Consider the following 230,686-nt stretch of genomic DNA (forward strand, 5'->3'; position numbering starts at 1 on the left):
TGTTTACGAAGCAATAAAACCAGGAGCTTTTTTAATAATGGCAACTATTAATCAGCTGGTACGCAAATCTCGTAGCTCGAAAGTTGTTAAAAGCAACGTTCCAGCACTGGAAGCTTGCCCGCAAAAACGTGGCGTATGTACTCGTGTATATACTACCACTCCTAAGAAACCAAACTCAGCATTACGTAAAGTATGCCGTGTTCGTTTAACTAACGGTTTCGAAGTTTCTTCCTACATCGGTGGTGAAGGCCACAACTTGCAGGAGCACTCCGTTATCCTTATCCGTGGTGGTCGTGTTAAAGACTTACCAGGTGTGCGTTATCACACCGTTCGCGGCGCACTGGACTGTTCTGGTGTTAAAGACCGTAAGCAAGCTCGTTCTAAATACGGCGCGAAAAAACCTAAGGCTTAATGGATTTCCGTTAAGTAAGGCCAAACATTTTAATCTTAATGTCAAAATACTCTCGTAGAGTTTTGGACAAACCTGAATTAACAACGGAGTCATATCCATGCCACGTCGTCGCGTAATAGGTCAACGTAAAATTCTTCCAGATCCTAAGTTCGGATCAGAATTACTGGCCAAATTTGTAAATATCCTGATGGTAGACGGGAAAAAATCTACTGCTGAAGCAATCGTATATAACGCACTTGAAACCCTTGCTCAGCGTTCTGGTAAAACTGAACTTGATGCATTCGAATTAGCACTAGATAACGTGCGTCCGACTGTGGAAGTTAAATCCCGCCGTGTTGGTGGTTCAACTTACCAAGTTCCAGTTGAAGTTCGCCCGGTTCGTCGTAATGCCCTGGCAATGCGTTGGATCGTTGATGCTGCTCGTAAACGCGGTGATAAATCTATGGCGCTTCGCCTGGCAAATGAATTATCAGACGCTGCTGAGAACAAAGGTTCCGCTGTTAAGAAACGTGAAGACGTTCACCGTATGGCAGAAGCTAACAAGGCGTTCGCACACTACCGTTGGTAAGTTCTTACCCACATTAGTGATGTATCTCAGGGTAGCCATTTGCTACCCTTTATATGAAGCATTGAACGCCCACGAGAGAGGAAAAAATGGCCCGTCAAACGCCCATAGCACGTTATCGTAATATCGGTATCAGTGCACACATCGACGCCGGTAAAACCACAACTTCTGAACGTATTCTGTTCTATACTGGTGTAAACCATAAAATTGGTGAAACTCACGAAGGTTCTGCAACAATGGACTGGATGGAGCAGGAGCAAGAGCGTGGTATTACTATCACATCTGCAGCGACTACTGCATTCTGGTCTGGTATGGCAAAACAGTATGAGCCACACCGTATCAACATCATCGACACCCCGGGACACGTTGACTTCACTATCGAAGTAGAACGTTCTATGCGTGTTCTTGATGGCGCAGTAATGGTTTACTGTGCAGTTGGTGGTGTTCAGCCACAGTCTGAAACTGTATGGCGTCAGGCTAACAAATATAAAGTTCCACGTATCGCGTTCGTTAACAAAATGGACCGTATGGGTGCGAACTTCTTACGTGTTGTTGAGCAATTAAAATCACGTTTAGCTGCTAACGCAGTTCCACTGCAATTACCAGTCGGCGCAGAAGAGTCGTTCACTGGTGTTGTTGACTTGCTGAAAATGAAAGCAATCAAGTGGAGTGATGAAGACCAGGGCGTTACCTTCGAATACGAAGATATCCCTGCGAACATGCAAGAAGCTGCTGAAGAGTGGCACAACAACCTGATCGAAACCGCAGCAGAAGCATCAGAAGAACTGATGGAAAAATATCTGGGCGGTGAAGAACTGACTGAAGCAGAAATTAAAGCTGCATTACGTCAACGTGTTCTTGCAAGCGAAATTATCCTGGTTACCTGTGGTTCTGCATTTAAGAACAAAGGTGTTCAGGCGATGCTGGATGCAGTTGTTGATTACTTACCTGCGCCAACAGATGTACCTGCAATTAATGGTATTCTGGACGATGGTAAAGACACTCCTGCAGAGCGTCACGCAAGTGATGATGAGCCATTCTCATCATTAGCATTTAAAATTGCAACCGACCCATTCGTTGGTAACTTGACGTTCTTCCGTGTTTACTCTGGTGTTGTTAACTCAGGTGACACAGTACTGAACGCAGTTAAAGCGAAGAAAGAGCGTTTTGGCCGTATCGTACAGATGCACGCTAACAAACGTGAAGAGATTAAAGAAGTTCGCGCTGGTGACATCGCGGCTGCTATCGGTCTGAAAGACGTAACTACAGGTGATACTTTATGTGCAGTTGATGCACCAATCATCCTGGAGCGTATGGAATTCCCAGAGCCAGTAATCTCTGTTGCAATCGAACCGAAAACTAAAGCTGACCAAGAAAAAATGGGTATCGCATTAGGCCGTTTGGCTCAAGAAGACCCATCTTTCCGCGTATCAAGTGATGAAGAGACTAATCAGACTATCATCGCTGGTATGGGTGAGCTGCACTTAGACGTTCTGGTTGACCGTATGCGTCGTGAATTTAAAGTTGAAGCGAACGTTGGTAAACCTCAAGTTGCTTACCGTGAAGCAATCACTATGAAAGTGACTGATATCGAAGGTAAACACGCGAAACAGTCTGGTGGTCGTGGTCAGTACGGTCATGTCGTTATCGATATGTTCCCTCTGGACAAAAACGATAAAGACGGTGTTCCAATGGATTACGAATTTGCCAACGACATCAAAGGTGGTGTAATTCCTACTGAATACATTCCTGCAGTTGACAAAGGTATCCAAGAACAGCTGAAATCTGGCCCATTAGCTGGTTACCCGGTTGTTAACATGGGTGTTCGTTTACATTTCGGTTCTTACCATGATGTTGACTCCTCTGAATTGGCGTTTAAACTTGCGGCTTCAATCGCGTTTAAAGATGGCTTCAAAAAAGCTAAACCAGTTCTGCTTGAGCCAATCATGAAAGTTGAAGTGGAAACACCAGAAGACTACATGGGAGATGTTATTGGTGACCTGAACCGTCGTCGTGGTATGATTGAAGGTATGGATGACCTGCCTACTGGTAAAGTCGTTCGTGCACAAGTACCATTGTCAGAAATGTTCGGTTATGCTACTGACCTGCGTTCTCAGACACAAGGTCGTGCTTCATACTCTATGGAGTTCCTGAAGTACAATGAAGCACCAAACAACGTTGCACAAGCTGTAATCGAAGCTCGTAACGCTAAATAATCGATTTTTATCGGTTAACTACTTTAATTTAAGTTCCTTCTTTATCGTGAAGAGGGAACTCCATAAGGAATAGAGTCGTGTCTAAAGAAAAATTTGAACGTTCAAAACCGCACGTTAACGTTGGTACTATCGGCCACGTTGACCACGGTAAAACTACTCTGACAGCAGCTATCACTACTGTTCTGGCTAAAACTTACGGCGGTTCTGCTCGCGCATTCGACCAAATCGATAACGCACCAGAAGAAAAAGCGCGTGGTATCACCATCTCTACTTCACACGTAGAATACGATACTCCAACTCGCCACTACGCACACGTAGACTGCCCAGGACACGCCGACTATGTTAAAAACATGATCACTGGTGCTGCTCAGATGGACGGTGCAATTCTGGTTGTTGCTGCGACAGATGGCCCAATGCCACAAACTCGTGAGCACATCCTGTTAGGTCGTCAGGTTGGTGTTCCTTACATCATCGTTTTCCTGAACAAATGTGACATGGTAGACGACGAAGAGCTGTTAGAATTAGTCGAAATGGAAGTTCGTGAACTTCTGTCTCAATACGATTTCCCAGGCGACGACACTCCAGTTGTTCGTGGTTCAGCACTGAAAGCGCTGGAAGGCAACCCAGAGTGGGAAGCGAAAATTGTTGAATTAGCAGGCCACCTGGATACTTACATTCCAGAGCCAGAGCGTGCAATTGACAAGCCATTCCTGCTGCCAATCGAAGACGTATTCTCAATCTCAGGTCGTGGTACAGTAGTAACAGGCCGTGTTGAGCGTGGTATCATCAAAGTTGGTGAAGAAGTTGAAATCGTTGGTATTCAAGACACGGTTAAAACAACTTGTACTGGCGTTGAAATGTTCCGTAAACTGTTAGACGAAGGTCGTGCAGGTGAGAACGTTGGTGTTCTGCTGCGTGGTACTAAGCGTGAAGAAATTCAACGTGGTCAAGTACTGGCGAAACCAGGTTCAATCAAGCCACACACTAAATTTGAATCAGAAGTTTATATTCTGAGCAAAGATGAAGGTGGTCGTCATACTCCATTCTTCAAAGGTTACCGTCCACAGTTCTACTTCCGTACAACTGACGTAACAGGTACTATCGAACTGCCAGAAGGCGTAGAGATGGTAATGCCAGGTGATAACATCAACATGATCGTTACCCTGATCCACCCAATCGCGATGGACGACGGTTTACGTTTCGCAATCCGTGAAGGTGGCCGTACTGTAGGTGCGGGTGTTGTTGCAAAAATTATTGCATAATACCGCTCTTTCTGAATAAGAAAGAACCACTTAGTAAAAAAGGGCGTCTAATAGACGTCCTTTTTATACGTTGCAAAATTCAGACGTTGCAAAATTAAGAACCTATCTCATCAATCATTTGTATAATTATTGGTGAGATAGGCTCTGAAACAACGAATTGATAACTGTGCGGGCTACTTTGCGCAGTTATATGAGATTTATTAAGGTTTTGCTCGGAAGATATGGTATATTTTACTGCTGCCACAAAAAGAAAGTCACTTTCTTGATTGGTGTAGTTAAAAAATTTACTGGGCATGCTGAAATTCCTGCAAAATGGAATAGCACTTGTGAAATGGGTAGCACTTGTAAAGTGATAGTACTGACGTACACGTAGTACTTGCGAAATAAAATGTTACTGCAACTTGTTATTTTTGCAGAACGAATAACGCTAATTACCTCCATTAACAAGGCTAATTACTTTTTAGATCGCAGGTGATGCTATTGATATCCCTATCAAATTTTTGCAGGCTTAGTTTGTAGTAATTGAGGGATATGTTGGCATATTCTATTGGTTTGGCTTGGTTGTCTTACCTTTGTAAACAAGCAAGCTTTGTACATACTTCATGGTAACAGGTTGAATTATGAGTGCGAATAGCGAAGCTCAAGGAAGTGGACGCAGTGCAGACATCTTCAAGTGGATCATTGTCTGTGCCTTATTAATAATTGCTATTGTTGGTAATTATTACTTCCGTCAATATAATCTCGCGCTGCGTGCTTTTGCAGTTGTGGCTGTTGTCGCTATTGCAGGTGCTGTCGCTTTATGGACCACAAAAGGTAAAGCAACACTGGCGTTTGCACGCGAAGCTCGCGTCGAGATGAGAAAAGTCATTTGGCCTACTCGCCAGGAAACATTACAAACTACTTTAATTGTTGCTGCAGTAACGGCTGTAATGTCATTAATACTGTGGGGACTAGATGGTATCCTGGTGCGTTTAGTTTCATTTATTACAAGCCTGAGGTTATTCTAAATGTCCGATTCACCTAAAAAGCGCTGGTATGTCATTCAGGCATTCTCTGGTTTTGAAGGTCGCGTAGCACAATCTTTACGTGAACATATCAAATTACATGCTATGGAAGATTCTTTTGGCGAAGTTATGGTTCCAACAGAAGAAGTTGTTGAAATCCGTAGCGGTCAGCGCCGTAAGAGTGAACGTAAATTCTTCCCAGGCTATGTCTTAGTCCAAATGGTCATGAATGATGACTCTTGGCACTTAGTGCGTAGTGTACCGCGTGTAATGGGGTTCATTGGCGGGACGTCAGATCGTCCAGCGCCAATTAGCGATAAAGAAGTTGATGCTATCATGAACCGCTTACAACAAGTTGGTGATAAACCACGTCCGAAAACACTGTTTGAACCGGGTGAAATGGTTCGTGTTAGCGAAGGTCCGTTTGCTGACTTTAACGGTGTGGTTGAAGAAATTGATTATGAAAAGAGCCGCTTGAAAGTCTCTGTTTCTATCTTCGGTCGTGCAACTCCAGTCGAATTGGATTTTGGTCAGGTAGAAAAAGCCTAATCTAAACGACAAAACTGACTTGCAAAAGGCGTGAAATTTGACTACAATTTCGCGCCTTTTGTTTTTATGTTCGGCGCAAATTAATGTGCGGGGCATGTTTAATGTAACGGGGAGCCTTGCAAACTGTAAGGCGCTATCACCCATCTAGAGGAAATATCATGGCTAAGAAAGTTCAAGCCTACGTTAAGCTGCAAGTTGCAGCTGGTATGGCGAACCCAAGTCCACCGGTTGGTCCAGCACTGGGTCAACAAGGTGTTAACATCATGGAATTCTGTAAAGCGTTCAACGCAAAAACAGACAGCCTGGAAAAAGGTTTACCAATTCCTGTTGTTATTACTGTTTACGCAGACCGTTCTTTCACTTTCGTTACCAAAACTCCACCTGCAGCAGTTCTGCTGAAAAAAGCAGCTGGCGTTAAGTCTGGTTCAGGTAAGCCGAACAAAGACAAAGTTGGTAAAGTGACCTCTGCTCAGATTCGCGAAATCGCTGAAACTAAAGCTGCGGACATGACTGGTGCTGATGTTGACGCAATGATGCGTTCAATTGAAGGTACTGCTCGTTCCATGGGCCTGGTAGTGGAGGACTAAGACAATGGCTAAACTGACTAAGCGCATGCGCAATATCCGTGAAAAAGTTGATGCAACTAAACAGTATGACATCAATGAAGCCGTTGCACTGCTGAAAGAATTAGCAACTGCTAAATTCGTAGAAAGCGTTGACGTAGCTATCAACCTGGGCATCGATGCTCGTAAATCTGACCAAAACGTTCGCGGTGCAACTGTACTGCCACACGGTACTGGCCGTTCAGTTCGCGTTGCTGTGTTCGCACAAGGCGCAAACGCTGAAGCTGCTAAAGCTGCAGGTGCTGAACTGGTAGGTATGGAAGATCTGGCTGATAAAATCAAAGCTGGTGAAATGGACTTTGACGTTGTTATTGCTTCTCCAGATGCAATGCGCGTTGTTGGCCAATTAGGTCAAGTTTTAGGCCCACGTGGTCTGATGCCAAACCCGAAAGTTGGTACTGTAACTCCAAACGTTGCTGAAGCAGTTAACAATGCTAAAGCAGGTCAGGTTCGTTACCGTAATGACAAAAACGGAATCATCCACACCACTATCGGTAAAGTTGATTTCGACGCTAACAAACTGAAAGAAAACTTAGAAGCACTGCTGATCGCGCTGAAAAAAGCAAAACCAGCTTCTGCTAAAGGTGTTTTCATCAAGAAAGTTAGCCTGTCCACCACTATGGGTGCAGGTGTTGCTGTTGACCAAGCTGGTCTGTCAGCGACAGTTTAATTGCTATAGCTTCGGCTAATTGGTAATTAGGCTTTACCTTTGCGTCAAATTTGTATAAAATTTGACGCCTTGAGTTTGTTGGGTACACAAAATGTATCCAACAAACCACGAATTTCGGTATGGAGTCTGGCCTTTCCAGACCCCGTCCAAGACCGCAGGTGTGGTTTATTAGTTATAATAGCTACTTAATTTACCTGCGTAGACGGTGACAGAGATACCTAGAATTTAATTCTGGATTCTATTCTGCTCACCGTGTTTTAGCGCTCTTACATAATGTTGTGTTTGAGTGATGTGAGTCCCGGGTTTTCCCGGTTAATCCAGGAGCAAGAAGCTAATGGCACTAAATCTTCAAGACAAACAAGCGATTGTTGCTGAAGTCAGCGAAGTAGCCAAAGGCGCGCTTTCTGCAGTTGTTGCTGATTCACGCGGCGTAACTGTAGCAAAAATGACTGAACTGCGTAAAGCAGGTCGCGAAGCAGGCGTTTATATCCGTGTTGTTCGTAACACACTGATCCGTCGTGCTGTTGAAGGTACTTCTTACGATGTACTGAAAGACGTGTTTGTCGGTCCAACCTTAATTGCTTTCTCTAACGAACACCCGGGCGCTGGCGCTCGTCTGTTCAAAGAGTTCGCGAAAGCGAATCCAGCATTTGAGATTAAAGCTGCGGCCTTTGAAGGTGAGTTAATCCAAGCGAAAGATATCGATCGTCTGGCAACTCTCCCAACTTACGATGAAGCAATCGCACGCCTGATGTCAACCATGAAAGAAGCCGCTGCCGGCAAATTGGTTCGTACTCTGGCTGCTCTGCGCGATCAGAAAGAAGCTGCATAAGCCCTTTCCTTCGTTGCTTTTTAACGTATAAACTATTTCTGAATTTTAGGAACACTTGTTATGTCTATCACTAAAGACCAAATCCTTGATGCAGTTGCAGAAATGTCTGTAATGGACGTTGTTGAACTGATTACTATGATGGAAGAAAAATTCGGCGTTTCTGCTGCTGCAGCTGTTGCTGTTGCTGCGGGCCCAGCTGAAGCTGCTGAAGAAAAAACTGAATTCGACGTTGTACTGTCAGCTGTTGGCGGTAACAAAGTTGCAGTTATCAAAGCAGTTCGTGGCGCAACCGGTCTTGGCCTGAAAGAAGCTAAAGATATGGTAGAGTCTGCTCCAGCGACCATCAAAGAAGGCGCGAGCAAAGACGAAGCTGAAGCTCTGAAAAAATCTCTTGAAGAAGCAGGCGCTTCTGTTGAACTTAAATAAGTTCAATTGCAAGAACGCAGCCTAATCTAATTAGGCTGACGGCTGGTGATTTTTTAATCACCAGCCTTTTTGCGCTGTAAAGCGTGATGGGTGTTAACAGCTTTTCACGCAGTTTTAATGTTAACAACAACCCTCCAATACTTCTTTCTATTGACGACTTAATATACTGTGTTCTTCGCTACGACCCGCTCGGGTAGCTCGGTAGCAATGGCAACGCAATGAAATGATTTAAGAGTAATAGCAATGAGTATTAAGGAAAGTATTCATTTTCCGTTTCTTATAAAAAAACGCGTTGCGGTTCAGTCTCTTATACTAAGAGCTAACCACTTGGGTCACTGATCAACGAGCTGAGGAAACCTATGGTTTACTCCTATACCGAGAAAAAACGTATCCGTAAGGACTTTGGTAAGCGTCCACAAGTTTTGGACATACCTTATCTCCTTTCTATCCAACTTGACTCGTTCCAGAAGTTTATCGAGCAAGATCCAGATGGCCAGAATGGGCTGGAAGCAGCTTTCCGTTCTGTGTTTCCAATTCAGAGCTACAGCGGTAATGCTGAATTACAATATGTCAGCTATCGTTTAGGCGAGCCTGTTTTTGATGTTAAAGAATGTCAAATTCGCGGTGTAACTTACTCTGCGCCTTTACGTGTGAAATTGCGTCTCATCGTTTATGAGCGTGAAGCACCGGAAGGAACTGTTAAAGACATCAAAGAACAAGAAGTCTACATGGGTGAAATTCCACTCATGACTGAAAACGGAACTTTCGTTATCAACGGTACTGAGCGTGTTATCGTTTCTCAGTTACACCGTAGTCCTGGTGTATTCTTCGACAGCGATAAAGGTAAAACACACTCTTCAGGTAAAGTGCTATATAACGCACGTATTATCCCTTACCGTGGTTCATGGCTTGATTTCGAATTTGACCCGAAAGATAACCTGTTTGTACGTATTGACCGTCGCCGTAAATTACCTGCGACCATTATTCTGCGTGCAATGGATTACAATACCGAAGAAATCTTAAATCTGTTCTTCGAAAAAACTGTATTCCAAATCCGTGATAATAAACTGATGATGACGCTGGTTCCTGAGCGTTTACGTGGTGAGACAGCTTCATTTGATATCGAAGCGAACGGTAAAGTCTATGTAGAAAAAGGCCGCCGTATCACTGCACGTCACATTCGTCAGTTAGAAAAAGAAGAAGTGAATAGCATCGAAGTTCCTGTTGAATATATCGCAGGTAAAGTCGTTGCTAGAGACTATATTGATGAAAGTACTGGTGAGCTGATTTGTGCAGCGAACATGGAACTTTCTTTAGATATGTTGGCACGTCTGAGCCAGTCTGGTCATAAAACAATCGAAACATTGTTTACCAATGACTTAGACCACGGTGCTTACATTTCTGAAACCGTTCGTGTCGACCCAACTAACGATCGTCTGAGTGCATTGGTAGAAATCTACCGCATGATGCGTCCTGGTGAGCCGCCAACCCGTGAAGCCGCTGAAAACCTGTTCGATAACTTATTCTTCTCTGAAGATCGTTACGACTTGTCTGCAGTAGGTCGCATGAAGTTCAACCGTTCACTGAACCGCGAAGAAATCGAAGGTTCAGGTATCCTGAGTGAAGAAGACATCATTGATGTTATGCGTAAACTCATCGATATCCGTAATGGTAAAGGCGAAGTGGATGATATCGACCACTTAGGTAACCGTCGTATTCGTTCCGTTGGTGAAATGGCAGAGAACCAATTCCGTGTCGGTCTGGTTCGTGTTGAGCGTGCAGTGAAAGAGCGTCTTTCTCTGGGCGACCTCGATGCATTAATGCCACAAGATATGATCAACGCGAAACCAATTTCAGCCGCAGTTAAAGAGTTCTTTGGTTCCAGCCAGCTGTCCCAATTTATGGACCAGAACAACCCGCTGTCTGAAATTACGCACAAGCGCCGTATCTCTGCGTTAGGTCCAGGTGGTCTGACTCGTGAGCGTGCGGGCTTCGAAGTACGTGACGTTCACCCAACTCACTACGGTCGCGTTTGTCCAATCGAAACGCCTGAAGGTCCAAACATCGGTCTGATCAACTCATTATCTGTTTATGCACAGACCAATGAGTACGGTTTCTTAGAAACCCCATACCGTTTAGTCCGCGATGGCTTAGTAACAGACGAAATCCATTATTTGTCTGCAATTGAAGAAGGTAACTTCATCATTGCTCAGGCGAATACCGTTTTAGGTGATGATGGTAGCTTTGTTGAAGAACTGATTACTTGCCGTAACAAAGGTGAATCAAGCTTATTCAGCCGTGAACAGGTTGAATATATGGACGTTTCGACTCAACAGGTTGTTTCTGTTGGTGCGTCACTGATCCCATTCCTTGAACACGATGACGCCAACCGTGCATTGATGGGTGCGAACATGCAACGTCAAGCGGTTCCTACTTTACGTGCCGACAAACCATTAGTTGGTACAGGTATGGAACGTGCAGTAGCGGTTGACTCTGGTGTTACTGCTGTTGCAAGACGTGGTGGTTCGGTTCAGTACGTTGATGCTTCTCGTATCGTTATCAAAGTTAACGAAGATGAGATGTACCCAGGCGAAGCTGGAATCGATATTTATAACCTGACTAAATATACTCGTTCTAACCAGAACACCTGTATTAGCCAGATGCCTTGTGTATCTTTAGGTGAACCTGTTGAACGTGGTGACGTGTTAGCGGATGGTCCTTCAACAGACCTCGGCGAATTAGCACTTGGTCAAAACATGCGCGTGGCATTCATGCCATGGAATGGTTATAACTTCGAAGACTCCATCTTAGTTTCTGAGCGTGTTGTTCAAGAAGACCGTTTTACAACTATTCATATTCAAGAGCTCTCTTGTGTGTCTCGTGACACTAAATTAGGGCCTGAAGAAATCACTGCAGATATTCCAAACGTCGGTGAAGCTGCTCTGTCTAAACTTGACGAATCCGGTATCGTGTATATTGGTGCGGAAGTGAAAGGCGGCGACATTCTGGTTGGTAAAGTAACACCTAAAGGTGAAACTCAACTGACTCCAGAAGAGAAACTGTTACGTGCTATCTTCGGTGAAAAAGCATCAGACGTTAAAGACTCTTCTTTACGTGTTCCTAACGGTGTATCTGGTACGGTTATTGACGTACAAGTATTTACCCGTGACGGTGTAGAGAAAGACAAACGTGCATTAGAGATCGAAGAAACTCAGTTACGTGATGCGAAGAAAGACTTAACAGAAGAGCTGCGTATTTTCGAAGCTGGCCTGTTTGCACGTATCCGTTCTGTACTGGTTAACGGCGGAATTGAAGCTGAAAAACTGGACAAACTGCCTCGCGACCGTTGGTTAGAGTTATCTTTAGCAGACGAAGAGAAGCAAAACCAGTTAGAGCAATTAGCTGAACAGTATGACGAACTGAAATCTGAGTTCGAGAAAAAACTCGATGCAAAACGTCGTAAAATTACTCAAGGTGATGACTTAGCACCGGGTGTACTGAAAATTGTTAAGGTTTATCTGGCTGTTAAACGTCAGATCCAACCGGGTGATAAAATGGCGGGTCGCCATGGTAACAAAGGTGTTATCTCAAAAATCAACCCAGTTGAAGACATGCCTTACGATGAAAACGGTAACCCAGTTGATATCGTTCTGAACCCGCTGGGCGTACCATCACGTATGAACATCGGTCAGATTTTGGAAACCCACTTAGGGATGGCAGCGAAAGGTATTGGTGAGAAAATCAATGCTATGCTTAAACAGCAAGAAGAAGTTGCCAAACTGCGTGAGTTTATCCAAAAAGCATACGATTTAGGTGATGATCCACGCCAGAAAGTTGATTTGAACACTTTCACTGACGAAGAAGTTATGCGTTTGGCTGAGAACCTGAAAAAAGGTATGCCAATTGCAACACCAGTATTTGATGGTGCGAAAGAGAAAGAAATCAAAGAACTGCTGAAACTGGGCGGTCTGCCGACTTCAGGTCAGATTACATTATTCGATGGTCGTACTGGCGAGCGTTTTGAGCGTCAAGTTACTGTCGGCTACATGTACATGCTGAAACTGAATCACTTGGTTGACGATAAGATGCACGCCCGTTCAACAGGTTCTTACAGCTTGGTTACTCAGCAACCGCTGGGTGGTAAAGCGCAGTTCGGTGGTCAGCGTTTCGGGGAGATGGAAGTGTGGGCACTGGAAGCATACGGTGCAGCCTATACTCTTCAAGAAATGCTTACAGTTAAATCGGATGACGTTAACGGCCGTACGAAGATGTATAAAAACATCGTCGATGGTAGCCATCAGATGGAACCTGGTATGCCGGAATCTTTCAACGTATTGCTGAAAGAAATCCGTTCACTGGGTATCAACATCGAGCTGGAAGACGAGTAATTCGTTTTATGCCGGAAAGCTTGCTTTCCGGCACATGTAAGCACTGGGATTTGGGGAGAGTGTCTTTGAATACTCACCTGACAGGTCTAACTCCGACAGGAGCATTTTGTGAAAGACTTAATAAAGTTTCTGAAAGCGCAAACCAAGACCGAAGAGTTTGATGCTATCAAGATTGCTCTGGCATCACCTGATATGATCCGTTCATGGTCATTCGGTGAAGTTAAAAAGCCAGAAACCATTAACTACCGTACGTTCAAACCTGAGCGTGACGGTCTTTTCTGTGCGCGTATTTTCGGGCCAGTAAAAGACTATGAATGTCTGTGCGGTAAGTACAAACGTTTAAAACACCGCGGTGTGATTTGTGAGAAGTGTGGCGTAGAAGTTACACAGACCAAAGTCCGTCGTGAGCGCATGGGTCACATTGAACTTGCATCTCCGACTGCACACATTTGGTTCTTAAAATCACTGCCATCCCGTATCGGTTTGCTGCTCGATATGCCACTGCGTGATATTGAACGCGTTCTGTACTTTGAATCATATGTAGTTGTTGAAGGCGGTATGACTAGCCTTGAGCGTGCACAGATTCTGACAGAAGAGCAATATTTAGATGCGCTGGAAGAGTTCGGTGACGAATTTGATGCGAAAATGGGTGCGGAAGCTATCCAAGGCCTGCTGAAAAACCTCGATCTTGAGAACGAGTGTGAAACGCTGCGCGAAGAGTTAAATGAAACTAACTCTGAAACTAAGCGTAAGAAGCTGACCAAGCGTATCAAACTGCTGGAAGCATTCATTCAATCTGGTAACAAACCAGAGTGGATGATCTTAAACGTGCTGCCAGTATTACCACCGGATCTGCGTCCATTAGTTCCACTGGATGGTGGTCGTTTCGCAACATCAGATCTGAACGATCTATATCGTCGCGTAATCAACCGTAATAACCGTCTGAAACGTCTTCTGGATCTGGCTGCGCCAGACATCATCGTACGTAACGAAAAACGTATGCTGCAAGAAGCGGTTGACGCCCTGTTAGATAACGGTCGTCGTGGTCGCGCAATCACTGGTTCTAACAAACGTCCTCTGAAATCTTTGGCAGATATGATCAAAGGTAAACAAGGTCGTTTCCGTCAGAACTTACTTGGTAAGCGTGTTGACTACTCAGGTCGTTCTGTTATCACCGTAGGTCCATACCTGCGCCTGCATCAGTGCGGTCTGCCGAAGAAAATGGCTCTTGAGTTATTCAAACCATTTATCTATGGCAAATTAGAATTACGTGGTCTGGCTACAACCATTAAAGCTGCGAAGAAAATGGTTGAGCGCGAAGAAGCGGTTGTTTGGGATATCTTGGATGAAGTCATCCGTGAACACCCAGTCATGTTGAACCGTGCACCAACACTTCACCGTCTGGGTATCCAAGCTTTCGAACCTATTCTTATCGAAGGTAAAGCTATCCAATTGCACCCACTCGTTTGTGCGGCATATAACGCCGACTTCGATGGAGACCAAATGGCGGTACACGTTCCTCTGACTCTGGAAGCTCAGTTAGAAGCACGTGCGTTGATGATGTCAACCAACAACATCCTGTCACCTGCAAGTGGTGAGCCGATCATCGTTCCTTCTCAGGACGTTGTATTGGGTCTTTACTACATGACACGTGACTGCGTAAACGCGAAAGGCGAGGGCATGGTATTAGCCGGTCCTAAAGAAGCTGAGCGTGTTTACCGTTCAGGTCATGCATCACTGCATGCCCGCGTTAAAGTCCGTATCACTGAAGAAGTAAAAGATTCGGAAGGTAACATTACAATCAACACTGGTTTAGTTGACACCACTGTTGGTCGTGCAATTTTATGGATGATCGTACCGAAAGGTCTGCCTTATGCTCTGGTAAACCAAGCGTTAGGTAAGAAAGCTATCTCCAAAATGCTGAACACCTGTTACCGTGTTCTGGGCCTGAAGCCTACTGTTATTTTTGCTGACCAAATCATGTATACCGGTTTTGCCTATGCGGCACGTTCTGGTGCATCAGTTGGTATCGACGATATGGTTATTCCAGAGAAAAAAGCTGGGATCATCGCCGAAGCAGAAGCTGAAGTTGCAGAAATTCAGGAACAGTTCCAGTCTGGTCTGGTAACAGCAGGCGAACGTTACAACAAAGTTATCGATATCTGGGCAGCAGCAAACGAACGTGTTGCTAAAGCGATGATGGAAAACTTGTCGACTGAAGCGGTTATTAACCGTGATGGCGTCGAAGAACAACAAGTTTCTTTCAACAGTATCTTTATGATGGCCGACTCCGGTGCTCGTGGTTCTGCAGCTCAGATTCGTCAGCTAGCAGGTATGCGTGGTCTGATGGCTAAGCCAGATGGCTCCATCATCGAAACACCAATCACGGCAAACTTCCGTGAAGGTCTGAACGTTCTTCAGTACTTTATCTCTACGCACGGTGCGCGTAAAGGTCTTGCCGATACCGCATTGAAAACAGCGAACTCCGGTTATCTGACTCGTCGTTTAGTTGACGTTGCACAGGACTTGGTTGTGACTGAAGACGACTGTGGAACTCATGAAGGTATCCTGATGACTCCGGTTATCGAGGGTGGCGACGTTAAAGAACCACTGCGTGAGCGTGTATTGGGTCGTGTGACTGCAGAAGATATCCTGATCCCAGGAACGGCAGATATTCTGGTTCCACGTAATACATTACTGCACGAAAAACTGTGTGACCTGTTAGAAGCTAACTCAGTCGACAGCGTTAAAGTTCGTTCAGTTGTAAGTTGTGAAACTGACTTCGGTGTGTGTGCTCACTGTTATGGTCGTGACCTTGCTCGTGGTCATATCATCAACAAAGGTGAAGCTATCGGTGTTATCGCGGCACAGTCAATCGGTGAGCCGGGTACACAGTTAACGATGCGTACGTTCCACATCGGGGGTGCGGCATCTCGTGCGGCGGCAGAATCTAGCATTCAAGTCCGTAACACAGGTACTCTGAAGCTGGTTAACGCGAAATTCGTTACTAACACAGAAGGCAAACTGGTTATTACTTCACGTAATACAGAGCTGCGTCTGATTGACGAATTCGGTCGTACGAAAGAAAGCTATAAAGTCCCTTACGGTGCACACTTGACCAAAGGTGATGGCGAGGCTGTAACGGGCGGCGAAACTGTTGCGAACTGGGATCCACATACCATGCCAGTCGTCAGTGAAGTTTCTGGTTTCATCAGCTTCTCTGACATGCTTGATGGTCAAACAATGACGCGTCAGACTGATGAATTAACCGGTCTGTCTTCAATCGTTGTTCTGGATACTGCGGAACGTACCAGTGGTGGTAAAGACTTGCGTCCTGCTCTGCGTGTTATTGACGCAAATGGTAACGATGTTCTTATCCCTAACACGGACATGCCAACTCAGTACTTCTTACCGGGTAAAGCAATTGTTCAGTTAGACGATGGCGTTGCTATTAATGCGGGTGATACTTTAGCGCGTATTCCACAAGAATCTGTGGGTACTAAAGATATCACGGGTGGTCTACCACGCGTAGCTGACTTGTTCGAAGCTCGTCGTCCGAAAGAGCCTGCAATCTTGGCTGAAATCAGCGGTATTATCTCGTTTGGTAAAGAAACCAAAGGGAAACGTCGTCTGGTTATCACACCATTAGATGGTAGCGATCCGTACGAAGAGATGATCCCTAAATGGCGTCAACTCAACGTGTTCGAAGGTGAGATCGTTGAACGCGGTGACGTGGTTTCCGATGGTCCAGAATCTCCACACGATATTCTGCGTCTGCGTGGTGTCCATGCTGTTACGCGTTATATCACTAACGAGGTTCAGGAAGTTTACCGCTTACAAGGCGTTAAGATTAACGATAAACACATTGAAGTTATCGTTCGTCAGATGCTGCGTAAAGTGACTATCGCGGATGCAGGAAGTTCTGAATTCCTCGAAGGTGAACAAGTCGAGTACTCACGTGTTAAAGTTTCTAACCGTAAACTGGAACAAGAAGGCAAAATTCCAGCGAATTTTGCTCGTGACCTGTTGGGTATTACTAAGGCATCTCTGGCAACAGAATCCTTTATCTCAGCAGCATCGTTCCAAGAAACGACACGCGTACTGACTGAAGCCGCAGTTGCGGGTAAACGTGACGAATTACGTGGTCTGAAAGAAAACGTAATTGTTGGACGCCTGATCCCAGCAGGTACTGGTTTTGCGTATCACCAAGACCGTATCCGCCGCCGTCATCTGAACGACGTTGTGGATGCACCACAAGTCAGTGCAGACGAAGCAACAGCAAACTTAGCTGAGCTGTTAAATGCAGGTTTTAGCAGTGACAACCAGAACTAATTTCTGATTTCACTGTAAAACGCCTGACAAAAGCCAGTGCCGAAAGGTACTGGCTTTTTTTATGTCTTAGGTTTATCTGAATATGTAACGCGTATTTCTATTTTTAAAATATATCCAGCAGTAAAAAAAATGAATAATAAATTGCTTGGCTAAAAATAAACGGTAATAAAAATTATTTTTAAATTATTTAATAGGAATATGCGATGGATAAAAAAAAGACAAATGAACAGGTTGATGTGAATCAAGCTAATCTCTCGGCTTATCATGGAATATTATCAGACTCATTAGGGGCCATAAATACATCTCAGATAGTGACGGGAAATGGGCAAATTGCATTAGATTTAGTTGTTGTTATTGATACTAGTGGCTCAATGTCTGATGAGGCAGGGGATTTAAGTAAACAGATTGATGCGACGATTGAGGCGGCATCAGCAAAGTGTCCATCCCACCTTCGGGCGACATTTTTAGGTATCGAAGGGACTTGGGCAAATACGAAGTTTGATCAATCTGCCAGTGAATATTTAATTAAGATCGGTGCGAACGAAAGGGATCTGCAAGCAAGATTACCGTTTAAAGAATCCGATGGGCGAGATCATGCTGGAAATAAAGAAGATTTATGTCGTGCGGTTATTGATATTAGTAAACACTTTGATTGGCGAGATGATGCGCGTAGGGCTATTTTTGTGCTGGGTGATGAAGGGATGGAAGGTGGCGGTGGAATTCTTACTCGTGCTGCGATTGCAAAAAATAATGAAGCCATATCTGTCGCTCAAGAAAGAGGAATTAAGGTGTATACCTACCAAGGTACACCGGATGATAGCCCAACAAATCTAGATCGTTTTCCGACTCTTGCTGATAGAGATAACGTGACGAGGGAGTATGAACGACTAGCCAAAGAAACCGACGGACGTGCGTACATTTACACCACAGGGATTGCAAATTTCTCGTTGGTTTTACAGGAAATATTATGTGATAGCTTAATACCACCAGCCAAACCAGATCGAAGGCTTTCAGAGTGTGATTCTGTCTGTGAAAACTTGCCACTCATTATAAATACTGTGAATACATTGTCTGATATTATAAAAAAGACCATAGATTCTTGCTGCCCTGATCCCAAGCATGATGACCACTCAGATTGTCAGTGTAAACATTAGAATTGGTTAGCTAGAAAAAGTAAAAGCGGGAATATTTCCCGCTTTAATTATGTGAATGGTAAATATAGTAATTAGTAAAAAATACCAATGATCGCACAGTGAGCCACAAAACCTACCATCAGCGGCACGGCGGTTCGTTTTACCACATCAAATGGCTGCAGTTTTGCACCACTGGATACGGCAATGATTACCCCCGCGACTGGGGACATACCTCGGCCCATGTGTGAGGCTTGTTGCATTGGTAAAATCATTGCAATAGGGTTAACGCCCATACTATGTGCAATTTGTGGAATTAACTCAACGAACGCGAGGAATGGCGCATTACCTGAACCCATAATAATAGCAGCGGCAAGTGTGACGAGTGCGAACACAATCGCCATGGCAAATGGTGGCAAGCCGACGGATTCAGCACCTAAAATCAGTTGGTCAATTGCTCCACTGACTTTAATACCATGAGCGAACACTCCAGCGGCAACCAATAAGCCGACCACATTACTGAATGCATGACCCATACCATTTAGAAATGTTTGGAAGCCATTACAAACCGCTTTAAAATTACGTACGCGAAGTGTTTCAATCACCATGCAAATGGCCATCGCAATCAGCACGATAGTCACAACATCTAAGTGAATACCGGAAAAGAACAAATTGGACGTTCCTACTGCCATAATAATGGGGAGCATAGGAAGAAGTGCATAATATCCAGGAACTGACTTAGTAATTTCTTCTTTTTCATGTGACTGAACGGCTTTACCAATTTCAGGTACGAAACCTTGTTTTCGGTCACAGTGACGTTGCCAGAAAATATGGGTAATACCGACGACCAATACAGTGGCTAATGCCGCTGGCCCTTGATAGTAAAGCACATACTCAACGACAGACATATCGACCGCTTTCGCACCACGAATGGCATCAATCGCGGTTGGTGTGTAAGCCACCCCAAGAGAAGTTGCGATAACCCCAGCCGCAGAAGCAGGTGATAATCCCAAACCAATCATAATTGGGAACATGGTTCCCATTAATAATACGGCTAAGCCTGTTGCTGATGGGATAGCTAACTGCAAGATACTCGCCAGCAAGAAAGAGAAAAATAGCAGTACATAAGGGGAACGCATATTTTTCAGTGGCTTAGTTGCAACACGTACTACCGCTTCATTGGCACCGATATGGTCCATATAGTGCGCAAAGCCCATCAATGCCATGATCATTAAACCGAGATCCGCTGCGCGGCTACTGAATAAATCTCGCATGACTTCAAATGGGTCGAGCCAAGTGATACCAGTGGTGGCGACATTTTTAGGGAGGATTGGACCCCAGCCAAGGGCTAGGGTGAATATCATCAATACTAAGCCAGCGATTAATAGTACTGGCTCAGCTTTGTACCCCTTTAAAATAAATCGCGCAACCAAAACAACGATAATCAGAACCGTTAGAATTGGGATCATGCTTTAGCTCCTGGTTTGAAGCGTTCTGCGGTGATTTGTACCACTTGTTTTAATACATCGCTGGCGGCATGTAGGGATTTAACGGGTAAATATTCATAGATTGAATGGAAGTTATGTGCGCCTGTGAAGATATTAGGGCAAGGCAATCCATTTTGCGATAATGCAGCTCCATCATAACCCCCACGCATAGGAATGACTTTTGGTGTGATACCACAAGCTTGGTAGGCATCAACGGCAATATCAATAGGGTAACGGTTATCACCTTGTAGGCTATTGTAAACGTTAGAGTAGCGGTCTGATAGCTTACAAACAACACTTTCGCTTCCCCAAAGGCTTTCGCAGCTCTCTGCTAATTGTTTTAAGAAAGCCATACGTTTGCGATAGCCGTCTTCGGTAAAATCACGCACATCCATTTTTAAAACAGTACGGGCGCTGTTACCTGACATTTGTTTCACCCAATAATAGCCTTCGCGTCCATCGGTATACTCAGGAGCTTCACCACCCGGTAACATGGCAATAAATTTTTGTGCCATTAATAATGAGTTAACCAGTTTGCCTTTTGCGGACATTGGATGAGCCGATTTACCCGTAAAGATGATTTCGGCATCACCTGCGTTCCAGTTTTCATACACCAGTTCACCGATACCGCAGCAGTCCAAGGTATAGGCAAAATCAGCACCAAACTCTTTAACATCAAAGACTTTTGCGCCACGGAGGCCTTGCTCTTCATCTGGAACGAAACCAATTTTAATGGTGCCGTGCTTAATTTCTGGATTTTGCTTAAAGTATTGCAGCATATCCATGATAGAGGCAATTGCCGCTTTATCGTCAGCACCTAATAGGCTAGTTCCATCAGTGACAATTATGTCATCACCAATGTAATTCACTAATTCAGGGAACTCACTCTTACGTAGATAAATATTAAGCTCTTTATTCATGCATAAATCTTCACCGGTGTATGGCAAAATTTGTGCTTTAGTATCATTGGTTTGTTCTGCGCTAGTGTCTAAATGGCCGAAGAAAGCGACGGTTGGGACATCATAATCAAGATTGGAAGGCAAAGTTGCGGTGACAATAGCTGTGTCACGCAGCTTAATATCTTCAACGCCCAGAGCTTCTAATTCTTGGACCAGCTGTTTCGCAAGGACGCGTTGTCCTTCTGAGGAAGGCATAATTCCTGCCGCACCCTTTTCCCTATCAGTGGTGGTGTTAATTTTGGTATAAGAAATAAACCGCTCAACAATATTCATTCTTTTTATTCCCCAGCATCTTATAGAATGCGTTTTACATTAGTTATATCTGTGGCTGTAATTTCATTTCACAGTATTATTCTTGTATCACAATTAAAGATATTCTGAATATCAGACCTGTTGAATTTTTCTAAGAAATGCTAGTGAGAATATAAAATTGATAATTAATAGTGGCATTATTCGAATAATGAATTAAAATGGGCGACTTTACTCCTGCCTTATTTTTCGTCTTAAATAATATTGTTAAATTATTGATATTAAATCGTAAGAATATTCTTTCGTAATGTGTTTTTTATTTAACACCTTATTTTAAACTTATCCTATCTTAAATTTAATTAATATATATTGCTGTTAGATGTTCAAAAGATAATTTTTCCTAGAAATAAAAATTTTTAATTAGCAAAATTAATAGAAAATTAGATGGAATGAATGCTTAAAATCATATTTTGATATTTTATTTCTTTGCCTTTCATTTAGATAATTGAATCAATTTTATACTGACTGTTTTTTGCAGGATGGTGATAAAAATTTTCTTTTGTCTTGTTTCGTATTACCTCTACTTTTTTGCATTGAAAGCAAATGAAGATTTACTGGCAGGTATTTCTTCGTCATTTGATATGTAATTTTCAAGCAAAATTTTACTTCTGTGCTCAGCATCTCTGAATTATTTATTTTTATTAAAAATCAGCATGTTAATTTTGATTGTCATAAGTTTGCATCATATCTTTATTGTGGGGAAATTGACTTATTTTCTACGAATTGATTACTTTTTGTGATCTCCACTTGAATTTTGATATTTTCGATCACTTACTTTTTGATATTATGCAAAAGTATAAATAATATGTATTAATCAAAAACGAAAGAAAACGTAAACAAAAGAGGATGAAGCAATGACTGTTTCGCGCAGAACCTTTATAAAAGGATTAGCAGCCAGCGGTGCAGCAATGTCGGTTTCTAGTCCCATTTTAGCCAATGATGGAAAACCTTCAAATATTAAGCCTTACCGACCCGATAACGCCCCTAACTTATTGATAGTATTCCCTGATGAGATGCGTGCCCATGCATTACAATTTATGGGAGAAGACCCGTCAATTACCCCTAATTTAAATAAGTTTGCCAAACAAGCGAAAGTCATGACGCAGATGGCATCCAATTACCCATTATGTTCCCCATTCCGTGGCATGTTTATGACTGGGCAATATCCTGTTCGTAACGGTATTACAGGCAACGCACATGATTATGGTGGAAAGGTAGGGATTGATTTATCACCTTATGCCAATTGTTGGTCTGATGTTTTGAAATCATTGGATTACAGCACGGGATATATTGGTAAATGGCATTTAGATGCGCCATATGCACCTTTTATTGAAAGCTATAATAACCCAATGGAAGGTCGTTATTGGAATGAATGGGCTGCTCCAAACCGCCGCCATGGCTTTGATTTTTGGTACTCCTACGGCACATATGATCTGCATATGAAACCGATGTATTGGGCCAATAATACACCACGGGAAAAACCGATTTATGTAGACCAATGGGGACCAGAGCACGAAGCGGATATAGCCATAAAATTCTTACAAAATAAAAATGGGCAGTACCGTGATAATACCAAGCCATTTGCGCTGGTTGTTTCTATGAACCCTCCGCATTCACCGTATGACCAAGTTCCACAAAAGTATCTCGATGCCTATAAAGGAAAAACCTCGCAAGAGTTAAATACTCGGCCAAATGTTAAATGGGATGTGGAATACCAAGAAGGCTATGGACCTCAATATTTCAAAGAATATCTGGCGATGGTAAACGGCGTTGATGAACAATTTGGTCGCATCGTTGATGAGCTTGAAAAACAAGGGCTTGCGGATAATACATTGGTTGTTTTCTTCTCTGATCATGGTAGTTGTCTTGGCGCAAATGGCCAGCCGACAAAAAATAACCCTTATGATGAGTCGATGCGTGTTCCGATGATGTTTCGGTTACCGGGTAAAATTCAACCAGGGCAAGATGATGCATTAATGTCAGCGCCGGATATCTACCCAACGATTCTAGGTTTATTGGGGTTAGAGCAATGGATCCCTGGCTCAGTTGAAGGAAGTAATTTAGCTGAACGTGTAGTCACTGGTGAGGGGGAAGTCGCTAACTCTCAACTTTATTTATTTATTCCGTATGGTGAACCTTCGTTTGGTAAACGTGGCGTGAGAACGAAAACACATACATTGGTTATTGACCGTCAGGATGGGCAACCACTGAAATATACGCTTTATGATAATGTGAATGATCCTTATCAAATGAAAAATGTGGCAGATGAGAACAAACCCATTATTGATAAATTAATTAAAGAAGAGCTTATACCGTGGTTAGAAAAAACCGGTGATTCTTGGAGACCAACAGAGTTTATTACAGCAACAACAAATAAATTAAATAAAAAAGTTTCAGCTTGTGAAGTTAAATAAATCATTTTTTGCCACCTAATAAACTAGGTGGCATTAATTAAAAAAATGAAAATATTATTCTCTAATAAAACAGGGAATCACTATCCTCGTGCTTAAATAGTACACAGCTTTGGAATAAAGATAATGAAAAAATTAATTATTGCTAGTGCAGTATTATTTTCAATTTCATCACAATATGCTCTCGCAAATAACTATAAAACAACAATTGAATATCGTCATCAATATTTAGACGCATCAGGGAAAAGCGGAGATAGAATTAAAGCTTTTTTGGATACAGGGAAAAATATTGGATTTGAGTTAGATGCACGCTATGGAAATAAAGATGGTGCTTATGACGCAATGAAAATTGATGGTTCGGAATTTTCAGCTTTTTATTATACAAAATTGAATCCAAATTTAGTGGGGCTTGTCGGTGCTTCTCTTGATTTCGATAAATTAGGTTTAGTTTATGTTCCTTATGTCCGTTTAAATTATACATTCGATAATGGTATTCGTTTACAAGGCCGTTATAAATGGAAAGTGTGGGATTATGGTCAAGTAGGAGAGAATGGCAGTAATTATCACTCTAAAATCCAAGAGTTTGATAGCTGGATAGGTTACAAATGGGGTAACTTAGATTTACAGTATCAATTGGATTTAATGTGGGAAATGGCTGACAATGCTCAACCTCTTTATAATGATAAGAAATTCGATTATCAACACAACGTTCGCCTTCGTTATGATATTAAAGCAGATGATGGTGCGTTATGGCGCCCATTTGTTGAAGTGGGCAATGTGAAAGAAAATAGGTTTTCAAGTGACCGTCAAACACGATTCCGTGTGGGTATTCAATATACTTGGTAATATCATTTTCATATAAATATATATTTGCCCACGAGTGATCGTGGGTTTTTTATTGCCGGTTTGCAAAGAAGAGAAAAGAATAAATACTGAAAAACAAGAAAAATGGCCAATAAATTGGCCAAAAGAAAGTAATGAAATGACAACTTGAGCAATGGTAAATCGGGTTGTAATGAATCAAATTTTGAGTTTAATAACTTCACTTGCTGCTAATAAATAGGCTCCAGCTCCATAATCCATATTATGGTCATATTTGACATCTCGTGGGTTGAACGCCGGAAGCTGTACCCAACCTAGCATTCCATTGGGGTGAATACAGTTTTGTAGTGCACACCATGATTTTTCGAGCAGAGGCAGGTAGCGTGCTTCTTCCAGTAAACCTTGGTTTAAGCCCCACGCTAATCCATAGCAAAATAATGCAGTGGCACTACTTTCAGGGGCAGGGAAGCTTTGGGGATCAAGTAAACTAGTGCGCCAGAAACCATCTTCTTGTTGGTATTGAATGACAGTTTCCATTAGGTCGGTAAATAAATTTACATATTGCTGGCGGGCAGGAAACTCTTTAGGTAACGATTGTAAAATACGTGGGATAGATGCAATGACCCAACCAATACCTCGGCTCCAAAATACTTTTTCACCATTTTTTTCACGTAATTCACCACCCTTGCCATCAGGAATGTAGCGATAATCGCGATAAATTAAGCCAGTTTCAGGATCACGCAAATGTTCTATCGCATCCCAATAAGCGGTATGCATGTAGTCTAAGTAGCGATTGTCATTTGTTTTAGCTGATAACGCGGCAAAAGCAGGGGGAGCCATGAAGAGTGCATCACACCACCACCAGTCTTCTCGACCTGGTTTTGGCTCTGCTAACATAAGGTTGAATGCATTAATAGTGGGTTCAAGGATTTCTGGATGATCAAATTGCGAACTTACAGCTAAATAGGCTTGAGTACAGACATGGTCATCGGCAAAACGCGGGTTAGGTCCTGTACGAAATCCAGTATGTAATGTGTAATCCAATACACCAGCGAGATATTCGTTATCCTGTGTTGCTTGCCATGCAGCAGCAACACAAGACCACAGAACACCACGTTCCCAGTCCGTATCTTTAATAAAACGGGTTTTGCCACTACGACGAAGTACACTGCGTACTTGGTTTTTTGATTGATAACGGTAAACCCGTTTCATATCATCTAAAACCGTATTACGTTGTAATAGTTTTGGTAATGATGATTGTTCCATTATTTTCTCCAGATGGGTTAGCGAGCTAACCAGCCACCATCAACAGCAATGGTATAACCATTAATATAGTCACTTGCTTTGGAGGCTAAAAAGATGGCTGGCCCTGCTAAATCCTCAGGAGTTCCCCAACGGCCCGCAGGAATGCGCTCTAAGATAGCTGCGTTGCGATCCGCATCAGCGCGCAGTGCTGCCGTGTTGTCTGTTGCCATGTAACCTGGGGCAATCGCATTCACATTAATGTTGTATTGGGAAAGCTCAGTAGCGAGAGCACGAGTGAGCCCCATGACGGCTGACTTACTTGCAGTGTAAGATGGAACCCGAATACCACCTTGGAATGAGAGCATTGAGGCAATATTAATAATTTTCCCACCATTACCTTGCTTCACGAATTGGCGTGCAACACGTTGAGATAAAAAGAATAAGGTTTTTTGATTAATATTAATCACATCGTCCCAATCTTTTTCACTAAACTCTAATAAGTCTTCACGGCGAATAATACCCGCATTATTGACAAGGATATCAATATGGCCCATGGCGGATACCGCATCATCAACCAAAGTTTGTAACCCGTCTTGTTCCATTAAATTCATAATAATGTAGTGAAACTTACGGCCTAAAGCTTCGACTTGAGCGCGTGTATCAGGAGCATCTTGGATGCCAACTCCAACAATATCTGCGCCTGCTTGTGCTAAACCAATTGCCATTCCTTGACCTAAACCGGTATTACATCCAGTGACAATCGCAACTTTTCCTGTTAAATCAAATAAGTTCATCTGTACCTCACTTACGATGTGACAGTACTGCCACATCGTTTTTTATTATGTTAAAAAAGATAAAAGGGTTATTTCAGATCTTTCATGGCGACATGATCCATATCGTGGAACACCTGATTTTCGCCAACCATTCCCCAAATAAATGTATAAGCAGCAGTTCCCACGCCTGAGTGAATAGACCAACTTGGGCTAATGACGGCTTGTTCATTACGAACAACAATGTGGCGTGTTTCCGAAGGCTCACCCATATAATGGAAAACAACGTTGTCTTCTTTCATATTGAAATACAGATACACTTCCATGCGACGTTCATGGGTATGGCATGGCATGGTATTCCATAAGCTACCGGGCTCGAGTACTGTCATGCCCATTGATAATTGGCAGGTTGGTAAAATAGATGGGTGTAAGAATTTATAGATGGTACGAACGTTACAATTCTCTACATTACCTAATTTTTCTGGTGAAGCTTGTTCGATAGTAATTTTGCGTGTTGGGTAGGTATGGTGTGCAGGTGCACAGTTCATATAAAAACGTGCAGGGGTAGTCGTATCAGTACTGATAAACTCGACAGATTTGGCTCCCATACCAATATAAATAGCTTCTTTTGGTGCGATATCATAGGATTGGCCATCAACGATAACTTGACCTGCGCCCCCAATATTAATTGCACCCAGCTCACGACGCTCAAGAAAGAACTCAACGCCTAATGCTTTTCCTGCCATTAGAGCGAGTGGCTTTTGTGTTGGAACAATGCCACCCACAATAATGCGGTCGATATGGCTATAAGTGAGATTCATTTCCCCTTCACGGAACAAGTTCTCGATCAGGAACTGTTTGCGTAAGCCTTCAGTATCAAGTGTTTTTGCATGCTCACTGTGAATTGGTTGACGAATTTCCATTATAAATACCTCATGATTTACTGATAGGTAACCGACTTTAATGGTCGGTATCCCCGAATACAGAGTGAACGTGTTCACCTCTGATGAATGTGTCTGTTAGATAAAAATTGTTATCAACAACGGCAAAATTAGCTTGAGCCCCAACTCGGATGTAACCAAATTGGTCATCGATTCCAAGGTATTGAGCGGGAACCGAAGTAGCCATTTGTACGGCTTCCCATTCAGGAACATGCGCGAGTTGCACCATGTTGCGCAATGCGTTATCAAGGCTACATGTACTACCCGCAAGAGAGCCATCAGCTGTGCGAGCTTGCCCTTGAGTGACCTTCACCGCCTGTGCCCCAAGGGCATAATCACCATCCGGTAGCCCACCAGCTCGCATACAATCCGTAATTAAAGCGAGCTGCTGATAACCTTTCATTCGATAAGCTAGCTGCATCATGACGGAGTGAACATGAATGCCATCGGCAATCAGCTCCGCAAGGACATCGTGGTACAACACTGCGCCACAGCAACCGGGCTCTCTATGATGTAAACCCGTCATGCCGTTATAAAGATGCACGCCACAATCTGCACCATGTGAAAATGCGAGACTGGTTTGTATGAAATTAGCGGCAGTATGTGCAACACTGGTCTTAATATTGTGTTGTACTAACCAATCAATAGCCTCAATGGCACCTTCTGCTTCAGGTGCAACAGCAACTCGCAAGAGTGTGTGATTAGCACATTGCACAAGGTCTTCCAATTCATGAATGGTCGGCGATTTTAAGTACTTAACAGGATGTGAGCCTCGATGACGTTCAGTGAAGTAAGGGCCTTCTAAAAAACTGCCGACTAACTGGGCTCCTGATGTTTGCGGCTTGGCGATAAAGTCACTCACTTGGGTGAGTGCGCGTTTGATATCATCCATTGGTGCGGTGACGGTGGTTCCCACCCAAGCCACAACACCAGTTTTGACTAATGCATCAGCGATGGTTTGCAACCCTTGTTGGCTTGCATCCATGACGTCTGCGCCAGCACGACCATGAATATGGATATCAACAAACCCCGGTAGTAAGGCGCGTCCTTCAAGACGGATGACTGGGCAGTGTTCGGGGGCGGTATCCGTAATTTCCTGTATAACACCGTTGCACACTCGAACATACTGCTGATAGCGAATTCCCTCAGGTGTAAAGGTACGATCCGCTAAAATGGCATATTGCTGTTTCATAGGCCATCTTCTTCACATTCAGGCTCTGACATCATAGCCAGTTGTTGACGTAGATCTTGAATACTACTTGTGCCAATATCGTGTAAGATAGAAAGAAGTTCTTTTGCATCAACCCCTTCACGTTCCAATGCCGCATTGACAATCATCGGTAGATTAACGCCAGCTAAAACTTCAACGGATTTATCTTCCATCATAATTGCCATAGCGCGGTTACAAGGGGTTCCACCAGGAAGGTCGGTGAGAAAAAGTATTTGTTCACAATTCATGGCACTCATTGCTGCTCGCATTTGTTGTTCCAATTCGTCGGGAGAAAGGGTTTCAACAAAATCAATAAACACCATATTTTCCTGTTCACCTGCGATGGCTTTGACAGCGGAAGCCATACCGCTCGCAAAATTAATGTGCCCAGAAACAATCAAACCAATCATTTACAACTCCTTGCTGGTGGGTAACTTAGCTACCCACCTAAAAACAATTTAATACGATTCTGTTACATCACACCGAGTACATGGCCAATAACACCGAAGGCCAAGACAGAGAAGATAAGCACCGGCGGTTTTGCCCAGAAACCTGTCCCTTTCACCATTTTGAACATCAAAAAGACAAGGCACAGAGGGAGTAAGTTAGGCATGATTTTGTCGAACAAGGCGGTTTGTAGTTCGACCACCTTGCCACCTACCTCAACAGCAGCGGTGGTTTGTACTTTTATGAAAGTGGCGGAAAGTGCCCCAATCACAAAAATCCCCATGATGTTGGCGGCTTTCGCTAATTTTTCTGTTGCGTCGCTCATGTTAACCATCGCCGCAGTACCTGCGCGATATCCCATGAACATCAAGCCAAAATAGACAAAAAAGTGAACAATTTGGTATAAAAAGAAGAAAACAAATGGGCCGGCAATTGAGCCTTCCATTGCGATAGATGCACCTAATGCTAAAGTCAGTGGCATCAATGTCATATGGTCGATAGCATCGCCAATTCCACCTGTTGGCCCCATACCTGCCACTTTCATTACGTTGACAGTAGAAGGCTTCTCTTTGTTCTCTTCCATGGCAACGGCAGTACCAAGTAAGAAAGTAAATAATTTTGGACTCGCATTGAAAAACTGTAAGTGATTTTTCAGTGCAGTTGCATAATCGCGTTTGTTATTACCATGAATTTTGCGTAGGGCTGGGATGATGGAGAATGCAAAGCCTCCCCCCTGCATACGTTCAAAGTTAAAGTTACCTTCCATAAATAGCCCGCGAAATGCACAACGCCATAGATCGCCTTTCGTGATGACTTTGCGGACAGTGGTATCTTGGTACTCATCAATGCCATCAACGTAGGATTCCACTGGTAAGTTTTTGGTTTCTACTGCTGTTTTGTTATCAGATACCATCTTCAAAATCCTCATTTTGTTGTGAGTTATTCTTGTTGTTGTTACCGCTGAAGAAGTAATACAGGGCTGCCGCAGATGCGCCGAGTATTGCTACTGCCATAATTGGCAGTTTGAGATAAGTGGTCATAACGAAACCAACAAAGAACACACCAGCCACTTCTTTTGACCACATGATTTTCAACAACATCGCGAAGCCAATTGCTGGAACCATTTTGGCGCCAATACCTAAGCCTTCGAGGAGTACTTTTGGTGTATTTTCATCAATCCACTGTGCCGCGTGTTCACCAAAGTAAACCGTTACAAAGGCGACGATCGCGTAGAGTAAAGAACGAACGGTAATTGTGGCGACTAATAACCGAGAGATCCCCGCCGCATCGGCTTTTTCAGCGTAGCGATCAGCTTTACCCATGGTGAACGCGGTAATAGCAAAAAAGCCGATAATGATCATTTGCATGAGAACGGCAATTGGCATACCAATCCCCATCGCTACCGCTGGTGATTGATTAGTCATAATGGCGAATGCAACGGCGGCGATAGTGCCTAAAGTAACATCAGGTGGCTGAGCCCCTGCATTTGGAACAAGCCCAAGCCAAGCTAATTCTAATGTTGCACCCGCAATTAAACCGACTTGCATATCACCCATAATCAGGCCAACAACAGGCCCTGTGATCAGTGGGCGGTGGATATTGAGTGCAACGTCATACTTATCTATACCGCAAAAGAAGGCCCATAAAGCCACGAGAGAAGCTTCATAAATCATAATAGTTTTCCTTAAACGCCTTAGTGTTAAGTTGTTATCTCAATCTGCTTATGCTGTTGCGAGAGTAAGAACATTAACGGGGGTTTGGTCTGGAGTATTTTGAATTGTGCAAGCTACTCCTTTGTCGACAAGCCGACGAAATGCTTCTAAGTCGCGCTCATCCACAGACACTGTTTTGGCAATTTGGCGCTTTCCTTCATGGAAATGCATATTGCCGACATTGCAGTGAGTGATAGGAACTCCACCTTCGACAAGGCGAGCAACATCTGTTGGGTTATTGCAAAGAATAAAGATTTTTTGACGAGGAGACGCTTTGTGAATGACATCGATGGTTTTTTCGATAGAGAAAAATCGGACGGCATATTCTCCACCTGCGGACGCTTTCATCCCTGCTTGCATAAAAGCAGAATTAGGACCTTCCGCAGCATCATCATTAGCGACAAGAATTAAATTTGCTTCAGTGTGTTTACCCCAAGTGATTCGAATTTGCCCATGTAATAAACGCTCATCGATTCGGGTCCAGACAATATTTGGTGCGTGCATATAATTGCTCTCTTATTATTAGCTATATTTATCATTAAGAAGGCATGAAGCCATCTTCTTGATATGAGAACGGGTAAATAGTGACACCTTGAACAACCCGATTAATTTCTCCAGTTGGAGATGGGTTATCTGGTGTATTCCCCAGTGCAATGGAACTATGGAATGCAAAGGCCTGCGCTAACATTAAATAAGGAAAAAATAGGGCTGAGTCTGAGCACTGCTCCATTTTTTTAATATAAACGAAACTTTCCTCTATTTGTGTGTCATCAGAAGAGGAGGTGACCGCGATCACTTTTGCTGAAGCATTATCGTGAATTACCTCTCTTAATAAGTCAGTCTCATACTGTCTGGTGTATTTATCGTTTGACAGAAACAGCACGACTAACGTTTCTTTATTGACGATAGATTTCGGTCCATGGCGAAACCCTAAAGGCGTGTCAAAGTTAGCAACGACCTTACCAGCCGTTAATTCCAACATTTTTAGGGCAGCTTCTTGTGCAAGACCCTGTAGGCCACCACTACCTAAATAAATGACTCGTTTAAATTTACCTGCATAATCTTCCCGGATACGGCGGTTAAATTGAGTGTAACTGTCGTGATAATCTTGGAAATAGGGTTTAATTTCATTCAAGTAGAAGGATTCGGTTAAGAAAATACACAGCGCAGCCATCATCATGGATGAAAAGCTTGACGTCATTGCTAATGAACGGTCATTTGATTCTTCTGGCATTAAAATGGCTAATGCATTGGTATTATTTTGGCAATAACGATATAGCTGCCCTTGCTCGTTGCAGGTTAAAACTAAGTGGTAACACTGGGTTAGGCATTTTTCTGCCACATTAAGAGCAGCAACACTCTCGGGACTATTGCCAGAGCGAGCAAAAGAAATTAGTAACGTTGGTACGTTTTCCGCTAAATATTCTTTTGGGTCGGCGACTAGATCCGTGGTGGCAATGGCATCAATACGGCGTTTTAAATGGCCTGTTAGAACGGGGGCAAGGGCGCGGCCTGCGAAAGCCGATGTTCCAGCTCCCGTCATGATAATGCGTGCGTCTGGTGCCTGAAGCACTTTAGCTAAAAATGTATCAATTTCAGCACGTTGTTCTTGTATTAGCTGGTTTGTTTTTTCCCAGCATTCAGGTTGTTGCTCAATTTCTTTTGCTGTCCAGAATGCGTTTAGCTTTTCGAGTTCAGGTGTTTGATAGCTTAAATATTCCATGTCAAACCTCAGTGACTAAATTTACATGCATCGGCATATACCGAAAGTACGTCGCGAATTTTTGCAAAAATAAAGGATTTCGCTGAGCCATCGATCATGCCTTCTCTTAATTGTTGGAATTGATGTGGCATGTATTGGCTTAAAAGTGGTAACGGGATCGGTTTTGAAGATAAGTTAGCCATCAGCGTTTCTATGGCTTGGTTAATTTCTTTATCAGGCCAGTAATAACGAATACGGTCACTAAAACTATAAACGCGTGCAAAAGCTTGCTGCTGGGCATCACCATGGTAGTATTTTTGCCAAAATTCGGGCTCACGGCACATCAACTGTTCCATTTTCTCTTTTAAGTGAGAACACTGTTCTGCTGGGAACATTTCATTCTCAATTTCACATAGAGAATAGAGGGCTTCTCGCATAGCAAATGTTAAAGCCGGGCCCACTTTTAAAATAGCAAAGTGGTCTTGAACGAGTTGCTTATAAGCATCTGGTGTTTGGTAATCGGTTGAGTGTGCTTCAAAAACAAGATGAGGGTAGTCATCAACAACTTTACTTAATGCTTGTGCTTTTTCGGGTTGATAATCAATAACACCGGTATGGTCAAATTCCACGCCAGGTTGAACGACGAGGCCAATAACACGTGTCCAGCAGTCACCAATACCTGCTTTTTCGAACGCTTTCGCATGGCAGTCTAAGGTTTTTCTCGCAGCTTGTGGGTCTGTGACTTCAACACCTTCAAGCGCTTCAGTTGCTCCACCTGGTACGGGGACTTCCGTACCAATAACATAAACGATATCGCTGTAGCCAAATTTTTCTTTGGCGGTTTTTTCTGCAATAACTGCGAGTCGGGCGGCACGTTGTGCAACGATTTCATCCGTGAGTGGAACAGGGTCATCTGCACAGGACATACTGCAATCAAGGTGGATTTTTTTGAACCCTGCGGCAACGTAATGTTCAATTAGGACATCGGCATTATCCATGGCATCAGCGGCATTAAGCCCTTGCCAACGGTTAGGACCTAAATGGTCACCACCAAGAATTAGCTTATTTAGAGGAAAATTGATTTTTTCTGCTTTCTCAACCACATAATTGAAAAAGTCAGCCGGAGTCATACCCGTATAGCCACCAAATTGGTCAACTTGATTGGATGTGGCTTCAATTAAAAGAAAGGAATCATTATCCAGCGCTTGGTGCAATGAAGCTTCAATAACAAATGGGTGGGCTGAGCAAACAGAATAAATGCCATTCTGTTTACCAAGTTTATTTTGCTGAACAATCTTTTCTAAAGGATGCATTAATACTAACTCCACAATCAACACGGTTGTATTGTTAATGGAGTTAGCGAGTTATTGCTCTTTATCGACGATGATCACTTCAATTTTATGGTTTTTCAACTCTTGGACATATTCATCAGGGATCCCAGAGTCTGTCACCAAAACATCAATATCAGCGAATTCACGGATCATATGACAGCTGCGCTTACCAAATTTCGTAGAATCAGCAACCGCAATAACAGTTTCCGAGATTTCACACATTAACCGGTTAAGGCTAGCTTCCTGTTCATTGTGTGTCGTGATACCAACGCGTAAATCGAACCCATCAACCCCAAGAAAAACCTTGTCAAAACGATAATTTCTGAGGCTATTTTCTGCTTGTGAGCCAGAAAACGATAAAGCATTTTTGCGCAATGCGCCGCCAGTCATTAGTACATCAACGCCAGCGGCTGTTGCTAACTCCATTGCGACATCTAAACCGTTAGTCATGACAACGACGCTATCCCGCGACTTTAAGTGTGTCGCAATTTCTCGTGTCGTTGTCCCCGAGTCTAAAATGATCGTATCGCCATCATTAATGAGCGCGGCGGCTGCTTTCCCTATTAATGTTTTTGTGCCCGCATTCTGCCCACGTTTTTCATGGATGCTAAGTTCAGCAATAAACCCAGTATTTGGAATTGCTGCCCCATGGGAGCGGACCACATAACCATTCTTTTCAAGAAAGCTTAAATCGCTACGGATGGTGACACTTGAAACTTTAAATATTTCGGCTAAATCTTCGACTCGTGCTTTACCTTGTTGGTTAATCATGTCGAGGATTTCCATGCGCCGTTCAACTGCCGCTTTCACTTTCATCTCCTTACGAAACCAAATGATCTTCTTTCATTTGATTTCGAATTAAGTTTACTACGCTAAAAAATACCGACAACGAAAAAAAACAAAACTTTTGATCTCTTTCACAAAGTTTCGATTCGTGTGTTGTTTGCTTACGGATATTTTCAAATTTTAAATATCATATCTTCGAATAAGAAAGTATCCAATCAATAAAGTAGCAATAATTGTACTTTTACTAAGCAACCCCTGTGTTTTGCATAAATATTAGCAATATTTGCAAAAAATTCGCTAAATATAAGCTCAAAAATTGGCATAAAGTGCGATGGTGGTAATTGAAGTTCGAAAGGAATAGAAGTTTCTTTAAAGCAAAAACAAAAGTTACTGGGCTACTGTGTGTTATTTATATGCTTTTCAACGTTTCTGACTCAAATTAAACGCTTTCAAATTCTTTCATTTTTTGATTTTGTGATTTCAATCTCTTTTGATTTTTCGTGTTTTGCGTAATGCTATAAAAATAACCTGACTGTTTCGGATTAATTTAAATGCCTGCAAACCAACCTACTTATTTTCATATGATGGCGAAACCCACCAGTTATCGCTGCAATATTAAATGCGAATACTGTTTTTATCTTGAAAAAGAAAATGTGTTTCACGAGCAACCAAAGGAAGACCTGCATGACGTTATGCCTGATAACGTACTACGTCGTTATATCAAAGACTATATCCAGTCCCATGCTGGTGAACAGGTAGACTTTTCATGGCAAGGTGGGGAGCCAACCCTTGCAGGGCTCGAATTTTTTGAGCGTGTTGTTAAGTACCAAAAGCAATATGCCCAAGGAAAAATCATCACGAATAGTGTGCAAACTAACGCTATTGCGATTAACCGACAATGGGCGCAGTTTTTTGCAGACCACGGTTTTTTAATCGGTGTATCTATTGATGGCTTAGAAGCTGTTCATGATAAATATCGAATTTCCGTTAATGGTAACCCAACTTTTGAGCGTGTGAAGAAAGCGATTCAGCTCCTGATTGAATATGGTGTTGAATTTAATACCTTAACCGTTGTTAATGACCAAAATTGGCGAAAAGGAAAAGAAACGTATCGAGCTTTGAAAGCATTGGGTTCCACTTTTTTTCAGTTCATCCCCATTGTTGAAGTGGATAGGCGCTTTCCACATACTCAAGGTGGCCATTATGCCCCTGGGCCAAATGCCGCGATGGCACCATTTTCAGTACCCGCTGAGGGATATGGGCAGTTTATGGCTGATGTTTTTGATGAATGGATCCACCAAGGAGACATTGGCAAAATTTATATTCGTCTATTTGATAGCTTATTAGGCACTTGGATGGGCTATCCGGCATCAACCTGTGTGCAATCTAAAACGTGTGGGCAAGCGCTGATTATTGAATCTAATGGGGATGTCTACTCCTGTGATCACTATGTGTACCCTGCCAATCGGTTAGGTAACGTACAACAACACTCCCTTTCTCGTATTGTCTCCTCTAAACAGCAAGTCCGTTTTGGGCAAAATAAATATGACAAGCTAACGAGTCTTTGCCAGCGCTGTGAGGTTCAAAGCCTTTGTTATGGCGGCTGCCCTAAGCACCGGATCACGGCGATAGAAGGTGAAAAATATCGCCATAACTATTTATGTCGTTCATATAAAAAGATTTTTCATCATACCGCTTTAGGTATGCAGTTAATGCGTCAAGCGATATCTGGTGGTGCTTTAGCTAGTGATGCACTTGGCGCAATACAGCGTGCTTATAAGCAATAATAATATTATCTGGAGATATTTTTGTGAGATTACCTTCTATGAAGAAAAGCCTATTAGCAGGGCTGATAGCAGCAAGTAGCTTAGTACCTCCCATTGCAGCGAATGCAGGTGGTACACCGGAAAAGCCGAATGTTTTACTGATTATTATGGATGACTTAGGAACAGGGCAGCTCGATTTTGTGCTTGATAGCCTTGATGTCAAAGAGCTTGCGCAGCGCCCATCACCACAGCGTTATCAAGGTGATATTAATAAGATGGTGGAAGCGGCCAGAACGGCGATGCCAAATGTTGCGGACATGGCTGCAGGCGGAATTAAGATGACCAATGCATTTGTGGCTCATCCTGTTTGTGGCCCATCACGAGCGGGTATTTTTACTGGGCGCTCTCCTGCAAGTTTTGGCACTTACAGTAACGATGATGCGATGTTAGGTATTCCTCAAGATATCAAACTATTACCCGCATTATTCCAAGAAAATGGCTATGCCACAGCCAGTATTGGAAAATGGCATAATGCGAAGGTATTGAAAAAACCTAAAATTGCACCAGAAAAGCAAACTCGCGATTATCACGATAATATGATTTCGACACCGGAGCCAGGTTTCGCACCTCATGAAAGAGGTTTCGATTATGCATATAGTTTCTATGCATCAGGGGCGGCACTTTGGAATTCCCCCGCAATGTGGCGAAATGGTGAAAATGTGCCAGCTCCTGGCTATACCACGCATTTGTTAACGGATGAAGCCATTAATTTCATTGATGGGCACAAAGACAAACCTTTCTTTATCAATCTTTCATACAGCGTACCACACATCCCATTAGAAGAAGCTTCACCAGCGAAATACATGGATAAATTCAATACTGGTAATGTTGAAGCCGATAAATATTTTGCTGCGCTAAATGCGGCCGATGAGGGAATTGGTAAAATTATCAATACACTAAAGGAAAATGGTGAATTAGATAATACGCTAATTTTCTTTATTTCTGACAATGGTGCGGTGCATGAGTCGCCAATGCCAATGAATGCGATGGATAAAGGCTTTAAAGGGCAAATGTTTAATGGTGGCGTACGCGTTCCATTTGTTGCTTATTGGCCGGGGCATATTCCCGCAGGTAAACACAGTGATGCGATGGTTTCTGCGATTGATATCTTACCAACTGCATTACAAAGTGCAGGGATCACCATACCCGATAGCATGAAAGTAGAAGGCAAAAATATTATGCCACTATTAACGGGTAAAACAGAAAAGTCACCACATGACTATCTGTATTGGACAGGTCCAGGGACGAAACATTACAGCGAAGAAAACCAAGATTTTTGGCATGGCTACCATGAATGGATCACTTATCAACGCAAAGAAATTCCAAACAACCCTAATTTAGAAAAACTATCGAAAGGCTCATGGGCTATCCGTGATGGGGAATGGGCGCTTTATTTTTATGATGATGGTTCTAACCAGCTCCAATTATTCAATGATAAACAAAATCCAGCCGAATCGAATAATTTAGCAGCTCAATACCCAGAAAAAGTAAAAGAGTTGAAATCTGCTTATTATCAATGGATTAAGGATAAACCAAAACCTGTCGTATGGGGACAAGACCGTTACCAAGTCCTGATTGAATCAGCAAAATAAATACAAACTTTTGTTCTAATCTGCGCGCAAGGATGCGCCAGTTTGCATCATAGAGAAACACGTATGACAATACCGACTGAACGCCCAAAGCTGCCTTATGAGCACCCAGATATAAAAATTTATCAGAAGTTATTCAAAGAGAATATCATTCGAAGATTAATTAGAAAGTCAGCCTATCAATGTAACGATAACCACATCATCAAAGCCTTTCAAGATGAAAATCAACCACTTTCAGTTCTTTGCGAATTATTAGTGCGCTATACCACGGAAGCTTTTGTTCATTATCAAACATGGGGTTACTCTCACGCATACTATCCTGGCAGCCCAGGCCAGCAAACGGTGCGGACAGATGCCCTTGAAGGGGTTAGTAGGGTACTGCCTTTACTTGCTTCATGGCTAGTTCATAGCCAAAAAGCAATATTGAATGGGTTAAATTTAGCATCAATTGACCTTTCTGAAATCATCAAAAATGCATTTTTACATGGTACAGACCCTGCTCATAAAGGCTATTGGGGAAGGCTTGAAAATTATGACCAAAAAATTTGTGAATCTGCAGATTTAGCGCTGACTCTCTGGTTGAGTCGTGAGTGGGTATGGGATAAATTGGATAACTCTGCGCAACAACGCATTATTGAGTGGTTCGAACAGGTTAATCATTGCGATATCGTTGATAACAACTGGCACCTTTTCCCTCTTACCGTGCAATTTGTGATCCGAGCTCTCACAGGTCGAGATACCATTGCAATGTGGCGGTATGAAAGAGTGAAACAATTTTACGTGGGTGATGGCTGGTTTCGGGATGGCGCGAAAGGTAACTTTGATTACTATAATGCATGGGGCTTTTACTATTCATTATATTGGCTGAACCAAATTTGCCCCCACTTCGATGATGAATTCATTCGTAGTTCATTAAATCAGTTTAACCATCATTATCGTTATTTTATGACACCGCAAGGGATTCCATTTTTTGGCCGCAGTGCATGTTATCGCCTCGCGGTGTCCGCGCCTTTATTAGCCGGTGTTGATTTAGGTGGGGATGCTGTGAGTGTGGGGGAGGCTAAAAACGCACTAGAAAGTACTTTGCGTTATTTTATTGGTCATGGTGCCTTAAAAGCGGGAGCGCCAACTCAAGGTTTATTTAGCTATGATGCCCGCCTAGTCGATAATTACAGTGGTCCTGCGAGTAGTTTTTGGTCATTACGTGCTGTAATTATTGCTTTGTATTGTGGCAATCGAATTCAACTTTGGGATAGCCCTTGTAGCCCACTGCCAGTTGAAAGCTCAGACTTTCATTTCGAAATACCATCAATTGCGGTAACGGTTATTGGTGTGAAAGAAACACAAGAGGTCACCGTGATATTTCGTGAAGATTACCTCAAACAGCAATCCCCATTGACGCGTCGCTTAGAGAAACAATTATGCTCTCAGAAAGTAATTGAAACGCTACTAGGCCAATCAAAACGACCTAAAAACAACTTGTTACGTAAAGGAGTGACAAGTTATAGCTCTAAAATGACTCACTACTTCTAATCTTCCTTTCATTTGCTTTCAGTGCGAAAGAAATAGAAATGTGATTTAGATCTTTTACCTTTCTGTTTCTTTCGTTTAATATTATTCGAAATTAATCGAAAGCTGAGAGGCGATTATGTACTTGGTATCTACCCGTAATATGTTGAACAGAGCCCAACTGGGAGGCTATGCAGTTCCTGCATTTAATATTCATAATTTAGAAACCATTCAAGTTGTTATGGAAACTGCTGCAGAAATGGCATCTCCCGTTATTTTAGCAGGAACCCCGAGTACGTTTTCTTATGCAGGAAGTGACTACTTGATAGCTATTTGCCAGCAAGCGGCTGAGCGCTATAAAGTCCCAGTGGCTTTGCATCTAGATCATCATGAAGATATTCCAGATATTTTCCAGAAAGTCTCCGCGGGTGTGCGTTCTGCGATGATTGACGCTTCTCATTTTCCGTTTGAAGAAAATATTCAAATAGTTAAACGGGTTGTTGATTTTTGCCATCAATGGGACTGCACAGTTGAGGCTGAGCTGGGGCGTCTAGGGGGGCAAGAAGATGACTTAGTTGTTGATGCCGCAGATGCACTTTTCACTGACCCTGACGCTGCGATTACTTTTATTCAAAGAACTGGTATTGATTCCTTAGCTGTTGCAATTGGAACCGCTCATGGCATGTATAAAAGTGAGCCACATTTGGATTTTGCTAGGCTGGACGCAATCCGTAAGAAAACGAATTTGCCTTTAGTTCTTCATGGTGCTTCGGGGATCCCTGATGCAGATGTCAGGCATTGTATTGAGCTTGGAATTTGTAAAGTCAATGTCGCGACAGAGCTAAAAATCGCGTTTTCTGATGCAATCAAGCAGTATTTCATTGAGAACCCAGAAGCTACTGACCCTCGCCATTATCTGGTTCCAGGAAAGGCAGCGATGAAAGCGGTGGTGATGGATAAAATTCGTGTTTGCAAAAGTGATGGAACACTTTAACAAGTAAAAATCATCTAGATTTGCTGGGGTATAACCCAAATTTATTGTTGATAGTCCGCAATAAATCGTTTTGAAAATAAAAGGAATATTATGAAACAAGTTGCTGTTTTGCTCGCAGATGGCTTCGAGGAAGGGGAAGCGGTCGTTTTCATTGATATCATGCGTCGGTTAGATATTCATGTCGATGTCTTATCTTGCATGGATTCGCTTATTTTAAATACGTATTTTGGTACTAAAATTAGTGCAGATTATCTGTTAGTCGAAAAGTTATCCCATACTTATGATGCAGTTATGATGCCTGGTGGGCCAAAAGGAACTGACCGTTTGTATGCGAATGAAAAAGTAGTTGATTTCCTTCGGCGGCATATACATGAGGATAAGTATATTTGTGCGCTATGTTCTTCTGGTGCGAAAGTATTAGCAGCTCATGGGTTACTGGAAGGTAGGCATTATAGTACAGGGGACAAGTTGGCTGAGAAATTTGATGATGGCATCTATGTTGACCAAGATGTTGTTATTGACGGAAAATTTATCAGTGCAAAAGGGCTTGGTGTAAGCTTTGAATTTGCATTTACCGTCGCAAAACATTTGCTGGCTGACAATGTTGATAAAGTGGATTGGCAAGCTAAGCATATATATTTTAAACATTGGCCACTTCCCTATCTATAACTTTTATCGGTGATCAAGATAAAAAATAAAGCGGGAATGATATTTTTTCCCGCTTTATTAATATTAAATAGCAGAATAATGATCAAAAATCAGAGTTAATAGTGTATGAAGCTAGTTCTCATCATGATAAGAATTAATTGTAATTTATCAGTATTATAACAGCTGGATTTAAATTAGAAATTTTCCGTTATAAACATTAAGCTGGTCAGATATATAATCGCCGGTAAGGAATGAATATGCGGAATATTGCTATTACAAAAAATAATATTATTTCTGGTTTTCAATGGTTCTTTTTTATCTTTTGTAATACGGTTGTTATTCCTCCGACTTTACAATCTGCGTTTCATTTATCACCACAAACCACGTTTGTAATAACCCAATATGCTTTTTTATTAACGGCTCTGGCTTGCTTGTTGCAAGCGTTTATAGGCCATAAACGCTCTGTGATGGAAGGGCCAACTGGGCTGTGGTGGGCAACAATTTTAACCGTAACCTTGTCAGAATCTATGCAAGGAACTTCTCTTGAGACGATAGGATGGAGCTTGGCTATAGGGATTTTTCTGTCTGGGATTATTACCATTTTTATTGGTTTAAGCGGTCTTGGTGGTTGGTTAGCTGGTTTGTTCAAGCCGGGAGTGCTTGTGGTGTTTATGTTTTTACTTGGTGCTCAACTGGTCACTATTTTTTTAAAAGGGATGTTAGGACTACCATTTGGTGTTGGCAGTGAAAATATTACAGTTAATTATCCTGTCTTCTTTTTAGCCCTCGCAGTACTGATATTTGTCATCGCGATGATCATTTATTTACCTATGAGTATCAGTAAATATGCATTATTGATTGGAACAATTACCGGATGGCTTGCTTATAGTGGGTTATTTGGCAGCACGATATCACCTGTTTCATCAGGGCAATGGGTGTTATTTCCATTAGGTAGATCCGATGAAATCAATATAAGTATTGCGCTGACAGCGATTTTGGCTGGAATATTAAACACATCCAATACGTTTGGAGCGATGCGAGGAACTGATGTTTTTTATCCCAATTCATTACCCGTTAAATCCTTATATCGGCGTAGTTTTATGATGTCAGGGGTTGTAACAATATTAGCAGCGCCGATAGGCGTAGTGCCTTTTTCACCGTTTGTCTCATCTATTGGTCTAATTACTCAGACAAAAGACAGTTCACGTATCTCTTTTACTATTGGCAGCCTTATTTTCTTATGTGTGGGGGGCATTGCGGTATTGACTCAATTTTTCCGCTCTTTGCCGTTAGCCATTGGTAGCGCGGTTATGTTAGCGACGTATTTGCCGCTGCTATTTTCTTCATTTTCATTTCTTGCGGATATGAAACTGAATGCACGTAATATTTATCGCCTCGCATTACCTATTTTTATTGGCATCTTTTTGATGTCAGCACCTGCTGCGGTATTAAATTCTTTGCCAACAATGTTTAGTTCTTTACTAGGTAATGGGTTACTCATGGGCATTATATTGGCACTTATTTTAGAAAATACGATCAAGTGGGATAACATAGCTTAATGTTTTGATAAAAAAAGCAAAGATGAAGGAAAATCTTTGCTAGAAAAGAAATAAAAAGGGATGTGATTTCATTTGGGCGTTTATTTTTTAGTATAAACCCAATTTTTTATATCAATAGGCTTAGTGATAATTTTGTTATCAATCAAAAATTGTTGAGTTTGCTTTAACTTACGGATGTCATTATCAGTAATATTAACGGAATAGCGTTTAGAAAAACTATCTATACTATGAAAATCATGTATTTTTTTTATGATTTCAATATTAGTATCGCTTTCTTTAGCAAGTAAAATTTCTGCCTGATCGGGGTTATTTTGCGCATATTTACTTGCTTTTAATAAAGCAATATTCATTGCTTTAATCACCTTCTCATTTTGATTTATGAATGCTTCTCTCCCTACGATAACAGAAATACCTGAGAGTTCAGGTTCAGTACGGGTTGAATAAAGTGTTGTAATCGTCGGAGATTTATTTTCTAAACGGGCGGTACTTTGCTCAGTCCATACCATCGCATCAATTGCTCCGTTTAATAATGCGGATTCAGCATCATTTGTCATTTGAATAATATTGAAGTCAGATAATTTATATCCTTGTTGTTCAATAAATAGCGTGAAATACCGTTGCATATACGTTCCTCGTGGTAATGCAACTTTCTTGCCTTTAAGGTCAGCTAACGAGTGAATATTGCTATCTTTTCTTACTGCGATATTAGCATTGATGGAAGAATCCTCTGACATGATTAATTTTAAGGGAACACCTCTCGATGTGGCTATAATTCCCGGAAAATCTGCATAAACAGCAATATCAATAGCATTTGTCGCGAGGCCTTCATTGACGGCTGGACCTGCTCCTGCAAAACCAGAAATGGAATATTGGTAATCAACTTTTTGTAGCTCTTCTTCAAGATATCCTAGCTGTTTTGCTAAACCGAGCAAACCACTTAAACGACCATTATTATCTGCTGTACCAATACGAACAATTTTTTCATTATTTTTACTGTCAGGTAGCCTTTCATCCCCACAACCAACTAAAATGAAGGAAATTAATACTATGATAGGAAATTTGATATAATTTAATAATGTCATGATATGTTCCTTCTAGATTTCATATTCACTTGAAAAAAGTTCTGCAGAATTATCAAAAAATTCTTGAAGAATAATTCTCTTATAATATGCAAAATCAGAACTACCTCGATTTCGTGGATAAGGAAGATTAATATCAATTATTTTTTTTATGTTTCCAGGGCGGGATGACATTATAATTACTCGATTTCCCAAATATATTGCCTCTTCAATATCATGGGTAACTAAAATCATCGTCAGTTGCTTTTCTTGTTTGATAGATAAAATCTCTCGTTGCATTTCAATTTTGGTTAAAGCATCAAGTGCGCCAAGCGGTTCATCCAATAACAATAGTTCAGGTTGGGTGATTATTGTACGGGCAATTGCTGCACGTTGTGCCATTCCTCCTGAGAGTTGTTTAGGATAAGCATTAGCAAACTCAGTCAAGTTTACGAGTTTTAAATAATTTTCAACTAGAATTTTCTTCGTTTTTTTATCTATATGGTCTAATCCGAAAGCGATATTATCAGCAATTGTTAACCAAGGTAGAAGCCTATTTTCTTGAAAAACCATTCCTCTTTCTATATTTGGTTCGGTTATCTCTTTATTTTTAAATAGTACACTTCCACTATTGAATTGGTTTAAGCCTGCAATTATGCGTAGTAAAGTACTTTTCCCACAACCACTATGGCCAACGATAGCAATAAATTCACCTTGTTGAACTTGAAGGTTAATATCTTCTAAAACAGAAAGTAACTTATTATTGATAGTGAAATTTTTAAATCCATTTTTGATTGATAGCATATTTATTTCCTTTCTGTTCTTAACCATGGCAGCAGGTAATAAGATATAATTAATAAAATCTTATCTAATAATAAACCGACTATACCGATAACAAGAATACCCACTATAACGACTGGGGAATCTAGCATAATTCGGGCATCATTGATGCGATAGCCAATACCTGAGTTAGCTGCGATCATTTCTGCTGCAACGACTGTTGCCCAAGATAACCCCATTGCAAGCCTTAAACCTGTAAATAGGTTGGGAAGTAGTGATGGAATATAAATTTTTCGTAATTTTTGCCAGATATTGAATTGATAAAGATTACCTAATTCAATATAAGTCATAGGTGTCGTTTGTATTCCATTGATGGTACTTAGTAATATAGGGAAAAAGGCACTTTTTATAATAAGAATAATTTTAGTTACTTCACCAATCCCAAACCATAAAATTAATAATGGTATCCATGCTAGTGGAGGAATTTGACGTATAGCATTTAATGTCAGGTTGAAAATTTGGTTTGTTCGTAGCGACAATGCCATGATAATACCAAGAAAAAAAGCAAAAATAGCAGCGATAGCAAAGGCTATTAATACTCGGGATAAACTAATTGATATATCTTGCCATAATTGCCCAGAATATAATTGGAAATTCAAAGAATGCCATGCTTGCGGAATAGATGGAAAAATAACAGGAGAAACACCTCCAATTGTTGTTGTAATATACCAAATTGTAAAAATAATGACTGGAAGTAGAAGTAAATAAAAACTGTTTTTCAACATGATATATAAACCTCAACTTATTTTATCGAAATATTGATTGAGGAAGCTCACATATGTTTTTGTATCCTGTAATCCAACGAGTTTATCCACTAATTTCCCATTATTTGAGACTGCAATAATAGGTATACTTCTAAGTGAATACTTTTGAAGAATTTCAACAGAATTATCTACAGAGAGATAATTGATTTTATTTATTGAGTAAAGTTTCACTAATGAAGGTAATAACTCATTCAATACTTTACATTTATTGCACCAATTAGCACCGAAGAAAATCAAATTATTTTTATTTTCATTAATAATTGAATCGAATGTTTCACTATCTATTTCATATATTTTATCGGAAAAGAAAAATATGTCAGATTTTTTGGAGGAATGATTATCTCCAGTGCGAGCAATACATAAGATATCATCATCTGGAATTTTATGTTTTATTATCCCTTCGATATACACTCCTGTAATTGTATCTTTAGGGGCTGCATTTGGTAATCGAAATTGAGAGACATCCATAGGTGCTATGCTATTTTCTTCAGGTATATCTAATTGAGGGATCCAATCATAAGGGATTCTATAAGCACGATAGATCATATTATTGCGTTTTTTTCCTTCTCGCCAGTAAGGTGAGACATATTCCCACACAATCTCATGTTCAGCTGTTATTTCAATCAATCGCCCATTTGAGCCTTCGGTAATTAAAGTATTACCATTTGGTAGACGCTGAGCGCTACTTACATATGGGCTATAGAATCGACTCGAATCCATGGGAGATGCAAAACCTAGTTTTTCTGCATCATGTTGCCAAATAATTTCGAGAGTAACTGGGTTTATTTCTAATACTCGAGAACTATCTCGCCATGCATTTTTTAAGCCATATACAGATGAAGGGTTTGGTGCTCCATAACCAGCCCAACCTCCATTATCAAAAATTAACAGATTTCCTGCACCTGGAAGGCCATGAGGTATAATATGAGCATGATGAGGTCCGATAATCCAACCAAGATGATGAACTTGTTTGTCGTTATAATCTGGCCCTAATTGCCAAACTATTTTTCCAGTTTTTCGACTAGTTATTCCTATTATATTTGCTTCTCTAGAATCCCAAATAATGTTATCAGGATGAAAACGTTCGTCTCCATTATCATAATGTAGATTTGGCCCTATACGAGACATGGTATTAATATGTAGATAATCTCCCATGCCTCCACCAGCACTACGCATATTTGGATCACGATATAAAACATTTCTAGCTTCTTCGCTGAAATTTAATTCTGAAAAGTGATCGCTAAATGCCCATTGCCAGATAATATTACCTTGCCAATCTACTTCGATAAAAATATCATCAAGTAGCCATTTATCTGATATTTCAGGTTTGTAAATATTTTGATGGCATAGTATTAGAGTATTTCCGCTATGGGTTTGTGATGTTAATGTAGGAGAATAATAACCAACAGGGTTTCCATCACGTTGAAAATCATGATGTTGTCTTGCCATCCATATTATTTCTTGATTAGGATCTTGTATTTTTTCTAATTTATTGAATGACCATATAATGTTACCATCCCAATCAAATTGAACTAAATCAACTTGATCTTGAACACCATATTTAGGTGATCGCAAACCATGACTACCAAATAAATATCCACCAGGTAAAATTTTATTAGGGAAACCATCAACTCCTTGCCATAAATGCACTTCTCGACCATTCATATCAATTAATAGCGCACCTTTTCCTGGTGCGTTAAAAAGGATATAACCACTAAATGTTTTTTCTTTATTGAAAATAGTAGTTCCTGAAGGATAAATACTTGGATGCCCCATATTAAATATTCCTATAGTAAATTTTTCTATGTGGAATAATGGTGTAAAGGTAATGGCTTTTGAAATATTTTTTATTATGGTGTTATAACTTAATAGAACAATACAGTAATGTTCTATTAAGTGCTTATATTTATAATATTAAGTGATAAGAATATAATACGTAATTAATACAAAAAGTTAAAAATATAATTGATTTTTTCCTAGTGATGGTATGAGTATTGTTCATATCTTATGATCAGTAACACAGTATGAAGGATATTAAACTATACATTATGTTAATTCATTTACTGATCGTTATTTACGGGCTAACATTGCGTTAGCCCGTAAAATTTAACGGCCTAAATAACTATCCCAATCTTTCCAAACGGGCTGTAAACCGGCTTGCACAAGGGCATGTGCGACTTGAGCGGCACTGCGGTTATCATTTGGGGAAAACTGTTCTAGCTCTTCTTTGGTATCTGCATAGCCCCCCGGTTGGGTTTTTGAGCCGGCACTGACGTTGTTAATTGCCAATGGCACCACGTGATCACGGAAATAAGGTGATTCGCGGGTTGAGAGTGAAAGCTCGACATTCGGCGCCAGTAGGCGAAAAGCACAAATCAATTGCACTAATTCGGCTTCATTCATCAGTGATGCTGGTTCAACGCCACCTGCACAAGGGCGCAAGCGAGGAAAAGAGATAGAATAACGACTTTGCCAGTAGTATTGCTGTAAGTACAACAAATGTTCTGCAACCATATAGCAATCGGTACGCCAACTGTTTGATAAACCAATTAACGCGCCAAGGCCGATTTTATCTATACCTGCTTCTCCTAAACGTTCTGGAGTGGCTAGGCGCCAGTGAAAATCCTGCTTTTTACCTTTGAGATGATGTAGTTGATACGTGGGCTCATGGTAGGTTTCTTGATAAACCATCACACCGTCTAACCCCAAAGTTTTCAACTCCTTATATTCATCTGTGCTTAGTGGCTGCACTTCCATCATTAACGAACTGAAATAAGGGCGAATGATGGGGAATGTGTGGCGGAAGTAGTCCATACCCACTTTACTTTGGTGCTCCCCTGTAACCAGTAATAAGCTATCAAAACCAATTTTGCGAATGGTTTCGCACTCATTGATGATTTCAGCGTCATTTAGCGTTTTTCGCTTAATTTTATTACTCATCGAGAAACCGCAATAAGTACAATCGTTTGCGCATAGGTTCGATAAATAAAGTGGCACGTAAAAGCCAACAGCATGGCCAAAGCGTTGGCGGGTGAGTTTCTGGGCTTTTTGTGCCATCAGCTCAATATAGGGACGGGCAGCAGGGGAAAGCAGCGCCATAAAATCATCGAGTGTGAGTATATCTGCCGCCAAAGCGTGTTCCACATCGACAGGTGTTTTACTGTTTATCCGCAGTGTCGTATCGTCCCAATCCAGTGCTTGTAAGCGTTCTTGGAAACTTGGGATCATGATAAGGCTCCTAAAAAACGGGTCAATGGGCTGGACGCTTGCGCCTGTTGCTTCGGCGCAGCTAACCCGCTTTGATAAGCTAACTCAGCGGCTTCGACCGCGAGTTTAAACGCTTTTGCCATAAGTGCAGGTTGCTTCGCTACCGCGATTGCGGTATTGACTAAAACGGCATCGGCACCCATTTCGATGGCTTCTGCCGCATGGCTTGGCGCACCAATTCCGGCATCTACGACGACAGGCACAGAAGCTTGTTCAATAATGATACGGAGCATTTCTTTAGTTGCTAAGCCTTTGTTTGTGCCAATCGGTGAGCCTAATGGCATCACAGCGGCACAGCCTACTTCTTCCAAACGACGACAGAGTACTGGATCTGCGCTGCAATAAGGCAATACAACAAATCCCTCTTTAACGAGCTGCTCTGCGGCGAGTAATGTCTCGATGGGATCGGGTAGCAAATAACGCATATCTGGATGGATCTCAAGTTTGACCCAATTGGTACCGAGGGCTTCTCGAGCTAGGCGCGCTGCAAATACCGCCTCTTGGGCATTTTTCGCACCGGAGGTATTCGGTAATAGCTTCACACCCAATTCTTGCAGTGGCTGTAAAATACCATCATCTTGCCCACGTAAGTCAATACGTTTCATTGCCATTGTCACCAATTGACTGCCGGATGCTTCAATGGCGTCTTGCATTAGGTTGGCGCTGGCAAATTTACCTGTTCCAGTAAACAGGCGTGAGTGAAAAGTTAAATCTGCGATTTTTAACATTATTAGCCCCCAGCGATAGCTTGAAATAACAAGATATTGTCTTGGTCATTAATGAGGTGTGAATCCCACTGGCTCTTCGGAATGATCACTTGGTTGATAGCAAGTGCAGTTCCCACTATTGGCCGGTTGAGAGTGGAAAATAATTGATTAACCGTCAGTGGGGCGTCGAATTCCATAGGTTGGTCGTTAATTATGATATGCATGTTTCTTCCCGACAGATTGGACATTGCAATGACGGCGTTAATTGCAATGTATTCCATTGTTGCTGTTTCCCATCAAATAAACGCAATTTACCGCTCAGTGAAGAGGGAAGGCTGACAAGTAATTTAATGGCTTCTAGTGCTTGTAACGTGCCGATAATTCCAACTACAGGCCCTAATACCCCGGCAGTGCGGCAGTTGCGCTCGGGTTCATCTTTGTCTGGATATAAACAGGCATAGCAACCAGTACTAAATGGCGGTTCAAGTACCATTAATTGGCCGCCAAACCCAACCGCACTACCGCTAACTAAGGTTGTATTGGTCATGACACAAGCGGTATTGACCGCATGGCGAGTGGCCATGTTATCGCAGCAATCAAGCACTAAATCGACTTGTTCAGCTAAAGGAATTAAAGTCTCAACATCCAACTTCTGTGCGACAACATGGGTTCTTACCAATGGATTGAGCCGATGCAGCCTATCTGCGGCAAGCTGGGCTTTTGGCTGGCCGATATCATCGGTATCGTAAAGTACCTGCCGTTGTAAGTTAGAAACGTGCAAGTCATCGTGGTCAGCTAGCCACAATTCGCCGACACCAGCCCCCGTTAAATAAAGGGACGCGGGGGAGCCTAATCCCCCTAAGCCGACAATGAGGACTTTGCTATTTTTGAGTTTTTGTTGCCCCTCGGGACTAATGTCTTCGAGTAGTAGCTGGCGGCTGTAACGCATGAATTCTTGGTCACTTAACATGATTGAATTCCTTAAATCATTACTCACCCTGTTTTATGATGATAAAGCAGGGCGAGTTATGTGATTAAAAATTGGCTAGTTGGCAGTATTTCGCTCAATTAAATCCAACAACGTTTCTGTTGCAGCGCGCCAATCATCGGCTTTGGTAATCGCACTGACCAGCGCAACACTACCTACCCCAGTTGCTAGCACTGCGGGGACTTTATCAATAGAAATTCCACCAATGGCGACAGTTGGGTAATCAGGCGTTGCTTCCACCATGGCTTTAAGCGTTTCTAAACCCTGAGGGGAAGAAGGCATTTCTTTCGTTTGTGTTGGAAAGATATGCCCCATAGCAATGTAAGAAGGACGCACGGATTTCGCGATAGCCAGTTCATGCTTATCGTGCGTTGATATTCCTAACCGTAAGCCCGCTTGGTGGATTGCTAATAAATCGGTAGTTTCCAAATCTTCTTGGCCCAAATGTACGCCATAAGCACCCAACTCGACCGCTAAGCGCCAGTAATCATTAATAAATAAACGTGCGTTATGTTTTTTTCCTAGCGCAATCGCTTGTTGAATATCATCACGAACATCGGCATCAGGTTTGTCTTTGATGCGCAATTGGATTGTGGAAACACCTGCATTAAGCAAGCGTTCAATCCATTCAACGGAATCCACAACGGGGTAAAGCCCAAGGCGTTGTTCGGTCGCAGGAAAAGGACTATTTGGGATAGATATAGCACTAGGCAATTTTGGCATTTTCATCCACCTCTGCGTTCACAATTTCAGCACCATGGTAGAGCTCGCTGCCATGAGCACGGAAGGCTTCTGACATCTGTTCCATACCGGCTTCTTTTTGTGCTGCGTAGTCACGAACTTCTTGGGAAATCTTCATTGAACAGAATTTCGGTCCGCACATAGAACAGAAATGGGCAATTTTCCCAGAGGCTTGTGGTAAGGTTTCATCGTGATATTTGCGAGCAGTTTCAGGGTCTAATGCCAAGTTAAATTGGTCTTCCCAGCGAAATTCAAAACGGGCTTTGGACATGGCGTTATCACGGATCTGTGCACCAGGGTGCCCTTTAGCAAGGTCAGCGGCGTGAGCTGCAATCTTATAAGTGATTAGCCCTTGCTTAACATCGTCTTTATTCGGCAATCCCAAGTGTTCTTTCGGGGTGACATAGCATAACATTGCACAGCCAAACCAGCCGATCATGGCGGCACCAATACCAGAAGTAAAGTGGTCATAACCCGGAGCAATATCGGTTGTGAGTGGGCCTAAGGTATAGAATGGCGCTTCGTGGCAATGTTCCAATTCTTCCGTCATATTACGGCGGATCATTTGCATTGGTACGTGGCCAGGGCCTTCGATCATGACTTGGACATCATATTCCCACGCAATTTTGGTTAACTCACCAAGGGTATGTAATTCGGCAAATTGTGCTTCATCGTTGGCGTCTTGGATTGAACCTGGGCGCAGGCCATCCCCTAATGATAAGGAAACGTCGTAAGCGGCACAAATTTCACAGATTTCACGGAAGTGCTCATACAGGAAGTTTTCTTGGTGATGAGACAAGCACCATTTGGCCATGATGGAGCCACCGCGAGAGACGATCCCTGTTAGGCGCTTGGCGGTCATCGGTACATAGCGTAGTAATACGCCGGCATGGATAGTGAAGTAATCGACGCCTTGCTCTGCTTGTTCTAATAATGTGTCACGGAACATTTCCCACGTGAGATTTTCGGCGACACCGTTTACTTTTTCGAGCGCTTGGTAAATCGGAACCGTACCAATAGGCACCGGGCTGTTACGTAAAATCCATTCGCGAGTTTCGTGAATATAACGGCCAGTAGATAAATCCATGACGGTATCCGCCCCCCAACGTGTTGACCAAATCAGTTTTTCGACTTCTTCTTCAATGGATGAGGTGACCGATGAATTACCAATATTAGCATTAACCTTAACCAAGAAATTGCGGCCAATAATCATTGGTTCTGATTCAGGATGGTTGATATTGGCTGGGATAATGGCGCGACCCGCCGCCACTTCTTGGCGAACAAATTCAGGGGTAATATTCTCCGGTAAATTTGCGCCAAAGCCTTGGCCTGGATGTTGTTGCAATAAAACTTCGCCACGAATACGTTCACGCCCCATATTTTCGCGGATTGCAATAAACTCCATTTCAGGGGTTACGATGCCTTTACGTGCATAGTGTAATTGAGTAACACACTTGTTAGTTTGGGCTTTTAATGGGTGGGGGCGGTTGTTAAAGCGCAGATGATCAAGACCTGCATCAGCAAGGCGTTGTTGGGTAAAATCGGAACTTAAATTTTCGACAGGTACGGTATCAGCTCGTTCACTTATCCATGGCGCACGAATTTTTTTAAGACCTTTATGCACATTTAATTCAGAAACTGGGTCGCCGTAAGGGCCAGATGTATCATAGATAGGAACAGGTTCGTTATCTTCAAATTGTGGGTTGTCTTTATCGCCACCAATCAAGGTTTGAGAGAGTTGGATTTCTCGCATCGGGACTTGGATATCGTCTCTAGAACCTTGTAAATAAATGCGCTGTGAATTAGGAAACGAAACGCCAGAAACGGTATTAATAAAATTTTCAGCGGCATCACGTTGAGCTTTACGGGTGCGAGCGGGTGCTGCTTGTGGCGATAAATCAGCAGTAGGGATGATATTTTGTTCTGTATTATTGGACATAGCAATTTCCTGACATTGTCACGGCTATCACAGTTTTATGTGTAGCGGGTTTATCGAAAGAAAGTTGCTTGTCAGGAGTTCGGAGGAGTAATAAAAAGACATTGCGGCTAATTTTCCACCAAATGTGAGGTGATAAACTAACGCTGAGTGATTACTCTTGTTCCCTTCGCGGGTATTAACCCGATCAGGTTCCGCGGATCCCGAATTAACGGTCTCAGCCTGATGCATTGCATACTAGGCACTCCGACAAGAGATTTCAGTATAAGCTTTCCTCGTTATTCTTCAAGCGATAAGTGCGTTGGCTGCTCTCGGCTACCCAAGTCACATACTTATGTATGCTCCTTGGGATATCCTCATTTGCCGCCTTCTTCTCACTTGAATAATTTAGAGGAAAGTAAAATGGAATAAGGTTATTTCCTTGTTATTTTTCAAGGGATAAGTGCTTCCTCGTCATTCTTCGCGCGATAGGTGCGTCGATTTCATAGATTTACCCGAATCACATACTTATGTATGTGATTCGGGATAATTCTATTTATCTCCTTCCTCTAGCACGAATAATTTAGAGGAACCTTTGAAAAGATTAGTTAGTTAAAACCAAAATTAAAACCAAGTTTGAAATTAAAATTGGGCTTACAAACCCCAAGTATATTGTGGCCAATTGTGTTCGAGTGCGGCTTGCGTTAGGCGTTCGTCACCGTTGATAATAAATACTTCATCGGCGAATTGGCACATCGGGAGATCGTTGGCGGAGTCGGTGTAGAAATACACATAGGCGTCAGTGATCGGTTGGTGACGGACCCAAGCTAATAGGCGTTTGACTTTACCTTCCTTAAAGGTTGGAATACCGTCGATCTCTGTGGTGTAGCAGCCATCTTGTTGCTTGATATCGATCCCCATCGCGACATCCGCACCTAGTTTCGCAGCAATTTTTTTCACAATAAATGAAACGGTTGCGGAGATCACAATAATTGGGATCTCTTTAGCTCGATAATTTGCGATCGTTCTAATGGCGTCAGGGTAGACTCGCGGTAAAATCACGTTTTGTACGAAATCATCCAACCAGATATCCACTTGCCCAGCTTTTACATTGGCGATAGTTTGCAGGTTAAAATGTAAGTAAGTCGGCATATCTAATGTGCCTGCATTATATTGCGCCATCATGGCTTTATCTGCCTCCACAAATTGTGGGTCGCTAATGATTTGCTTGTCCCACAGATATTGTGTCCACAATACGCTGCTATCACCTTGAATTAACGTATCATCTAAGTCAAAAATGGCCAGTCGGTTTTGCATTATATTCCTATCTACTTATTAACTAAGTGTGCGAATTTCATTTTTATTAAACATAAGTTCAAGGCGAGTTCCAGGTTCAAATAAACGCTCAGATGAGCGGTTAAGTAAATCCACCGTCATATCACCTGCAGGGGTATTCACACTATAACGAATAATATTGCCAAGCAACTGATGGTCCAATATCACGGCATCAACAGGGTGAGAAATATGGCTACCGTATTGGCGCCCCGCTTCTTTGACATATATAGACTCAGGGCGGATAGCAAGTGTACCTTGTAAATTAAGGCCTAACATCGTATTGGCCTTTTCGGAATCAACAAGGTTGTAATGCCCCATAAACCGAGCGACAAATTCTGTTGCTGGTTGGGTATAAATATTCTCTGCCGTATCACTTTGCACGATCTGCCCTTTATTCATCAAAAAGATCCTATCGGACATGATCATCGCTTCGTCTTGGTCATGAGTAACAAAAATGGTAGTTAAGCTTAATTCACGTTGAATTTGGCGAATTTGCTGGCGTAAGTGTTTGCGAATCCGTGCATCAAGAGCTGAAAGCGGCTCATCAAGTAACAAAATTTGCGGTTTCATCACTAATGCTCTTGCAAGTGCTACTCGTTGGCGCTGTCCCCCTGATAGTTGATGGGGAAATTGTTGTTCTTTTCCTTGTAACTCAACTAATTCAATCACTTCAGCGACCGCTTTAGATCTGGCTTGGCTATCAAATTTACGCATTTTCAAACCAAACGCGATATTGTCAACCACAGTCATATTGGGAAATAACGCATAACTTTGGAACACCATGCCAACACCGCGTTGTTGTGCGGCTTGGTGGGTTACATTCTGGCGATTGATATAAAGTTCACCATGATTAAGTTGTTCAAGCCCTGCGATACAACGTAATAAAGTCGATTTGCCGCAACCACTTGGCCCAAGTAGGGTAATAAATTCGCCTTTTTCGATAGTAAATTGAATATCAGCAAATACTTGATTAGTGCCAAAAGACTTGGCTAAATTTTCCGCAATAACATAACTCATCATTCATCTCCTGAACGATTTAATCGCATTGCTAACCATGTCAGCAATAAGGTAAACAGAAAATATGACATCACCAGAGCAGAAGTGAAATGCCCGCTGGTTTGTCGCATATTGAAAAGATAGATTTGCAAGGTTTCATAACGTGTTCCCACAAGGATATTGGCAAACACAAATTCACCCATTAAAAATGAAAATGAAATTAATAATGAGACCAACATACCTTTGCGAATATTGGGTAACACAATCATCATAAAGGCTTGGAAGGTACTGGCACCCAGTAAATGCGCGGCATCTATTAAGTCATGTAAATTAATGCCTTGAAAGCTATTCGCAAGAGCACGATACATAAAAGGTAACGTGATGGTGAAATAAGTACCAATCAGGATCCAAGGTGTACCAACCAACATGAATGGTTCATCAGCAAATATTTGCAGCAAGCCAACCGATGAGACCACAGGCGGGATCGCAAAAGGCAAAATAATGAGTAAATCCATCATCCCTTTGAGTTTGGGGAACCGATAAAATACCGCAAACGTCATGGGTAAAATAATTAATGTGCTAACCAGTAACGTACCAAAGCAAATTATTAATGAACGACCAAATGCCATGAGAAAACGCGGGTCTTGCCACAATTGTAGATACCATTTAATCGACAAGGCATCAGGTAGCACAGTGGCTCCCCAAGAGCTGGCGATGGAATACAAAAATGTGGCAATAATAGGTAGCGCTAATAGGCTAGCAACACTGATTAGTACTAACTTATGAAGCAATAATCCAGAGGGTTTATTGCTATTGGTTATAACTGGGCTAATCGCATTATTATTTTGCATGGTAGCTCCGCTTGATTAACCAATGATGGATAGCCGTGATAAAAGCTAAGATAGTGATAAGTAGCATTGATAAAGCCGCAGCCATATTCGGCTCGAGAAATAAATCACCGGAAACTAAACTGGCAATTCGGATAGTCACAAGGTTGTAATTACCACTTGTTAACGCATAGGTACTGGCGTATGCGCCCATTGCATTAGCAATTAGGATAATAAAGGTGCCAAGTAGAGCAGGGGAAAGCACCGGAATAGCAACTTTTAGCCAATAGGTTAGTTTGCTTGCTCCCATCGTTTTTGCTGCGTCTTCCCATTCAGGTTTTAGTGCGTCAAAGGCGGGATAAAGCAACAGAACACCTAATGGGATCTGAAAATATACATACAACAGCATTAACCCGCTGGCGCTATAGATATTGAAATCTTCGATAATCCCCCATGACTTGAGTTGCAAGGTAATCGCCCCATTGAAGCCCAAAATAATAATGAATGCGAAAGCAAGAGGAACACCGCTGAAATTACTGGCCATGGTGGTGAAGGAAATCATTATCCGGCGAATTTTCCCTTGCATTTTATAAATGGAAAATGCCGTGATACTCGAAATGAATAAGCCAATTACACTGCAACTAATGGAAAGCCATAAGGTATTTTCAAACGCTTGCAAGTAAAAATCATTATTGAATACTTCAAGATAGTTACCTAATGACCATGCTTCTTCGTAGATAAAGCTATTAATGAGCACCCAAATCATTGGGGCGATTTGGAATAAACTAAATAGTACAAAGAATGGTAGCAGTAGCAGTGCAGCGCGCCAATGAAAACGAGCAAAGCGTTTTTTTAACATGGCAATTTTTCCCTGTGGTTGGAATGTCTGCTCACAGGAAGCAGGGATATCAGCCATTACAAACCTCCTCGTAATAGTGCATCACAAACAGGTTTATCCAGAGAGTTGGCACCAAGTAAACGACAGATGGTTCCACAAATCGCGGTTTGCTCAATATCGCAGGGTTGATGAGAAAATTGCGAACCGACGACAAACAATGGGACTAAACACTCTTCAGGAAGTGTCCCTCCGTGGCTACGATCATTATTCATCCCATGATCACTAGTGATCAGGATTTGATAACCTTGCTCAATCCATGTGGGAATATAATTCGACAGGATGATATCTGCATGGCGTGCTGCATTACGATATTGCGGCGAATCAAAACCGAACTTGTGCCCGGTGTCGTCTATATTCATAGGGTGAATCAATAAAAAATCAGGGTTAAATTGAGTGCGTAAATATTCCGCATCGACAAATAAGTGATCATCAGGGTAATGGTCTGCTTGATAAAAGCAGCCATGCTGGATAGCTAGCGATTCATCGTGAGTAAGACGGTCTCTTGTTGCGACGAAAGGCGCTCGGTTATACAGCTCACTCACCCAATAATAAGCGGCGGCGGCGGTCGTTTTGCCGGCAAGGCGCGCGAGAGAGAATATGCTGTCAAAATGGGATAAACGGATAATTTGGTTATTCACAATACCGCTTTTGACAGGAGGAACTCCCGTTAGTATGCACTCATATAAAGGGCGAGACATCGAAGGAAGCTCGCACTCTAATTGGTAAAGTGTTGCACTGTCGGCTTTGATTAAGCCGTTAAGATAGCCCATACAATGATGGGCTACTGAATAACTTAAACCGTCTAGGACAACAAGTATGACTTTCTCAGACATTAACTTTTCCTAAAATCAATACATTAAATTACTGCTGGTGGATCAAAACTTGTTGCTGCCACATTTTAGGGAGATTACGGGACGATTTTTCCCAGCCATCTGCATTTTTAATTGGCTGAACATTTTTATATTGTTCTTCTGGTAATAATTTGGCTTTAATATCGTCAGGTAATGTTAGATATTGTGCACGAATTGGCCGAGCGTAGCCTTCAGCAAGGTTTAATTGGCCTTTGTCACTGAAAATAAATTCACGAGCTAATTTTGCTGCATTTGGGTTTTTGGCAAATTTATTGATGATAGTGGTGTAACCTGAAATGACAGAACCGTCAGATGGGATCACGACAGTAAAGCGATCACGGTTGATTTGATCACGGTAATTCAGTGCGTTAAAGTCCCATAAGATGCCAACTTCGACTTCACCTTTTTCGATATTTGCGACAGTTGGGTCATTAACGGATAGGCGTTTTTGTTTGGCGAGTTCAGCAAAAAATTCAATGGCAGGTTTTAGGTTATTTTCGTCACCACCACGGGCAAATGCGGCGGCCAGTACAGCATTATTGGCTTGTGCAGCGATTCCAACATCCCCAACGGTGACTTTATATTTCCCTTTTAATAGGTCATCCCAGCTTTTCGGCGCATCTTTCACTAGATCATTATTAATCATAAAAGCAATTGACCCTGTATAGGCTAAAGCCCAATGGCCGTCTTTGTCTTTTGCCCAATCAGGAATTTGTGCCCAAGTTGTTGGTTTATAAGGTTGAGTCACACCTTTTTGCACGGCAACAGGCCCAAAAGAGGCACCTACATCACCAATATCTGCGGTCGCATTATTTTTTTCTGCGGCAAATTTGGCAATTTCTTGGGCGGAGCTCATATCGGTATCTTGATGCTTCAACCCATATTGCGTAGCTAAGTCTTGCCAAGTTCCTTTCCAATTAGCCCAAGAGTCAGGCATTCCAACGCTGTAAACTTGCCCTTCTTTTTTCGCTGCATCGATTAACTCTGCTAAATTAGCATCAGCAGCTAATGTCACACTGGATGCAGTCAATGATAGTAAAATCGCAGGAACGATAGTTTTCATTATTTTCTCACTTTTGAAGAACGGTGAACCGTATTGGTTACTTAGCATCCTAATTTTAAGAGGTGACAGTTAGTTGACCTTTTTATGACAGTTTTTAGACATTTTATGGAATGGAACGTCTAAAAAGTGTCAAAATTGATAATGAAAAATAATGAAACAAACGTTTGAATGACATTGCGCCAAAGAAGTGTATTGTGTCATTAATAGATTTATTTTTTCGACAATAAAAACTAACAAAAGATATGAAAAATGAATAAGTTAAAATTATCAGGAACTGAAAGTGGTTGGTGGTTTATCTGTTTTTCCGGGCGTTTGTGGCTACCTCATGGAGATATTCCACGAGGCATGGCAAAGGACTATTTGTTAGAAGGAAAAATAGCGACACCAATTGGTGAGTGGCAAGGGGAAATTGTCTGGTTGATAGCCGAAAAAATGCCATCAGATATGGCATCTCCCCGTATTGTTGCTGCGCAAGATGAGGGTTTATTTCGTCTCGCTGGGCGAGGCGTGCAATTGGCGGAGTTTTATCGTTCTCATCGTTATTGCGGCTATTGTGGTACTGCAATGCGCCATAGTGAAACAGAATGGGCGTGTTTGTGTGACCATTGCCATGAGCGCTATTACCCGCAGATTGCCCCTTGTATTATCGTGGGGATCCGACGTGATGACCATATTCTATTAGCTCAGCACCGGCGCCATTCGCAAAATCCATTATTTACCGTATTAGCGGGCTTTGTTGAAGTGGGTGAAACACTAGAAGAGGCTGTTATGCGCGAAGTCATGGAAGAGAGCAATATAAAAGTGAAAAATATTCGCTACGTATCTTCACAGCCATGGCCTTTTCCTCATTCTTTAATGATGGGCTTTCTCGCGGATTATGAGAGTGGTGATATTAAAGTAGACCCGAAGGAGTTGGTGAGCGCAAATTGGTATCATTACAATGAACTGCCTTTGATCCCACCCGCGGACACCATAGCTAGGCGTTTGATTGAAGATACGGTCGCATTGTGTCGTCAAAGTGATTATGAAACGGGAAAATAGCACAGCGCTGATATTGTTATCATTAACATGATACAATAATGAACTTCGCTCTTAGCCATTTGCGGCGGCCACTTATAATAATGGAGTAAATAATGACTGAGTTAAAAAATGACCGCTATCTACGTGCTTTGCTACGTCAGCCTGTAGATGTGACCCCTGTATGGATGATGCGTCAAGCAGGGCGTTACCTGCCTGAATATAAAGCAACTCGCGCTGAAGCTGGTGATTTTATTGCTCTGTGCAAAAACACCGAATTGGCTTGTGAAGTGACATTACAGCCATTACGTCGTTTTCCATTAGACGCTGCAATTTTATTTTCTGATATTCTCACTATCCCTGATGCAATGGGGCTTGGGTTATATTTCGAAACAGGTGAAGGCCCACGTTTTCATAAACCGATTATGAGCGCGGCAGATGTAAAAAACATCCCTATTCCTGATCCTGAAATGGAACTTGGTTATGTAATGGATGCCGTTCGTGCCATCCGTAAAGCCCTTGAAGGTAATGTGCCACTGATTGGTTTCTCTGGTAGCCCGTGGACACTGGCGACTTATATGGTGGAAGGTGGCAGTAGCAAAGCATTCACTAAAATCAAAAAGATGATGTACGAAGACCCGAACACATTACATTTGTTATTGGATAAACTGGCGGACAGTGTCATTTTATACTTGAATGCTCAAATTCGTGCAGGCGCACAGTCCGTGATGATTTTTGATACATGGGGTGGGGTGTTAACTAAGCGTGATTATTTACAGTTTTCACTGAATTATATGCATAAAATTATTGATGGCTTAATTCGTGAAAATGATGGTCGCCGTGTTCCTGTCACCTTATTTACTAAAGGTGGAGGCCAGTGGTTAGAGGAAATGGCGGCAACGGGTTGCGATGCATTAGGCCTTGATTGGACGACTGAAATTGCTGATGCTCGTCGTCGTGTTGGTGATAAAGTCGCTTTACAAGGTAATATGGATCCATCCATGTTATATGCACCACCTGCGCGTATAGAAGAAGAAGTGCAAAATATTCTATCTGGCTTCGGCCAAGGTGAAGGGCACGTATTCAATTTAGGCCATGGTATTCATCAGGATGTTCCACCTGAGCATGCAGGTGCATTTGTGGATGCAGTTCACCGTTTATCCCGCCAATATCATCAATAATTATCGTTTATTGATCTTCTAGGTTTGTGGTGTATTTATAGAATCTTGTAAGTACACCATTATCATCTATGATTAAGAATAATTTAATCTCATAAGCAATGGACGCATGATGGTTTTAGATACTCAATTGTTACGAAAAGAACAAACTAGGCAAGCTTCAAAAATCATTTTGCATGATGAACTTCCACCACTCAAACTGATTGGTGGAGCGGATGTGGGCTTTGAACAGCAAGGCGCTATTACGCGTGCAGTGGTAGCTGTATTATCTTGGCCACAGTTAGAACTTGTTGAGTATCAAATAGCACGAATACCGACTCAATTGCCTTATATACCGGGGTTACTTTCTTTTCGTGAAGTCCCTGGGTTAATGGCGGCGTGGGAAAAAATACAAAATAAACCTGAATTAGTACTCGTAGATGGACAAGGGATTGCACACCCACGGCGCTTTGGTGTTGCCTGCCATTTTGGGTTACAAGCTAATATAGCTACAATTGGCGTTGCAAAAAGCCGTTTATGTGGTGATGCGGTTGAGTTAAGTGAAGAACCCGAAAGTGTTCAGCCATTAATGGCAGGTGAAAATCAACTCGGTTGGGTATTGCGGAGCAAAAAACGCTGCAAACCATTATATGTTTCACCTGGTCATAAAGTAGGCTTTTCCTCTTCCTTAGAGTGGGTAAAGCAGTGTCTAAAAGGTTATCGGTTGCCAGAACCGACGCGTTTTGCTGACGGAATTGCATCAAATCGAACGTTTTTTAAGCGAATGAATGAGAAAATCAGCTAATTATCAGCAAAATATGTGGCATTGACAGATTTTCAGGTAAACTGCGAAGTATTAAGATTGATGAGTCAGAAATTATGTTAAGAAATCCCATTCATTTGAGGTTGGAAAAATTAGAAAGCTGGCAACATACAACTTTCATGGCAAGCCTATGTGAAAGAATGTATCCGAACTTTCAAATGTTTTGTCAGCAAACTGAATTTGCCGATGCAAAAGTTTATCGTTCCATCCTTGATTTAGTTTGGGAAACTTTGGTCATTAAAGATAGCAAAGTCAATTTCGACAGTCAGTTAGAAAAATTAGAAGAAATTATCCCATCAGCAGATGATTTCGATATGTATGGTGTGTATCCAGCTATTGATGCCTGTATTGCGTTAGGTGAAATTATCCATTCGAAATTGAGTGGTGAAACCCTCGAACACGCAATATTGGTTAGCGAAGCATCCATTCGTACGGTTGCCATGCTCGAAATGACTCAAGCAGGGCGGGAAATGACAGAAGAAGAACTCAAAGAAATCCCGGCCGTTGAAGAGGAATGGGATATCCAGTGGGACATTTTCCGGTTACTGGCAGCTTGTGAAGAGCGCGACTTAGAGTTAATTAAAGGATTAAAATCTGACCTCCGCGAAGCGGGGGTGAGCAATATAGGTATTACTTTAAGCTGATTTTTGCATTTTCATTATCGAAAACGTGACTTGACGCAGTAATGCTGAGTACTAAGACTTCACATTTGCCCCTACTCTGGTCTACATTTAGGGGCGAGAAGAAGTGGCTATCGGGGGCGTGTATCAGGGGCTGTCAATTTGGCATATCCGACGCACTCGATGCTTTGCAAACGATAAACACACTGTGTAAGGATAATTTATGAATAAGACTGAATTAGTTGATGCTATCGCAGAATCAGCGGACCTGACCAAAGTTCAGGCAAAAGCAGCATTAGAATCTACTCTGAATGCTATTTCTGAAACGCTGAAAAAAGGCGAACAAGTCCAACTGGTCGGTTTCGGTACTTTTAAAGTTAGCCATCGTGCTGCGCGTACTGGTCGTAACCCACAAACTAAAGCAGAAATCCAGATTCCTGCTACAACTGTGCCTGCTTTCTCTGCCGGTAAAGCACTGAAAGAAGCTGTAAAATAAGAACATTGTACAGCCGAATCACCAGAGGGGGTAAAAAACTACCCCTTTTGTTTATTCAAAAAGGGTTGCTGGTGTTGGGAACTATCTCAATGCTAAGCGCCTGTTCTTCTAATGCACCAAAGCTCCCTGAGTTTAGTGCAAGTGGTTTTATTGCCGATGATGGCGTCATTCGTATGTGGCGACTTAATAATGCAAAAAGCCAGCCTCTGGTCTTAATGGTGGTTTATAGCCCCTATAAAGGTACAGACACTTCCGTTAATTTCTTCGAATATCGTTCAGGCAATCTGTGGCAAATTCGCAGCCAAATCTTGAATCAAAAAAACGGTGATATCACCGAACAATTACGCTTCGATAAAAATAATGAGGTTATTTTTATGCAGCGTACTCAAGACGGCTATAAAACACCTCTTTCAACGGATGAAATTACGCGTTGGCGCTTTGAAGCTGAACGCATACTCGAGACAAACACCGCACTTATTGTTGGCGGCGTCAAACTCTATCAAGGTCGCTGGCAGCAAGGTAAAGTGACGACTTGTGAAGGTGATGTACGCGAAGTGACTTTTGAGCCCTATGCTGAAAATTGGTTACAGAGCCGTGCAAAAGTGTGGCATTCCCAGCTAAATTTAGCGTGGTTGGAATCTTCTGAGGGGAATCAGCTTTTGATGGTAGCGGATACTGATTTTTGCCGCTGGCAGCCTTCTGAAGATTCGTTGTAATATCTCCGCTCGTCGTCTTTCGACCCACCGCTCGTCGTCTTTCAATCCATAGCGTTGTTGGCTGCTCTCAGCTACTTAGGTCACATACTTATGTATGCTCCCTAAGATATCTTCGTTTGCCGCCTAGCTCTGAATTGAAATACTTAGAGCCGATATTTTTGCTCGTCAACTCGTAGCCTTTCGACCTTCAGCATTGTTGGCCGCGGTGACTTAGCCTAGTCACCTTGCCGTCTAGCTACGAACAGAAATCCTTAGAGTGCTTGTTTGATAGTACAAACAACAATAAAAAAGCTGATAAAAGTATCCTCTTATCAGCTCAGTAAATGGTTTGGTGCTTTGTATTATTTTATGCGAGCAATAGCGCGGTAACCGATGTCGTTGCGGTAGAAGCTATCATTCCAGTGAATGGTTTTTGCCACTTCATAAGCTTTGGCTTGCGCTTTAGCGATATCATTACCTAATGCTGTTACGCATAGGACGCGACCACCGGCAGTCACGACTTCTCCATCTTTCATGCGAGTACCCGCATGGAAAACTTTGCTATCAGCCGCTTCGGTGGTTGGTAAACCTGAAATTACATCGCCATTGTGGTAGTCACCTGGGTAACCACCCGCAGCAATTACTACCCCTAAAGCAGGGCGCTCATCCCATAATGAATCTTTACCTGCCAGCTCACCTTTCGCCCCCGCTAAACATAAAGCGACTAAATCTGATTGCAAGCGCATCATGATAGGTTGAGTTTCAGGATCGCCAAAACGACAGTTAAATTCGATAACTTTTGGGTTACCTGCTTTATCAATCATTAATCCAGCGTATAAGAAGCCTTGATAGCGGTTTCCTTCTTGGTCCATGCCTTTAACAGTTGGATAAATAACTTGTTCCATCACGCGCTGGTGTATTTCATCTGTCACAACAGGAGCTGGGGAGTAAGCGCCCATTCCACCTGTATTTAGACCTGTATCACCATCACCGACACGTTTATGATCTTGGCTAGTTGCCATTGGAATGACATTTTCACCATCTACCATAACGATGAAACTCGCTTCTTCGCCATCAAGAAACTCTTCGATCACGATACGATGTCCTGCATCACCAAAGGCATTCCCCGCTAACATGTCATGAACAGCTTCTTTTGCTTCTTGCAGAGTCATGGCTACGATAACGCCTTTCCCCGCTGCAAGACCATCTGCTTTGATCACGATTGGCGCACCGACTTTATCTAAGTAAGCTAAAGCAGGTTCAATATCAGTAAAATTTTCATAGGCCGCGGTAGGAATATGATGGCGAGCTAAAAAGTCCTTAGTAAATGCTTTAGAGCCTTCAAGCTGAGCAGCACCTTTGGTTGGGCCAAAAATAGTTAAGCCAGCAGCCTTAAATGCATCTACAACACCAATAACTAATGGTGCTTCAGGGCCGACAATCGTTAAACCAATTTGCTTTTCTTTAGCGAATTGGAGCAGCCCATCAATATCTGTCGCAGAAATATTAACGTTCTCAAGGGATGGTTCTAATGCTGTGCCTGCATTGCCCGGGGCAACATACACTTTATCTGCTAAAGGGGATTGAGCCGCTTTCCACGCTAAGGCATGTTCACGGCCACCGCCACCAATAATCAAAATATTCATTACTAGGCTCCTAATAATTAGTGACGGAAATGACGCATATTAGTGAAAAGCATTGCAATACCATGTTCATTTGCAGCAGCAATCACTTCTTCATCGCGGATAGAACCACCTGGTTGGATCACACAAGTTACTCCAACAGCAGCGGCGGCATCAATACCATCGCGGAATGGGAAAAAGGCATCTGAAGCCATTGCACAGCCAGCGACTTCTAAGCCTTCATCTGCGGCTTTAATACCTGCAATTTTTGCAGAGTACACACGGCTCATTTGCCCTGCGCCAATACCGATAGTCATATCATTTTTGGCATAAACGATAGCATTGGATTTCACAAATTTTGCGACTTTCCAACAGAATAACGCATCTTTTAGCTCGCGTTCAGTTGGTTGGCGCTTAGTCACAACGCGAAGTTCTTCTTTTTCAACCATTCCTAAGTCACGGTCTTGCACTAATAAACCGCCATTCACGCGTTTAAAGTCTAAACTTGCAACTGGTTTGCTCCATTCGCCACATTCAAGTACGCGAACGTTTTGTTTAGTCTCAAGAATAGGCAATGCATCTTTAGCAACAGAAGGCGCGATAATGACTTCTACAAATTGGCGGTCAATGATCGCTTGAGCGGTTTCTTTATCTAATTGACGGTTAAACGCGATAATGCCACCAAAAGCAGACGTTGGGTCAGTTTTGAATGCGTTATCATAAGCTGTATGAATAGAATCACCGATAGCGACACCACAAGGGTTAGCATGTTTGACAATTACACAAGCAGGTTCTTCGAATGATTTAACACACTCAAGAGCCGCATCGGTATCAGCGATATTATTATAAGACAGGGCTTTACCTTGAATTTGTTGTGCAGTTGCAATAGAAGCTTCTTTTGGGTTTTCTTCTATATAAAAAGCAGCATCTTGGTGGCTGTTCTCTCCATAACGCATGTCTTGTTTTTTTATAAAATTTAAATTCAAGGTGCGAGGGAAACGGCCAGAAGGTTGGGTCGTATCACCATAATAAGGGGCAACTAATTCACCAAAGTAATTCGCAATCATGCTGTCATAAGCAGCAGTGTGTTCGAAAGCTTTTATTGCGAGGTCAAACCGAGTCGACCAATTTAGCGAGTTTTCGTGGTTATCCATTTCATCAATGATGGTTTGATAGTCATTACTATTCACCACAATTGCTACATCTTTATGATTTTTAGCCGCGGAGCGCACCATGGTTGGGCCGCCGATATCAATATTTTCTACAGCATCTTCAAGGGTACAATTTGGTTTTGCCACTGTTTGGGCAAAAGGGTACAGGTTAACAACGACCATATCGATAGGGGCAATATCATGCTGTTGCATAATGGCATCATCAGTACCGCGACGACCTAAAATTCCGCCATGCACTTTCGGGTGCAATGTTTTCACTCGACCATCCATCATTTCAGGAAACCCAGTGTAATCTGAAACTTCAGTTACGTTTAGTCCTGACTCAGCAAGTAACTTTGCAGTACCGCCAGTAGATAGAAGCTCAACACCACGTTGAGATAACGCCTTAGCGAATTCAACAACCCCTGTTTTATCAGACACACTAAGCAGGGCACGACGAATAGGACGAAGCAGTTGCATGAGATAGATCCCTTGGATTTGAATAAATAAGGCAATAACGAATATCAGTCAGTAAAAACTCAAAGAGCTTTTCTTATATACCTATTATATCTATTGATGAAAGCAAAGCGGAATTGGCCAGCTTTCCCTATAACAATATATAAGTCACTAACAATTTCAGAACATAAAAACAAAATCAATGCCGAAATTTCGAGCCAATTGTAACGCAAACGTTTGCGTAATGCGCGATAATTTTTAAATTATTTTCATGTTGTGGATAACTTCGTGTATAAGTCGGTATAAGTAGGGGTTTTGCTGTGTAATGCAGCAGTTGAATAAAAAAATGCAAAAAAGGGGTTGCCAGATTTTTCTGACTCCCTATAATGCGCATCCACTGACCGGGAACAAGACAACGCAAAGCGCGATGAACACTGAAACGGCAGCGAGAGATTCTGAAAAAGAAAAAGCAAAAAATTGCTTGACTCTCACGGAGGAAAACGTAATATACGCCTCCTCGCAGCAACGACCGAAAGGTTGGTTTTCATAAAGAAAAGCTGCAGCGCTCTTTAACAATTTATCAGACAATCTGTGTGGGCACTCACAGGACACTATCAAAAAAATATTTGATTTTAAGTCTTGAAGAGTGACTAACACGTTAATTCATATATATGAACTAATAGGTAATATGTTTTCGCAAGAAGACATACGACAGTAAACATTCTTTGAGCATCAAGCTTTTTAATTGAAGAGTTTGATCATGGCTCAGATTGAACGCTGGCGGCAGGCCTAACACATGCAAGTCGAGCGGTAACAGGGGAAGCTTGCTTCTCGCTGACGAGCGGCGGACGGGTGAGTAATGTATGGGGATCTGCCCGATAGAGGGGGATAACTACTGGAAACGGTAGCTAATACCGCATAATCTCTCAGGAGCAAAGCAGGGGAACTTCGATCCTTGCGCTATCGGATGAACCCATATGGGATTAGCTAGTAGGTGAGGTAATGGCTCACCTAGGCGACGATCCCTAGCTGGTCTGAGAGGATGATCAGCCACACTGGGACTGAGACACGGCCCAGACTCCTACGGGAGGCAGCAGTGGGGAATATTGCACAATGGGCGCAAGCCTGATGCAGCCATGCCGCGTGTATGAAGAAGGCCCTAGGGTTGTAAAGTACTTTCAGTCGGGAGGAAGGCGTTGATGCTAATATCATCAACGATTGACGTTACCGACAGAAGAAGCACCGGCTAACTCCGTGCCAGCAGCCGCGGTAATACGGAGGGTGCAAGCGTTAATCGGAATTACTGGGCGTAAAGCGCACGCAGGCGGTTGATTAAGTTAGATGTGAAATCCCCGGGCTTAACCTGGGAATGGCATCTAAGACTGGTCAGCTAGAGTCTTGTAGAGGGGGGTAGAATTCCATGTGTAGCGGTGAAATGCGTAGAGATGTGGAGGAATACCGGTGGCGAAGGCGGCCCCCTGGACAAAGACTGACGCTCAGGTGCGAAAGCGTGGGGAGCAAACAGGATTAGATACCCTGGTAGTCCACGCTGTAAACGATGTCGATTTGAAGGTTGTTCCCTAGAGGAGTGGCTTTCGGAGCTAACGCGTTAAATCGACCGCCTGGGGAGTACGGCCGCAAGGTTAAAACTCAAATGAATTGACGGGGGCCCGCACAAGCGGTGGAGCATGTGGTTTAATTCGATGCAACGCGAAGAACCTTACCTACTCTTGACATCCAGAGAATTTAGCAGAGATGCTTTAGTGCCTTCGGGAACTCTGAGACAGGTGCTGCATGGCTGTCGTCAGCTCGTGTTGTGAAATGTTGGGTTAAGTCCCGCAACGAGCGCAACCCTTATCCTTTGTTGCCAGCGATTCGGTCGGGAACTCAAAGGAGACTGCCGGTGATAAACCGGAGGAAGGTGGGGATGACGTCAAGTCATCATGGCCCTTACGAGTAGGGCTACACACGTGCTACAATGGCGTATACAAAGAGAAGCGACCTCGCGAGAGCAAGCGGAACTCATAAAGTACGTCGTAGTCCGGATTGGAGTCTGCAACTCGACTCCATGAAGTCGGAATCGCTAGTAATCGTAGATCAGAATGCTACGGTGAATACGTTCCCGGGCCTTGTACACACCGCCCGTCACACCATGGGAGTGGGTTGCAAAAGAAGTAGGTAGCTTAACCTTCGGGAGGGCGCTTACCACTTTGTGATTCATGACTGGGGTGAAGTCGTAACAAGGTAACCGTAGGGGAACCTGCGGTTGGATCACCTCCTTACCATTGAAGTGTTTTTGTGAAGTGCTCACACAGATTGTCTGATAGAAAGTAGAGCAATGGCTTTACGTGGGAGACTTATTCGAGAGGATAAGACTTACACGAAAATAGCAAAACGGTGTTTTGCAATTGAATTTTCGTGTCCCCTTCGTCTAGAGGCCTAGGACACCGCCCTTTCACGGCGGTAACAGGGGTTCGAATCCCCTAGGGGACGCCAATTGCGCCGATATCGAGTGAAAGACGATGTCCCCAATAATGATTAAGCCAATTATATTGTAGTTGGTTTAACAATTATGCTCTTTAACAATCTGGAACAAGCTGAAAATTGAAAACAACGCACATTGTTTATCGCTTAAACAATGTGAGAGTCTCTCAAAATTTCAGACCTGAAATTTTCGGTCACTTTAGCGAGTGGCATGAGCGAGCAGTCAGTCCTTCGCGGCGGCCAGCGCACAGCAAGCGCAGCATACATAAGTATGTGAGCATTGCGAGCACTGCCCAACAAAGAAGGAATGCACGCACAGCCATGACAGTAAAGTGAACGTTGAAACAATTTCGGGTTGTGAGGTTAAGCGACTAAGCGTACACGGTGGATGCCTAGGCAATCAGAGGCGATGAAGGACGTGCTAATCTGCGATAAGCGTCGGTAAGGTGATATGAACCGTTACAACCGACGATTTCCGAATGGGGAAACCCAGTGCAATTCGTTGCACTATCGTTTGATGAATACATAGTCAAACGAAGCGAACCGGGGGAACTGAAACATCTCAGTACCCCGAGGAAAAGAAATCAACCGAGATTCCCCTAGTAGCGGCGAGCGAACGGGGAGCAGCCCAGAGTCTTAATCAGCATTAGCATCAGGAGAACGGTCTGGAAAGTCCGGCAGTAAAGGGTGATAGCCCCGTATCCGAAGGTGTTAGTGTTGTGAACTCGACGAGTAGGGCGGGACACGTGTTATCCTGTCTGAATATGGGGGGACCATCCTCCAAGGCTAAATACTCCTGATTGACCGATAGTGAACCAGTACCGTGAGGGAAAGGCGAAAAGAACCCCGGCGAGGGGAGTGAAATAGAACCTGAAACCGTGTACGTACAAGCAGTGGGAGCCTTGATTTATCAGGGTGACTGCGTACCTTTTGTATAATGGGTCAGCGACTTATATTCTGTAGCAAGGTTAACCGAATAGGGGAGCCGTAGGGAAACCGAGTCTTAACTGGGCGAATAAGTTGCAGGGTATAGACCCGAAACCCGGTGATCTAGCCATGGGCAGGTTGAAGGTTGGGTAACACTAACTGGAGGACCGAACCGACTAATGTTGAAAAATTAGCGGATGACTTGTGGCTGGGGGTGAAAGGCCAATCAAACCGGGAGATAGCTGGTTCTCCCCGAAAGCTATTTAGGTAGCGCCTCGTGAACTCATCTTCGGGGGTAGAGCACTGTTTCGACTAGGGGGTCATCCCGACTTACCAACTCGATGCAAACTACGAATACCGAAGAATGTTATCACGGGAGACACACGGCGGGTGCTAACGTTCGTCGTGAAGAGGGAAACAACCCAGACCGCCAGCTAAGGTCCCAAAGTCATAGTTAAGTGGGAAACGAAGTGGGAAGGCTCAGACAGCCAGGATGTTGGCTTAGAAGCAGCCATCATTTAAAGAAAGCGTAATAGCTCACTGGTCGAGTCGGCCTGCGCGGAAGATGTAACGGGGCTAAACTATGCACCGAAGCTGCGGCAGCGATATGTAAATATTGTTGGGTAGGGGAGCGTTCTGTAAGCCTGTGAAGGTGTGCTGTGAGGCATGCTGGAGGTATCAGAAGTGCGAATGCTGACATAAGTAACGATAATGCGGGTGAAAAACCCGCACGCCGGAAGACCAAGGGTTCCTGTCCAACGTTAATCGGGGCAGGGTGAGTCGACCCCTAAGGCGAGGCAGAAATGCGTAGTCGATGGGAAACGGGTTAATATTCCCGTACTGGTGATAATTGCGATGGGGGGACGGAGAAGGCTAGGCTATCCGGGCGACGGTTGTCCCGGTTTAAGGATGTAGGCAGGTGAATTAGGCAAATCCGGTTCACTATATGCTGAGGTCCGACGACGAGTCACTACGGTGATGAAGTAGCTCATGCCCCGCTTCCAGGAAAAGCCTCTAAGCTCTAGATTATCATTAATCGTACCCCAAACCGACACAGGTGGTCAGGTAGAGAATACTCAGGCGCTTGAGAGAACTCGGGTGAAGGAACTAGGCAAAATGGTGCCGTAACTTCGGGAGAAGGCACGCTGGCATTAGGTGAAGTGATTTACTCATGGAGCTGAAGCCAGTCGCAGATACCAGCTGGCTGCAACTGTTTATTAAAAACACAGCACTGTGCAAACACGAAAGTGGACGTATACGGTGTGACGCCTGCCCGGTGCTGGAAGGTTAATTGATGGGGTTATCCGTAAGGAGAAGCTCTTGATCGAAGCCCCAGTAAACGGCGGCCGTAACTATAACGGTCCTAAGGTAGCGAAATTCCTTGTCGGGTAAGTTCCGACCTGCACGAATGGCGTAATGATGGCCAGGCTGTCTCCACCCGAGACTCAGTGAAATTGAACTCGCTGTGAAGATGCAGTGTACCCGCGGCAAGACGGAAAGACCCCGTGAACCTTTACTATAGCTTGACACTGAACATTGAGCCTTGATGTGTAGGATAGGTGGGAGGCTTTGAAGCGTGGACGCCAGTCTGCGTGGAGCCAACCTTGAAATACCACCCTTTAATGTTTGATGTTCTAACGTTGCCCCATTATCTGGGGTGCGGACAGTGTCTGGTGGGTAGTTTGACTGGGGCGGTCTCCTCCCAAAGAGTAACGGAGGAGCACGAAGGTTGGCTAAGCATGGTCGGACATCATGCGGTTAGTGCAAAGGCATAAGCCAGCTTGACTGCGAGAGTGACGGCTCGAGCAGGTACGAAAGTAGGTCTTAGTGATCCGGTGGTTCTGAATGGAAGGGCCATCGCTCAACGGATAAAAGGTACTCCGGGGATAACAGGCTGATACCGCCCAAGAGTTCATATCGACGGCGGTGTTTGGCACCTCGATGTCGGCTCATCACATCCTGGGGCTGAAGTAGGTCCCAAGGGTACGGCTGTTCGCCGTTTAAAGTGGTACGCGAGCTGGGTTTAGAACGTCGTGAGACAGTTCGGTCCCTATCTGCCGTGGGCGTTGGAAGATTGAAAGGGGCTGCTCCTAGTACGAGAGGACCGGAGTGGACGCACCACTGGTGTTCGGGTTGTCATGCCAATGGCATTGCCCGGTAGCTAAGTGCGGAAGAGATAACCGCTGAAAGCATCTAAGCGGGAAACTTGCCTTGAGATGAGTCTTCCCTGACTCTTTAAGGGTCCTAAAGGAACGTTTAAGACTAAGACGTTGATAGGTTGGGTGTGTAAGCGTAGCGATACGTTGAGCTAACCAATACTAATGAACCGTGAGGCTTAACCTGACAACACCGAAGGTGTTTTAGAGAGATAGAGTTGTTTTTCAGAGAACGTGAGAAGCCGAAGGGTGAAGGACACGCAGCTTGTTTGAGATTGAGGTTCTGGTTTAGTGAAGAAAAAACTAAACGGGAACAAAACAGAATTTGTCTGGCGGCAATAGCGCGGTGGTCCCACCTGACCCCATGCCGAACTCAGCAGTGAAACGCCGTAGCGCCGATGGTAGTGTGGGGTCTCCCCATGTGAGAGTAGGGAACTGCCAGACATTAAATTAGTGAGAAAGCCACCCATAGGGTGGCTTTTTTGCGTTTGGAGAAAAAAAGAAAAACAGTGGATGTTGAGGTTAGGTGGGGTGCCTAAGTTTTAGTTCCTCAGTTCCTCAGTTTCTTAGCTCCTTAATGTTTTAATCCCTAATTTTAATCCTCTCTTCATCTCTTTTAGCTACTTTTAGGGCTCTCTCTATCTATCACCATCATTAATGAGAGTGCGTGATGCAAAGTAGTGAGTAACAACTCACAGATTGTTTAGGGTAGCGAAATTTTAATAAAATCAAATAAATATTGTGGGTTGGGTGTTTCCCCATCACGGTGATGAATGACATCGCTTGAGCCAAAGTAGTCAGTAACAACTCACTTGTTGAAGGAGACGGTGGCTGTTGGTGAAGGTGTGATAACAGGGGTAGGAGAAGTAATGGAGGGGGAGCGGTTGTATTGGTGCGCTGAATGGATATTGTGAATGCAAAGTAGTGAGTAACAGCTCACAGATTGTTTAGGGTAGCGAAATTTTAATAAAATCAAATAAATATTGTGGATTGGGTGTTTCCCCATCATGGTGATGAATGACATAGCTTGAATCAAAGAAGTCAGTAACAACTCACTTGTTGAAGGAGACGGTGGCTGTTGGTGAAGGTGGGATAACAGGGGCTAGGAGAAGTAATGGAGGGGAGCGGTTGTATTGGTGCGCTGAATGGATATTGTGAATACAAAGTAGTGAGTAACAGCTCACAGATTGTTTAGGGTAGCGGAATTTTAAGAATATCACGAGAGTACTGTGGATTGGATGTTTGCCCATCACTGTGATGAATGATACCGCTTGAGTCAAAGTAGTAAGTAACAACTCACTTGTTGTTTTGCGGAAAAGATAACTTTAAAAATATCAAATGAGTACTGTGGATTAGGTGTTTGCCCATCACGATGATGAATGACACCACTTGAGTCAAAGTAGTAAGTAACAACTCACTTGTTGAAGGGGATGGTGGCTGTTGGTGAAGGTGGGGTGGCAGGAGTTAGGAGAAGCAATGGGGGATAAGCGGTTGTATTGGTGTGACGAATAGATATTCTAAATGCAAAGTAGTGAGTAACAACTTCGGTTTAATATTTTAATTGAATTTAAATCGTCATCATAATTTGGAAGTCAGTATAGTAGCTAGGCTAAGAGCCCAATCAAATAACAGTATCTTAAATATAATTCACAGAATAATTGCTAATAGCTTATGGCAAATAAAAGTAGTAATCACTAATACAATATATTGAAGATAAGAAGGTTAATAGCTGTATATAATTATTAGAAATAAACTATAAGTTACAGTGCTTGAAATTATTTCATTTAACCTTGAAAGGCTCGACAAGACGGATAACATTAGTTAGATTATTTAGCATTCTAGAAGTCTAAACGTATAAACAGATAAAAGGGGGATGAATGATGCCTATTCGTTTACCAGATGAACTACCGGCAGTTAATTTCTTGAGAGAAGAAAATGTTTTTGTTATGACAACAACAAGAGCAAGTCATCAAGAGATCCGTCCCTTGAAAGTATTAATACTCAATTTGATGCCGAAAAAGATAGAAACTGAAAACCAGTTTCTGCGTTTGCTGTCAAACACACCATTACAGGTTGATATTCAACTATTACGAATTGACCAGCGAGAATCAAAGAATACCCCAACGGAGCACTTAAATACCTTTTATTGCGATTTTGAGGATATACAGGATCAAAACTTTGATGGCTTAATTGTAACGGGAGCTCCGTTAGGTCTGGTTGAGTTTAATGACGTATTATACTGGCAACAAATAGAAAGGGTGATAGCTTGGGCGAAACAACATGTGACATCAACCCTTTTCGTTTGTTGGGCTGTACAAGCGGCTTTAAAGGTCTTGTATGACTTACCAAAATGGACTAGAGAAGAAAAACTATCTGGTATTTATCAGCATGATACGTTAGAGCCGTATGCTTTACTCACTAGAGGGTTTGATGGATCATTTTATGCACCTCACTCTCGCTACGCTGATTTTCCGGAAGACCTTATTCGCCAGCACACTGATCTAGAGATTTTAGCAAGTTCACAGGAGGCTGGTGCTTATTTATTTGGGTCAAAAGATAAACGCTTAGCATTTGTGACAGGCCATCCCGAATATGATGGGGACACCCTTGCACAAGAATATTGGCGTGATCTAGATGCTGGAATTTCTCCTCAGATCCCATGCAATTATTTTAAAAATGATGATCCCAGCAACCCTCCGCTCGTGAGCTGGCGTAGTCATGGGCACTTGTTGTTCTCAAATTGGTTGAATTATTATGTGTATCAGATCACACCTTTTGATCTTACTAATATGGAACCAACGTTAGATTAAAAAAAGAAATATAAATTTAAAAATTATAATAAGATAAGTATTTTTACTGGTTATACCAGTTAAAGTTAGGCTTATATAGTAAAAGTGGTACCACAGTTAGTCTGAAAGCAGCTATTTATTAGCTGCTTTTTTTGTTTTCAAAGAAAAATTTTAAAAATACAGTTTTCTATAATTAGTTGATTTAACGACTATTTAACATTTTTGACTAGTTAAAGGAATGATTAATCAATTTGGAAACTTATTTAAAATTCATTATTATCAATAAGATATTTTACTTTTTAATTAAAATGGAAATCGTTTTTGATTTATTTCTGATTTGATCTTATGCTTATTTCATAGTCAACGATGAATGAGGGTTTGGTCGATGGAGCAGCAATTATCTATATCGGAATTAACATTCACAAAGAATATTGAACAGTTTGAAAGACAAGTGTTACATATTGATTCTATTGCATTTCTTTCTAAACTAGTTGAAGAGTTTCTTCCTCGCCGAGAAAAATTATTAAAAGATAGAGAGGTCAGACAGCAAAAGATAGATGCTGGTTCTTTACCTAACTTTATTTCAGAATTTGATTCCATAAAAAAATCAGATTGGAAAATTCAAAGTATCCCTGAAGATTTACAAGATCGCCGTGTCGAAATTACGGGTCCGGTTGAACGTAAAATGGTTATTAATGCCTTAAATGCCAATGTAAAAGTATTTATGGCAGATTTTGAAGATTCCCTTTCACCTTCATGGGAAAAATTGATCGATGGCCAAATCAATTTAAGGGATGCGATCCGCGGTGATATTTCTTATACCAACGAAAATGGAAAGGTTTACCAATTAAAATCAAATCCAGCAGTTTTGATTGCTCGTGTTCGTGGTCTTCATTTAGATGAAAAACATGTTTTATCAGGAAGTAAGCCTATTCCTGGAGGCCTGTTTGATTTCGCTATTTACTTTTTTAATAACTATCAAGCGTTATTAGAAAAAGGGAGTGGTCCTTACTTTTATATCCCAAAACTTGAGTCTTGTCAGGAAGCAAAATGGTGGAGCGATGTTTTTAGTCTGGCTGAAGACTCCGTGGGTATACCTCGGGGCACGATCAAAGCAACTGTACTGATCGAAACATTACCTGCTGTATTCCAAATGGATGAAATCTTATATCACATGCGTCACCACATTGTGGGGCTGAATTGTGGGCGTTGGGACTACATATTTAGTTATATCAAAACATTGAAAGAGCATGCTGACCGAGTATTGCCAGACCGCCAAGTTGTCACAATGACACAATCATTTTTAAGTGCCTATTCACGCTTATTAATTAAAACGTGCCACCGTCGTGGAGCATTTGCGATGGGGGGAATGTCTGCTTTTATACCGAGCAAGGACCCCGAAGAAAATGAAACTATTCTAGCGAAAGTAAAAGCAGACAAAGAACTAGAAGCGAGAAATGGCCATGATGGCTCTTGGATTGCACACCCAGGTTTAGCGGATACCGTTATGAACGTGTTTAATCAAGCACTTGGTGAGCGCCAAAACCAGTTACATGTATCTCGTGATTTCGATGAAGAAATTACAGCTGACCAGTTATTAGAACCTTGTGCCGGTGAGCGAACTGAAGCGGGGATGCGGGCTAATATTCGCGTTGCTGTGCAATATATTGAAGCATGGATTTCAGGGAATGGTTGTGTACCTATCTATGGTTTGATGGAGGATGCTGCGACAGCAGAAATTTCACGCACTTCAATTTGGCAGTGGATCCGCCACGGTAAAACCTTGTCCACCGGTGAAAAAGTCACTAAGGCATTATTTGAAGAAATGTTAGATGAAGAGTTACAGGTTATCCAAAAAGAACTTGGTGATAAGCGTTTTCAAAGTGGCCGTTTCCGTGAGGCTGCAGAACTGATGAGGCGGATTACTACACAGGATGAGCTTATAGAATTCTTAACTATCCCTGGATACCAATTATTAGATTAATTATCGTGAATAAAAAATTCGATAAACCCTACATATTCTTATAAAGGAAGTGGATCATGACAACATCGCGCTTAGAACAAATTGCCCAATTAGAAAATGAATGGAAACAACCACGTTGGAAAGGTATTACTCGCCCATATACAGCGGAAGAAGTGGTGAAATTGCGTGGTTCTGTGCATATCGAACACTCTTTAGCACGTAAAGGTGCAGAACGCTTTTGGGATCAATTACATGGTGGTTCAAAGAAAGGTTATGTAAATGCACTGGGAGCCTTAGCGGGTGGGCAAGCGCTACAACAAGCGAAAGCTGGTATTGAAGCTATTTATTTATCTGGTTGGCAGGTAGCGGCGGACGCAAATACATCATCGAGTATGTACCCGGACCAATCACTTTACCCTGTCGATTCAGTACCATCGGTAGTTAAGAAAATTAATAATACATTCCGTCGGGCAGACCAAATTCAGTGGGCGAATGGTATTGGCCCTGACAACAAAGAGTATATTGATTATTTTTTACCTATTATCGCGGATGCGGAAGCGGGTTTTGGTGGCGTATTAAATGCCTTCGAACTCATGAAAAATATGATAGAAGCTGGAGCAGCTGCGGTTCATTTTGAAGACCAATTAGCCGCGGTTAAAAAATGTGGCCATATGGGGGGGAAAGTTCTTGTGCCTACCCAAGAGGCGATTCAAAAACTGGTTGCTGCTCGTTTAGCGGCGGATGTTTCAGGTGTGCCAACTATTTTAGTTGCTAGAACCGATGCTGATGCAGCAGATCTTCTAACATCTGACTGTGATGCCTATGATGCGGCATTTGTTACTGGGGAACGCACTTCTGAAGGTTTTTTCCGAACTAAAGCAGGAATTGAGCAAGCAATTAGTCGTGGGTTAGCTTATGCACCTTACGCAGACCTTGTTTGGTGTGAAACGTCAAAACCTGACCTTGAAGCGGCAAGACAGTTTGCTGAAGCTATTCATGCTAAATTCCCTGGTAAATTATTAGCTTACAATTGCTCTCCTTCATTTAATTGGAAAAAGAATTTAGATGACAGCACGATCGCACGATTCCAAGATGAGCTTTCAGCAATGGGGTACCGCTTCCAATTCATTACGTTAGCAGGTATTCACAGTATGTGGTTCAACATGTTTGACTTAGCTCATTCCTATGCACAAGGTGAAGGCATGAAGCATTATGTTGAAAAAGTCCAAGAGTGTGAGTTTGCTGCAATTAATAAAGGTTATACTTTCTCTTCGCATCAACAGGAGGTAGGAACAGGCTATTTTGATAAAGTGACAACAGTTATTCAAGGTGGCACTTCATCAGTGACAGCATTAACTGGCTCGACTGAAGAAGAGCAATTCTAGTCAGATTGTTTCCCTTTCAATCGGTGTTTCTGTTGGTTAGCTGTATCTGTTAATTTTTCAGGCACGTTTAGTGCCTGTTTTTTATTCAAAATAAGTCTGTATTCTTATAGGAGTGGTTATGATATTGACGACAGAACAGATAATAGCTCAGACCATTTTACAGGGTTTTGATGCTCAATATGGTCGTTTCCTTGAGATAACCTCAGGTGCACAAGAAAGGTTTGAGCAGGCAGATTGGCATGCAATTCAGCATGCGATGAAAAGAAGAATTCAACTGTATGATCACCATGTTGGTTTAGTTGTCGCTCAGCTACAGTTTATGGGGCTAGTTCAATCTTTAACACCCGATAAACTGGCTCAAATAAAAAATGTTTATAAAACCTTATTACCAGATTATCCAAGGTTTGAAATAGCAGAAAGCTTCTTTAATTCAGTTTACTGCCGGTTATTTCAGCATCGGGAGCTTACACAAGATAACTTATTTATTTTTACATCCCAGCCTGCAAGGCGTTTTTCTGTTTCTCCTAGGCCACTAGCTCGCGAATACTTTGTTAATAATAATTTAGAGGGGTTATTGTTCACAATATTAAGTGGGTTACCACTAAGGCTAAAGTGGCGTAATTTGGATTTAGATATTCATTGTATTATCAATGTATTGAAAACAAAATTTCCTGATATTGAAACCCAAAAAGTCAGTTTTCATATTGCAAATGAGTTATTTTACCGTAATAAGGCTGCTTGGCTAGTTGGTAAAATTTATATTAATGATGAGGTTCACCCATTCTTACTTCCTATTCATCATGATGATTGTCAGCGCATTTATATTGATGCGTGTTTAACTGAGTTTGATGAAGCCAGTATTGTATTTGGTTTTGCTCGGTCCTATTTTATGGTGTATGCCCCTTTTCCAGCAGCACTGGTTTTTTGGTTGAGGGAGATCTTACCCAGTAAGTCAATTGCTGAATTATATATGGCAATTGGTTGTCAAAAGCATGGAAAAACAGAGTATTACAGAGAATATCTCGCCTATATTAATTTTTCACGAGAGCAATTTACCGTTGCACCAGGTGTTAAAGGAATGGTGATGTTAGTCTTTACGTCCCCTTCTTTCGATCGTGTTTTTAAAATTATTAAGGATCAATTTGCGCCACAAAAGCAAGTAACACGAGAACGAGTTTTAGAATGCTATCGTTTGGTTAAAGAGCACGATAGAGTTGGCCGTATGGCTGACACCCAAGAGTTTGAAAATTTTGTGATTAGTAAGTCTTCCATCAGCGATGAGTTAATGGCGGAATTATTGAAAGAGGTTCCATCTCAAATTGAAGATTTAGGCGATAACATATTGATTCGTCATTTGTACATGGAAAGAAAGATGATCCCATTGAATATTTATATGGATAATGCCACTGACGCGCAATTACATAATGCATTAAATGAATATGGCTGGGCGATTAAACAATTAGCGGCTGCGAATATTTTCCCCGGAGATATGTTGTTTAAAAATTTTGGAGTAACGCGTCATGGCCGCGTTGTTTTTTATGACTATGATGAAATCTGTTATATGACAGAGGTGAATTTTCGTAAAATTCCTGAGCCATTATACCCTGAGCAAGAATTATCTAGTGAGCCATGGTATAGCATTAGTGAGCAAGATGTTTTCCCTGAAGAGTTTGCTTCTTTTATTTGCCAAAATGAGAAAATTCGTCATTACTTGCAACAATATCATGCAGATTTATTTTCCGCAGATTATTGGCAAAAGTTACAAAATAGAATTTTGGCGGGGCGCGTAGAAGATGTTTATGCCTATCGTGAGGAATTACGTTTTTGCCATAAATTCAGTGAGGTTGCATAACTATAATACGCAACTAATGGGAATAGTTACGTATTAATTAAAGGCAATTAAAAACGACTTAGCAAGCATTGAGTCGTTTTTCGGGGGCGCTATTTTTTTGCGCCTTGTACAGCTTCTTGGGCAAGTTGGGTAATTTTTTCATAATTGCCTGAATTCAAGGCCTCTTCAGGTACTAACCAAGAGCCACCAATACACAGAACACTATCTAACTCTAAATAGTTAAGGTAATTATTTAGCGATATTCCACCGGTTGGGCAAAATTTGACTTGTGAGAAAGGGCCCGCAATGGCTTTTAGCGCCTTAACGCCACCATTGGCTTCCGCTGGGAAAAATTTGAACTCTTTCAGGCCATATTGCATACCAAGCATAAGTTCAGAAACAGTTGAAATTCCAGGGATTAAAGGAATATCTCCTTTGGTTGCTGCATTGAGTAATTCATCTGTTAAACCGGGACTAATTGCGAATTGTGCTCCAGCTTCAGTAACTTCAGCGAGTTGTTTTGCATTAATAACAGTACCTGCGCCAATAATAGCCTCAGGTACTTCTTTTGCAATGAGGCGAATAGCATCGATAGCACACTCCGTACGTAAAGTGACTTCTAACACTCTAATGCCACCTTTGACTAATGCTTTTGCAAGAGGAACCGCTTGTTCTAATTTTTTGATAACAATAACAGGGACGACAGGGCCTTGTTTTAATACGCTTTCAGCGGTCATTTTCCAATTATTCATTTTCTATTCCTATTCAATGAAAATAGATTAAAAATCAATACTACAAGCACCTTCTTCGGCACCTGATAAATGTCTTCTTAATGCACCGAAAAGCTCCCTTCCACAACCACTACGCTCAGCAGTTAAATCAGCCTCGAAGGGGGGGCGTTTATTGAGTTCTTCTTCATCAACTAGTAATTGTAATTCTCCAGTCAATGCATTTACCCTAATGATATCGCCATTTTTTACTTTTGCTAACAACCCACCATTATAAGCTTCAGGGGTGACATGAATTGCAGATGGTACTTTACCGGATGCTCCGGACAAGCGACCATCAGTAACTAACGCGACTTTGTAGCCTTTATCCATAAGTACACCCAGAGGAGGCATGAGTTTATGAAGTTCAGGCATGCCATTCGCGGATGGCCCTTGGAAGCGGACAACAATAATACAATCTTTATTAAGCTCACCTGCTTCAAAGTGTGATGCAATCTCATTTTGGTTGTTAAATACGACTGCTGGAGCTTCAATAACTTGATTTTCTTCAGGAACTGCTGATGTTTTCATCACGGCACGCCCTAAGTTACCAGAAAGTAATTTTGTGCCCCCATGAGGTGAGAATGGGTGTTCTATTTCAGCGATAACATCAGGATTAAACGAGGATTTAGGGCCTTCTCGCCATTCAAGTTGGCCATTATTTAGCCAAGGTTCCATGGTATAACGTTCCAGCCCGAATCCTGCTACGGTATGGACATCGTTATATAATAAACCTTTTTGTAATAGCTGGTGGATAAGCAAAGCTACGCCACCTGCGGCTTGGAATTGGTTGATATCCGCTTGGCCATTAGGATAGATACGGCAAATAAGTGGAACAATAGCTGAAATATCGGAAAAATCATCCCAATTGATAATGATCCCTGCGGCTCTTGCTATAGCAACAAGATGCATGGTTAAGTTAGTTGAGCCTCCCGTCGCGAGCAATGCGACGATACCGTTGACAATAACTTTTTCGTTAACCAGTTGACCGATAGGTAAGTACTGGCCCGATTGTTCAGTTAAACGCGTAATTTGTCGTGCGGCAGCCTCTGTTAATGCATCCCGTAGTGGAGAGTCAGGTGGTACAAATGACGCACCGGGTAGATGTAACCCCATGACCTCCATCATCATTTGATTCGAGTTGGCAGTACCGTAAAAAGTACAGGTGCCGATCCCATGGTAAGAGGCGGCTTCGGCTTCTAATAAAGCGAGTCGATCAACTTTGCCTTCAGCATACAGCTGGCGAATACGAACCTTTTCTTTATTTGGTAAGCCTGTTGCCATTGGACCTGCTGGGACAAATATTGCAGGAAGGTGACCAAATGAAAGTGCGCCAAGCATTAAGCCTGGAACAATTTTGTCGCAAATACCTAAATAGAGCGCACCATCAAACATATTATGGGATAGGCCAATGGCAGTTGACATGGCAATGACATCTCGACTTAGCATCGATAGCTCCATCCCATCTTGCCCTTGGGTTACGCCATCACACATTGCTGGGACACCCGCAGCGACTTGGCCAATTGAGCCAGCTTCTAATAATGCTTTTTTGAGTTGTTCAGGGTACTTGTCGTAGGGACGATGAGCAGAAAGCATATCATTGTAGGAATTGATGATTGCAATATCAGAGCGAGTCATGCTTTTAAGAATTTGTTTTTCTTCGCTTTGGCATGCTGCAAAGCCATGGGCAAGGTTACCGCAAGCGAGTGATGCTCGATGGACGGTCATACAACGAGCCTGCTCTATTTTTTTGAGATAAGCAGCTCGAGTTTTCAGTGAACGAGAAATGATACGTTGAGTGATGCGATCAAGTTCTTTATTGATCACTGAAGGATTTGTCTCTTTAGAGGTGGTCATGCTCATGATAATTGCTCCATAGTGCAGTAAAAAGATGAATCAAACTGCAAGTCAATTCGGGTTGTGCCTATCGTTATTTACTTGTGAACTATAGCATCAATGTTACCGGTAACATTGTTCAATGAAAGCGGAGGAGTTGCAATATAGAAAATGAACATTCGAAGCTATCTGTGATCTGAATCAAATTTATATTATGGTGTGGACAGGGTAGGAAATAGACAAATAAGCATGCTATAGTGGCTTAGTTGATGATTTTATCATCAAAATTCAATTAGATGATTGTCGAAGGTTAGGTTGTATTCATGAGAAGAGCGGCAGGATGTTAAGGCTAGTTATAGCTGCATTTATATTGTTATTGGCAAATTTTGTTAGGGCTGAGGTTATCTTAGCTTCGGGGTCATATAAAATTTTAACTGAAGTTTTTAATGAACAAACGGCAATGCAGTTACAGAATGCGTCACAAGCAGAAAAAATTGATGTATTGACCCGATATTTTTTAACTACACCTTACAATAAACAAACTTTGAATATGAGTCCGCTATCACCTGAAGAATTGGTGATTAATTTGAAGGAGATGGACTGTATGACATTCATAGAGTACATCGAGGCTTTTAAGCGTTCTAACAATTACGAGCAATTTGTTTCAAATTTAATCAATATTCGTTATATCAACCAAAATATTACATTTAAACATCGGCGGCATTTTTTCTCTGATTGGGCGCAAGAACCTGAGGCGATAGTGGTAGATATTACTAGTGAAATAAGCCCACACGCTATTCAGGTAAAAAAACAACTTAATTTGAAAAATTATAACCAGCGATATATATCGGGCTTGCCTGTTAAAGGTAGGTTGATAAACTATATTCCAGTCAAATATGTGGATGATGATTTAGTATTGAGATTAAATGCAGGGGATTACATCGGCGTTTATTCAAAGGATAATGGGTTAGATGTAAGTCATGTGGGTGTTGTAATACGTAGAGGTAATAAAACAATATTTAGAAATGCCTCTTCACTACGTAGAAATCTTCAGGTTATTGATATCGAACTGAACGATTACTTAAAAGGGAAGGCCGGGATTGTTGTTTTTAGGCCGAAATCAGATTATTAGCCTGACTATAGAGAATATTATAATAATAAGATAAATTATTAATCTGTTTTTTGATATAAAAAAGGGAAAACACAATTTTTGCGTATGTAAAAATTTAACATATAGAGTGAAAATTATTTAATAATAAAAAACAGATAATTATTTTTATTGGTTACTAATTATTTCTAGTAACATTTAAAATGTAAAAGTATATTAAATTATCGATTTGATCAAAAAAAACATATAGAAATGTAATTTAATTATAAAAATAAAAAAACTTTTATAAAGCAATGGATTACTTTACATATATTATTTTCCTCATTTTTTTTGTATATAAAAATGATGTTTGTCTATCAATCTTGTTATCTTTGATTGCTCATAACTATTTTAAATAGTTATGATTAATTTTATAATGAATAATACTAGCTAAATTATTTTTCTTATTTACATTTAGGAGATGGTTATGCATTACTAGGTAATCATTTACGTAAGGCTAGAGTGAGTAAAGGGTTATCAGGAAATGAGCTGGGTTCGATTATTCATTTGAGCCAACAGCAAGTATCACGATATGAGTTAGGTATTAATAAGTTGAGTTTAGATAAACTAATTGAAATTGTAATTTTTTTAGATATTGATATTAATGAGATTACTAAAATCATTGCTAAGCAGGTTGAGTATGAAAAAAATGAGTTAGCGATAACCTAAGCAAGATAATTTTTATTTTCTTTTTATAACATTTTATGAATAATTTATTCCCTTTAAAAATGCCTAGTATAAAAAATAGGTTATAACTTATACGTTATAGAGAATTAGACGATTAATTTTGCATAGTACTCGAAAAAAATATTTCTATGGTAACTACTTAAAATTAAAAATTAAATTCTAGAAATAAGAATAATCAATTCAATATGTCTCTATTTTAAGGAGGGGGAGCTTATTAGTGATCATAATTATAATTTTTTCTGGCGCTTCTCTCTCTACTTTTTCCAATGTTCCCTACCATTTAATAGAAGGGGATGTTTTTCGTTAATAAGAAAACCTTTTTTGTTTCTAATATGAGCTAAAAAGGTTTTAACATGATGTATTTAAACATTTATTTCATTTTCTATTATCTATTTTTCTAAAAAGAATAAGCATTGTGATGTTGTTGGTGCATGAAAATTGATAGTATTGCAGACGACACAATGCTTAAATAAAGCTTAATGAATAATAGAGTAAGGCTATGGTTTGATGTTCAAATATATAGGGATATTGTTTGCTTTTTTACTATTATTAGGCTGTTCGGCCTCGAACAAAGGTTACTATCTTGATAACCGTTACCCATCAAAAAATAGTAGTCAGCGCATTCAATATGTCATTATTCACTACACCGTTTCCGATGATGCGCGTTCCATAGCCACACTAACGCAAGGCAAAGTGAGCTCCCATTTCCTCATACCGAGTGTACCTGAAACTAAAAATGGCCAGCCTGTTGTATTACAACTCGTTCCCGAATCATTAAAAGCATGGCATGCAGGTGAAAGTTATTGGCTACAGCATAATGGTTTGAATGATATTTCTATTGGAATTGAAATCGTTAATGCAGGGGGACAAAAGGATGCTAAAGGAAAGCAACTGTGGGCTCCTTACAATGAAGCGCAAATTGTGGCATTGATACCTCTCATCCAAGATATTATGCAGCGCTATAGTATTCCCCCAGAAAATATTATTGGTCACAGTGATATCGCACCACTGCGCAAGCAGGACCCAGGCAAGGCATTTCCATGGCAACGTCTTGCTCAACATGGTATAGGGGCTTGGCCTGACCCAAAAACAGTCACTAAATTTCTGGCGGGGCGTAATGCCAATGAACCCGCAAGCGTGTTACGAATTCAAAAAGCGCTTAATTTTTATGGATATTCAACAATCCCGCTATCAGGTAAGTTAGATCCACAGACGAAAAAAACATTGCGTGCTTTCCAATTGCATTTCCGACCGCGAGATATTGAAGGACAAGCGGACGCTGAAACAGAGGCTATCGCGTTGGCACTCATTGAAAAGTACCGTGATATGCAAAAATTTAAGTTATTTGAAAAGACTCTGAAGTTGCCTACTATTTCAACAAATCAGCAAGGTGATTAGAGGGCAGTAAAAAGCTTTGTAAGGTTAAGTGAAATACAGGTTGCTTTGTATTTCACTTTCACTGTTTAGCTAGCGGTTTGCGCCATATTCATGGCTTATTTCTTTTGCGGCTTTGATAACCATAGCGCCTAATTCAGTAATACGGTCGTCAGTGATACGTGATAATGGGCCTGAAATAGAAATGGCTGCGAAAGCTTCTTTGTGTTCATCATAAATACAAGCCCCAATACAGCGTAACCCTAATGCATGCTCTTCGTCATCATAAGAAAAACCTTGCTTTTTAGCCTGTTGTAAATTCTCTTTTAAAGCTGATGGGTTAGTTAATGTATAAGGCGTATAAGCATGTAAACCTTTACGGCTTAAAAGTGGAACCAGTTTGTCTTCTGGTAAGTTAGCAATGAATGCTTTGCCTGCCCCCGAGGCGTGTAATGGCAGTTTTCCTCCGATTGGTGCTGACATTCTCATTAGCGCATTGCATTGTACTTGGTCAACAATGACGGCATCGTACTCTGTATGGTCTAGGATAGCTAAGTTGACAGTTTCCCCCGATTCATCCATTAAGCGGCGTAGTATTGGGTGGACGAGGGCTAACAAATTACGACTCTCTAAAAAGCTGCTACCAATGATAAAAGCATGAGAAGCAATAACCCATAGGCCTAAATCACCAGTTTGGCGAACAAAACCATGTTGTTCTAAAGTCATTAAAAGGCGATGTGTTGTTGAGTTGGGTAAGCCAGCTTGCATCGCAAGGTCAGTGAGGGCAATTCCCCCTGTCGATTCGGAAATATATTCCAATAGTGTTAATCCACGACTTAATGATTGAACTTGTCCTGCTGCAGCTGCGCCACTCGCCGGCCCTTTTGCTTTTTTAAGTTTCTTAGTAATTGGTGCCGTTGCCATTAAGTCTCTCCTGACTGTCATTTAGCTTCTATTATGAACTATTTCACTTGAAAATACTCATCGGATCAGTGAAAAGTGTGCTCTTGTGCAACCTTGAAAAACTCTCATCATAACAGCGAATTTTCACGAGAGAAGTTGTGATAGGATGTTAAAGGTAAAAATTTGACTTATTTCTCAGTGTTCCATTTTAGGAGGGCAGTGCAGTGTCCGCAAAAGTTAATCAATTAGAACAAGAATTAAAAAAACGTATATTGGTATTAGATGGTGCAATGGGAACAATGATCCAACAACATAAGTTGTCGGAAGCCCAGTTTCGCGGAGAACGATTTGCGGATTGGCCGAGTGATTTAAAGGGAAATAATGATCTATTAGTCTTAACTCAGCCAGATATTATTCGAGATATTCATTCTCAATACTTTGAAGCGGGCGCGGATATTGTTGAAACCAATACTTTTAACTCAACATCCATTGCGATGGCTGATTATAAAATGGAATCACTTTCCGCTGAAATTAACGAAGTTGCTGCGCGTCTTGCCCGTGAATGTGCTGACGAGTGGACACGTAAAACCCCTGACCAGCCGCGTTATGTTGCCGGAGTTTTAGGCCCGACAAACCGCACTGCTTCTATTTCTCCTGATGTTAATGATCCTGCTTATCGCAATATCACCTTTGATCAACTCGTTGAAGCCTACCGTGAATCTACCCGATCTTTAGTAAAAGGTGGGGTAGATCTGATCATGATCGAAACCATTTTTGACACATTGAATGCGAAAGCCGCGATCTTTGCGGTAGAAACTGAACTGGAAGCTTTGGGTGTTTCTCTACCTATTATGATCTCGGGTACGATCACAGATGCTTCTGGCCGGACATTATCAGGGCAAACAACAGAAGCATTTTATAACTCATTGCGCCATGCGCAGCCGATATCATTTGGCTTGAACTGTGCATTAGGCCCGGATGAGCTGCGCCAGTATATTGCTGAATTATCAAGGATTGCGGAATGTTATGTCAGTGCGCACCCTAATGCAGGGCTACCGAATGCGTTTGGTGAATATGATCTTGATGCGCAAAATATGGCTGAACAAATTCATGAATGGGCAACCGCAGGGTTCTTAAATATTGTTGGTGGGTGCTGTGGAACGACGCCATTACATATCAAAAAAATGGCAGAAGCCGTAAAAGGTATCACACCACGTCAATTACCGTCACTACCTGTTGAATGCCGTTTATCGGGTTTAGAACCGTTAAATATTGGCGAAAAATCGTTATTTGTTAACGTTGGGGAAAGAACCAATGTGACGGGGTCGGCAAAATTTAAGCGGCTGATTAAAGAAGAAAATTACCAAGAAGCCTTAGATGTGGCACGTCAGCAAGTTGAAAATGGTGCGCAAATCATCGACATCAATATGGATGAAGGGATGTTGGACTCCCACGCGGCGATGGTGCGTTTCTTGAATCTGATTGCTGGTGAGCCAGATATTGCTCGCGTGCCAATTATGATTGACTCCTCAAAATGGGAGGTGATCGAGGCGGGGCTTAAGTGCATACAAGGTAAGGGGATCGTCAATTCAATCTCAATGAAAGAGGGGGTTGAGGCATTTATTGAGCATGCTAAATTATTGCGCAAATATGGTGCTGCGGTGGTCGTCATGGCATTTGATGAAGTTGGCCAAGCAGATACACGTGAGCGGAAAATTGAAATTTGTCGCCGTGCTTATCAGATCCTTACCGAAGAGGTGGGCTTCCCTCCTGAAGACATTATTTTTGACCCAAATATTTTTGCCGTAGCCACAGGAATCGAAGAGCATAATAACTATGTCGTTGATTTTATTGAAGTCTGTAAGGACATTAAGGCTCAGTTACCTCATGCGATGATTTCTGGCGGGGTTTCCAACGTCTCCTTCTCATTTAGAGGAAACGACCCTGTACGTGAAGCAATTCATGCTGTTTTCCTGTATTACGCCATTCGTAATGGAATGGATATGGGGATCGTTAATGCGGGGCAGCTCGCTATCTATGATGACCTGCCTACTGAATTAAAAGATGCTGTTGAAGATGTGATTTTAAATCGCCGTGATGACAGTACAGAACGTTTGCTTGAACTGGCGGAAAAATACCGTGGAGCAGGGGCAGGAGAGCAGCAAGTTCAACAAGCGGAATGGCGTAGTTGGGAAGTTGAAAAGCGTCTTGAATACGCATTAGTGAAAGGTATTACCGAATTTATCATTGAAGATACTGAAGAAACACGCCAACGTGCTTCCAGCCCAATCGAAGTGATTGAAGGCCCCTTGATGAATGGTATGAATGTGGTTGGAGACCTATTTGGGGAAGGAAAAATGTTCTTACCTCAAGTGGTGAAATCTGCTCGGGTGATGAAACAGGCCGTAGCCTATTTAGAACCTTATATTCAAGAGCTTAAGCAGTCAGGTAGTAGTGCAGGAAAAATCTTACTCGCGACGGTAAAGGGCGATGTTCATGACATAGGCAAAAATATCGTTGGGGTTGTTCTGCAGTGTAATAACTATGAAATCATTGATTTAGGCGTGATGGTTCCGTGTGAAACTATTCTAAAAACAGCACGTGAAGAGAACGTCGATATTATTGGGTTATCCGGTTTGATCACGCCATCTCTTGATGAAATGGTGCACGTAGCTAAAGAGATGGAAAGACAAGGGTTTACCTTGCCATTACTGATTGGTGGGGCGACAACATCAAAAGCACACACTGCCGTGAAAATTGAGCCTAATTATAGTGGGCCAACGACTTACGTGCAAAATGCCTCTCGAACTGTGGGGGTTGTCGCAGCGCTATTGTCAGCAACACAAAAAGCAGATTTTGTTGCGCGCACTCGCCGTGAATATGAAACGGTTCGTCAGCAACATGGCCGTAGAAGGCCAAAAACACCGCCTGTGGCACTGGATGTGGCACGCGCTAATGCGGTTAATATTGATTGGCAACATTACCAACCACCTGTGCCAAAATTTCTTGGTATTCAAGAAGTCACCGCATCTATTTCAACGCTGAGAAACTATATTGATTGGACGCCATTTTTTATGACGTGGTCTCTGGCAGGTAAATACCCGCGGATCTTAGAGGATGAAGTGGTCGGTTCTGAAGCGCGTAAGCTATTGAAAGACGCCAATAATATGTTAGATAAGCTTGATAAAGAAAACTTATTAACGCCAAAAGGTATTTTTGGCTTATTCCCTGCAAACCGGGTTGGCGATGATATTGAAATTTATACCGATGAGTCGCGAAATCATGTGCAAGTCATGGGGCTGAATTTACGCCAACAAACTTTAAAAACTGAGTTTCCAAACTATTGTTTATCTGACTTTGTCGCGCCAAAGGACAGTGGTAAAGCCGATTATATTGGGGCTTTCGCAGTGACAGGGGGCTTAGAAGAAGACGCGCTTGCTGATGCATATGAACAACAGCATGATGACTATAATAAAATTATGGTTAAAGCGCTGGCGGATAGGCTAGCGGAGGCATTTGCTGAATATTTACACCAACAAGTCCGCATGCAATATTGGGGTTATGCAGACGATGAAAACTTGAGTAATGAAGAACTTATTCGCGAAAATTACCAAGGGATCCGCCCTGCACCGGGGTATCCGGCTTGCCCTGAGCATACAGAAAAGGCAAAAATTTGGCAGTTACTGGACGTGGAAACGCAAATTGGTATGCAACTCACCAGTTCCTATGCGATGTGGCCAGGGGCCTCGGTATCAGGCTGGTATTTTAGCCATCCTGAAAGTAAATATTTTGCGGTAGCCCAGCTACAAAAAGACCAAATTGAGGATTATGCAAAGCGTAAAGGGATGTCGGTGACGGAGTTGGAGCGTTGGCTAGCGCCAAACTTAGCTTATGACCCGGAAGATTAAAACAAGATCAATACATTGATTTTTCATGCATTCGGCACCATCTTATAGGTAATACATTAGAGGGGGCCAATGATGAGCTATGAATTTATTATTGAAGAAGAACTGCCACGCTCGGCAGTTTTTCCTTATCAGATCCAAAACAGTGCGGCGCCTGAAACGTTCATGATGAGCGAAGACGCGGTGAGCGCTATGATGAGTGTTTTACAGATCATGGATAAGCTTGATACCGATGATTCACTGGGTGAGCACTGTTTTAATCAGATTTGGTTAAGAAGCGAGCTAACACCTGCAAGAGCAGAAGAAATTTACCTATTTTTAGAAGAAAATTTAGCAGTAGAACCCGTGCCTTCAGAGGACGAAATCGCGGCTTTTCATCAAGCCCAAATCGATGAAAATAAGCTGTTATCTCAAGAAAGCCCGAAAGACGGTATGGTACCCGTGCATAAATTTTCGACCAATGACGGTTGGTTGGTGACCACGAAAGAGTGTGAATGGATTGCGGAAGTGTTTTCACCAGAACTGGTGAGTGAAAACCACTTTGTCGTTTCTCAGATCTCTGAACTGTGTGAGATTAGCCACCGCACATTGGAAGCTCTGTTAATTGAGTGGGGTAAATTTAATTTATTTGCCAGTAAACACGGTGGTTACCGCGTTAACTAAGTACTGCGGCTTATTTCGGAGACAAAAGTTTCAGCAAGAAGCTGGCGTCTCCTCCGTTTTCTTAATAATTCCTTTGTTATTCTACTTTTTCAGCCAACATCCCTTATGAATTTTTTATTGGAGTGATATGTTAATGACATAACGCCAATAAATAGGTCATGGTGATGAAATTACGTTCTTTTCTGTTAGTTCTCTATGTTAGCGGTATTTCCCTTGCGCAAGCTGGCAATATCGTTGAAGCACCTTCTACGAAAGATAAACCGAATACGCTACATGCGCAGCCTAAAAGCGCGCCTATTCCTGATGAATTCAAAGCAAAATTGAAGCTAGCGAATGCCGGAGATGAAGAGGCAATGGTGGATGTTGGGCTTGCTTATATGGATGGGACTGAATTTTTAGCCGTCAATGAGCAAGAGGCTTATCGTTGGTTTAAAAAGGTGGCTGACCGAGATAATACAGATGGAGATTATTACCTTGGGATGTTATTGCAAAATCAGGAAAAATACCGACAAGCGGAACAATGGTATCGCCGAGGTGCTGAAAAAGGCGATGCTTATTGCCAATATGCGATGGGTTACTTATATGAACATGGTATTGGGGTTGAGCAAAATTTAAAGCAAGCGAAAGCATGGTATGCAGAGGCCGCGGAGCAAGAACATGCTAACGCACAGTTTGCGATGGGGTTGTTTTATCATGATGGGTTAGGTGGTGATATTGATTACCAGAAGGCTCGAGAGTGGTATGAAAGAAGTGCGGGAAATAATATTGCAGCCGCAGTGAATAACTTAGCGGTGATGTATGAAAATGGTGAGGGTGTAGAGCCGGACGCCGAAATGGCGATTTATTTATATCGTCAAGCTGCCAATATGGGCTCTGCGACAGCGCAAGTGAATATGGGTGATTTTTATCAAGAAGGTCATAGCGCAATAGAAAAGAATAGCTACCAAGCGATGTACTGGTATAAACGCGCTGCGCAACAGAACAATATTGCGGCCCAACTGGCGATTGCGAAAGCCTATGAGCAAGGTAATGGCGTTGGTAAAGACCTCGCTGAAGCCTTTATCTGGTATGAACGTGCGGCGCAAAACAAATCCCAAGATGCAGGAATGAAAGTGGCTGAATTCTATGAAAAAGGGTTAGGTGGCGTTAAAAAAGACCCCAAAAAGGCTATTGAGTGGTATATATCACTTGCCAACAGTGATGGTAAAGCGGCTCAAATTAAGTTAGCGGAACTGTATGTGTCTGGTGAGCTGAAAAATGTTGATGTGAATGATATTTTGAGTTGGTTGCTGATTGCGCAAGAAAATAACATCGAAGCTCAAAACCAGTTAGCTATCTTTTATTTAACGGGAACGGGTGTGGCGAAAAACACACACAGAGCACGGCAATTGCTGGAAAAAGCGGCATTTAAGAAAAATAGCGATGCCCAAAACAACCTTGCGGTGATGTATGCACGAGGCGAGGGCGGTGAGAAAAATATTTTTCGTTCAGTAATGTGGTTTGAACGAGCGGTAGAACTCGGTAATGAAACCGCAAAAAGCAACTTGGCACTTTTAAAACAGAATAAAGGCGTGACGGGAAAAATGTTGCAATACACTGGTAGTGTTGCGCAACCCAGCAAAAATGCTAGAGAGGATTAATTGTATAATATAGAAGGCGATCGAAATGATCGCCTTCTAGTATTTTGATCAAACTTCCACACTATTCGAATAAGTTACTGTGCAAGGTACGAACGATCTCTTCAGCATCATTTCCAGGTACCAATAAACAAATATTGTGGCTACTTGCTCCATAGCTGATCATGCGAATATTGAATGACTCAAGCGCCCCAAAAATTTGTCTCCCGAGGCCATTCACTTGCGACAGCTCATTACCAATGATTGCGACGAGCGCTAAATCTTCTTCCACTTCAACACGGCATAATGCGGATAGTTCTGTCATTAGCGCATTGGTGAGTAAACTGCCGTTAGTTCCCGTTGAACCTGTTGTGTCTAAGGTTAGGGCGACACTGACCTCTGAAGTCGTAATTAGATCCACTGAAATATTGTGGCGCAGTAAAATGGTGAAAATTTCCGCTAAGAAACCGCGTGCGTGCAGCATTTTTAGACTGTGCAAGGTGAGTAGCGTTTGTTTACGGCGCAGTGCTAATGCCCTAAATTGTGGTGGATTCGTGGTTTTATCACACACAATGGTGCCGCCGGCTTCGGGGGCTTTACTTGAACCGACAAAAACTGGGATCCCCGCACGTACTGCAGGAAGGAGTGTCGCAGGATGCAAAATTTTTGCGCCAAAGGTCGCCATTTCTGCCGCTTCATCGAAAGCAATTTCATCAATGCGTTGGGCACTCGGTACGACGCGAGGGTCAGTGGTGTAAATTCCAGGAACGTCAGTCCAAATATCTACACGTGATAAATTAAGGACTTCAGCTAACAAAGCGGCGGTGTAGTCACTTCCACCGCGCCCAAGAGTGGTCGTGCGGCCTTTTTCATCACGACCAATAAACCCTTGAGTAATGACAACCGACTCAGTAAGGCGTGGCATGAGTTGTTGTTCTGACAATGCTTTTAGCTGAGCAAGTTCTGGTTCAGCACGACCAAAGCTGTCATTCGTTCTCATCACTTTGCGTACGTCAAACCATTGGGAGTTAGCATTACGTTGGCGTAGTACTTCAACAAATAGTAAGGTTGACATTAATTCGCCGTGGCTCACCATTTCATCCGTTAATGCATCAGAAGTGGCTAAAGCAGCCGAATCAGCTAAATGAGCAATATTATCGAGTAATCGATTGATTTCCTCACGAATAACATCAGCAGTTTGTAAGTTATCAATAATTGCGTATTGAATATCCTTCACTTTTTTCAGCAGTTCATTACGTTTATCAGCATCGCAACCTTCGGCCAGTTCGATTAATAAATTGGTAATGCCAGCAGAGGCGGAAAGTACCACAACTCGCACATTTGGGTTGGAGAGAACAATATTGGCGCTGTTGTTCATCGCTTCAAAGTTAGCGACGCTAGTGCCGCCAAATTTGGCGATAACATACTGATGGTTGTCTGTTGAAGACGCTGCGATATTCATGGTGTCAATCCCTTTGGTTAAACCTAATCTTTATATAGATTTATCGGGTAAATAGGATTGCGTCAATCAAGAATCGAAGTAAATCAGTAATTCTAATGATAGGTAATTTATTATCGGTTTTCTCAATATACCCGGCATACTCGTCATACTTCGAGCTGCATGGGTGTTGACTGCGCTCAGATAACCGAATCACATACTTTTGTATGCTCATCGGTCTATCTTCGCTTGTCGCCTACATGCAACTCGAATTATTTAGAGTATATACTCGTTATATTTCAATCAGTTTGGGGGGTGACTGCTCTCAGATAACCGGATCATATACTTTTGTATACGTATCAGTCTAGAAAGTGTGTATTTTAATAAAATGGGTAATTAAGTCTGGAAAAGTGCGGCAGAATTGGGGAATATCAATATAACGCAGAAAACCGATAAGTCTCGTTTTCGTGACGGGGTACAATCTATTTCTATTTAAAATTATTTGGAGAGTGTTATCCATGAGAAGTATTAATCCAAGCCAGACGGCTGCATGGCGGGCGCTAGAGCAACATTTTGCGCAAATGAAAAATGTCCATATGCGCGATTTATTTGCACAGGATAAAGACCGCTTCACTCATTTTTCGGCAACGTTCGATGGTCAAATCTTAGTGGATTTCTCCAAAAATAGAATTACGCAAGAAACATTGGAACATTTATTGGCCTTAGCAAAAGAAACAGAGCTAGAAAGCGCCATTAACAGTATGTTCCAAGGTGAAAAAATTAACCGTACTGAAGACCGTGCGGTACTACATACTGCTTTGCGTAACCGCGATAACACCCCTATTTATGTTGATGGCAAAGATGTCATGCCAGAAGTGAATGCAGTATTGGAAAAAATGCAGCAATTTAGTCAGCGTATTATCAGCGGTGATTGGAAGGGTTACACCGGTAAAGCGATTACGGATGTGGTGAACATCGGTATTGGTGGTTCAGACCTTGGTCCATTTATGGTGACAGAAGCACTGCGTCCATACAAAAACCACCTAAACATGCATTTTGTATCGAATGTGGATGGTACGCAAATTGCGGAAACACTGAAAAAGCTGAACCCAGAAACAACACTGTTTTTAATTGCGTCCAAAACCTTTACAACGCAAGAAACCATGACGAATGCGCATTCTGCTCGTGATTGGTTCTTGGCTGCGGCAAAAGATGAAAGTCAAGTGGCTAAGCATTTTGTGGCACTTTCAACGAATGGTGAAGAAGTCGCGAAGTTTGGTATTGATACCAACAATATGTTTGAATTTTGGGATTGGGTTGGTGGCCGTTATTCATTATGGTCAGCGATTGGTTTATCCATTATTTTATCGGTCGGCTTTGATAATTTCGTTCAATTATTGAACGGTGCCCATGCGATGGATAAACATTTCACCCAAACTCCGCTAGAAAAGAACATCCCCGTATTGTTAGGTTTGATTGGCATTTGGTACAACAATTTTTTTGAAGCGGAAACTGAAGCGATTCTGCCATACGACCAATACATGCATCGTTTTGCCGCTTACTTCCAACAAGGTAATATGGAGTCGAATGGTAAATATATTGACCGTGATGGAAAACCTGTTACTTATCAAACGGGCCCGATTATTTGGGGTGAGCCGGGAACCAATGGCCAACATGCGTTTTATCAGTTGATCCACCAAGGAACTAAGATGATCCCATGTGATTTTATCGCACCTGCGGTAACCCATAACCCGTTAGGGGATCATCACGAAAAATTATTATCTAATTTCTTTGCGCAAACCGAAGCACTGGCGTTTGGTAAAACTCGTGAAGTGGTTGATGCCGAGTTTGCTGCGCAAGGTAAAAATGTCGCGGATATGGAATATGTTGCGCCTTATAAGGTGTTTGAAGGCAACCGCCCAACTAACTCTATCTTATTGAAATCAATCACGCCATATTCGTTAGGTGCATTGATTGCGATGTATGAGCACAAAATATTCACTCAAGGGGCGATTTTAAATATCTTTACTTTCGACCAATGGGGCGTGGAGTTAGGTAAACAACTCGCAAGCCGTATCCTGCCTGAATTAGAAAATAGTGATACCGTGAGTACCCATGATAGCTCGACCAATGGTTTGATTAACAGCTACAAAGCTTGGCGATAAATTAATAACGTATTATTTAAATAGTTAAATGTAAGGTAGGAAGTTCCTACCTTACATTGTTTAACTGACATACTGTCCATCAGGCTATTTTTAATTAAACAAATTCATTTTGTTACGATATTAATGAATTTTATTATTATCGATAACTTGCTAGTAATTAAAAAAATTTTCACTATATTTTTACATTTTGTGTTGAAAATGTGACTTTTTATATAAATTGTTAGCTAACTTTAACCTTGTCGTAAAACAACGTGATATCCTATTGCGTAAGAAATACAGTAAATCATAACCATGTTATTCATGGTGGAATTTTAAGTAATGGATGAAACGCTTTTTACTTCTCAGCCGATTCACTGGCTGGCGGAGAACGATAAAAACGATAAAATAGTGCCTGCCAATATATTAGATTGGCTACTAGAGCTTGGCTCCATGACAAAACGTTTTGAGCAGCATAGCCAGCAAGTTACCGTGATACCTTATTTAGAGCGCTATGTATCGCAAGATAAGCTGAGCGCGGATGAAGTGCAGTCTCTACCTGAAAGCCCACGTTATTGGGTCAGAGAAGTTGTCATGTATGGAGATGGCATCCCTTGGTTACTGGGCCGAACAATAATCCCTGAAGAAACACTGACTGATGATGACCAGCAACTGGTGGATATTGGGAGAATGCCATTAGGGCGTTATTTATTTAGCCGCGAGAGTTTAACTCGAGATTATATCCATATTGGTTCTTGCGCAAATCGGTGGGTACGTAGTTCTCGGTTAAGACTATCGAATAAACCGTTGCTGTTAACAGAAATATTTTTACCTGAATCACCTGCATATCGCTAACTATCCTAAGTACTTTGAGTTTTCAGGTCTCTGCAATGACACTATGCCAACAAATATAAATCAGTAAGTTGCCGAGTTTGGTGGTATTAAAATATACCTAATTTGAAGTATGATGGAATTCGAAAAGGAGCACGATAAAGTGGAGGGAAGTATGACGCTAAGTAAATGGCATGCATACAGCCGTTTAATGCGTATTGATAGACCCATTGGCTCATTGTTGCTATTGTGGCCGACGTATTGGGCATTATGGATTGCGGCTCAAGGTACGCCAAGTTTACATCTTTTGATTGTGTTTACTGCTGGCGTATTCTTTATGCGTGCTGCTGGTTGTGTCATTAATGATTTTGCTGACCGCCATTTTGATGGCCACGTAGAGCGGACTAAACACCGCCCACTCCCGAGTGGGGACGTAACAGAAAAAGAAGCAAAAATATTGTTTGCAAGCCTTGTTGGCCTCTCTTTTCTGCTAGTTTTGACACTCAATTCCATGACCATTTGGTTGTCGGTTGCAGGGTTGGCTTTGGCATGGGTTTATCCCTTTGTTAAGAGAGTCAGTAACTTACCCCAAGTGGTATTAGGTGCGGCTTTTGGTTGGTCAATTCCAATGTCTTTCTCTGCTGTTGGTGAAACTTTGCCAGTTGTTTGTTGGTTACTGTTTTTAGTTAATATTATTTGGTCGGTGATCTACGATACTCAGTATGCAATGGTAGACCGCGATGATGATTTAAAAATTGGTGTGAAATCAACCGCTATTCTATTCGGGCAATATGACAAACTGATTATTGGTTTGCTGCAATTACTGATGGTTGGCTTATTATTGGTGATTGGCTCACTGGCGGGTTTAGGAACCCTTTATTATATTTCATTAGTGTTAGTTGCGGGTTTATTTATCTATCAGCAGCAATTGATGGTTAACCGTGAACGTGCGCCTTGCTTTAAAGCTTTTATGAACAATAACTTTGTCGGCTTAATATTGTTTATTGGTATTTTTATCAGTTATTTTTAAATTACAGTTATTGAGCCAAAGTGAAAAAGGTCATGTTATTTCTAACATGACCTTTTTTGTTTTATTGGCTTGAGAAAAGGCGATTAGCTTTTCACTTGTTCCGGAGATTGCGTGCTTTCAGTTGGTTTTTTTTCAGAAAACTCATCATCTTGACTAACACTTTCAATAGTTAAGCGAATCTCAGGTGACATCAATCGAGCCAGAACGGCATACAGTTTTTGCGCATTGGTGACAAAGATATCATTTTCATTATTATCAATGTAGCCTTCTTCTCTTAGGGTATCGACCAATGTGGAGAATACCGCTTTATCAAAGAATTCAGGAGCGTTGATACCGTGCAAAACAGAAAGGCGTTGTGCAAGGATACGGCTTTGTTTTTCTAGCGTATTACGGCTGATTTCAGGGCTCGCATTGAGTAATGATAATGTGATTGCATAACGTTGCAGAGTTTCACGTACGCCAGCAGCTAAGAGCTGTAATGGACGAATACGGCGAGGATTTAACACCACTATGTCGTCTTCTTTTAAGCAAATCAGCTTTTGGTTATTTAGCTCATCAATTAGCGTATCTACCGCCTCGTGTAGCTCATCACTGTTATAACGCATAAACAGTTCTGCTTTTAAGAACGGATAAATTTGGCCTACTTGATAGTGAATGTCTTGGCGACTAATGCGTTCATAGTGCAATACAATGCTAGCAATTAGTGATGGTAATACCAATAAATGATGGATATTGTTACGGTAATAGGTCATTAAGACGGCATTTTCGCGAGGAAGGATAATAATATCCCCCATGCTGTCTTTTTCGACTTCGAATTTATCCATTTGCAAAGCATGTTCTAACAATTGCTCTGCTGTTTTATTTGGGGTCGTCGCATCTGCGGTGTATGGCACATTGCGCAATAATTGCAGGTAACATTCGACTTGTTCAATCAGTTGCTCACGAGTGAGTGAGCGTTGACGAGAAGCCAGTAACGCAGTCGCACACAGGTTAATCGCATTGGCTGCGGCTGCATTATTAATATTGACCATAATGTTATCGGCTAACGAACTGACCGTTGGGTTTAGCCACGTTGGTCTTTGTGGTTCGATAGGGTCGATAGAGTCGCGCCAATCAGGCACGCGCTGGTTAAGGTAATGAGGTAATGAAATGGGTTGACCGAAGTTAACATACCCTTGGCCTAGGTTACGCAATTTACGTAAGCCGCGAACCATAGAGAAAAAGCCTTCTTTCTCTTTTTCTGCGCCGCGAAGTTCTTTGGCATAAGTTCCCACTTCCATCACATGCTCATACCCAATGTAGATAGGAACGATGGTGATAGGGCGTGAGTCACCGCGCAACATCGCTTGTAACGTCATTGAGAGGGTACCCGTCTTAGGCTGTAATAAACGACCGGTACGTGAGCGCCCACCTTCCACAAAGTATTCGATGGAGTAACCCCGAGCAAACAACTCACTTAAATATTCGCGAAAAACAGTCGAATACAGTTTATTTCCTTTGAACGTACGGCGAATAAAAAAGGCCCCTAAACGGCGGAAAATCGGCCCTGCTGGCCAGAAATTGAGGTTGATCCCCGCGGCAATATGAGGTGGAACTAGCCCTTGATGGTATAGCACATATGAGAGCAGTAAGTAGTCCATATGGCTGCGGTGAGAGGGGACATAAACGATTTCATGGCCGTCTTGTGCAAGCTGGCGGACCCGTTCAGCGTGCTGAACATTGATGCCTTGATAAAGACGGTTCCAAGTCCAACTAAGAACCCTATCCGTTAAACGTACGGCTTCATAAGAGAAATTGGCTGCAATTTCTTCCATCATCCCAACGGCATTTTGCTGGGCTTTTTTGAGTGGAATTTTTTTACTACGCGCTTCGTCTTCAACGGCTTTTTCAATCGCTTTAGACGTTAATAGCTTATTAAACAGCTCATAACGTGCAGGGAGTTTTGGCCCAACTGCTGCTAGACGTTGGCGCGAATAGTGAATACGCGCGACACGGGCGAGTTTGTTGGCAATAATGGAGTCTGTGCCGTGGTCTTGTGCCATTTTCCCAATTGAGACAATGGGTGATAAACGCACGAAGCTGTCACGCCCTAACCATAAAACTGCAAAGAATTTTTGAATCCCATTTAACAGTTTCAATGGTGGTGCTGGAGTATGGCCTTCACGACCCGGTGAGCGGCCAAACATCACGGATGCAGGTAGCATTTGAATATCTAGATTTGGATTGTTTTTATGCAAATCTAAATAAGCATGGAAAGTTTTTACTGAATCCTTACGTGGATTCGGTGAATAATAGCGAAAAACACGTGGGCCATCATCGATAAAAACGTACGCCGGAAGCTTCGTTCCATTGATATCATTGTCGACCAGAGGGTCTGGCAGACCAATAGCTAAGCATTGATGCCGTAGCGTGAGGAGGTCAGACTTCGAATGATAAGGTAATACGTATAGGGTTGGCCTGTTGACATCAAGCTGCAACTCAGTGACGGGATCCGAAGGAATTAGTTTACTTTTTACCAATAATTTAAGTGGTAAATTCAACGTGTTGTAATATATTTTACGCCATAGTGACATAAATGATTATAGCCTCTTGTTAACAATGCTGCGCAATCATACCAGAAATACATGGTTAGATCTGTTACTGACAATTCACTTTGACCGTAAAAATCGATTATTGTTTGCATTTTTTAAGGAATAAATATGGCGAGTCAAGTTAAGGGGTTCACGCGAGTGATCAAAGCGGCGGGATATTCCCTTAAAGGTTTGAAGGCAGCTTGGGTTAATGAAGCCGCATTTAGGCAGGAATCTGTTGCTGCGATTATCGCAATCTTTATCGCATTTTATTTAGATATCAGCTATATAGATAGAATTTTGTTAGTGAGTTCAGTTGTCCTCGTGGCAATAGTCGAATTATTGAATAGTGCGATAGAAGCCGTAGTTGACCGTATTGGTAGTGAGTATCATGAACTGTCAGGAAGAGCTAAAGATATTGGTTCCGCTGCGGTATTTGTGAGTATCGGCTTAGCGCTATTTATTTGGGCACTGGTATTATGGCAGCGTTATTTTTCTGGTTAAGGCGTTCGGGTGCTTAATAGGGTAAAAAGAAAGTAAATCGATAACAAATGCTTAAATTGAGCGATTTAACTGTTCCAAATCTTCATTTACCTGTATATACTCACAGTTTGACTGTATAAACAAACAGGGGAACGGAATGAAAGCACTGACGGCTCGACAACAGCAGGTTTACGATCTGGTGCGCGATCACATTTCGCAGACGGGTATGCCTCCTACACGTGCTGAGATAGCAGCAAGCCTTGGTTTTCGTTCGCCTAATGCGGCAGAAGAACATTTAAAGGCCTTAGCGCGCAAAGGGGTTATTGAAATCGTTTCAGGCGCATCCCGAGGTATTCGTCTGCTTCTTGAAGAAGAAACAGAAGACCAGGGGTTACCTCTGATTGGACGTGTTGCCGCTGGCGAACCATTATTAGCGCAGGAACATATTGAAAGTCACTATCAAGTTGACCCTGAGCTATTTAAACCACACGCAGATTTTTTGTTGCGTGTGAATGGGATGTCCATGAAAGATATTGGCATTATGGATGGTGATTTATTAGCTGTGCATAAAACGCAGAATGTCCATAACGGGCAAGTGGTTGTTGCTCGTATCGAAGATGAAGTTACTGTTAAACGTTTTAAGCAACAGGGTAACCGTGTTGAATTAATAGCAGAAAACCCAGAATTCGAACCTATTATTGTTGACTTACGTCAGCAAAATTTCACTATTGAAGGTTTGGCTGTTGGGGTTATCCGTAATAGTGATTGGTATTAAGTTCCTTTAGTCGCTAGCCGTAATGGTAGGTTACAGGCGGGAAGGACGATTGCAGGCAGATTTCATAGTTTCATTCTGAGGTCTGCCTGTTTTGTTTATTTTATTTTATTTCTTTATCTTCTCTATTTTTGCATTTCATCAAGCAATTTATCAACGCAGCTACTTATTTTTTCTTCTGGGCGATAGGTTGTTCATGGTTATGATGACAATGTTCGTGATCTTGGCAGCTATTCATTTCGTCACAATTTTTACATAAGCCGTGGTTTTCCACCACTGTATGTCTTAAGCGGAATTGGTGTTCATCTGCTAAATTAATGATTGCAGCTTCTATTGTTGTGCAATCACTTTCCGTTACGCTTCCACACTGGTCACAAATTAACATAACAGAGATATGGCTCGGGTTATCAAAATGGTGACAGACGACATAACTGTTCGTTGATTCAATTTTATGGATAAAACCTTGCTCCATTAAAAACTCAAGGCCACGATAAACCGTAGGCGGTTTAGCTTGAGGTTCAATTTCCCGTAGCAAGTCAAGTAAATCATAAGCGCTGATTGCACCATGCTGCTGTGCTATCAGGCGTAATACTGTTTCTCTTTGTGGTGTTAACCTGACGCCTCTTGATTGGCAAATATTCTCGGCCATTGCAAGGATTTTGTCTTCATTCATTCTTTTCATCTAATCGGCCTCAATATTCGAAAATGCAAACAATTACTGCTAATAAGCTTATCATATTTTTGAGATCAGGAATGCGCGGGGATACATTGTTTTATATTTATATTATTTCTATTTAAAGGGAAATATAAGCAAACGATTATCTGGAAAAACAGATAATTAGAATACTCAAAACCAGCCTATCCTCTTTGTTTTTCTTAAACAAAAAACTCGATGTTGTTTAACAAAAAACACACAAAACGTAAGGTTTTAGATTGCCATTTAGTGTAAATTTCAATTAAGACTTATCTTACGCTTATCTGTTGTAATGGTGTAATGAATCGTATACTAAGTTGTTTTTTCATTTCAATATTTTCAATGCATGTATTTATAGTTTTTAATATCACTTTTATTAGATTTTTAGAATTAAATAAAATGTGTGATTTTTACATAACTAAATACTACCTGAAATATTTATAAGTAAGTTGACTTTATAAATATAAATTAATCTAAATGACGATCATTAGTTATAGTATTTCTTCATTTTCTGGCATTTATATCTATTTATATAATTATCTTAGACTAAAAAGCTAAATTTTGGTCTATTTTTGTGTTATTTTGACAATTAATATTGCTGTATTAATATTGGTATCAGAAAGAAACAAGGTATTTAAAAGTTCAGCATAATGTTTTTGTTTGTTTCGTTTTGTTTCAAACGGGAATAGCTAATGTGAATTTGAGATGAATTAAAAGTGTGGAATGCTTTTAAAGACAATTAGGTTTTATTCATACAGAATTCAAGTTGCAATAATAGTTGATTAAACTTTCATATATTTTATTTTTGTCCATTTTACTATTTCTATATTGATGTTGGTCTCTCATTTTCGGCGATACAGAAATAGTCTTTTTTTAAAACCAGTTTAATAATTTGGTTTTAAAAAAGGGTATTGAACGGATTTTAATATCCCCCAATGTTGACTTAATTAAATAGGTTGACAGTTAGTTATCCAGGCTCATGAAAATGGCATAGGTATTTGTAAACAATTATTGTGAACTTGGTTTTTAATAAAAATTGTGTCTTTAACTACTTACATGACGACATAAATACAGAGGTATTTACATATGTTATTCAACAAAAAATTAGCGGTTTTAGCAGTATTAGCAGGTTCTATGGTAGCAGGTTCTGCATTAGCTGCAGATGGTAAGAAAGGTGCGGAAGTAACATTCAAAGCCCAATTACGTGCTCAATCTTGTGATGTGTCTTCAACTACTACAGGTTCTGTTGTTGACTGGGGAACTTTCACTAAAGATGTAACTGATGCTTTAGCACCAAATGCAGTTTTAGGTGATGAAAAATCTTTTGATTTAGTTCTGTCTAACTGTTCTGCTGACGCAGCTGATACTTCAATGAACGTATTCGCTCAAGGTCAAGCAGCAGCTGGTTTCCCAGCACTGTTTGCTAACCAAGAATCTAAAGCTTTAGCAGTTAAATTAGCTTCTGGTGCAGTTAATATTACTCCTAACGCAGATGCAGTAGTGGTTATCGACCCTAAAGTTGCTAAAGATGGTGGTGCTGTCATTCCTATGAAAGCTAATCTGATTCTTACCAAAACTGGTGTACCTACTGATAAATTATCCGTACCAGTAACATTTACTGTATCTTATAACTAATAATATTAGTTAATACGAGTAAAGAGGCTTTTTAATTAAAAAGCCTCTTAATATTGTTTTTAATGATTGGACTAAGTAATGAAAGCAAAAGAATCGTTTTTAAGAAAAAAAGTAGTTAATGATTGTTATAGAGCTTTAATTCTACTGTTTTCATTAATTACTACTACTAACGTTTACGCTGCAGGTGGTGTTGGTTTAAATGCGACCCGAATAATATATGTCCAAGGTGAAAGTAGTGTATCGGTTGGCGCTCGAAATAATACAAATATTAATTATTTAGCAAAATTTTCGGTAAGCATGAATAATGATGGTTCAGCATCAAAAACGCCTTTTTCAGTTACACCTCCATTAATTAAAATCAACTCAGGGGCAACGCAAGATATTAGGATTTTTGCTCAACCGAATTCATTACCAACAGATAGAGAGAGTGTTTTTTATTTCTCTGCTACTATGATACCTGCTACTGATGGTCCTTTAGAAGGATCTGCAATGAATATTGGTTATAATAATATTATTAAGGTTTTTTACCGACCTTCAAAATTATCTATCTCACCATATGACGCATATAAAAACTTAGAGGTAAGCTCTAGTAGTACAGGTATTATTATTAATAATAATTCACCATACTATATTTCTTTAAATAAGCTCAGTGTTAATGGTGTTAAAATTGATTTAAATATGAAAAAGCGTAATACAATGATTTCTCCTTTTGACTCTTTCAGTTATATAACTCCGGCAAATAGCCGTAATGGTATAGTTAAATGGACAGTTATTAATGACTTAGGTGGCGAGGAATCTTTTAGTGGAAAAATCAATTAGTAACAAAATAAAGGCATTTATTTTAAGTGCTATTTATATTGTAATAGGCATGTGTTTCTTTATTGGAAGAGTTTCAGCTTTAGATATTGAAGTTATCGGCAATGTATCTAAAGGAACGTGTGAAGTATCATATGAATCGATGACGGTTAAATTTGATAAACCATTATTAACACCTCAAATTAAACCGAATGTTGACGATGAAACCTATGTGAAACCCTTTTCTTTAAAATATAGTTGCACTGATTTTAATCTATCTGATGGTCCAGCACCATTTAAAATGAAAATAACGCCTGGGATAGGAACTTTAGTTGATAATAGTAATAAAATATATCCAACTAATAATATTACTGGAGCTGCGTTTGTTTTAAAAAACTGTGATGAGAATAAGCTCAATTGTAAAGTCGTAAACCTCAATGCTGGCGGTGAAATTAGTTTTGATGTTACAGCTAATAGCCAATTAGAGAATCATTTTGAAGTAAATGTTGTCCAGCTTGGAACTACTCAGCCAATACCTGGAGAACTAGTTGCCTCTGTTGATATAGTATTACTTCAACCATAAGAATTAATAGGTGGTATTGACTGTGAAGCCTCTAAATAAAATATGTTGTAGAGTTACATTGGCTTTTTACGTGATGTTTTTTTCTTATTCTTCAACAGCTTTAGTACCAGGTACACACGATTTTACGTTTGATTTAACTGTGCCTAAAAATACCTGTGATATTGCTGTCACTAGTGATAGTGGTAAAAAGAATATTGTTGATTTTGGAAATGTGCCTTTATCTAAGTTTGGGGCGGATGCATCTAGTGGAAAGATTAAGAAAGCTTTTGATGTTGTAATCAGTAACTGTAAAACTAATAGCTTTGATAATAACTATATTAAATTAACTGGCAACTACACAATTGTAACTATCCCGTAAAATAATACAGCTCACTCGTAGAATTTCTTGTAAACTAAAACAAAGGAGTTTTACGATGAGCAAACGCATGACTGAAAGCCAGATTGTGGCGATTTTAAAAGAAGCCGAAGCGGGTATGCCGGTGAAAGATATTTGTCGTAAGTACGGCATCAGTAATTCAACGTTTTATAAATGGCGCGAAAAATACGGCGGTATGGAAGCGTCTGATGTGCGCCGCTTGAAAGAGCTTGAAGAAGAGAACCGTCGACTTAAGCAGATGTATGCTGAGTTGAGTCTCAAGTCACAGATGCAAGAAGACATCATAAAAAAGCTCTAGCGCCTGTGGCAGAACGGAAAGTCTGGGCACACGAGTTACAGGTGCAGTATAACGCAAGCGTAGTGAAGTGCTGTCATGTGGTTGGTATCAGTCGTACCGCTTACTATTACGAGCCAAAGCTGACCGATGATGACGAAATCATTGATGCCTTGAATGCTTTAATCGACAAGCATTATCGGTGGGGGTTCCCGAAGTGCTTTAAACGCCTTCGAAAGCTAGGCCACAGTTGGAACCACAAACGTGTTTATCGCGTTTATAAGGAGCTAAAACTGAACCTGCGACGCAAAGGCAAAAAGCGACTGCCCAACCGTAACCCAGAGCCGTTAGCTGCACCGAATGCATTGGGAAAATCTTGGTCAATGGACTTTATGAGTGACAGCTTACACAACAAAGTCAGGTTCCGCACATTTAACGTTATTGATGACTTTAATCGCGAAGTTTTAGGTATTGATATTGCGACCAGCATGCCGTCATTGCGTGTCATACGCTATCTTGACCAACTTGCTGAGTGGCACGGTTACCCTGAGAAAATTCGGGTTGATAATGGCAGCGAATTCACCTCGGAAGTGTTTGTAAATTGGGCAAAAGCACATGACATTATGATTGATTACATTAAACCCGGTTGCCCATATCAAAACGCATACATTGAACGATTTAACCGAACTTATCGCGATGATGTACTCAATTGCTACATTTTCAACAACCTGAACGAAGTGAAGCAAATAACCGAAGACTGGATTGAGCTATACAACAACGAACGGCCGCACGATTCACTCAATGACATGACGCCATTTGAGTACCGAAGTGCGGCATAAATATTCTACGAGATGACTGTGTTATAAATGGGGTATTTACACAATAAATGATGGTTTTTTAGATAATCCAGGAAAAACGTTTGCTGTAAGAATCTCTGCAAATGATAATGCAAATCAATCATCTGCAGATTTTATTACAGAAACTAATAATGTTTTATGGTCGAATATTAAAACTCAAAATGTAACTAAAACATTTTATGCTTATGTCATGTGTAAGAACCAAGTTGCTGATTGCTCGATAGATCAAAATATTGGGGCATTTAAAGCAACACTAACATTGTCATATTATGCAGATTAAATAGGTAAATGTGATGATACGGTTGATATTAACAATAATACTAGCTTGGCACTTTACCCTTCATGCTGGAGGATTATCTTTAGGCCAAAGTAGAGTTATTTTCACAGATTCAGATAAGAATAAGGTTGTTAGTATCCGTAATGAGGGTGAAAGCCCTTTATTAATTCAAATGTTATTATTAGATATAAAGGATGAGAAGAATGCTGATAGTTTTATAATTAGCCCTCCTTTATTCAAAATTAAAAGTAAAACAGAACATGCAGTTAGGATATATCCTGATAATGTTTCTAAGCTACCTAAAGATAGAGAATCAGGATTCTATTTGAAAGTAAGGGGTATTCCACCGACTAGCAAGAAATTAGAGGAAGGGGATACGCCTGAAATAGTTTTTGTAACAGCTATAATTATTAAATTATATTATCGGCCTAATGGTATACCTGAGCCAAATAAGAATAATTTTGAACAGGTAAAGTTAAAAAATAAGGATGGAAGGTGGCAATTTCATAATCCAACCCCTTATTATATGACAATTGTTGATTTTAATATGAATGGTAAGAACTATAATGATTCCATTTTAGTTTCACCATTTAGTTATTATAAATTAGAAAATACTAATGAAAGTATAAATGTAGCAAGTTGGCGTTTTCTTGATGATAATGGTGCTGGAACTGAAGTGTTTAGAATTAATTGAAATTTCTTTTATATTTATTAAATAACATATAATGATTTTTCAGCGCTTGCATATTTTGAATGTAAAGATAATCTAAGGCTAGAGGAATGGAAAACAAAATATTAAAACTTGGTTTGCTATCTTCATTGATAAGCTTATCTCTGTATTCATATGGTGACGATTATTTTGATCCGAGCATGCTTGAAAGTCAGCTAGGAATTGATGCTAGCCAGTTAGATTTATCTCAATTTAATTCATCCAATACTATTCCGGCAGGTGTTTATCGCTTACAGATCGAAATAAATAGAAACATACTATCCGAACAAGATGTTAATTTTGTTGCAAACTCAAAAGGTCTTGTTGTACCTGAATTTGATAAGACAATCTTGGAAAATTGGGGGGTTAATGTAAAAGCACTGCCGGGGCTTAATAATTTATCTCCAGATGTTAAAATATTATCACTTAATGACTACATTAAAGACGCAACAGTAAGAGTTGATGTTAGTAAGTTAAAATTAATAGTCACTGTCCCTCAAATATACATGGACAATAAAGTTCAAGGATATATTGATCCATCAATGTTAGATACTGGTGTTTCTGCATTATTTTTGAATTACTTCATTAGTGGTAATAAAAATAAAACAGATTCATCGTCTGGAACAAATAAAAGTGATAGTTTATTTGGAACATTGAATAGTGGCTTAAATTTAGGTCCTTGGAGACTGAGATCCAATATGAGTTACTCTTATTCTAAGAGTAATGGCGATACTGAATCATCTACTGACTTTACTAATACATATATAATGAGAGCCCTTCACTCCATTAAATCTACAATGATGGTTGGTGAAATATCTACAGGTAGTGATGTTTTTGATTCTATTCCATTCAAAGGAATTAAAATATCAAGTGATGAGGCAATGCTTCCTAATAGCCAACGAGGCTTTGCTCCTGAAGTTGCAGGTATTGCTCAGTCTAATGCGCAGGTTACTATTAGACAAAATGGCTATGTTGTTTATCAAACATATGTGTCACCTGGAGCCTTTAGAATTAAAGATATATATTCTTCAGGTAACGCGGGTAACTTAGATGTTACGGTCAAGGAAGAAGATGGAACTGAGAAAACTTTCACAGTTGCGTATTCCTCATTACCTGTGATGCTTAGACCTGGTGGCTATAAGTATGAGACCAGTGTTGGTCGCTATGATGGTGGGTATACCGTTGATTCTAAACGATCTGATTTCTTTTTAGGATCTTTAATTTATGGTCTACCTACAAATAGTACATTATATGGTGGCCTATTATTTGCGGATAATTATTTTTCAGCAGTAGCTGGCTTAGGTGTATCACTAGGCACTTTTGGTGCTTTATCTATGGATATTACCCATGCTACGGCTAATATGGATGGCGATTTAGGAGACCGCGCTGGACAATCATACCGTGTTCGTTATTCGAAAAGTATGATGTCGACAGGGACTTCTATCGATTTAACAGCTTTACGCTATTCTACTCGATCTTATTTTAGTTTTGCTGATTTCAATAACTATGACTATAAGTTGAAGGATGGGGTTGCGCCTTGGATTAACCAACGTCAGAGAGCGAGTTTTACCACTTCTATAACGCAAAGATTGGGAGAATATGGTAGTGTTTTCTTATCAGGAAGCATCTCTGATTACTGGGAAATCAACCGTGAAGTTCGTCAGATGGTGATGGGATATAACGGAACTTATAACAAAATAAACTATGGTATTACATACAGCATAGATAGGATAAAAGATAATACATCTTGGCCTGAAAATAGAATGGTATCAGTAAATGTCAGCATACCGTTCAGCATATTTACTAACAATGTGTTAGCGAAGGATATATATAGTACTTATTCATTTAGCCAGAATAATGACGGCTATATTGATCAGCAAGCAGGAATTTCAGGTAACTTGTTAGATAATAAAATTTATTATGGTATTACGCAAGGGTATGGGAATAAAGGCGTCGGGAATAGTGGTTCTTTAAGTGCTGGTTATTCAGGTTCCTCGGGTAATATTTCCTCTGCATATAGCTATTCTAAGAATAGTCAATCAATGAACGCAAGTGTCAATGGCGGCCTATTATTACATTCGGGTGGTGTTCTATTCGGGCGTACTATGGGGGATAGTATGGCGATCATTGAAGCTGAAGGTGCAGCTGGTACTAAGGTAAGTAACCAAGATGTAGAGGTTAATAATCGAGGTTATGCATTGTATCCTTATATATCTCCTTATAACGCAAATGTTATAAATATGGATGTCAACACACTACCTAATGATGTTCTTCTTAGAGAAACCAGTAAAACGGTTTATCCCGCAGCAGGGGCAATTGTTAAAGTTAAATTTGATACTAAAGTTGGATATCAAGCTGTTATCAACTTAAAAATGTCGAATGGTACTGTGCTGCCGTTTGGGGCTGTAGCATCGTTAATTGAAGAAAATGCAACCGAAGAAAATACAGGTATTGTTGGCGATAATAATCAGTTATTTATGAGTGGGTTACCTGATTCTGGTAAATTGCAAATTCGTTGGGGTGCAAATAGCAACCAACAATGTTTAGCGTCATTCTCTAACTTAGGCAGCATTAATATAAGTAAAGGACAGGCAATCCGTACTATCTCTATTAATTGCCAATAATTTGTTATACCGGACTCTTACCTTATTAAAATTTTAAGAGGGGCTATGAAATTTTTTATTAAAAATAAGTCAATTAATTCACCGTTAATATTGTTGATATCACTGATTTCATTCTTTCCAATGAAATCGATGATAGCAGCTCAGAACGGCGGTACAATGACATTAACATTAGAAGGTATTATTGACTTAGAGCACCCGAAGGCAGCAACGGATCCCTACTTAGTCGAAGGTAGGCTGTCTGGTCGAACTTCTACAACCTATAACTATATTTATGGGTCCAAAACTCAAGCGTGGACATCACCGGATTTTGCGATTTTTTCTATTTCACCTCGCAGTACATCTTGTGTTGATGAGCCTATTGTGGAAGGGGGGCCGAATGCAACTGCAGCCCTGCAGAAAGTTCCTGGAGTCAATAAAGTTGGAATAAAACTTACTCATGCTAGCGGCGCTTATGCCTATATTGTTCCTAGTTTAGGTTTTTCTGTAAAACTTTCAGGAAATAACAATATAGGTTCATCAGGATTCGTTAAAGAAAGCTATAGTGGTGTAGTATTCGAAGATGTACCTAATTTGGTGGATAGAAGTACTAAAGGCAACCGTCAGTGGAAGCTTTGTTACACACCACCGGATGGGACAAGAGCTCCTGGTGGTTATAATTCAAAAAGGAATGTTAGTGTATATATAGCAGGTCCAATGCAAATGTATGCACCTGTGCCTATACAACCTGGCCGTTACTCATATAGTGGAATTCCATTATATGTTGGCTCTTATGGTCAAGATAATGATCAAGATGGTGTTAGTACATTACAAATTTCAACTAGCTTGAACGTTGTAAGGGTTTGTAGTATTTCTGATGTTAGCCAAGACAATTTTACTATTATTGCTGGTAGAGAAACTGAGTTTTTCAGACAATCCAGTTTTAAATATAAATGTACAGCAGATAATAAACCAATTTACATTTCTGCGATCGCTCGTGAAGGAACTGTGGATTCAGCTAACCAACATAAGTTATGGTTCGACCGAACTGGTGGAAACATAACCTCTAATACGCCATATCTGTTAGCATTACCATATGCAGCTGGTAGTAGCGGAAGCTTAACTTGTAAGGACGAAGGAAAAGCGGGCTTATTGAATTTTGCTAACCAAGAAGAAACCTTATTAGGGTTAAACTCTGTTTCTAATGTAGTTCAAGATCTAAATATTAAGTGGGCTATTTGCTTAAATCCGAATACAGAGATAGGAAAGTATAGAGCACGTGTTGAAGTATCTATATATACTAAAGTTTAGCAATATCAGTGGAATTATTTTATTAAGAAAATTGGGTGATAAAATGTTTTTCCGTTCACTAGGGTTAGTTCCATTATTTTTATCTTTATTTTTTAGTTTTATAAGCGTCTCTTGGGGGGAGAATAGAACATTAGTTTTTCCCTACCAAAGAACAACATTTATTGAAGGTGAGAAAAGTGTGTCATTTAGAATTTTGAATGATACAGATAAAACACCTTATTTAATGCAATCATCTGTTGAATTATTAGATGAAGGTAGTGGTCTTGATATAAAAGAAAATAATATAAATATTCCTTTTATGGTCACTCCTCCACTTCATAAGCTGGAAGCTGGCAACTCTTATACTTGGCGAGTTATGTTTATTGGTGATAATGATAAATTAGCGAAAGATAGGGAAACGGTTTATATTGTAAAATATAGAGCTATCCCTCCATTAGACAAAAACATGCGAGAAAATAATAGTAGTATTGATGTAAATACTATTCAAGTCCTTCACTTTAAAGTTTATTATAGGCCTAAGCAATTTGCTAATTTAACCATAGAAAATGAGCAAAAAAAGATTTCCTTTAGGCGAGAAGGAAATAATATTATAGTTAAAAATAATTCACCAATTTATATGTCCTTTGAAAGTTTGGCTGTTAATGGAGTATCCGTTGATTACAAAGAATTATTTAAGCCAATTAAGCCACTATCGGAGCAAATATTCATTTCAGATAGCAAAATCCGTGATGTAAATACGATTACATGGAGTGTGTTGGATGAATTAGTATTAGAATTGCCTAAAAATACATCCATACTGTAATTTACAGGTAATGTTATAGTATTTAGGGCTAGGAGTAACTTGATTTGTTTAATAATGTAATCCTATGTATTACTGAGAGATCCAAATGCAAGATATAATATATAAACTGAAGGATTACGAGAAAGAAAAACTATCTACCTTTTTATTTTTTATTCTTTATTTTTTGTTTTTTTTCTCATCTCTAGCCTTTTCAAAATCCGATACTAACTTTCGTCTTGTCATCCATGGCGGAGCAGGGGATATTACAGAACGTTTACTCACTCTTGAATTACAAAAAGAGCATGAAGAGAAATTAAAGGAAGCATTACAGGCAGGATATTCCATTTTAGCTCAAGGTGGCGATAGTATAGATGCCGTTCAAGCGGCTGTGATCGTAATGGAAGACTCTCCGCTATATAACGCAGGTAAAGGGGCTTCTTTAACTACAAATAATAAAGTGGAATTAGATGCTTCTATCATGGATGGTCGCGATCTCAAAGCTGGCGCCGTAGCGGGTGTATCGAATGTAAAAAACCCTATCATGGCCGCCTATAAAGTGATGACTAAAACCCCTTATGTGATGATGGGAGGAACCGGAGCTGAACAATTTGCGAAATCAGAAGGGTTAGATATTGTTGATGAATCCTATTTTATTACTGAAAAACGCAGCGAACAATTAAAGAAAGTGAAAGAGATCAGCCGGAAACTCGATCAAGAAAAGGGAATTAACGCCTCGCTATTTATAGACCCGCTAATGTTTGATTATAAGTATGGCACTGTGGGTGCTGTTGCCGTTGATAGCCGCGGAAATGTTGCCGCAGCAACCTCTACAGGTGGCAGTACTAATAAACATTATGGCCGAATTGGTGATTCACCCATTATTGGAGCCGGAACATATGCGGATAACAATACAGTTGCAATTTCTACAACTGGTTTAGGTGAGGTCTTTATCCGAGGTGTTGCTGCTTATGATGTTGTTGCTCAAATGAAATACGGCAATACGCCATTAGCTGAAGCCACAATGAATACTTTGAATTCAGTGAAAGATATGGGAGGCACTGGAGGTATTATTGCAGTAGATAATAAGGGCAATTTTGTTATGCAATTTAATACTAAAGGTATGTTTCGCGGGATGATTGATCAAGATGGTGTTTCACAAGTTGCAATGTTTGGTTTTTAATATGTTATCTATTTAATTTTAATTGTTTTTTATTTTTAAGAATCGAATTTGAAATTACTAGTTTCCCATGTTGACGGTTTTGCCTACTTAAGCGTAATTGTTGGTAGGCTTTTTTTTTATTGGAGTTGGCATGTAAAAGCAGAAGAAGATTCATCTTTGATAATATAAAGATTATCACTCATTTTAGTTATATTAATATAGTACTTGATTTTATCTTTTTCTAATTGAATGAAATTAGAAAATAGCTTCTCAGGTATATTATCTGAATTGGTTACTGATGAAGATTTAAAGGTAACAACATAATTACCATTGTGGTCAATCGCTAAGTAATTAAAATAAATTGCTCTATTAAGCCGGTGGATTTTTTTATCATCTTTTAAGTAGCCATACATATTCATGCGACCATAATTTTTTGTTGAAATTTGTAAATTAATCTTTGATTTCAAGCTCAACCCATTCTGTGTATTATTATCTTTAATCCATAATATTTCAGAATGGCAGATTTGAACATTGTGATTATTTTTATTGATAACAAAGGATGCGGTTGATGCGGTTGCGATTAAAAATAACGATACGGCAATATATTTTTTCATTCAAATTCTCTGATCATTAATCGATATGCAATCATGTTTAATGTTAATGCTGCTACAAATGCTGAGAGATATATTTTTATCAATGGAATAAGCTTGATTTAAGTCTGACAAAAGAATGATTCTTTTGGGTTCATCACATAGAATATTATATTTATCCAGCTTGCTATGTATTAGATTGATATTATCGCTAGAAACTTTAGCTAGCATATTAACCGGTGCTTGTATGATACATTTTTCACGTGAACTGACTGACAGGTAGTCACTCGTTGGATTTTCCTTAGCCATATAATACCAAAAAAATAAATTAATTAAATAGCATATCGCTATTGTTGAAATAGCTAATAGCAATATTTTTAAAGTTTTTTTGTTTAATGTTTTTTTGTTTTTATTTTTAATCGCGAGTGTCGTATTGATATTGCTACTATCGTCTTCTCCAGTTAATAATTCCGAGTTATTGGTATTTTCATCAAGTGATAAGTTTTCTGATACTGTGTTATCAGGGAGTTTTTGAGATAACTCTGAATTTTCTATATAGCTATGCTTACTTATATGAAGGGGATTAACTTCATTATTTTGTTCGTCAGATTTTACGTGTATAACGATATGACTATCAAGACGAAACCCTTTTTTGGGTACTGTAACAATACACTTAGGATCAATACTGACCTGCTCTAATTTTTTTCTTATTTCACTAATGTAAGTATTTAAATTATTATTAGAACCGACAAGGCCATATTCTTCCCATACATTCGTTAAAAGTTCATCTCGTGTTGCGAGTCCTTTTTTTAAATTTAATGAGATAATCTCATCGAATAATCTAGCAGCAGGTTTAGATAATTCAATAAATTGATTTTTATCATCTTTTGAGTATATTAAGCTTGTGTTTTTTTCGAAAATATATTTTTCGTCAATAGTGTAGTCATGTGACTCGTTCATAGATGCCGTCTGCTCTCTAATTAAAATAACGAATAGAAAATCTAAAAGTAATAACAGCCAATTTTAATAAATAGGCTGAATAAATATTATTATTTAACTTCTTGTTGTTATAGTTTAAATAGGGATTCAATTTACTGCAAGTTTTATGCGATGAGCTTTTTTGTAACTAATTAGCAAATTTATTGAATTGATACTTTGGTTGGGTTTAAAAACTGTATTAAAATAATTTTTAGGTGATTTAATTCATATTTCCTACATATTTGTTGTTAAAAAAATATATTAATCTAAATAAATCCATTCTTACCTATGGATGTTCTTTTGTGGGAATAATCCTAGGTATTTGCACTTAAATTAATGCCTTTGTTATTTTATGAGAGACAGAAGTTAATTTTGTAAAGTTTACACTTTATTAGGCGAAGAAATTAATCTTCGCCTAATATATTAAGGATTAATATTTATATTCAATACCTAACCAATAGTTACGGCCTTCTTCAATATAACCATTAGTGTACTCATAGGATTTATCAAATAAGTTGTTCACTGAGGTGTTAACAGAAATACCTTGGCCAAAATCATAATCTAAGCGCAGGTCAGTTTTAGCATAGCCTCGTACTTTGCTTTCTGCATCAACATAATTAAATGCCCAACTTCTTGCTTCTTCGGTAATGGTAATGCTAAATGGATCGTATGGCGTGAATTTCACCCAAGCAAAGGCTTTGTGGGTAGGTAATTCGGCAACGTGTTTTACACTGTAGTGCTTAGGATCAGCGTGAATATATCCGTAGCTTAAACCAGCTTCCATCCAATCTGTGATTTGTCCGTTAGTCCCTAAATCAATCCCAAAGTAGTCAACTTTGCCACTATTGCGGTTTTCAAGCACGTATCCCCCATTTTTATTAGTGCCAACACGATGGGCCATAATCCCATCAGAGACATGGTTGTAATAAATACTTGATGTATATGACCAAACTGGGGAGATATGACCTTTATAGGTCAAATCGTAAGTTAGGGCTCGTTCTGTATCAATATGAGGGTTAATGATAAAGGTATCATCACTTTTCATTTTTTCTTTGGTATAGCGTTCTTTTTGTGTTGGGAAACGGCTTCTTTCTGATACCGAGAACTGTACGGTATCTTCATTTTCTAAATGGTAACGAGCCATCATTTCCCAGTTGAATGCATGTTGGCTATTACCATCATATTTTTCAAAATCTCCTGATTTGTAATCATAACGTTTGCCGTCGGCACTTTTGCGCCAATCGTAGCCAATACCAGCGATAATATCGAGATTATTCATCGCAACCCATTGATATTCTGTAGCAATAGAATAGGTATTATCTTTATAGCGGTCGAATGGGACATCTCTCTTTGCACGTGCGCGGTGAACGTCTTCTTTCCAGTGTGCGGCAAATGACAGCATATCTAATTCACGCACGGTGAAGTCAACACGCATGTCAGCCCCATTACTGTAGTCATCATAGCGGCTGTAGTTATAGATACCGTCTTTATAGTCTTTAACAGACCTATATTGATGGAGTGTATTCTTAAATGTGTCGTGGTACAGACGGCTCTGTAACGCGATATCATTGGTTATTTGGGTTGTTCCATTGAAATAAATACTTTCTTTATCATAAGCTGGCCATTGCCAAATTTGAGGTTTGGTGTTTGTTACACTCGGCGGGCTGTTTTTATCACCATCTTGCTTTAGATAGGTAACCACATACTCGTCAGCTTCACGGGGTGTCCAGCCCACTTTCACCATCATACGTTTATCGTCTGTTGCAGAGTTAGGACGGCGTCCATTATTTCCCGCCAATGGGTTATCATTTTCTGAACTCGGGATCCCCATAAAACGCTGCTTATATTGGCTACCACTGACTTGAATAAAACCTAAGTCATTGCGGCCACCTAAGCGTGCACTAATATTGTGGGCATTATCTGCACCACGAGCGAAACCTTGGTTTAAGCTGATATTGGCCTCAAAAGGTTTTTTAGGGGTAGCGGTGGTTAGGTTAATCGCTCCCCCCATCAAGTTTGGACCTTGTAATAGTGAAGTATATCCGGTTGATAGCTCAACGCTTGCGAGTTCGCTCGTCATAAAGCGCCCTAGGTCAAGGGTGCCATCATAAGGGACATAAGTTGGGATGCCATCAAAAAAGATAGGTACTTGGCGGCTATCAAATCCACGTACATTCACTTGGGTTTCGTTGCGATTACCTGATTTTTGAATGGATACACCTGGCATTGTACTCAGTGCTTGTGCAACGTTGGTTTTATTCAATTGTGTCATTTGCTCTTGCGTGATGACATTTGCATCCGCTGCTAATGGTGTACTCCAAACAGACATCACATCAGTGTTTTTTTCTGCTTTAGGGTCAGACGCGGCTTGTCCCTGTGCTGCGAATAAAGCCATCCCAACCAAATAGGTAATTTGTTTTATTTTCATTATGTCTTTCCAGTTTTATGAATAACGATATATTATTTTTTATATAACGATATGCGTCATTAACCATAAGCGAATGCAGCCTACGAGGTAGGCTGTTTTTACAAATGATTTTTTTAACGCTAACTACTTAGGTTACTGCTTAAAAATATGTACTTTAATATCTCGCGGCGCTGCGTAGTAAGGGGCTGATGTAACCAATAATGGCACCCCTGTTTGTGCGAATGCTTCGATTGTTTTTAAATTAATTCCACCTGCAATGGACAGTCGACAAGGCCGACTTTGTTGCTTGGTGAGTTCTTGTAGCCGCTGAATTTGTTCAATGGGCAATTTATCTAGCTGAATAATATCGGCTTGCGCATTGATGGCGAGAATGGCTTGTTCATAGTCATCCGCCTCAACAATAATCATTTTTTCAGGGGCGGCTTGGCGTAGTGTTTTAATATGACTCACCCAATCATTTGGATTTTCAAGGCATTGGCGATGATTGGTGAACAGTAAAATACTTTCTGCACTACCTGCTCGGTGAATAATAGCGCCCCCAGCCAAAATCGCAGTTAAGGCAAGGGGCTTAGTATGAGGAATGGTTTTTCGCGTGCACGCAAGTTGCCCATCCGGTTGATATTGATGCAAAATATTTACCATTTGCTGGGTGTAGTGGCTGACACCTCCACACCATTCCAGTACGTTTTGTACCGCTTTCCAGCCCTGATGCAAGGCTTCAATCGGCCCAGTGGCGCGAATTAAAACGCTTTGTGGGGCAACTTGTTGGCCATCTTGAAAGTGACAATCACAAGTGATCCCAAGTTTCTCTAACATACGTCTGGCGATGGTGACCCCACTGATGCAGCCCCCAAATTTGGATGCAAAGGTCATCACCCCCATTTGAGCCCGCAAGCCGAGCGCACGGGTGGTAAGGTCGCCGTACTGGATATCATCTAGCAGTAGTTGGTCGATTAATGTATCAGGCACGTAAATCATAATGTCAGTTCCGATTCATCGACCACATCCCAAGAGACCATTGCCCAATCTCTGGATGGATAAGGGATTGTTTTGCCTAGTGCCGCTTGTTCATCATAATACTGACGTAAGATAGCGGTTTCTTCTGGTGTAATATTTTTAAGGGACCAATTGACACTGTCAGTGAAAGTGTCAAAGCTATCAAATCCACCTTTATTTGGACTTTTAATAAAATCAACGCGTGCATTGATGCCCATTTGATGCAATATATTCACTGCATAAATATAGGTGGGTAAACGAACCACTTCGCGGCCTATTTTGCGAATTATTTTTTCATCAATAAATGTTGGGTTGATGGTATGGGTCGTGTATACCCGCAATTTTGTTTGGCGATTAAGCTTCAGTAAGGCTGCTTTTAAATCATCAACGAGTGTTGAGCGTGACGCTACTGAAATATCGACTTTGGGTAATGAACTCCAGTCATCTTCCCATGCCAGTTGTTCAAAGCGCGCATTGGGAATATTTAATTCTTTCGCCCGCAGTTCAGCCATTTCGAGCATGCCGCGGCTATAATCAATACCTATAGTTTCCTTGAATTCATTAGCAAGGCAAAGGCTAACGGAACCTGGGCCACAGCCCACATCAAGCAAAGTTTCAGCGCCTGCCAAATCCATTAATTCACGAAAGCGCACTAAGTATGGGTCATGGGGATTAGCGCAAGTTTGCGCCATTTGTTGTGCTTTTTTATCCCAATGCTCTGGCTCTTTGCGGCTTCGTTGGGCTTGTTGCATATGTTTCTGATACATTTTTGCAAAATCGATTTGATTAATTAACATGATCCCTGACCTTAACTAGAAAATGTTGATGGAAGCTGAAAGTGAGATTGAATGCTGTGTTTATCCACATTATAAAGTGCTGCCAAGTTAGTAAGTGTTAACATACATTTTGATAACCCTTGTCTGGCTTTTTGCTGTTTATCGAGCAAAATGACATTGTCAGCGATGGCTGCGGCATGCTGTGGGTGATGGGTTGACATCAATATCGTCATACCATGGGATTTAAGCTTTTCAATTTGCTCAAGCAAGCGAATTTGGTTACCAAAATCAAGGCTAGCGGCAGGCTCATCCATAATTAGAAGTAATGGTTTTTGTATTAAAGCCCTTGCTATCAATACTAACTGTTTTTCTCCGCCACTAAGCGTGCTGTATAGCCGTGTTGCCAAATGTGAAATGCCAAGGTGTTTTAATTGTTGATATGCTAAATTTTTCTCGGTCTCTTTAGGGACTGAAAATAATGAAATATGAGGTGTTAAGCCCATCATGACCATATCGACTACAGTGAAAGTAAAGGGGGTATCATGGGCTTGGGGAACATAAGCGACAGTTTTGGCTATTTCGCGTGGTTTAAGAGTTTGAATTCCTTGCCCATTGAGTAGGATCTCGCCTTTAATTGCAGGTAATAACCCCAGTAAAGTTTTCATTAAGGTGGTTTTACCGCAGCCATTTGCACCTAATAAGCAGCTAATCTCCCCCTTAGGTAATGAAAGATTAATGCCATCAATGATAGCTGTGCCATGATAACCAATTGCGACCTCTTGCAAAGATACAATGCTCATTTCACCCGCCTTGTCTGCAATAAAATAGCTAAAAAGAAGGGCGCACCGATTGCAGAGGTTAAAATGCCTATGGGTAATTCAATCGCGGCGATAGTACGTGCTAAGGTATCAGTAATGAGTAATAAAATAGCTCCAATTGCCAGTGATGCAGGGAGCTGATAGCGAAAGTTAGCACCCACTATCATTCGGGTAATATGTGGCACAATCAAGCCTATCCAACCAATAATTCCAGCAATAGAAACAGCGCTTGCCGTGAGCAGTGTGGCACAAATAATGAAGGTAGCTCGAGTTAAACTGACATTGATCCCAAGGCTTTTAGCTTCTTCATCGGATAAGCTGAGTAAATTCATGCGCCAGCGCAATAATAATAGTGGAATAATACCGATAACCATCAGAGGTAATACTGACATTAAATCTGCTTGGGTAATTGATGATAACCCGCCTAAGAGCCAAAAAGTGATGGAAGGCAACTGGGTGTAAGGGTCTGCAAGAATTTTCATCAATGAAATTGCTGAACCACATAACGCACTGATAGCGACACCGACAAGAACCAAAGATAAAATGGGGTCATGTTGGCGCGCTAGTCGGGCAATAAAGCACACTAAAGTAACGGTAATTAGGCCGCCAATAAATGCACTTATCTGAATGTAAAATAATGATTGCCCAAAAAAAATACCGATAACAGCCCCCACGCCAGCACCCGCTGAAACCCCTAAAATATCTGGTGAAACCAATGGGTTACGGAACATTCCCTGATAAGCAGCACCTGCAATAGCCAGTCCTCCACCAATAACAATAGCGGCTAATGTGCGCGGGAATCGTATTTGCCAGAAAACGGTTTCATGCCGCGGATTACTCAACTCGCTGTGAGAAGGTAACTGACTAATGAGCAGGTGATAAAGCTCATTTAGCGTAAGTGAGTACTTACCACTTATTAAGGCGATAATAAAGCTTATTAATAAAATAACGATTAATAAAAGGGATTTTCCCCCTTGTTTCAATACACCATTCATGATTTTTCCATGAGCCAATCAACCTGCTCTAAAGTCAGTGGAGAATGGTAAAAATGGGTAAAAAATTCAGCAATATCATGCTTAATATTTTCGGCAATACTCTCATCGAAATGGCTCTGTAGCCGTCTCATGCCGAGTAAGCGGTTAACCCCCGGAGGCCCATCTAACCAGCCAAATGGCATACCGCTGAAAACCAGTAACTGGTTGTTAATAATGGCATCTAACCCTTTCCATAATGCGGAGCTTGTGATCAATTCAATGGCTTCGTCATATTGCGTTATAATGATGTCAGGGTTCCATTGATATAATTGCTCCATAGAAACCGTTGTCAGTCCATGGAAGTTAGGGATATCAACGACATTACGTAAACCAAGCATTTCAATGGCTTCAGTATGAATTGAGCCTTTGGCACCTGTTTCTAGGCCTTTTGCTCCCCTAGCAAGGTAAAAACTCAGTGGTTTTTGTTGGTTGTGATTAGCAAATAAGATGGCATCATTAAGATAGCGTTGAGCAAGCTGGTTTAACTTTTGAGCCTGTGGGATAACACCTAAAACCTCACCGAGTTGCATAAGCTGTTGTGGCGCATCTTTTAACCCTCCAGCCATTAATAAATAAGGTACATGGGTTTGTTGGGCAACCTTTTCTGCTTGTGAAAGATAGGTATCATTAATATTACCAGTATCAATAATTAAATCTGGGTTATAGGATAGAAGCTGTTCTAAGGAAAGCGTACTGCCTCGACCTGCTAAACGACCATATACGGGTAATTCGAGCCATTGCGCTGCAAAAAGGCCACTGTGTCCTTTTTTCAGTGAAATTGAGGAAAATCCCACCATTTTTTCGGGGGCTAATGCGAACATCAATAGATCAGAAGGGGGGCCAGAGCTGATGACGCGTTGAATATCCTTTGGCGTCGGAAGATGACCAAATAAAGCTTTTTCAACGGCTGGACGAGTTTGTGCGAAGCTCGGCAAACTGTAAAAAGCAGCAAGTACTGCACTTGATTTAAGGAACTGCCTACGATTGATCGCCATAGTCTAATTTCATCTATTCGTTATAATAATAATTATATAGCGCGAAAATTAGCGGAGTCATGATAGAGAGTCAACTATAAAAATCGCATTGTTCGGAAAATTCGACATTTATGTGATGTAAATCAGTAACAAAGATTGCTATCCATTAACAGATAGCAGAACATGGTTATCGTTAACGAATTGGATATCGCTTTGAACTTATGAAGAAAAAAAGACCTTCTCTACAGGATGTTGCCGACCAAGTTGGCGTCACAAAAATGACGGTGAGCCGTTTTCTACGAAACCCAGATCAGGTTTCAGAAGCTTTGCGCGAGAAAATTGCCCAAGCTGTGGAGGCTTCCGGGTATATTCCAAATAAGGCGCCCGATATTTTATCGAATTCAACTAGCCATGCTATTGGGGTGTTGCTTCCTTCATTAACTAACCAAGTTTTTGCCGAAGTGATTCGTGGAATTGAAGCCGTGACAGACCGCCATGGCTACCAAACCATGCTCGCTCACTATGGTTATTTGCCCGAAAAAGAAGAAGAGCGGCTGACTTCACTACTTTCTTATAATATTGATGGTGTGATTTTAGCCGAACGGACACACACTGAACGAACGCTGCGCATGTTGAAAACCGCGGGGATCCCCGTTGTTGAGATTATGGATAGCGTTTCTCCTTGCCTAGATATTGCAGTTGGTATTGATAACTTTGAAGCGTCTCGCCAAATGACTCGGGCGATGATTGAGCGTGGCTGCCGTAAGGTTGTGTACTTAGGCGCAAGACATGATGAACGTACTTTTATCCGCTTGAAAGGTTATGAACAGGCAATGCTCGATGCTAATCTTGAACCACGTAATGTGATGACGCAGGCTAGCTCATCGTATTCGCTAGGTGCCCAACTACTGCACGACTGCCGTGATAAGTACCCAGATACCGACGGTTTATTCTGTACCAATGATGACTTAGCGATAGGGGCTATTTTTGAATGCCAACGTTTAGGGATTCAAATTCCGCAAGACCTTGCTATTTCAGGTTTCCATGGTCACGACGTAGGGCAAGTGATGACGCCAAAACTGGCGAGTATTTTGACGCCAAGAGACCAAATGGGGCGTAAGGCGGCAGAAGTCTTGTTGGCAAGAATGTCGGGTAAGAAGCTAACGGATACGCATTTTGATGTGGGGTTTTGTGTCCTTACTGGCGAAAGTATCTAATTATTCCTCGTCATACTTCGCGCTGTCGCGTTGTTGCCTGTACTCGCCAACCCTAGTCACATACTTATGTATGCTCCTAGGGCTTGACTCGCTTGGCGCCTAGCGACAACACGAACTATTTAGAGGAATGCTTTAAGGGGAGTAATAAAGTTTAAATATACTTTTTGTTTCTATATTGATTGCGAGTTTTGCTTTGTCTTTCACCTGCCTCTTCTGAAGTCAGTTTGAGAGTATCATCACAGATCTGTTTTCTTCTTCACCAATTTGATTGCCAAATAAATCCGCACTGATGATAATGTTACCCGTAACTTGTTACCGGTAACAAAAGCCGGTTTTTAACTAAAGCCAGGACAATAGTGAATATCTGAGGAGTTTCCTATGAATGATACCCAAAAACAAAACTATACATTTGTACTAATGGGGGTATCGGGTAGTGGTAAGTCTGCTGTTGCTACCGGTGTTGCACAGCAACTACAAGCTGCTTTCCTTGATGGTGACTTTCTTCACCCTAAATCAAATATTTTAAAAATGGCATCTGGTCATGCATTAAATGATGACGACCGTAAACCTTGGTTAGTCGCACTAAATAATGCCATTTTTGCAATGCAAAGAACTAATAAGATATCGCTGGTAGTTAGCTCTGCACTGAAAAAAAGCTATCGTGATATCTTAAGAGAGGGGAACCACAACCTCTATTTTATTTACCTAAAAGGTGATGCGGTTGTTATTGAAGAAAGATTGAAAGCACGTAAAGGGCATTTCTTTAAGCCTGAAATGCTGAAATCGCAATTTGATGCCTTACAAGAACCTGGCGCGGATGAACCTGATGTGCAGGTTGTTGATATTCGCCCATCCTTAGAAAACGTGATTGAAAATACGTGTTCTACTATTCGTAAGATTGTCGCTGGAGATAACTAATGAATACCCCAGAAACATTAAGCACGTTAACGCTCGTGCTGACGGCAGTCGGCTCTGTCGTTTTACTACTTTTTTTAGTGATGTATGCTCGTTTACATGCTTTTGTTGCACTCATGATTGTTTCTATTGGTGCCGGTTTATTTTCAGGTATGCCAGTACAACAGATCACGGAAACCATGCAAAAAGGAATGGCGGGAACCTTAGGTTTTCTTGCTATCGTAGTCGCTCTTGGGGCAATGTTCGGTAAAATTTTACATGAAACAGGGGCATTAGATCAGATTGCGAATAAGCTACTTAACCTATTCGGTGAAAAGAATGCTCACTATGCAGTGGGTGTCGCAGGGCTGATTTGTGCGCTACCACTCTTCTTTGATGTGGCTATTGTCTTGTTAATTGGTGTGGTGTTTGCGGTAGCGAACCGCACAGGCCATAACGTTGTTCGCCTTGCTATTCCATTATTTGCTGGGGTAGCCGCTGCGGCAGCGTTTTTATTACCGGGGCCAACACCAATGCTAGTTGCATCACAAATGGGGGCAGACTATGGCTGGATGATTTTAATTGGTTTGTGTGCTGCTATCCCAGGTATGATTTTAGCAGGGCCATTATTTGGTAAGTTTATCAGTAACTTTGTTCATATTGATATTCCAGCAGATTATCAAGCGCCAAATACAGAACATGGCAAAATGCCAAGCTTTGGATTTAGCTTGTGTTTAGTGCTTTTCCCGTTGGTATTAGTGGGTTTAAAAACAATCGGAACGCATTTAGTTGAAAAAGGAACCCCCCTTGAGCATTGGTTAGAGTTTATCGGTCACCCTTTCACCGCATTACTGTTAGCGTGTTTACTGGCGATTTATGGCCTAGGTTTCCGTTATGGTATGGATAAAGAAAAAGTCATGGCGATTTGTTCCGCAGCGATTCAACCTGCTGGGATCATTTTACTTGTGACGGGTGCTGGTGGCGTATTCAAACAAATTTTAGTGGATTCAGGTGTAGGCCCTGCACTAGGTGACTCTTTAATTGGTGCTGGTTTACCAATTGCTGTTGCTTGCTTTGTATTAGCGGGTGCAGTGCGTGTCATTCAAGGTTCTGCAACGGTTGCATGTTTAACAGCGGTAGGTTTAGTGCTACCTGTTATCAGTGAGTTAGGTTACTCAGGAGCACAGCTGGCAGCATTAGCTATCTGTATTTCTGGCGGTTCATTGATCTTAAGCCACGTGAATGACTCTGGTTTCTGGTTATATGGAAAATTCACTGGTGCGACAGAAGCGCAAACGCTAAAAACATGGACGGTAATGGAAACTATCCTTGGTACGACAGGGGCAATTGTCGGTATGGTGTTCTTCATGTTCTTGTAATGTATTTTATGAAAATACATCAGAGCTAAATGTATTGAATTAAAACGCCCGCTATTAAGTGGGCGTTTTGCTTATTTAGCTTAGGCTAATTTTAGGGATGATAATTTTATTATGGTGTTGTGGCGAATTAATGTGTTTAGCATGACCCGGTGATAATGCAATATGCTTCGTAAAAAATGAGGTTAGTCCTAAGTCGTGAGTAGAAAAGAAAATAATTGATTTATCTAATTCAAACTCTTGCTTCATTAATTGTAAGAATGAGAGTGCATCAGAGGTCGCCATAAATGATGTCGATTCGTCTAAGAATATCATTTCAGGTTGTTTTATCAGAGTCAGAGCGAGCTGTAACTTTTGTTTTTCCCCTGTAGATGCGGCGATATCGGTGATGAGTGTATCGTCTAAGGTTTCCTTACTAATCAGTAAGGATGGGCAACATAATTTGGTAAGGTGAACAATTGTATTGTTATCGAATACACCGTAGAAATTAAAATTATCACGAATGCTGCCATGAATAAATGTTGAAATACCATTATGGTAGGCAATTTTTTCTGTTAAAAAGCATTGGGAAATTTCATCGATACCAATACCATTGATTGTAATATCCCCTGATGAGTATTCTGAAATCCCACATAATGCTTTCATTAGTGATGTCTTTCCTACGCCTGAAATACCAGTAATACCAATAACATCGCCGGGTTTGGCTTCAACATCAAGCTGATTAATAATGGTTTTTACCATTAATGCTAACGCTAAGATTTTTTGCACTAAAATGTTTTATTGAATCTGTTGTTATACCATCTGCTTTGAAATGGATAAGTGGGTTGTTTTTTAACTGATCAATACTGGATTTGATATGAAATAGATGTGTTTTCACCATAAATAAGCGATTAATGGCACTTGTAATTGCACCAGAAAGTCGACTATTAATGATCATCACGGCGATAACAGAAGCCAAGCTTAGACTGCCTTCACCAATAGCCAAATAGCTAGCTACGTACATTACTATCATAGATAAAAACGTATTTACTTTGATAATTTCCATCCAATGGTGATTGGCCTCATTTAGTTTTAATTTTATTTTTTCATCTTCATTAGTTTTTATACTGATGTACTGTTTAAAATGGTTATCTCTGGCAAAACAAAGCTCATGTTTTTTTTGTTCCAATGAGTAGTACATGGCTGATTTTTCATAGTTTAAGGTATTCGCTCGGAGCATATTTTTATAGGAAAGAAAGCGGATGTGTAGGCATAAAAAGATAAGCCCAGCGTAATAGCTCAATAGCAATAATGAATAAAAACCTAACATACCAAAAATGCAAAATGAAAATAAAATGGCTAACCCGACATCATAAATAATTTGAGGCTTAATTTCCCAAACTTGTAAGATTGATGCTTCTGCTGTTCTCACTTTAATTGAGGCACTTTTACAACTAGATTGTTTTAATAAATTAATAAAATAGCGATTAAAAGTACTGATGTTAAGCTTTATTTTTTTTGTGTTCTGTTCATGAATAATGTGTTTAATAAAAAACTCTAAGCCAATAACGACAATGAAAATAAAACTAATATATAAAAGTGAGCTTATAGATTCACTATAAACTAAACGGGAGTTAAAAAGATTTGAATATAAAGGTAATAATAGTGCGAATACAATTAAAGGTAATGACAATAAGCTAGATTTTGGTGTTAACTTAATCAGTGATTTATATATGCTCTCTTCATTGAGTGTGTTTTCACTTGCAGAAAATGAAAATAAATGTTTATTTTCAATTAGTTGTTGTGTTATTGCTATGTCGGTTGTTAGATTAGTTAGCTGGCCTCTATGATTTTTGATGATAATATATTTCCCATCTGCTATCTCCATAATAAAGAGAGCAGGTAGCTTTTTTTCATTAAAATCTGAAATAGAAGTGTATTGATAAGTGAAAAAATCATTATTAATAAATTCATTTATATTATTTAAGATATATTTATTATCATAAGAGAGTGCTGGAGAGGCAAATGGTTCTCCTAATATCTTAAAGTATTGATTAATAACATCATGGAAACTACTTTCTTTCATTTTCTTCACTCTTTAGGAAGCAAGCGTTAACCCCTTGATTATCCTCAATAGGTTTTAAGGCTTTAATGTGTACATTAGGCGTGTTTTTTTTAATTAATACCGTGTTATAGATGGTATAGGTCATTGCTGCGTCAAAAGATATGTTATTTCCATAACTGCAATAAACATCAATAGATTTAACCTTTTTATGATCAATTAGTTTTAAGGTGTCATGGCTAAACATTAACGATGTCATGATGTTATTGCCATTGCCATTGCCATTGCCATTGCCATTTTTATTGTCATTATTACTATCGGTATTTATAGATGAAGACGCTTCAGTATTGTGGTTATCAATTCCTATCAATGCCGCCTTGCCTTTATTTTTTTCAGCAGCCATTGTGCTTGATAACACATTAGCTAAGAGCACAGCCATAAGTAATGTCATGGTTGCAACAGCAGCAGATAATGCAGAAATAAAACCTAACATAAGTCACCAAACGTTAAATGTAATGTTATCGCTAATTAATGCGGTTAAATAATGAAGTACTGAAATCTCTTTACTAGAGATATAGAGCATCACTGGCAAACCGTCATGTTCTGGAAGGAGCTCCGTATTTTGTTCTGGTGTAATTTGTACTGAATAATAGCGTTCTTGGCTGTTCCGCTCCCTGTCACTAAAGGAATCAGCGCTGATTTTTGTAACTTTCCCGTTAATGATTTTTTTAAACCCAGGGGAGTTCACCACAATTTTGGCTGGTAGCTGTGGCGCTATAAAAGGGCGATACTTCGCTAATATTTTACCTTCAATAACCCGCGTACTTTGCTGTTTTTTAATCACCATCACTAAATTTGAGGCTTCAACATACGAACCTTTCTCTAAATCTTTTTCGATACTTAATACAATCCCGTCAGCTGGTGATAACACACTATTCGCTCTTATTTTATTGCGCAGTAATTCCATCTGACCACTGTTTTCTAATTTCTCTTTTTTTAGTCGATTAAGTAGAGTTTCATTTTCTTGTATTTCCCCGATAAGTCGTGCGGTATACTTCTTTTCTTGCAGTGAGATTTCTCGCAATAACCCTTGAGCATTTAATTCACCTGACGCTATTAGCGCGGTGGTGCGGCTGATTTCAGCATTATTATTGAGTTTTTCAATTTCAGGAGCTCTTGCATTTTTTAATAATAAGTCCTTCTTTTTCAGTATGTTAATTTGATTTTCTAGTTCGCTAGACTCTTTAATTTGTGAGATATATTTATCTCGTAAATTACTTATCTCCATGCGTAAGAGAATATGACCATAGAGTTCTCTATAGGCACTTAAAGTTTTACTTTGTAAGCCCTTTGCAAAGAAAAAATATTCAGATTCCGTATTTATGCTTCCATCAAGGATTTTATTTAACAGTTTTTTGTTTTCTTCTAATTCATTGATGCGTTCATTAGCAAAAGTAACGAGGCCGGATAAGGTTTTTTCTTGATGAAAGACATCTAAATTAGTATAGGAAAATAAAACTTGGTCTTTTTCTACCTTATCACCAGTTTTAATAGCGAACTGATTAATAAATCCAGAAGCCGAGCTCACTATTTCTAGTCGATTGGAGACTCCTGAGATAATCCCCTCTCCTGGAGAGGATATTTCTATTTTAGCTAATATAATATAACCGATAAATAATGACGTGATACCTAGAAATATTTTTAATTTTTTAGGTGCCCGGTTCAGTTTATTTAGATAACGTTTCAATTTCAGCTAACTTCCCTGTTAATTGGATATATTCCATTTTGTTTTTCATATCAGCAATCATTAATTCAGCAATGCGCCTTTCCATTGTTAACATATCAAATAGTGTGTTCACCATTTCATAGAAAGAAGATTGTGATATTTCATATTCCCTTTGTTGGCTTTTAATTATTGAGCGCATGGTCTTACGTTGTTCATGTAGCCCTATAAGTTCAGTCGAATTTGAATTAGCGATTAATTTTAAATTTTTAATTTTAGCTGTGGATTCTTTATATTTATAATCAGCTTTTCCTTTTGTTGCTTCATACAGTTTCAGTTGAGATTTTTCATTCAGAACTTTATCAAGGTCAAAGATATTTAATTTAACCTCCATTCCCATATAAGACTCGTTACGACTTCTAACTTGATCAATAAATCGTTCTTCGGCGATAAGATTAACATTTAAGAAGGGATTTTGTTGATAAGCATTTTCTTTCATTGCATCAGCTTGCATACGTAGCAAGTTATATTCGCTATTCTGTTGTGCATTTTCACTATCAATAATAGTTTCTTGTAATTTTTTTAATAGATTTTTTGGAACCGTTACACCTTTAGAAGGAAAGGTAATGCCTGATAAAAGCTCAATATTAGACTTATATTGCTCAATCTCTTTTTCTATATTTTGTAGCTCTGTTTCAATCCTCTGCATCAATAAAGAAGCTTGTTCAACATCACTGTATTTTGCTATGCCACTTTTATAGCGATGAGTAATAAGTTTGAAAATACTTTTAGCATTGCTATTTAAATCAGCTGTTGTTTTTGTTAGCTCATTGAGATAATAAATACCAATTAAGTTGTTAGTTGTCGAGGTGTAAAGTTCTTCTTTTTCCTTGTTTAGTGAAAGTGCTGATATTTTTAATTTTAAATTTTTTTCATTAAACCGGTGACTTAACGTAGTGTCATAGATCAATGAACTGGCAGTAATATTACTGTTAGTGCTGCCATCATGGCTTTTTATTTTTCCTGAAGCGGATATTTTTGGTAGATAATAATAATCTGTTTGTTTTGCTCTGAGGTTTTCAGCTTCTAATTCTAACGCTTTTATTTGAACTGGATTGGAGTTTTTTAATACTCGGCCAATAAATGTTTGGAAGTTTTCTACATCTTGATTGGCTAAGCTACAAGTTGGTAGTGATAATGTTAATAACAAACCTAAGGTGATAGGACGCATGTGCTTACTCCATTGATAATAAAGTTAATAGTTTTTTTCTGCTCTCAATGGTATTTTCTTTTAGCCATTGTGTAGTTTGATCTATTTTTAATATTTCTTCTGAAATTTTTTCATTCTGATTGTTTTTGTTTATTTTTTCTTCTAATAAGTAGACGGCTAATTTTCTTTTCCAGTCATCGTCAGCTTCTTTTATTGATTGTAAAACCTCTAAGTGCTCTTGTGCTGTGGAGGATAAAGCCAGAAGATGTGAGGAAATATCAGTTGCTAGCTCATTGTTTTCGGTCACGGAAATCATTTTTTGCGCTATATTGATATTCACTTTCTGTAATGTGTTCAGGGTTTCTTGAATATGATTAAGTTCTTCTGAGTAGTTTGCAGATTGTTGTTGAGTTTTTTTATTTTCTTTTTGGTAAAAGAAATGAAAGAAATTCAAACTCACTAACAGTAAAACTGAAATAGAAACCCCAAGAATAGAGGTTAAGAATGCAAAGGACATTGAATTAAGTGCCATTGAGATAGATGAGATCATGGCGTTCATTTTTTCTGAGACATCACCTTCTCCTCCAAGTGATGCTGATATTGCGGTGATCATCCCTGTTAATCCAATAAATGTTCCTATTAATCCTAATGACACAGTAACGGATGCAGATAATTTCGTTTGGTTTGAGAGTAATGTATAGTTGCTTTTTTTATTTTTATTAAATAATCGATGAAATAAAAATATAACTAAAGGATAAATATAAATCCCAATCATGGTGTAGCTGATTTCAGGGGCAAGTAATAGACATTGCTGAACCATTTCACGTACCGATTGTAATAAAAAACAAGCGAGAAACGTTGCGGCATAAAAAAATAATCCAAGATAATACATGTTATTTGTAATCCCAATAAATGCATGAGTTCCAACCTGGGCAATATTCACTTGTTCCTTGTTTTAGAACAATTTCTTTATTAATTCCCAGACTCTTAATTAGTGATGCCATATAAAGAAGGTTGTAGGTGTTTTTTTCTTTACTGTGGCTGATTTTATCATTGATGTAACCACTGATAATAACTTTATTACTTTTGTTTTTAACTATTTCTTGTTTGATTAAAGAGGTTTCATTGCTTGATAAATGAATTCCACCTTTAAAATAAAGACGTTTATTTGGGATATCTATTTGTATTTTTTCAAATTTTAATTGTCCATAATTAATATGGGTTTCTGCAGTTTTCATTCCACTGAAAATAAACACCATAGAAACTAAAATAATTATACATAGTGTTCCACTTAACCCATCAACCATTGGGGCTAGTTCTTCATCAGAGTTATCATCATTTTCTTCCATATCTAATTCTTTTATTTTAGAAACAATTTTATTAATTCAGGATTATATTATAATCGCTATTGAAATGAACTCACTGGAATTGGAGCTCAAAAAAAAAGATTGTCAGACCACATTATCTTAAATGACGTTTTATTTTTAATTAAATGGATATAATCGGTTTCATTAACGGCAGCTTATGGGTATATAGCTGATAACCCCATTTATTAATATAATGATATAGAACATGACAGATAAAACTATCACAGATAAATTAAAAAGCATAGAAATCCAAAAGTTTAAAGTTCAAGGGCTTGATTTAATTGTAACTAAGCCAGATGGTTCTATTGAGAACATTAAAAATGGGCTGTCTGAAGTTATTTTAGGAAATATGACATTATTGACTGAGCAGGGCGAGATTCTTTCACAAGATGAAATTCTATCATCAATAACATTAAATGTCGGTGCTGATGCTATTTATATCAAAGAGCAATTGACGAGTGACATCATTGAATATACGGATAGCCAAGCCTCAAAAAAGAATAATGAGCAAATTGAAGGTGAGGAACAGCAATATGATAACCGACAAGACGATGAACAAAGTTTCAGTGAAAAACTGGCGGAGTTAAATCAAAAAAACCAACAATTAGAAAAGGCGCTTCAGACCTTGTCTTCTGAGAAAGATGAAAAAGAGGTATTACTAAGTTCGTCATTAACAAAGCTCACAGAAGCGAAAAACCAGCTAAATCAAAAAAATAAAGCAGAGAAAGCACAAGTCGAAGACAGCAACTTAACCTTTCCTTCACCATCTGCACCCGTTGTTATGCCAATAAGTTCTTCATCACCCTCTCAGACTGCAAATAAACCATTAGCACCTTCCCAGATAGCTAAACCTATAACACAGGTTTTTATTCAAGGAAAATTAAGCGAAGAATCCGACTCAGGGAAAAGGGGGGATAATATTACGAATATTAATACACCAATATTTACTGGGGTTATCTCTCCTGATAGTCAGGGTTATCTAACGATTAATGATAACAAATATTCGGTCACAGTGGATAAAGATGGAAAGTGGTCATTAAAAATCACTGAGCCGTTAGAAGATAAAGTATATGAATATTCATTAGTTGCTTTTTCCGGTGAAGGTAAGCCTGTGACGGTGAATGGCCAATTTGAAGTCGACACTCAGCTTGATAATCTCTCTGTTAGCCTTGATGGGCATTCGGATACCGAAACGTCGGCGGAGAGACTAACTAACAAGCAAGTTCCTACTTTTATAGGGAAAGCTGAAGCTGGTAGTACGGTAACGCTAACGATTGCAGGACAAACATTATCGGCAATTGCTGATGATAAAGGTACGTGGCGAATAACAGTCGAGAAACCATTGGCCGATGGAGTATCAAACTTCCAAATCACTGCCGTGGATCCTGCTGGTAACCAAAAAATCATCACTGAGAGCGTTACTATCAAAACATCAAAACCAGATGCTAGTGTACTGCTTGATAACTCAACGGTTTTTTTGACCAGCAAAGTAAAGCCAACGCTTACGGGAAAAACAGATTCGAATTCCAATGTCATCGTTAAGGTAGCTGGAAAAGAGTACTTCACTAAGGCGAATGAACAGGGTGATTGGTCACTCACTATTAGTGATAACTTAGCTGATGGCTCACATATATTAAATGTTAAGGTAACAGATAGCGTAGGAAATCAGGGTGTTTTTATCCAAAGCCTGATAGTCGACACGACACTACCGGCTGCGACCGCGACGCTCACCGAAAGCAGCGATTCCGGCGCCAAAGGGGACAATCTTACGCAACACCAAGCAGTCACTTTGGAAGGGATAACCAAACCGCAATCGGCGGTGGTGATCCAGTTTGCGGGGCAGGAGTACAGCACCCTTGCCGATAAAGACGGGCAGTGGCAAGTGGCATTACCCGCAGTCAATCAAGACGGTGAGTATGATTATCAAGTGAGTGTGACCGATACCGTCGGAAATATCGGGATGTCCAACGGGCAGTTTATTGTCGATACTCAGGTGGATAGCCTATCGGTCCACCTTGATGTGCCGTCGGATAGTGGCAACATTGGCGACCATATCACTCAAGAGTCGCGTCCGCATTTTTCAGGTAAGGCGGAAGCGGGGAGCCGTGTCGAGTTGACGATTGGCGGACAACACGTGGTCACGACAGCGGATAGCCATGGGGCTTGGTCGGTGGTGACACAAAATGTATTCGCCGACGGCACCTATGATTATACGGTGAAAGCCACGGATATGGCAGGCAATAGCACCGTGGTTACAGAGTCCGTGCAGATAAAAACCACATTGCAACCGACGACGTTACAACTCAATAACCAGTCTGATTTGATGACTAACCAACCGCTCCCGACATTATCTGGGCAATCCGAGCCCCACGCGACGATACAGGTTTCACTGAGTGGGGAAATTTACTCAACGGTGGCCGATGCACAGGGCGCTTGGTCGATTATGGTCACCTCGCCGCTCGCGTCGGGAAGCCACTCGCTCAAGGTGCAGGTCACCGATATTGCTGGAAATAGCGAGAAAATCAGCGAGACGGTATGGGTCGACACGACGCTACCGGCTGCGACTGCGAAGCTCACCGAAAGCAGCGATTCCGGCGCCAAAGGGGACAATCTTACGCAACACCAAGCAGTCACTTTGGAAGGGATAACCAAACCGCAATCGGCGGTGGTGATCCAGTTTGCGGGGCAGGAGTACAGCACCCTTGCCGATAAAGACGGGCAGTGGCAAGTGGCATTACCCGCAGTCAATCAAGACGGTGAGTATGATTATCAAGTGAGTGTGACCGATACTGTCGGAAATATCGGGATGTCCAAGGGGCAATTCACTGTGGATACTCAGGTGGATAGCCTAGCGGTCCACCTTGATACACTGTCTGATAGTGGCAAGGTTGGCGACCATATCACTCAAGAGTCGCGTCCGCATTTTTCAGGCAAGGCGGAAGCGGGGAGCCGTGTCGAGTTGACGATTGACGGGCAACACGTGGTCACGACAGCGGATAGCCATGGGGCTTGGTCGGTGGTGACACAAAATGTATTCGCCGACGGCACCTATGATTATACGGTGAAAGCCACGGATATGGCAGGCAATAGCACCGTGGTTACAGAGTCCGTGCAGATAAAAACCACATTGCAACCCACGACGTTACAACTCAATAACCAGTCTGATTTGATGACTAACCAACCGCTCCCGACATTATCCGGACAATCCGAGCCCAACGCGACGATACAGGTTTCACTGAGTGGGGAAATTTACTCAACGGTGGCCGATGCACAGGGCGCTTGGTCGATTATGGTCACCTCGCCGCTCGCGTCGGGAAGCCACTCGCTCAAGGTGCAGGTCACCGATATTGCGGGAAATAGCGAGAAAATCAGCGAGACGGTATGGGTCGACACGACGCTACCGGCTGCGACTGCGAAGCTCACCGAAAGCAGCGATTCCGGCGCCAAAGGGGACAATCTTACGCAACACCAAGCAGTCACTTTGGAAGGGATAACCAAACCGCAATCGGCGGTGGTGATCCAGTTTGCGGGGCAGGAGTACAGCACCCTTGCCGATAAAGACGGGCAGTGGCAAGTGGCATTACCCGCAGTCAATCAAGACGGTGAGTATGATTATCAAGTGAGTGTGACCGATACTGTCGGAAATATCGGGATGTCCAAGGGGCAATTCACTGTGGATACTCAGGTGGATAGCCTAGCGGTCCACCTTGATACACTGTCTGATAGTGGCAAGGTTGGCGACCATATCACTCAAGAGTCGCGTCCGCATTTTTCAGGCAAGGCGGAAGCGGGGAGCCGTGTCGAGTTGACGATTGACGGACAACACGTGGTCACGACAGCGGATAGCCATGGGGCTTGGTCGGTGGTGACACAAAATGTATTCGCCGACGGCACCTATGATTATACGGTGAAAGCCACGGATATGGCAGGCAATAGCACCGTGGTTACAGAGTCCGTGCAGATAAAAACCACATTGCAACCGACGACGTTACAACTCAATAACCAGTCTGATTTGATGACTAACCAACCGCTCCCGACATTATCTGGGCAATCCGAGCCCCACGCGACGATACAGGTTTCACTGAGTGGGGAAATTTACTCAACGGTGGCCGATGCACAGGGCGCTTGGTCGATTATGGTCACCTCGCCGCTCGCGTCGGGAAGCCACTCGCTCAAGGTGCAGGTCACCGATATTGCGGGAAATAGCGAGAAAATCAGCGAGACGGTATGGGTCGACACGACGCTACCGGCTGCGACTGCGAAGCTCACCGAAAGCAGCGACTCCGGTGCCAAAGGGGACAATCTTACGCAGCACCAAGCGGTCACACTGGAAGGAATAACCAAACCGCAATCGGCGGTAGTGATCCAGTTTGCGGGGCAGGAGTACAGCACCCTTGCTGATAAAGACGGGCAGTGGCAAGTGGCATTACCCGCAGTAAGTCAAGACGGTGAGTATGATTATCAAGTGAGTGTGACCGATACTGTCGGAAATATCGGGACGTCCAACGGGCAGTTTATTGTCGATAGCAATATCACGCTGACTGCACACTTAGACCCAGCGAGCCAAGACAATTCGAATGCGTTGATAACCTACTCAAAACGGCCACAAATTAGTGGAGAAGCAGATCCCGAAAGTAAAATTACCGCTGAGTTTAAAGGACAAATTAAAACGGTTTACGCCGATAGCCAAGGAAAATGGTCTCTGATTTTTGATGTTGATGCGAATGAAGGCAAGGATAATCACTACAAGGTCATCGCAGAGGACGCTGCTGGTAACAAAGAGACAATTAGTCAGAGTTTTACATACCTGCCCTCATCAGTAGGATCTGGAGACATTCACCCCCCGACTCTAACCGCCACATTAGATGCTGCTTATGATAGTGGAAAGCAAGGTGACTATATCACTAATATTAAAGCGCCTAAATTTACTGGGAACGCCACGGTGGGGGCTAAAGTTAGATTGACCATCGGGAATGAAAGTTTCTCTACATTGGCAGATAAAGTCACTGGAAATTGGGAAATCCAAGTTAAAGAGCTCACTGAAGGGAACTGCCAGTATCTTGTGACGGCGGAACACCCAATAAATGGGCAAACAAAGGATATTACTGGGAATATTTTTATAGATACTACTGCTCCTGTACCCACAATTGAACTAAGTACAGAGACAGATACAGGAACTAAAGGAAACTTTATTACTGCACATCGTAAACCTGTATTTACAGGAAAAGGTGAGCCGAGGAGTGAAATCACTCTGGAACTAAATAATGAGTCGGTTTCGACAGTTGTTGATAACAACGGTTTCTGGAGTTTATCTTTACCTAATGAATTACCAAAAGATTTTATTGGTGATTATAAAGTTACCGTTACGGATACGGCAAATAATCAATTTGAAACAATAGACACACTGACGATTAATTCGAGTAAACCGGAGATTATCGATGCTGCTCTGGCTTCACCTTGGAAGAGAGGTTATCATCATGGTGATAAATCAACCAATGATTTAGAGGCAACTTTTACAGGAAAAGTAACCCCTGGTTCAAGTTTACAATTTAAGTTTAGACTGAGTAAGAAGGATGAGCATATTTTCTCCATCTCAGACATTGATAAAAATGGAAATTGGTCTTTTAGCTTACCGCCAGGTTTTCTTAAAGTGGATCGCCGTTATGACCTTGATAATTTGGTATTAATTGCAACGTCTCCAGCTGGGTTGACGACAGAAAAGGTGATTGAAGAAAAAGGGATTCAAATAAAGGATTGCGTTTTAAATGTGGCATTTCAAGTTGCGGCAGAGTCGAGTAGCACTGGGGAAGTTGATAACTCACTAAGCTCAAGTCGTTCTCCAAAGTTACAGGGAAAGATTTCAGGGGCATCGGATAGAGATGAGCTTACAGGAACCATTTTTATTGGTGGAAAAACTTATTCAATAGCTTTTGGTAAAAGCAGAAGCTCATGGAATTTCAAAGTCCCCGACGATGTCCAATTACCATTGGGGGAAGTCCCTTATACCCTCAAATTTAAAGATGTTTATGGTTCGGTAAGGGAAGTATCTTCTTCTGTATTTATCAGTGATTTCAAGTTTTACCTTGACCCAGATACAGATTCTGGCCAAATCGGTAACCACTATACCAATCATAAAAAACCCGTTTATAAAGGCAAAATAACAGCCGGTGGCACGATCTCAGCCAAAGTAAATGGTAATAGTTATCCTATTCAAGCCAATGATCAGGGAGAGTGGTGTTTCGAAGTACCGATTAAAGGGGATGGCGCTTACCATATTAGTTTTATCCAAGACGATGGTACAGTTTCAGTTGGGCAAACAACACTTAATATCCTCACTAAGGCACCCATATTTAATCATTTTCAGGTTGCTGAGGAGCAACTTCATGCGGGTACACAAGTTGCGAATGTAACCAATCCTAAATTGGTTTTCACTTATAATGGAAATATGGATTATTACTTGATAAACGTGAATGGAAAAACGACTCGACATAATAAGCTAAAAACTAAATATAATGGCTCTAAAACAGTTTTTGCTAATGAGCTGGCATTACCTGACGGCGAGCATGTGGCAAAAATAACTGCATTTGATATCGCGGGTAATAAAACTGAGCATGAAGTAATTATTAAAGTGCTCAGTGATGAATCCGGTAAGACTGCCCCAAGTATTGAATTTGGTGTGAATGATAAACAATTAATTTCTGAGAAAGATGGCAAATTACTTTTCAACCAAAATGATTTAACACTCACGGGGACTACAAGCGTCGCAAGCCTAGTTACCATCAAAGACATAAATGGAAAAATACTTGGTACGACAAAGGCAAATAATCAGGGGAGTTGGCAGCTGAAATTACCCAGTGATGTTGTTCCTGTAGGTATTAAGGATGGTGAAAAAATTCAATTATCGGTTACGGCAAAGGATTTAGCTAATCGTGAAACGCAGTTTGAGTTTGATTTGGTATATGACATTACCCCACCAGTATTGAATGCGGTATTAGACGAACAATCATCAAATGGCGGCACTATTCATGTTAATCAACCAACATTTAATGGAACAACCAAAGTCAATTCGGAAGTACGCTTGACGATCAATGGAAATATTTATCACACGACTGCGGATCACGATGGTAACTGGCAAATTAAACTATCTGATAAAGAGGCCCTTGCTGAGGGAACTTACTCGTATGAAATCGAAGCTCAAGACATTTTTGGCCAAATTAGTCTACAACCTATCTCAGGCAATTTTACAGTAAAAACCATTGCTGTGGCGACCGGAGGGTTAATGTCAGACTCAGATTCGGGTATTCAAGACGATAATTGTACAAATATAAATAAGCCTATATTTACTGGGATAACTGAACCGAATGCGACAATCCGATTAGTTTTCGATAATAAAATTGCCTCAACATTTGAAACTATCGCTAATGAAAAAGGGGAGTGGTCTATTCACGTTGATACTGAGTTAAGTGAAGGTCTTCATGATTATGTCATTTTTGCGATTGATAATATTAAAGGTATTAAAGGACAAGTTTCTGGGCAATTGGTTATTGATACATTAGCACCTGACTACCTTATTGGTGGTGTGGTGGATCCTATAGACTCCAGCACTAAACAGAATATTTTAACCAGTATGACGAGGCCGACTTTTGCTGGGATTGCAGAGCCTAGCACTTATTTGGAAATCACAGTTGGTCAAGAGATCTACACGAATATCCTTGTTGATAAACAAGGGGAGTGGAGCTTTACGTTAACAGAACCACTAATCGATGGGACACATGATTATCATATAAGGGTAACTGACATTGCGGGGAACTTAGGGACAGACAATTTAACCGGAAAAATTACTGTTGATACTCAAGCGCCAGAAATTTTAGGGGGGCTAAATAACACCACTGACTCAAGCCACAAGGGCGATAATATAACGAATATCAATAAGCCAAAATTTAGTGGGGTGACAGAGGCTGAGGCAGTTATTGCGCTTGAAATTGACGGTAAAATCTATCAAGGGGTGGCGGATGAAAAAGGAAAATGGGCGATATCTGTTACTGATGCCTTGATTGATAAAACCTATGATTATCGTATTGAAGTTAAAGATGCCGTGGGAAATAGGCAGGCGCTTACAGGGCAAATGACGATTGATACTAAAGCCCCTGAGCTTGTTGGTCACTTAGATGTTATGACTGACTCTGGCGAAAAAGGCGATGATATAACTAATATTAATACGCCAAAATTCAGTGGGACAACGGAGCCAGACACTCAGGTATTTTTAACCATTGATAATCATACCTATGAACAAAAAGCGAATAAACTGGGTCAATGGGAAATATCGGTATTGAACCCATTAGCTGAAGGTGTGCATGACTATGAAATTAATGCATATGACAAAGCGGGTAATCAGGCACAGCAATCAGGAAAGGTGACTATTGATACCAAAGCCCCTGAGCTTGTTAGTGGCTTAGATATTATGACTGACTCTGGTGAAAAAGGCGATGATATAACCAATGTAAATACGCCAAAATTCAGTGGGACAACGGAGCCAGACACTCATGTATTTTTAACCATTGATAATCATACCTATGAACAAAAAGCGAATAAACTGGGTCAATGGGAAATATCGGTATTGAACCCATTAGCTGAAGGTGTGCATGACTATGAAGTTAATGTATATGATCAGGCAGGAAATCAGGCACAGGTTAAAGGTAATCTTACTATTTATTCCGATTTGCCCGATGCAACTGTAACGCCAATAGATAATACAGGCGGTACTCAGGTGGATATCCCGCCAATAGATACCTTAGCGCTTCCATCTGATATCGAGGAACACTATTTTTAATTAAATAATAGCCCTACCATGAAAATGGTAAGGCTAAAGTTTAAAGGTGAATAAAGTACTAAATCAAGGAATGGGGGAAGCTTGGCTGCGCATGAAAACTTTTAAATGCCAGTAAAAAATAAGGGACATCATCATAGCCGACTTCTTGGGCGATACGTGTCATAGGCATATTTTCTGTTCTAGATAATATCATTGCTTTGTTCATTCGGGACATTAAGCTAATTTTGGAAAAACATGTATATTCACTGGCTAGTCGTCGTTTAAGGGTTGAAGGACTCATATGGAGTTTTTTTGCGATAGTATCTAGAGTAAGGCATTGTTTACCTGCGCTATGAAAAATTAAGTCATACACTTTATCTTTTATCGAGATATTCATTGAGGCATATAATGTAGAGGAAAATTCATTCACCAGTAAAAAAAATGATAGAATAAAGTTTAAATGAATATGAATAACATTATGGCTGGTCGGTGAGTTAGCTTCTTTAATTGCAGAATGAAATACATCTTCAATAATCGGGTTTTCTTGTAAGCTAGTATAACAAATTTGGCTTATTGAGTGTGTCTTTTTCTTATTAATAAATAATGCTGCATGCTGTTGGTAAAAGGATTTTAACATATCGGTGGTCATTGGAAGTACATCTACAGCCAGCAGATTGTGATTATCAAGATTGATTATCTCAATTGAAGATCCTTTGGGGAGAAAACAGATATCTGCAGCCGTTAGTCTTTGCCATGGACCTTCTTCTATCCGTATTTCAATTTCGCCAGACCTCACTTTAAATAGTAGAGAGTGAGTTAGATAAAAGCTATTTTTTATTTTATTTGATAGGGTTTCAATATAGGTATGAAACGATTTAACACAGAAATTAGTCGACATTTTTGAACCTAAATAAATATTACCTACGATTATTACCGTAAAATTATTCTGGTTGTGTCAAAGAATTGTTCACGGCTTCCATATTTTTAACAACAAACCTTGAGCTTGCATAAGCTGAAAGATCGATTTGTTATTACTTCCTGACTTAATAAACTTCAGTGTATAGCGATGTGGTTTATTAAAAGGAACGCAGGGATACTAATTTTATATAGGGTATATTGATTTAATTACTGGTCACGATTTTTTATGTTTTTGAGAGAGAACAATAAATTCTTAACGAGTCAGTAATATTCCGAGAGTCATTATTTTAACTCATTGTTTTTATTTAAAATAATTATTTTTATTTTAATATTGGAATTATGTTTTTAGAGTAACAAAAAGATAAGTAAGAAAAAACAAAGTGAAATGACAACTATTAGGTGCTTAACATTAAAAAATAGTAGGAGTAAATAAAAAGGCAGAGTACGTTGAATATACTTCTGCCTTATCGTGCGTTGGACCAGTAATCAATTCAATATTTGGTTTAACTGACTATATAGGCCTTGTGCGCTCTTCTTATAACCCTCGACGGAGAGGTGCACATTATCAGGTCGTGCTAAATCTTGTGCTGCCCATGTGCGAATTGAACAAGGGCCACCCATAAAGGCTTGCCAGTCCCAAAATAGCGTATTTTCCTGAGCGGCAACTGTTTTTTGAATTTGAATCACACTCGTTAAATTCACTGGCATCTGAGCTTGGCAACTCGCCGCATCATTAAATTTAAGTGAATCATTCGGGCCGATAAGTAAAATAACGCTATTTGGCATTTGTTGGCGAATTAAGCGAATTTTGGCGCGTAAATTTTGCTCGTAAGCGGCTAAATCTAATGTATCGTTAAAAGCTTCATTGGTTCCATAGGCTAAAATCACCATATCAGGGGACATTTGAGCTAAGGTTTCGCTCCATTGTGGTTGCCATTTATCTGTCATACTCAGTGTTGCACCATTGAGCCCAAGAGCTGAAAACATTACTCCTGGTTTTTGCGAACGCACTAACCACCCACCAATTTTCAACCCATCACCTTTATTAACAGTAACTTGGGCTGGAAGCTGGGTATTTACAGGGGACGAAAATACCCACTGGTTGCCTGTGGCTGGCAATGCAACATTGGGGGAGACGGCAGGAGCGACACGCATTTGTGAGTCACTTGTGCTTTGGTATAGAGTTTGTAGCTGATAAGCACCTAGCGCAGGCTGTAAAGGCTTGAGCACTACTTTACTGTTGGCTGCTTGTGGCTCGGCAATTAGCCCACCCAGTGGGTAATCAAAGCGTTCATCTTTGCGGCTTGAAGCCAGTGACCACTCTTTCTTTTCGCTCATACGGTTAATGGTCGCTGTTCGTTGCCCAGGTACCGAAATCGGAGGAATGAAGCCTGGGCCCGCGTCACCATAACGTTGCTGAAATAATGTTCTTAAATTACCGCTGAAAAAGTCAGCGGCTGTATGTGAATCACCAATTTGGACAATGTGAACTTGTTGGTTGCCTTGGCGTAATTTATTCGCCAATTGTGGCAAATTAGGCTCTGAGTTATTGACCAACTGCCCTTGTGCAACGACTGGCTGGCCTTTAGGCAGGCTAGTCGTGCGAGTTTTGTCTGATGTGTTCTGGCAAGACAATAAGCCCAGCGACAAAAGCGCAATCACGCTACCCGCCAATATTTTGGACTTAGCTTGACACAGTTTGTTCAGTTTCATGAGGTTCCTTTTCTTCCTCTTCTTCGAAATGAATGAGTGAGAATACTTTTTCAGCAATCAATTGTTGACCTTTTCCGCTGAAATGGATCCCGTCACCACTTCGCAATTTAATGGTACTACTCGCATCACCGATATAGTCAGAATAGGTATCGCCTTTATATTTAAAGACATCATTGACCGAAAAGTAAATTTCACCGTTGTCTTCAACTTCAGATTGGTAGAGGCTACTTAAGAATTTCATGCCATCGGAGAGCGTATTTTTACGCATATTAGGAGGCCCAACCCAAATAACATCAACATTGTGCTGGCGAGCAGTCGATATTATATCACCAATTCGTTCACGGTACACTTTTTCCCAATCTTCACTTTTAAATTTGACGTATTTATAACCCGTCTGTGGTGGCATATCCCAAGGGTCGTTAGGTCCTAAAAAAATGACTAAAACCTTAATGTTGGGGTTATCATTCAATGCCTTAGCAATGGTTTGTGGCCAATTGAAAAAGCGTGGATACGCCAGTCCTGTACTTTGCTTGCTTAGGTTAATGCTATCGATATTATATTTTTTCAAGAGCATGTTTTTAACATGTGGAGCGACGCCTTGCATCATGGAGTCCCCCGCGAACAGGACTTGTTGGCCCTTTTCGATATTGGCAATATGTTTTGCCACGATTGGCTGATCTTTTTTGATTGTAAAACCACCAAAGTTAATTTTCTGGTTTTTCTCTCTAACTTGTGGCCGTTTAAGCCGCTCAGGGAAAGTAATCGATAAGCTTTCAGCTGGATAAATATAGCCATTTACGAAATGAAGACCAATTTGAAACTCTTTGGGGAAACTGAGTTTTTTATCTTTATTGGCCAGTTCAAGCTCTGCGGCTTGTTTGTCTTCCTGCGCTTTTTGCCCTGATGCGTAATAAGTGAATAAGCTTCCTGCTTCAAGCGCACCATCATGTAAATAAGCACCATAATCCCAGATAGGATTCCCTGCCATTTTTGCCCATGGGGTATCTTGGTGATATTTTTGCTGCCAAAATCGTTCTAGTGAGCTTTGATTCAACCAAATTAATAATAGGCCAGCAATTAGGACAATAAATAAAATCTGCCCAACTTTGATTAGGGTATTTTTAAACTCAGAAGTTAGCATAAATAAACCCCGGCATACCTGAAGGAGAAAGCATAAACATAATAGTTAGAATAATCGCGAGCGGAATAGGATAATAATACCAAGGAATGGTTTGGTATTTTTTTGCCACATAATGGTAGCCTTGTACAAAATAAGGGTAGGTAATCAGTAGTAGCCAAAATGCGATTAGTAAGCCTAGGCTTGCATTAATTGAAGCAATAAAACCAGGTGCAATGATTTGATTGGCCATTAACAGGGCATCATCAAATGAGGGGCTACGGAAGAAAATCCATGCAAAGCAGACAAAATGGAAAGTAATAATTCGTGACACCCAAACGGATAATGTTTTATTAGGAATCACTTGGGTCCATCCTAATTTTTCCATGCATAAACTCTTAAGATTGAGTAGCACAATTCCTAATCCATGAATGGCTCCCCAAACTACAAATGTCATTGCTGCACCATGCCATAACCCTGAAATGACCATCGCAAGGAATACATTGGTATTCATACGGCTAAAACCTTTGCGGTTACCGCCTAGGGGGATATAAATATAGTCGCGAATAAATGTAGATAAGCTGATGTGCCAACGGGCCCAAAACTCTTTTAAATTTGCAGCTAAATAAGGCGCATTAAAGTTAACAGGGACTCTAAATCCTAATAATAACGCGATGCCCGTCACCAGATTGGTATAACCTGAGAAGTTAAAGTAAATATTCCAAGCATAGGCATAGGTTGCTACTAGGATCTCTCCCGCATTGTAACCCACGGGAGAATCAAAGACTGGATTTACAAAATTTTCAGACAAGTAAGAGCTAAATAAAAACAATTTCACTAGTGCTAATGAAATAAGCAATATCGCTTTTCGAGGATCTAAAACCTCACGGCTTTCCGCTTGTATTTGGGGAAGAAAGTTCTTCGCGCGGTTGATTGGCCCTGCGACGATGCTCGGAAAAAATGCAAGATACAATGTTACATCAAAGAAATCGGCTTTAGGAATTTCTTTGCGACAAACTGATACCGTATAGCTTACCGAATGGAATACATAAAATGAGAGTCCAAGCGGTGCGAGTATTTCCAATATAGGAAGACCAACACTAAAACCAAATTTATCGAGTGTTTGCTGAATAGTCTCTTGGAAGAATGAGTAATATTTAAAGGTGGTAAAGAAGCCAACAATGACAGCGGTAAGAATACCGTATATCCATCGACTAGAGAGCCAATTGGTTGCCACGTTGGTAAGCAAATAAATAATCAGTGTGTAGCTAAATAAGATATAAGCAAAGTCAGGACTAAATGAATAAACAAAAAAATAGCTAGCAGTGATTAATAAGCCATTTTGTAACTTTGCACTGGGCTGACAACCCCAATAAATAAGAAAAAAAATCAAGAAAGAGCCAAGAAACTCAAAAGAGAAGAAATTCATATTAGACTCAAAGATGTTAATTATTTTGTTAGAAGGTTAGGGTATATGATATTTGATCTCTTTTTCTATGCAATCAGAATATTGCTTGTCATATTGCTCGTCATATTTCGAGCGGTGACTTTGTTGGCTACGTTCAGCTACCCTAGTCACATACTTATGTATGCTCCTAGGGGTAGCTTCTCTTGCCGCCTCGCCACCACTCGAACTATTTAAGGCAATAGAGTAAATCTAAAAAAACATAAAAAATGAATTAGTCGAATGAGTTAAGTAAGTTAAATACGGTTTGTGAGGGATAAAAAATCCACTTAGTTAAGTGGATTTTTTATGTCTTGTACCTGGTGATACAAAATTAAATGCGAGTGGCTGCTCTTTGCTGAGCTTGTGTAATCAATTCTTCATTACTCGCGTACATCTCTTGTAAATAGCGGTTATAAGTAGAACCTAACTCTGAGTACCCTTTCATATCATTGATTAACTTTTTAGTATCTAGCTCATCTTTTGATAGACGCTGTTTTGCTCGTGAAGTACGTAGTGACTCATAAGCATTATGGGTATTCATATTTTTCATATAAGCAGTCACGGTCTCTTCTACAGAAGAATATGTAGAATAGCCTTTAATCTTTCCTTGTTTGGTCTGGCAGCCACTACCGCAGCGCATACCAAATAAATTACCGTTTTGCAGAGCAAGTTGTGATGTACCCCAACCAGACTCTGTTGCTGCTTGTGTGGCAACTAAGTGTGTTGGCATGATGTCGACACGACTCAATAGTTTGTTCCAATTTAAACGTTTTGGATTACTACATTTCATACCATAGCTATTACAGATTTGTTCAAGACGGCGCAACTCTTGTGCGCTCCACTTCTTATTAGCTTGTACTGATAGCAACCAAGTACGTTCAGCCATAATCTGCTTATTCACTTTTTCAATAACAGGGACAACCGTTTTCAAAAATGCTTTCTTTCGAGGCGTACCAGAAGGGTATTTACGCAAGTCAGGGAGTGAGGTTTTAGCCTGACTTACATTCTGTTGCACAGTCTTATTAGTATACTCTTTATTGAGCATTGTGCTGGTACTGGTGGAGCCCATACTCAGGCTCGAAAATAAAAGTAAAAATAAGAAAGCGAAGACGGCGTTTGTCCTCATCGTTCGAGAGGGCATTTGCTTCTCCTAAGTATCTCTGAACAAAATTCGAGCGAATATTAGCAGATTAATTTTTCACGAGCTACATTTATCCGGATGACATTAAGGAAACTTCTGTATTATTTTGTGGATTTTTTTATATTAATATGAATGTATTGATTTTAAATGACCTAATGGTTTCGTTTGGTATATTTTCATATGATGAATGATAAGTTAAACTATTTATTCCCGTGGCGTTTGCGCTTTACTTAAGTTAAATTTGAGTAAAAAACACACAATTCATTTAGTTATTATAGGGTTATTTTGTCTGAAAAATAAGCAGTTGGTAGTCTATTTTTTGACCGAAATGAGTTCTCCATCGTTTTATTAAAGCCTATCGAGGCGACAAAAGTGAAATAAGATTATTATCTGCAAATGAGTAAAAAGTGACATTTACCTTAAATTTTAAGCGCAACAATGTCAGGATAAAGTCCTATAGGGTGAGTCATATGGATATCACAAATAGTCCCTTTAAGGTTTTAAAATTTGTTGCAGTAAATCTTGTTGCTTCGCATCTTCCGCCAGCTGTGGAAAATCTGCCACTGTCCAATAAGAGGTCGGTTTGGGGAGCTGTTTCATATTTCCAGTAGGGAGCAAACGCAGTTGTGCGAGTAATGACAAATCATATTTGAGATAGCGGTCAGGCAACGTTAAAAATAAGCCTTCAGATGGCATAATTTGTGGGGGCATCAGAGGATAACGTTGGTCACTTGTTTGGTAATCTCTTGTTAAAACAAGAAATTTCTCTGGTACTCTACGGTAACTGTTCCACCATAAACCATCAACGCTATCAAATATTTTTCGCGTGGTTTTTCTATCTTTGCTACCGAGTTGGTGAAGGGCCAGTGGAAGAATATTTTCCATTGATTGAGAGTAAGTGGCTAAAGAGCCTGCTCGGCCTTGTAGTATCAAAGTTAAGGCGAGACGGGAACCAAGTAAATTTGAGTACAGGTCTTCAGGGGAAAATGCGGAAACCCCTTCAGAAAACCCCGGTACAGATTGATAGCCATACCACTGTGCAATTTCATGCCATACCGCGAGTTGGAAAGCCAATTTTGCGGCTAAGTAGGCGCTTAGTGTATAGCGCTGTTTGGCGGATTTCGGCGGTTCAAATGCACTGAAATGTATTTGTCTATCCGCTAATTCTTCACTCAGTGACAACGACCATTGTTGGCCTAGACGTGGGTAAATTTGGCTAAATAAGTAAAAAGTATAATCTGCAGTATCTCTGACATGGGAAATATCAATAAACCCGCTTTTATCCGTATAGAGTAAGCCTATTTTTTCATTACTGAGCCCCATTAATGCCGCAGAGGCACCTAAAAAGCTGTCATTATAATGATGTTCTCCTAGGCTATCTGCTTCAACGATATTATCGATAGTGTAAAACGGGACAGGTAATCCCCATAGCTCAGCTTGCAAGTTGTAGCCAAAGGCGCAGCAAGCGCGCAAACCTTGTGGTGGGGCTAAGGAAGCAATAATAGGCCAATTTTGTGAGGCTTCTTCAAAAGTATAGGGGGTAATGACAGGCTCAATAGTGGGTAATTCCAGTTTGTCATGACTTTGGCAGGCGGCTAATAAAAGTCCAATCCCCATTGCCAGAACCCATTTGAACATTAAAACGCCTCCCCAACTTGAAAATATACCCCTGTACTGTTGCGGCCGACACCGAAATCCAAGCGAACATTCATTCTTGGTTTAAATTCAAAACGATAGCCTACGCCAACGGTGGGCAACCAATGCCCTTGGCCTAATTCAGAGGCAGTATCACTCATGGTTCCTGTTCCTAGCCAGCCTACAACGCCATGACGCCAATCGAGTTTATGACGAAGTTCTATTTGGCTGGTGAATATATTGTTATCACGATAACGACCTTCATAATACCCGCGCATGCGGTTACCATTACCGAGTAATGATAGCTGGTTCCACGGTACATTTCCGGTTGAAAACCTCGCATAATTGTCGAATGCAATAACAGTCTCTTCGGCTAAGGCATGGTAATAGGCATATTGTAATTGGGTGGTTTGGAAACGTGTATCGCTACCGAGGGTAGGCGCAAAATAAGTATAGATGGCCTCAAAAGCTTGCCCATGATAGGCATTGGGCAGAAAATCTCGTGTGTCATAACTGTAGTATGCACTGATGCCTGAATTTAACACCGAACGACCCCCAATTGAATTGGAGAAATACTGTTTGGCGCCATCATCAGGATCGCTGGCATTGATTGATGAAAAGTTCCAACCAAGACCAATATAAGTCGAATCGGCTAATTGATATAAGACTCTTGGGGTTATTTGGAATTCTTGGGAATGGTACTTTTCTTTATTGTGATCGTTTTTCCCTGCAGAATATCCCTTACCCCAGTAATAAGTGGGAATATTGTTAATGGTGCCGGAAACAAATAACCGCCACTGGTCGTTATCAATAAAATTATAGTTGGTAAAATTTAAGCCAAACGCGCCTGTAGACGACGCAAAACCGCTTAAGCCAATAGAAGACGGCTGGGTTTGTTTATCTTCTTTATCTATTCGATATAAACCAACCAGCGCAGTACCAATACCAACGCCCATTTCGGGGGTATAAAATGGCCCCGGTAATACGCCCCAATCGACAGTTTTACTTTCATCAAAGCTATTTTTTCCACCGAGATCGTTTAACCAGCCATCGATTTGCTGGCGATCAGGGAGTAAATCAGCTTTAGCGGGAAAAATAATAAAAAGGCTGAGCAAGGCCAGCCTTTGGATAATTGCCGAATGCCACATTAAAAACGGAATTCCCCAGAAATATAAAAACTATTTCGGTTATTAAAACCGACTTCTGTTAACACATTAAAGTTTCTAGTGAGTTCGACACGGGCACCGATAGTATTATTCCATTTATGGGCAAGATGCTGTTTAACATCGAATTTTGCATCGTCTGGCGCTAATGCCATCAACCCACTCAATTCAGGCGGTAAATCTAGTTTATTAATATCACCTTTGAATCGTTGGGTAATATCTTGATACATGGCACCAGTCCAAATTTGTAGCTTTGTATTACCTTGACCAGGGATTAAAGGTTCAAAGATAAATTCATAACCAACCCGAGGAGTTACAACAAAAGCAGTAATGTCACCGTCTAAGATATCAAGGCTTGTTCTGGTATAGTTAAAATCTAATGTACTAAAGAATTGGTTATACCCACCAGCGAAGGTAACACCACCACCATACGTTTTTCCTTTATAATCTAATTCAAAAGGTAGATTTTTACCGATATCAATTATATTTTCTTTGCCAAAAATTTTGACCCGAGCTTTTACACTATCAAGATTTGTGGTTGATGTTCCTTTGGTTTTTCCATAAACGCCATATACGTTCATAAATGGAAAGACCCAAGTATCGAGTTTTAACATATGTGATTCATTCTTACTGCGTGTATGTCCTGTTTTAATCATTAAGTCATCATTTAAATCGAATTTAACAAAAGGAATATTTACGCCCTTTTCTGATTTAAAGGCTATTTTGTCAACTTTTATATCTTGACGTAGGTTCATATATCCGTAGCCGATCCCAAAAGGTTCCGGTAAATCATACCCTCGAGCGCGGGCTTCATCGCCCCAAATCGGCAGTACTCGTGACTCTGTGGTAGAAGAACGAGTAATGCCGCCTTCGCTGTTACTTTGTGGGACTCCAGACTCACTCACGGAGACCGAAAATAACGGACGATCACTATCGGCAAAGCTCACAGACATGCTCATAATAGAAGAAAGAATCAGTGCAGTACTGAATTGAATGCGTTTCATAAAATTGGCTCAATCTTTAGATAATAGAGAGGTGTAGTTAGGTATATCTATAATAGTTGGAATTTTAACATTGATAATTTTTTTATCGATAGCGCTTAATGCTTTTTTATGAAGATCTAAAACTAGATACCTGTATGTTAATTGTTTATTTAAGATTATCATTTTTCATACCTAAAATAGCTGCCGATGCAAGAAATAACATCGGCACGATAGGGCTGAAAATACTATTTTTTGTTTTGTTGATGAAACTTAACACGCTCATGAAAATAGGCTTTTAAATGGTCTTCCATTTGGTGAATCTTTTGTTCTAAGGCGTTGACCAGCACTTCATCGCTATTCATATCGAAAACGCGCTGCATCGCCAGTTCATCAACATATTCTTTTTGTGCCTTGGTTAAATCAGCCATATTTGAATTACCTTTATTGAAATAGAACTTTTGCTTTATCAATTTAAAGCAAATTAAAGAAAGTGCATTATTGTGCCTCAGTCAATACAGTATGAAAAGTAGAATAACTGATTGTCGAATAATGATTATTTATTAACTTACTTGCAATACGAAGGATCAAATCACAATCTCTGTTTGTTAAGAATAATCACAATATTCTTAATGAATATAAGCTGATATCCTCGCCAGAGTCACTTATTAATAGGTCTGAAAATGAATAATAAACAACACTACCTTGATACCGCAGCAGGTGAGGGTGAAAAAGAAGCATCAATGATGGTTGCTATCCCTGGTTCTGAGCTGACGTCTTTATTATTAGAGCAGCGTTTAGAAGAGCAAACTTATTTCACCGATGGTGAAATAGACTACATTCCTGAGGATGGCGGCTTTTTCTTTAGCTGTAAAAAAGATGAAGAAGAATTACGTTTTTATATCTCTTTAGTGGATAGCGACCCTGAATATACCATCAATCCTTATTTTGCCACTGATCCAATTAGCCCTGAGCTGTATGCAGAGGCCAGTGCTGCTCCTCAAGCAGTGATTGTTGAATGTTTATTTCAAGGGCAGCCATTAGCTAATTACCTTCAGCAGCTGAAAATTATTCAAATATTAGTGCCAGATTTATTACTAGGCTTGGATATTTCTGCCGCAGGGAAAGTGTTTACTCGTGAGTGGCTTAATTTCCAACTAATTGATGATTTGATGCCAAGCATTGACTCTTTGTATGTTGTTCATGCTATTTATGATCAAGAAGACAATGAAGACAAGCCGGAAGAAGAGCGTGCTCCGACCATGTATTGGTTCCATACTCACGGTTTGGCACGTTGTGGTTTATCGGAAGCAGAAATTATTATACCGCACCCGATTGCTTCTTATTATGGTATTCCCGAACTATTTTGGAGCTTCGTGAATAACAGTATTACTCACGGAAAAATCGTGTTTAATGAACCTATTTTTATTGGTCAAACCCAAGCAGGCTATGAGTATTTAGTTGCAGTACCGTTTGAAGAAGGGCTGTTGCATGTGGGTAAATCAACGCCAATTGATGACTTAAAACCACTTGAAGAGATGAATTTCGAGTTTGGTGATGCGTCATCAGAGCGTTTCATGGGGGATTGGCATGATCGAGACGAATCTCATCAGCACCCATCCGCGATGTTGTTTCGTGTGACACAAGAAAACCCGGTATTAGAAAGTTTCTTTGAAGGCTTTGAAGATCAAAACGCGATGATGTTTATGCGTACCGATGAAGAAACCGCTGATATGTCCCGTAAAGCCAAATTACGTTGGGAATATTTTACCCATATGTTAGATAACTACGGGCCAAAACCAGTCGCTCAGAAGAAAGGCTTTTTTGCCAAATTCCTCGGTAAAAACGAGGAAGCTGAAGACTCGGAATGGCGCTTTTTAGTGAAATGCGGTATTGGTTACCATGATGCAGAAGAAGATTTCGATGGTCATGAACATATGTGGTTTGAACCTGTTTCTTGGAATGGAGACAAGTTTGAAGGGCGTTTAATTAACCATCCTTTTTATGTGAAAAATATGCAAGAAGGGGAAGTTTATCCATTAACGCGCGACGATATTACGGATTGGACAATTTATTTCCAAGACGGCAGTTATACCCCTGATACGATATATAAATTGTTAAGTGGCGCTCAAGTTCACTAACTTGTCATACTCGTCATACTTCAAGCTGCATGGGTGTTGACTGCGCTCGGCCAGCCGAATCACATACTTATGTATGCTCATCGGTCTGTCTTCGTTTGTCGCCTACATGCAACTTGAATTATTTAGAGTATATACGCGTCACGATTCAAACCGCATGGGTGTTGACTGCGCTCAGCCAGCCGAATCACATACTTATGTATGCTCATCGGTCTGTCTTCGTTTGTCGCCTACATGCAACTTGAATTATTTAGAGTATATACGCGTCACGATTCAAACCGCATGGGTGCTGACTGAGGTCCGCCAGCCGAATCACATACTTATTCAAGCTAGAGTACAAAGGTTTATGTTAGACTGGGCGCGCAATGCGCCCAATTTAATGATGAAAGTTTAACGCCATGAATGAATCCGAGCTTTACCAATATGCCTTGTTTATGCTTTCCCGCCGTGATTACGGTAAAGCCGAGCTATTTGCTCGTATGAAACGGCGTATGTATGAAAAAAATGAAGGTATTATTGATGAGCCTTTAATTGAATTGGTGCTTGAAAGACTAAGTGAGCAACATTTTCTTGATGATGACCGTGTCGCGGGGCTATTAATGCAAGGTTATCTGCGCAAGGGATATGGGCCATTGCGGATAAAACAAGAAATGCGGCAGAAAGGTTTCACTGAAACGGTTGTGGAAAAGCATTTTGCTACTCTAGATGTAGATTGGTTTGAAAAGGCCGCATTGGTTCGTAGTAAAAAATTCGGTGATGACCTTCCTCATGATTTCAAGGAAAAAAGCAAACAAATTAGATACTTACAGTATCGTGGCTTTTTTGGCGATATGATTTATGAGTTATTCAATGGTTAGTTTCCATATTATTAATTTATAAAATCACTTACTTTTCAACTGGTTGAAATAAAATCTGAACATAGTTTTTGACGTTGTTTATTTTAGATTAATCAGTGAATTGTGAGTTCGATCTTTCTTTTATCAATTTCATGTTAACGTTAACATATCTTTGATCATATACTGTGTTCATGTTCTGGGCAGCTCACTTCACGATAAATCAAAAAAGAGAAGAAAGCGCTAGCAATGATATTTATTGGTTTAATTCAAATAGGTATTAATATGAAGATGTTACCGTTATCTGCGATTGCAGCGGCTTTTGTCATCCTATTCCCTTTGGTGGGGGATGCTCAAACGGATTTAAGCCGTATTGAGGCAAGGCTGGAGGCGTTAGAGAAAAGAGCTGAGTTGGCAGAACGACGTGCCGAAGCTGCTGAACAGAAAGCAGAAAAGCTCGAACGAGTGATGAATATGCATGAAACTACCAAACAACCCATATCAACCGTTGTTAAGGAGCCTATTTCCAATACAAATGTACCAAGGGAGAGTGAAGAAAAACCAACATCTGGGATCCAATACCACAATGATTACGGTGAACTTAAGCTTTATGGCGATGTTGAGTTCAATATGGATGGGGCGAGTCGTCAGGGACAAATTACATCTGTCAGAACGGCTCTTGGGAAAAACAACCAACCAAATAAGAGTGATAATTGGGATATTAATGGACGAATCTTGATTGGGGTAGATGGTAATCATTTGAAAGATAATGGAAATTATGCAGGGTTTTCTGTGCAGCCGCTTGCGGATATGACAGGAAAAATGAACCTTGATGATGCCGCTTTTTATTTCGGGCAAAAGGATCGCTGGCAAGTAAAGCTCGGCCGTTACGAAGCTTATGACATGTTCCCATTAGGACAAGATACGTTTGTACAGTATTCAGGCAATACGGCGAATGATTTATACAGTGATGGGTTCGGTTATATTTATATGATGAAAGAAGGGCGGGGGCGTTCAGGTGATGGTGGTAGTGTGCAACTTTCCCACTCATTAGATGATTGGTATTTTGAAATTAACGCATTGGTTGAAGATGGTACTGCTTTATTCGATGACTCTAATTACCATGGTTATCAGCTAGATAATAAGAAAAATGTTATTTATTTAAGGCCTGTGGTGGCTTGGCAGCCGAATGATTTTAAAGTGGCTATTGCGATGGAATCCCAAGTTATCAACAATGCCTATGGGGATAACGTTGATGGTCATTGGAAGGATATGTCCAAACGTAATGGATATGGTATGACTTTAGGATGGAATAGCGTAGAAAAAGACTCAGATAATGGCGTGCAGCTAACATTCAGTACTGCATACCTAGATGCAATAGCAGAAACAGATTTATCGTTAGGTGGCTATGCCTTGTGGCGTCGCGCTCAACTAGGTTATATCTATGCGCATAATAATATTAAAGATTTTAATGCAGTAAATATTTCGACAGACCCTAATTCAGTATTGAATAACATCCCAGGTAAATATGATATTCATACTTTGTATGCTTCTTATGAGTTACCTCAAATTTTAGCTATAGATAATTACAAAATTTATCTTGGTGCTTATTATTCTAAAATTAATGCAGATAACCCTAATTTGATTAGTCATCATGATGATGAACGCTATGGTGTTCGTGCTCGCTTCAAATATTTTTTCTAGTCTAAGTTAAGCCGTTCTTCCTATGTGTTGTTAATAAATAGGAAGATCGGCTGCAAAATAACTATCAAAAAGATTTTTTATTTATTTCTCTTGTGTTTTAACGCATTTCTATATTAAAAATCATCTGCTGACATGATCATTGTCAGTGAATTTTGCTTAATGATTAGGCAGAGTAATTTTTTTTATAATTACAAAATAAGACAGGCAGGAGAAATAAATGATTGAGCTCTTAATCGGCGTTATTGTCGCCATTGGAGTTGGGCGTTATATCATAAAAGGGTATTCCGCAACGGGTGTGTTAATGACAGGAGGGATTTTACTTCTAATCATTACCGCTATTATGGGCAAAAGTATTTTACCAGGTTCTGTTCCGACGACGGGGTGGCGTGTAACAGATATTCTGGAATACATAAAATTCCTATTAATGAGCCGAGGTGGCGACCTTGGTATGATGATCATGGTGTTATGTGGGTTTGCATCTTATATGACTCACATTGGGGCGAATGATGTTGTGGTGAAAATCGCCTCTAAGCCATTAAAAATGATCAACTCACCTTATTTGTTGATGGTTGCTGCTTATATTGTGGCATGTTTGATGTCACTGGCGGTATCTTCTGCGACAGGCCTCGGTGTATTACTGATGGCGACATTATTCCCTGTAATGGTGAATGTCGGGATCAGTCGTGGTGCAGCAGCAGCAATCTGTGCATCGCCAGCGGCAATTATTTTAGCGCCGACATCTGGTGATGTTATCTTAGCGGCAAAAGCGGCTGAAATGCCATTAATCGACTTTGCATTTAAAACGACCTTACCGATTTCTATCGCGGCAATTGTGGCAATGTCAATCGCTCACTTCTTTTGGCAGCGTTACCTCGACAGAAAAGAAAATGTCACGACTGAAATGTTAGATGTGAATGAAATTAAAACCCATGCTCCTGCTTTCTACGCTATTTTACCTTTTACGCCAATTATCGGTGTTTTAGTGTTTGATGGTAAATGGGCGCCTGAATTGCATATTGTTACCATTATTGTTGGCTGTATTATTTTGGCTGCAATCATTGAATTCATCCGTAGCTTCAGCGCTAAACATGTCTATAGTGGCTTAGAAGTTTGCTACAAAGGTATGGCAGAAGCATTTGCAACGGTCGTTATGTTATTAGTGGCGGCTGGGGTATTTGCTCAAGGTTTAAGTACCATTGGCTTTATTAAAGGGCTCATTGACCTTGCACAGTCATTCGGTTCTGGTGCAATTGTGATGATGATTGCACTGGTGGTGATTACGATGTTAGCTGCGATGACCACAGGTTCAGGGAATGCACCGTTCTATGCATTTGTTGAACTAATTCCTCATTTAGCAAAACAAATGGGGGTCAATCCTGCTTACTTAGTGATACCAATGCTACAAGCCTCTAACTTAGGGCGGACTTTATCGCCGGTATCAGGGGTTGTCGTGGCCGTATCTGGTATGGCAAAAATCTCTCCGTTCGAAGTCGTGAAAAGAACGTCAATCCCAGTATTAGTTGGATTGGTTGTGGTTGTAATTGCGACAGAAATATTAGTGCCTATATATCTATAACATTTCAGTTTCTCAGGTAAAAAAATGGCTGAGCGAATAACTCAGCCATTCCTCGAATTAAAAATTAAATACTTTATATCTAAAATTTACTCTTTTAATTGATTGCGAAATTATTTTTTTACAGAATAATTACGTGGTATTTGTTCTTTTACGTTATTAACGAGATCTACCCCAAAAAGTTGAAAGAAATAGAGTAATTAAATTAGGTACTGTTGCCCATTTAATGCAAAATCTGCACATCTTATTTTAATAACGTTAATGATGAAGAACACAAGATGAGCACAATTGAAAAAGCAGTAGTTACAGAAGATAAACCTGTCAGTAAGTGGACTTATAAGGATTTCACTTGGGTACTTTCTTTATTTGGTACCGCCGTGGGGGCAGGCGTTTTATTCCTACCAATTAAAGCTGGTGCTGGGGGGTTTTGGCCATTAGTAGTATTAGCAATAATTGCAACGCCAATGATTTGGTTGGCTCATAAAGGGTTAGCTCGCTTTGTCTTATCCTCAAAAAATCCAAATGCCGATATTACCGATACGGTAGAAGAGCATTTTGGTAAAGTAGGCGCAAATATTATTACATTTGCCTATTTCTTTGCTATTTACCCTATCGTATTGATTTACGGTGTCGGTATCACGAATACTGTTGATTCATTCTTAGTAAATCAATTAGGAATAGACCCACTACCACGATGGTTATTGTCTGGAGTATTGATTGCTGCAATGACTGCTGGTGTGGTATTTGGTCGCGACCTTATGTTAAAGCTCACCTCCCTAATGGTTTATCCTTTGGTATTCATTTTGTTAGCTTTATCATTGTATCTAATCCCTGAGTGGAATATGTCCATGCTAGAGGTGGCTCCTGATTGGAGTGCAATGCCTGTGATTGTTTGGATGGCGATCCCACTTATCGTATTCTCATTTAACCATAGCCCAATCATCAGCCAATTTACTAAAGACCAACGTCAGCAGTTTGGTGATAATGCAGTGGTAAAAACGGATATGATTACTGGTGGTGCAGCATTGATGCTGACTGGTTTCGTGATGTTTTTCGTTTTCTCTGTGGTGTTATCACTAAGCCCAGCAGAGCTTGCCGTTGCGAAAGAACAAAATATCAGTGTGTTATCACATATTGCGAATATCAACCCATCGCCAATCCTATCTTATTTAGGGCCTATTGTTGCTTTCGCTGCGATTGTATCAAGTTACTTTGGTCACTTCTTAGGCGCTCACGAAGGTTTGGTTGGGTTAATTAAATCTCGCTCTTCTTTCTCTGTGAAGAAAATTCAAATGGCATCCATGTTATTTATTGTGATAACAACCTGGATTGTGACTATTCGTAACCCAAGTATTTTAGGCATGATTGAAACGATGGGGGCACCAATGATTGCCGCTATTCTATTCATTCTACCTGTTGTTTCGATGAATATTGTTCCTGCAATGAAGAAATTTAGCACTTCAAAATTGGCACAAATCTTTACTTTTATCTGTGGATTAGCGTCTATTACTTCGGTTATTTATGGTGCATTTTTATAGTTATAAATAAAGTGATATAAGAAACAGAGCCATGACCTGTAAAAGTCATGGCTTTTTTTATATCAATACGAACTAGGTTATATGGATAGACATTGATATAACTAATTTTTAAGCTGAGGGGTGTGATAATCACCCTCACCGTATCTATCAATATGAAATAATTTCAAGTGCAAGTAGTTGCTCGGTATCGTGGCTTAGGTAATATCTAAGGTTATCACAGCATTATAATAACGTAATCACTACCTCTGGCTGTAACTATTCCAGTGCGTTGCAACAAGGATAACTAATGAAATTAGAAACATTATCGATTCACGCCGGTTACTCTCCTGACCCTACCACTAAGTCCGTTGCCGTGCCAATCTACCAAACCACCTCTTATGCTTTTGACGATACTCAGCATGGTGCTGACCTCTTTGATTTAAAAGTCGCGGGTAATATTTACACTCGTATCATGAACCCGACTAATGATGTTTTAGAGCAACGAATTGCTGCGCTTGAAGGCGGTGTCGCTGGCTTGGCCGTTGCTTCTGGTATGGCGGCAATTACTTATGCGATTCAAACTATCGCGCAAGCTGGAGACAACATTGTTTCTGTAGCTAAATTATACGGTGGAACCTATAACTTATTTGCCCATGCTCTGCCGCGTTTAGGAATTGAAACACGTTTTGCGGAGCATGACGATCTCGCCGCATTTGATGCGCTTATTGATGATAAGACGCGGGCTATTTTTTGTGAGTCAATTTCAAACCCAGCGGGCTTTATTGTTGATATTGCGGCGCTCGCTGAAGTTGCACACCGCCATGGTATTCCTTTGATTGTCGATAATACGGTGGCGACACCTTATTTATGCCGTCCATTTGAACATGGGGCAGATATCGTCGTTCATTCATTGACAAAATATATTGGTGGTCACGGTACATCACTTGGCGGAATGGTTATTGATTCAGGTAAGTTTCCATGGACAAAATACCCGAATCGCTTTTCGTTATTGATAGAGCCGGATGTGGCATACCATGGTGTCAGTTATACCGAACATTTTGGTGCAGCGGCCTTTATTGCTCGTTGCCGTGTTGCGCCATTGCGCGGAACGGGGGCTGCATTATCACCGTTTAACGCATTCTTGATTTTACAAGGTTTAGAAACCCTCGCGCTAAGAATGGATAGACATACCGAAAATGCGCTAAAAGTTGGGAACTACCTGGAAAATCATCCACAAGTAGAGTGGGTGAAATATGCAGGGCTACCGAGTAACCCTGAACATGGCTTAGCGCAAAAGTATATGAACGGCAAGCCAGCAAGTATTATGTCGTTTGGTATTAAAGGTGGCCAAGAAGCAGGGGCACGCTTTATTGATGCCTTGAAACTGATTGTGCGGTTGGTAAATATTGGTGATGCTAAATCACTAGCCTGCCACCCTGCATCAACGACACATCGTCAACTTAATGATGCAGAGTTAGCGCAGGCAGGAGTTTCTCGGGATATGATCCGCTTATCAATTGGCATAGAACATATTGATGATATTTTAGCAGACCTTGAACAGGCGTTAGCTGCTGCCAAATAGTTTTACTTTGTATGAATAACAACCGGTTATGGTGAATACCCTGACCGGTTTTTGTTTATAAACTGCCGTACACTTTTTTGTATTAATGACTAATATTAAGAACGAATTAAATTTTCACCTTATTTTTAAATACTGAACTATTCTTTAAACACTCAGTCTTATTATTTGATTCTTATCTATTTTTGTATATGAATTGTAGTATTCATTTATTGATTGTTTATATACAGCGACCTTTCTACCAACTAACGTTTGATTTGTTTAAATGGGGTTTAATTGGCATAACGATAATAGCTAAATAAAAGAGCGTGTTTGCTCAAACGAAATAAATAAAATGATTAAATATCAATAAAAAGAATGGTTGAGATGAGATGATTATGGCAAACAATAGAATTGCCTACCTTAAATGGTGCCTGTTATTTGGTTTTGTCCTAGTGACCTATTTTTTACCCTTAAATGGTAGGTTACTGTGGCAACCGGATGAACTGCGGTATGCAGAAATTAGTCGGGAATTGATTATAAGTTATAACTGGAGTGTTCCTGAACTTTTAGATATTCGTTATTTTGAGAAACCTATTTTTGGTTATTGGGTAGGGGCTGTTTTCCAAATGTTATTTGGTGAAAATAACATTTCTGTTCGTCTTGGTGTGGTATTTAGTACATTAGCTAGTGGGCTATTTGTTTATCTTAGCGCTAAAATGGCTTGGAAAAACTCACGTCTCGCTTTCAACGCGGTGTTTATTTATCTTTCAATGTTGATGGTCTTTACCATCGGTACCTACAATATTCTTGACCCGATTGTGACAGCATTTATCACTATGGTGATTTTCTTTTTCCAATGGGGTTTAACGACAAAATACTTCTCTCATAAATTACTCGCTTTTATGATGATGGGAGTAGCCTGTGGGTTAGGGGTATTAACAAAAGGTTTTCTCGTTTTAGTGCTGCCAGTACTTGTTTGCTCTGTTGCCGCTATTTACTTTAAGCAATTCAAAGAAGTATTTGTTTTCTCGTTTGTTTCGCTGTTCACTGCTTTTGTCGTGTGCTTACCTTGGGCCTTTGTTATTGCCAGCCGTGAGCCTGATTTCTGGAACTATTTCTTCTGGGTTGAGCATATTCAACGTTTTATGGCGAATAACGCGCAAAACAAATCCCCATTTTGGTTTTATATCCCTATCTTGCTCGCTGCGGTATTACCTTGGCTAGGGTACCTTTTTGGTGCGCTACGACACGCATGGCAGCAAAAAGGGTTACATATTTATTTTCTATTATGGTTTATCGTGCCATTTGTTTTTTTCAGTATTACTAAAGGAAAATTACTGACCTATATTTTGCCTTGTATTGCACCGATCGCGGTTCTTATGGCAGCCTACATTGAAAAAATACTGACTGAGAAAAACACACTCACTATTCGTTTGAATGCATTGATTAACACACTGATAGGTGGCGTTATTGCTGGTGGAATTATTGCTTCTGCTTATTACCCTAAACTGAATGTATATCAGGCCGATGAAAGTGGAAAGCTATGGTTAGCCGCTGGCGCATTTATTTTTTGGTTATTGGTTGCGTTGCTTTCTTTCAAACAACGGTTTTGGTATTTAGCCGCAGTGTGTACGGTGGCAATTAGCTTAACGGTAGGGCATGTGATCCCATCTCGTATTGCCAGTAATAATACACCACAAGAGGTGATTGCGAAGTATCATCACCAGTTAGCTGATAAATCTGTATTGTTAACCAATAATGTCGGGCTAGGCACCACATTGGCTTGGGTACTTAAACGCAGTGATATTACGATGCTTCACCAAACTGGGGAATTAGGCTACGGGCTAAAATACCCAGATGCCGCTAATCGGTTTTATAGCTTAAAGCAGTTACCTGATTTATTAAAAAATTATCATTATAAAGATGTGGCGGTGGTCGTAGAAAGTTCTCAGCGTGAATTGTTGGACGCATTACCCGGCAACCCAATTATTATTCGGGAAGGTAATCTTGTTTTAGCTTTTTATGAAGGCCAATAGAGACAGTACGTTGGGATGTTATTTGATAATCGCCGCCATACCATTTAGGTTTGGCGGCTATTTACATTAGCGTGTAGGCTTATTTAAAGTGCTCGAGTTTGACGCTGAATGAGATTTTTCCAGACCTGCGGGGAGACCATGATAAATTAATAGCATGGCCATGCTATTACTCATTGCATTCACTTCCACTTCGTTGACTGTACGGCTGTTACGTTGATGACGGCTAGTTAACGTATTTCTCATTGGGACGTCTCCTCAGTTTCTTTGATTAGGCGATTCGCTTCGGCAAGCTCATAGCGCCTTGGTGTTAGTGCGGTTGCACTGTGATTACGGGCTAGCAAGGTATAAATGGTTGGTAAAACAAACAGGGTAAATAATGTGCCAACTAACATACCAGTGACTATCACTAAGCCTAAGCCAAAGCGGCTATTTGCTCCTGCTCCAGTGGCGAATAGCAGAGGAACTAAGCCAATCACCATTGCTGCGGTTGTCATTAGTATTGGGCGTAAACGAATTTGTGCTGCTTTGAGAATGGCATGTCGTCTATCTAACCCTTCATTGGCTTGTAATTCATTGGCAAACTCAACCATCAATATTCCGTGTTTACTGATTAAGCCAATCAATGTGACTAAGCCGATTTGGGTGTAAATATTTAATGTTGCATAACCAAGTGCCAATGGAATTAACGCACCACAAATTGAAAGTGGAACAGTAATCAAGATAATCAATGGGTCGACTAAACTTTCATATTGTGCCGCTAAGACTAAGTAAATAATGATGAGCGCCGCCATAAAGGCAAAGGCGAGGGTGTTTCCTTCTTGTTTATATTGGCGCGAATCGGATTGCCAGTCATGGCTAAAACCTGCTGGTAGCTCATTGGCAATATTATCTAAATAAGCAACAGCTTGGCCTAATGTGACACCAGGAGCAGGTATTGCTTGGAAAATTGCCGCATTTTGCTGATTAAATTGCGTGAGTTTATTCGGTTCAACTTGGGTATTGATATCAACCACCGTTGACAGTGGGATCATAGTTCCCGCTTCCGATTTCACATAATGGCGTGAAAGGGCTTCCGGTGTTAAGCGTTGGCTACGAATACTTTGAGGGATCACATCATAAGAACGGCCATCCATCCCAAAGCGGTTAATATAGTTTTCCCCCACTAATAAGGTCAGTGATTCCCCGATATCTTGCATACGAATGCCTAAGCTATTCGCTTTTGAACGGTTAATACGGACTTCTACCACTGGGTTGTTGTAGTCGAGGTCACTATCTACCACCATAAACAGACCGCTTTCACGTGCTTGTTGCTTGATCTCTTCCATGGTTTTATAGAGTACCGAATAATCTTGCGGACTTCTGAGAACCATTTGGATTGGCAAGCCACCCGTTGAACCTGGCAAGGCGGGTAACTGGAAAACGAAAATACTGTTCCCTTCGACATCACCGACGCGCCCTTGTAAGTCACCTTGGATCTCAGATGCGGCGCGGTCACGCTGCTCCCATGATGTCAAGTTAGTTCCCCCAAAGCTGGCGGAGGGGCCATCGGTTCCGTTAATAATCCAAGTACTTTCTGTTTCTGTCAACTCCATGAAAACATCATGTAATTTACGCGAAAAACGTTCTACATACTCGAGGTTAGCGTGTTGCGGAGATTTGATCGCCGTTAATACACTAGACTGGTCTTCCACAGGGGCTAATTCACGAGGAGCTGATTGATAAAGCAGTGGTAAGCTAATGAATACACCAACGGCAATAACACCTGTTAACCAACGGTTTTTCAAAGAGAAATTCAATACAATGGTATAGTAATGGGCTAAGGTAGAAAAGAAGGTTTCTGCCATACGTGCCATACGCCCTTCATTCTGTTTTGAGTTCAACATAAACGAGCTCATTACAGGGGAAAGGGTTAATGCCACAATACCCGAAACAATCACCGCCCCGGCCAACGTGAGTGCGAATTCTTTAAACAAAGCTCCCGTTAAACCTGACATCAGCCCTATTGGAGCATATACCGCTGCCAAGGTGATCGTCATCGCGATAACTGGGCCTGCCACTTCACGAGCACCAATTAAAGCCGCTAAAACTGGTGATTTCCCTTCTTCAATATGGCGATGGACGTTTTCGACCACAACGATAGCATCATCGACGACGAGACCAATTGCTAATACCATGGCCAGTAGCGTCAGTAAGTTAATACTAAACCCAAATGCCATCATGAGTGCGGCTGCACCTAACATAGATAGCGGAATAGCTAAAATTGGGATGATTACGCTGCGAATTGACCCTAAACACAGGTAAATAACCGCAATAACAATCAGTAGCGCTTCAACTAATGTACTAATCACTTGGTCAATAGACGCTTTAATAAAGCGCGAAGTTTCAAATGCCATTTCCACCTTAACACCGGGTGGTAAGGTTTTGGTGATGTCAGGCATTAATTGATTCATGCCGTCAACGATTACCAAAGGGTTACCCGTTGGTGTGGCAAATAAACCAAGGTAAATAGCAGGCTCACCATTCATTAAACCACTGGTTTCTGTGGAAGCGGCTCCTAATTCAATGGTTCCCACATCTTTTAACCGTACTAATCCATTGCCGTCGTTGCGGATCACTAGATCACGAAACTCATCGACATTAGTGAGGTCGGTATTAACATAGACATTAGAAATCACGAACTCGCCTTTGACTTTACCGGGTGCCGCTTGGTAGTTGTTTTGGCGAACTGCTTGTGCAACATCCGCAGCGGTTAGCCCTCGGCCAGCTAATTTATCGGCATCCAGCCATAAACGCATTGCTAATTGTTGGCCTCCAAAGACTTGAACTTTAGCAACACCATCAATTGAGGAATACATTGGCTCAATGACGCGAGAAATATAGTCTGTCAGGGCTGGAATGGATAAATTGGTGCTGGAAAAACCGATATAAGCAACCGCAGTGGATTCCCCAGAAGAAAGTTCAATCACAGGGTCATAAGCTTCTTTCGGTAATTTATAACGAACTTGGTTCACCTTCGCCATTACTTGTGCAAGGGCTTGAGTGGAGTCTCGGTTAAGTTCCATTCGTACGGTGACAAGGCTACTTCCTTGCACAGAAGAAGAAGACAGATAATCGACGCCTTCCACTGAGGAAACCGCTTGTGCGATGGGTTGTGTCACAAACCCTTGCATCAATTTAGCTGATGCGCCAGGGTATTGCGTAGTAATGGTGATCGTCGAGCTTTCAAGTTGTGGATATTGGCGAATAGGCAGTTTACTCAGCGCAAATAAACCAATTAATACAATCAGCGCACTGACCACGAGAGCCAGAACAGGTCGGCGAACAAAAATATCAGTAAATTTCATTACGCCTTCCTTATGAACCTTGAGCCGTATTAGTGACAGGTTCAGACAATGTATCTTGGGCAACAGGGGTGACAGCAGAGCCGTCGTTTAAGCGTAATTGCCCAGAAGTGACGACTTTATCGTTAGCACTTAAGCCGTGTTCTATTTCAATTTTGCCATCCCAACGTTGCCCCGTTTTTACGGACACCCGCTTGACGGTCATCGCATCCCCTTCACCTTGCGTAATAAATACGGTATCGCCATAGGCGGTATACGTAACAGCGGTTTCTGGGATTGTAATGACTTCATTACTGGCTTGGCGTACCACATTCACATTGGCGTACATCCCAGCTTTTAATGTGCCATCGCTATTTTCTAATGTGGCTTGCAGGGCGATAGTACGTGATTTACCAATGAGTGGGTCAATGGCCGTAATACGGGCTGGAAAAGTTTTATTGGGATAAGCATCAACTGTAATATCAACAATTTGGCCTTGATGCAGTTCCGGTGAGGCCTGTTCATCTAAGGAAAAGTTGAGCTTTAAGGTTTTGGTATCCACCAGGCTGGCAATGGCTTCCCCTGGGTTTAAATACTGTCCTTCATGGACTTGGCGAATACCTATCGTACCGTCGAATGGCGCTCGGATTGTCTTTTGCGCAATCAATGCTTGGGTTTGGCGGATCAGGCCATGGGCAATATCACGTTCAGCACGTGTACTGTCCACTTGAGCCTCTGCCACTAAATGTTGCGCAGATAATGAACGTGTTCTTTCATATAAGCGAGCCGCATTGCGCAACTGTGCTTGGTAACGTGATAAATCAGCTTGTTCAACGGCATCATTGAGTTGTACTAATAATTGGCCTTTTTTGACTTGCTGGCCAGATTCAAATGCAATTTTTGTTATACGGCCATTGGTTTCTGCCGCGACTAAGACTTGGCTGCCAGCTTCTAACTCACCTACACCGTAAAAAGTACGAGGCGCGGTATCTAAGCTAACAGGTGCCAATGCCACTTTCACGGGTGGATATTGGTATGCTGCTTGTTCGTCTTCTTCATTTTGCGCATAGGTCGAATAAATCGCGCTACCCGCCCCAACAGCGATCAAAACGGAACAAAGTGTCATTATTGTTTTTTTATTCATTAAATTTTCCTTCTATTTCTGCGTCTTTAACGCGAAATAAAGACCTCGAAAATGCCCTGCAATGGCGATAGCGATTAAGCCCCCAATAACAGCGATATGTTCAATTGCCCAAAACATGGCGATTTGAGCTTGTTCTCCCGTGTAGCTCCAAAAGGTGTGGACAACCACAATAGTGAGGAACAAAAACACGGCTAACGCGCCAGTTCCAAGCCATAAAAGACGGTTAAATAGCACAAGAACAGAGCCAATTAACATGACAGCAGCAGAAGCAATATTGAAAAACCAATCTGGGTGAAGACCTGCGGCACGCATTTCAGCCAGACTATTTTCATAATCAAAAACTTTGGCTAAACCAGATGAAATAAATAAAACCAAGACTAGTAAGCGAGCAATAACCCATAAGCTATTGCTTTCTAACATTTTGGTAATCACCGATGGCATAAACCTATCCCCTTTTAAAAAATAACCTCAATTGACAAACTAGCAGGGTGGCACTATAAAACCTTAAGTTAAGTTGAGGTCAAGCAAAGGTGAGCTAAAATGGCGGACAAAGACACAAAAACGATAAAACCTCAGAAGAACGAGGGGAAAAAAATTGATTTTACTCGGGCATTAACGGTGGGCGAAGTGGCAAAACGCTCGGGAGTGCCTGTTTCTACAGTCCATTTTTATGAATCAAAGGGGCTAATTCAAAGTACACGAACTCAAGGGAATCAGCGACGATTTCACTCTGTTGTACTTCGTTACATCGCCATTATTAAGGTTGCACAAAGTACGGGGATCCCACTACATGAAATTCAAGAGGCATTGGGGCGTTTTCCTGCAAATAGCGCGCTAACTTCGGAGCAATGGAAGGAGATGTCGACGCAATGGCGTAAATCTTTAGATAAGCGTATTCGGCAACTGACACGTTTACGTAATGAGTTGGATAACTGTATTGGTTGCGGTTGCTTATCACTCAGTGACTGTCCGCTGCGCAATCCTGATGATGTACTTGGTAGGAAAGGCCCTGGTGCCCGTATTTTAGAACGTCCATAAGTTATTTTATTAATTTCTGCGATTAATCATACTTTTCATTATTTGGATAGCCACTGCTGAAAGTGGCTATTTAACGATTTATATCATCACCTTACTATTTAAATTACCGCACATAATGGATATTTCTTGCGCCCATCGGCTACCCCTTTCCAGCATATTTGCGTAACTATTCGTTATGTTAATTTTTTGTGAACTCATTGTAACTAAATGAGAGAAAAAGAGGGTGACAAAGATGAAAGGCTTGAATAATAAGATTGCCATTGTGACTGGGGGAGCGACCAAAATTGGTGCAACCGTTGCGAAGGTATTAAGTGATTACGGCGTTAAAGTCACGATTTTTGACATTGATACCTTGAATGGTGAAAAGGTAGCTCAAAGTGAGCCCAATATTGATTTTCTTCCTGTCGATATCACTGACGACCAACAACTTAAACAAGGCATTGACCGTGTTGCGCAAAAATATGGGCAACTCGATTTTTTAGTTAATCTGGCTGCCACTTATCTTGATGAAGGCCAGTTATCTACAAGGCAGGATTGGCTCACTGCGTTGAATATTAATGTGGTGAGTGCAGTGATGGCTGCGCAGCTTGCAAAAGTACATTTCGCAAAATCGGGTAAAGGTGCCATCGTCAATTTTACCAGTATTTCTTCTTCTGTCGCCCAAACGGGTCGTTGGCTCTACCCTGCATCTAAAGCCACCATGTTAGAGGTAACTCGCAGCCAAGCAATGGATTATGCGGCTGAAGGAATTCGTGTAAATTCCGTTTCCCCTGGGTGGACTTGGTCCCGAGTTATGGATGAAATCACAGGGGGAGACCGTCAAAAAACAGACCGTGTTGCTGCTGATTACCACTTATTAAAACGCGTTGGTGACCCAGAAGAAGTCGCTCAAGTTGTCGCGTTCCTACTTTCTGATTTGGCCAGCTTTGTTACAGGTGCGGATTACGCTGTCGATGGCGGTTACTCCGCTATGGGGCCTGAACAGGCTAAACCGGCAATTCCCCGTCTTGCTGAATAAGACACCATTTTAACTATTTTGTAGAGGAAAATACTATGCGCCGTATTGCTATCGTCGGTGGTGGTCAAGCGGGTATGCCATTAGCTTTGGGTCTACTCAATAAAGGTTATGAAGTCACTGTTGCAACAAACCGCACTCCAGATGACGTTAAAAATGGCCGAGTGATGTCGAGCCAGTGCATGTTCGATATTTCACTGCAATTTGAACGCGATTTAGGTATTAATTTTTGGGAAGAACAGTGTCCGCCGGTTGAAGGAATTGGTTTTACGGTTCCTCATCCCGAAAAAGCGGGGGAAAAAGTCATTTCTTGGCGTTCACGTCTCGATAATTATGCCCAAGCTGTCGACCAACGTATCAAAATGCCTTACTGGATGGAGTTATTTGCAGCGCGTGGCGGTAATTTACGCATTGAAGATGTTGGTATTGCAGAACTGGAACGCTTAGCGCAAACACACGATTTAGTCGTATTAGCGGGTGGAAAAGGGGAAATTGTTAAACTGCTTGAGCGCGATGCCTCCCGCTCACCTTATGACAAACCACAACGGGCCTTGGCACTGACTTATGTGCATGGCATGTTACCAACGCCAGAGTATTCACAAGTTTCTTTCAACTTAATACCCGGTGTTGGTGAGTATTTTGTGTTCCCATCACTGACGAATAGTGGTGATTGCCACATTATGGTGTTTGAAGGGATCCCCGGTGGGCCTATGGATCAGTGGAATGAAGCTCGTACTCCACAGGAACACTTGGCATACAGTAAAAAAATACTCAATACCTATTTACCTTGGGAAGCAGAACGTTGTCATAATGTTGAGTTAACTGATGATAATGGCATCTTAGCCGGAAGATTTGCACCAACAGTGAGAAAACCGGTGTTAACTTTACCATCAGGTAACATTGTGTTTGGTTTAGGAGATGCGTTAGTCACCAATGACCCACTAACGGGTCAAGGTTCGAATAACGCTACCAAGGCTTGTAAAGTCTATTATGACGCTATTTTAGCCCATGGTGACAAACCTTACACTGCAAAGTGGATGAATGACACATTTGAGCAGTTCTGGAAGTATGGTCGTCATGTTGTGGAATGGACCAATTCCTTACTCGCCCCACCTGAGCCGCATATTTTACACCTATTGGGTGCAGCCCAGCAGCTGCCATCCCTCGCACATACCATCGCGAATGCCTTTAATTACCCGCCCGTATTATTCCCTTGGTGGAAAGATGAGGCTGCTTGTGAGGCGTATATTCAATCGCAAATGATGGAAGAAGCTCGAGCTTAATGGGAGATATCAGTATGTCTATGATTGCAGAGGATACACTCATGTGTGATAGGGAATGGGGCGATACCGAATTTGAATCAAAGATATTGCGTAATCTGTTGGGATGTTACCCAACAGGCGTGGCGATTGTTACCACCCGAACTGCAGATGGCCGTGATGTTGGGTTAACTATCAACTCATTTGCGTCGTTATCACTTGACCCACCATTAGTGCTATGGAGCTTAGTGAATCATTCACCAAACCTAGCGGTATTTCGTGATTGTACTCATTTTACTATCAATATATTAGGCCACGGACACCAAGAACTAGCGATGCGTTTTGCGAACCCACGTATCGAAAATAAATTTGCAGATGTGGCTACCCACCTAACACCAGAAGGCGTTCCTGCATTGCATGGTGCTATTGCCACATTGGTGTGCGAAAACCATAAGCAAGACACGATTGGCGACCACTTATTAATGGTGGGGCATGTTCGCCGTATCGGTAGTGAAGCGGGTAAACCGTTAGTGTTCCATGGCGGTAGCTTTACTGCCCTACATGAAGCGCCTTGAGCGCAGGAGAGACTATGAACCAGCAAACATTAATGGCATTTGCAGCACAGTTGCAGCAAGGAAATATTCAAGTTATTGATCTGACACAAATCTTGTCACCATCATTTCCTGCGCTGCAATTGCCAGAACAATTTGGGCAAGTATGGTCATTTAGCATGGAACAAATTTCTCGCTACGACGATAACGGCCCTGCATGGTATTGGAATAATTTTAGTTGCGGAGAACATACCGGCACGCATTTTGATGCACCAATTCACTGGATCAGTGGCAAAGACCAAATCAATAACACCGTTGATACTATTCCAGTGGAAAACTTTGTAGCGCCAGCCGTTGTGGTAGATGCCAGTGCGGAAGTGGCTCAAAACCCTGATTGGGTGTTAACTGTAGAGTTTTTGCAAAAATGGGAAGAAAAGCACGGCACAATTCCTAAAGCAGCTTGGGTACTTTTCAGAACGGATTGGTCGAAAAAGGCGAATGACCCGGTTGCCTATGTAAGTATGCGTGAAGATGGTGCACACACGCCCGGACCATCGCAAGAAGCGGTGGAATGGCTTATTCATCAGCGTGATGTCAAAGGGTTTGGCGTTGAAACCATCAATACGGATGCAGGGCAATCATACAGTTGGCCAGTACCTTACCCTTGCCATACTTTAATGCATGGTCACAATAAATATGGCCTGCAATGTTTAACGAACCTCGACAAACTGCCTGCGACAGGTGTCGTGATTGTTGCTGCGCCACTTAAAATTGAAGGTGGTTCTGGCAGCCCATTACGTGTACTCGCACTTGTGGGGTGAGGTATGACAGCAAGCTCAACTCCTCAAGTGATAGTCGTGGGCAGTGGAATGAATTCCTTGATGTGTGCAGCCTTGTTGGCAGTACGTGGAAAATCAGTCCTCGTTCTTGAGCGAAATGACCGCTTAGGGGGCTGTATCCGCACTGAGAATTTGTTTGAGGGCTATACCCATGATTTACTTTCTTGCTGGTACTCCTTATTTGTTGGTAGCCCTGGGTACCAAGAGCTCGAACCCTATTTAAAGCAGTATGGATTAGAATTTGCTCAATGTGATTATTCAACGGGGTTAGTGCAACCGGATGGTCAATCGATTGCGTTAAAACGGGATATTTCTGAAGCGGCTAAGCAACTCGACCAGTTGGCTCCGGGGGATGGCCTTGCATTTCGTAAGATGGCGGAACAGCTATTTACGCAAGATGCAGCGCTTACATTTGGCCTATTAGGGCAAAACCCATATAGCGCCAATATGCTGAAATTATTATTTTCAGAATGGCGAAAACGTGGAGTCGATGGCTTGCTTGATTTTGCAAAAGCAGGAATAGAAAGCTTTCGCCGTTGGTCAGAACGTGAATTACAGCACGACTTTAGCCGAGCTTTGATGGCGCCATGGGTATTACATACCGGACTTGGGCCGGATGAAGCCAGTTCTGCATTAATTGGGAAATTAACCTTTGCGGCGGTGGTGGCTGGCGGTATGCCAGTGGTGAAAGGCGGCAGTGCTCGTATCGTGGAGGCTTTTGCGAAGGTTATTGAAGCGCATGGTGGCCAGCTAAAAACGGGTATGAATGTTGAAAAAATCATCACTACAGGTGAGGGGAGAAACCAACGAGCAACAGGAGTGATGGCGAATGGGCAAATCATTGCTGCGTCTGAAAGCGTAGTTTGTAACGTTACCCCAACGCAGCTGTATGGGTCATTACTCGAAAATATTTCACTGCAAGTGAGGGAAAAAGCGAGAGGTTACCGTTATGGGCGTGCGGGTATGCAAATTCATTTTGCTTTAAGCGCCCCTCCCCCTTGGTGTAATCCTGAACTGTTAAATGTACCACTGGTTCATTTCACTGAAAGCATGGAGCAAGTGTGTTTATCGGTGACACAGGCAAATAATGGTTATTTACCAGATAAACCGACATTTGGTATTGGCCAACCTACCGCGCTCGATCCCAGTCGAGCCCCAGAAGGAGGGTGGATCTTATGGATCCAAATGCAAGAGTTGCCTCGAGTGTTAAAGGGGGATTCTGCTGGTGAAATTTCAGTACCGGATGACGGGGGTTGGGATGAGCAAGTGCGAGAGGCTGTTGCAGATCGAATTCAACAGCGTTTAGAGCTGGTAATGCCAGGCTTTTCTAATTTGATAGTGGGACGCAAGGCAATTTCTCCCGCCGACCTAGAAAATTATAATTGTAACCTTGTTGGTGGTGACCCTTATTCAGGAACTTGTTCACCTGATCAGTTCTTCTGGTTGCGGCCTTTTGCTGCGACTGGCCAGACGAAAACGCATCAAACCGCAGTCAAAAACCTTTTTCATATTGGCGCCTCAACCCACCCCGGTCCGGGTTTAGGTGGTGGTTCAGGTTACCTTGTTGCACAAAAATTAGCAGTCAAACGCAGGACATAATAAATCAGCAAAGGATTTGTGACTTAACAGGTAAAGCACACACAGTAAGCAACCCACTATGGCAGGAAACATGATGAAAAAAACAACAATCGGTAAGCTTGTAGCAGGTTCGTGTCTCAGCATATTTTCGTTTGGTGCGATTGCCACCGAAGGTGGCGGTTTAGGGGTATACCCCGATGGGCTAGAAAACTTTATGTCAGGTGCATTGCCACCACAAGGGGTACATGTACTGGTGTATGGTGGAAATGCGCATTATGACAGTATTCGCGATAACAAAGGCGATAAGATCCCTGTTCCGGGGTTTAGCGTCAATGTGAATGTACTCGCTCCTCGACTTATTTGGGTAACTGACCAAAAAGTCTTTGGTGGTGATCTGGCTTTTCATACAATTGTGCCATTATTGGATGTGACTGCAAAAGCGGCGGGGCAAAAAGATACCAGCCGCGGCCTCGGTGATATTACATTTGGCCCCGCATTAGGGTTTCATCCATCAGCCGATTTGCATTATGTGGTTGGGCTAGATGCGTATGCTCCAACAGGTAAATACAGCAAAACAGACCCATCAAGTTTAGGTAAGAATTATTGGGCGCTGCAACCAGTTTGGGCAATCAGTTATATTCCACCTGTTGGTGTAAATGCGGATTTGAAGATGATGTATGACTTTAACTTCCGCAATAACGATACGAAAACACGTTCAGGGCAAGCATTTCACGCTGATTATGCACTAGGTTGGGGGTTCGGCAATGGTTGGGTGGCAGGTATTGGGGGCTATGCATTTTGGCAAACGACAGATGATAGCGGACCAAATTCAGCTCAAGGAAAAGCTCGAGCCTATTCTATTGGGCCTTCAATTCGCTATGCTAACCCGCAAGGGTGGCTATTTACTGCTAAATGGGAAAAGGATTTTGAAGTTAGAAACCGTCCAGAAGGTTCCCAAATTTATTTGAAGGCATCGATACCTTTTTAAACACGTTTGTATATCAAAACCCCATATTGGCATTACATAACAATATGGGGGGTATTTCTAAGAAAGTGATGATTGGGAATTTAGGCTTTTTTCATACTCTGACTTGGAGTTTCACCATAGCGTTGTTTGTAATCTGCACTAAAGCGACCCATATGGGCAAATCCCCAACGTAAAGCTACCCCAGTGACGCTAGTTGCTTCCCCTGAAAGGAGCTCTGCTCGAACACGTTCCATCCGTAAATCACGTAGATACTGCATTGGGCTGATATCTAAGAACTCTTTAAAACCAGCATATAAACTGCGTAAGCTGACGCCTGCAATATGAGCTAGCTGCTCAACAGTGATAGCTTCATGGGCGTGTGCTTCTAAATATTCTTGCACTCTGCGTACGTGACGAGGACGAATTGTTGACCTTCGCATGCCTGAGTCTTCGATATAATTATGGCCTTGGGTAGAAAGTAAAGTGACAGAAACCAATTGTTCAACTTGAGTCGTGATCAATTTATGTTGTAAGAGATCGGGCGCGCGAGTTGCGCATTCAATCAGGTAATTCATTAAAGTGCGCCATGCAATGCAAGATTGCCAAGCAAAACCCAACTCAAAAACTAACGGTTTATCTAAAGTATGCCCTAGTTGGCCTACTAAGGATCTTTCGAGTAAAGAACGGGAAATACGTAACATAAATTGATCGTTATCGCTATTCCAACGCATTATTGTTGATTCTTCAGGGCTAAGAAGTGAGGCCATCTGAGGAGTTGATTCAATACATTTTCCACCACTTTCGATGACTGCTGTACCTGATAGAGGCATTTGAACCAAAAAAAAGTCCTGTAGTTGCCCTGGAATAATGGAGACATCGGCACCATAGCGTAAGCGGCTTAGAGAAATATCCCCCATAGGAATATAGTGCATACGAGCATCAAGGCGTTGATGTGGATTAAGTAAGTTAAATTGATGTGGCTTCATGACTCGACCAACCATCGATTTAATCTCTTCAGGGTCAGCTGAGGTAAATAATAAACGCTCTGAAGAACAGAGCTGATTTTCAATCTGAGATGCAGATGAATGGGACCACGAGTTGCTCAACATCGGAGGTTCCTCCAAAATGATTTGCCAGCCCTGCTTTATAGAATAACCAAAATAGGGCCCGACTAATATTGCTTGTTATGTGTTTTTCTCAGTAAATTCAATTTATTATAATATTTTGCAATGACTTATTATATTAGGGAGGAATGCTTTCCATTTAAGTCAAATGAAGCCTTCCTTTTTGTTAACATTTCATTGACTATTTTTTAACTAGTCATGAGTTGAACATAACATAAACAAATTTTCTTACCTAGATAAAAACATGCAGAAACTATCCTAAAACTGCAAAAAAATAGAAACTATGCGGTTGTTGTGATAGCGATAACAATATAAAAAATAAAGTTATTTTTATTTCAATAACAGTAAAATATATATGATTTTTCATATTAAATTTTATGTTTACCTATCTTTTTCTTATTTAATTAATGCAATGCTCTAATTAATTATTTTATGGCGATGTTTTTTTCTGATTTGTTTGCTTTTGTGAGGCCTATTTTCTATTTAAACATGCTATTCAGTATTTTTTATTTATTTTATTGATCTTTTTTTTCTACGCTATTTGGCGGAAAAACTAATTTTCTAGTTGTTTTAACTCACTATTTGTCCCTTATCTGCAAGCCTTATCCACTCTCTGCATAAATCTAATTTACATGATTAATCATGGATTGACCTGTTATTAACAAAAGATATACAAATAATAAACACAAAAAAGATAAAAACGTTCTGATGTTGATTGGTGAGGTTAAAATGGCTGAGCGATCGTTTGTACAAGAAGTTCAAAAATTACGGCAAGGGCAAGGTGAAACCTTCAGTGGTGAAGGGATCCTTGCTGTTACAAAAGCGCTATTAGAGTCGGGTGTATCTTATGTTGCGGGATATCAAGGTGCTCCTATCTCCCATTTGATGGATGTCCTTGCTGACGCACAAGATATTTTATCTGAATATGGTATTCGCTTTGAAAATAGCGCAAGTGAAGCAACTGCAGCGGCAACCTTAGCAGCCTCAGTTAATTATCCACTACGTGGAGCTGTGACTTTTAAAGCAACAGTGGGGACGAATGTCGCATCTGATGCCTTAGCTAACTTAGCTTCGGGTGGTGTGTTAGGTGGTGCTTTAATTATTGTTGGTGAAGACTATGGTGAGGGCTCTTCTATTATGCAAGAGCGTAGCCATGCTTTTGCGATGAAATCGCAGATGTGGTTGCTTGACCCTCGGCCCAATTTACCGTCTATCGTTCAAGCCGTGAAAGATGGTTTTGAGCTCTCTGAAGCCAGTAATACACCCGTTATGTTACAAATGCGTATTCGTTCTTGTCACGTTCACGGGCAATTTGTTTGCGCAGATAATCAGCGCCCTAAATTTACCGTCAAAGATGCGCTTGAGAACCCAACTCGAGACGTCAGTCGCATAGTATTACCCCCTGCTAGTTTCTTACATGAAAAAGAAAAAATAGAAGCTCGCTGGCCCGCTGCAATTAAATTTATTCAACAACATGAGTTAAATGAATTTTTTTCAGAAGACTCGGATGATGTTGGAATTGCGCTACAAGGCGGTTGTTACAACACGTTGATCCGCGCATTAAATCAGCTAGGGCTAGCGGATGTTTTTGGTAATAGCCAAATTCCTTTATATGTGATGAATGTGGCTTATCCATTGATTGACGATGAATTTGAACGCTTTTGTCGTCATAAAAAAGCCATTCTAGTTTTGGAAGAAGGCCAGCCAAATTTTGTTGAGCAAAATGTGGCGAATATTTTGCGTCAACGCAAGATTGATATTGCCCTGCATGGTAAGGATATGCTGCCAATGGCGGGGGAATATAATACTGCAACAGTGCTTGCGGGTTTACGTTCGTTTTTTGAATGCTATGGAAAGATAGCTCCACAAGTCAAAGCGGCTGCAAAACAGATTCGTATTCCAACGATTAATATTGCCACTCAAAAATCTGAAGAATCTTTACCTGAATACGTGAATGCAGCAGAGCCAACATTAGATGAATCTGTCCATGCGCGCCCACCAGGGTTTTGCACAGGTTGCCCCGAAAGGCCTATTTTTACTGCGATGAAGTTGGTGGAGCGTGAATTAGGCGAACATCATGTAAGTGCGGATATCGGCTGTCATTTATTTTCTATTCTACCGCCCTTTAATTTGGGGAATACCACCATGGGCTATGGGCTAGGAGGCGCAGGGGCTGCGGCTTTGAATGCAAAGGCTGGGAAACGCGCGATTTCAGTGATGGGAGATGGGGGGTTCTGGCATAACGGTTTAACCAGTGGTATTGCCAATAGTGTTTTTAACCGTAGCGATAACTTAACTATTGTGGTTGATAACAGCTATACCTCTGCGACAGGAGGGCAAGATATTCTCTCTTCGACAGCGTTGAATCCAACCCGTAGTACTGGTCATGAAATTGAAAAAGCGGTGAAAGGGGTGGGTGTTAATTGGGTGAAAACCATTAAACACACCTATGACTTAAAAACCATGACAAATACGTTACGTGAAGCTTTAACAACCGATGAGCAAGGGCCCAAGGTTCTGATTGCGCAAAGCGAATGTATGTTGAACAAACAACGCCGCGAAAAGAAAAAAGTGCGTAGTGATGTTGCCGCAGGCAAACGAGTGGTACGTGAGCGTTTTGGTGTCGACCCTGATACCTGTACGGGGGATCACTCTTGTATTCGTTTATCTGGTTGCCCGTCTTTATCAATTAAACCAAGCCAAGACCCATTAAGAACAGACCCGGTTGCAACAGTGATGGATAGCTGTGTCGGTTGTGGGCTATGTGGTGAAGTCTCTCACGCTGCTGTCTTGTGCCCTTCTTTTTTTAAAGCTCAAATTATTACTAACCCTAATGGCTGGGACAAATTGCGCCATCGTGTACGCGGTTGGTTTATTGGCTATTTACAGCGTCGTGACGCACGTCGTCGTGAACAATTTAGTTTCTAAGGGGGATGCATGAATTCTTTATCAACTGCATTACCATCAACAAAAGTCGCATTACAGCCGATTAAAATTGCCATTTTAGCCATGGGCGGCGAAGGCGGTGGAGTACTTGCCGACTGGGTTGTCAACCTAAGTGAAGAAAACGGTTATTTTGCTCAAACGACTTCAGTGCCTGGCGTGGCACAGCGCACGGGGGCAACAATTTATTATGTGGAATTATTCCCAGGTGCTGATAACCCACAAACGCCTTCTCCTGTATTAGCGCTTATGCCGATGCCCGGTGATGTTGATGTTGTTTTGGCCTCTGAATTAATGGAAGCAGGCAGAGCAGTACAGCGCGGCTTTGTTACCCCAGAGCGCACAACATTGATCAGTTCAACACACCGTGTTTACTCTATCGCGGAAAAATCAGCCATGGGTGATGGGCGAGTCGATAGCCAAGCATTAATTCGCCACACTGCGGCATCTGCGCGTCAGTTTATTCACTTTGATATGGCACAAGCAGCACAAGAAAGTGGCAGTGTGATTAGTGCTGTTTTATTTGGTGCGCTGTTTGGTTCCGGTGTTTTACCATTTAGCCGCGCACAATTTGAAGAAACGATTGTACGTGGGGGCGTTGGCGTAAAACCAAGTTTGCGAGCTTTTACATTAGGGGCAGAAAAAGCGACTAAACCCGAAGATGCATATCAGCCGGAGTCCACAAAGAACACCGTATATTCACCAAAAAATAAGCAGGTATCGCAACTATTAGCTCGTATCCAACATGAATTCTCTCCTCATGTGCAGTATCTCGTGACTGAAGGGACTCGCCGACTTATAGACTACCAAGACCCTGCCTATGCCACTTTATATTTGGATCGCCTCAATAACCTCTTTGCGCAAGATGGCGGGCAAGATGAGCGTTTGCAACGTGCGCTTGCACGCCACTTAGCCCTTTGGATGTCCTATGAAGACACCATCCGAGTGGCTGACCTTAAAATTCGTGATAGCCGCTTTTCTCGCGTTCGCAATGAAGTACAGGCAAAAGATAATCAATTATTGGAGATCAATGAATTTATGCATCCAAGAATTGAAGAAATTTGCGAAACGCTTCCCAAAAATTTAGGTCGTTGGTTAATGCGTCCACATTGGTTACACAAAGCGCTTCGCAAAATGACCGAAAAGGGGCGCACGATAACTACCAGTTCTTTATTAGGTTTTTTACAGTTGTATCTATTAGCCGCATGGCGAAAAGGCCGACGTTCGACGTTACGTTATCAACTAGAAACGCAGCGCATTGAAAAGTGGTTAGCTGCTGTAATTAAAGCAGCGAAAGCTAACCCTGCACTTGCAACCGAAATTACCGAATGTCAACGCGTGGTTAAGGGGTATAGCGACACTCATGCGAGAGGGTTGCGTAATTTTAAAATCTTAATGGACATCGTTGCGCAGCAAGGTAACAAACTCACCCCTATTAATTTACGTGAACTACGTGAAGCCGCATTGGCCGATGAACATGGGAAAGAATTGGAAAAATGCCGTCAACGTTTAGCGATGAATTAAGGATAACATCATGAGTTTACTGATATTTACTAAGCCACATAAAATTCATTTTTCGGAGTGTGACCCCGCAGGGATTGTGTTTTACCCCCAGTATTTCGTGATGTTTAACAATTTACTTGAACGTTGGGTTGATGAATTAGTCCCTCAAGGCTTTGCGGGTTACATCATGGAACAACGCTTTGGCTTGCCGACAGTACACCTAGAAGCGGAGTTCAAGGCCATTAGCAAAATGGGGGATAACGTGATGTTAGAGCTACATGTACAGCGTATTGGTCGCAAGTCTCTGACGTTACATCAACGCTGTGTCGGTGTTGATGGAGTACTGCGCATGCAAGTGACGCAAACTTATGTCACGACGTCATTAGAAACGCATCAAGCCATCCCCATTCCAGACGCCTTGTATCAGGCATTAACCGCTCAGCAACCAGTGTAAGTAAAGGAGAAGTTCCATGAATATTGTGTGTATTGGCGGTGGTCCCGCAGGGCTTTATTTCGGGTTGCTGATGAAACTACAGAACCCAAAGAACCGTGTAGTGGTGGTGGAACGTAATCGTCCTTATGACACTTTTGGCTGGGGAGTGGTATTTTCTGATGCCACGCTCAGTAATTTGCGCCAAGCGGACCCAGTTTCTGCCAAAACGATTTCTGCAGAATTTAGTCACTGGGATGATATCGATGTGCACTTTAAAGGTGTATGTAACCGCAGCGGTGGTCATGGGTTTATCGGCATTGGGCGTAAAAAATTACTCAATATATTACAAGACCGTTGTGTGGAATTGGGGGTGGAGCTGGTATTCGAAACCCAAGTAACGGATGACCAAGCGATTGCTCGTGAGTACCAAGCTGATTTGCTTATCGCTTCTGATGGCATTAATAGTACGGTGCGTACGCGTTATGAAAACGTATTTAAACCAGATATTGACCCACGTCGTTGCCGTTTTGTTTGGCTAGGTACAAAGAAGATTTTTGACGCCTTTACCTTCTTATTCGCTAAAAATGAGCACGGATGGTTTCAAGTTCATGCCTATCAATTTCAAGAAGGGTTATCGACCTTTATTGTGGAGACGACGGAAGAAACCTGGCTTAAAGCCGGTATTGACCAAATGTCTCAAGAGGATGGCATCGCTTATTGTGAAAAACTATTTGCGCCGTGGCTTGATGGTGAAAAACTGATTGCTAACGCAGCGCATTTACGTGGTGCCGCAATTTGGATCCGCTTCCCTCGGGTCATTTGTGGAAATTGGGTGCATTGGACGCAGCCCACACAAGGTAAAGACGTTCCCGTAGTATTGATGGGAGATGCCGCTCATACCGCCCATTTCTCTATTGGCTCTGGAACTAAATTAGCACTAGAAGATGCTATCGAGCTGTGTGAAAGCTTGAAAACTTCAGGGGGTGATTTACGTAAAGGGCTTGAGCATTACCAGAAGGTTCGCAGTGTCGAAGTTCTGAAAATTCAGAATGCGGCACGCAATTCGACAGAATGGTTTGAAAATGTCTGTCGTTATGAAAATTTAGCACCAGAGCAATTTGCCTACTCTCTCTTAACGCGTTCACAGCGTATATCTCATGAAAATTTGCGCGTGCGTGATGCTGTATGGTTGGAAAACTATGAGCAGTGGTTTGCGGAACAAACAGGTGTGACTTCAAAGGCAAAAGTGCCCCCTATGCTGACACCTTATCATGTACGAGGTATCACTCTTAATAACCGCGTGGTCGCGTCACCAACATTGTTGTATTGCGCTAATCAGGGTATACCCGATGATTTTCATTTGGTACATCTGGGAAGCCGCGCATTAGGTGGTGTGGGTCTAGTGATGACTGAAATGACGGCTATAGCCCCCGATGCCCGTGTGACAAAAGGCTGTGTCGGTATTTGGAATGACGAGCAAGTTACTGCTTGGCAACGTGTGACTGATTTTATTCATCAAAAAACGGATGCCAAAATTGGCATTCAATTAGGCCATGCAGGGCGTCGTGGTTCAACTCAGCGAGGGTGGGAGAAAGAAAATCACCCAATGGATGCAGATAACTGGCCGTTAGTTTCTGCTTCAGCGTTGCCTTATTTACCGAATATCTCACAAATTCCGGTAGAGCTATCCGAGGCACAAATGACTACGGTGATTGACCAATTTGTTGCGGCAGCAAAACGAGCAGAAACGGCTGGTTTTGACTGGCTTGAACTGCAAGCCGGGCACGGTTATTTGCTGTCGAGCTTTATTTCTCCATTAACTAATCAGCGTACAGATAACTACGGTGGAACGTTAGAAAATCGCTTACGTTTTCCGTTAGCTGTCATTAGTGCTGTGCGTCAGGTGTGGTCAAAACCTTTGAGTGTACGTATTTCATCGACGGATTGGGTGGATGGCGGGACTACGGTTGATGACGCGGTGGAAATTGGCCGTGCAATGAAGCAAGCGGGCGCAGATATGATTGACTGCTCTTCAGGTGAAGTGTCACCGCAACAGCAACCGGTCTATGGTCGGATGTACCAAACACCAATGGCAGACCGTATTCGTAATGAAGCTGGAATACCGGTTATTGCCGTAGGTGCTATTACTGATGCTGACCAAGTCAACAGCATTATTGCCGCTGGGCGGGCGGATTTATGTGCTTTATCTCGGCCATTACTTTCTGACCCTGCATGGGTCTTACATGAATGTGCGCGTTATGGGTGGGAAACTCGTTGGCCGGCACCGTATGAATATGGGCGTCAGCAACTCGTTCAATCCTTGAAGTCGCGTTAAAGGCTTTGGCAAACAAAGAGGAAAATAGCATGAGTACACACTCCCATGACCAATACCGAGAAAATGTGGCAGGGCGTGCCGATGTGGCAGATACCCCTGAGCTAGTGGCGTATTACCAAGAACTAGATGCGTTGAAGACAGGTGCATTATGGACGGTCGCAAACAAGATTGAACCGTGGCAACCCAAATCAAGCTCAGTTCCTGTGTTGTGGCGCTACCGTGATTTACGCGAACATGTGTTGCGCTCAGTTGAACTGGTGACCCCAGAAAAAGCGGGGCGTCGCGTGATCTATCTGAATAATCCCGGCCGCCAAGAAGTGGCTGCTGCAGTAGGTTGGCTATACTCAGGTTTACAAGTCATGCATCCGGGAGAAGCCGCTTCGGCTCATGCCCACTCATCCTCAGCATTGCGTTTTATTATGGAAGGGCGTGGGGCATATACCATTGTCGAAGGGCAAAAAATGATGCTAGAAGCCAACGACTTTGTACTGACGCCGAATGGGACATGGCATGAACACGGCGTTGCGGAAGATGGTTTACCTTGTATCTGGCAAGATGGATTGGATATCCCGTTAGTCAATGCCATGGAAGCTGGGTTTTACAAAGTGCATCCTGACTTACATCAAGCACAAACACGACCTATCGATTACCCCGTTGGTATGTGGGGAGGAACCGCATTACGTCCTCACGATATCGGCTGGGATAAACCTTATTCACCATTATTTAAATACCAATGGGGGCCAACCTACGAGGCGTTGTGCCGTGCAGCGAAGGCAGCGGATGGCTCAGTATTTGATGATGTTTTGATGCACTACACTAACCCGCTCACAGGAGGACCTGTGATGCCAACCATTGGAGCGAGTATGCAATTACTGCGTCCGGGCTTTGTTGGTAAAGCTCATCGCCATACGGGAAGTTTTATTTATCAAGTAGCGAAAGGGCAAGGGTACTCCGTGATCAATGGGCAACGCTTTGATTGGCAAGAGCGTGATATTTTCTGTGTGCCATCGTGGATGTTCCATGAACATGTGAATACCTCACAAACCGAAGATGCTTGTCTGTTTTGCTTTAATGATTTACCCGTAATGCACTCTTTGGGGCTCTATTATGAAGAGGCTCTAGTAGAAAATGACGGTCACCAGAAAGTCGTTACCTAGGTGAGTATTATATTTCTTATTGATTAATATAAATAATTTTATTATTCCAATTTACGTGAAGAAGTGAGTGAGGTAGTCACCTCATTCAAGGAGAAAGAAAATGCGCTTAATAACTTATCGTTCTGATGTGACCGCGGCAGCCCGTTTAGGAGCAGTTGTTAATCAACAAGTAGTGGATTTAGCCCTTCTGGCACAAGAGCAAGAGCTGTACTTGCCTGATAATATGTTGGACTTTATCGATTTAGGCCCACAAGGTGTGCGTGTTGGTACAGAACTTCTGAATACATATCAAGGGCAATTCCCAGCAGGGACTGCGTGGCCTGTACAAAATGTGAAAATTTTGGCGCCGATACCTCGCCCACGTAAAAATATTTTTGGTATTGGCTTAAACTATGTTGAACACGTGGCGGAATCCAGCCGTACATTAGACACCTCAAAAGATCTTCCAAAACAACCCGTTATCTTTTCTAAGCCCCCAACCACAGTGATTGGGCCGGGAGATGCCATTGAACATAACGCCAAAATTACCCAACAATTAGACTGGGAAGTGGAGTTGGCGGTGATTATTGGCACTCGTGCGAAAAGTGTCGCGGCAAAAGATGCTCTTAATTATGTGTTTGGCTACAGCTTGATGATTGATATGAGTGCGCGTGATTGCCGCCGTGCTGGGCAATGGATTTATTCTAAAGGGCAAGATACCTATGCACCATTTGGGCCATGCATTGTCACTGCTGATGAGGTTCCAGATCCTCATACTTTAGATTTAAGCTTGAAGGTGAATGGTGTAACCAAACAATCCTCAAATACACGCCACATGCTATTTAATGTGAATACATTGATTGAAGATATTAGCCAAGGGATCACATTAGAACCAGGTGACATTATTGCAACAGGCACTCCTGAAGGGGTAGGGGCGGGAAGAACACCTCAAGAATGGGTCTGGCCGGGGGATGTGATTGAAGCATATGTTGAGAATATTGGTGAATTGCGCCATCCAGTTGTCGCCGTTTAAGGGGGAAGTATGCTTAATTTGCAGACGTTTAAAGCCGCTGCGGTACAAGCCGCTCCGGTGTTTCTCGATACCAATGCTACGGTAGATAAAGTTTGTCGTTTAATTGAAGAGGCGGCGGATAACGGAGCGAAATTGGTTGCATTTCCAGAGGTTTTTATTTCTGGTTACCCTTATTGGAGTTGGGTGATGAACCCGATAGATGGCAGTCCATGGTTTGAAAAACTGTGCAAATCTGCCATTGAAGTCCCAGGGCCTGAAATACAAAAAATTGCTCAAGCTGCCGCACGCCACCACATCAATGTTGTAATTGGTGTGAATGAGCGGAACCCTAATGGAATCGCTACGTTATATAATACATTAGTGACGATTTCTGATGAAGGAAGAATTCTGGGACGCCATCGTAAATTAGTCCCAACATGGGCAGAAAAACTGACGTGGGCAAATGGAGATGCCTCTTCACTAAAAGTTCATCAAACCAGTATTGGGCCTCTTGGGGCATTGGCCTGTGGGGAAAACACCAATACATTGGCGCGTTTTGCTCTATTGGCGCAAGGCGAGTTAGTCCATATTGCGAGCTATATCGCCTTACCCGTTGCACCAAAAGACTATGACATGGCCGAAGCGATTCGTTTACGCGCATCTGCCCACTGTTTCGAAGGCAAAGTTTTTACGATTGTTTCCTGTTCGACAGTGTCAGAAGAGATTATGGATGCAATGTCTGCAACTCACCCAGAAGCACGTGAGATACTGGCTCGGCCAAATAGCGCTTTCTCAGGAATTATCGGGCCTGATGGACGAGTTATAGGCGAACCATTGGTTGACAAAGAAGGAATTGTTTACGGTGAAATTGATTTAAATCGCTGTATTCAACCACGACAAATGCATGATATTACAGGGCATTATAACCGTTTTGATATCTTTGATTTGCAGGTGAACCGCCGGCCATTAACGGCAGCACGTTTTCACGGTAATGGGCAAGAAGATGAAGCTTTAAACGTATTTCCAGAATCAGGTGAGTCATTTGGGGAGAGAGAGATATGAGTTTAGCACGTACATATCGTATTGGGCAGATTGTCCCGTCATCAAATACCACAATGGAAACAGAAATTCCGGCTATATTACGGGCAAGAGAAGCTCTGTTTGCGGAGCGCTTTACCTTTCATTCAAGCCGTATGCGTATGCAAAAAGTTACCAAAGAGGAGCTGGCAAAAATGGACTCCGATAGTGACCGCTGCGCTATTGAATTGTCAGATGCTGCGGTTGATGTGCTGGGATATGCCTGTTTAGTTGCGATTATGAGCATGGGGAAAGGTTATCATCGCATTTCAGAAAAACGTTTGTTTCAACGTACGGTAGATAACGGCCATCCAGCACCTATAGTGACTAGCGCTGGGGCATTAGTTGACGGCTTACATGTAATGGGCGCTAAAAAAGTGTCTATTTTAACGCCTTATATGAAGCCGTTGACGCAGTTAGTGATTGATTATATCGAAAGTGAAGGCATTGAAGTGGTAGATAGTATTTCATTGGAAATTCCAGATAATTTAGATGTGGGCCGGCAAAACCCATTAGCACCAGTGGAAATTACGAAAAAACTCAATACCCAAGTAGATGCAATTGTGGCTTCTGCATGTGTGCAAATGCCTTCGCTACCCTCAATACAATTAATTGAAGACCGAGTTGGTTTACCTGTACTGTCTTCTTCGGTGGCGACGACCTATATGATGTTAAAAAAGTTGGGTTTAGAAACTCGTGTTGATGGGTTTGGTTCATTGCTAAGTGGAAAGTTTTAGCTGAATTATCGCCGACTTCTGCTACTCTTGAGGGGTTGTAATCAAATGCAATAATTCAAGATGTTATCAAGGGGAGCGAATGGCAAACTCAAAGGTTTTTGTTGATAATTATTTGCCTGCCCTATTGGGGCAGGCTTGGATGTTGGTTTCATCTGAGTTTCATGCCATTGTTGAAGAAAAAGGTTTGTCAATATTAGAGTGGAGAGTGTTATCCACACTAGCAGGTAATGGCTCGATGGGGATTACAGAGCTCTCACAAAAAACAGTCAGTAAACAGCCGACAATTACTCGCGTACTACAACGGCTAGAACAGCAAGGGCACGTGGTTCGCCACAGTAACCATAATGGTAGTGATAAGCGCATAACACTTGTCAGTGTGACATCAAGTGGAATGTCACTAGTTGATGGTTTACTTATTGCAGCTCAGCAACACGAAGAAGTTGTTTTAGCTCCCTTGGGGCTACGTAAAAGTAAGATTCTTAAGCAAGTGCTACAAGAATTAATTGAGCGGCATAGTATAGAAAACACCAATACTGCAGATAAAAGCACTTCCGATAAAAATAATGAAAAAAAGCTAAAAAGAAAAAAATCAGGTAGCCTAAATTTATCTAAAGAAACAACAAAATAGTCGATTAATGATGGTTTAGTTCTATTTTTGATGGCAATACATAACTTATTATTGATATTGCGTTTAAATATTTATTTATCAAATAGATAAATAAGTTTCTTATGGGGCATTTAAGTCAGTGGTAATTTTTGCAACCTGATGATAGATAGGCTATTTCTTAATTTTATTATTTTTGTATCGATTGATTAATTGCCACTTTACATTGATTCATTTTATCTATTTACTTCATAACTGATAATTAATGATTAGCTAAACATGGAGCAATCAATGTCAGTAGTGACACTTGTACTCGTTTTTTTATTAGCCGTTGTTGTGAGCGTTTTTGTTTCACGACTGCTCAAAGATATTATTCCATTACCCCTGATCCAGATAGCACTAGGGGCTGGCTTGTCTTTATACGGTTTTACAGTTGAATTTGAACCTCATCTATTTCTATTTTTATTTATTCCTCCTTTATTATTCCTTGATGGATGGCGTATCCCTAAAGAAGCCTTATTTCAAGAAATTAAACCGATAATGTCGCTAGCCATAGGTTTAGTGGTTGTAACAGTGATTGGTATGGGCTTCTTTATACATTGGTTAATCCCAGCCATTTCTTTAGCTGTTGCCTTTGCGTTAGCAGCCATTTTATCGCCAACGGATCCCGTTTCCGTGTCTGCCATGACTGTCAATTCCCCATTGCCATCTCGAATGGCGCATATTTTGGAAGGGGAGTCATTGTTGAATGATGCAACGGGTCTGGTGTGCTTTAGTTTTGCAGTGGTCGCTGCGTTAACAGGTACATTTTCCCTTGCTTCAGCGGCTGGGCAATTTGTATTAGTGGCATTTGGCGGAATTTTAATTGGTTTGCTGGTGGCTTGGGCAATTGGCTGGTTAAACCAACTGCTCGTTAAGCGTACTGGGGAAGAACCTGCAATTCAAATTATGATCAGCTTACTGATGCCATTTACGGCTTATTTATTAGCTGAACATTTGCATGTTTCCGGTATTTTAGCGGCAGTAGTTGCTGGTATTGCGATGCACTATGAAAAAATTGCAGGTCGCATGCAAGCTGCTACACGTATTCAAAGTAAAGCGGTGTGGGATACGGTACAAACTGCGTTGAACGGGATGATTTTCATTTTGTTAGGTGAACAGTTACCGGGTATGTGGACAAATATGCCTGCTGTAGCAGAGGCCGCGGGTGCGAGCCATCCTTGGATGCTGTTTGTTTATGTGGCGATTATTACCGTGGCATTGGCAGTTTTACGGTTTAGCTGGGTGTGGATCTCGATGACTTTAACCGTCTTCCATAAACGCCGTCGCGGTAAAGAAGCAGATGTTATGCATATTCGTATGATGGCAGTAATGGCGACAGCGGGTGTGCGCGGAGCGATTACGTTAGCGGGTATTTTAACGTTACCTTTATTGATGCCAGATGGTTCATTATTCCCGAATCGTGACGTGGCTATTTTCTTAGCGATGGGGGTGATTTTATGCTCATTATTGATTGCCAGTATCGCACTGCCTATTTTAACGAAAGGGTTAGTACAAGACTTACCTTATGATAATGACGAAATTCGAGCGCGTTTAGCTTTAAATGAAGCCGCGATGGCACATTTACGTGAATTAATGAACCACCCATCGGATGATATGGATGAAATTGCTATGCGTACTGAAGTTGGGGCGCAACTATTAGAAATTTATGGCAGACGACTCGATAATTCGGATGAAACTGAGTCAGATGTCTATGATTTACATAAGATGATTAATATGGAACGCGAAATGTCTAAGTCGGCGTTAAAAGCGAAACGCGACGCGTTATATCAAATGCGTAAAAGTAAAAATATCAATGAAAGGGTGTATCACCGTTTACGTGATGAACTTGATTTAAAAGAAGAGACACTGAATCACCATAAAAATGGTAAACATTAATTAGCGAAAACAAAAGACCTGAATTTATTCAGGTCTTTTGTTATTGTAATTCAACTGAATTTGACGGCTTGTATTGAGTTCTGATAGGTTGGTTACAATTCAATTTAGGAAATTTATATGTCACAGGTTGTAGCAAGCTTAAGCATTATTATTACCATCACATAGTGGTGGGGATAAGCTACATCCTAAACCCGCCAGATAAGGCGGGTTTTTTGTCCTTATCTGGTTAATTATTCAGTAAGGAACTATTTATGAATTTAACAGAAGCATCTCCATTATTAAAAAAACAACCTCGTTTGCATTTTCTTTGTGGGAAAATTGCCTCTGGGAAATCGACATTAGCGAAACAACTGGCTAACCTCCCTCGTACTATTTTGCTCTGTGAAGATGAATGGCTTGCCGCTCTTTATCCTAATGAAATTACTGAATTGGCTCACTATGTCGAAAAAAGTGCTTTAGTAAAACAGGTATTGGAAGGCCATATTAGGCAATTGATACAGGCTGGGAATAATATCGTGATGGATTTTCCCGCCAACACACCAATACAGCGTCAATGGTTAATGTCTTTGGCGCAATCATCTGATGTATCTTATGTATTTCATGTATTGCAGGTAAGTAATGATGAGTGTAAGGCAAGGCTTGCTGCTCGTAATTTAGCAGGGGAAAACCCATTTCAAACATCTGAAACGCAGTTTGATTTAATTACGGCACATTTTTCTTATCCAACAAGTAGCGAGCGGTTAATCTGTAAATTTTATCCATAAAGGTAACATACCTGAGTAATAAACTTATGGAGGAGACTTATTACTCAGATTTATGGTCACTTAGGTCGATACATTTTGAGGTTTTGCTGCTGTTCAATCCAATAGTAATCAGCTGGCCCTCCAGCACGCAATAGTGGTTTCTGGCTAGCACAATCATATAAGCCATTATTCAAGGCTGATTCATCAATATGCACCATGACGACTTCTCCCATCACCATCCAAGTATCCAATAGTTGCCCATCCGCCCGTTTAAGTTGCTGATATTGCGTGACAACACATTCCATTGAAACGGGTGTTTGAGCGATACGGGGCGGTGAAACGAGTGTTGAAGGGAGGGGGGATAGCCCCGTTAATGCAAATTCGCTTTCACCATGTGCGAGTGTGGCACTACTCATATTTACGTGTTCACCGAGTGAAAGCGTGGCAAGGTTATAAACAAACTCCCCTGTTTCGATGGCATTAGTTACTGAATCTTTTTTACCAACACTCGAGAAGGCCAATATCGGTGGTGAATAATTGAAAATATTGAAAAAACTATAAGGAGCTAGATTGGTTCTACCTTTACTATCACAGGTTGATATCCAACCAATAGGTCTAGGACCAATGAGTGATGGGATAGGGTCATGGGGTAGCCCGTGACCCTGCTGTGGTTGGTAACTATAAAACTTTGCTATCATTTTGGAGTCCTTTTTAACATTACTTTAACGGATATTTGAACAAGGTGTTAGGTATTTAAATAATAAATGCTATTAATGCATAAAGAATGCAGTAAGTGGATATTTTATTTTTAATTTTTCTTATATTAACGTTTGAGGATATAACTTAATATAATAATATTAAATTAAATAGTAATTGATGATTATCTTTATTTTATTTATGAGTTTTAGTATTGACTTTATTGCTTAACTCTATTTTTGTGTAAATCCAGTGGATTGATTTATTTTAATTATAAGCTTTAATTTATTCTTTTAATTTCGTTATTTTCTGCATGTTAATATTTTTATATTTAATTAATCCGCCTTGCTATTATCTTGATTTATTTGTTTTTAACCTTTTGATTTTTAATATTTATTGTGTGTTCATCTAAGTTATATTACATGGGTTATATAATTTAATAGGAAATAGCTATCAAATTATATAAGTTCGATCGATACAAACGTATTTACAGAATTAATTAATAAACCTATATTTAAATTAAATTATTCTCTATTTTTATTAGATGTAAAAACAAACTGATTCTTAAGTTCGTAACGAGTCATTTAAAATTTCAAATGGGAGTTTTATTCATTGGAATTAATATGATAAAAACAAATGCGTTATTACGTCGGGATGTTGGATTATTTTTAAGACAAGCCAGAATTGATAAATCATTAACAGGGTACCAACTAGCTAAAATACTAAAAATAAGTCAACAACAGGTTTCTCGTTATGAGAGAGGGGAAACCGGTATTAATGTTGAAGTATTAAATACTCTTTTGGGCGTATTAGAAAGAAATTGGTTAGAATTTTTTTTCAAAGTCCTAGTGAATCATTCGAATGAAATTGCAGATATAAGAATACAAAATGAATTTTTTAATCTCATCGAAAGATCACTTTTCTACTATTATGGGGAATCAAAAAAAAGATAATTTTCAATTGGGTATGTGGTTGGAGTAAAAAATCACTCACATGGCGATGCTTAGTTTTATGTCCTCTTTAATTGAATTAAATATCGAAATTAGATTTACGCTATTGAATATTTAATGGCGTATTTATTGTAGTTTAATTTTTTAATTGAAAGGAAAAATATATGCAATTTACCAAATTAAATATTGCACCCTATTTATCAAAATCATCTCGGTTATTTATTTTTACTGCATTAATAGCTGGTATTTTTTCAACAAATTCTGCTGCCGACAACACAGGTACAGTTGATTTCGAAGGTGTCGTTGTTAGTACTCCTTGTAATATAGCGCAATCCTCACTAAAGCAAGTTATTGATTTTGGACAGTTATCTCGTCGAGCATTGGAAAATGGTCGCGTGGCTGAGGTGAAATTTAATATTGAATTTACTGGGTGTGATTTCACTGACTTTGATATTGATACAGCTGGAAAACCTATTGCTGTTAAATCAATGGAATTAGTGTTTACAGGGCAAAGCTATGCGGATGCAGCAAATACTTTACTTTCTACCTCTGCGGGTAATACCAACAATGTAGGAATTGGTATTGATGGATTTGAGTTTGGAAAAGCTAAAGATGTGCTTTCACGTATCATCAATAAAAAAGGAGATAACGTATTATCTTTCAAAGCGTTAGCAAAAGCTGTTGATACAACGAAAAGTGTATCGGAAGGTAAGTTCAGCGCAGTAACAAACTTTCGTATTACCTATCAATAACTAAATGGTTTAACCGCCAGAATTGACTGGTGGTTAAATATTGATTCGCTAGAGGGGGGGGCATGGTTAGTTATCAAAGGGTTATGAATATAATAGTCTTGTCGATAATGCTTATTTTTAGTATTCACTCATATGCAGACCCCAAAATTATTAAGCCCTACAACGTCAATGCAAGAACATTACTTAAAGGCAGTGTTATCGATGCGCCGTGTTCAATAACGTTGAAAAATCGCTATCAAACTATTGATTTTTCTTCTTTGGCTCTCGCTTTTTTGTCAAATAGCTTGCAAAGAGAAATGCATGATCAGCCTTTTATTATCGAGCTACAAGATTGTGGTAGTGCTTATTCAACCATTGACCTAAAAACATGGAAAATACGCTTTGTCGGCCAACGTGCGCAATATATTGATGCTTTTACGCTACAAGGTGCTTCCGAAGGGCTAGGCGTATCGGTATTAGACAATTCAAAAATACGATTACAGCCTAATAAGGTTTATTCATTATCTGACAATGTGTTGTATCAAGATAAATCAGGGTACAGCCTTTTCCTTCGCTATTTCTTACGTTTGGAATTAACCGGACAGCCGATTCAAGCGGGCCGTTATTACGGGCTGATCCGCTTTTTCATCGATTACCAATAACACGCACGAAGAATATGTTTTTATGAGCTTCATTTTGAAGATGAACTCTTATTGCATTTAATCTGGTATAGCTAGGATGGTATAGAGCATGGTGTTCAAAACTAACGAAAAATTGAAGCTAGCTTGGCTCATTGCTTTTCTGTTACCGAGTTTTATAGGATGGAAAGCATTTGCAACTGAATTTAATACAGATGTTTTAGATGCAGATGATATGCAAAATATTGATATGAGCCAGTTTTCGGTAGCAGGGTATACGCTACCGGGGGATTATGTTTTTACTCTCTTTGTTAATGGGCAACGTTTAGGGGCACCCCGCAATATCTCCGTTTATGAAAATAAGCCAATTGCAGGTGAATCAACCCAAGCGACACAAACTATTTGTATTCCTCCTGATATCCTTGAGTTAATCGGATTAAAGCGTTCTGCGATGGAGAAAGTGGCACTTTCTCATAGTGGAAAATGCCTCGATTTTTCTGCGCTATCAGGCGTTCAAACAGCCATAGAGCTCAGCACCTTATCGCTGAAAATGACTATTCCGCAAATATGGATGGAATATCGCGACCCTTACTGGGTTCCTGCTAATTTATGGGAAGAAGGAATAGGTGGCGCATTTATTGATTACAATGCGAATATTTCTGCAACCAAAGAAACGAATAGTAATCGGCAAATCTATTTGTCAAGTAATGGAATCACTGGGGTAAATTGGGGGGCTTGGCGCCTACGTGGTGATTACAGTACATCTTATCAGAAGCAACGGGGGGATTATCCTCAAGAAAAACATAACTTTGATTTTACTCGTCTTTATGCATTTACTTCATTGAAAGATAGTGCCTCAATCTTTACGTTGGGAGAAAATTATTTTTATTCGGATATCTTTGAATCTTGGCAATATACTGGTTTTTCTTTAGAAAGTGATGACCGCATGCTACCGCCTAAATTAGTGGGGTATGCACCTGAAATTATTGGTGTTGCAAATACTAATGCGATTGTAATTGTTCGCAGCCAAGAACGCATTATTTCTGAAACGGCAGTGCCTCCTGGACCATTTCGTATTCAAACACTTGATAGTGGGATCCGTGGTGTATTAGATGTGACTGTACGTGAAGAAAATGGGGAGGAGAGCAAGTTTAGTCTTAGTACAGCCTCGTTACCTTATTTAACACGTCCCGGACGCGTTATTTATAAAGTCGCAATGGGAAAGACGCGTTATGACAATCGGCATTTGACAGGTGAGCCTGTTGTAAGTGGTGAATTATCATATGGTGTTTCAAATGCATGGTCATTATATGGAGGAACGCAGCTTAATGGTTATTACCAAAGTGCAGCATTAGGGATCGGACGGGATCTTTTTTCAATAGGCGCGGTTTCTTTTGATATCACACAATCTTTTGCCGATTTTTCAGATAAAAGATGCCAAGGCCGCTCTTATCGCGTTAATTACGCAAAATCTTTCGATGAGCTACGCACAGATATTACCTTTGCAGGCTACCGTTTTGCCGATAAAGAATACCGAACACTAACGCAATTTATGGATGAAGAGAGAATAGGTTATGGGACTCAGGCAGCAAAAGAAAATTATCAATTATATTTAAATAAATATTTTGATGATTTTAATATTTCTCTTAATTATCAATATAGTACTTATTGGCAGCATGACTCACAAACACAATACGGTTTATACGTTAATGCGCCTTTAAATTTTCCTCTTCTGTCCCAGAATGCCGCAAATTTATCATTATCAGCAACTCGTACTGAACGAGACAATGGCAATGAAGATGATGCAATTAACCTATATCTCACAGTACCGTTATTTCGCGGGCATAGCATCACATTTTCTGAACTCTACTCACGGTCAGCGGGTAATAATCAATTTAATCATCAGGTTGGCTATAGCGGTTATGGGGAACAAGATAATTACAATATCAATGTCGGTTATAACCACGGCCAACATATTGATAATCAAGTGAGTTTGAGTGGCTTTTATTCACGAGATATCTCTCAAGCAAGTACATCTATAAATGCGAGCTATGTGCCTGATCAATACCACAGCATTGGCGGGTCAATCAATGGTGGGCTCACATTAACCTCGAAAGGGGCGGCACTGCACCGCTCAGCGCATGGTGATACACGACTTATGGTTGAAACCCCCGATGTGAGCGGTATTCCTCTCGATAATGGGGTGATTAAAACCAATGCATTTGGGTTGGCTGTTATTCCCAATGTGAATAGTTATCGAAAATCAACAGCTTCAATTAATACCAGCCAGTTACCCGATGATATCGAAAGCCTCGACCCCTCGACAGATATTACGTTAACCAAAGGCGCCATAGGCTATCGCAGCTTATCGGTGATGAAAGGGCATAAATTATTTGCTGTTCTTGCTTTGTCAGATGGAAAGCACCCACCTTTTGGTGCCAGTGTACGTAACAAAAATAACCAAGAATTGGGGCTAGTGGGGGAAGGCGGTGTGACGTGGCTAGTGGGGGTATCACCTCAAGAAAAGTTGTCGTTGTATTGGAATAACCAGCCACAGTGCGAGTTATCCCTACCTGAAAAATTAAATGAGCTTACGGATTTGTTGTTGCTGCCATGCTCTTCAGTCAAAGCGGTCCGTTCAGTTTATTCATCATCCAGTAAATGATTGTGAGGCTAATTATGTGGAAGTTAGATATTTGTTATCAATGGATTGTGAGAGTACTGCTTGTCATACCTATATTATCATTTAATACCTACGCAGCAGTGACTTTGGATCGAACTCGGATCATTTTTCCCGGGGATGCGAAATCGATCAATATCAAGATAACTAATGATAACCCAGAAGAGGCGTATCTCGCACAAAGTTGGATTGAAGACCAACAAGGTAAGAAGCTAACAAAAGGAGCGTTATTGGCTACGCCGCCACTACAACGCGTAGAGCCGAATAGCCAAAGCTTAGTTCGCTTGAGTCTGACGCCTTTATTTAGTCAGTTACCGCAAGATAGGGAATCCGTATTTTATTTTAATTTGCGAGAAGTCCCGCCTAAATCTCATGATGCGAATACCTTACAAATTGCTTTGCAATCGCGAGTGAAGCTTTTTTATCGACCTCCGTCCATTTTAGCCAAGTCAGAAACAAACTGGGCACATAAGGTCACATTAATGAAAACGAATAAAGGGTATCAGCTCAATAATTCAACGCCTTTCAATTTGACGGTTATTGGCTTGGGTAATAACCAAAAACAGTCGGAACAAAGCCAATTTGAAGTGGTGATGGTGCCGCCTAAATCGACTCAAGAGTTTATTTCCCAGCCACTAACAAGACCTCATTTAACCTATATCAATGATTATGGCGGAAAACCGACTTTGGCTTTTCATTGCCAACAAGACGTTTGCACAGTGGTGGATGAACATTAGTTAGCTGAGGGGGATATACGCCTAGCATCAATAATAGAAGGAGTAATGCATTGATAAAGCATATGCTTATTGGTCTATTTTTCATCAGTGGCATGATAGGAGTGATGGCTTCAGCGAACGGACTTTTAAATCATACTGCGGTGAATGAATCACATTATGAAGATTTAAATAGTGGATGGTTAGAAGTGAGCGCTCGATTATTCAATTCGCCTTGCCACTTAAAAATATCAACCTCAGCGGTGATGTTGACTCAATGTGGTACAGGTGGTGCATTTTCTGCGGATAAAACGCAAACAACGCCCGCACAAATACGCTTCTATGATGTGCAGAATGGAAATGTTACGGCCATAGAGAAAATGAATTTATTAAACGGTAATAATTTTATTCACCCACCTGTTTCAATGCATAAATCGAATTTATTACGGTTGGAGGTGGTTTATGAGTAAGGCAATTTTACTTTTAAGTCTTGTACTTCCTATCTTTGGTTGGAGTAAGGAAAGCCTAGATGTGGAATTTAGTGGTATTTTAGTCAATAAAACCTGTCAGTTAGCGGCTGATTCCATCAATAAGCGGGTAAAAATTGAAAATATACGTTTGAAGTCGATTAATGACAATATTCCTAGTGATATCACACCATTTTTTATCACGATTGAAAAATGCAGCCAAGCCGACCTTAATAAGATGATTAAGATTACCTGGAAAAGCCCAAAACAAGTCACTGTAGAGGGAGGGAATTACCTTGGTACGGATGGAAGTAGTGGTGTACTGCTTGGTGTAGTTGATAAGCAAGGCGAGTTTGTTACTTGGGATAAATCGATTGAGGTAACACCTGTTACGGTTACAGGTGGAAGTCAGCAATTGGAATTTGGTGTATTTGTGCGTAAAAATCCATTGAATGAAGCAAAAAAAGGGGTTTTCTCAAGCTCAGCGACTTTTTCATTGGAGTATGAGTAATGAATACAATCAATTGGTTATCTAAATTTGTTTTGTGTTTTTTATTCCTCCCATTTATGTCTAAGTCGGATGTTTTAATCGATGTGAGTGCGACGTTAGTCGACCCAGCCTGCCACCTGCGTAGCGAAGATAACAGTACACCGTTAAAAATCAATTTTGGGGTGATTAATCTACCGCATAACTCTGATGATATTTCCCAATCCCATACATTTCCATTGTATTTAACTGGCTGTAATTGGAATAAATCACTCGGTATTATGATTAACCCCAAAAATAGTAACACTATGGTTTATCAAGGAAAAAGTATTTTATCCATTAGTACTGATGGCCTTGGCATTAATATCAATAATATAACTGGTGGTGTGGCTCATCCACTTGAAGTTAATCAAATTCAACAAATATTTCCAGAACAAATAGATGCCACTTTACAGCGAATTATTTTACAAGCTGAGCTCGTCAATACCCTACCAGCGAGCCAACTCCGTGCTGGAAAATTTAGTGCTATTGCCATGATTTCGGTCACTTACTATTAAGGCGGTAATATCGGTTATGTCTAATTTTCAAATCCTGTTTCAGGCGGTTTCTAGCTCTATGGTGAAAATACCATTTCCCTTATTTTTTAAGGGAGAGTTTTTTAAACAACCATCTAGCTTATTAATGTATTTTCTGGTGGCCATTCTTAGTTTGTATGGAATGAATGCTCATGCAGATTATGCATCTCGAATACAAAATTCCAATTCAGGTTATTCAATTCGGATCGATAGTAATAGTGTTATTGAACCCGTTGCACGAGTTGGTTCTGATGGCAAAAATTATTATCGTGTAGGAAACCCTATTGTTATTGATGGTAATAGTGCTCAAGTGAGTGTGTCTGGCTTGGTTGATTGTGTTGGGAGACGATGGGGGAGCAGCAATACAAGAATTCATTCATCACAGGCATTTCATCGTTTGTTTATGTATGTAGCTTCTGCGGGAGTCACGATTGATGGAAAAACAGCCTACCGGATCAATAACAATTTAGTGATGACGGTGGAAACTCCAATAATGAATTGGATAAATATTGATGCAGGAATGTGCTCATATGCTTATGTGGGGCTTGTTAGGGCTGCCCAAGAGTTTACCAGTCAATTTCCAGTTACTATTACATTTTTTATTAATGAGCAAATTATTGATGGAAAACTGGTTATTCCTGCAATGGATTTAGCGGGCTATGTTCGCGCTTTTACTGAGCCTAAAGCAGTGCCACCCTTTGATAGCTGGCCTTTATCTGACTCAACAGTGCCAATGCGTCTTGCCGCTTCTCAGTTAAATGTGAAAGCAATGTGCTCCACGCAAACGAGCTCTGGGCAGGCTAGCACAGTCAATTTGCGACACGGTCAATTAAGTAGTATTCATTACGATAGCTTGGTGACGGAAAGTATCAGATACACGTGCAAATTTGCTGCCTTAACGAAGGTAAGGTTACGGTTAGACTATGTGACAGATGGTGACCCACAAAAGCGCTTGCCAATGAAAGATGCTTCAAATAGAACGATTTACAGTAAGTTAGACATTGTGGATGAACAAACCGGCGCGACAGGTACAGATATTCGTGTGGGAATTCATTCAAATCGCACTATTTATATTCGTAGTCGTATTCAAGGAAATAATGCAGACGCAGGAAGTTATCAAGGGTCTGCATGGTTAATTGCCACATTTGACTAAATTGAATTTTTGAATGGTTAGGTGTTATCCACTAATTCTCTGAATAAAACTGGATGGACTTTGCCCTAACCATTTTTTAAACATGGTCGAAAAAGACCCAACGCTGCTGTAGCCTAAATCAAATGCGACCTCAGTAATGGATTTACCTGCAGAAATATGGGTAATCGCACTTAATAAGCAAGCTTGCTGTCGCCAGTCAGAGAAAGATAACCCCGTTTGAGCACCAAAAAAACGGCTAAATGAGCGCTCACTTTTATGTAGTTTTGCCGCCCACTCCTGTGGTAATGAGGTGATTTGTGGCGCTTTTAGGAATTCCCGGCACAATTGGGCTAAATGTTCATCCCGTGGGATTGGGGCATAGAAAGGTAGGGGTTCTGCCTGCGCAATTTCATGCAAAATAAATTGGTACATCACACCATCACGGCCATTTAAATCATATTCAATTGGGGTATCAACTGCTTCAAGCAATAGCTGACGAAGTAAGGGGGAAACCCTGAGTACTTCGCATTTGTTTCCCCTACGTGGAGCGGCTTTGGGCTCAATGTATAAGCTACGCGTACTGACATTCAACATGCGCGTTTCATGGGGCGTATTACAGGGGATCCAAACACCACTATCAGGCGGTATGACCCACTCGCCATCTGCGGTACTCACTTCAATCAAGCCTGTCGCACCATATAGAAACTGGGCACGGCGGTGAACGTGAGAATCAAGCAGCACGTTTGGTAAATAGTCTGTTCCGATAGCTAAAACATCACGCGGAGTTGCATCGACAGTTTTCAGAGGAATATTTCGCATAGGAATTTTTCTTGGCTGAGATTCAAAAGTTATCATATATTTTCTGAATATAGGCAATTTTTATTGATATAACCACATGTTTTTCATGGTTGGCTGGAATTCCAATGTGTTTGGCGGTTTTTCGAAAGTTGGTAAACAGGGAAATGTTTACCCTATCGCGGCAACCTAATGTATGCCAGAGGTAGAGTTATCATGGAAAATTATTACGATCAGGCGGATAGTGAGAGTCTGATTGAACCCCTAACCCGTCGTCGGTTTATTCAAGGCAGCTCTGCACTCATGGCTGTCCCATTTATTGCGACAAACACTGTTGCATCAACACCAGAAAACCCGAATATCATCCCAACCACAACGCTGCAAAATGAAGGCGAGCGAGTGGTCTCCACCTGCAGTAGTTTTGACTGTGGTGGCAAATGTGATATTCGAGCACACGTTAAAGAAGGCGTGGTGACACGAATTAGTACCCGCCCAGATGCCGATTTAGACGAAGAGATGCCAATCATGCGTGCTTGCGTGCGTGGCCGCAGTTACCGGAAGTTCGTTTATCACCCAAATCGCCTGAAATACCCAATGAAAAGAGTGGGCAAACGTGGAGAAGGGCGCTTTGAGCGAATTAGCTGGGAAGAAGCGACAACCTTGATTGCTGACAACATGCAGCGTATCAACGCCCAATATGGCCCTGCATCGCGCTTTGTTAGCCTCAGTACTGGGGTAACAGGGGGAATTTTCTCCGGTGCCAATATGTTGCGTCGGTTGTTTAATATCACGGGTGGTTTTCTGGAAAATTACCATTCAGTGAGCAACGGCAATACCATGGCGGTTACGCCTTATACCTATGGCACGTCAGCAAGTGGTAGCACGCTAGATACATTAGAAAATACGCCATTGGTGATCCTGTGGGGACATAACCCGAACGAAACCATTTTTGGTCATACGAATCATTATTTCCAAAAAATGAAAAAAAATGGCGCCAAATTTATTGTTGTTGACCCACGTTACTCGGATACCGCATCGTCATTAGCGGATCAGTGGATCCCCATTTTGCCGACAACAGATAATGCGATGATGGATGCCATGATGTATGTGATCATCAGCGAAGGCCTGCATGATCAATCTTTTATCGACAAATTCACTATTGGTTTTGATGAGCACCAGATGCCCGACGGCATCCCTGAAAATGAGTCATTAGTGGCATATTTAATGGGGAAAAAAGATGGTGTGGTGAAAACTCCTGAATGGGCAGAACCTATCACCAAAGTCCCCGCTGATACCATTCGTCAACTGGCTCGCGAATATGCCAATACAAAACCGGCGGCCTTAATGCAAGGTTGGGGGCCTCAACGTCACATCTGTGGTGAACGTTCCGCCAGAGGGGCCACTCTGTTAGCCACAATTACCGGAAATGTAGGCGTAAAAGGGGGCTGGGCTGCGGGCTATGGCATGGCTGTGACCCCTGATTTACGTAAAACGTTAGCGGGCCCGAGCCTATTTGAAAACCCAGTTAAAGCGAAAATCAATATCACCAATTGGGTGCAAGCTTGTGAAGATAAAGCATTAGTTACGCCAGATAACGGTTTAAAAAACGCGGAAAAACTCGATACGGAAATCAAAATGATTTTTTCGTTAGCGGGTAACTATATGACTAACCAGAACCCCGATATTTTGCATGCTGCTAAAGTTCTGGAAGATGAAAGTAAAGTTGAGTTTATCGTTTACAGTGACTTATACATGACACCCAGCGCCAAGTATGCCGATATTTTATTGCCTGAAACCAGCTTCTTAGAGCGCTGGAATGTGGGGGGAACATGGGGAACTGGCAACTATATTATTTTATCGGAAAAAGTCGTTGAGCCTGAATTTGAGCGGCGTAGTGACTATGAGTGGTTGCGAGAGGTCGCTGAAAAACTCGGCGTTGGCGAGAAATTCAGTGAAGGTCGTACAGAAAAACAGTGGATCGAGCATTTAGTCAATGATGCCCATCAGAAACGCCCAGAAGATGGCATTCCAACTTTTGATGAGCTGCTGGTTAAACGCCGTCATTTGTTAAAGCACAAACCCCATGTTGGGCATGTCGCTTTTGAGAAAAATATTAACGATATCGATAATAACCCGTTTGAAACGCCATCAGGAAAAATTGAGATTTTCTCTCAGCGTCTTTATGAACGTAATGATGTGGATATCCCTGCGTTATCCCATTATGTGCCTGCCATTGAAGGGCCTGAAGATGAACTTGTTTCCCGATATCCATTGCAGTTGATTACTTGGAAAGGCCGTAACCGTGCCAATTCAACGCAATTTGCTAACCCGTGGCTACAAGAGGTACAGCGCCAAGAGTTGTGGATCAACCCCATTGATGCCAAAAAACGAAATATTACGGATGGAGAGCGCGTCAAAGTGAATAACGACCGCGGTATCACTATGGTGCCCGTCAAAATCACCCAGCGGATTATGCCCGGAGTGGTGGCTTTACAAGCAGGAGCATGGTGGCAACCTGATGAAAATGGCGTTGACCAAGGTGGTTGCGCTAACGTTTTAACATCAGCCCGTAGCACAGCAATGGCACATGGAAATGCCCATCAAACCTTATTGGTGGAGGTAAGCAAAGCATGAGTAAATTTCACGTTTATCCCGCGATAAGCAGCAAACAGCTTGGTTTTTATATTGATTCTGCACGTTGCTCAGGTTGTAAAGCCTGCCAAGTGGCGTGCAAAGATAAAAATAATCTCGATGTCGGGCGCAAATATCGTCGCGTATATGAAGTCGCGGGTGGTGAGTTTATTGAAAATGGTACGGGAGGACTGGTGAATAACGTCTTTGCTTATACGTTATCCATTTCCTGCAACCACTGCGCCGACCCAATGTGTGTGAAAAACTGCCCGACAACGGCGATGCACAAGCGTGAAGGGGATGGCATCGTGATGGTCAATACAGACAAATGCGTAGGTTGTGGAACTTGCGCTTGGTCTTGCCCATATGGCGCACCGCAAATGAACCCTGAAACCAAACAAATGTCGAAATGTGATTTTTGCATCGACCTGCAACTAAAAGGGGAGCAACCCGTCTGCGTCGCCACATGCCCATTAGGGGCCATTCAGTTTGGCCCAATAGATGAACTCAGACAACGTTATGGCGAGCTGGCGGATGTCCGTGGGTTGCCAGACTCATCGATTACCCATCCCAATTTAGTGATCCACCCACATCTTGGGGCTGGTCGCACTCAAAACTCACAAGGAGAAGCCAAATGAATGAATGGCCATTATTGTTATTCACATTTTTAATGCAAACATCCATTGGGTTGAGTGTGATGTTAGCGCTTTTTGCGAAAAAATTATCAGCGGTTTTACCTCATAAAACGAATACACAATTTTTGCAGCAATACGTGTTTGTTGCCTGTGTATTTGCGGGGGTAGGTTTATTGTCTTCAATCACCCACTTAGGGGTTCCTTTGAATGCGCCTAATTCTTTGTTGAATATCTTTTCATCGTGGCTAAGCCGTGAAGTGGTTTTCACTGCGACCTATTTTGCTTTTCTTGGGCTGACTTTTTTGTGGCTATGGTTCAAAAAGAAATTGTCATTTCTGCTGCTTGGTTTGGCTATCATTGCTGGGTTATGTGATGTGTATGCCATGGCTTCAATTTATCGTTATACATCAATGTTAACGTGGATGAATGATAATACTTATTTGATGTTCTACGGCACGATGCTTACAGCAGGAGCTGCTGGGTATTATTTATTAATCAATTTGTTATTGCGCTTCCATGCAGGCTCGCCAGCGGCTCAAGTCTCAACGCGTGGGTTATGGGTGCTATGGGCGGTTATTGGCATTAGCTTATTAGCCCGTTTAGTTTATCAACCTGCCTATGAAAATTACTTAGTTAGCACGAGTTATCATAATGAATCGATTACATTTCCTATCGACTCTATTCATGCCTACCAAAGGATTTGGTCGCTGCGTATCACTAGCTGGGTAGTTGGAATACTGGCGGTGATTTTATTGGGATATGGATTATTTCGCCATATGCGACAGACTGCGAGTGGGGTTATGACTTCGAGCAGCAAAGGGTATTTAGTGGTGGGTTTTGCGGCTGCCATAATTGCTGAATTTATGCTGCGTTACTGTTTCTATACTATTCATCTGTAAATAAATAACAGTTTATCGCTTAGGAAATTACCTTTTTTATGATCCATTTTTCACACTATGCAGCAGCGTTTAATATCTTAGGCACTTGCTATTTATTTTCTCCAAATGATGATGCAAGCCATTATGCGATAAGTTTCTTCAAGCTAAATGACTTTGCATCTCAGTGGCCTTGTAAAATCAGTACTCAGCTTAGCGAACGCATCTCGGCATCGCTAAGCATCGAAATAGCGACGCTGCATACTCAGTGGACAAATTTATTTATTGGTCCTGAAGCATTACCTGCTCCGCCATGGGGCTCGGTATACCTCGACCCTGAAGGCGTATTACAGGGCTCTTCGACACTGGCGCTGAGCGAGTTTTTACAACGAGAGCGTTTAAAAATTCAGACGCGTTATCCAGAGCCTTCTGACCATGTTGGTTTAATGTTATTTCAAGCGGCAGTTTTGGCTTCACAAGTCAGGGAGGCAGCATTAAAAGAATTGCTAAATGACCATTTGGGGAGTTGGTTACCCCAGTTTTCTCAGCAATTAAATCGAACAACATGTAGCCCGTTTTATAACGCATTAACGGAATTAGCGCTGGTTACTGTAAGGTCATGTATATAATATTGTTCAGTATATTTGACCTTTTAATGGTTAATTAAACGTAATATTTGAATGGGTGAAAAGTTAACAAAATTTAATTAAATGAAAATTGATTTAGTTATAAGAAATGCAAATTAAAATGATTATTACTTTACCTTTCTAAGCCATAATGCATTTTTAAGTCATACTACTTAATGATGTTTTTGGATATCCATAGGGGGTATAAAGTGGTCAATTTATTAAATCGTTTGTTGTCCCATGAAGATGCTGGCAGGTTGTTATTGCGTCTTTCCGTCGGTGGGCTCATGTTATTTCATGGTATGAGTAAATTAATGACAGGGGCGAGTGGTATTAAAGCGCTGCTAGCTTCTTATGGCTTACCTGAATTTATCGCTTATGGAACAATTTTAGGTGAAGTTGTGGCACCTATTTTTATTATTTTAGGAATTTTAACTCGCCCATCTGCATTATTAGTCTCCTTCACTATGGTGGTTGCATGGCTGATGATTGGGTTAGATAAAACATTTGTGCTTGATAAAACAGGCGCATGGGCGATTGAAAGTATTGTGTATTTCTTCTTGAGCGGTATTGCATTGGCATTTTTAGGTGCGGGTAAATATTCCATTATCAAAAACCCGAACTGGCGATAAATCCGTTTTTCTTTCGTGTTTGACATTGCCTTTGAAAAAAGACCATCAAAAATGTTCTGATGGTCTATTTTTTTGTCTAAAAAATGGTCGTTTCAAGATGAACGATATTTTTGAAATATTGGTAGTTTAAGCCATTTTAGCTATAATGGATATTCAAGCTACTTTATATTGTAGGTGATGTATGGAAACTATCTCAGCACAAGTTGCTAAAAATCAATTTGGTGATTTATTGATGAAAGTTCAACGTGCACCTGTTGAAATAAGCAAGCACGGTAAACGTGTTGCTGTTGTTATTTCTCCGGACGAATATGACCAGCTTATGCAATTAAAATTACAGAGCCTAAAAACGGTTTTGGCGGAGTCTATTGCACAAGCAGAACGCGGTGAATTTCATAGCATTGATGATGTATTTGCCCCGCTAACCATGGACGAACTTGAAAATAAGGCTTAAGGATGAGCGTTAGGTTTACTCATAAAGCAAGAGAGCATATCCGCTCAATCAAGCTTTATTCTATGCGTCGTTGGGGAGTTAATGTTGCCGAAGCTTATGCCAACTCATTACGAGTAACAATGACAGACATACTTGCCCGACAGCCATCCCTTGGTCGTGATCGTAGTGAAGATTTGTATTTGGGCGTCTTTAGCTTCCCTGTTGAAAGCCATATTATTTATTATCGAAAAGCGCTTGAAGGCATTGAAGTGCTGGCGGTATTACATCATACACAGGATCCAAACTCTCATTTATAAAAATCTAGGTGGCAATAAGCTTTATTGTTAATTATTTAATATTATTAAAGAAAAAGACCATCAAAAATGTTCTGATGGTCTTTTTTTAATCATGATAGTCAATTAGTTGCTAGCACAATTGTACGCAAGAACTCGTCTAATAATCGGCTGTCACGGCAAGCGGGCTCAGGAAATTGCATGCGTTCTGCATTGGCTATGACTTCCAGAACGAGCTTATCAATAGCTGGTCGCCTCGCGCCATAATCACTTTCAACTGCTTGGTGCTTAATAACCAGCAATTCATCTATCTCTGTGAGTACCTTGTTATCGGTAACTGTGGCCGCGACTAATTCAGAAAATGCCATTGGTGGCATGCTTTTACTTACTTCTATCCAACGCAGGGCTAATACCGCACGCAGCAGATAAAGATATTTTTTCAGTTTAACGCGCTCACCTTTAAAGTCAGTATGTAAATTACGCTTACTTATTGATAAATAGTGATAGCGCGATTTTAACGGTGAATAAAATTGTGCAGTCAGTTGCTCCAGTTGAGTAAAAAATGCCTCATCCTTAAAATAAACAATGGGTGAATGCAACCACTCTATTAATGCAGGGTTAGAGTTACGCATTAATTTCAATGCTTTAGATAGCTCCCAACCTGATACATCCAGCTCATCATCAATTGGCTTTTCTATCACATCGCGTTTTTTATCCAGTGTTAGGTACCAATCAAGTTTGTGAACATAGATAAATCGAACATCATAGTCGCTGTCGCGGGAGGCAAAGCCCCAACCGCGACTTCCAGACTCACACGCAAATAATATTTTAACGTGATGAGTTTCTTCTATTTCTTTGAGTGTTTTACCTATCCGTTCTTTCATCAGCACGGATACACTTTCATGGTCAGTTTCCATGCTTTCTCCTGTTACTTTTTATCTTTAACCCTTCACACACACCACTTGGCGTAGGGTATGAACAATTTCTACCAGTGATGATTGCGCAGCCATTACAGCATCGATGTCTTTGTACGCCATCGGTATTTCGTCAATCACATCACTATCTTTTCGGCACTCAACATGGGCGGTCGCCATTTTTTGGTCGCTGACTGAGAAACGTTTTTTGGCCTCTGTTCGGCTCATTACACGGCCTGCACCGTGGCTACAGGAGCAAAAACTTTCTTCGTCACCTAAACCGCGCACGATAAAACTTTTGGCTCCCATAGACCCTGGAATGATCCCCATTTGGCCTTTTCGAGCCGACACGGCACCTTTTCGGGTTACCAGTACTTCTTCACCAAAGTGCTGCTCTTTTTGCACATAGTTATGATGGCAATTTACGGCTTCTTGCTCTGTGATAAACGGTTTTGGAATTTCGCGTGATAGTGCTTCCAGAACGCGGTGCATCATCACTTCACGGTTATGGCGAGCAAAGTCCTGCGCCCAACCTACCGCTTCCATATAGTCATTAAAATGCACGCTTCCTTCTTCGAAATACGCGAGGTCTCTATCCGGCAAATTGGCGATATGCTGTTGCATATCTTTTTGCGCCAACGTGATAAATAAGTTACCAATCGCATTTCCCACACCGCGTGACCCGCTATGTAGCATTACCCAAACACGGTCTTGTTCATCTAAACACAGCTCAATAAAGTGGTTCCCTGTTCCCAATGTCCCTAAGTGGTTGTAATGATTCGTTCCACGCAGTTTTGGGTATTTATCACAGATACGTTTGAACTCTTCATCCAAGTGCGCCCAGTGGGTATCGACAATATCCTGTGTACGATGCCAAGCCCCTTTATCTCGTCCATGTCGATGTGTGGTTCGGCCATGTGGTACTGCCGCCTCAATAGCAAAACGGATGTTTTGCAAGCTATCTGGCAAATCTGATGCCGTTAAGGACGTTTTTACCGCAATCATCCCACAACCAATATCCACACCAACCGCCGCAGGAATAATGGCCCCTTTGGTTGGGATCACACTTCCAATGGTTGAACCTTTCCCGACATGTACATCAGGCATAACGGCAAGGTGTTTAAAAATGAATGGCATTTTGGCCGTATTTTGTAACTGGGTTACCGCTTTAGGATCCACAGGCACGCCGTTGGTCCACATTTTTACAGGTACGCCATTTTCTTGAATTAATTGATTAAAGTTATTGTTATTCATTGTTATTCCTTAATTTTTACCAATCCGTTTAATACTTGATCTAATCCACCGTAAACGGAAATTTGGTCGATTCGATGTGCGATACTTTCTAAGGTCTCAAGTTCTTTTAAACGCAATGCAACCGGGTTGTTTTCCATTACTTTTGCGGTATTTAACAGTGAACGAGTCGCGGCAGTTTCTTCGCGGCGGCGGATCACGTTAGCTTGTGCCGATTTTTCGGCTTCAACGACTTGGGATAAAATAGTGCGCATATCTCCCGGCAAAATGATGTCTTTTACACCGATACTGTCAATTTCTAGGCCAAATTCAACCACGCATTGCGCGACTTGAGCTAACATCAGCTCATCGACTAATTGTTTGTTTTCTAATAGTTCATCTAAGGTTCGAGTCCCCACGATTTCTCGTATTGAAAACTGCAATTCACGATATAAATGCTCTACAGGCTGACTCAATTTTGAGAACGCCAGTAAAATATCGTGATAGCGCCAGTTGGCGCACAGGTTGATGCGTAATGTGACTTTGTCTTTGGTTAAAATCTCTTGTCCGCTAATTTCTAATGATTGTAAACGGGTGTCTATTATCTCAACTTCCGGTTTGTGGTTGATTTTCCAATAACCGTAAGTTCCCGGTTGTAATAAATCTTGTATCTCACCATCAATTTTTAACATACCGACATGCCATGCAGGTACTTGGCTAATCAAGGCCAACTCATTGCCTTTAATGCGTTTTTTACCCATCAGACGTGCAACGAATGCAGAGTCAATAACGCTATTTTCTAGCGACTGCGGCTCCACTTTTAAATTATTGCCATTTTTCCAATACAACCGACGGGTCGCTGGTGGCAATATTTCTGTCAAACTATTGTGCAAGTAAATAAAACCAATCTCGTCATCAGTCAAAGCGATGTCAATACAGTGGTCATCAACCCAATCAGGGTGAAATTGGCGTAAGTGGTCTGCCAGTTTTTCATCAATAGGTTCGTTATCAAGTGTGAACAATGACACAGTCAATCGATTGAACCAATCGTTTAAATGGTGCTCACCCGCAGTCAGTAATTGTTTAAAATCCCCATTTTTTGAGGTTAGTGCGATTTGTCCTTGAGCGATATTTATTTTTTTCATTATTTTTCCTTTTTCAATATTTATCCGGCACTGAAGAAAAAAGCGAAGTGGTGAGGGGAAAAGTAGAGTGCCAAAATTGGCTGTCTAAATTTCTGCTCATCACTCGGCAAAGCTCTCGAGTGGCGGTTTTAAGCTTAACTTCTGCTTAGTTTTATACAGTTGGATTTGTATTTTTTTCAGGAGTCGAACCTGATAGCTAGGCTATTACCAAGGTATCTTCCTGACGGCGGCATACAGACCATGTAGTGACTAAGCCACCATGTCTGCACCGGTTGAACGCGAAGTTCAGACAATTTCCGGCAGTGGATGAATATAGTATTGCCAGAAGCGTGCCAACTTTTATTAAAGTAAGTTGGAAAATTTTATACTATTGAAAAATAACAAATAAATATATCTAATTAAATTTCACTAACATTACCAAGAGAAATGGATTAGGCTATTTATTATCTTTTTATATCGTACTTTATAAATTTCTATAAACTCATCATGAATAAGAAACGCAAAGTGGTCATTGGTGTATTGGGCACCGTACTAGACAGACGAGGCAAAAAGGCCAATCGCTGGACAAAATGGCGCCCAACGGTTGGTCTTTGCCAACAGCCTGATTTGGATATTGGTCGTTTTGAATTACTGCATCAGGTGAATGACTATGGCATGGCGCACCGGGTGAAAGAGGATATTGAGCAAGCCTCTCCCAGTACGGAAGTGGTACTGCATGAGGTGGATATTGCGGATCCGTGGGATTTCGAAGAGGTGTATACCTCATTATTGGATTTTTCTTCGCATTATCAATTTGATACTGATAATGAAGAGTATCTTGTACATATCACTACGGGTACCCATGTGGTGCAAATCTGTTGGTTTTTATTAACGGAAGCTCATTATTTACCAGCCAAATTAATTCAAACTTCACCGAGCCAAAAAGGGCGAGAAAAAGACCCTATCGGCATTCATACCGTGATTGACCTTGATTTAAGCCGTTATACCCATATCACCAGCCGTTTCCAAACAGAGCAGCAACAGCAGGTTTCATTTTTAAAATCAGGTATTGCCACCCGCAACGCAGCATTTAATACCATGATTGAGCAAATCGAACGTGTCGCACTGCGTTCTAAAGCCCCGATTTTACTCAATGGGCCAACGGGGGCGGGGAAGTCTTTCTTAGCTCGGCGAATTTATCAACTGCGTGAAAGCCGCCACCAAGTTAAAGGGCGCTTTGTGGAAGTAAACTGTGCCACTTTGCGTGGTGATAACGCCATGTCGACGCTGTTTGGTCATGTAAAAGGGGCATTCACAGGAGCAATCAACCCAAGGCGTGGGTTACTGAAAGAAGCGGATGGCGGTATTTTATTTCTTGATGAAATTGCGGAACTTGGGCTAGATGAACAAGCCATGCTATTGAAAGCTATCGAAGAAAAAAGCTTTTTTCCTTATGGTTCAGATGAAGAAATTCACAGTGATTTTCAATTAATTGCAGGGACTCACCGTAATTTGGCGCAGCAAGTGGAAGAAGGCAAATTTCGCGAGGACCTATTTGCCCGTATCAATATGTGGACGTTTGCGTTACCGGGCTTGCGTGACCGCCGTGAAGACATCGAACCGAATATTGATTATGAATTAGCCAAATTTTGCCAAGACCAACAAAGCCAAATTCGTTTTGATAGCGAAGCTCGCAATGTGTATGTGAAGTTTGCCTGTTCCTCTCAGGCCCTGTGGCGTGGCAATTTTCGTGAGTTGGGTGCATCCATTAGCCGGATGGCAACGTTTGCCGAACGCGGGCGTATTACTAAAGCGGTGGCCGAAGAAGAAATTGGCCGTTTGCAAGCCCAATGGCAAACAAAATCAACCAATATATTACCACAGCAAATTGGTGAAATTGATTTATTCGACCAACCACAGTTGGCAACAGTGCTGGAAGTTTGTCGCCGTTCATCTACCCTTTCCGAAGCGGGGCGTGAGCTGTTTGCCGTTTCGCGGCAGCAGAAAAAACAACCCAATGATGCAGACAGGCTGCGAAAGTATCTCGCCAAATTTGGGTTGGATTGGGATAGAGTGAAGGCAGATTTAATGTCATGAATCTTTGTAATAAAAAGCCCCCAAGAGGGGGCTGATAAATAACAAGAATTTAAACCTAATGACAATTAATACTCTTTAACACACACAACCCCAAAATCACCGGTAGTTCGTCTGCTTCCTAAATAATGATGTGATGATAGATGGTAGATGGTCATGTACTTGGTTATTGTCCAAATCCAGCCGTCTGCTGCTATTTGGTCTAGTTTCATGTTGTCGTTAATGGTTTTCTCTGGCCACTGGGTGAATAGCGAGATTTTACTATGTTTTATATCTTCTGGACTGGCTATCTTTTGAGAATTAGTACAATACCCCATTGCATCATTCAAGTTCAATTTCGGCCCTGCGCTAAACCACTTATCCATGTTAAAGGTATATACCATATTCTTGCTATTCATACGCTTAGGTTTTCCTGTGATAGTGACTTTTGCACTGCGGGGGCTTTCCGGCTGTGTCTTCATAGTCACAACACCTTTTTCATTAATAGTTAGCCAATTTTGGTTAACCTCCCACTTATATTCAGAAGCAAAACCTAGTGAAGGTTCAATGGCAAATTGCGCTCCAGTAAACCCAGTAGAAGGGAATCGATCATCAACTTGATAGGTTTCTTCAACACCTAATCGTGTAATTGACATTTTGCCGTAATTGACAATTTGAGTATATTTATCGCTCCCCTTATAATTAATTGAATCGCTGAATAATTTAATTTGAGCAATTTCTGCATCAGGAGCGTTCATGTGCTCAGCTGTATATGTTCCTGCCGATGTTTCTGTCATATCCTTCGGTACTCGTTTATGGGTTGTGCTTGATATGACTTCTAATTTTGGTTTTTTCCCTGTAATCAAATGACCATTATCATCTTTAAGTACTAACTTTATCTCAGTGTTTTTGATATCAGTTGTACTTGTTTCATCGTTACTTACAGTGAATGTGCTTTTCCCTGAGGCAAATACAGGTGCACCAGCTTCAATAGTAATCCTCTCAGAATTACTATTAGCCTTACCTACAATCGCTGAGATTATGTACTCTCCAGGTTTTGTAAAACGGAATGTTCCTTTATACTGGCGAGTGAAAGTGTCTTTTGTGATATCCCACTTCTCTTTAATTTCTGATGATTTTTGAGATTTATTATGTATTGCAATATCGCTTTCATTAACAAACACGTCATTACCATACTTATCCTTGGCTTTTAGCTCAAATTTAACATTTTCACCGATGTTGATATTAGTTTTAGCAAGTTTCAATTCAACGGATGCAACGTAATCAGGGTGACTGAATGGGGTAACCGATATCTGTGCGGTATCAGAAACAGTATTCACTTTTGCTGTCAAAACATGCTGTGCTGTTTGAATCAGTGATACAGTGGCAATGTATTCGCCTTTCTTCAGGACATTTTCTTGCCATGCGGTTATTGGCACTGAACTTGGTTTTTGAGAACCAGCTAAGTTGATATCTGTTGCTTTTAATTCAGTGACTCCATTGCCATATTGGTCAGTTAACGTGAATGTTAACTTGAACTCTTTCCCTGGATTGGTTGTGAGTTTCCCTGAACTATCTGCGGTTATTGACGGTTTCATGTTGATATTTGCCACATTTTTAACCCCTTTCGGGTTTTCAACTGTGATATTGGCAACTGAAGAATACCCATTAACCTTGACTTCTAGTGGATGTGTAGCGGCTTTGGTTAGCGCTAAGTTAGATGTGTATTTGCCCTCTTTGCCTTCAACCCAGGCTATTGGTATTAATGTATTTAAATGTTTTAGTGTAATATCGGAAATATCAACCGCTACAACGCCATTACCGAATTTATCTTTTAGGCTGAGTTGAAGGTTCGCGTCATCATTAATTGCCACTGTTATTGGGGCATTTAACTCAACTTTCGCGACATTTTGGGCGCCTTCTTGTGGTTTTACCTCAATTTCGACATTTTTTACCTGTTTATTTACCTCAACCGATAATGTGTGCTTTTTAACTTTCTCTAGCGTGACCTGAGCCGTATAGACATTATCGTTTGATGGTGTTTTTACCCACGATGCGTTAGTGGTAATTGTGCTGTCGGTATTTTTGAACATAATGTCTTTTGTCATGATACCGGTCACTTCATTACCGTAGCTATCGAGCATGGTTAGGTTTAATGTGGTATTTTCACCTGCTTTAATTGAGGTATTATTTGCGGTTAATTTGATCTCCTTAACATTGTTAACCCCTTTTAATGCTGTCACCGTGATAGCTGGCGTGGACTTGGAGATACTATTTACTGTCGCTGTTAATGTATGTTTACCGACTTTGGTTAATGGCAAGGTGGCTTTATACACGCCTACCGATGCCATATGCCAAGCAATATTGCGGCTATCGATAGTTTCTGCGGTATGGCTGTCTTTTAATGCAATATCAACGCCATTGACGCCAGTAACCAGATTGCCATATTGGTCTTTCAGTTCTAACGTTAATTCAACTTTCTTACCGGCATCAAATTTATTGAGGTTTGTGGTCATTTTTGCGGATTTCACCACATCTTTCCCACTTGGATAGGTTGCTTCCACGGTTTGGATACGGCTTGGTTGGTTATTTACAGTAGCTTTAAACCGGTACTCACCGATTGTGTCTAACCGCTGTTTGGTGGTATATACGCCATCTTGTGGATTCACCCATGTAACGTTGGTTAGTTTTCCATTATTTGTTAACTGAATATCTTTAGTATTGATATCAACAACACCATTATTAACGCTATCCGTTAAGGTTAATGTTAATTGCACTTCTTTACCCGCCTCAATAGTACCTTCATGGGTTTCAAGAGTAGTTTTATGGACATTATTTGCACCTTTGGCAGGGGTAACGGTTAACTCAAGCTTATCGCTTAGTAGTTTATCTACCACCACTTGAATAGATTGCTTACGTAGCTTGTTCATGGTGAGTTCTTGAGTATATAGCCCACCACTTAGCTCTTTCCATGCAGAGGTTGAATGTAAATCAGTTAATAATTTCAATGAACTCGCCGCACCGGTTAGTTTGTTATCAAACTTATCTTTTAGCCCGACAGTTAGAGTGACTTTATCACCTGAGTTTACCATGTGATTTTTCGCGCTGTGGGTAATAGAAATTGTCTCTAATGAGCCTCGTAAGCCATCTTTATCATAAGAAATGATTGGGATTGCGATAGGAGGGTTGACAACCCACTCGGCAGTTTCTGCTTGTCCGTTGATTTCTACTTTGATTTTGTAACGGCCTGCTTTGGCGGCAGGGAGCTGAGCGGTATATTTATGTAATCCATTCTTTTCCATAAATATTATGTTTTGTTTTTGCCCATTAATTGTCACAGAGATATCGCTATTGCTGACATTTTTAACTGGGTTTTTATATTGGTCAGTTAAGCCAATTGATAGTGATGAAAGCTGTCCTGTATCACTGTTGGCTATTGGTGAAATGGTAATTGTCTTCACGGCATTGTTACCTGATGGTGAATTGACAGTGACATTGGTTGTATCTGTAAATTGACCAATACTAGCTACCAGACGGTGTGTTCTAACGTCATGGAGCATGATGTTAGTGCTGTAGATACCTAAGCCATGGTTATCTTCATCCCAGACAGCGGATATTTTATTATTACTGTCAGTGAGTGTGATCGTATTATTATTGAGGTGAATAACAGGGTTGTTATCCCTATCAGTGACTTTTAGCGATAGCATGACGTTACTGCCTGCGGTAATGGTGCTTAAGTTTGTTGTTAGCTGAACCTTATTGATCTGGTTTTGGTTAGTCGATGGCAGGGCGTTAACCAATACATTTTTACTTTGTATTAGGTTAACCGTTGCTTTTAGGGAGTGAACTCCTGCAATTGCGACCGTTGTTGACGCAGTATAGGTTCCATTCCCTTTTGATAGCCAATTTAAACCTGTGAGGTTTTTCTTAATATGCGCATCATTTATGGTGATATCTTTCGCCATAACCCCTTCAACGCCATTATTCCATTGGTCTGCTAATATCAGTGTCAGCTCTGTTTTACTGCCTACAGTCAGTTGATTTGTGCTGGCTTTGAGCTCAACAATTTTTACTTGTGCAGGGCCGGTTAGTGCGCTGACATGAATCGCCAGTGGGGTGTTGGTTTGGTGATTAACTCGGCTAACAAAGATGTTTTTCCCTTGTTGATGTAATGGGAGCGTGGTGGTGTAAATACCTGCACCTTTTTCTAACCAAGCCAGCTTAGGAACAGGCGTATGATTATGTTCTAATTGAATATCGTTGGCTTGTACTTTTTCAACACCATTGCCATGACTATCCGTTAATGTTAATTGCAATTCGGCAAGATCACCGACTGTAAACACCTTGTTGATTGCTTTTAATACCATATTGTTGACGACAGATGTACTCTGCGGTGCTTTCACATCGATAACCTGTGATTGGCTAATGCCATTGGCTGTGACTTTTAAGGTGTCAGTGCCTAGCTTGCTTAATAATAAGTCAGCGGTATAAGTACCATCCGCATTGTCTTTCCATATGACAGAACCTGATTGTTGGTGAATGATAGTGAGACTGTTGCTGGAGACTTCTTTTAACCCATTACCAAAGGCATCTTTCAACATGATGGTGAGTGTGACTTTATTGCCAGCTTTGAGGTTAGCGGTTGGCGCAACGATAAACTGCACCTCATTGACGACTTTGTGTTGGCCTTTTTTCCCACCACCATCGCTAGCCGCAGCCGCAATTGGTGCAGGATTGCTAACATCAAATGGTTTCTTGTTTGATACAGTATTCGTTGTAGGGATAGACACCACAATATTGTGTTGACCGCTTTGTTGACCGGGTAATGTTCCAACGTAATTACCACTAGGGGCTTGGCCCACTGACATGGAAAATGGCTTTTGCTGATCGATGATAACGGACAAACTGGTGATATTGGATACTGGGTGTCCATTTTTGTCAGTCAAAGAGACGATGACTGTACTATCAGCTCCTGCAGCTACCGGTAAAATGTGGATAACGTCCACGTTTTTGACCTCATTGGCCCCTTTACTGTTTATCACCTCAATATCGACAGTTTGGCTGCTAATGTTGTTTACAGTCGCTGTTAACGTATCTTCCCCAATTGTTTTTAAAGCCAAATCCGCGGTATAGGTGCCATTTTTGTTATCAACCCAAGTCACCTGACCTGTTTGGTTATGCGTTAGTGTGATGTTTTTCACCTCAATACTGCTAAGCGCATTATCAAACGCATCTTTCAAAGTTAGTGTCAGTTTCGTGGTATCACCTGATTTAAAGCTTGATTGGGCTGTCGCCAGTTCAACGGTCTTAACCACACCTGCTTGGCCTTGAACACCGGAACCATCAACTTTTGTTGCTTGAATCGCTTTGGCGGCAGTCACCTGCCAAGTTTGTTGCGCTTTTTGCTTATTGGCAGCCACTTTAACCAGATAGTTTCCTGTTTTTTGCGCAGGTAAAGTGGCGATATAAGTGCCTTTATCTGTTTGAGAGCCAACAAATGTTAAGTTGAGTGGTTTATCATTAAGGGTGACTTTAATGTCATCTGCAATGTGTGTTACACCATGGCCATTGCCATCAACGGCTTGTACGCTCATGGCTCGCTCTGAACCGGCTGCCGATGGGGGGATAGCGGCCATGACCAGTTGATTAACTTGCTTGATATCGGTGGAATTTGTCACGGTGATATTTGCCGCTGAACTATTTATGCCATTAACGGTGGCGGTGAATGCATCATTTCCCAATACTTTTAATGGTAAGGTCGTTGTGTATTGACCATTGTTATGATCGACCCAAGTCACATGACCGGTTTGTTTGTGCATTAGAGTGATGTGGTTACTAGAGACACCTTTTAGTGGGTTATTAAAACGGTCTTTTAAGGTAACTGTGAGTGGTAAATTGTCGCCTGATACGGCGCTTGTCGCCGCCGTTGTCAGTTCAACTTGGCTAACGACACCGCGCAGGCCTTTTTGCCCACTCCCATTTGGGCTTGCAGTGACCGTATCGGGTTTTGCCACGACAAAGGTTTTCTTGGCTGAATTTTGCTTATTGACGCTAACAATCAGGTCATAGGAACCACTTTGTTGCCCCGGTAATTTCCCTGTGTAGCTACCGTCTGCTTGTTGAGTGACGGCAATATTTAGCGGTTGTTGTTTCCCGATATTCACAGCGACTTCAGTGATCCCCATGACTACGTGGCCGTTGATATCGGTCAAGGACACTGTAAGGACGCCTTCTGCACCTGCTTGCGGGCTGGCGATATTAACAATATCAACTTGATGGATACGGCTATTGCCAATCGCTTTTTCAACATTAATACCAACTGGTGCACTTTTTATCTGGTTAACTGTCGCTGCTAAATGATCTTTACCCAATGTCGTTAACAGTAAATCAGCGGTATAAGTGCCATTTTTGTTATCAACCCAAGTCACCTGACCAGTTTGGTTATGCGCTAGTGTGATGTTTTTAACCTCAATACCGCTAAGAGGGTTATCAAACGCATCTTTTAAGGTTAGCGTCAGTTTTGTGGTGTCACCTGATTTAAAGCTTGATTGGGTTGTTGCCAGTTCAAGGGTATTAACTACACCCGCTTGGCCTTGAGCACCGGAAGCATCAGCTTTTGTTGCTTGAATCGCTTTGGCAGCAGCAACCTGCCATGTTTGCTGCGCTGTCTGCTTATTAGCAGTCACTTTAACCTGATAGTTTCCTGTTTTTTGCGCAGGTAAAGTGGTGATATAAGTGCCTTTATCTGTTTGAGATCCAACAAATGTTAAGTTAAGTGGCTTGTCATTGAGAGTAACTTTAATGTCATCCGCAATGTGTGTCACTCCGTAACTGTTGATATCAATAGCTTGCACGGTCATGGTTTGTTCTGAACCGGTTGCCGATGGGGGGATAGCGGCCATGACCAGTTGATTAACTTGCTTGATATTGGTGGAATTTGTCACGGTGATGTTTGTCGCTGAACTATTTATGCCATTAACGGTGGCGATGAATGTATCATTTCCCAATATCTTTAATGGTATGGTCGCTGTGTATTGACCATTGTTATGATCGACCCAAGCCACATGACCGGTTTGTTTGTGCATTAGAGTGATGTGGTTACTAGAGACGCCTTTTAGTGGGTTATTAAAGCGGTCTTTTAAGGTAATCGTGAGTGGTAAATTGTGGCCTGATACGGCGCTTGTTATCGCCGTTGTCAATTCAACTTGGCTAACGACACCGCGCTGGCCTTTTTGCCCACTCCCATTTGGGCTTGCAGTAACCGTATCGGGTTTTGCCACGACGAAGGTTTTCTTGGCTGAATTTTGCTTATTGACGCTAACAATCAGGTCATAGGAACCACTTTGTTGCCCCGGTAATTTACCCATGTAGCGGCCATCTGCTTGTTGAGTGATGGCAATATTTAATGGTTGTTTACCAATGGTGACCTCAAGGTTTTGGATACCGTCAATCGTGTTACCTTGAGCATCAGTTAATACAGCCGTGAAGGTACTTTCGGCTCCTGCGGTTGGATTGGTGATATCACTGATATCAATTTTATGGATAGCGTTATTGCCTAACTGCGGTTTGACATCAATACCCATGGTTGGGCTTTGTATATTATCTGCTGTGATAAATAAGTGATCTTGCCCCAATTTTGTTAAGACTAAGTTGGCGGTATAGGTTCCATCTTTTTGTGCTATCCAAGTGACGTTACCTGCTTGCTTATGAGTCAGTGATTGTGCGAGATCTACGCCAGTTAATGGGTTGCCAAAGGCATCTTCCAATGTCACTGTGAGCGTTAACGTATCACCAGATTTTAAGTTTTTGTTTGGTAAAACGGTAAGTTTTGCACGACTAACCACACCGTGAGTACCTGATTTCCCCCCCGGATTACGGGTAATTGGAGAAGGTGCGCTGACAGTTAAAGTTGATCCTGTGGATTTTACGCCGCCCACAGTGACGATGACTTTATGGTCTCCTGATTTTTGGCCAGAAAGAGTACCGGTATAAGTCCCTTTGTTGACGGTTTCAGTGATCTTAAGCAATGCTTCAGCGCCATCGATAGAGACGACAGCGTTATTATCAACCCCTGTAATAGGTTGGTCATGGGCATCAGTGATTAATAGTGTGATGGAACTCGTTTCACCCGCAGCGGGGGTAGCGATGTCTTTGATTTTAACTTGCTTGATTTGCGAGGTTCCAGTCGCACTCCCTACGTTAATATTCAGTGGGGAAGAGGTGATTTGGTTCACTTTCACGGTTAAAGTGTCTTGCCCAATTTTGGTGAGTGGCAAAATAGCCGTGTAGTTACCGTTTCGAAGGTCTGTCCAGATAACGGGACTTACGTTAGGTTGTTGGTGCTTTAATTGAATACCCGCGCCACTGACGCCTTCAAGAGCGTTACCAAACCCATCTTTAAGGGTTACGGTTAATTGTAATAATTGGCCTGATTTCAGGTCATTAGCTGATGATGAGGCTAAAGCCACGGTATTAACGACACCACGTTGATTTTTTGTACCACTCCCATCTTTTTCTTTTACAGCGATGATCGCGGCAGTTTTAACTGTCCAAAGCTTTGATACGGTTTTATTGTTAGCTGTTGCTTTAACCGTATATTTACCCATATTTTTTGCGGGTAATGTTCCTGTGTAAATACCGGCTTGGGTGAGTGATTCTGTTAAAATAATGGATGTTGACTGGCCGTCGATATTTGCTGTTATCATACTGCTAATCATGGTGACGGGGTGCTGATATCTATCGGTGACTTTCACTGTGATAGTTTGGTTTTCACCTGCTTCACTCGGGGAGATTGGCTCCAGCTCGATATTTGCAACTTTATTGATATCAGCTGTATTACTTACTGTAATGGAAATTAATTGTGACTTATAACCGTTAATAGATGCTAATAAATCATTAGAACCTGTTTGGGTTAATAGCAACGGAGTGGTGTAAGTGCCATTCCCATTATCTAACCACTTCAGCGAACTCGTTGTATATCCATCTAGAATGATATTACTGGTGTCGATGGCCGTTAACGGATTATTAAATGCATCAACGATGGTTACGGTAATAGCCAATTTGTCACCTGATTGCAGACGAGTAGTATCCCCTGTTGTCATGGTAATGTTATTGATAACGCCTCGTTCACCTCGATTACCCGTTCCACTTGAGTTGTTCGAACGAATTGGGGCTGGTTTTTTCACCTCTAAAGTGTTTTTAGCGGAGCTTTGGCCGTTTACCGTGGCAGTAATTTTATGATCACCCGCTTGCAGCGCTGGCAGCGTGATTTCATAAATACCTGATTTCCCTTCTTTTACGGGCAGGGTGTGCTGGAAGCCGTCAATCTCAATAACCATTTCGTGTTCACCGACCACCGGGTTGCCGTGGTTATCGGTTAATTGAACGGTCAATGTACTGGTTGAACCTGCGGTGGGTTTTTCTGTTTGAATGATGCCAATTTTACTGACTTTGTTTTTCCCTTTGGCTGGGTTAACTTGAATCGATTTGACGGCGGTTTTATGGCCGTTAATTGATGTGGTTAAGTCTTTCGACCCCATTTCAGTTAATGTGAGAGTCGCGGTATAAGAACCATCGCCATTATCCGTCCAAACTGGCTTGCCGTTATATCCGTCAAGGGTAATGTTATTGGTATTCAGCTCGGTCAAGCCGTTACCAAAGGCATCGGTGATGGACACAGTGAGCTCAAGCTGGTCGCCAGATTGTAAGCTGTGGGTATCGCCTGTTGTCATGGCAATATTATCGACAACGCCTTTTTCTCCTTTGGTTCCTGTTCCGTCTGGTTTTTTCGACTTAATGGGTGTTGGAGTGTTAACGACTAAAGTTGTGTCAGTCGAGTTTTTACCATTCACATTTACGCTAATGCTGTGATTACCTGCTTGCAGTGCTGGCAATGTGACTTCATAACCACCTGATTTTCTTTCTTTTGCTGGAAGCTTATGAGGTTGTCCATCAATATTGACGGTAATTTCAATTTCACCGACCACTGGGTTACCATGTTTATCAGTGAATTCAATAGTGACAAGGCTATTTGCGCCGGCTGCTGGCTTTTCTGTTTTGGTGATTTTTACCTTATCAACGTGGGTTGTCCCTGAGGCGTTATTAACCTGAACTTCTGTGTGTGGGCTGCGAGTACCATTGATGGAGGTAGTTAAATCATTGCTACCAACGTCGGTTAAGGTCAAGGTAGTGGTATAAGAGCCATCGCCATTATCTACCCAGTTTAAGGTATTTCCTTTGTGTTTACCGATATCGATGTTATCGGTATTTAAGCCAGCTAAGCCGTTACCAAAGGCATCAGTTACCGCTACCGTGATTTCAAGAGGATTACCCGACTCAAAACGGTGAGTGTGATCAAGTGTGATTGCGACTTTGTCGATAACACCTTTTTCACCTTGTTGACCCGTTCCATTCGAATTGTTTGGTGAAATCGGTTTTGGTTGCTCAACCAGTAAGCTCTCTTTGATGGATGCTATGCCATTCACACTCGCATGAATATCATGTTTTCCGGCTTGCAGTGCAGGTAGTGTAACCTCATAAATACCCGGTTTTCCTTCTTTTGCGGGGAGAGTGTGTGGTTTGTTATCAATATTAACGATAAGCTCAGTTTCACCGACGACCGAGTTATCGTTTTTATCCATTAGTTGAACGGTCAGGATGCTACTTGAACCTGCGGCGGGTTTTTCTGTTTTGATGATCTTAACTTTGCTGACCTTATCTTTCCCTTTTGCATTGCTAACTTGGACTTGTTTTTGTGGGCTCTTAGAGCCATTAATGGAAACGGTGAGGTCATTATTGCCGACGTCGGTTAGTGGTATGATAGTGGTGTAAGAGCCATCACCGTTGTCAACCCATACCAAGGTATCGCCTTTGTGTTTACCAATATTGATATTATTGGTGTCTAGGCCTGATAAGCCGTTGTTAAAGGCATCAGTAATGGATACGATGACCTCAAGTTTATCGCCAGATTGTAGATGGCTAGCATCGCCTGTCGTGATAACGATATTATCGATAACACCTAATTCTCCTTTTGGCCCCGCACCACTTGGGCCTTTAGGTTTAACAGGTCGTGGTTTATCAACAATAAGCGGCTCTTTTGGTGATTCTTCCCCGTTAACGATAACAGAAACTATATGGTTGCCTGCAAGTTGGCCTGGAATAATGACGTCATATATACCTGGGGATGTTTCTGTTATCGGTAAAGTGTGTGGCTGACCATTTATATTGGCAATAGCTTCAGTTTCACCAACAACGTGATTGCCATGTTTGTCGGTTAACTCTATCGTCACAATACTATCTGTGCCTGCCGCTGGTTTTTCTGTTTTGGTGATTTTCACTTTATCAACGTGAATAGTTCCGCTGGCATTATTGACGAGAACGTCAATTTTCGGGCTAGTCGTGCTATTGATGGAAGCCGTTAAATCAGTGTTGCCGACTTTACTTAATGGCAAGGTAGTGGTGTAAGAACCATCGCCATTATCCGTCCATGCTAGCGTGTCACCTTTGTGCTTGCCGATATCAATATTATCGGTATTTAAGCCTGATAACCCATTACCAAAGGCATCGGTGATAGTCACTATAACATCAAGGGTATCCCCTGATTGTAAACCATGGGTTTTGCTTGGAGTGATGATAATGCTATCAATAACGCCTTTTTCCCCTTTTTGGCCTGTCCCGTTCGTATTGTTTGGTGAAATCGGTTTTGGCTGCTCAACAATCAATGTTTCCGGTGAGGATGTTTGCCCATCAACCGTGACGGTGATACTTGGCGAGCCCGTATGCTGCCCAGGTAATTTTCCGTTGTAGATCCCACTACCGGGACGGTTTTCAGTGATGGTAATTGGAGTTGGTTTTCCATCGATATTGACCGTCACCGTACCATCAGCTCCAGATACGGCATTGCCGTGCATATCAGTTAATGAAATGGTGATGTTGCTGCTTGTGCCCGCAGCGGCTTGTTCAAGGTCTATAATCGTGACATGGGCTAATTGGCCGAATACAAAATGGGTTTCTACCGTGACACTTTGCTCATTCAGTGCTGCTGTTATTTTGACCGGCCCTGCAACTTGGCTTTTTACCTCGACATCAGTATTGCCTTGTTCATCGGTTGGGCTCAACTGTTTGGCTGTTGCATTTTTTGCTTCAAGTTGCAGCACTGCTCCTTTAATGGGATGTGCATTATTATCAGTAACATGGAATTGAATTTTATTTTTAGATTTACCATCGGCAATCGCATTATCACTAAGAACATTGAAATGATTAATATGTGCTTGGTGTGTATCGGCAATAAAGAAAAAAGCGGTATCAATAGGAGCGCCGCCATTTGGCACTGCTTGAACTCGGTGTTCCCCCGTGACCAGTGACGTGAATTGAATGGACGCTTCGCCTTTTATATTGGTGGTAACTTGATATTTCTGTTTATCAGTTGATTTTGCCGCCTGCATTTTTTTGAATAAATTGCTAAACGCCATTCTTGAAGAAGTGGCTTTTGGCGTGATGAGCTTTAGTTCTGCTGGGAGAATAAACGCCACTGTTGAGTCTGGTGCGATGCTATTTAAGCTATCTCTGGCTGTAACCGTTAAGGTATTAATATCATGGCCATTGGCGACAGCATTTCCTTGCTTGATAACCTCACTTTGACTAATTGATAGTACGCCAGAGTTTGTGACTTCAACTAATGTTGTGGCTTGCGGTGAAATATTTCCTTTACTGTCAGAGGCCGTCACCGTGAATTGGTAAAGGTTGATTTTTTTCCTTTCTTGTTCAGTCATTGCCACTTTATAGGACGGTAGCTTGACTCTTGTCGCAGCACCATCGAGGGTGATTTCTCCTCCCGCCATTAAAAATTCAGGAGCTTGAATGGTCAGTTTGTCTAACGGATATTTGGTGTTGACGGCATTGATTAAAGATACCTGTTCTCCAGTGCTTCCTTGGATCATCGCTGGCAATGATAGCGTTATTAGCGCTTTCTTTTGGTATTCCAGTACGATGTTGTTATTACGGTTTACAAAATCATAGCGACTGCCCAGTAAACGGCGTGAATCCCCCACTTTGCTTGGATCGAGCTGCTCAGCAAGACTTTTGCCCAATGCCCAAGTTAGCTGGACTTTGGCATTAGTTTCCGTTAATCCACCACTGATTTTATGTTCTGCACTTAAGGTGAGTAGCGAGAAAGGTGTCCAATTCACGCCAACGGTAGTGGCAAGAGGGTCTTTTTGGCGTTTATCTTTACCGAATAAGGCAACATCATCACCGAAATACTGTTCAAATTTAAGATTTCCGCCAATATTTGGGTAAGAGGGTAACCAACCCTCAGCGTGTAAATCCCATCCATTGGCAGGGCGAGCATTGGAGTCATGATTTAATTCAGGCGCGCTACGCCATGCTGATGTGCGTAAATAGGTATTCGCGCTCAGCTTTAAGAAGTCTTGTGCGTACTCTGCCCCGAAACCTAGGCGAGAGTGGTAGCGAGATAAGTCATGATCAAAAAAGGCATTGACGCCCATCATACTCTCTGGGGTAAAGCGACGAACCCCAATACCATTATTGGTCTGTAAGCGGGCATCGGTACGGTGAATATTATGTTGGGTAAACAATAATAAATCAGTACTGTCATACCAAGGAACTAGCCAATCTAACTGGGTGTTTTTTATAGTTAATTTTTTATCTACGTCAACACTGAATTTGGCATTACCCGTTTTGGATAACCAACGATTTATTTCATCTGTTGCAGCGTTTGTGGCTTTACTGCGAGCGAAGTCTTGTGCCATATCTGCAAGATCAGCAGCTTTTTTCTTATCAGAGATAAAACGTGCTGCGCTTTGGCTATATTCGGCAATAAACTGTGCTGTTTTATCATCATTGGTTAATACGGGGTCACTCCCTAGAGTAGGAAGGTTATCCGGTGTGAGCATTTTTGCATAGCTTGGCATAACCGGCATGACGGCTGATGACCATATTGCAGTAAAGAGGACAAAGCCATTTGAGATTTGATGTCTCAATGTTGGTTTTGTGGTTGACGTAGCGGGGTTCATTCAATTCATTCCTAGTTTCAATATTAATTTGGCTATTGTTGAATGCTTATAGTGGTAAGAGCTTGTGAATTAGTTTGACTTAAAAAGAAGCGGAATTTACAAGGTGGAAAAACGCGGAATGGGCGGCTTCTATTGATAGCCCTACAAAACAATTCTCTCGCTAATATGAAAGCGTTTTTCTCGGTTGGGAATAGATATTACTTGAATAAAAACAATTTATTAGCTTAAAAAATTCGGTGTTTGATTGGTATAATAGTCAACCTAGTCACAATGCAATTAAGCCATAAACTAGGCTAGCGGAATGAAAAATGCCCCTGTTAAGGGGCTAATTTTGACGCTGAAAGAACCGCTAAATTAAGTTTGTTTTATTATGGGCAATATTAGCTTATTTTTTGAAATAGTTGCCTTAGCAAACTTAACGGCGTGCGTGTAGGCCTATTTTGCTTATTTACTGGAGATCTGAAAAGAGTCCCAGTACTTGGGTGAATATTTATCGTAGATCCATTCCTTAGAAAGTTAACTTGTATTGTTCGACTATCGCCATTCAGGGTGGCAATGATATTTATAGAACCTTCGACTAAGCTGCTGATTTCTAATTCTGTATTTCCATATTCATCAGTCAATTTAGTTGGTGTGATAACGGCATTTGGTGCTTCAAAGTGAACACGTGCCCCTGCGATGCTTTGTCGGCTATTATTCACAATATGCAGTTTAATTTTGTTTTTACTGATCCCATCTGCCACTGCATTGTTTTGAATGATATCAATGCTACCAATAAATGACTGGCTAATATCGGATTTAAAGTTATACATTTCAGTCATTTCTGTACCATGCTCAATATTTGCTTTTATTGCATAACTTCCTGATACCAAACTAGTAAATTGAATGGAAGCTTCACCTTTACTGTTAGCGATGATGCTATGGGATTGGTCAGAAACTGATTTTTCTGCCTGAGCCTTCCACATAAAATGATTAAGTAATGAATAATATCCCGTATTTTTTTGATTAATAGAATTAAGATTTGCAGGCAATGTGAAATTGACTTTCGCATTGGGTACTGGGTGGCCAAGAGTATCTTTAATTACTACAGTGAATATATTTGTATTTTTACCATCAGCGACAGCATTATTTCTTTTTGCGGTATTCTTATGGGTGATAGTGAGAGCGCCTGTGTTGGTAACTTCAATTAACGTTTCTGCTTGTGGTGAGACATTTCCATTAGTGTCATAAGCCGTCACGGTTAAGCGATAAAGATTGAGTTGTGAGTTTTTAAATGGATGATTGGCAATTTTATAAGACGGTAGTTTTACTGAACTTTCTCTGCCATTAAGGTGTATTTCCCCCCCAGCGGCTATCAATTCAGGGGCTTCTATCACTATTTTTTCTAGCGGGTATTTCGTGGTTAAATTGCGGATAATAGAAAGTTCTTCTCCTGTCATACCCTGAATAACTTTCGGTAATGATAATGAAATTAAGCTTTTCTTTTGGTATTCCAACACAATGTTGTTATTACGGTTAATAAAATCATAACGATTGCTGGAAATATGGCGAGTGGCCGCTACCGCCGAAGTATCAAGATGTTGCGCTAAGCTCCTTCCTAGCAACCAATTAAACGCCACTTTTGCATTTGTCTCATTTGTTCCACTATTGCCTATTTTATGTTCTGCATTTATTGCGAGCAGGGGAAATGGAGACCAATTGACGCCGACGGTAGCCGCCATTGGGTCTTTCTGGCGCTCATTTTTGCCAAATAAAGCGACGTCATCTCCGTAATATTGTTCCAGTTTTAGGTTTGCACCTAAATTCGCATACGTGGATAGCCAACCTTCAAGTTGAATATCCCAGCCGTTGGCGGGGCGTGCGTTATAATCATCGGCTAATTCGGATGCACTGCGCCAAGTCGATAGTCCCAAATAGCTATTCGCACTCATTCGAACGTAATCTTGAGCATATTCCACACCAAACCCTAAGCGCGAATAGTAATGGGATAAATCATGATCAAAGAAAGCATTTACCCCTATCATGCTATTTTGTTGGAAATGACGTAAACCAATACCGTTATTGGTCTGTAGCCGGCCATCAGTACGGTGAATACTGTGCTGAGAAAATAACAACAAATCTTGCTGTTCATACCAAGGTACTAACCAATCTAATTGAGAGGTCTTAATTGACAATTTTTTATCGAGATTAATATTTAGCCTGGCATTACCGGCTTTGGATAACCAATGTGTTATTTCATCCGTCGCCATATTTGCGGCTTTATGGCGAGCGTAATCTTGTGCCATATCTGCCAGATTTTTGGTGTTTTTTTCTTCAGAAGCAAAGTTTGCGGCATTTTGTCCATATTCCGCTAAAAAACGTTCAGTACTATCTTCAGGTTGGAGGACTTCGGGTTGGGTTCCTTCAAATTGAATGGCCTGACTACCGAGTGTAGGTAAATCGTCTAAATGGACGATTTGGGCATAACTTGGCACCATTGGCAAAATAGCCGTAGACCAAATTGCCGTAGAGAGGAGCAAACTGTTCGGTAGTTTAGGTTTCAATTTTGACGAAGGGGGATTCATCGAACATATTCCTGATATAAATATTAATATCGCTATTTTCAGGGCAGACAATGATCAGTGCTTGTGAATTGATCGGATGAATATGGAAATACGATTTGTATATTGGAAATATTTGGAATAACTGGCTTTGGTTGATAATCAAAAAATACGGAATACTATACAGATTAAAATAAATGATTTTTTTATTGGAAAAAATCTTACCATAATAAAAACAACAAATTAGATGAGGAAGTTATGGAGTTAACATTTTTAGGAACCAGTGCTGGGGTGCCGACAAAAGAGCGCAATGTCACCAGTATGATATTAAATTTGGTCGGTATCCGTAAAAGCTACTGGTTATTTGATTGTGGCGAAGGGACACAACATCGCATTTTAAATAGCCCATTTAAAACGCCAAAAATTGAGAAAATATTTATTACCCATTTACATGGTGACCATATTTTTGGTCTACCCGGTTTGTTATGTAGCCGCTCAATGGGTGGAGCGACAGACCCACTGACTGTTTATGGTCCAAAAGGGTTAAAACACTATATTGAAACGGTATTAGCCGTGAGTGTGTCTTATATGACATACCCGTTGGAAATCGTTGAAATTGAAACTGGGCAGTTATTTGATGATGGGGAGTTAATTGTGACGGCTTATGCTCTTGACCACCGTGTTGAGTGCTACGGCTATCGTATTGAAGAGCACCCAAAAAGTGGTGCATTAGACGCAGTCAAATTAGCCAATGACAATATTCCTCGTGGCCCTTGGATGCAAGCGCTTAAAGCGGGTGAAACCATTGTTCTTGATGATGGGCGAGTCGTGAATGGGACTGATTACCTTGGTGAGCCTGTTCCCGGTAAAGTCGTTGCGATTTTTGGTGATACTCAACCGACAGAACAAGCACTGGAGCTTGCGAGAAATGCCGATGTGATGATCCATGAAACCACCTTAGAGGCCGAATTTGCACAAAAAGCTAATGAGCGTGGCCACTCGACTACAGTACAAGCGGCGGAGTTAGCACGTGCTGCTGGGGTTAAGCGTTTTATCGCAACTCATATTAGTGGTCGCTACGTGAGTGAAGATATACCAAGATTGCTTGCAGAGTGCCAATCGGTGTTCCTCGCAACAGAAATTGCAGAAGACTATTTAACCGTGAAGATTTAATGTTAGCGGGCAAGATATTGTCCGCTAAATCTATTGGCGATTTTAATAAATTACTTTCACAAAGCCATTACGGCAATATGTTTCATATTCATCAGAAAGCTGCCTATTTGTGACTATCACATCAAATTGTGATAATTCCCCCATATTGGCGGTCGCGACTTCATCGAACAGGTTATAAGGGGCGAGTAAAATCTTACGGATAGATTTTTCCATCGCTTTTTTCTTCATTGGTAAATCATCGAGATTATAGCAAGTTACGCCAAAATTTCCGTGCACGCCAGCCGCTGAAATAAAGGCTTTTTTAGGGTTGATTGAATCAAGTAATGAAGGGAGTGAAGGGTTGTAAAAAGAATCACTTTTAGGGCGATACTCCCCACCACATAAAAGTGCGGTGGCATTTTTCTTTTGGCTAAGGGCGAGAAAAACGTTATGTGAGTAACAAATGCCAGTGAAATTAATCTCTTCGGGGATGAGTGAAATCAAGGTGGCCATTTCAATGCCATTATCAAAGAAAATCACATCATCTTCTGTCACCATACTAGCGGCAAGATTAGGGATATATAATTCTTCGGTTTGGTCAGGGGTAAAAACATCGGCTTGCGGCTCTTGGGTAGCTAAGTTGGCTGGTTGGGTAACAGAAACAATATAGCCGCCAAGGAGTGACATAGGAATGGGGCCTTCTGTGTCTGCGCTGAGATCTCGTCGGATAGTCATCTCTGAAACTTCGAGTATTCTAGCGGCTTCTTTTAAATGAATGCGTCCTGAACGTTTTAAACATTCACTTAAACGGCGAAGGCGTTCTTTTTGTTTAGTTTCTATCACCCTACAATCCTTTTTAAATGCACAAAATTGGCGCGGTTAGACCGCGCCCCATCACTTAGTAGTCACTCGGCTTGGTCGCCGTTCCT

At 41.2% G+C, this 230,686-nt stretch carries 176 protein-coding genes, 1 tRNA gene, 3 rRNA genes and 1 riboswitch (1 of these 181 cut by a window edge); of the genes, 104 read left to right on the forward strand and 76 right to left on the reverse strand.

Annotated elements, in window-relative coordinates; translation table 11 throughout:
• The first annotated feature begins 37 nt into the window (after positions 1–37).
• The 4 genes from rpsL (at position 38) to tuf (ending at position 4,455) form a co-directional block, all read left to right on the forward strand.
• A complete protein-coding gene (gene rpsL / locus M1F17_RS01545; RefSeq protein WP_004265905.1) occupies positions 38–412 on the forward strand; it encodes a 30S ribosomal protein S12 in 375 nt (124 codons plus the stop codon).
• A 97-nt stretch (positions 413–509) separates the two neighbouring features.
• Entirely contained in the window at positions 510–980 is a 471-nt protein-coding gene (gene rpsG / locus M1F17_RS01550; protein ID WP_004262486.1) for a 30S ribosomal protein S7, read from the forward strand.
• 86 nt (positions 981–1,066) lie between these two features.
• On the forward strand, positions 1,067–3,193 hold the full coding sequence (gene fusA / locus M1F17_RS01555; RefSeq protein ID WP_004262483.1) for an elongation factor G: 2,127 nt from the start codon (positions 1,067–1,069) through the stop codon (positions 3,191–3,193).
• A gap of 77 nt (positions 3,194–3,270) precedes the next feature.
• Entirely contained in the window at positions 3,271–4,455 is a 1,185-nt protein-coding gene (tuf, locus tag M1F17_RS01560; protein WP_004264373.1) for an elongation factor Tu, read from the forward strand.
• A 94-nt stretch (positions 4,456–4,549) separates the two neighbouring features.
• Here the strand turns inward: tuf and M1F17_RS01565 are convergent, their stop codons facing one another.
• A complete protein-coding gene (locus tag M1F17_RS01565) occupies positions 4,550–4,750 on the reverse strand; it encodes a hypothetical protein (protein ID WP_036958857.1) in 201 nt (66 codons plus the stop codon).
• 325 nt (positions 4,751–5,075) lie between these two features.
• Between M1F17_RS01565 and secE the strand changes: the two genes are divergently transcribed.
• The 9 genes from secE to M1F17_RS01610 all read left to right on the forward strand — a co-directional run bounded on the left by secE (position 5,076) and on the right by M1F17_RS01610 (position 18,433).
• Positions 5,076–5,462 carry a preprotein translocase subunit SecE gene (gene secE / locus M1F17_RS01570; RefSeq protein ID WP_004264377.1) on the forward strand — a complete coding sequence of 129 codons (387 nt, stop codon included), beginning with the start codon at positions 5,076–5,078 and terminating at the stop codon, positions 5,460–5,462.
• The gene (gene nusG, locus M1F17_RS01575; RefSeq protein WP_004264378.1) at positions 5,463–6,008 is read left to right on the forward strand and encodes a transcription termination/antitermination protein NusG; all 546 of its coding nucleotides are present in this window, start codon (positions 5,463–5,465) and stop codon (positions 6,006–6,008) included.
• Between the two features lie 158 nt (positions 6,009–6,166).
• On the forward strand, positions 6,167–6,595 hold the full coding sequence (gene rplK, locus M1F17_RS01580) for a 50S ribosomal protein L11 (RefSeq protein ID WP_004264379.1): 429 nt from the start codon (positions 6,167–6,169) through the stop codon (positions 6,593–6,595).
• A gap of 4 nt (positions 6,596–6,599) precedes the next feature.
• Positions 6,600–7,301: a 50S ribosomal protein L1 gene (rplA, locus tag M1F17_RS01585; protein WP_004264380.1), complete on the forward strand. Its 702-nt coding sequence runs from the start codon at positions 6,600–6,602 to the stop codon at positions 7,299–7,301.
• A 334-nt stretch (positions 7,302–7,635) separates the two neighbouring features.
• The gene (gene rplJ, locus M1F17_RS01590) at positions 7,636–8,133 is read left to right on the forward strand and encodes a 50S ribosomal protein L10 (RefSeq protein WP_004264381.1); all 498 of its coding nucleotides are present in this window, start codon (positions 7,636–7,638) and stop codon (positions 8,131–8,133) included.
• 60 nt (positions 8,134–8,193) lie between these two features.
• Positions 8,194–8,559 carry a 50S ribosomal protein L7/L12 gene (rplL, locus tag M1F17_RS01595; RefSeq protein WP_004264384.1) on the forward strand — a complete coding sequence of 122 codons (366 nt, stop codon included), beginning with the start codon at positions 8,194–8,196 and terminating at the stop codon, positions 8,557–8,559.
• Positions 8,560–8,918: 359 nt separating this feature from the next.
• Positions 8,919–12,947, forward strand: a complete 4,029-nt coding sequence (rpoB, locus tag M1F17_RS01600; RefSeq protein ID WP_004264386.1) for a DNA-directed RNA polymerase subunit beta — start codon at positions 8,919–8,921, stop codon at positions 12,945–12,947.
• A 108-nt stretch (positions 12,948–13,055) separates the two neighbouring features.
• Complete coding sequence (gene rpoC, locus M1F17_RS01605; protein WP_094962840.1) at positions 13,056–17,279, forward strand: DNA-directed RNA polymerase subunit beta'; 4,224 nt, start codon at positions 13,056–13,058, stop codon at positions 17,277–17,279.
• 203 nt (positions 17,280–17,482) lie between these two features.
• A complete protein-coding gene (locus M1F17_RS01610; protein ID WP_004264394.1) occupies positions 17,483–18,433 on the forward strand; it encodes a hypothetical protein in 951 nt (316 codons plus the stop codon).
• Between the two features lie 71 nt (positions 18,434–18,504).
• On the opposite strand, the gene dcuC (M1F17_RS01615) is transcribed toward M1F17_RS01610, so the two are convergent.
• Together dcuC (M1F17_RS01615) and pepT are read right to left on the reverse strand one after the other, a co-directional pair.
• Entirely contained in the window at positions 18,505–19,878 is a 1,374-nt protein-coding gene (dcuC, locus tag M1F17_RS01615) for a C4-dicarboxylate transporter DcuC (RefSeq protein ID WP_004264398.1), read from the reverse strand.
• The gene (pepT, locus tag M1F17_RS01620; RefSeq protein WP_004264401.1) at positions 19,875–21,128 is read right to left on the reverse strand and encodes a peptidase T; all 1,254 of its coding nucleotides are present in this window, start codon (positions 21,126–21,128) and stop codon (positions 19,875–19,877) included. Before pepT ends, dcuC (M1F17_RS01615) begins: the two co-directional genes overlap by 4 nt.
• 890 nt (positions 21,129–22,018) lie before the next feature.
• Here pepT and M1F17_RS01625 point away from each other — a divergent pair.
• Both M1F17_RS01625 and M1F17_RS01630 read left to right on the forward strand, forming a co-directional pair.
• On the forward strand, positions 22,019–23,578 hold the full coding sequence (locus M1F17_RS01625) for a sulfatase-like hydrolase/transferase (RefSeq protein ID WP_180312309.1): 1,560 nt from the start codon (positions 22,019–22,021) through the stop codon (positions 23,576–23,578).
• Positions 23,579–23,701: 123 nt separating this feature from the next.
• Positions 23,702–24,421 carry an oligogalacturonate-specific porin KdgM family protein gene (locus tag M1F17_RS01630; protein WP_004264412.1) on the forward strand — a complete coding sequence of 240 codons (720 nt, stop codon included), beginning with the start codon at positions 23,702–23,704 and terminating at the stop codon, positions 24,419–24,421.
• Between the two features lie 174 nt (positions 24,422–24,595).
• On the opposite strand, the gene M1F17_RS01635 is transcribed toward M1F17_RS01630, so the two are convergent.
• The 11 genes from M1F17_RS01635 to agaR all read right to left on the reverse strand — a co-directional run bounded on the left by M1F17_RS01635 (position 24,596) and on the right by agaR (position 34,565).
• A complete protein-coding gene (locus tag M1F17_RS01635) occupies positions 24,596–25,663 on the reverse strand; it encodes a glycoside hydrolase family 105 protein (RefSeq protein WP_094962836.1) in 1,068 nt (355 codons plus the stop codon).
• Between the two features lie 17 nt (positions 25,664–25,680).
• Positions 25,681–26,436: a 2-dehydro-3-deoxy-D-gluconate 5-dehydrogenase KduD gene (kduD, locus tag M1F17_RS01640; RefSeq protein WP_036958862.1), complete on the reverse strand. Its 756-nt coding sequence runs from the start codon at positions 26,434–26,436 to the stop codon at positions 25,681–25,683.
• 68 nt (positions 26,437–26,504) lie between these two features.
• Positions 26,505–27,335, reverse strand: a complete 831-nt coding sequence (gene kduI, locus M1F17_RS01645) for a 5-dehydro-4-deoxy-D-glucuronate isomerase (protein ID WP_004264427.1) — start codon at positions 27,333–27,335, stop codon at positions 26,505–26,507.
• Between the two features lie 37 nt (positions 27,336–27,372).
• Positions 27,373–28,545: an N-acetylglucosamine-6-phosphate deacetylase gene (gene nagA, locus M1F17_RS01650; protein WP_180312310.1), complete on the reverse strand. Its 1,173-nt coding sequence runs from the start codon at positions 28,543–28,545 to the stop codon at positions 27,373–27,375.
• Positions 28,542–28,973, reverse strand: a complete 432-nt coding sequence (gene agaF, locus M1F17_RS01655; protein ID WP_094962834.1) for a PTS galactosamine/N-acetylgalactosamine transporter subunit IIA — start codon at positions 28,971–28,973, stop codon at positions 28,542–28,544. Before agaF ends, nagA begins: the two co-directional genes overlap by 4 nt.
• A gap of 62 nt (positions 28,974–29,035) precedes the next feature.
• Positions 29,036–29,923, reverse strand: a complete 888-nt coding sequence (locus tag M1F17_RS01660; RefSeq protein WP_036958865.1) for a PTS system mannose/fructose/sorbose family transporter subunit IID — start codon at positions 29,921–29,923, stop codon at positions 29,036–29,038.
• Positions 29,913–30,683, reverse strand: a complete 771-nt coding sequence (gene agaW / locus M1F17_RS01665; protein WP_004264436.1) for a PTS N-acetylgalactosamine transporter subunit IIC — start codon at positions 30,681–30,683, stop codon at positions 29,913–29,915. Before agaW ends, M1F17_RS01660 begins: the two co-directional genes overlap by 11 nt.
• A 48-nt stretch (positions 30,684–30,731) precedes the next feature.
• Positions 30,732–31,226, reverse strand: a complete 495-nt coding sequence (gene agaV, locus M1F17_RS01670; RefSeq protein ID WP_110592652.1) for a PTS N-acetylgalactosamine transporter subunit IIB — start codon at positions 31,224–31,226, stop codon at positions 30,732–30,734.
• Positions 31,227–31,260: 34 nt separating this feature from the next.
• Positions 31,261–32,445, reverse strand: coding sequence for an SIS domain-containing protein (locus M1F17_RS01675; protein WP_004264442.1), 1,185 nt, complete (start codon positions 32,443–32,445; stop codon positions 31,261–31,263).
• Positions 32,446–32,453: 8 nt separating this feature from the next.
• Positions 32,454–33,737, reverse strand: coding sequence for a tagatose-bisphosphate aldolase subunit KbaZ (gene kbaZ / locus M1F17_RS01680; protein WP_318837193.1), 1,284 nt, complete (start codon positions 33,735–33,737; stop codon positions 32,454–32,456).
• 51 nt (positions 33,738–33,788) lie between these two features.
• Positions 33,789–34,565, reverse strand: coding sequence for a transcriptional repressor AgaR (agaR, locus tag M1F17_RS01685; protein ID WP_036958927.1), 777 nt, complete (start codon positions 34,563–34,565; stop codon positions 33,789–33,791).
• Between the two features lie 527 nt (positions 34,566–35,092).
• Here agaR and M1F17_RS01690 point away from each other — a divergent pair.
• From M1F17_RS01690 to M1F17_RS01715, 6 genes are all read left to right on the forward strand, one after another.
• Entirely contained in the window at positions 35,093–36,328 is a 1,236-nt protein-coding gene (locus tag M1F17_RS01690; protein WP_144140716.1) for an anaerobic sulfatase maturase, read from the forward strand.
• A gap of 23 nt (positions 36,329–36,351) precedes the next feature.
• A complete protein-coding gene (locus M1F17_RS01695) occupies positions 36,352–37,959 on the forward strand; it encodes a sulfatase (RefSeq protein WP_094962829.1) in 1,608 nt (535 codons plus the stop codon).
• Positions 37,960–38,022: 63 nt separating this feature from the next.
• Positions 38,023–39,489 carry a DUF2264 domain-containing protein gene (locus M1F17_RS01700; protein ID WP_004264467.1) on the forward strand — a complete coding sequence of 489 codons (1,467 nt, stop codon included), beginning with the start codon at positions 38,023–38,025 and terminating at the stop codon, positions 39,487–39,489.
• 115 nt (positions 39,490–39,604) lie between these two features.
• Complete coding sequence (locus tag M1F17_RS01705; RefSeq protein WP_036958871.1) at positions 39,605–40,459, forward strand: tagatose bisphosphate family class II aldolase; 855 nt, start codon at positions 39,605–39,607, stop codon at positions 40,457–40,459.
• 87 nt (positions 40,460–40,546) lie between these two features.
• Positions 40,547–41,128 (forward strand): DJ-1/PfpI family protein, encoded by a 582-nt coding sequence (locus M1F17_RS01710; RefSeq protein ID WP_144140720.1) that lies wholly within the window; start codon positions 40,547–40,549, stop codon positions 41,126–41,128.
• Between the two features lie 236 nt (positions 41,129–41,364).
• Positions 41,365–42,666 (forward strand): uracil/xanthine transporter, encoded by a 1,302-nt coding sequence (locus tag M1F17_RS01715; RefSeq protein ID WP_036958874.1) that lies wholly within the window; start codon positions 41,365–41,367, stop codon positions 42,664–42,666.
• Positions 42,667–42,746: 80 nt separating this feature from the next.
• Here the strand turns inward: M1F17_RS01715 and M1F17_RS01720 are convergent, their stop codons facing one another.
• From M1F17_RS01720 to M1F17_RS01795, 16 genes are all read right to left on the reverse strand, one after another.
• On the reverse strand, positions 42,747–43,748 hold the full coding sequence (locus tag M1F17_RS01720; protein ID WP_136135117.1) for an ABC transporter substrate-binding protein: 1,002 nt from the start codon (positions 43,746–43,748) through the stop codon (positions 42,747–42,749).
• Between the two features lie 12 nt (positions 43,749–43,760).
• Entirely contained in the window at positions 43,761–44,528 is a 768-nt protein-coding gene (locus M1F17_RS01725) for an ABC transporter ATP-binding protein (protein ID WP_226617260.1), read from the reverse strand.
• 2 nt (positions 44,529–44,530) lie between these two features.
• Complete coding sequence (locus tag M1F17_RS01730; protein ID WP_094962824.1) at positions 44,531–45,289, reverse strand: ABC transporter permease; 759 nt, start codon at positions 45,287–45,289, stop codon at positions 44,531–44,533.
• A gap of 12 nt (positions 45,290–45,301) precedes the next feature.
• On the reverse strand, positions 45,302–47,104 hold the full coding sequence (locus M1F17_RS01735; protein ID WP_206277595.1) for an arylsulfotransferase family protein: 1,803 nt from the start codon (positions 47,102–47,104) through the stop codon (positions 45,302–45,304).
• A 330-nt stretch (positions 47,105–47,434) separates the two neighbouring features.
• Complete coding sequence (gene thiH, locus M1F17_RS01740; protein ID WP_004264492.1) at positions 47,435–48,556, reverse strand: 2-iminoacetate synthase ThiH; 1,122 nt, start codon at positions 48,554–48,556, stop codon at positions 47,435–47,437.
• Positions 48,553–49,323, reverse strand: a complete 771-nt coding sequence (locus M1F17_RS01745; protein WP_004264496.1) for a thiazole synthase — start codon at positions 49,321–49,323, stop codon at positions 48,553–48,555. The genes thiH and M1F17_RS01745 overlap by 4 nt, the downstream gene beginning before the upstream one ends.
• Positions 49,324–49,325: 2 nt before the next feature.
• Entirely contained in the window at positions 49,326–49,526 is a 201-nt protein-coding gene (gene thiS, locus M1F17_RS01750; RefSeq protein WP_004264499.1) for a sulfur carrier protein ThiS, read from the reverse strand.
• Positions 49,514–50,272, reverse strand: a complete 759-nt coding sequence (locus M1F17_RS01755) for a HesA/MoeB/ThiF family protein (RefSeq protein ID WP_318837194.1) — start codon at positions 50,270–50,272, stop codon at positions 49,514–49,516. The genes thiS and M1F17_RS01755 overlap by 13 nt, the downstream gene beginning before the upstream one ends.
• A gap of 75 nt (positions 50,273–50,347) precedes the next feature.
• Positions 50,348–51,013, reverse strand: coding sequence for a thiamine phosphate synthase (gene thiE / locus M1F17_RS01760; protein ID WP_094962821.1), 666 nt, complete (start codon positions 51,011–51,013; stop codon positions 50,348–50,350).
• On the reverse strand, positions 50,997–52,970 hold the full coding sequence (thiC, locus tag M1F17_RS01765) for a phosphomethylpyrimidine synthase ThiC (RefSeq protein WP_136135115.1): 1,974 nt from the start codon (positions 52,968–52,970) through the stop codon (positions 50,997–50,999). Before thiC ends, thiE begins: the two co-directional genes overlap by 17 nt.
• 144 nt (positions 52,971–53,114) lie before the next feature.
• Positions 53,115–53,226, reverse strand: a riboswitch (TPP riboswitch).
• Between the two features lie 374 nt (positions 53,227–53,600).
• Complete coding sequence (locus M1F17_RS01770; protein ID WP_094962819.1) at positions 53,601–54,263, reverse strand: HAD family hydrolase; 663 nt, start codon at positions 54,261–54,263, stop codon at positions 53,601–53,603.
• 18 nt (positions 54,264–54,281) lie between these two features.
• Positions 54,282–55,298, reverse strand: coding sequence for an ABC transporter ATP-binding protein (locus M1F17_RS01775; RefSeq protein WP_094962818.1), 1,017 nt, complete (start codon positions 55,296–55,298; stop codon positions 54,282–54,284).
• On the reverse strand, positions 55,298–56,128 hold the full coding sequence (locus tag M1F17_RS01780; protein ID WP_094962817.1) for an ABC transporter permease: 831 nt from the start codon (positions 56,126–56,128) through the stop codon (positions 55,298–55,300). Before M1F17_RS01780 ends, M1F17_RS01775 begins: the two co-directional genes overlap by 1 nt.
• Positions 56,118–57,020 carry an ABC transporter permease gene (locus M1F17_RS01785; RefSeq protein WP_144140724.1) on the reverse strand — a complete coding sequence of 301 codons (903 nt, stop codon included), beginning with the start codon at positions 57,018–57,020 and terminating at the stop codon, positions 56,118–56,120. Before M1F17_RS01785 ends, M1F17_RS01780 begins: the two co-directional genes overlap by 11 nt.
• Positions 57,020–57,835: an alkaline phosphatase family protein gene (locus M1F17_RS01790; protein WP_094962815.1), complete on the reverse strand. Its 816-nt coding sequence runs from the start codon at positions 57,833–57,835 to the stop codon at positions 57,020–57,022. Before M1F17_RS01790 ends, M1F17_RS01785 begins: the two co-directional genes overlap by 1 nt.
• Positions 57,836–57,863: 28 nt before the next feature.
• Positions 57,864–58,916 carry an ABC transporter substrate-binding protein gene (locus M1F17_RS01795; RefSeq protein ID WP_094962814.1) on the reverse strand — a complete coding sequence of 351 codons (1,053 nt, stop codon included), beginning with the start codon at positions 58,914–58,916 and terminating at the stop codon, positions 57,864–57,866.
• A gap of 249 nt (positions 58,917–59,165) precedes the next feature.
• Between M1F17_RS01795 and nudC the strand changes: the two genes are divergently transcribed.
• From nudC to M1F17_RS01825, 6 genes are all read left to right on the forward strand, one after another.
• Positions 59,166–59,957: an NAD(+) diphosphatase gene (gene nudC, locus M1F17_RS01800; RefSeq protein ID WP_004264517.1), complete on the forward strand. Its 792-nt coding sequence runs from the start codon at positions 59,166–59,168 to the stop codon at positions 59,955–59,957.
• A gap of 92 nt (positions 59,958–60,049) precedes the next feature.
• Positions 60,050–61,114, forward strand: a complete 1,065-nt coding sequence (hemE, locus tag M1F17_RS01805; protein ID WP_004264519.1) for a uroporphyrinogen decarboxylase — start codon at positions 60,050–60,052, stop codon at positions 61,112–61,114.
• Between the two features lie 109 nt (positions 61,115–61,223).
• On the forward strand, positions 61,224–61,895 hold the full coding sequence (gene nfi / locus M1F17_RS01810; RefSeq protein WP_050763795.1) for a deoxyribonuclease V: 672 nt from the start codon (positions 61,224–61,226) through the stop codon (positions 61,893–61,895).
• Positions 61,896–61,969: 74 nt separating this feature from the next.
• Positions 61,970–62,557, forward strand: a complete 588-nt coding sequence (locus tag M1F17_RS01815) for a YjaG family protein (protein ID WP_004264521.1) — start codon at positions 61,970–61,972, stop codon at positions 62,555–62,557.
• A 199-nt stretch (positions 62,558–62,756) separates the two neighbouring features.
• Positions 62,757–63,029, forward strand: a complete 273-nt coding sequence (locus tag M1F17_RS01820) for an HU family DNA-binding protein (RefSeq protein WP_004264522.1) — start codon at positions 62,757–62,759, stop codon at positions 63,027–63,029.
• A gap of 71 nt (positions 63,030–63,100) precedes the next feature.
• Complete coding sequence (locus M1F17_RS01825; RefSeq protein WP_318837195.1) at positions 63,101–63,745, forward strand: DUF1481 domain-containing protein; 645 nt, start codon at positions 63,101–63,103, stop codon at positions 63,743–63,745.
• Between the two features lie 341 nt (positions 63,746–64,086).
• On the opposite strand, the gene purD is transcribed toward M1F17_RS01825, so the two are convergent.
• Positions 64,087–65,370 carry a phosphoribosylamine--glycine ligase gene (purD, locus tag M1F17_RS01830; RefSeq protein WP_094962812.1) on the reverse strand — a complete coding sequence of 428 codons (1,284 nt, stop codon included), beginning with the start codon at positions 65,368–65,370 and terminating at the stop codon, positions 64,087–64,089.
• Positions 65,371–65,387: 17 nt separating this feature from the next.
• Positions 65,388–66,977: a bifunctional phosphoribosylaminoimidazolecarboxamide formyltransferase/IMP cyclohydrolase gene (gene purH, locus M1F17_RS01835; RefSeq protein WP_004264527.1), complete on the reverse strand. Its 1,590-nt coding sequence runs from the start codon at positions 66,975–66,977 to the stop codon at positions 65,388–65,390.
• Positions 66,978–67,278: 301 nt separating this feature from the next.
• On the opposite strand from purH, the gene M1F17_RS01840 reads away from it, so the two are divergent.
• The 9 genes from M1F17_RS01840 to aceK all read left to right on the forward strand — a co-directional run bounded on the left by M1F17_RS01840 (position 67,279) and on the right by aceK (position 80,509).
• A complete protein-coding gene (locus M1F17_RS01840; RefSeq protein WP_144140726.1) occupies positions 67,279–67,503 on the forward strand; it encodes a hypothetical protein in 225 nt (74 codons plus the stop codon).
• Between the two features lie 192 nt (positions 67,504–67,695).
• Positions 67,696–69,235 (forward strand): 16S ribosomal RNA (locus M1F17_RS01845).
• 138 nt (positions 69,236–69,373) lie between these two features.
• Positions 69,374–69,449, forward strand: a tRNA-Glu gene (locus M1F17_RS01850).
• A gap of 349 nt (positions 69,450–69,798) precedes the next feature.
• A 23S ribosomal RNA gene (locus tag M1F17_RS01855) occupies positions 69,799–72,707 on the forward strand.
• Positions 72,708–72,848: 141 nt separating this feature from the next.
• A 5S ribosomal RNA gene (gene rrf / locus M1F17_RS01860) occupies positions 72,849–72,964 on the forward strand.
• Together the 16S, 23S and 5S rRNA genes with 1 tRNA gene alongside form the textbook arrangement of a ribosomal RNA operon.
• Before the next feature lie 1,436 nt (positions 72,965–74,400).
• Positions 74,401–75,330 carry a homoserine O-acetyltransferase MetA gene (gene metA, locus M1F17_RS01865; protein WP_094962873.1) on the forward strand — a complete coding sequence of 310 codons (930 nt, stop codon included), beginning with the start codon at positions 74,401–74,403 and terminating at the stop codon, positions 75,328–75,330.
• Between the two features lie 364 nt (positions 75,331–75,694).
• Positions 75,695–77,293: a malate synthase A gene (gene aceB, locus M1F17_RS01870; protein WP_164454919.1), complete on the forward strand. Its 1,599-nt coding sequence runs from the start codon at positions 75,695–75,697 to the stop codon at positions 77,291–77,293.
• 56 nt (positions 77,294–77,349) lie between these two features.
• Positions 77,350–78,657: an isocitrate lyase gene (aceA, locus tag M1F17_RS01875; RefSeq protein WP_318837196.1), complete on the forward strand. Its 1,308-nt coding sequence runs from the start codon at positions 77,350–77,352 to the stop codon at positions 78,655–78,657.
• A gap of 118 nt (positions 78,658–78,775) precedes the next feature.
• Positions 78,776–80,509 carry a bifunctional isocitrate dehydrogenase kinase/phosphatase gene (aceK, locus tag M1F17_RS01880; RefSeq protein WP_094962868.1) on the forward strand — a complete coding sequence of 578 codons (1,734 nt, stop codon included), beginning with the start codon at positions 78,776–78,778 and terminating at the stop codon, positions 80,507–80,509.
• 89 nt (positions 80,510–80,598) lie between these two features.
• Here aceK and M1F17_RS01885 read toward each other — a convergent pair whose 3' ends face one another.
• Both M1F17_RS01885 and edd read right to left on the reverse strand, forming a co-directional pair.
• A complete protein-coding gene (locus M1F17_RS01885) occupies positions 80,599–81,240 on the reverse strand; it encodes a bifunctional 4-hydroxy-2-oxoglutarate aldolase/2-dehydro-3-deoxy-phosphogluconate aldolase (protein WP_094962867.1) in 642 nt (213 codons plus the stop codon).
• Between the two features lie 27 nt (positions 81,241–81,267).
• Complete coding sequence (gene edd, locus M1F17_RS01890) at positions 81,268–83,112, reverse strand: phosphogluconate dehydratase (RefSeq protein WP_413242988.1); 1,845 nt, start codon at positions 83,110–83,112, stop codon at positions 81,268–81,270.
• 349 nt (positions 83,113–83,461) lie between these two features.
• Between edd and M1F17_RS01895 the strand changes: the two genes are divergently transcribed.
• The 3 genes from M1F17_RS01895 to M1F17_RS01905 all read left to right on the forward strand — a co-directional run bounded on the left by M1F17_RS01895 (position 83,462) and on the right by M1F17_RS01905 (position 86,323).
• A complete protein-coding gene (locus M1F17_RS01895) occupies positions 83,462–84,223 on the forward strand; it encodes an N-acetylmuramoyl-L-alanine amidase-like domain-containing protein (RefSeq protein ID WP_318837197.1) in 762 nt (253 codons plus the stop codon).
• Positions 84,224–84,700: 477 nt separating this feature from the next.
• On the forward strand, positions 84,701–84,907 hold the full coding sequence (locus tag M1F17_RS01900) for a helix-turn-helix transcriptional regulator (RefSeq protein WP_318837198.1): 207 nt from the start codon (positions 84,701–84,703) through the stop codon (positions 84,905–84,907).
• Positions 84,908–85,432: 525 nt separating this feature from the next.
• Positions 85,433–86,323 carry an N-acetylmuramoyl-L-alanine amidase gene (locus M1F17_RS01905; protein ID WP_094962865.1) on the forward strand — a complete coding sequence of 297 codons (891 nt, stop codon included), beginning with the start codon at positions 85,433–85,435 and terminating at the stop codon, positions 86,321–86,323.
• Between the two features lie 69 nt (positions 86,324–86,392).
• Here the strand turns inward: M1F17_RS01905 and iclR are convergent, their stop codons facing one another.
• A complete protein-coding gene (gene iclR, locus M1F17_RS01910) occupies positions 86,393–87,223 on the reverse strand; it encodes a glyoxylate bypass operon transcriptional repressor IclR (RefSeq protein ID WP_036958355.1) in 831 nt (276 codons plus the stop codon).
• Between the two features lie 203 nt (positions 87,224–87,426).
• Between iclR and metH the strand changes: the two genes are divergently transcribed.
• The 3 genes from metH (at position 87,427) to M1F17_RS01925 (ending at position 93,410) form a co-directional block, all read left to right on the forward strand.
• Entirely contained in the window at positions 87,427–91,110 is a 3,684-nt protein-coding gene (gene metH, locus M1F17_RS01915) for a methionine synthase (protein WP_318837199.1), read from the forward strand.
• A 69-nt stretch (positions 91,111–91,179) separates the two neighbouring features.
• Positions 91,180–91,770, forward strand: a complete 591-nt coding sequence (locus tag M1F17_RS01920) for a hypothetical protein (RefSeq protein WP_172412296.1) — start codon at positions 91,180–91,182, stop codon at positions 91,768–91,770.
• Between the two features lie 164 nt (positions 91,771–91,934).
• Complete coding sequence (locus M1F17_RS01925; RefSeq protein WP_094962862.1) at positions 91,935–93,410, forward strand: SEL1-like repeat protein; 1,476 nt, start codon at positions 91,935–91,937, stop codon at positions 93,408–93,410.
• A 61-nt stretch (positions 93,411–93,471) separates the two neighbouring features.
• On the opposite strand, the gene lysC is transcribed toward M1F17_RS01925, so the two are convergent.
• A complete protein-coding gene (lysC, locus tag M1F17_RS01930) occupies positions 93,472–94,848 on the reverse strand; it encodes a lysine-sensitive aspartokinase 3 (protein WP_004261326.1) in 1,377 nt (458 codons plus the stop codon).
• A gap of 494 nt (positions 94,849–95,342) precedes the next feature.
• Here lysC and pgi point away from each other — a divergent pair, with 494 nt between their 5' ends.
• From pgi to ubiA, 3 genes are all read left to right on the forward strand, one after another.
• Positions 95,343–96,989: a glucose-6-phosphate isomerase gene (pgi, locus tag M1F17_RS01935; protein WP_094962861.1), complete on the forward strand. Its 1,647-nt coding sequence runs from the start codon at positions 95,343–95,345 to the stop codon at positions 96,987–96,989.
• A 318-nt stretch (positions 96,990–97,307) separates the two neighbouring features.
• Positions 97,308–97,820 carry a chorismate lyase gene (gene ubiC / locus M1F17_RS01940; RefSeq protein WP_094962860.1) on the forward strand — a complete coding sequence of 171 codons (513 nt, stop codon included), beginning with the start codon at positions 97,308–97,310 and terminating at the stop codon, positions 97,818–97,820.
• A gap of 151 nt (positions 97,821–97,971) precedes the next feature.
• The gene (ubiA, locus tag M1F17_RS01945; protein ID WP_036958350.1) at positions 97,972–98,826 is read left to right on the forward strand and encodes a 4-hydroxybenzoate octaprenyltransferase; all 855 of its coding nucleotides are present in this window, start codon (positions 97,972–97,974) and stop codon (positions 98,824–98,826) included.
• 83 nt (positions 98,827–98,909) lie between these two features.
• Here ubiA and plsB read toward each other — a convergent pair whose 3' ends face one another.
• Positions 98,910–101,399, reverse strand: coding sequence for a glycerol-3-phosphate 1-O-acyltransferase PlsB (gene plsB / locus M1F17_RS01950; protein WP_004261319.1), 2,490 nt, complete (start codon positions 101,397–101,399; stop codon positions 98,910–98,912).
• Between the two features lie 126 nt (positions 101,400–101,525).
• Between plsB and M1F17_RS01955 the strand changes: the two genes are divergently transcribed.
• Positions 101,526–101,900, forward strand: coding sequence for a diacylglycerol kinase (locus tag M1F17_RS01955; protein WP_004261317.1), 375 nt, complete (start codon positions 101,526–101,528; stop codon positions 101,898–101,900).
• 136 nt (positions 101,901–102,036) lie between these two features.
• On the forward strand, positions 102,037–102,654 hold the full coding sequence (gene lexA / locus M1F17_RS01960; protein ID WP_004261314.1) for a transcriptional repressor LexA: 618 nt from the start codon (positions 102,037–102,039) through the stop codon (positions 102,652–102,654).
• A 163-nt stretch (positions 102,655–102,817) separates the two neighbouring features.
• Here lexA and zur read toward each other — a convergent pair whose 3' ends face one another.
• Positions 102,818–103,333: a zinc uptake transcriptional repressor Zur gene (gene zur, locus M1F17_RS01965; protein WP_004261310.1), complete on the reverse strand. Its 516-nt coding sequence runs from the start codon at positions 103,331–103,333 to the stop codon at positions 102,818–102,820.
• A 1,098-nt stretch (positions 103,334–104,431) separates the two neighbouring features.
• On the opposite strand from zur, the gene M1F17_RS01970 reads away from it, so the two are divergent.
• The 10 genes from M1F17_RS01970 (at position 104,432) to M1F17_RS02015 (ending at position 114,723) form a co-directional block, all read left to right on the forward strand.
• Positions 104,432–104,980, forward strand: coding sequence for a fimbrial protein (locus tag M1F17_RS01970; protein WP_094962859.1), 549 nt, complete (start codon positions 104,432–104,434; stop codon positions 104,978–104,980).
• A 78-nt stretch (positions 104,981–105,058) separates the two neighbouring features.
• The gene (locus M1F17_RS01975; protein WP_004261304.1) at positions 105,059–105,799 is read left to right on the forward strand and encodes a molecular chaperone; all 741 of its coding nucleotides are present in this window, start codon (positions 105,059–105,061) and stop codon (positions 105,797–105,799) included.
• A complete protein-coding gene (locus M1F17_RS01980; protein WP_112307371.1) occupies positions 105,783–106,358 on the forward strand; it encodes a fimbrial protein in 576 nt (191 codons plus the stop codon). Before M1F17_RS01975 ends, M1F17_RS01980 begins: the two co-directional genes overlap by 17 nt.
• Positions 106,359–106,380: 22 nt before the next feature.
• Positions 106,381–106,716, forward strand: a complete 336-nt coding sequence (locus M1F17_RS01985) for a hypothetical protein (protein ID WP_318837200.1) — start codon at positions 106,381–106,383, stop codon at positions 106,714–106,716.
• 55 nt (positions 106,717–106,771) lie between these two features.
• Positions 106,772–107,847 (forward strand): IS3 family transposase gene (locus tag M1F17_RS01990; RefSeq protein WP_413242978.1). Its coding sequence is split into 2 segments (ribosomal slippage): positions 106,772–107,021 and positions 107,021–107,847, totalling 1,077 coding nucleotides; the frame shifts between segments, so codons are not numbered across the junction.
• Between the two features lie 311 nt (positions 107,848–108,158).
• A complete protein-coding gene (locus M1F17_RS01995) occupies positions 108,159–108,836 on the forward strand; it encodes a molecular chaperone (protein ID WP_144141517.1) in 678 nt (225 codons plus the stop codon).
• An 86-nt stretch (positions 108,837–108,922) separates the two neighbouring features.
• A complete protein-coding gene (locus tag M1F17_RS02000) occupies positions 108,923–111,475 on the forward strand; it encodes a fimbria/pilus outer membrane usher protein (RefSeq protein WP_004261281.1) in 2,553 nt (850 codons plus the stop codon).
• A 45-nt stretch (positions 111,476–111,520) separates the two neighbouring features.
• Positions 111,521–112,762 (forward strand): hypothetical protein, encoded by a 1,242-nt coding sequence (locus M1F17_RS02005; RefSeq protein WP_094962855.1) that lies wholly within the window; start codon positions 111,521–111,523, stop codon positions 112,760–112,762.
• Between the two features lie 43 nt (positions 112,763–112,805).
• Positions 112,806–113,564 (forward strand): molecular chaperone, encoded by a 759-nt coding sequence (locus M1F17_RS02010; RefSeq protein ID WP_318837201.1) that lies wholly within the window; start codon positions 112,806–112,808, stop codon positions 113,562–113,564.
• A gap of 85 nt (positions 113,565–113,649) precedes the next feature.
• Positions 113,650–114,723 (forward strand): isoaspartyl peptidase/L-asparaginase family protein, encoded by a 1,074-nt coding sequence (locus tag M1F17_RS02015; protein WP_094962854.1) that lies wholly within the window; start codon positions 113,650–113,652, stop codon positions 114,721–114,723.
• Between the two features lie 116 nt (positions 114,724–114,839).
• Here the strand turns inward: M1F17_RS02015 and M1F17_RS02020 are convergent, their stop codons facing one another.
• From M1F17_RS02020 to M1F17_RS02055, 8 genes are all read right to left on the reverse strand, one after another.
• Positions 114,840–115,316 (reverse strand): FidL-like protein, encoded by a 477-nt coding sequence (locus M1F17_RS02020; RefSeq protein WP_180312323.1) that lies wholly within the window; start codon positions 115,314–115,316, stop codon positions 114,840–114,842.
• Positions 115,317–116,252 carry a winged helix-turn-helix domain-containing protein gene (locus tag M1F17_RS02025; protein WP_318837202.1) on the reverse strand — a complete coding sequence of 312 codons (936 nt, stop codon included), beginning with the start codon at positions 116,250–116,252 and terminating at the stop codon, positions 115,317–115,319.
• 448 nt (positions 116,253–116,700) lie between these two features.
• Entirely contained in the window at positions 116,701–118,698 is a 1,998-nt protein-coding gene (locus tag M1F17_RS02030) for a TonB-dependent receptor (protein ID WP_318837203.1), read from the reverse strand.
• A 132-nt stretch (positions 118,699–118,830) separates the two neighbouring features.
• Entirely contained in the window at positions 118,831–119,676 is an 846-nt protein-coding gene (gene modD / locus M1F17_RS02035; RefSeq protein ID WP_318837204.1) for a ModD protein, read from the reverse strand.
• Complete coding sequence (locus M1F17_RS02040) at positions 119,673–120,491, reverse strand: class I SAM-dependent methyltransferase (RefSeq protein ID WP_318837205.1); 819 nt, start codon at positions 120,489–120,491, stop codon at positions 119,673–119,675. The genes modD and M1F17_RS02040 overlap by 4 nt, the downstream gene beginning before the upstream one ends.
• A gap of 11 nt (positions 120,492–120,502) precedes the next feature.
• Complete coding sequence (locus M1F17_RS02045) at positions 120,503–121,270, reverse strand: ABC transporter ATP-binding protein (RefSeq protein ID WP_180312326.1); 768 nt, start codon at positions 121,268–121,270, stop codon at positions 120,503–120,505.
• The gene (locus M1F17_RS02050) at positions 121,267–122,283 is read right to left on the reverse strand and encodes a FecCD family ABC transporter permease (RefSeq protein WP_272515046.1); all 1,017 of its coding nucleotides are present in this window, start codon (positions 122,281–122,283) and stop codon (positions 121,267–121,269) included. The genes M1F17_RS02045 and M1F17_RS02050 overlap by 4 nt, the downstream gene beginning before the upstream one ends.
• A complete protein-coding gene (locus M1F17_RS02055) occupies positions 122,280–123,317 on the reverse strand; it encodes an ABC transporter substrate-binding protein (RefSeq protein ID WP_318837206.1) in 1,038 nt (345 codons plus the stop codon). The genes M1F17_RS02050 and M1F17_RS02055 overlap by 4 nt, the downstream gene beginning before the upstream one ends.
• Positions 123,318–123,517: 200 nt before the next feature.
• Here M1F17_RS02055 and gntR point away from each other — a divergent pair, with 200 nt between their 5' ends.
• The 3 genes from gntR (at position 123,518) to gntU (ending at position 126,786) form a co-directional block, all read left to right on the forward strand.
• Entirely contained in the window at positions 123,518–124,513 is a 996-nt protein-coding gene (gene gntR / locus M1F17_RS02060) for a gluconate operon transcriptional repressor GntR (RefSeq protein WP_094962847.1), read from the forward strand.
• Positions 124,514–124,891: 378 nt separating this feature from the next.
• Positions 124,892–125,431 carry a gluconokinase gene (gene gntK / locus M1F17_RS02065; RefSeq protein WP_094962846.1) on the forward strand — a complete coding sequence of 180 codons (540 nt, stop codon included), beginning with the start codon at positions 124,892–124,894 and terminating at the stop codon, positions 125,429–125,431.
• Positions 125,431–126,786, forward strand: a complete 1,356-nt coding sequence (gene gntU, locus M1F17_RS02070; RefSeq protein ID WP_004261235.1) for a gluconate transporter — start codon at positions 125,431–125,433, stop codon at positions 126,784–126,786. Before gntK ends, gntU begins: the two co-directional genes overlap by 1 nt.
• Positions 126,787–126,861: 75 nt before the next feature.
• On the opposite strand, the gene M1F17_RS02075 is transcribed toward gntU, so the two are convergent.
• Genes M1F17_RS02075 through M1F17_RS02105 form a run of 7 tightly spaced genes read right to left on the reverse strand, consistent with a single transcriptional unit; the run spans position 126,862 to position 133,106 of the window.
• Positions 126,862–127,551 carry an ABC transporter ATP-binding protein gene (locus tag M1F17_RS02075; RefSeq protein WP_318837207.1) on the reverse strand — a complete coding sequence of 230 codons (690 nt, stop codon included), beginning with the start codon at positions 127,549–127,551 and terminating at the stop codon, positions 126,862–126,864.
• A complete protein-coding gene (locus M1F17_RS02080) occupies positions 127,505–128,848 on the reverse strand; it encodes a hypothetical protein (RefSeq protein WP_318837208.1) in 1,344 nt (447 codons plus the stop codon). The genes M1F17_RS02075 and M1F17_RS02080 overlap by 47 nt, the downstream gene beginning before the upstream one ends.
• Positions 128,835–129,317 (reverse strand): hypothetical protein, encoded by a 483-nt coding sequence (locus tag M1F17_RS02085; protein ID WP_110592522.1) that lies wholly within the window; start codon positions 129,315–129,317, stop codon positions 128,835–128,837. Before M1F17_RS02085 ends, M1F17_RS02080 begins: the two co-directional genes overlap by 14 nt.
• A 3-nt stretch (positions 129,318–129,320) precedes the next feature.
• Positions 129,321–130,571 (reverse strand): HlyD family efflux transporter periplasmic adaptor subunit, encoded by a 1,251-nt coding sequence (locus tag M1F17_RS02090; protein WP_318837209.1) that lies wholly within the window; start codon positions 130,569–130,571, stop codon positions 129,321–129,323.
• Complete coding sequence (locus M1F17_RS02095) at positions 130,552–131,778, reverse strand: TolC family protein (RefSeq protein ID WP_112307381.1); 1,227 nt, start codon at positions 131,776–131,778, stop codon at positions 130,552–130,554. The genes M1F17_RS02090 and M1F17_RS02095 overlap by 20 nt, the downstream gene beginning before the upstream one ends.
• A gap of 4 nt (positions 131,779–131,782) precedes the next feature.
• Entirely contained in the window at positions 131,783–132,700 is a 918-nt protein-coding gene (locus M1F17_RS02100; RefSeq protein WP_226617268.1) for a hypothetical protein, read from the reverse strand.
• On the reverse strand, positions 132,651–133,106 hold the full coding sequence (locus M1F17_RS02105) for a hypothetical protein (RefSeq protein ID WP_112307382.1): 456 nt from the start codon (positions 133,104–133,106) through the stop codon (positions 132,651–132,653). Before M1F17_RS02105 ends, M1F17_RS02100 begins: the two co-directional genes overlap by 50 nt.
• Before the next feature lie 223 nt (positions 133,107–133,329).
• Between M1F17_RS02105 and M1F17_RS02110 the strand changes: the two genes are divergently transcribed.
• The gene (locus tag M1F17_RS02110) at positions 133,330–141,954 is read left to right on the forward strand and encodes an Ig-like domain-containing protein (RefSeq protein WP_318837210.1); all 8,625 of its coding nucleotides are present in this window, start codon (positions 133,330–133,332) and stop codon (positions 141,952–141,954) included.
• Between the two features lie 58 nt (positions 141,955–142,012).
• Here the strand turns inward: M1F17_RS02110 and M1F17_RS02115 are convergent, their stop codons facing one another.
• The 9 genes from M1F17_RS02115 to M1F17_RS02155 all read right to left on the reverse strand — a co-directional run bounded on the left by M1F17_RS02115 (position 142,013) and on the right by M1F17_RS02155 (position 152,478).
• Positions 142,013–142,831, reverse strand: a complete 819-nt coding sequence (locus tag M1F17_RS02115) for a helix-turn-helix domain-containing protein (RefSeq protein WP_318837211.1) — start codon at positions 142,829–142,831, stop codon at positions 142,013–142,015.
• 506 nt (positions 142,832–143,337) lie between these two features.
• Positions 143,338–144,564, reverse strand: a complete 1,227-nt coding sequence (locus M1F17_RS02120) for an SGNH/GDSL hydrolase family protein (RefSeq protein ID WP_112307386.1) — start codon at positions 144,562–144,564, stop codon at positions 143,338–143,340.
• On the reverse strand, positions 144,536–145,705 hold the full coding sequence (locus M1F17_RS02125) for a DUF459 domain-containing protein (protein WP_094961456.1): 1,170 nt from the start codon (positions 145,703–145,705) through the stop codon (positions 144,536–144,538). Before M1F17_RS02125 ends, M1F17_RS02120 begins: the two co-directional genes overlap by 29 nt.
• Positions 145,692–147,110 (reverse strand): MBOAT family O-acyltransferase, encoded by a 1,419-nt coding sequence (locus tag M1F17_RS02130; RefSeq protein WP_004261191.1) that lies wholly within the window; start codon positions 147,108–147,110, stop codon positions 145,692–145,694. Before M1F17_RS02130 ends, M1F17_RS02125 begins: the two co-directional genes overlap by 14 nt.
• Before the next feature lie 349 nt (positions 147,111–147,459).
• A complete protein-coding gene (locus M1F17_RS02135; protein WP_164454927.1) occupies positions 147,460–148,269 on the reverse strand; it encodes a protein bax in 810 nt (269 codons plus the stop codon).
• Between the two features lie 492 nt (positions 148,270–148,761).
• Entirely contained in the window at positions 148,762–149,907 is a 1,146-nt protein-coding gene (locus tag M1F17_RS02140; protein ID WP_094961455.1) for a DUF4056 domain-containing protein, read from the reverse strand.
• Entirely contained in the window at positions 149,907–151,052 is a 1,146-nt protein-coding gene (locus tag M1F17_RS02145) for a BamA/TamA family outer membrane protein (protein ID WP_094961454.1), read from the reverse strand. The genes M1F17_RS02140 and M1F17_RS02145 overlap by 1 nt, the downstream gene beginning before the upstream one ends.
• The gene (locus M1F17_RS02150; RefSeq protein ID WP_004261181.1) at positions 151,052–152,071 is read right to left on the reverse strand and encodes a hypothetical protein; all 1,020 of its coding nucleotides are present in this window, start codon (positions 152,069–152,071) and stop codon (positions 151,052–151,054) included. Before M1F17_RS02150 ends, M1F17_RS02145 begins: the two co-directional genes overlap by 1 nt.
• Before the next feature lie 224 nt (positions 152,072–152,295).
• The gene (locus M1F17_RS02155; RefSeq protein WP_004261179.1) at positions 152,296–152,478 is read right to left on the reverse strand and encodes a hypothetical protein; all 183 of its coding nucleotides are present in this window, start codon (positions 152,476–152,478) and stop codon (positions 152,296–152,298) included.
• A gap of 252 nt (positions 152,479–152,730) precedes the next feature.
• Here M1F17_RS02155 and M1F17_RS02160 point away from each other — a divergent pair, with 252 nt between their 5' ends.
• The 7 genes from M1F17_RS02160 (at position 152,731) to arnT (ending at position 163,409) form a co-directional block, all read left to right on the forward strand.
• Positions 152,731–154,188: a DUF4026 domain-containing protein gene (locus tag M1F17_RS02160; RefSeq protein ID WP_094961453.1), complete on the forward strand. Its 1,458-nt coding sequence runs from the start codon at positions 152,731–152,733 to the stop codon at positions 154,186–154,188.
• A 395-nt stretch (positions 154,189–154,583) separates the two neighbouring features.
• The gene (locus M1F17_RS02165; protein WP_004261175.1) at positions 154,584–155,042 is read left to right on the forward strand and encodes a regulatory protein RecX; all 459 of its coding nucleotides are present in this window, start codon (positions 154,584–154,586) and stop codon (positions 155,040–155,042) included.
• 261 nt (positions 155,043–155,303) lie between these two features.
• Complete coding sequence (locus tag M1F17_RS02170) at positions 155,304–156,722, forward strand: carbohydrate porin (RefSeq protein WP_036958415.1); 1,419 nt, start codon at positions 155,304–155,306, stop codon at positions 156,720–156,722.
• A 217-nt stretch (positions 156,723–156,939) separates the two neighbouring features.
• Positions 156,940–158,298 (forward strand): anaerobic C4-dicarboxylate transporter DcuC, encoded by a 1,359-nt coding sequence (gene dcuC, locus M1F17_RS02175; protein ID WP_004261170.1) that lies wholly within the window; start codon positions 156,940–156,942, stop codon positions 158,296–158,298.
• Positions 158,299–158,573: 275 nt separating this feature from the next.
• Positions 158,574–159,833, forward strand: a complete 1,260-nt coding sequence (locus tag M1F17_RS02180) for an aromatic amino acid transport family protein (RefSeq protein WP_094961452.1) — start codon at positions 158,574–158,576, stop codon at positions 159,831–159,833.
• A 286-nt stretch (positions 159,834–160,119) separates the two neighbouring features.
• On the forward strand, positions 160,120–161,394 hold the full coding sequence (locus M1F17_RS02185) for a bifunctional O-acetylhomoserine aminocarboxypropyltransferase/cysteine synthase (RefSeq protein WP_206277685.1): 1,275 nt from the start codon (positions 160,120–160,122) through the stop codon (positions 161,392–161,394).
• A 368-nt stretch (positions 161,395–161,762) separates the two neighbouring features.
• Entirely contained in the window at positions 161,763–163,409 is a 1,647-nt protein-coding gene (arnT, locus tag M1F17_RS02190) for a lipid IV(A) 4-amino-4-deoxy-L-arabinosyltransferase (RefSeq protein ID WP_110592507.1), read from the forward strand.
• Positions 163,410–163,475: 66 nt separating this feature from the next.
• Here the strand turns inward: arnT and M1F17_RS02195 are convergent, their stop codons facing one another.
• From M1F17_RS02195 to M1F17_RS02210, 4 genes are read right to left on the reverse strand one after another with little or no spacing between them, the layout of a single operon-like run.
• Positions 163,476–163,652, reverse strand: coding sequence for a hypothetical protein (locus tag M1F17_RS02195; protein ID WP_004261134.1), 177 nt, complete (start codon positions 163,650–163,652; stop codon positions 163,476–163,478).
• Positions 163,649–166,753: a MexW/MexI family multidrug efflux RND transporter permease subunit gene (locus M1F17_RS02200; RefSeq protein ID WP_206277684.1), complete on the reverse strand. Its 3,105-nt coding sequence runs from the start codon at positions 166,751–166,753 to the stop codon at positions 163,649–163,651. The genes M1F17_RS02195 and M1F17_RS02200 overlap by 4 nt, the downstream gene beginning before the upstream one ends.
• Positions 166,754–166,763: 10 nt before the next feature.
• The gene (locus M1F17_RS02205) at positions 166,764–167,873 is read right to left on the reverse strand and encodes an efflux RND transporter periplasmic adaptor subunit (RefSeq protein ID WP_140172599.1); all 1,110 of its coding nucleotides are present in this window, start codon (positions 167,871–167,873) and stop codon (positions 166,764–166,766) included.
• Between the two features lie 12 nt (positions 167,874–167,885).
• Positions 167,886–168,314: a DoxX family protein gene (locus M1F17_RS02210; protein WP_004261127.1), complete on the reverse strand. Its 429-nt coding sequence runs from the start codon at positions 168,312–168,314 to the stop codon at positions 167,886–167,888.
• Between the two features lie 99 nt (positions 168,315–168,413).
• Between M1F17_RS02210 and soxR the strand changes: the two genes are divergently transcribed.
• The 7 genes from soxR to M1F17_RS02245 all read left to right on the forward strand — a co-directional run bounded on the left by soxR (position 168,414) and on the right by M1F17_RS02245 (position 175,141).
• Positions 168,414–168,911 carry a redox-sensitive transcriptional activator SoxR gene (gene soxR, locus M1F17_RS02215; protein WP_004261125.1) on the forward strand — a complete coding sequence of 166 codons (498 nt, stop codon included), beginning with the start codon at positions 168,414–168,416 and terminating at the stop codon, positions 168,909–168,911.
• A gap of 232 nt (positions 168,912–169,143) precedes the next feature.
• Positions 169,144–169,929 (forward strand): SDR family oxidoreductase, encoded by a 786-nt coding sequence (locus tag M1F17_RS02220; protein ID WP_004261123.1) that lies wholly within the window; start codon positions 169,144–169,146, stop codon positions 169,927–169,929.
• A gap of 35 nt (positions 169,930–169,964) precedes the next feature.
• Positions 169,965–171,209, forward strand: a complete 1,245-nt coding sequence (locus M1F17_RS02225) for a styrene monooxygenase/indole monooxygenase family protein (protein ID WP_094961446.1) — start codon at positions 169,965–169,967, stop codon at positions 171,207–171,209.
• A 14-nt stretch (positions 171,210–171,223) separates the two neighbouring features.
• A complete protein-coding gene (locus tag M1F17_RS02230) occupies positions 171,224–171,760 on the forward strand; it encodes a flavin reductase family protein (protein ID WP_226617123.1) in 537 nt (178 codons plus the stop codon).
• 14 nt (positions 171,761–171,774) lie between these two features.
• Positions 171,775–172,557: a cyclase family protein gene (locus tag M1F17_RS02235; RefSeq protein ID WP_318837212.1), complete on the forward strand. Its 783-nt coding sequence runs from the start codon at positions 171,775–171,777 to the stop codon at positions 172,555–172,557.
• 3 nt (positions 172,558–172,560) lie between these two features.
• Positions 172,561–174,174: a phytoene desaturase family protein gene (locus M1F17_RS02240; RefSeq protein WP_004261114.1), complete on the forward strand. Its 1,614-nt coding sequence runs from the start codon at positions 172,561–172,563 to the stop codon at positions 174,172–174,174.
• 73 nt (positions 174,175–174,247) lie between these two features.
• Positions 174,248–175,141 (forward strand): transporter, encoded by an 894-nt coding sequence (locus M1F17_RS02245; RefSeq protein WP_226617121.1) that lies wholly within the window; start codon positions 174,248–174,250, stop codon positions 175,139–175,141.
• Between the two features lie 80 nt (positions 175,142–175,221).
• Here the strand turns inward: M1F17_RS02245 and M1F17_RS02250 are convergent, their stop codons facing one another.
• Positions 175,222–176,229, reverse strand: a complete 1,008-nt coding sequence (locus tag M1F17_RS02250; protein WP_318837213.1) for an AraC family transcriptional regulator — start codon at positions 176,227–176,229, stop codon at positions 175,222–175,224.
• Between the two features lie 744 nt (positions 176,230–176,973).
• Between M1F17_RS02250 and M1F17_RS02255 the strand changes: the two genes are divergently transcribed.
• The 11 genes from M1F17_RS02255 to M1F17_RS02305 all read left to right on the forward strand — a co-directional run bounded on the left by M1F17_RS02255 (position 176,974) and on the right by M1F17_RS02305 (position 190,726).
• Positions 176,974–179,172 carry an indolepyruvate ferredoxin oxidoreductase subunit alpha gene (locus M1F17_RS02255; protein ID WP_094961459.1) on the forward strand — a complete coding sequence of 733 codons (2,199 nt, stop codon included), beginning with the start codon at positions 176,974–176,976 and terminating at the stop codon, positions 179,170–179,172.
• Positions 179,173–179,181: 9 nt separating this feature from the next.
• On the forward strand, positions 179,182–180,711 hold the full coding sequence (locus M1F17_RS02260; protein ID WP_050763769.1) for an indolepyruvate oxidoreductase subunit beta family protein: 1,530 nt from the start codon (positions 179,182–179,184) through the stop codon (positions 180,709–180,711).
• 10 nt (positions 180,712–180,721) lie between these two features.
• Positions 180,722–181,144, forward strand: a complete 423-nt coding sequence (locus tag M1F17_RS02265) for an acyl-CoA thioesterase (protein ID WP_094961443.1) — start codon at positions 180,722–180,724, stop codon at positions 181,142–181,144.
• Positions 181,145–181,160: 16 nt separating this feature from the next.
• On the forward strand, positions 181,161–183,458 hold the full coding sequence (locus M1F17_RS02270) for a bifunctional salicylyl-CoA 5-hydroxylase/oxidoreductase (protein ID WP_180312336.1): 2,298 nt from the start codon (positions 181,161–181,163) through the stop codon (positions 183,456–183,458).
• 29 nt (positions 183,459–183,487) lie between these two features.
• Positions 183,488–184,615, forward strand: coding sequence for a cupin domain-containing protein (locus M1F17_RS02275; RefSeq protein ID WP_004261095.1), 1,128 nt, complete (start codon positions 183,488–183,490; stop codon positions 184,613–184,615).
• 100 nt (positions 184,616–184,715) lie between these two features.
• Positions 184,716–185,627, forward strand: coding sequence for a fumarylacetoacetate hydrolase family protein (locus M1F17_RS02280; protein ID WP_094961441.1), 912 nt, complete (start codon positions 184,716–184,718; stop codon positions 185,625–185,627).
• A 9-nt stretch (positions 185,628–185,636) separates the two neighbouring features.
• Complete coding sequence (locus M1F17_RS02285; RefSeq protein ID WP_140172607.1) at positions 185,637–186,668, forward strand: carbon-nitrogen hydrolase family protein; 1,032 nt, start codon at positions 185,637–185,639, stop codon at positions 186,666–186,668.
• A complete protein-coding gene (locus M1F17_RS02290; RefSeq protein WP_094961439.1) occupies positions 186,665–187,420 on the forward strand; it encodes an Asp/Glu racemase in 756 nt (251 codons plus the stop codon). Before M1F17_RS02285 ends, M1F17_RS02290 begins: the two co-directional genes overlap by 4 nt.
• A gap of 79 nt (positions 187,421–187,499) precedes the next feature.
• Positions 187,500–188,048, forward strand: coding sequence for a MarR family winged helix-turn-helix transcriptional regulator (locus tag M1F17_RS02295; protein ID WP_004261083.1), 549 nt, complete (start codon positions 187,500–187,502; stop codon positions 188,046–188,048).
• A gap of 267 nt (positions 188,049–188,315) precedes the next feature.
• Positions 188,316–189,962 (forward strand): Na+/H+ antiporter, encoded by a 1,647-nt coding sequence (locus M1F17_RS02300; RefSeq protein WP_318837214.1) that lies wholly within the window; start codon positions 188,316–188,318, stop codon positions 189,960–189,962.
• 251 nt (positions 189,963–190,213) lie between these two features.
• A complete protein-coding gene (locus tag M1F17_RS02305) occupies positions 190,214–190,726 on the forward strand; it encodes an AAA family ATPase (RefSeq protein WP_096864579.1) in 513 nt (170 codons plus the stop codon).
• Between the two features lie 56 nt (positions 190,727–190,782).
• Here the strand turns inward: M1F17_RS02305 and M1F17_RS02310 are convergent, their stop codons facing one another.
• A complete protein-coding gene (locus tag M1F17_RS02310) occupies positions 190,783–191,403 on the reverse strand; it encodes a flavin reductase family protein (RefSeq protein WP_112307398.1) in 621 nt (206 codons plus the stop codon).
• Positions 191,404–192,024: 621 nt separating this feature from the next.
• On the opposite strand from M1F17_RS02310, the gene M1F17_RS02315 reads away from it, so the two are divergent.
• The 9 genes from M1F17_RS02315 to M1F17_RS02355 all read left to right on the forward strand — a co-directional run bounded on the left by M1F17_RS02315 (position 192,025) and on the right by M1F17_RS02355 (position 199,795).
• A complete protein-coding gene (locus M1F17_RS02315; RefSeq protein WP_036958338.1) occupies positions 192,025–192,354 on the forward strand; it encodes a helix-turn-helix domain-containing protein in 330 nt (109 codons plus the stop codon).
• 161 nt (positions 192,355–192,515) lie between these two features.
• Positions 192,516–193,103: a fimbrial protein gene (locus M1F17_RS02320; protein ID WP_004261070.1), complete on the forward strand. Its 588-nt coding sequence runs from the start codon at positions 192,516–192,518 to the stop codon at positions 193,101–193,103.
• Positions 193,104–193,165: 62 nt separating this feature from the next.
• Positions 193,166–193,744 (forward strand): fimbrial protein, encoded by a 579-nt coding sequence (locus M1F17_RS02325; protein WP_096864581.1) that lies wholly within the window; start codon positions 193,166–193,168, stop codon positions 193,742–193,744.
• 88 nt (positions 193,745–193,832) lie between these two features.
• Entirely contained in the window at positions 193,833–196,385 is a 2,553-nt protein-coding gene (locus tag M1F17_RS02330) for a fimbria/pilus outer membrane usher protein (protein WP_318837215.1), read from the forward strand.
• 14 nt (positions 196,386–196,399) lie between these two features.
• A complete protein-coding gene (locus M1F17_RS02335) occupies positions 196,400–197,137 on the forward strand; it encodes a molecular chaperone (protein ID WP_318837216.1) in 738 nt (245 codons plus the stop codon).
• A gap of 50 nt (positions 197,138–197,187) precedes the next feature.
• Positions 197,188–197,583 carry a fimbrial protein gene (locus tag M1F17_RS02340; RefSeq protein ID WP_140172615.1) on the forward strand — a complete coding sequence of 132 codons (396 nt, stop codon included), beginning with the start codon at positions 197,188–197,190 and terminating at the stop codon, positions 197,581–197,583.
• Complete coding sequence (locus M1F17_RS02345) at positions 197,576–198,091, forward strand: fimbrial protein (RefSeq protein ID WP_140172616.1); 516 nt, start codon at positions 197,576–197,578, stop codon at positions 198,089–198,091. The genes M1F17_RS02340 and M1F17_RS02345 overlap by 8 nt, the downstream gene beginning before the upstream one ends.
• Positions 198,091–198,624 carry a fimbrial protein gene (locus M1F17_RS02350; RefSeq protein ID WP_318837217.1) on the forward strand — a complete coding sequence of 178 codons (534 nt, stop codon included), beginning with the start codon at positions 198,091–198,093 and terminating at the stop codon, positions 198,622–198,624. The genes M1F17_RS02345 and M1F17_RS02350 overlap by 1 nt, the downstream gene beginning before the upstream one ends.
• Before the next feature lie 16 nt (positions 198,625–198,640).
• On the forward strand, positions 198,641–199,795 hold the full coding sequence (locus M1F17_RS02355) for an adhesin (RefSeq protein WP_272536728.1): 1,155 nt from the start codon (positions 198,641–198,643) through the stop codon (positions 199,793–199,795).
• Between the two features lie 24 nt (positions 199,796–199,819).
• Here the strand turns inward: M1F17_RS02355 and M1F17_RS02360 are convergent, their stop codons facing one another.
• Complete coding sequence (locus M1F17_RS02360; RefSeq protein ID WP_036958336.1) at positions 199,820–200,593, reverse strand: AraC family transcriptional regulator; 774 nt, start codon at positions 200,591–200,593, stop codon at positions 199,820–199,822.
• Between the two features lie 192 nt (positions 200,594–200,785).
• Here M1F17_RS02360 and M1F17_RS02365 point away from each other — a divergent pair, with 192 nt between their 5' ends.
• The 7 genes from M1F17_RS02365 (at position 200,786) to M1F17_RS02395 (ending at position 206,715) form a co-directional block, all read left to right on the forward strand.
• Positions 200,786–203,203: a DMSO/selenate family reductase complex A subunit gene (locus M1F17_RS02365; protein WP_164454935.1), complete on the forward strand. Its 2,418-nt coding sequence runs from the start codon at positions 200,786–200,788 to the stop codon at positions 203,201–203,203.
• Positions 203,200–203,838, forward strand: a complete 639-nt coding sequence (locus tag M1F17_RS02370; RefSeq protein WP_110592493.1) for a DMSO/selenate family reductase complex B subunit — start codon at positions 203,200–203,202, stop codon at positions 203,836–203,838. Before M1F17_RS02365 ends, M1F17_RS02370 begins: the two co-directional genes overlap by 4 nt.
• Entirely contained in the window at positions 203,835–204,734 is a 900-nt protein-coding gene (locus tag M1F17_RS02375; RefSeq protein WP_318837218.1) for a dimethyl sulfoxide reductase anchor subunit family protein, read from the forward strand. Before M1F17_RS02370 ends, M1F17_RS02375 begins: the two co-directional genes overlap by 4 nt.
• 38 nt (positions 204,735–204,772) lie before the next feature.
• Positions 204,773–205,339: a molecular chaperone TorD family protein gene (locus M1F17_RS02380; RefSeq protein ID WP_094961423.1), complete on the forward strand. Its 567-nt coding sequence runs from the start codon at positions 204,773–204,775 to the stop codon at positions 205,337–205,339.
• Positions 205,340–205,512: 173 nt separating this feature from the next.
• Positions 205,513–205,968, forward strand: coding sequence for a DoxX family protein (locus M1F17_RS02385; RefSeq protein ID WP_241098187.1), 456 nt, complete (start codon positions 205,513–205,515; stop codon positions 205,966–205,968).
• 181 nt (positions 205,969–206,149) lie between these two features.
• On the forward strand, positions 206,150–206,419 hold the full coding sequence (locus tag M1F17_RS02390; protein ID WP_110592491.1) for a type II toxin-antitoxin system Phd/YefM family antitoxin: 270 nt from the start codon (positions 206,150–206,152) through the stop codon (positions 206,417–206,419).
• Positions 206,420–206,421: 2 nt separating this feature from the next.
• Positions 206,422–206,715 (forward strand): type II toxin-antitoxin system RelE/ParE family toxin, encoded by a 294-nt coding sequence (locus M1F17_RS02395; protein WP_110592490.1) that lies wholly within the window; start codon positions 206,422–206,424, stop codon positions 206,713–206,715.
• A 98-nt stretch (positions 206,716–206,813) separates the two neighbouring features.
• Here the strand turns inward: M1F17_RS02395 and M1F17_RS02400 are convergent, their stop codons facing one another.
• The 3 genes from M1F17_RS02400 to M1F17_RS02410 are packed head-to-tail and all read right to left on the reverse strand — an operon-like array spanning position 206,814 to position 209,980.
• A complete protein-coding gene (locus M1F17_RS02400) occupies positions 206,814–207,608 on the reverse strand; it encodes a nucleotidyltransferase domain-containing protein (RefSeq protein WP_180312338.1) in 795 nt (264 codons plus the stop codon).
• 24 nt (positions 207,609–207,632) lie between these two features.
• The gene (locus tag M1F17_RS02405; protein WP_180312339.1) at positions 207,633–208,859 is read right to left on the reverse strand and encodes an RtcB family protein; all 1,227 of its coding nucleotides are present in this window, start codon (positions 208,857–208,859) and stop codon (positions 207,633–207,635) included.
• A gap of 2 nt (positions 208,860–208,861) precedes the next feature.
• The gene (locus M1F17_RS02410; protein ID WP_110592487.1) at positions 208,862–209,980 is read right to left on the reverse strand and encodes a slipin family protein; all 1,119 of its coding nucleotides are present in this window, start codon (positions 209,978–209,980) and stop codon (positions 208,862–208,864) included.
• Positions 209,981–210,466: 486 nt separating this feature from the next.
• On the opposite strand from M1F17_RS02410, the gene rtcR reads away from it, so the two are divergent.
• Positions 210,467–212,056 (forward strand): RNA repair transcriptional activator RtcR, encoded by a 1,590-nt coding sequence (rtcR, locus tag M1F17_RS02415; protein WP_094961418.1) that lies wholly within the window; start codon positions 210,467–210,469, stop codon positions 212,054–212,056.
• A gap of 65 nt (positions 212,057–212,121) precedes the next feature.
• Here rtcR and M1F17_RS02420 read toward each other — a convergent pair whose 3' ends face one another.
• Both M1F17_RS02420 and M1F17_RS02425 read right to left on the reverse strand, forming a co-directional pair.
• Positions 212,122–226,065 carry an invasin domain 3-containing protein gene (locus M1F17_RS02420; RefSeq protein ID WP_318837219.1) on the reverse strand — a complete coding sequence of 4,648 codons (13,944 nt, stop codon included), beginning with the start codon at positions 226,063–226,065 and terminating at the stop codon, positions 212,122–212,124.
• A 380-nt stretch (positions 226,066–226,445) separates the two neighbouring features.
• Positions 226,446–228,629, reverse strand: coding sequence for an inverse autotransporter beta domain-containing protein (locus tag M1F17_RS02425; RefSeq protein WP_318837220.1), 2,184 nt, complete (start codon positions 228,627–228,629; stop codon positions 226,446–226,448).
• A 234-nt stretch (positions 228,630–228,863) separates the two neighbouring features.
• On the opposite strand from M1F17_RS02425, the gene rnz reads away from it, so the two are divergent.
• The gene (gene rnz, locus M1F17_RS02430; RefSeq protein WP_144139534.1) at positions 228,864–229,778 is read left to right on the forward strand and encodes a ribonuclease Z; all 915 of its coding nucleotides are present in this window, start codon (positions 228,864–228,866) and stop codon (positions 229,776–229,778) included.
• A 42-nt stretch (positions 229,779–229,820) separates the two neighbouring features.
• On the opposite strand, the gene deoR is transcribed toward rnz, so the two are convergent.
• Positions 229,821–230,600, reverse strand: coding sequence for a DNA-binding transcriptional repressor DeoR (gene deoR, locus M1F17_RS02435; RefSeq protein ID WP_004260957.1), 780 nt, complete (start codon positions 230,598–230,600; stop codon positions 229,821–229,823).
• Between the two features lie 55 nt (positions 230,601–230,655).
• Positions 230,656–230,686: the final stretch of a deoxyribose-phosphate aldolase gene (gene deoC / locus M1F17_RS02440; protein ID WP_096864595.1), read on the reverse strand. It continues 638 nt past the right edge of the window; 31 of the gene's 669 nt are visible here — the last part of the coding sequence; its start codon lies beyond the right edge, outside the window — the gene reads right to left on this strand; the stop codon is at positions 230,656–230,658.

The sequence above is a fragment of the Providencia sp. PROV073 genome, assembly GCF_033688125.1.
Lineage (GTDB): Bacteria > Pseudomonadota > Gammaproteobacteria > Enterobacterales > Enterobacteriaceae > Providencia > Providencia hangzhouensis.

What these genes read in the sequence shown, in the direction of transcription:
- rplL (WP_004264384.1), top strand. Translation starts at nt 8,194, where the DNA reads ATGTCTATCACTAAAGACCAAATCCTTGATGCAGTTGCAGAAATGTCT.
- M1F17_RS02135 (WP_164454927.1), bottom strand. Translation starts at nt 148,269, where the DNA reads ATGCCCTCTCGAACGATGAGGACAAACGCCGTCTTCGCTTTCTTATTT.
- M1F17_RS02055 (WP_318837206.1), bottom strand. Translation starts at nt 123,317, where the DNA reads ATGGCGATCAATCGTAGGCAGTTCCTTAAATCAAGTGCAGTACTTGCT.
- M1F17_RS01955 (WP_004261317.1), top strand. Translation starts at nt 101,526, where the DNA reads ATGGCGAGTCAAGTTAAGGGGTTCACGCGAGTGATCAAAGCGGCGGGA.
- gntK (WP_094962846.1), top strand. Translation starts at nt 124,892, where the DNA reads ATGAATGATACCCAAAAACAAAACTATACATTTGTACTAATGGGGGTA.
- M1F17_RS01715 (WP_036958874.1), top strand. Translation starts at nt 41,365, where the DNA reads ATGCGGAATATTGCTATTACAAAAAATAATATTATTTCTGGTTTTCAA.
- pepT (WP_004264401.1), bottom strand. Translation starts at nt 21,128, where the DNA reads ATGAATATTGTTGAGCGGTTTATTTCTTATACCAAAATTAACACCACC.
- nfi (WP_050763795.1), top strand. Translation starts at nt 61,224, where the DNA reads ATGGTTTTAGATACTCAATTGTTACGAAAAGAACAAACTAGGCAAGCT.
- M1F17_RS01735 (WP_206277595.1), bottom strand. Translation starts at nt 47,104, where the DNA reads ATGGGGCATCCAAGTATTTATCCTTCAGGAACTACTATTTTCAATAAA.
- M1F17_RS01635 (WP_094962836.1), bottom strand. Translation starts at nt 25,663, where the DNA reads ATGGAACAATCATCATTACCAAAACTATTACAACGTAATACGGTTTTA.
- M1F17_RS02240 (WP_004261114.1), top strand. Translation starts at nt 172,561, where the DNA reads ATGACAGCAAGCTCAACTCCTCAAGTGATAGTCGTGGGCAGTGGAATG.
- M1F17_RS02155 (WP_004261179.1), bottom strand. Translation starts at nt 152,478, where the DNA reads ATGGCTGATTTAACCAAGGCACAAAAAGAATATGTTGATGAACTGGCG.
- rplJ (WP_004264381.1), top strand. Translation starts at nt 7,636, where the DNA reads ATGGCACTAAATCTTCAAGACAAACAAGCGATTGTTGCTGAAGTCAGC.
- M1F17_RS02275 (WP_004261095.1), top strand. Translation starts at nt 183,488, where the DNA reads ATGAGTACACACTCCCATGACCAATACCGAGAAAATGTGGCAGGGCGT.
- M1F17_RS02305 (WP_096864579.1), top strand. Translation starts at nt 190,214, where the DNA reads ATGAATTTAACAGAAGCATCTCCATTATTAAAAAAACAACCTCGTTTG.
- metA (WP_094962873.1), top strand. Translation starts at nt 74,401, where the DNA reads ATGCCTATTCGTTTACCAGATGAACTACCGGCAGTTAATTTCTTGAGA.
- M1F17_RS02425 (WP_318837220.1), bottom strand. Translation starts at nt 228,629, where the DNA reads ATGAATCCCCCTTCGTCAAAATTGAAACCTAAACTACCGAACAGTTTG.
- M1F17_RS02290 (WP_094961439.1), top strand. Translation starts at nt 186,665, where the DNA reads ATGAGTTTAGCACGTACATATCGTATTGGGCAGATTGTCCCGTCATCA.
- M1F17_RS02020 (WP_180312323.1), bottom strand. Translation starts at nt 115,316, where the DNA reads ATGAAAAAATATATTGCCGTATCGTTATTTTTAATCGCAACCGCATCA.
- M1F17_RS02180 (WP_094961452.1), top strand. Translation starts at nt 158,574, where the DNA reads ATGAGCACAATTGAAAAAGCAGTAGTTACAGAAGATAAACCTGTCAGT.
- arnT (WP_110592507.1), top strand. Translation starts at nt 161,763, where the DNA reads ATGATTATGGCAAACAATAGAATTGCCTACCTTAAATGGTGCCTGTTA.
- M1F17_RS02225 (WP_094961446.1), top strand. Translation starts at nt 169,965, where the DNA reads ATGCGCCGTATTGCTATCGTCGGTGGTGGTCAAGCGGGTATGCCATTA.
- M1F17_RS01780 (WP_094962817.1), bottom strand. Translation starts at nt 56,128, where the DNA reads ATGCAAAATAATAATGCGATTAGCCCAGTTATAACCAATAGCAATAAA.
- agaF (WP_094962834.1), bottom strand. Translation starts at nt 28,973, where the DNA reads ATGATTGGTTTGATTGTTTCTGGGCACATTAATTTTGCGAGCGGTATG.
- M1F17_RS02270 (WP_180312336.1), top strand. Translation starts at nt 181,161, where the DNA reads ATGAATATTGTGTGTATTGGCGGTGGTCCCGCAGGGCTTTATTTCGGG.
- M1F17_RS01905 (WP_094962865.1), top strand. Translation starts at nt 85,433, where the DNA reads ATGTTCAAATATATAGGGATATTGTTTGCTTTTTTACTATTATTAGGC.
- M1F17_RS02375 (WP_318837218.1), top strand. Translation starts at nt 203,835, where the DNA reads ATGAATGAATGGCCATTATTGTTATTCACATTTTTAATGCAAACATCC.
- M1F17_RS01755 (WP_318837194.1), bottom strand. Translation starts at nt 50,272, where the DNA reads ATGTTAAGTGACCAAGAATTCATGCGTTACAGCCGCCAGCTACTACTC.
- M1F17_RS02370 (WP_110592493.1), top strand. Translation starts at nt 203,200, where the DNA reads ATGAGTAAATTTCACGTTTATCCCGCGATAAGCAGCAAACAGCTTGGT.
- M1F17_RS02325 (WP_096864581.1), top strand. Translation starts at nt 193,166, where the DNA reads ATGGTTAGTTATCAAAGGGTTATGAATATAATAGTCTTGTCGATAATG.
- M1F17_RS02380 (WP_094961423.1), top strand. Translation starts at nt 204,773, where the DNA reads ATGATCCATTTTTCACACTATGCAGCAGCGTTTAATATCTTAGGCACT.
- modD (WP_318837204.1), bottom strand. Translation starts at nt 119,676, where the DNA reads ATGATTTACGTGCCTGATACATTAATCGACCAACTACTGCTAGATGAT.
- M1F17_RS02420 (WP_318837219.1), bottom strand. Translation starts at nt 226,065, where the DNA reads ATGAACCCCGCTACGTCAACCACAAAACCAACATTGAGACATCAAATC.
- M1F17_RS01775 (WP_094962818.1), bottom strand. Translation starts at nt 55,298, where the DNA reads ATGAGTTATGTTATTGCGGAAAATTTAGCCAAGTCTTTTGGCACTAAT.
- M1F17_RS02195 (WP_004261134.1), bottom strand. Translation starts at nt 163,652, where the DNA reads ATGAGAAATACGTTAACTAGCCGTCATCAACGTAACAGCCGTACAGTC.
- M1F17_RS02125 (WP_094961456.1), bottom strand. Translation starts at nt 145,705, where the DNA reads ATGCTAACTTCTGAGTTTAAAAATACCCTAATCAAAGTTGGGCAGATT.
- M1F17_RS02345 (WP_140172616.1), top strand. Translation starts at nt 197,576, where the DNA reads ATGAGTAAGGCAATTTTACTTTTAAGTCTTGTACTTCCTATCTTTGGT.
- nudC (WP_004264517.1), top strand. Translation starts at nt 59,166, where the DNA reads ATGAATAAGTTAAAATTATCAGGAACTGAAAGTGGTTGGTGGTTTATC.
- M1F17_RS02295 (WP_004261083.1), top strand. Translation starts at nt 187,500, where the DNA reads ATGGCAAACTCAAAGGTTTTTGTTGATAATTATTTGCCTGCCCTATTG.
- rplA (WP_004264380.1), top strand. Translation starts at nt 6,600, where the DNA reads ATGGCTAAACTGACTAAGCGCATGCGCAATATCCGTGAAAAAGTTGAT.
- M1F17_RS02400 (WP_180312338.1), bottom strand. Translation starts at nt 207,608, where the DNA reads ATGGAAACTGACCATGAAAGTGTATCCGTGCTGATGAAAGAACGGATA.
- rpsL (WP_004265905.1), top strand. Translation starts at nt 38, where the DNA reads ATGGCAACTATTAATCAGCTGGTACGCAAATCTCGTAGCTCGAAAGTT.
- M1F17_RS01630 (WP_004264412.1), top strand. Translation starts at nt 23,702, where the DNA reads ATGAAAAAATTAATTATTGCTAGTGCAGTATTATTTTCAATTTCATCA.
- M1F17_RS01625 (WP_180312309.1), top strand. Translation starts at nt 22,019, where the DNA reads ATGACTGTTTCGCGCAGAACCTTTATAAAAGGATTAGCAGCCAGCGGT.
- M1F17_RS02220 (WP_004261123.1), top strand. Translation starts at nt 169,144, where the DNA reads ATGAAAGGCTTGAATAATAAGATTGCCATTGTGACTGGGGGAGCGACC.
- M1F17_RS02110 (WP_318837210.1), top strand. Translation starts at nt 133,330, where the DNA reads ATGACAGATAAAACTATCACAGATAAATTAAAAAGCATAGAAATCCAA.
- M1F17_RS01925 (WP_094962862.1), top strand. Translation starts at nt 91,935, where the DNA reads ATGAAATTACGTTCTTTTCTGTTAGTTCTCTATGTTAGCGGTATTTCC.
- M1F17_RS02140 (WP_094961455.1), bottom strand. Translation starts at nt 149,907, where the DNA reads ATGTTCAAATGGGTTCTGGCAATGGGGATTGGACTTTTATTAGCCGCC.
- M1F17_RS02205 (WP_140172599.1), bottom strand. Translation starts at nt 167,873, where the DNA reads ATGAATAAAAAAACAATAATGACACTTTGTTCCGTTTTGATCGCTGTT.
- soxR (WP_004261125.1), top strand. Translation starts at nt 168,414, where the DNA reads ATGGCGGACAAAGACACAAAAACGATAAAACCTCAGAAGAACGAGGGG.
- dcuC (WP_004261170.1), top strand. Translation starts at nt 156,940, where the DNA reads ATGATTGAGCTCTTAATCGGCGTTATTGTCGCCATTGGAGTTGGGCGT.
- M1F17_RS02085 (WP_110592522.1), bottom strand. Translation starts at nt 129,317, where the DNA reads ATGTTAGGTTTTATTTCTGCATTATCTGCTGCTGTTGCAACCATGACA.
- M1F17_RS01610 (WP_004264394.1), top strand. Translation starts at nt 17,483, where the DNA reads ATGGATAAAAAAAAGACAAATGAACAGGTTGATGTGAATCAAGCTAAT.
- nagA (WP_180312310.1), bottom strand. Translation starts at nt 28,545, where the DNA reads ATGAAACAGCAATATGCCATTTTAGCGGATCGTACCTTTACACCTGAG.
- M1F17_RS02120 (WP_112307386.1), bottom strand. Translation starts at nt 144,564, where the DNA reads ATGAAACTGAACAAACTGTGTCAAGCTAAGTCCAAAATATTGGCGGGT.
- M1F17_RS01745 (WP_004264496.1), bottom strand. Translation starts at nt 49,323, where the DNA reads ATGTTAAAAATCGCAGATTTAACTTTTCACTCACGCCTGTTTACTGGA.
- aceA (WP_318837196.1), top strand. Translation starts at nt 77,350, where the DNA reads ATGACAACATCGCGCTTAGAACAAATTGCCCAATTAGAAAATGAATGG.
- M1F17_RS02045 (WP_180312326.1), bottom strand. Translation starts at nt 121,270, where the DNA reads ATGAGCATTGTATCTTTGCAAGAGGTCGCAATTGGTTATCATGGCACA.
- M1F17_RS01700 (WP_004264467.1), top strand. Translation starts at nt 38,023, where the DNA reads ATGACAATACCGACTGAACGCCCAAAGCTGCCTTATGAGCACCCAGAT.
- M1F17_RS01565 (WP_036958857.1), bottom strand. Translation starts at nt 4,750, where the DNA reads ATGCCCAGTAAATTTTTTAACTACACCAATCAAGAAAGTGACTTTCTT.
- thiC (WP_136135115.1), bottom strand. Translation starts at nt 52,970, where the DNA reads ATGTCCAATAATACAGAACAAAATATCATCCCTACTGCTGATTTATCG.
- M1F17_RS02250 (WP_318837213.1), bottom strand. Translation starts at nt 176,229, where the DNA reads ATGTTGAGCAACTCGTGGTCCCATTCATCTGCATCTCAGATTGAAAAT.
- M1F17_RS02335 (WP_318837216.1), top strand. Translation starts at nt 196,400, where the DNA reads ATGTGGAAGTTAGATATTTGTTATCAATGGATTGTGAGAGTACTGCTT.
- iclR (WP_036958355.1), bottom strand. Translation starts at nt 87,223, where the DNA reads ATGGCAACGGCACCAATTACTAAGAAACTTAAAAAAGCAAAAGGGCCG.
- M1F17_RS02365 (WP_164454935.1), top strand. Translation starts at nt 200,786, where the DNA reads ATGGAAAATTATTACGATCAGGCGGATAGTGAGAGTCTGATTGAACCC.
- M1F17_RS02390 (WP_110592491.1), top strand. Translation starts at nt 206,150, where the DNA reads ATGGAAACTATCTCAGCACAAGTTGCTAAAAATCAATTTGGTGATTTA.
- M1F17_RS02405 (WP_180312339.1), bottom strand. Translation starts at nt 208,859, where the DNA reads ATGAATAACAATAACTTTAATCAATTAATTCAAGAAAATGGCGTACCT.
- M1F17_RS01815 (WP_004264521.1), top strand. Translation starts at nt 61,970, where the DNA reads ATGTTAAGAAATCCCATTCATTTGAGGTTGGAAAAATTAGAAAGCTGG.
- ubiC (WP_094962860.1), top strand. Translation starts at nt 97,308, where the DNA reads ATGGATGAAACGCTTTTTACTTCTCAGCCGATTCACTGGCTGGCGGAG.
- secE (WP_004264377.1), top strand. Translation starts at nt 5,076, where the DNA reads ATGAGTGCGAATAGCGAAGCTCAAGGAAGTGGACGCAGTGCAGACATC.
- lexA (WP_004261314.1), top strand. Translation starts at nt 102,037, where the DNA reads ATGAAAGCACTGACGGCTCGACAACAGCAGGTTTACGATCTGGTGCGC.
- M1F17_RS01730 (WP_094962824.1), bottom strand. Translation starts at nt 45,289, where the DNA reads ATGTTGAAAAACAGTTTTTATTTACTTCTACTTCCAGTCATTATTTTT.
- M1F17_RS01660 (WP_036958865.1), bottom strand. Translation starts at nt 29,923, where the DNA reads ATGGTATCTGATAACAAAACAGCAGTAGAAACCAAAAACTTACCAGTG.
- agaW (WP_004264436.1), bottom strand. Translation starts at nt 30,683, where the DNA reads ATGATTTATGAAGCTTCTCTCGTGGCTTTATGGGCCTTCTTTTGCGGT.
- M1F17_RS02210 (WP_004261127.1), bottom strand. Translation starts at nt 168,314, where the DNA reads ATGCCATCGGTGATTACCAAAATGTTAGAAAGCAATAGCTTATGGGTT.
- fusA (WP_004262483.1), top strand. Translation starts at nt 1,067, where the DNA reads ATGGCCCGTCAAACGCCCATAGCACGTTATCGTAATATCGGTATCAGT.
- purH (WP_004264527.1), bottom strand. Translation starts at nt 66,977, where the DNA reads ATGCAACTGCTTCGTCCTATTCGTCGTGCCCTGCTTAGTGTGTCTGAT.
- M1F17_RS02245 (WP_226617121.1), top strand. Translation starts at nt 174,248, where the DNA reads ATGAAAAAAACAACAATCGGTAAGCTTGTAGCAGGTTCGTGTCTCAGC.
- M1F17_RS01770 (WP_094962819.1), bottom strand. Translation starts at nt 54,263, where the DNA reads ATGCAAAACCGACTGGCCATTTTTGACTTAGATGATACGTTAATTCAA.
- M1F17_RS02030 (WP_318837203.1), bottom strand. Translation starts at nt 118,698, where the DNA reads ATGAAAATAAAACAAATTACCTATTTGGTTGGGATGGCTTTATTCGCA.
- M1F17_RS01725 (WP_226617260.1), bottom strand. Translation starts at nt 44,528, where the DNA reads ATGCTATCAATCAAAAATGGATTTAAAAATTTCACTATCAATAATAAG.
- M1F17_RS02185 (WP_206277685.1), top strand. Translation starts at nt 160,120, where the DNA reads ATGAAATTAGAAACATTATCGATTCACGCCGGTTACTCTCCTGACCCT.
- M1F17_RS02165 (WP_004261175.1), top strand. Translation starts at nt 154,584, where the DNA reads ATGAATGAATCCGAGCTTTACCAATATGCCTTGTTTATGCTTTCCCGC.
- M1F17_RS02005 (WP_094962855.1), top strand. Translation starts at nt 111,521, where the DNA reads ATGAAATTTTTTATTAAAAATAAGTCAATTAATTCACCGTTAATATTG.
- M1F17_RS02395 (WP_110592490.1), top strand. Translation starts at nt 206,422, where the DNA reads ATGAGCGTTAGGTTTACTCATAAAGCAAGAGAGCATATCCGCTCAATC.
- M1F17_RS02350 (WP_318837217.1), top strand. Translation starts at nt 198,091, where the DNA reads ATGAATACAATCAATTGGTTATCTAAATTTGTTTTGTGTTTTTTATTC.
- kduD (WP_036958862.1), bottom strand. Translation starts at nt 26,436, where the DNA reads ATGAACTTATTTGATTTAACAGGAAAAGTTGCGATTGTCACTGGATGT.
- M1F17_RS02410 (WP_110592487.1), bottom strand. Translation starts at nt 209,980, where the DNA reads ATGAAAAAAATAAATATCGCTCAAGGACAAATCGCACTAACCTCAAAA.
- M1F17_RS02145 (WP_094961454.1), bottom strand. Translation starts at nt 151,052, where the DNA reads ATGTGGCATTCGGCAATTATCCAAAGGCTGGCCTTGCTCAGCCTTTTT.
- plsB (WP_004261319.1), bottom strand. Translation starts at nt 101,399, where the DNA reads ATGTCACTATGGCGTAAAATATATTACAACACGTTGAATTTACCACTT.
- M1F17_RS02010 (WP_318837201.1), top strand. Translation starts at nt 112,806, where the DNA reads ATGTTTTTCCGTTCACTAGGGTTAGTTCCATTATTTTTATCTTTATTT.
- M1F17_RS02105 (WP_112307382.1), bottom strand. Translation starts at nt 133,106, where the DNA reads ATGGAAGAAAATGATGATAACTCTGATGAAGAACTAGCCCCAATGGTT.
- ubiA (WP_036958350.1), top strand. Translation starts at nt 97,972, where the DNA reads ATGACGCTAAGTAAATGGCATGCATACAGCCGTTTAATGCGTATTGAT.
- M1F17_RS02280 (WP_094961441.1), top strand. Translation starts at nt 184,716, where the DNA reads ATGCGCTTAATAACTTATCGTTCTGATGTGACCGCGGCAGCCCGTTTA.
- rplK (WP_004264379.1), top strand. Translation starts at nt 6,167, where the DNA reads ATGGCTAAGAAAGTTCAAGCCTACGTTAAGCTGCAAGTTGCAGCTGGT.
- M1F17_RS02015 (WP_094962854.1), top strand. Translation starts at nt 113,650, where the DNA reads ATGCAAGATATAATATATAAACTGAAGGATTACGAGAAAGAAAAACTA.
- M1F17_RS01885 (WP_094962867.1), bottom strand. Translation starts at nt 81,240, where the DNA reads ATGAATAATTGGAAAATGACCGCTGAAAGCGTATTAAAACAAGGCCCT.
- M1F17_RS02130 (WP_004261191.1), bottom strand. Translation starts at nt 147,110, where the DNA reads ATGAATTTCTTCTCTTTTGAGTTTCTTGGCTCTTTCTTGATTTTTTTT.
- rpsG (WP_004262486.1), top strand. Translation starts at nt 510, where the DNA reads ATGCCACGTCGTCGCGTAATAGGTCAACGTAAAATTCTTCCAGATCCT.
- edd (WP_413242988.1), bottom strand. Translation starts at nt 83,112, where the DNA reads ATGACCACCTCTAAAGAGACAAATCCTTCAGTGATCAATAAAGAACTT.
- M1F17_RS01675 (WP_004264442.1), bottom strand. Translation starts at nt 32,445, where the DNA reads ATGGAATATTTAAGCTATCAAACACCTGAACTCGAAAAGCTAAACGCA.
- thiS (WP_004264499.1), bottom strand. Translation starts at nt 49,526, where the DNA reads ATGCATATCATAATTAACGACCAACCTATGGAATTCGACGCCCCACTG.
- M1F17_RS02285 (WP_140172607.1), top strand. Translation starts at nt 185,637, where the DNA reads ATGCTTAATTTGCAGACGTTTAAAGCCGCTGCGGTACAAGCCGCTCCG.
- M1F17_RS01705 (WP_036958871.1), top strand. Translation starts at nt 39,605, where the DNA reads ATGTACTTGGTATCTACCCGTAATATGTTGAACAGAGCCCAACTGGGA.
- M1F17_RS02080 (WP_318837208.1), bottom strand. Translation starts at nt 128,848, where the DNA reads ATGAAAGAAAGTAGTTTCCATGATGTTATTAATCAATACTTTAAGATA.
- gntU (WP_004261235.1), top strand. Translation starts at nt 125,431, where the DNA reads ATGAATACCCCAGAAACATTAAGCACGTTAACGCTCGTGCTGACGGCA.
- agaV (WP_110592652.1), bottom strand. Translation starts at nt 31,226, where the DNA reads ATGCACGCACCAAATATTGTCTGGACCCGAATCGATGAGCGTTTATTA.
- M1F17_RS02115 (WP_318837211.1), bottom strand. Translation starts at nt 142,831, where the DNA reads ATGTCGACTAATTTCTGTGTTAAATCGTTTCATACCTATATTGAAACC.
- M1F17_RS01975 (WP_004261304.1), top strand. Translation starts at nt 105,059, where the DNA reads ATGAAAGCAAAAGAATCGTTTTTAAGAAAAAAAGTAGTTAATGATTGT.
- rtcR (WP_094961418.1), top strand. Translation starts at nt 210,467, where the DNA reads ATGAATAAGAAACGCAAAGTGGTCATTGGTGTATTGGGCACCGTACTA.
- gntR (WP_094962847.1), top strand. Translation starts at nt 123,518, where the DNA reads ATGAAGAAAAAAAGACCTTCTCTACAGGATGTTGCCGACCAAGTTGGC.
- aceB (WP_164454919.1), top strand. Translation starts at nt 75,695, where the DNA reads ATGGAGCAGCAATTATCTATATCGGAATTAACATTCACAAAGAATATT.
- M1F17_RS01790 (WP_094962815.1), bottom strand. Translation starts at nt 57,835, where the DNA reads ATGTCTGAGAAAGTCATACTTGTTGTCCTAGACGGTTTAAGTTATTCA.
- kduI (WP_004264427.1), bottom strand. Translation starts at nt 27,335, where the DNA reads ATGGAAATTCGTCAACCAATTCACAGTGAGCATGCAAAAACACTTGAT.
- M1F17_RS02235 (WP_318837212.1), top strand. Translation starts at nt 171,775, where the DNA reads ATGAACCAGCAAACATTAATGGCATTTGCAGCACAGTTGCAGCAAGGA.
- dcuC (WP_004264398.1), bottom strand. Translation starts at nt 19,878, where the DNA reads ATGATCCCAATTCTAACGGTTCTGATTATCGTTGTTTTGGTTGCGCGA.
- M1F17_RS01970 (WP_094962859.1), top strand. Translation starts at nt 104,432, where the DNA reads ATGTTATTCAACAAAAAATTAGCGGTTTTAGCAGTATTAGCAGGTTCT.
- rpoB (WP_004264386.1), top strand. Translation starts at nt 8,919, where the DNA reads ATGGTTTACTCCTATACCGAGAAAAAACGTATCCGTAAGGACTTTGGT.
- M1F17_RS01820 (WP_004264522.1), top strand. Translation starts at nt 62,757, where the DNA reads ATGAATAAGACTGAATTAGTTGATGCTATCGCAGAATCAGCGGACCTG.
- M1F17_RS02000 (WP_004261281.1), top strand. Translation starts at nt 108,923, where the DNA reads ATGGAAAACAAAATATTAAAACTTGGTTTGCTATCTTCATTGATAAGC.
- hemE (WP_004264519.1), top strand. Translation starts at nt 60,050, where the DNA reads ATGACTGAGTTAAAAAATGACCGCTATCTACGTGCTTTGCTACGTCAG.
- M1F17_RS01840 (WP_144140726.1), top strand. Translation starts at nt 67,279, where the DNA reads ATGCAGCAGTTGAATAAAAAAATGCAAAAAAGGGGTTGCCAGATTTTT.
- M1F17_RS01690 (WP_144140716.1), top strand. Translation starts at nt 35,093, where the DNA reads ATGCCTGCAAACCAACCTACTTATTTTCATATGATGGCGAAACCCACC.
- M1F17_RS01785 (WP_144140724.1), bottom strand. Translation starts at nt 57,020, where the DNA reads ATGGCTGATATCCCTGCTTCCTGTGAGCAGACATTCCAACCACAGGGA.
- M1F17_RS02300 (WP_318837214.1), top strand. Translation starts at nt 188,316, where the DNA reads ATGTCAGTAGTGACACTTGTACTCGTTTTTTTATTAGCCGTTGTTGTG.
- rnz (WP_144139534.1), top strand. Translation starts at nt 228,864, where the DNA reads ATGGAGTTAACATTTTTAGGAACCAGTGCTGGGGTGCCGACAAAAGAG.
- M1F17_RS02355 (WP_272536728.1), top strand. Translation starts at nt 198,641, where the DNA reads ATGTCTAATTTTCAAATCCTGTTTCAGGCGGTTTCTAGCTCTATGGTG.
- M1F17_RS02265 (WP_094961443.1), top strand. Translation starts at nt 180,722, where the DNA reads ATGAGTTTACTGATATTTACTAAGCCACATAAAATTCATTTTTCGGAG.
- thiE (WP_094962821.1), bottom strand. Translation starts at nt 51,013, where the DNA reads ATGCCAAAATTGCCTAGTGCTATATCTATCCCAAATAGTCCTTTTCCT.
- zur (WP_004261310.1), bottom strand. Translation starts at nt 103,333, where the DNA reads ATGAAAAGAATGAATGAAGACAAAATCCTTGCAATGGCCGAGAATATT.
- M1F17_RS02160 (WP_094961453.1), top strand. Translation starts at nt 152,731, where the DNA reads ATGAATAATAAACAACACTACCTTGATACCGCAGCAGGTGAGGGTGAA.
- M1F17_RS01720 (WP_136135117.1), bottom strand. Translation starts at nt 43,748, where the DNA reads ATGACATTATTAAATTATATCAAATTTCCTATCATAGTATTAATTTCC.
- M1F17_RS01795 (WP_094962814.1), bottom strand. Translation starts at nt 58,916, where the DNA reads ATGAAAACTATCGTTCCTGCGATTTTACTATCATTGACTGCATCCAGT.
- pgi (WP_094962861.1), top strand. Translation starts at nt 95,343, where the DNA reads ATGAGAAGTATTAATCCAAGCCAGACGGCTGCATGGCGGGCGCTAGAG.
- M1F17_RS02200 (WP_206277684.1), bottom strand. Translation starts at nt 166,753, where the DNA reads ATGAAATTTACTGATATTTTTGTTCGCCGACCTGTTCTGGCTCTCGTG.
- M1F17_RS02050 (WP_272515046.1), bottom strand. Translation starts at nt 122,283, where the DNA reads ATGAATGGTGTATTGAAACAAGGGGGAAAATCCCTTTTATTAATCGTT.
- M1F17_RS02320 (WP_004261070.1), top strand. Translation starts at nt 192,516, where the DNA reads ATGCAATTTACCAAATTAAATATTGCACCCTATTTATCAAAATCATCT.
- lysC (WP_004261326.1), bottom strand. Translation starts at nt 94,848, where the DNA reads ATGAATATCGCAGCGTCTTCAACAGACAACCATCAGTATGTTATCGCC.
- M1F17_RS02255 (WP_094961459.1), top strand. Translation starts at nt 176,974, where the DNA reads ATGGCTGAGCGATCGTTTGTACAAGAAGTTCAAAAATTACGGCAAGGG.
- M1F17_RS02385 (WP_241098187.1), top strand. Translation starts at nt 205,513, where the DNA reads ATGATGTTTTTGGATATCCATAGGGGGTATAAAGTGGTCAATTTATTA.
- M1F17_RS02310 (WP_112307398.1), bottom strand. Translation starts at nt 191,403, where the DNA reads ATGATAGCAAAGTTTTATAGTTACCAACCACAGCAGGGTCACGGGCTA.
- nusG (WP_004264378.1), top strand. Translation starts at nt 5,463, where the DNA reads ATGTCCGATTCACCTAAAAAGCGCTGGTATGTCATTCAGGCATTCTCT.
- M1F17_RS01995 (WP_144141517.1), top strand. Translation starts at nt 108,159, where the DNA reads ATGATACGGTTGATATTAACAATAATACTAGCTTGGCACTTTACCCTT.
- M1F17_RS02170 (WP_036958415.1), top strand. Translation starts at nt 155,304, where the DNA reads ATGAAGATGTTACCGTTATCTGCGATTGCAGCGGCTTTTGTCATCCTA.
- purD (WP_094962812.1), bottom strand. Translation starts at nt 65,370, where the DNA reads ATGAATATTTTGATTATTGGTGGCGGTGGCCGTGAACATGCCTTAGCG.
- M1F17_RS02260 (WP_050763769.1), top strand. Translation starts at nt 179,182, where the DNA reads ATGAATTCTTTATCAACTGCATTACCATCAACAAAAGTCGCATTACAG.
- M1F17_RS02330 (WP_318837215.1), top strand. Translation starts at nt 193,833, where the DNA reads ATGGTGTTCAAAACTAACGAAAAATTGAAGCTAGCTTGGCTCATTGCT.
- M1F17_RS02315 (WP_036958338.1), top strand. Translation starts at nt 192,025, where the DNA reads ATGATAAAAACAAATGCGTTATTACGTCGGGATGTTGGATTATTTTTA.
- M1F17_RS02095 (WP_112307381.1), bottom strand. Translation starts at nt 131,778, where the DNA reads ATGCGTCCTATCACCTTAGGTTTGTTATTAACATTATCACTACCAACT.
- aceK (WP_094962868.1), top strand. Translation starts at nt 78,776, where the DNA reads ATGATATTGACGACAGAACAGATAATAGCTCAGACCATTTTACAGGGT.
- M1F17_RS02150 (WP_004261181.1), bottom strand. Translation starts at nt 152,071, where the DNA reads ATGAAACGCATTCAATTCAGTACTGCACTGATTCTTTCTTCTATTATG.
- M1F17_RS01920 (WP_172412296.1), top strand. Translation starts at nt 91,180, where the DNA reads ATGATGAGCTATGAATTTATTATTGAAGAAGAACTGCCACGCTCGGCA.
- M1F17_RS02040 (WP_318837205.1), bottom strand. Translation starts at nt 120,491, where the DNA reads ATGTTAATTAATCAAATCGATTTTGCAAAAATGTATCAGAAACATATG.
- M1F17_RS02230 (WP_226617123.1), top strand. Translation starts at nt 171,224, where the DNA reads ATGTCTATGATTGCAGAGGATACACTCATGTGTGATAGGGAATGGGGC.
- M1F17_RS02360 (WP_036958336.1), bottom strand. Translation starts at nt 200,593, where the DNA reads ATGCGAAATATTCCTCTGAAAACTGTCGATGCAACTCCGCGTGATGTT.
- thiH (WP_004264492.1), bottom strand. Translation starts at nt 48,556, where the DNA reads ATGATCCCAAGTTTCCAAGAACGCTTACAAGCACTGGATTGGGACGAT.
- kbaZ (WP_318837193.1), bottom strand. Translation starts at nt 33,737, where the DNA reads ATGCATCCTTTAGAAAAGATTGTTCAGCAAAATAAACTTGGTAAACAG.
- M1F17_RS02025 (WP_318837202.1), bottom strand. Translation starts at nt 116,252, where the DNA reads ATGAACGAGTCACATGACTACACTATTGACGAAAAATATATTTTCGAA.